Raw genomic sequence first — 162253 nt, 5'->3', positions numbered from 1 at the left:
CTTCGCCGCGCTCAACATCACGGCGGCGACCTTTGGCAGCAGTGTCAATGTCGTTGATCTCGGTGCGGATACGTTGCTCAACTTCGGTGCGGGTTCCATCACCCTGGTAGGTGTGGGTGATCCAAACACCGTTTCGGCCACAGACTTCATTCTGGCCTCTTGAGGTCCTGGCAAGGACTGTCGCAGGGAGCGTGGACCACGGAGGGGAGGGCAATGGATGCCCTCCCTTTCTCCATCCACTCAATTGCCCATTAGCTATCGGGGTGCCAGCAGCGTACTGGAACTCATCAAGGCGGCAGGTTGGAACCGAACTGCGAAATCAAAGAATCAATTGAAAAAGGGAAACCCGGCCTTGAACATTTCAGCCATCTGCCTCTTGAGCAGTCTATTGGTTTCGGTCGCGGCTTTTGCTACCGGTGTTAATCCGGTGTTCGACCTGGATTTCACCAGGTCAGCCACGGAAACGCTGAAAAAACTGGATATCAACGACGCTTGTATTGTCGCCATCTCAAGTCCTGCTGCTTTTACGTTCTGTCGAGAAGGGTCATCAACGCTCTGGAAGTATCAGGCGCTGGATCTGGAGCAACAGGCGGTGATCCAGATTGGCCAAAAGCGGTCTTCGGCGGACTACCGGCAAATAACCCTTGTGGAAGTCGATAGCGTTGCTTGCGAACAGGATCACCTTGTGGAATTGGTTGAACCGGCTATCAGGCATGGACTTGTCCTTGGCCTGATTACCCTGTTTCTGTTGGTCGGCCTGCGATATACCTACCGGGCGATCATGTATTGCTGTTATGAACAGGTCGGCTTTTCGAAGTTCGGCTTGCGGCGCCTGGACAAATCCCGGTCAACGCAAAATTCAACGGTAATGGCGTTGGTCGCATGGGGTGTCGTGGCCGCTACGGCATTTATCTACTTCGGGTTTTGAGCGAGACCACAATTAGCGGGTATGCCGTTTCAAAGTACTTGCCATCCGACAGGGTTTGACTGCGTGCAGTTTCATTCGCTGACGACTAATTTGCTTTTAATATCCTGCTCCTTTCAGTTGATCCTGTATTGCTGTCTGCCTGAAAGGGTGGCTGGATCACCGTGAAGTCCGTCGTTGGAGTTTGCCTTGGATGAGAGTCACTCGCTATTGCGAGACTTATGGGATGTATAACAACTAGCGGATCCAATATGCAATGCTCGAAGTGCATCCAGGCAAGCAGGCCAGTTGCTGTGGGCAATAGCGGGGAAGTTGACTCATTGCTGTCGCTTCAGGCGAACTTGCGCTACGCACCGTTTGTCGGTGGCTTGTGCGGAAAATGAACATTGTAGCGTCTGTGGCCTCTGATCCTTGAGCACGTCAGCCATGACCTGCCCCCGCGATTGAAAAAAAAGAAGTGGAAATAGAATCTCAAGTGCAGTGAATGCCACTGGGGGTTTTTATCTGAAACTCAGGGAGGCGATAAATCAACCGGTCATTGATTCGCCAGGTGAATCAATGAGGTTGAGAGTGCCGAGTCCATGATTTGGCTTATCTTTTAGAAGTAAGGTCGTACAGAATTTTTAATAATTAAAGATTCTGTCAAGTAGTCGATCCGTACTCTCGAATAAGGTGGAGAAAATACCGTGGCGATAAATACCATTATGAGTCTGCTGGAAAATAAGGAATTCCTGGAGTTTTTGCGTCTGGGGGTTATTTATGTTCATTTGGTGGCGTGTTGTGTGGCCATCGGGCTGGTGTTGACCAGTGATGTCGCGATGGTCAGGGATCTTTTAAAACGGAAAGTATTAACTGAGCATGATAATGCTCACATGGAAAGTCTTCAAAGATCTGTCATCGTTTCACTAATAGCGCTGTGGGTAACGGGCATCGCTGTCGTCGGTATCGATTACCTGGAAAAAGGTGTCGAGTACTTCATGAATCCAAAACTTCAAGCCAAAGTCATTATTGTGGCGTTGTTGACTTACAACGGCATCTTGTTGCATCGCCTGGTACTGCCGGCCCTGCAAAAGGCAGGCTCCTTGCTCAATCTCCGATTCAGTGCACGAATGCTGGCGTTGGCCTGCGGTTCGTTGTCGGCGGTGTCCTGGATGTATGCCGCCATGCTGGGTGTCGGTCGTCCCTTGGCCTGGAAGTATTCCCTTTCCGAACTGTTGATGGCCTATCCGGTACTGATTGCGCTCGGGTTCCTGACGATGCTGGTGTTGACCCAGCGAGCGAAACAACAGGACGTCTGCGTTGCGCCGGCGCGGGCAGTAGCAAGCGCATGCTAAGCCGGTTCTTCGCGTAAATCTTGCGGACTTGTCCAGAGCCCGAAAGGCGGCCTTCAGGGTGCAGGTTTCAATCCGGACCTGCACCGCAAGGTCGTTTTTGTTTTGAATCATTCCCGGCCGCCCAAAGCTTCTGCTCATTTCGATCAATAATTTGTCAGTTACGGTCATTGAGGGATGGTGGCGTGACTCTTAGTCTGTCGAACATGACTGACGGGGGCCGTAGAGCTCCTGCACTTTCCGTGATCGCTCGATGTGGAGTTACCGATGACCGCCGCTCAATACCCGCACCTGCTGGCTCCGCTGGACCTGGGTTTCACCACGCTGCGCAATCGCACCCTGATGGGGTCGATGCACACGGGCCTGGAAGAGAAACCGGGTGGCTTCGAGCGCATGGCGGCTTACTTTGCCGAGCGTGCCCGTGGCGGTGTCGGCCTGATGGTCACCGGCGGTATCGGCCCGAACGAAGAGGGTGGCGTGTATTCCGGCGCGGCCAGGCTGACGACAGAGGAAGAGGCGCTCAAGCACCGTATCGTCACCCGTGCCGTACATGACGCGGGAGGCAAGATCTGCATGCAGATCCTCCATGCCGGTCGTTATGCCTATAGCCCGAAACAGGTTGCCCCTAGCGCGATCCAGGCGCCGATCAACCCGTTCAAGCCCAAGGAGCTGGACGAGGAAGGCATCGAGAAGCAGATCAGCGATTTCGTCACCTGCTCGGTACTGGCGCAAACCGCCGAGTACGACGGCGTGGAAATCATGGGTTCCGAAGGTTATTTCATTAACCAGTTCCTCGCCGCGCACACCAACCACCGTACCGACCGCTGGGGTGGCAGCTATGAAAACCGCATGCGTCTGCCGGTGGAGATCGTTCGTCGCGTTCGTGAAGCAGTAGGCCCGAACTTCATCATCATTTTCCGACTGTCGATGCTCGACCTGGTCGAAGGCGGCAGCACCTGGGAAGAGATCGTCCAGTTGGCCAAGGCCATCGAACAGGCCGGCGCGACCATCATCAACACCGGTATCGGCTGGCACGAAGCGCGGATTCCGACCATCGCCACCAAAGTGCCGCGCGCGGCCTTCAGCAAGGTCACGGCCAAGCTGCGTGGTTCGGTCAATATTCCGCTGATCACCACCAACCGTATCAACACCCCTGAAGTAGCCGAGCAGATCCTCGCCGAGGGCGATGCCGACATGGTGTCCATGGCGCGGCCGTTTCTCGCCGACCCGGATTTCGTCAACAAGGCCGCTGAAGGTCGCGCCGATGAAATCAACACCTGCATCGGTTGCAACCAGGCCTGCCTCGACCACACCTTCGGCGGCAAGCTGACCAGTTGCCTGGTCAACCCGCGTGCCTGCCATGAAACCGAGCTCAACTACCTGCCGGTGCAGCAACTGAAGAAAATCGCCGTGGTCGGTGCCGGCCCGGCCGGTTTGTCCGCCGCGACCGTGGCCGCCGAGCGTGGCCATCAAGTGACGCTGTTCGATTCGGCCAGCGAAATCGGTGGTCAGTTCAACATCGCCAAGCGTGTTCCGGGCAAGGAAGAGTTCTTTGAGACCATTCGCTACTTCAACCGCAAGTTGCAGACCACCAACGTCGAGGTGTGCCTGAACACCCGCGTCGATGTGGCCGGGCTGGTCGAGGGCGGCTACGACGAGATCATTCTGGCCACCGGCATTGCGCCGCGCCTGCCGGCCATTCCGGGGGTGGAAAACGCCAAGGTGCTGAGCTACCTGGACGTGATCCTGGCGCGCAAACCGGTCGGCAAGCGCGTCGCGGTGATTGGCGCCGGTGGTATCGGTTTTGACGTCTCGGAATTCCTCGTCCATGAAGGCGTAGCGACCAGTCAGGATCGTGCCGCGTTCTGGAAAGAATGGGGTATCGATACACACCTTGAAGCGCGCGGCGGTGTCGCCGGTATCAAGGCCGCGCCCCATGCGCCGGCCCGCGAGGTATACCTGCTGCAACGCAAGAAATCCAAGGTCGGCGACGGCCTGGGCAAGACCACCGGCTGGATTCATCGCACCGGTCTGAAGAACAAGCAGGTGCAGATGCTCAACAGCGTCGAATACCTGAAGATCGACGACGAAGGCCTGCACATCCGCATCGGCGAAACCGGCGAGCCGCAGCTGTTGCAAGTGGACAACATCGTGATTTGCGCCGGGCAGGACCCGCTGCGCGAGTTGCATGACGGCCTGGTGTCGGCGGGGCAGAGCGTGCACCTGATCGGCGGCGCGGATGTCGCGGCAGAACTGGATGCCAAGCGGGCGATCAATCAGGGTTCGCGTTTGGCGGCGCAGTTGTAACTCACATCGTTCGGGTTCACAGCACAAGTCGGCTGTTAAGATGCCGGATCTTTCCATAGATCCGGCATCATGCTTTCTCCTCCAGACAATTGGCTTCTTCAAGCCCCCCTCGACCCCTTTCACCTCGACTGGCTCACTCGAGCCGGCATCGAAGTGGCGGTCCTGCGGCTGGACCAGATCGACCCGCTGATCAGCGGCAACAAATGGTTCAAGCTCATCGAACACCTGAAAACTGCTGACCGCCTGGAGGCCGAAGGCATCATCAGTCTCGGTGGCGCGCACTCCAATCACCTCCACGCGTTGGCGGCGGCGGGCAAGCGTTTCGGCTTTGCCACCGTCGGCCTGTTGCGCGGGCATCCTCAGCAAACCCCGACAGTCAAGGACTTGCAGGCGTTCGGCATGCAGTTGCACTGGCTGGGGTATGCAGGCTATCGGGCAAGGCATGAAGCGGGTTTCTGGCAACCCTGGCAAACCCGCTACCCGAGGTTGCATCCGGTGCCTGAAGGGGGAGGCGGTTTGCCTGGTGCCTTGGGTTGCATGCAGTTGCGGGCCACTGTTTGCGCGCAATTGCCGGGCTTGGGCTGGAGCGACCATGACGGCTGGTGGCTGGCCTGCGGCACCGGCACGACCCTGGTCGGCCTGGTACTGGCCGAAGCGGGGGATCATTCGGTGTACGGTGCCCTGGCGGTGCCTGACGATCATGGGGTGGCGCAGATGGTCGAGCGGATCGTGCAGGAAGCCGGTGTAGTCAATGCGAGGTATGAACTGATCGACGCAAGTCGCGGCGGCTTCGCCAAGGTGGATCCGCTGCTGCTCGACTTTATCGAAAAGACAGAGCAGGCCGGGAGTATTCCATTGGAGCCGCTGTACACCGGCAAGGCACTCATGGCCCTCAAGCAACAAGTCGAGGCGGGCAAGTTCGCCCGGGGCACACGACTGATCTTTGTCCACACGGGGGGCTTGCAGGGGCGGCGGGGATTTGACTCACAAGCCTGAAACGCACCGCAAACCAATGTGGGAGCGAGCTTGCTCGGGTGGTATTCGCCTTGCTGAAAGGGCAAAGCGAATATCAGCCAAAAGCCAGTTGAGGGCTTTCCCTCAACCATAGAATCTCCCACACTGGAATTCATTGGTCTCAGGAGTCGCGGTTCACGCGCTTGGGCATCATCCGCAGCAAGGTGTTATCGCCCACCACATAATGGTGATACAGCCCGGCCACGGCATGCAGGCCGATCAACCAGTAGCCGATAGTGCCGCCGAGCTCGTGCCAGCCCTGGAGCTCTTTGGCCAGGTCCTTGTTTTCCGCTACCAGCATCGGCAGGTCGACACCGTAGAACATCACCTGATTGCCTTTGGCGCTGGTGACCAGCCAGCCGAGAATCGGCGTGACGATCATGAAAATGTACAGCGCCCAGTGCATCAGCCTGGCCAGCGTCGTTTGCCAGTGCGCCGAGGCCGGGAAGATCTGCGGCGCCGGGCCGAGGCTGCGTGCGAACAATCGCACCCAGACTAGAACGAATACGGTCAGGCCGAGCATGAAGTGTGTTTCGACGATCAGCGTGCGCCCGCCACTGCCCTTGGGAAAGAGCCCGCGAAACTCGATACAGGCGTAAACCAGCACCAGCAGGACCAGCATCAACCAATGCAGCGCGATCGATACGGTGCTGTAGCGCGATTCGGAGTTTTTCCACGGCATACGGTGTTCCTCAGAGGTCCGGTTTAAAGCCACCGCTCTTATCCGACGGTGTGCTCTAACTGTAATCCTGTTTCACCGGGTTTGCCTGAGGCGATTGGTCGCTGGATGCCCTGGTTTGGGTAATGCACAGAAGAAACCTGTGGGAGCAGGCTCGCTCCCACAGGGGCAATGCGGGGACTTATCAGCTCGACTGAGGCATTTCGCCGTTGGCCAGGCGCTTGTTGATGTCGGCGATCACTTGCGGCAGATCGGTGATGGTATCGATCATGTAGTGCGGACGCGAGCCTTCGAACATTGCGTGGATGCGCTTGCGCTCGCCGTCCAGTTGGTCGCAGCCCAAGGCGCGATAACCTTCGTAGTCCAGGCCCAGGGCGTTGCCCGAGCAGATCAGCGCCACGGTCCACATGCCGGCGCGGCGCCCCTCGAGAATGCCCGGCACCGTGTCATCGATCTTCACGCACGCGGCGACATCGTCGATGCCCAGGGCAATGACGTTGGCCAGCGCCTGGGCGGGCCATGGACGACCATTCGGGACTTCATCGGTGGCAACCACGTGATCGGCCACGTAGCCGTTGGTGGCAGCCAGTTCAACCACTTTGTCCATGACCTGTTTCGGGTAGCCGGAGCAGGAGCCGATCTTGATCCCTTGCTGGCGCAGGTTGGCGATGGTCTCCAGCGCTCCGGGAATCAGCGCCGAGTGTTCGGCGATTTTTTCGATCTGCAGCGGCATGAAGCGTTGGTAGATGGCGGTCACGTCATCGTCGGTCGGCGTGCGGCCGAACACTTTGCGATAGCGCTCGGCAACCTCCGGCAGATCGCACAGGGTGCGGATGTGGTCCCACTTGCCCATGCCCATCGGGCCACGGGCCTCTTCGATGGACACCTGGACGTCGAATTCGGCGAAGGCTTCGACGAAAATCTGCGTCGGGGCGAAGGAGCCGAAGTCGACCACGGTGCCGGCCCAGTCGAGGATGGCGGCTTGCAGTTTGCTTGGGTTGGAGTAGTTCATGGCAATTAATTTCCTGTAGAAAACTGACGATTGGAGAGCCGCTTTTACTGTGGGAGCGAGCAAGCTCGCTCCCACAGGGGAATGTGGTGTGGGTTAGATCTCTAACACTTCCATCTCGCGCAACACTTCAGCAATCGCCGCCACGGCTTCGCGCATTTCGGCTGGCTGGACATGGCCGATGCAGCCGACGCGGAAGGTTTCGACCTGGGTCAGTTTGCCGGGGTAGAGGATGTAACCCTTGGCCTTGACCCGCTCGTAGAACTCCTTGAATGCGTAGCGTGGATCTTTCGGGGCGTGGAAGGTGGCGATGATCGGCGCCTGGATAGCCGCCGGCAGGAAGCTGCGCAGCCCCAGTCTGCCCATCTCTTCCATCAATGCCTGGCAGTTGGCGGCGTAGCGTTCGTGCCGCGCCGGCAAGCCGCCTTCTTCGTTGTATTGCAGAAGGGCTTCGTGCAGCGCCGCGACCACATGGGTCGGCGGGGTAAAGCGCCACTGGCCGGTCTTGGCCATGTAGGCGTGCTGGTCCTGCAGGTCCATCGCCAGCGAATGCGAGTTACCGACGGCGTTGGCCAGGGACTCTTTGCGAGCGAAGACAAAACCCATGCCCGGCACGCCTTCCAGGCATTTGCCCGAGGCGGCGATCAGTGCGTCGAACGGCACTTGTTGCGCATCCACTGGCAGGGCGCCGAAGGAGCTCATGGCGTCGATGATCAGGCGCTTACCGTGTTGCGCAATGACCTGGGCGATCTCTGGCAGCGGATTGAGGATGCCGGTGCTGGTTTCGCAGTGAATCAGGGCGACATGGGTAATGTCTTGATCGGCACGAAGCAGGCGGTCGACGTCGGTGGCGGTGGTCGGTTCGTCCTCGGCGGTTTCGAAAGTGCTGAACGAGCGCCCCAGCACTTCGCAGATTTTCGCCAGGCGCTTGCCGTAGGCGCCGTTGATCAATACCAGAATCTTGCCGTCCCGAGGCACCAGCGTGCCGATCGCCGCCTCGACCGCGAAGGTGCCGCTGCCTTGCAGGGGCACGCAGTGGTGGGTGGCGGCGCCGTTGATGATGGCCAGCAGTTGCTCGCAGAGGCTGGCGGTCAGTTGATTGAAGCGGTCATCCCATGATCCCCAGTCAACCATCATTGCCTGACGGGTGCGGGCCGACGTGGTCAACGGGCCGGGGGTGAGCAGGATGGGTTCGGCAGTACTCATTCTCGTGTCCTCGCAATCGATGGGATGAAGCGTTGGTGCCTAAATTGCAATTTGCCGTGTTATCAATCAAATTGTTTGTTGTTATGCCAACCATCAGTGAGGGTTATTCATGAACCTGTTCCAGCTCCGCGCCTTCGATGCCGTGGCCCGGGAAGGCAGCTTTACCCGGGCGGCGGCGCGGCTGTTCATCAGCCAGCCGGCCGTCACCGGGCACATCAAGGCCCTGGAGGAGCACTACCAGATCACCCTGCTGCGCCGCACCGCCCGCCGCGTGGAACTGACGGAGGAGGGCACCAAACTGGCGGCAATCACCCGGGCGATGTTCAGCTTGGCCGAAGAGGCGCAGGTAATGCTCGAAGCCAACCGGCAATTGCTGACCGGGCGCCTGGAAGTGGCGGCGGACGGCCCGCACATGGTCATGCCGATGCTCGCCAGCCTGCGTGCACGCTATCCGGGGATCACGGTGAACCTGCGCCTGGGCAACGCCCAGGAAACCCTGGCGGCGCTGCTGTCCGAACATGCCGACGTGGCGGTGCTGACCGAGGTCGAGCCGCGCAAGGGCTTGCATCTGCAGGCGCTGAATGAATCACGGATTTGCGCGCTGGTGCCCGATGGGCATCCTTGGGCGCAGAAGACCAAAGGCGTGCAGCTCAAGGAACTGGATCAGGTGATCATGGTGCTGCGCGAACCGAGTTCGATTACCCGGCGCACCTTCGATGAGGCATGCGCCCAGGCCAAGGTCAATCCACGGGTGCTGCTGGAACTGGACAGTCGCGAAGCGGTGACCGAGGCGGTGGCCGCCGAACTGGGTGTGGGGGTGGTGTCGTCGGTGGAGGTCAGTCACGATCCACGGGTGGCGGCGGTACCGATCATCGGCGAGGGGCTGGTGAATCGGCACATGATGGGGTGTATGGAGCGGCGGCGGGATTTGCGGTTGATCCAGGCGTTTTTCGGGTTGGCACCGGTGTAGGAGCTGCCGAAGGCTGCGATCTTTTGATCTTCGCTTTTAAAAACAAGATCAAAAGATCGCAGCCTTCGGCAGCTCCTACGGGGGGATGCGGTCAGTTAAGGCTCTCACGCACCATCTCCAGAAAAGTCGCCACCACCCGCCGCGAACTCTGTTCGCGCAAACACACCAGGGTTTCAGTCAACCGTCGTTTGCAATCGATAATCGGCAACGCACACACCCGCGAATCCGCGCCAAACTCGGCAGCCGACACCACACCCACCCCAATCCCCACAACCACCGCCTCCCGCGCTGCCTCGCGACCTTCAACCTGAATTGCCGGGCGGATGCGGAACCCGGCACCGGCCATTTCCTCCTCCAGCGTCTGCCGGGTCACGGAACCGATTTCCCGCAACACCAGTGGTGTGTCGTCGAGGTCGGCGAGGGTGATGGATTCGCGCTCGGCCCACGGATGATTGCGCGACACGAACGCCACCATCGGGTCGTTACGCAGGGGCAGGGAGATCAGGCGTTCATCGCTGACGTCACGGCCCAGCAACGCCAGGTCGGCCTGATAGTTGAACAGTCGGAACAGCGACTCATCGGTGTTGCCGGTTTCGATCTTCACGCTGATCCCGGGGTAGCGTTCGCAGAATCGGGCGATCTGCGGCAGCACGTGGACCGGTGCATCCACCGCCAGAATCAGGCTGCCGGTCTGCAAGGCCTGGGAGTCCTGGAGCAGTTCCTGGGCTTCCGCCTCAATCACGAAAAGCCGCTGGGTAACGCTCAGCAGCCGCTCGCCCAGATCGGTCAGGCGCACCGAGCGCTTGTTGCGGTGAAACAGCAAAACCCCGTAGCGCTCTTCGAGTTTGCGCACCTGGTCGGAAATCGCCGGTTGCGTCAGAAACAAGCGCTCGGCGGCCTTGGTGAAGCTTCCATGCACCGCCACGGCGTGGAAAGCTTTGAGCTGGGCGTGGGACACCGACATGGGAATCTCCAGTAACAAGCTGACCTTATATTTGAAATACGATAAATCGATTTCACTTATTAATCAGTAATTGTTTTTATCCACCTCAGCCCCGGTGACTGGTCAGTCGAACAGCAGCGGGAGCCATGAGCCTGTGCGTGCAACTACAGGACTCATCTGACCGGTATCCGCCGTAGGGACAGGGCGATATCGCAGTGCTCAACAATAAAAACACAGGCGTTTTCTTCCAATTCTGCCGGCACACTCACACCCTGAGGTCAGAACCACAATGAACAAGCACATCGGCACCATCAAGCGTTGGCGCGTGCAGATCTTCGCGATCACCTGGCTCGCCTACGCCGCCTTCTACTTCACCCGCAAAGCCTTCTCGGTCGCCAAGCTCGGTATTGGCGAAGACCCGACCTTCATGCTCGACAAAATGGCCATGGCCAACCTCGACGCCATCTACCTGACGGCCTACGCCTTCGGCCAATTCACCTGGGGCATCCTGGCCGACCGCTTCGGGCCGCGGGTGGTGGTGCTCGGCGGGTTGGTGATTTCCGCCGCTGCGGCGCTGGTGATGGGCAACTTTGCAACGCTACCGATTTTCGCTACCTGCATGCTGATACAAGGCCTGGCGCAGTCCACCGGTTGGTCGGGGCTGTGCAAGAACCTCGGCAGCTTCTTTCCCTCCGAGCAACGCGGACGGGTATTGGGCCTATGGAGTTCCTGCTACGCCTTTGGTGGTCTGGTAGCCTCGCCGTTTGCCGGTTGGTGGGCGTACACGCTCATCGGCAGCTGGCATGCGGCGTTCATTTCCAGTGCGGCGGTGGTTGGGCTGGTCGCCGTGCTGTTTTTTATTTTCCAACGCAACAAACCGGAAGACGTCGGCTTGCCGGCGGTGGAGCCGGAACCCGAGCTGACCGCCGAAGAGGCTGACGCGCAAAGTAAAATCAGCATGTGGGAGCCTTTGAAGGAAATCCTGCGCAACCGCACAGTGCTGGTGTTGGGGTTGGCGTACTTCATGCTCAAGCCGGCGCGCTACGCGATTCTGCTGTGGGGGCCGGTGATCGTCTTCGAACAGATGCCTTCAGTGGGCAAGGTCGGCGCGGCGATCATACCGACCGCGTTTGAACTGGCCGGGTTGCTCGGGCCGATCCTGATTGGCCTGGCCTCGGACAAACTGTTCGGCGCCCGGCGCATGCCGGCCTGCGTGATCAGCCTGTTGGCGCTGACGGTGTCCCTGGCGTTTTTCATGGGCGCCCTGCATACCGGCAGCGTGCTGCTGGTGGTGGCACTGCTGTTCGTCATGGGCCTGACCCTCTACGGGCCGGACTCGATGATCAGCGGCGCGGCCGCTATCGACTTCGGCACTGCCAAGGCCGGCGCCACGGCAGCCGGATTCGTCAACGGCTGCGGCTCGGTCGGGGCGATTCTCGGCGGGCTGCTGCCGGGCTACTTCGACACCGTTACCGTGTTCATCGTTTTCGCCGGCTGCGCCATGTTCTCGGCGCTGGTGTTGATCCCGCACTGGAACAGCCGCCCCGGTGGCCTGGGCACTCATTTCGCCTACGTGCCCAACCAGGCGATCACCATCAAACCCCTGCGTACCTGAATCCTGTCCCTCGTCGCCTGCTGCACCTGCGGCAGGCCGGCGTGTGGGCCACTGACCGGAGATTGACCCCATGAGACCCTTTTGGCTGGACCAGGCCTTGAAGGCTGATGCATCCGAAACCTGTCCGCCACTGGAAGGCGACACCCGCGCCGATGTCTGTATCGTCGGCGGTGGTTACACCGGGTTGTGGACCGCGATCATGCTCAAGGAGCAGAACCCCGAGCTGGACGTGTTGCTGATCGAAGCGGACATCTGCGGTGCCGGGGCCAGTGGACGCAATGGCGGTTGTGCGTTGTCGTGGTCGGCCAAGTATTTCACCCTTGAGCGTTTGTTTGGCGTTGAAGAAGCCGTACGTCTGGTCAAGGAGTCCGAGCGCAGCATCCATGCCATTGGCGCCTTCTGCGAACAGTATCGGGTGGACGCCGATTACCGTCTCGACGGTACGCTCTACACCGCGACCAACCGCGCTCAAATTGGCTCGACTGACGCTGTGATCGCGGCGCTGGAGCGCAACGGCATCAACTCATTCAGCCAGCGGCCGGTGGCCGATGTGCAGCGCATGGCGGGCTCCATCAAACACCTGGAAGGCTGGTTTTCTCCGGCAGCGGCCAGTGTGCAGCCGGGCAAACTGGTGCGTGGCTTGCGCCGGGTAGCCCTGCAACTCGGGGTGAAGATTCATGAAAACACCGCGATGACCGGGCTGGAGGAAGGTAGGCCGGCGGGCATTCAAACCCCTGGTGGCACTGTTCGCGCCGACCGCGTGGTGCTGGCGATGAACGCCTGGATGGCCCGGGCGTTCCCGCAGTTCGAACGCAGCGTGGCGATCGTTTCCAGCGACATGCTGATCACCGAACCACGGCCGGATTTGCTCGACGAAATCGGCTTGACCAGCGGCGTCACGGTGCTCGATTCGCGGATCTTCGTGCACTACTACCACAACACCCCGGACGGCCGGATCATGCTGGGCAAGGGCGGCAATACCTTCGCTTATGGCGGACGCATGCTGCCAGTGTTCGACCAGCCTTCGCCTTACGCCGGTTTGCTGCAGAACAGCCTGGCGGATTTCTTCCCGGCGTTTGCCGAGGTCAAGGTCGAAGCGACCTGGAATGGTCCGTCGGACCGCTCGGTGACCGGGCTGCCGTTTTTCGGGCAGATGAGCGCCAGTGGCAACGTGTTCTACGGTTTCGGCTATTCCGGCAGCGGTGTCGGACCCTGCCATATGGGTGGGCAGATTCTGGCGTCGATGGTCCAGGGCCTGGACAACCCCTGGACCCGTTCGCCGCTGGTCAACGGACCGTTGGGGTTTTTCCCGCCGGAGCCGATTCGCTACATCGGCTCGCTGATGGTGCGCAACGCCATCCGCCGCAAGGAACGCGCGGAGGATCACGGGCGTCGACCACGGCATCTGGACGTGCGCCTGGCGAAGTTCGCCGCCGCCGCCGGCAAGGCTGACAAGGGCTGAGCATCAGGGCGCAAGATCCGAGCGGGAGAGCAGCCAGTCGAACAGCAGGCGGGTATCGCCACGAGGCTCGCGCGGGCGAGGGCGGTGAGGTTGTGGCCGAGGGCCCATGGCCGTACAAAGCACTGGGCGATCCGGGTCACTGTCGAGAAAAACCACCAGTACTTCGCTGCCAGCCACGGGCAAACGGGCCGGATCGATCCATTCCTCGGCGGTGGTCAGCGCCAGTGGTAGCCACAGGCCGTCGGACCCCTCTGCGGCTGATGGTGTGGCGGGCCAGAGGTTCACCTGAACCCTGCCATCCTCGTCCACTGTCGCCGGTCGCCCGATCGGGCCGCACACCTGGCCAGGCTGATACCCGGGGATATTCGGCCTGGGTTGTTTGAGCGCGGGCCTGAACACCGTCGACCAGGGGATGGCGCTGAATTGATTGCGGTAACCCGGGGTCATGTCGGGTGTGTCATCGAGCAGAATGGATGAATGACGACCCTGATGGCGGATTTCGGTAACCAGCCATTGATCATTGAAATTCGCCAGCGGATGCTCGGCCACCTGCAGGATCCGGCCACTGCGTAATGCCCCCAGGTTACTTTGACCGTGGACCTGCAGGTGTCGGCAGCGCAGGCGTTCCAGTTGTCGACGGCTGAGCTGGTCGCGATGTTGTTGTTCGCCAGCGGGACAATGCCGTGCCGTGACGAACGAGTGATTGGCTGCGCCTTCGCTGATGTCCGCTGCACCCGGATTCCTGGCGCCTGGACGCACAGGGGAGAGCGGGGCGTCATGGCGTTGGAACAGTTCGCTGATCACGGGTTCCTGGTGTTCGTCGAGGGCGTCGCGGCTCATCGACATGAGCAGGGGGGCCTGGGGGAAACTCAGGCTGTCATCGGCCAGAACCAGCACGTGGCCGTCGCGTTGATGCTCGAAGTGATAGTGGATGCCTTCTTCCTCGCACAGCCGTTGCAGAAACGCCAGGTCGGTTTCTTCGTACTGAATGCAAAAAGGTCGCAGGGGATAGTGTCCGGTTGCCAGTTCAAAGTGATAGCTGCCGGCAGGCAGCCCATGTTCATCGAGCAACTGGCGCAGGATCATGGGTACGCTGGCGCGCTGGAAAATACGTCGGCGCCGTTGCTGATCCAGCGCCTGGACACTTGGCACCAGCACCAGTTTGTAAGCGACCCGGTGCCCGCTTCGATATTCACAACTGACGCTGTACAGCAGACCATGAATGCCTTGATCGTGGCCGAACTCGAGGAACGCCGGTTGGTGCAGTAATCGTTCAAGGTTCAGGGCCGGTGCCAGCCCGATCACCTCGATGTCGAATCGATAGGGTTGGTTGAGTGCTTCATGACCACTGAACCGGACCACCTGGAAGCTCAGGTCGTCGTCGAGAAGCGTGAGGGTAGTGGGACTTTCCTTGTCGTTGTGCATCGAACGCGCTACCGCCGTGGAGTAGGGTGCAAAGCGTACGAAACCCCGGCGCATTGCGGGCACGATAAAGCGACATTTCCGAATCGCCCTACAACCGCTGGTGAAGATGTCGATGCAAGTCGGGATTTTTTGGTCGATTGCCAACTTTAGGCCGTATAAACTTGCGCAAAGCGTCGGCCATTAGATGTCTCGGCGCCACAGATGCCACAGATAAGAGAGTGAGAAATGGGCGCACAGTGGAAGGTTAAACACAAAGAAGCGGCAGCTAATGCCAAGGGCAAGATCTTCGGCAAACTGGTAAAGGAAATCACCATTGCTGCGCGTAACGGCGCTGATATTGCTACCAACGCGCACTTGCGCCTGGTGGTTGAACAGGCCAAGAAAGCTTCGATGCCCAAGGAAACACTGGATCGCGCCATCAAGAAAGGCGCGGGCCTGCTGGGCGAAACCGTGCAGTACCATCGCGTGACCTATGAAGGGTTCGCCCCGCATCAGGTACCGTTGATCGTTGAGTGCGTGACCGACAACATCAACCGCACCGTCGCCGAGATCCGCGTGGCGTTCCGCAAGGGCCAACTGGGGGCTTCCGGTTCGGTGGCCTGGGACTTCAACCATGTCGGCATGATCGAAGCGTCGCCGGACACCCCGGACGCCGATCCGGAAATGGCCGCCATCGAAGCCGGTGCACAGGATTTCGAGCCGGGTGAAGAGGGTGCAACCCTGTTCCTGACCGAGCCGACCGACCTCGACGCGGTACAGAAAGCCCTGCCGGAACAAGGCTTTACCGTGCTGTCGGCCAAACTGGGCTACCAGTCGAAAAACCCGGTCACCGGCCTGAGCGATGAGCAGATGGCGGAAGTCGAAGCGTTCCTCGAAGGCCTCGATAACCATGACGACGTGCAGGATATGTTTGTCGGCTTGGCGGGTTGACCGAACTGGCCTGAATCTGACTTGTGGCGAGGGAGGTTGCTCCCGTTCGGTTGCGCAGCAGCCGTCGCTTTTGGGGACGGCTGCGCCGTCCAGCGGGAGCAAGCTCCCTCGCCACATTGTGTTGTATTTACAATTTGAACTCAGCTAATTCCTGAACAATCGCCTCAAACCCCGGCCGCTCCAGCACCTGCGGCTGACAGCAACGCCGCTCCAGATCTTCCAGCACCCCACGCAGTTCATCGCTCAACCCCGAGTCGATTCGCGCCAGCAACTCCCCCAGCAACACCCCGAACGCCCGCACCTCGATCCGCTGCAAGGCACGGCTTTCCAGACTGTCGGAAATTTCGTGGAACGACGCCGCGCCAAAGTCCCCCAGCAAGCAGTCACCCTGCTCATTCCACAGGATATTGTGCCCGTAGAGATCGCCGTGGGTGATGCCATGGCCGTGCAGGTGTTCGGCCACCGAGGCAATGCCCGAGGCAATGCGCAACGCCACCGCGGCACTGAAGCGCAGGTCGTCGGGGTAGATGTCGCGGCTGCACGACGCCAGGCTCGGCAGGCTGGCGAGGTTGCGAAAACTCGGCGGGATCAACTGCATGACCAACCCGGCGGTTTGTTGCGGGTGATCGACAATCCGCCCTTCGACGCGAATCAGGTTCGAATGCAACCCGGCGGTGATGCAAGCGTTCATTTCGTGCAGGGGCGAGCCATCGCTGGTCATTTCGCCCTTGTAGAGCTTCACCGCAACTGGCGTGGGCGGTTGGTCGGCCGGTTGCCAGACGGCCTGATGGATCACCCCGGACGCCCCTTCGCCGAGCTTTTTTTCCAGGTGCAATGCCGACCAGTCAATGCGCGGTGTGGCGTCGAGGGCGGCGGCATCGGCTTCGGTTTCCAGCGGGTTACCGGCATAGGCCAGCCAGGTCAGGCTCGGCAGCGTCAGTAGCCATTGTGGCAAGTCGGTGAACTGGTTGGCGGCTATGCGGATCAGCTCCAGCCGATGACAATTGTGCATCGACTCCGGCAACCCCCGCAGGCGGTTACCGGCAAGCATGAGTTTTTGCAGGTATGGCCGCTCTCCCAACTCGCTCGGCAGCGTCTCGATGCAGTTGTCGGTCAGGATCAGCCAGCGCAGCAGCGGTGGCAGTGCCGCTGCGGGCACGTGGGCGATGCGGTTGGCCTTGAAGCCGATCATCGTCAGTGCGGCGCATTGGCCAATACAGGCCGGCAACCCGGTGAAACGGTTATCGGAGCAGAACAGCACGCGCAAACGGGTCAGGCGATGCAAATCCTCTGGCAGCGCGCTCAGGGCATTGCCGCTGAGGTTGAGCACTTCCAGCGAATCCGCCAGATCGAAGATCTCCCGGGGAAACTCGGTCAGGCCTTCGGCCAGATCCAGCCGCGTGATGCCCGACAACTCGCCGGCGCGCAATTGAGCAAGAGTGTGCATGAACAGATTCGCCATTAACCAAAGGGAGGGCGCGGCGCCCTGGAAATGGGCAACATGATACCGGGAAAGATGTGGGAGCGAGCCCGCTCGCGAAAGGGGCAGTCAATGCAACAAAAAAACATCGATCAGACCGGTTCGCTGACTTCGACCAGTTGCCCCAATCGGCTGCGGGTGCGTGCCAGATCAATGGCATCGCCACCCAGGCTTTCGCGCAATGAGTGCTGCCCGAGCAACGTCAGGTGCTTGTCCTGGTCGTACAGCACGTCGATGAGATTGATAAACCGCTGCTGGGCGGCAATCGTGCAATCGCCCAGCAGTGGCAGTTCATCGATGATCCAGCGGTCGAACTGGCGGCACAGTTCCAGATAATCCATCACCGCAGTGGGCTGATCGCACAACTCGGTGAAGGTAAAACCGATGCCGCGCCCTTCGCACAAATGCGCTCGCAAATGCCGGGTACCCACCGGCAACGAAACAGGCGGGGCATTGCGCATGGGCAGGTTCAGCGATTGTCGTTGCGCCACGCTCGCCGGCCAGACGTAGTGACCTTGAGTGAACAATTGATGCGCATGGTGTCGGGCCTGGCTGCGATAGTCGTGGGGCCCGCCGACTTCCATCACCTGCATGCGCGCATTGATCAGGTCGATCACCGGTTTGAAGCGTGCGTGGTACAGCGGATTGGGCAGCAGGCCTTCGGGTGGGTAATTGGAGGTGACCAGCAACAGGATGCCGCGCTGGAACAGTGCCTTGAACAACCGGGTGATGAGCATCGCATCGCCGATGTCATGCACATGGAACTCGTCGAAACACAGCACCTGGCAATTGCTGAGCAGTTCATCGAGGGTGATCGCCAGGGCGTCGGCCTGTTCGCGGTGCTTGAACATGCCCTGGTGCAGTTGAGCGAAAAACTGATGGAAGTGCAGGCGTTGTTTCCGCGCAAGGGGAATGGCCCGGAAAAACCCGTCGAGCAACCAGCTTTTGCCGCGCCCCACGGCACCATGCAGGTAAAGGCCCGGAAGGGGTTTGGCCGCAGTGCCCATCAGCAGGCAGGCATGCCGGGCCATGCAGTCGATCACCCGCTGTTGGCTGTGACTGAGTGTGTAGCCCTGGGCATGGGCCTGATGGCGAAAGTAGTCGTGGATGACTTGGCCTGCCGCGCCGCTGCCGGCAGCCGGTACCTTGCCGAGAAGGCGACGCAACGTTTGCCAGCGCGATTTGATTGGCGAACGGTTGGGCGGGCGAACGGCCACTGGGATATCACCTCTGGTGTGCGGGCAGGCTCTTTGTGTTGCGGCGCCATAGTGTAACCAGAGCAGGGAATCTGCTTCCAGCGGTGTCGGCATTGGTGGGCCACCGTCACGGGGTTCCAAAGGAACGCCGCAAACCCTGTGGGAGCGGTGGTGTGATCAGAATTGAGCGGTCTGGTTGAGCATCCGCGCCGCCGCCGTATCCGCCGGGCTGACCATCGCATAGTTGTAGCCACTTCCCGACCAGTACTCGGCCTGCAATTCGCCATCACTGCGACTGCCCCTGGGCAGCAGGAAATTTTTCGGCCCTGGCGGGCGCACATAGAAACTGATTTTCTGCCCGTCCTGGTTCTCGTAGACCACCATCGCCGCAGGGCCTTGCTCGGTACTCAGCAAGCGTCCGCTGGCCGGCTTGAACCCGGCACCAGAGAGGTCGGGCAGGCGATTGGCCTGGGTGAAGTAGCGGTCGAGCCACCCCTGCATGTCGCCGTCGTCGCTGACTTTGTAATCCGCCGGCAGGAGGCCTTGCTGGGCAATCAGGCGATAGGCCTGCAGGGCATCGGTCATTGGCAGCTGGGGATTCGCGAGCGTCATCTCCCGCGCTTGCCAACCGCTGAAACCGCCGATGCTGACAGCGATGAGCAACAGCGCGGCACTGGCCAGGTTCCGACGGGATTGGCGTTTGAGGCGCTGGCGTATCACCGCCGGATCAAGGTCCGGGTTCGAGGGTTGTTGCAAGGCACCACTCAGGGCTGCGCGCAGTGTCTGGGCATCCTGCTGCCAGGCGCGCACTTGCGCGGCCATCTCCGGGTTACCGGCCAGAAAAGTCTCCACCAGGCGTCGGTCGGCGTCGCTCAGTTGGTGGTCGACGTAGGCGTGCAGGTCTCGTTCGCTGGGGGGCAAGCTGATCATTTGAGTCTCCGCAGGGAAGGGCGGTTGATTTCGCCATCGCTGAGTTGGCGCAGGGCCTGGCGAGCCCGAGACAGGCGGGACATCACGGTGCCGGTGGGGACGTCGAGAATCTCGGCGACCTCTTTGTAACTCAAGCCTTCCACCGATACCCAGAGCAGCAGCGCGCGTTGCTCGGTGGGCAGTCGGTCGAAGGCGTTGAGGGTCGATTGGGCAATCACGGTGCGCTCCACCGAGGGCTGGGCATCGTCACGCCCGGTGAAGAAATCGAGCATGCGCGCATAGCGCCGGGAGCGGCGGTGCGCATCGAGAAACTGTCGATAGAGAATCGAGAACAGCCAGGCGCGCAAGTCGCCCTCGGCGCGTTTGCCAGCCCAACTCGACAGCGCCCGCTCCAGGCTCGCCTGCACCAGGTCGTCAGCGCTGCTGGTGTTGCGTGTCAACGACACGGCAAACCGCCGCATTCCGGGAATGATTTCTCTGAGTTGTTCGTCGATATCGTTCATGAAGTTCTGGCTAGTCACTACGCTGGACTGTGGACCAGGAAGACGCCCGGCATTCGAGGTTATTCCACGTCAGAAAAAATAAAAACCGCGCGTGGGAATAAACCTGCGCGGGGTTCGTCTGCTTGATTCTTCTTACTTGTGGCCGATGGCCCTGGAGTCTTTCATGGTAGATCGATCATCACCGCCAATCCGGCCACCCTTGAGTGCGGCGAGCCTGACGATGCGTCTGGCCGGCATTGCCGTGGTCGTTGCCGCCGTGGCTGGGGCTTTCGCCTACGTCAACGGCACCTTTGACCCACAGCGCCTGACCCCGAAGAAACTGATCAACGTGCTGGAAACCAACAATGGCGTGCATCCGGGTTTCCGTCGCAACCATTCCAAGGGCGTGTGCGTGATCGGGCATTTCGAGAGCAGCGGTGAGGCGCGCAGCTATTCCACCGCCCAGGTGTTCAACGAAGCGCGGACGCCGGTGGTCGGGCGTTTTGCCTTGCCGGCCGGCAACCCCTATGCACCGGACAGTGCCGTGCCGATCCGCAGCATGGCCTTGCGCTTCACTCAGGCCAACGGCCAGCAGTGGCGCACGGGGATGAACAGCATGCCGGTATTCCCGGTGGGCACGCCCGAGGCGTTCTATCAATTGCAGCAGGCGCAGTCGCCGGACCCGACTACCGGCAAGCCGAATCCGACCGCGGTTCCCGCGTTTTTCGGTGCGCATCCGGAAGCTGCACCGTTCCTGGCCTGGATCAAGACTGCCAAGCCGTCAGCCAGTTACGTCACGGAGACCTATAACAGCGTCAACGCGTTTTATCTGGTGAGCGCCGCCGGACAACGCCAGGCCGTGCGCTGGAGCATGGTGCCGGTGGCTCAAGATGCGCCGGGGGCTACGGCGCCGCAGGGGAGTGACTTCCTGGAGAAAGACCTGGTTCAGCGTATAGCCGCAGGACCGTTGCGTTGGCAGTTGAACATCATCCTGGCCAATCCCGGCGATCCAGTGAACGATGCGAGCAAAGCCTGGCCCGAAGGGCGCAAGGTGCTGAACGCGGGCACCCTGGTGCTGGAAAAAACCCAGCCGCAACTCAATGGCGAATGCCGAGACATCAACTACGACCCATTGGTATTGCCCGCTGGCATCGAAGGGTCCGACGACCCATTGCTCGCCGCTCGCTCAGCCGGTTACGCCAATTCCTACCTGCGTCGCACCAGCGAAGTCAGCCAGTTGCCCGCCGCCAAACAGGAGGCCCAGCAATGAGCACTCAATCCAACCACTTCGCTCCATTGGCACGTCTGCTGCACTGGCTGATGGCGCTGATGATTATCGCCATGCTGTTTATCGGCGCGGGCATGGTTGCCTCGGTCTCCGAGCGGCATGAATGGCTGATTCATCTGCACAAACCCCTGGGCGTCGCGATCTTGCTGCTGGTGATCGTGCGGCTGGTGGTGCGCTTCTCCACCACGCAACCACCATTGCCGGCGGATCTGCCGGGTGTGCAAGTACTCGCGGCCAAGGCTTCGCATGTCTTGTTGTATGCGTTGATGCTGATCTTGCCGCTGCTGGGCTGGGCGATGATTTCGGCATCGGGCGAGCCGGTGATGCTCAGCAGCTCGTTGCAGCTGCCATCGATTGTGCCGGCCAATGCACAGGTGTTTGCGTTCTTGCGCAAGGCCCATGGGTATCTGGCGTATCTGTTGTTTCTGACGGTGTTGCTGCATCTGGCGGCCGCGCTGTTTCATGGCTGGGTGCGCCGCGATGATGTGCTGGACAGCATGTTGCGGGGCAAGGATCGCGGATAATAGCCGGGAAAAAAAGATCGCAGCTTGCGGCAGCTCCTACAGGGAAACGCATTCCAATGTAGGAGCTGCCGCAGGCTGCGATCTTTTCATCTTAAAGGGCAATCAACGCAAGGTGTCGACCATATCCGCAATGGTGGTGAGTACATCCTTGCCCAGCTGCTTCGAGCGCTTGCCCGACCAGCCCGTCAACGGATTCGGATGATCGTCGTGGTCCTTGAACGGCATTTCCAGGGTCAATGACAGGCAGTCGTACTTCTGCCCCACACTGTTGCAGGCCAGTGTCATGTTGGCCTGGCCCGGTTCGTCGCGGATGTAGCCGTGCCTGGTCTGGAAGTCCTTGGTGGTGTGCTTCAAATGGTTGCGGAAGTGTTCTTCGAGTTTTTCGATCCGGGGTGTGTAACCCGGATTGCCTTCGCAAGCGGCGGTGAACACGTGAGGGATTTCCTCGTCACCGTGCACGTCGAGGAACATATCGACGCCATACTTTTCCATCTGCTGCTGTACGAAAAAGACTTCCGGGCTGATTTCCTGGCTGGCGTTCTGCCAGGCGCGGTTCAGGTCCTGGCCCATGGCGTTGGTGCGCAGGTGACCGTGGAAAGCACCATCCGGGTTCATGTTTGGCACCAGGTACAGGTCGGCGCTGGCCAGCAGCTTGTTCAGCACCGGGTCGTCGTGCTTTTCCAGGCGTTCAATCACGCCTTCCATGAACCACTCGGCCATGTGTTCGCCCGGATGTTGCTGGGCGATGATCCACACTTTGCGCTGGCCTTCGGCGCCGGTGCCTTTGCGCAGTAACTGGATGTCGCGACCTTCGACACTCTTGCCGGTGGCCAGCAGTTCGGTACCGGCCTTGGTCAGCGCCTGCTCGATCAGCCAGTCGTGGCGACCACGGCTGTAGGGTTCGAAGTAGGCGAACCAGGCATGGGTCTGCTCGGCTTCGAGGCTGAAGCGCAGGCAGTCGCCTTCGAAGATGGTGGGTATGCGGAACCAGTTGACGTGATCGTAGGACGCCACCGCCTGATAGCCGGTCCAGGCCTTGTTGTAGGAGGATTGGCTGGCATTGTTCAGGCGAAACCAGTGCTCCTGGCCGACATGCAGGCCGCTGGCCTTGAAGTGGAACCATTGGAAATGGTTGCTTTTGGTATCGGGGCGGATCGCCAGCAGGGGCCTGAGTGGATCGCTGACGTCGATCACCTGGATGTTGCCGCTGTCGAAGTTGGCACTGATGTCGAAAGAGGATTTAGCCACGGCCATAATCGGGTCCTGAATATGATTTTTATGGTGGCTACTTTACACGCAAGAGTGGGGTGAAACCGAGGGGAATTGCGGGGTGTGAGGGTGGGGGCGTCCTCCTTGACGCCGCCGCAGCTTAGAGACTGTGCGACTGATTCTCAAGTGCTATCTGTCGCTGGTTTGAACCAATGATGCCGGGCTTCTCTTGCCAACTGGAATTCTTTTGATATCATCCGCGCCATCGAATTTGCGGTACCCAAAGACTTCATTAGCCTGAAGCCAAAGCCAGGAAAAACTGGCAAAAAAAAGACCCGGCAAAAAGCCGGGTCAAAAACCGTGATTAGCCTGATGAGGAGATAGTCCAGGAGACCGACCTAAGGTCACCTGGTCCATCGACTGATCTCGCGATCAGTTGATGCAATAATAATCATTCTCGTTTACAGGTCAAGCGTTTTCATCTGCGCGACAGGAAAATTCTTTCCTGTCCTCTCGATTCGCCTTCTCGCATCAACCGTTTTCATACATCTCCAGCGATCGATCGACCATCGCCTTGGCCATGTCGATCATGTGCACCGTCGAAAACGCCAGGTCGCGGCTTGCGCCTTGCAGGTGACTGGCGGACTCGTACGCGGTGGCGGCAGCACAGCGCAACAGGTCCAGGGCATGGACCAGCGCCTCTTCGCCGCTGATATTGCGATTCACATCAAAAAAGCGCGGCTCGGTCACTTCCTCCGAAATAGCTGGTTTCAAGTAATAGTCCAGCGCGCGTTGTGCCGCCGCAGAGTCCAGGGGCGAGGTGAAAGTATTGTCGATTTGCATGTCCGGGCGGTCATTGGTGGGTTGGTTCATGGCGATGGCAAGCTCCGTGTTAGATTCAGATCCGTGGATCGATCCTAATACGAACTGTATTTGTGACGACAATTTAAATACTACATTTTGTGTTTTGATGGCTGGAGTCGCCCACGTATCGTGCCGCACATGGATAAATGGATTGAATTGGTCAAGGCCAAGATGAGTGAACTCAAAATCACTCAAGAGATACTCGCCGAGCGCCTCGGGATGTCCCAGGGCGGTATCGGCCACTGGCTCAATAAACGTCGTGAACCCGGCATCGACGACATGAACCGTGTGCTGCGGGCGCTGGGCCTTGAGTTTCTCGAGGTGGCGCTGGTGATCCGGGAGCCGCAGGCGTCAACGGACGACGAAATTCCCCTGACACAGAAGTACAATCCGTACTTTCGCTACCCGGTCAGTGACTGGCGAGAACCTGCCGTAGTGCGCGACGGCGAGGTCCCGGCGTACGGAAAAGGACACTTTGAACTGTCCGATTACCACGCCCGGGGGCCGGCATTCTGGTTGAGAGTGGCAGGCGATGCGATGACCGCGCCCAATGGCATGAGCATCCCGGAAGGCATGCTGATCCTGGTGGACCCGGCCGTGGAAGCCGAGCCTGGCAAACTGGTCATTGCCCAGTGGCCGGACAGCACCGAAGCCACGTTCCGCAAGCTCATCGAAGAGGGCGGGCAGCGTTATCTGGTCCCGCTCAATCCGACGTATCCGAAAGCCTTGTACACCGAAGAATGTCGAATCATCGGCGTAGTGGTTCAGGCAACAGCCAGGTTCTGATCAGATCGGTCCTCGCGGTGCGTAGGACCGATCTTCATTTCATGCTTCTTCCAGTTCGACCAGTGCACTGCCTTCGCTGACCATTTCGCCTTCCTGGCAATACAGCGCCTTGATCACCCCGGCGTGGGGCGCGCGGATGCTGTGCTCCATCTTCATCGCTTCCAGTACCACCAGTTGCGCCCCGGCCTCGACCGATTGCCCGGCCTCCACCAAGACACGGACGATGCTGCCGTTCATGGGGGCGGTCAGCCCGCCCTGATGGCTGTGGCTGGCCTCGACGGCGCTGATCGGGTCGTAAGCCTCGATGCGACGCAATTCGCCATCCCACTGCAAATACACCTGTTCGCCACGGCGTATTGCGCGGTGTTGACGTCGCACACCCGCCTGCTCGGTCAGCAGATGCTCGCCCTTGAGCAGAGCATTGTGGGCATTGATGTCGCCCAGCGTCAGGGCCCGGTCCTGGCCTTCACAGCTCAGGTGAAGGGTGATTTCTCGCGGCAAACCAGCCCGCAGGCCGTTACCCGCCGCCCATGGCGAACTCGGGTCGTCGGCGCGGGTGGCAGGCGGCTGGCTCTGGGCAAACGCCTGGGCAGCGGCCTGCCAGAAATCGTCGCTGAGTTCCGCAGGGGTCGGCAGCAACTGCTCCTGATAGCGCGGAATGAAGCCGGTATCCAGTTCGGCAGCAGCAAATGCCGGGTGACCGATGATGCGCCGCAGGAAATTGATGTTGGTCTTCAGCCCGCCGATGGCGAATTCATCGAGCATGCCAAGCAGGCGCAAACGTGCCTGTTCACGGTCTTCGCCCCAGGCAATCAACTTGCCGAGCATCGGGTCGTAGAACGGCGAGATCTCGTCGCCTTCTTCAACACCGCTGTCCACTCGGCGCCCCGGCCCCTGGGCTGATTCGCGATACAGTTCCAGGCGACCGGTCGCCGGCAGGAAATCATTGCCGGGGTCTTCGGCATACAGCCGCACTTCGATCGCGTGGCCCACCAGCGGCACCTGATCCTGAGTCATCGGCAAGGCTTCGCCCCGTGCCACGCGAATCTGCCAGGCCACCAGATCGAGGCCGGTGATGGCTTCGGTGACCGGGTGTTCGACTTGCAGGCGGGTGTTCATCTCCATGAAGAAGAACTCGCCGCGCGCATCCAGCAAAAACTCCACGGTGCCGGCACCGACATAACCGATGGCTTGCGCCGAACGCACGGCGGCTTCACCCATGGCCCGGCGCAACTCCGGGCTCAGGCCTGGCGCCGGGGCTTCTTCGACGACTTTCTGGTGGCGGCGCTGAATCGAGCAGTCGCGCTCGTTTAGGTACAGGCAGTTGCCGTGCTGGTCGGCGAACACCTGTATTTCCACGTGACGCGGCTTGAGCAGGTATTTCTCCACCAGCATCCGCGAATCGCCGAACGACGATTGCGCCTCACGCTGGGCCGAGGCCAGGGCTTCGGCCAGTTGGCTGACGTCCTCGACCACTTTCATGCCTTTGCCACCGCCACCCGCGGTGGCCTTGAGCAGCACCGGGTAGCCGATGCGCTCGCAGGCGGCGCGGAAGGTTTCCAGGTCCTGGGCTTCACCGTGATAACCGGGCACCAGTGGCACGCCAGCGGTTTCCATCAAGGCTTTGGCGGCAGACTTGCTGCCCATGGCGTCGATGGCCGAGGCGGGCGGGCCGAGGAATATCAGGCCGGCGTTTTCGATGGCGCGGGCGAACCCGGCGTTCTCCGACAAAAAGCCGTAGCCGGGGTGAATCGCCTGGGCACCGCTGGCCTTGGCGGCGGCGATCAGTTTGTCGATCTGCAGATAACTGTCGGCGGCTTTGCTGCCACCCAGGTCGACCCGAATGTCGGCTTCGCGGCTGTGCCGGGCGTCACGGTCGGTTGCGCTGTGCACGGCCACGGTAGTCAGGCCCAGGGCCTTGGCGGTACGCATTACCCGGCAAGCGATTTCGCCACGGTTGGCCACCAGCAGGGTGGTGAGGACAGGTGCGCTCATCAACGGGGCTCCTTGGTGGTTTCGGCTTGCCAACTCGGCGGACGTTTTTGCAGGAAGGCGCGCAGGCCTTCCTGGCCTTCGGGGCTGACGCGGATGCGGGCGATGGCGTTTTCGGTGTAGCGGCGCAACGCCGGGGTCAGTGAGCCGTCGCCGACTTCACGCAACAGGTCCTTGCTGGCGCGCATTGCGGCCGGACTGTTGAGCAGCAGGTTGTCGATCCACTGCTCGACTTTCTGTTCCAGCTCGGCACTTGCATAGCTCTCTGACAACAAGCCGATTTCCCGGGCCCGTTGCCCGCCGAAGCGCTCGGCGGTCAAGGCATAGCGACGGGTCGCGCGCTCGCCAATGGCTTGCACCACGAACGGGCTGATCACCGCCGGCGCCAGGCCGATGCGCACTTCCGACAGGCAGAACTGCGCGTCATCGGCACCGATGGCCATGTCGCAGCAACTGATCAGGCCCAGCGCGCCACCAAAGGCTGCGCCTTGTACCACCGCCAGGGTCGGAATTTTCAGTTTGGCCAGGTTGTACATCAACTCCGCCAGTTCCCGGGCGTCATCGAGGTTGGTGGCGTAATCGAGCTCGGCCGATTGCTGCATCCAGGCCAGGTCAGCGCCGGCGCTGAAATGCTTGCCGCGACCGCGCACGATCAGGAACCGCAGGCTGGCATCGCTCGCGACTTGGTCGAGGGCGAGGATCAGTTCGCGGATCATCTCGGCGTTGAAGGCGTTGTTCTTTTCTTCGCGGCTGAGCCACAGCGTGGCAAAACCACGGGGGTCGGTCAGCAGTTCGAGGGTGTTGAAGTCGCTCATATTCGTCCGTCTCCACGGTCCCACAGAAAATCACATCCGGAACACGCCGAAGCGGCTCGGTTCGATTGGCGCGTTCAACGACGCGGACAGGGCCAGGGCCAGTACGTCGCGGGTCTGGGCCGGGTCGATGACACCGTCGTCCCACAGGCGTGCGCTGGAATAGTAGGGGTGACCCTGTTCTTCGTACTGGTCGAGGATCGGTTGCTTGATCTCGGCTTCCTGCTCGGCGCTGAAACCCTGGCCGCTGCGTTCGGCCTGCTCGCGTTTGACCTGCACCAGCACGCCGGCCGCCTGTTCGGCACCCATCACGCCGATGCGCGCATTCGGCCACATCCACAAGAAGCGCGGATCGTAGGCGCGGCCGCACATGCCGTAGTTACCGGCGCCGAAACTGCCGCCGATGATCACGGTGAACTTCGGCACCTTGGCGCAGGCCACAGCGGTCACCAGTTTCGCGCCGTGCTTGGCGATGCCGCCGGCCTCGTACTTCTGGCCGACCATGAAGCCAGTGATGTTCTGCAGGAACAGCAGCGGGATGCCGCGCTGGCAAGCCAGTTCGATGAAGTGCGCGCCTTTCTGCGCCGCTTCAGCGAACAGGATGCCGTTGTTGGCGAGGATCGCGATCGGGTAACCGTGCAGGTAGGCAAAACCGCAGACCAGGGTTGTCCCGAACAGCGCCTTGAATTCGTCGAACACCGAACCATCCGCCAGCCGCGCAATCACTTCGCGCACGTCGAACGGTTGCTTGGCGTCGGCCGGGACCACGCCGTACAACTCGTCGCTGCTGTAGAGCGGGGCGATGGGTGTGCGTTGCTGAACCTCACCTTGCTTGCGCCAGTTGAGGTTGGCGACGCTGCGGCGGGCCAGGGCCAGGGCGTGTTCATCGCTCTCGGCATAATGGTCGGCCACCCCGGAAATCTTGCAGTGCACATCGGCCCCGCCGAGGTCTTCGGCACTGACCACTTCACCGGTCGCGGCTTTCACCAGCGGCGGACCGGCGAGGAAGATCGTCGCTTGCTCGCGGACCATGATCGCTTCGTCGGCCATCGCCGGGACATAGGCGCCGCCAGCAGTGCAGGAGCCCATGACCACGGCAATCTGCGGAATGCCCATGGCGCTCATGTTGGCCTGGTTGAAGAAGATCCGCCCGAAGTGCTCGCGGTCCGGGAACACTTCATCCTGGCGCGGCAGGTTGGCGCCGCCAGAGTCCACCAGGTAGATGCACGGCAGGCGGTTCTGTTGGGCGATGGTCTGGGCGCGCAGGTGTTTTTTCACCGTCAGCGGGTAATACGAGCCACCTTTGACCGTGGCGTCGTTGGCGACGATCATGCATTCGACGCCTTCCACACGGCCGATCCCGGCAATCACGCCAGCGGCGGGGACGTCTTCGCCATACACCTCGTACGCCGCCAGTTGGCTGATCTCCAGAAACGGCGAACCCGGATCGAGCAGGCGGTTGATGCGCTCGCGGGGCAGCAGTTTGCCCCGCGAGGTGTGGCGTTCCTGAGCCTTCGGGCCGCCACCTTGCGCCACTTGGGCGAGCAGGGTGTGCAACGCGTCGACCTGCTTGAGCATCGCCGCGCTGTTGGTGGCGAACTCCGCTGAACGAGGGTTGAGCTGGGTATGCAGGGTAGCCATGGACAGCTCCGTTTAGCGGGTTTCGTTGAACAGTTCGCGACCGATCAGCATGCGACGGATCTCACTGGTGCCCGCGCCGATTTCGTACAGCTTGGCGTCACGCAACAGGCGCCCGGCCGGGAATTCATTGATGTAGCCGTTGCCACCGAGAATCTGGATCGCGTCGAGGGCCATTTGCGTGGCGCGTTCGGCGCTGTAGAGGATCACGCCGGCGGCGTCCTTGCGGGTGGTTTCGCCGCGCTCGCAGGCCTGGGCCACGGCGTACAGGTAGGCGCGGCTGGCGTTGAGCTGGGTGTACATGTCGGCGACCTTGCCCTGGATCAGCTGGAATTCGCCGATGCTTTGGCCGAACTGCTTGCGGTCGTGGATGTACGGCACGATCAGGTCCATGCAGGCCTGCATGATCCCGGTCGGGCCGCCGGACAGCACAACGCGCTCGTAATCGAGGCCGCTCATCAGCACCTTCACGCCGCCGTTGAGCACGCCGAGGATGTTTTCTTCCGGCACTTCGACGTCATCGAAGAACAGCTCGCAGGTGTTCGAACCGCGCATGCCGAGCTTGTCGAACTTGTTGCTGCGGCTGAAGCCTTTCCAGTCGCGTTCGACGATGAAGGCGGTGATGCCGTGGGGGCCCTTTTCCAGGTCGGTCTTGGCGTAGATCACGTAGGTGTTGGCGTCCGGACCGTTGGTGATCCAGGTCTTGCTGCCGTTGAGCACGTACTTGTCGCCGCGTTTGTCGGCGCGCAGTTTCATCGACACCACGTCGGAACCGGCATTGGGCTCGCTCATGGCCAGGGCGCCGATGTGCTCGCCGCTGATCAGCTTGGGCAGGTACTTGGATTTCTGTTCGTGGTTGCCGTTGCGGTTGATCTGGTTGACGCACAGGTTGGAGTGAGCACCGTAGGACAACGCCACCGAGGCCGAGCCACGGCTGATTTCTTCCATGGCCACCACGTGGGCCAGGTAACCCAGGCCGGCACCGCCGTACTCTTCCGGCACGGTAATGCCCAACAGGCCCATGTCGCCGAATTTGCGCCACAGGTCGGCGGGGAACAGGTTGTCGATGTCGATCTGAGCGGCGCGCGGGGCGATCTCTTTGGCGACGAAGGACTGGACCTGATCGCGCAGCATGTCGATGGTTTCACCGAGGGCAAAGTTCAGGGATGGATAGCTCATGGGTCACCTTTTGGCTTTTTTGTAGGGTGGGGAGGGCCGTGATTGGGTTCTCACCTTTACGTTAACGTAAGCCTGTGACGAATGGCTGTCAATCACCCTTTACGTTAACGTCAACTTGAGCGAGAGTAGAGCCAGTTCAAGATAGAACGCGGACCTACCCTGTGGGACCGCCGGTAGCCCATAAATAAAGACAATAGGGGTCGTCATGGATCAACCCAGTGCAAGCCCGCAACGCAGTTACACCCGTGGTTCCCAGGACAAAGCCTTGCTGGCGATGACCATCGGCCAGGCATTCGACAACACGGTTGCGAAGTACCCGGACGGGGAGGCGCTGGTGGTGCGCCATCAGCAGCTGCGTTACACCTGGCGGCAATTGGCCGAGGCCGCGGACCTGCACGCCAGAGCATTGCTGGCGCTGGGGCTGCAAGCCGGGGACCGCCTCGGCATCTGGGCGCCGAACTGTGCACAGTGGTGCATCAGCCAGGTTGCCACTGCGAAAATCGGCGTGATCCTGGTCAACATCAACCCGGCGTATCGCAGTTCCGAACTCGAATACGTGTTGAAGCAGTCCGGCTGCCAATGGCTGGTATGTGCCGGGGCCTTCAAGTCCTCGGACTATCACTCGATGCTGCAAGGCCTGGTGCCGGAGTTGGCGGAGCAGTCCATCGGCAAGTTACAGAGCGGGCGGTTGCCGGAGTTGCGTGGCGTCATCAGCCTGGATGCACAGCCGCCGTCGGGGTTCCTGCCATGGTCGCAACTGGCCGGTCTGGCGGGCAGCGTGACGGTCGAGCAACTGCATGAACGCCAGGACAGTCTGCATTTCGATCAGCCGGTCAATATCCAGTACACCTCCGGCACCACCGGTTTTCCCAAGGGCGCGACCCTCAGTCACTACAACATTCTCAACAACGGTTACATGGTCGGCGAAAGCCTGGGCCTGACCGCCGCGGATCGCCTGGTGATCCCGGTGCCGCTGTATCACTGCTTCGGCATGGTCATGGGTAACCTCGGCTGCATCACCCATGGCAGTACGATGATTTACCCGAACGACGCGTTCGATCCGTTGCTGACCCTCGGCGCCGTGGCCGAAGAAAAAGCCACCGCGCTGTACGGCGTACCGACCATGTTCATCGCCATGCTTGACCAACCGCAACGTGCCCAGTTCGACCTGTCGAGCCTGCGCACCGGGATCATGGCGGGTGCGACCTGTCCTATCGAGGTGATGCGCCGGGTCATCAGCGAAATGCACATGAGCGAAGTGCAGATTGCCTACGGCATGACGGAAACCAGTCCGGTGTCGCTGCAGACCGGTCCTTCAGACGATCTGGAACTGCGCGTGACCACCGTCGGCCGCACCCAGCCGCAACTGGAAAGCAAGATCATCGACGAAGCGGGCAACCTGGTGCCACGTGGCACCATCGGCGAGCTGTGCACCCGCGGTTACAGCGTGATGCTCGGTTACTGGAACAACCCCGAAGGCACGGCAGACGCCATCGATCAGGCAGGGTGGATGCACACCGGTGACCTGGCAAGCATGAACGACGAGGGTTACGTGTGCATTGCCGGGCGCAACAAAGACATGATCATCCGTGGCGGAGAGAACATCTACCCACGGGAGCTGGAAGAGTTTTTCTTCACTCACCCGGCCGTTGCCGACGTGCAGGTGATTGGCATTCCTTGCTCGCGCTACGGCGAAGAGATCGTCGCCTGGATCAAGTTCCACCCCGGCCACAGCGCCACCGAGCAAGAGCTGCAAGCCTGGTGCAAGGAGCGCATTGCGCACTTCAAGACGCCGCGCTACTTCAAGTTCGTCGAGGAATTTCCGATGACGGTGACCGGCAAGATCCAGAAATTCAGGATGCGCGAGATCAGTATCGAGGAGCTCAAAGCGATACGGTAGGAGCTGCCGAAGGCTGCGATCTTTTAGGGTTGGCGAAGGTCAAGATCAAAAGATCGCAGGCTGCGCCAGCTCCTACAAGGTTGTGATTCTCTTGGAGATCTCAAACGCCAGACAGCACAAAGGGGAGCCGAAGCTCCCCTTTAATTTTCGTTGCGCGTGCTCTTTTTTTATTATTGAGGGTCGGTCTGTTTTTGTTTTTGGCAACCGTTGCCCTTTACCGCTGTTTTTGGCGATCCCCATTCGGGATCAAGAGCAAACGTATTTTTTTGAGCGCTGATCTACTTTCTCGCTGAGCGATCCAACCAGTACGGGAGCTACCTGAAGGTAGTTTTATTATTCTCTGTCCGGTTGCGGGTAACTCCGAAAAGCACCCTGAAAAGCACATCTTCTCCAAAAAAATCTGTTAGCTGCGTCTCTGCCGTGTTGTTTTTGTTATGTCAGAGTCGTTACGTCTTGTTTTTATTAGGTTTGCCGCAATTTTTTTATTCTTGTTATGCGATAGATATAGCAGGAGGCATGCCAACTTTTTAAAAGCCTTTAAAATCAATGGCTTGTAAAATTGTAGGGTTTTTCGCCTCAGGCAAAACCCTACAATTTGTTTCCGTGTTACTCGCTTGCGCCCACGTTTCGGACACAGCGGTAACACCGGACACACACAGCGTACTCACTGTGCGCTGCGAGCCTTGGCCACGCGGGAACCGGTAGGGCGACCCAGGACCGTGCAAATCTGCTGACCGGCGAGCATCAAGGCGTCGAGGTCGATTCCGCTGTCGATGCCCAGGCCGTTGAGCAGGTAAACCACGTCTTCGGTGGCGACGTTACCGCTGGCGCCCCTGGCGTAGGGGCAACCGCCGAGACCGGCGATGGAACTGTCGAACACCGAGATGCCTTCCAGCAGGCTGGCATAGATGTTGGCCACAGCCTGGCCGTAGGTGTCGTGGAAGTGCCCTGCGAGTTTCTCCCGGGGCACATCTTTCGATACCACTTCAAACATCCTGCGGGTTGCGCCAGCGGTGCCGGTGCCGATGGTGTCCCCCAGCGAGACCTCATAGCAGCCCATGGCATACAACTCGCGGGCGACCACGGCGACCTGCTCCGGGGCGACGCTACCTTCATAGGGGCAGCCCAGCACACAGGACACATACCCGCGCACGGTTACGCCATGTTGTCTGGCGGCGTCCATGATCGGCCCGAAACGCTCCAGGCTTTCGCTGATCGAGCAATTGATGTTGCGCCGGGAAAACGCCTCGGACGCCGCCGCGAACACTGCGACTTCCTTGACCCCGGCGGCGAGGGCATCTTCGAAGCCGCGCAGGTTGGGGGCGAGCGCACCGTAGACCACGCCCGGTTTGCGCTGGATCTGCGCGAAGACCTCGGCGGAGCCGGCCATCTGCGGCACCCACTTGGGCGAAACGAAACTGCCGACTTCTATATAGCCGAGCCCGGCTGCGGTCAGCGCATCGACCAGTTGCACCTTGTCGGTAACACTGATGGGTTGGGCTTCATTTTGCAGGCCGTCGCGCGGGCCGACTTCGACAATGCGTACGTGGGTGGGGAGGGACATAAGAGATTCACCTGTAGTCATGGTGAGTGGGAATCTAATGTGGGAGCGGGCTTGCTCGCGAAGGCGCCGGGTCAGTCGACATCAGTGTTGAATGACAAACCGTTTTCGCGAGCAAGCCCGCTCCCACAGGGAATTGTGTCGGGTTACTGAACCGATTCCTGGCTTTTGAGCGTCTGCTCCAACGCCTGCACGCAGCGTTCTTCAGCGGTATCAAGCTCGAGTTTCATCTGTTCGATGTCGAGCATTTGCTGTTCAAGCTGCTCCCTGCGCTCGCTGATTTTCGCCAGCATGCTGTGCAGTTGCTTGGTGTTACCGCTGGACGGGTCGTAGAGTTCGATCAGTTCGCGGCATTCCGCCAGCGAGAAACCGATGCGCTTGCCCCGCAGGATCAGCTTCAGGCTGACCTTGTCGCGGGGCGAGTAAATGCGTTCCTGGCCACGGCGCTCGGGGCTGAGCAGGCCTTGCTCTTCATAAAAGCGAATGGCGCGGGTGGTGATGTCGAGCTCGCGGGCGAGGTCGGAAATGCTGTAGGTCTGGCTGCTCATGGGCGCGCTCGCAAAAGGTCATGGCGCTAAGCTAATGTCAGGTTGACGTTTACGTCAAGGGGCGAAAAAGGATCGCAGCCTGCGGCAGCTCCTACAGGAAAATGCATATCCATGTAGGAGCTGCCGCAGGCTGCGATCTTTTGAACGGCTTTACACCGTTTTAGTGTCGAGCTTTTTCTCCTGCGCCGTCACCTGCTGGCACAACTCGATCATCTGCTCGCGCATCCAGCGGTTTGCCGGGTCCTGGTCGGTGCTTTCGTGCCAGTAGAGGTGGGTTTCCACCGGCGGCACGTCGTTGACCGGCAGATTAAAGGCGTGCAGATCGTTACGACGGGCAAAGCGTTCCGGCACGGTCATGACCATATCGGTCTGCTGCATCACCTGTGATGCCATCAGGTAATGCTGGGAGCGCAGGGCGATCTTGCGCTGGATGCCCATCTTGCCCAGCGCCAGGTCGACATAGCCGAGGCCGCTGCGGCGGCTGGAAATATGGATGTGGGTCAGGCCCAGGTAATCATCCAGCGTGAGTTTCTCCTTGCCCGCCAGCGGATGCCCCTTGCGCATGGCACACACGTAGCGGTCCTCCATCAACTTGACGTGACGCACCTGCGGGTCGGTGTTGAGCGGCGCATCCACCGCAAAGTCGAGGCGACCGGCCGCCAGCTCCTTGGTGGTTTCCCGGCGTTTGGACAGGAAACTTTCGATGATCACCGCTGGCGCCAGGCGGCGCAGGCGCTGGAACAGCGGCGGCAGGATCACCGCTTCGGTGAGGTCGGTCATGCTGATGCGATAGGTCTTGACCGCTTGCTGCGGGTTGAAAATACGGCTTTCCTGCACCGACACGCGCAGCAGCGAGAGCGCGTTGCGCACCGGGCCGATGATGTTCTGCGCCATGGGTGTGGGCACCATGCCCTGGGCGGTGCGCACGAACAACGGGTCGTTGAAGGTCTCGCGCAACCGGGCCAGAGCGTTCGACACCGCTGGCTGGGTAATGCCCACAATCTGCCCGGCACGGGTCAGGTTGGCTTCGGTGTAGATCGCGTCGAAGACGATGAAAAGGTTGAGATCGACCTTGCTCAGATTCATTACGCGGCTCTCTTATTGTGTGGGCGGACTGACCGTGACGATCAGTCGATCATATATCGGTGATGAATGTTTATACACGCCGAGAATAGGCTAGGTAAATTATCAACGCTGTTCTAGCATCGATACATGACCTAAACAACCTCCCCCAAGAAGGTATCTCGCTCATGGATTTCGCTTATTCGCCCAAGGTTCAGGAACTGCGTGAGCGCGTAACAGCGTTCATGGACACCTACGTCTATCCCGCCGAAGCCGTGTTCGAGCGCCAGGTCGCCGAGGGCGATCGCTGGCAGCCGACCGCGATCATGGAAGAACTCAAACTCAAGGCCAAGGCCGAGGGCCTGTGGAATTTGTTTCTACCTGAGTCCGAGCTTGGCGCCGGCCTGACCAACCTCGAATACGCGCCATTGGCGGAAATCATGGGCCGTTCGCTGCTCGGGCCAGAGCCGTTCAACTGCTCGGCACCCGACACCGGCAACATGGAAGTGCTGGTGCGTTACGCCAACGAAGAGCAGAAACAACGCTGGCTCGAACCCTTGCTGCGCGGCGAGATCCGCTCGGCGTTCGCCATGACCGAACCGGACGTAGCATCCTCCGACGCCACTAACATGGCCGCCCGTGCCGTGCGCGATGGCGACGAGTGGGTGATCAACGGCAAAAAATGGTGGACGTCAGGTGCTTGCGACCCGCGCTGCAAGATCCTGATCTTCATGGGCCTGAGCAATCCCGACGCACCGCGCCATGCCCAGCACTCGATGATTCTGGTGCCGGTGGATGCGCCAGGCGTGAAGATCGTGCGTCCGCTGCCGGTGTTCGGATACGACGATGCGCCTCATGGTCACGCTGAAGTACATTTCGAAAACGTGCGGGTGCCGTACGAAAACGTCCTGTTGGGCGAAGGACGCGGCTTCGAAATCGCACAAGGTCGCCTTGGCCCTGGCCGGATTCACCACTGCATGCGTTCGATCGGCATGGCCGAGCGCGCACTGGAACTGATGTGCAAGCGCTCGGTGAGCCGTACTGCGTTCGGCAAGCCTCTGGCACGTTTGGGCGGCAACATCGACAAGATCGCCGACTCGCGGATGGAAATCGACATGGCACGTCTGCTGACGTTGAAAGCGGCGTACATGATGGACACTGTCGGCAACAAAGTGGCGAAAAGCGAGATCGCGCAGATCAAGGTCGTCGCGCCGAACGTGGCGCTGCGGGTGATCGACCGGGCGATCCAGATCCATGGCGGGGCAGGGGTTTCCAACGATTTCCCGCTGGCCTACATGTACGCGATGCAGCGCACCCTGCGCCTGGCCGACGGCCCGGACGAAGTGCACCGTGCGGCGATCGGCAAGTTCGAAATCGGCAAGTATGTGCCGAAAGAGATGATGCGTAGCGGGCACTAAGAGCACTGCATCTTTTCTGTCGAGTGAATACTTGTGGCGAGGGAGCTTGCTCCCGCTGGGTCGCGGAGCGGCCCCAAATCCGGCAACCCTGGTGTATCAGATGCACCGGGTTGTCTGGTTTGCGACTGCTGCGCAGCCGAGCGGGACGGTGCGGCGTTCCGACAAGCTCCCTCGCCACATTTGTTCGCATTTCAATTCAATACACCCAAACCTCGACCCGCCGATTCTTGATCCGTCCCTCATCGGCGCTATTGGCCGCCACCGGCATTTCTGCACCGAATCCGCGTATCTCGCGAAACACCACGCCGCTCTTCACCAACTCCCGTCGTACCGCCATGGCCCGCAGCTTCGACAGCAGATCGGCGCGCGTCGGGTCGCTCTTGGCATCGCCAAAACCCACCAGTGTCACTTGCCCGGACATTTTGTCTTGCTGCTTTATATAGTCGAGCACTCGCGTCAGGTCTTGCCGCGCCTTGTTGTCCAGGCTGGCACTGCCTTCTTCAAAGCGAAAATTCACCGACAACCGTTGGGCATGACGACTGAGGGACTGGTATCCCTCGGGCATCAACGCATTGGGGGTAACGGCCATGGCCTGGACGGTCTGGGCAATAAACCCGTTGGCGGCGACAATCGCTTGCCCTTTGCTGCTTTGGGCATAGGCCACCAGCGCTTGGGCCCAGGGATTTTTTTCCGTCGGTGGCAGGTAAAAGAACAACCGACGGGACAGCGGATAATCTTCGGTGGCAATCAGGCTGTTGAGCGGCGGCATGGCTTGTGATTGACCGTCGATAATGGCCACGGCCTTGGCCTGGCGCACGTAGGGCAAGCCGATAAAACCGATGCCTTGCGGGTCTGCGCTGACCGCATCGGACAGTTGCTCGCTGGACTCGAAGCGTTTCGCCGCGCTGCCGAGGGTTTTTCCTCGGCCGCTGAGGACCAGTTCCTTGAAGGTGTCGTAGGTCCCGGACTGATCATCCCGCGCGTACAGATGAATCGGCCCGCCGCGACCGCCGATGTCTTCCCAGGACTTCACCTCGCCACTGAAAATGCGCGCCAGTTGCACGGTGTCGAGTTGGTTCAGCGGATTGTCCGGGTGAAGGATGATCGCCAGGCCATCGATGGCAATGATCTGTTCGGCGCTCGGGCTTTTCAGGTCGCCGAGGGATTGCAGGCTGGCCAGTTCGCTGTCCTTGATCGGGCGCGACGAGGCGGCCAGATCGGCGCTGGCTGTTTTTAGTGCGGTGAAACCGGTACTTGAACCGTGGGCCGCCACTTCCACCACGATCCGACGGCCCTGAACGGTTTCGCCAACGATGCGCAGTTCGTTGGCGGCGTTCGGGGTTTCCCGATGGATCTTGCGCAGGCCCTGTTCACTGAGCAGGCCCTCGACCAGCGCCGGTCCCAATGCCGCGCCGATGGTGTTGGAACCCTGAATCCGCAGCACCGTGCCGTGTTCGGGTGTCGGCAAGTCGCCGGCCGAGGCCGCTTGCGGCAAGCCTGTGCACAGCATCATCAAGAACAACACGCGCAGCATCATGCCGGCACCTTACATAACCAAAGGAGGTGTCGGGAGATTAAGTCAGTAAGGTTTCCGAAAAATGACAGTCAAAAGATCGCAGCCTGCGGCAGCTCCTACGGGCATATGTAGGAGCTGCCGCAGGCTGCGATCTTGTGTTTTTTAGCTCAACTCAAGCCAGATCGGCGCATGGTCCGAAGGTTTTTCCATGCCACGCAGTTCGTAGTCCACACCGGCGGCCTTCACCCGTGGCAGCAAACCGTGGGAGGCGAGGATCAGGTCGATGCGCAGGCCACGCTTGGGCTCGTCTTCGAAGCCACGGCTGCGATAGTCGAACCAGCTGAAGGTGTCGCTCACGTCCGGGTTCAGGTGACGGAAACTGTCCACCAGGCCCCAGTTCTTCAGGCGGGCCATCCACTCGCGCTCTTCCGGCAGGAAGCTGCATTTGCCGGTTTTCAGCCAGCGCTTCATATTGTCCGGACCGATGCCGATGTCGCAGTCTTCCGGGGAAATGTTCACATCGCCCATCACCACCAGCGGCTGGTCGTTCTTGAACTGGCTTTCCAGCAATTGCTGCAAGTCGCCGTAGAAGCGCTCCTTGGCCGGGAACTTGGTCGGGTGGTCGCGGCTTTCGCCCTGTGGGAAATAACCGTTCATGATGGTCACCGGCACACCGTTGGCGTCGGCGAAGGTGCCCCAGATGAAGCGCCGCTGGGCGTCTTCTTCATCGGTGGCAAAACCTTTATGCAGGGCCAGGGGCTCCTGGCGCGAGAGCAGGGCGACGCCGTAATGGCCTTTTTGCCCGTGGAAATACACGTGATAACCCAGGGCCTGCACCTCGGCCAGCGGGAACTGTTCGTCGTGGACCTTGGTTTCCTGCAAGCCGATCACATCGGGCTGGTGCTTTTCGATCAGCGCCGCCAGCTGATGGGGACGGGCACGCAGCCCGTTGATGTTGAAGGAAACGATCTTCATGGTCGGCAGTCCTGGCAAAAGGGCGATGCTAGCTGACATGTGGGAATCGGGCCAGTGTGGGGTGAGGGGATTCGGCTGTGCCTGTCAGTTGTGTATGGGCAGTGATGGCCCTTTCGCGAGCAAGCCCGCTCCCACAAGAGCAAGGCCGGCTCATCACCTGTGGGAGCGGGCTTGCTCCGGGCGGCGTTCCGACGAAGGCGATTACATTGCCTACACTCATTTCGGATCTGTAAGGAACTGTGTCAGCACCGACAGGCTCGTAACAACAAGAGCGCAGCCGCCCGAGCTGTGCCGGGGAGATCAACCGTCATGCCCGAAACCTCGACCGCCATCGCCGATATTCACATGCTCGACAGCGGTTACGCCCGCGAAGCGCGTTCGCTGCTGTACCAGGCTTATCGACACGAGCCGACCTTCGGCTATCTGTTCGAAGCCGAGCGCCCCGGCTATGAACAGCGGGTTCGCGCCACCGTGCGCGAACTGGTGAGCCAGCACTTTCTCCAGGACCTGCCGGCCATCGGCCTGCTGGTCAACGACCGCCTGATCGGCATCGCCCTGATCGCACCGCCGCAACGTCGTCTCGGCGTCACCGAAAGTTGGGCCTGGCGCCTGCGCATGGTGCTCAGCACGGGATTTCGCTGCACCCGTCGCTACCTCGAATATCACGCTGCCGTGGAGGCCTGCGTGCCGAACGAATCGGTGCACGTCCTGCCGTTGCTGGGGGTTCATCCACAGTTCCAGGGCAAACACTTCGGCGAACAACTGTTGCAAGCCGTGCACAACTGGTGCGCCGTGGATGAAAACTCACAGGGCGTGATCCTCGATACCGGGAACCCTCGCTACCTGGAGTTCTATAAGCGCCAGGGCTATCAGGAAATCGGTGAAGTTGCCGTAGGACCGATTCGCGAGCACGTGTTTTTTCACCCCAATCCCCAGGTGTTACATACTGCAACCGCTTGATCGGCGAACTTTCCGGGTAAGTCAGGCTCTATCACGCTCTCAAGCTCGTGATAGCATCCGCGCCTATGAAGTTTCCAGGAAGAATTACCAGTGGTGTGCTGATGCTGATGACCAGCTGCGCAGCGCTGGCACAAAGTGAATTGGATGTGCGGATCAAACCGTCCAATGATGAGCTGAAGGCCAATATCGAAGGCTATATCGGCAACCTCGGCGATCGCGATGAAGAAGCGTTGCTGCGCTTCAGCCGTGGCGCCGAAGAGCAGGCGCGCAAGGCCGCCCAGGCCTTGGGTTATTACCAGCCGCACATCGACAGCGAAGTGAAGGGCGGCGAAAAACCGCGCCTGGTGCTTACGGTCGACCCCGGCGAGCCGGTGCACTTGCGCAACGTCACGGTGCGTGTCGACGGTCCGGCAGCTTCCCTCAAGGCCTTTCGAATCCCCAAGGGCGACACGCTCAAGCCCGGTGCCGTGCTCAACCATGGGCATTACGAGGACGCCAAGCGCCTGATCCAGAATCAGGCTTCGCGCTATGGTTTTTTCAGCGGCCGGTTCACCCGTTCAAAACTGTCGGTCGACCCCCGTGCCGGCGTCGCCGATATCGAACTGATCTATGAAAGCGGTCCGCGCTATACCCTGGGCAAGGTCAGTTTCGAGGGCGATACACCGTTCGATGACGACCTGCTGCAACGCATGGTGCCGTTCAAGACCGGCACGCCGTATGACTCGGAACTGATCGCCGAACTCAATCAGAACCTGCAATCGAGCGGCTACTTCGAAGGCGTTCGCGTGGACGCGGCACCCACGGCGTCCAGGGACGAAGCAATTCCGGTGGACGTCAAGCTCGAAACCCGCAAACCGCGGACCATGGGCCTGGGCCTTGGCTTTTCCACCGACGTCGGTCCACGGGCCAAGGCCAACTGGACCCGGCATTGGGTCAACGCGCAAGGGCACAGTTATGGCTGGGAAACCGAAGTCTCGGCACCTCGGCAAAACGTCGGGCTGTTCTACGACATTCCGCTGGACCCGCCCCTGACCGACAAACTGCGTTTTGCCGGTGGCTACCAGAATGAAGACATCGCCGATAAGGAAAGCCACAGCAAGCTGCTGACCCTCGGTCCCGAGTGGCACAGCAAGTTGCCCAGCGGCTGGCAACGGGTGGTATCGCTGAAGTGGCAGCGCGAGGATTACCAACTGGGCGACGACTCGGGACTCAGTACCTTGCTGATGCCCGGTGTGAGCTATTCGTACCTCAAAAGCGACAACCGCATCGACCCGCACAACGGCTATCGCCTGCAATTCGAATCCAAAGTGGCCAAGGAAGGTTTGGGTTCCGACAGCAACCTGCTCTACGGCACGGCATTGGTCAAAGGCTTGACCACGGTGTTCGATAAACACCGCTTCCTCGGGCGGGTGCAGGTCGGCGGCAGTGCCACCAACGGCTTCAAATCGGTACCGCCATCGTTGCGCTTCTTCGCCGGTGGTGACCAGAGCGTGCGTGGCTACGATTATCAGAGCCTGTCCCCGGAAAACTCCGACGGCGACCGCATCGGTGGTCGCTACATGGTCGCCGCCAGTGCCGAATATCAGTATTCCGTCGCCGAAAAATGGCGGGTCGCGACCTTTGTCGATCAGGGCAATGCCTTCAACACACTCGAACTGCCGAACCTCAAGACCGGGGTCGGTATCGGCGTGCGCTGGGTATCGCCGGTAGGGCCGATCCGCCTCGACCTGGCCCACGCGCTGGACGACGATGGCGGCATTCGACTGCACTTTTCCATGGGGCCTGAGCTGTGAAGCGTGGTTTGAAAGCAACACTGCTGACAATGGCTGCGCTGGTGGCAGTGGTTGTCCTGACGCTGGCCACGGTGCTGGGCACGGCGACGGGCAGCCGCTGGGCGTTGGGCTTCGTGCCGGGCTTGACCCTGGACAACTTCCAGGGCCGGTTGGGCGGGCAGTGGAGTGCCGATCGGGTGCTGTGGCAGCAGGGCAGCAACCAGGTTGAGCTGAGCAAAGTGATTTTCGCCTGGTCGCCGTTGTGCCTGACGCGCATGACCCTGTGCATCGAGCAGTTGCAGGCCGATCAGGTCAGCCTGACGTTCCCGCCGGGTGCCGAAGAGCCAGACAGCGGCCCGATAACGCTCCCGGAACTCAAGTTACCGTTGGCCCTCGAACTGGGGGAAATCAAGGTCGGCAGCCTGTTGTTCAACGGCAGCGAAGAACTCAAGGGTTTGCAACTGGCGGCGCACTGGACGACGGCCGGCTTGAAGATCGACGCGGTGTCGATACAGCGCGATGACCTGAGCCTGAACCTGTCCGGACTGCTGCAACCCTCCGGCAACTGGCCCCTCAGCGCCTCCGGCAAGCTGACGCTGTTGTCGACGCCAGAACCCCTGGCGCTGGCGCTGAAAGTCGATGGCGACCTGCTCAAGACCCTGAACCTGAAAGCCGACAGCAGCGGTTACCTCAACGGGCAACTGACCGGCGAACTGCAACCACTGGTGGAAAACCTGCCGGCCAAGGTGCGGATCACCGCCGATGGCTTCAAGCCCAGTGCCGATCTGCCGGATACCCTGCAACTCAATCAGCTGGAACTCACCGGCGCTGGTGACCTGAAGAACGGCTACGCGCTGCTCGGCAAAGCCACGCTGCCCGCCGAGCAAGGGCCAGTCGCCCTGGCACTGCAAGGCAAGGTTGACGCCAAGGGCGCGCAGATTGCCGCGCTGGACCTGACCGCCAACGACAAGCAAAGCCTCAAGCTCACAGGGCTTGTGGATTGGAGCAAGGGCCTGAGCGCCGAGGCGAAGATCGACTGGCTGGATTTCCCGTGGCACAGGCTCTATCCGCTTATCGACGAACCGCAAGTTGCGCTTCGCACGTTCACCGGCGAAGTCTCTTACACCGACGGCAAGTACCTCGGGCATTTCGTCGCCGCGGCGGACGGTCCGGCCGGCGCCTTCACCCTGGCCAGCCCGTTCGCGGGCGACCTGACGAAAATCTACCTGCAACAGATTCAACTCCAGGCCGGGCAGGGCAAGGCTGAGGGGCACCTGAACCTGCAATTCGCCGATGGCATTGCCTGGGACACCGCGCTGGACCTGTCGGCGATCAACCCTGCGTACTGGGTTGCGGAGCTGCCAGGCACACTGGCCGGGCCGTTGCGCAGCACGGGCGAGCTGAAAAGCGAAACGCTCAGCCTCAATGCCGACCTGGATCTCAAGGGCAAGCTGCGCGGTCAGCCAGCGGTGATCCAGGCCAAGGCCGACGGCCGTGGCGAGCAATGGAACCTCAATACCCTGCAAGTTCGCCTCGGCGACAACAGCATCAGCGGCAAAGGCAGCCTGCAACAGAAACTCGCCGGCCAGATCGATCTCAAGCTACCGCGCCTGGCCCAACTCTGGCCGCAACTGCGCGGCCAGCTCAATGGTCGTGTGGATGTCGCCGGCACGCTCAAGGCGCCCCAAGGCAAGCTTGACCTGCAAGGCTCGCAACTGGTTTTCCAGGACAATCGCCTGCAAAGCCTGAACCTGGACGCCACACTGGACAGTGCGCAACGGGCGAAAATCGGCCTCAAGGGCAGCGGCATCCAGGCCGGCGACACTGCACTGGGAACCCTGACCGCCAGCGGCCAGGGCGACATCAAGAACCAGAAGCTGAGCCTCGACCTGCAAGGGCCGAAGCTGAAACTGGCGCTGGGGCTGGACGGTGCGCTGGACAAAGGCAACTGGCGCGGGCGCCTGGCCAGTGGTGATATCCAGGCCGGTGGCCAGGACTGGAAGCTGCAAGGGCCGGCGAAACTCGAACGCCTGGCGGACGGCAAGATCAGCTTTGGAGCCCATTGCTGGGCATCCGGCCAGGCCAGCCTGTGCGGTGAAGACTCGCGCCTGATGCCCGAGCCAAAGCTGCGTTATCACCTCAAGCAATTCCCGATCGACAGTCTCGCGCAGTGGTTGCCGAAGGATTTCGCCTGGCAGGGCCGGCTCAACGCCGACCTGCAACTGGACCTGCCGGCCAGTGGCCCGAACGGCCAGGTCAGCGTCGATGCCGGCGGCGGTACGTTGCGCATCAAGGATAAGGACCAGTGGCTGGACTTCCCGTACCAGACCCTGAAACTCACCAGCAAACTCACGCCCAAGCGCATCGACACCGAGCTCAACTTCGTCGGCGGCAAACTCGGCGAACTGATGGTGCAAGCGCAGCTCAATCCGCTGCCAAAGAACAAGCCGTTGAGCGGCTCGTTCCGTTTGAGCGGGCTGGACCTGTCGGTGGCGCGACCGTTCGTGCCGATGGTCGAGAAACTGACCGGGCGCTTGAATGGCAGCGGCACGATTTCCGGTGGGCTGCTGGCGCCGCAGGTCAATGGCAGTCTGCAACTCAGCGACGGTCAGATCTCCGGGCCTGAATTGCCGATGGAGCTGAAAAACCTGCACGTTCAAGCGCTCATCGCCGGTGAAAGCGTGCAGTTGAACGGTGGCTGGAACAGCGGCAAGGCCGGGCAGGGCAGCCTGAATGGCAACATCGCCTGGGGCCAGGCGCTGGTGGTGGACCTGGCGCTCAAGGGGTCGCAACTGCCGGTCACCGTCGAGCCTTACGCCAAGCTGGAAGTGGCACCGGACCTGAAGATCTCGATGAAGGGTGACGAACTGGCCATCGCCGGCAAAGTGCTGGTGCCCAGGGGCGACATCACCATTCGCGAGTTGCCGCCGTCGACGGTCAAGGTTTCCGATGACACGGTGATCATCGGTCAGCAGACCGAGGAGGGCAAAGCACCGCTGGCAATGAAGATGGACATCGAAGTGCTGGTCGGCGAGGACAAGTTGAGCTTTGCAGGATTTGGCCTGACCGCAAATGTCCAGGGGCATGTGCACATCGGCGACAACATGGACACCCGCGGCGAACTGTGGCTTAACGACGGCCGATACCGCGCCTACGGCCAGCGGCTTTCGGTGCGCCGGGCGCGCTTGCTGTTTGCCGGGCCCATCGATCAGCCGTACCTGGACATCGAGGCCATTCGCAAGACCGACGACATCATCGCCGGCATTCGTTTGAGTGGCAGCGCCGAACAGCCGACCACGCAGATCTTCTCCGAGCCGGCCATGAGTCAGGAGCAGGCCCTGTCCTATCTGGTGCTCGGGCGTCCGCTGAGCAGCAATGGCGAAGACAACAACATGCTCGCCCAGGCGGCTCTCGGGTTGGGCTTGATGGGCAGCTCCGGGGTGACCAGCGGCATCGCCAAGAACCTGGGCATCCAGGACTTCCAGCTCGACACCCAGGGCAGTGGCGACGCCACCAGCGTGGTGGCCAGTGGCAATATTTCCGAAAAGCTCAGTCTGCGCTATGGCGTCGGCGTGTTTGAACCGGCCAACACCATTGCCCTGCGCTACAAGCTGAGCAAGAAGGTCTACCTCGAAGCCGCGGGTGGCGTGGCCAGTTCGCTGGATATCTTCTACAAGCGGGATTTCTAGTCCCTTCAAAATCAAAAGATCGCAGCCTTCGGCAGCTCCTACAGGGTTTTGTGTACACCTGTAGGAGCTGCCGAAGGCTGCGATCTTTTTGCTTATATCCGATGCCTTTAGTCAACTAAATACAAAGCTTCCTAACTATTGCGTTGACATTCGCTGCTTAGGCAGTAATATCTCGACATACATTCACTGCCTAGGCAGCTAATTGGTGGTCAGATGAAACATTTCTCTCCTGAAGATTTCCAGAATTGCCATCTCGGCCTGCTGCTCGGACGTGCTGCGCTGCTCAAGGACCGGATCATCGACACCCACATGGAACCCCACGGCATCACCGCCGCGCAGTTCAAAGTGTTGATCATCATCGCCCAGTTCGGCGTCGATTCGCCGGGCGAGTTGTGCCGTCACCTGTCCCTGGACAGCGGCTCGATGACGCGCATGCTCGATCGTCTGGAACAGAAAGGTTTCCTTGCCCGGCAACGCTCCGAGGCGGATCGCCGTCAGGTGCAGTTGGTACTGACCGAAGAAGGGCAGAAGCTGGCCGACCGCCTGCCGAACATCGGCGCCGAAGCCATGAATGAACTGGCCGGCGCCATCACTCCGGACGAACTGAAAACCCTGGAGCTGATCCTGAAGAAAATTCTGGTGGCAGCCGGTGACGCGATCACCCTGCTGCGGGTAGGTGACAAATGAGCAGTAACCCCTTGCGTACCGGCCTGAGCGTGGTGCTGTTGGCCATGAGCGTCGCCGGTTGCGCCAGTTACAGCGGCCTGAAAACCGAAGGTGTCAGCCTTGACGCGAAGACCCTCAAGGCCGGGCAATCCCTCAGCGGTGTGACGTTGTCACCCGCGGCCTGGCCGAAAAGCGACTGGTGGAAAAGCCTCGGCGACCCGCAACTCGACGGCCTGATCCGCGAGGCCTTGCGCGACAGCCCGGACATGCAGATCGCCGACGCCCGTGCCCATCAGGCCAGCGCTGCCGCTTCCGCCGCCGACGCCGAGCGGATGCCGACCCTGGATGCCAGCGCCGGTGTCAGTCGCTCACGCCTGGCCCGGGACCAGGATCCGCTCGGGCAGGGTGACGCGTACGCCACCGTGCGCAACATCAGCACCAGCTTCAACTACAACTTCGACCTGTGGGGCGGTCAGCGCGATGCCTGGGAAGCGGCCCTCGGCCAGGCCCGCGCCGCCGAAGTCGACCAGCAGGCTGCGCAACTGACCCTGGCCGCCGATGTCGCCCGGGCCTATAGCGATCTTGGCCAGGCACACATCGTCTATGACCTGTCCAGCGAAGACCTCAAGCGCACCCGGCAAATGCTCGACCTGAGCCTGCGACGCCTGACTGCCGGGATCGACAGCCAGTACCAGTTCCAGCAGACCGAAAGCCTGGAAGCCACTTCCCAGGCCAACCTGATCGACGCCGAAAAACGCTTGAACAGCGCGAAAATCGCCCTGGCCGTTCTGCTCGGCAAAGGCCCGGACCGCGGCAATGAAATTGCCCGCCCGAACATTCTTCAGCCGGGTGCGGTAGCGCTACCTTCGGTGCTGCCGGCCGAGTTGCTCGGGCGCCGCCCGGACCTGGTGGCCGCGCGCTGGCGCGTCGAAGCGGCGAGCAAAAGCATCGACGCCGGCAAGACCCGGTTCTATCCCAACCTGAACCTCAGCGCCGCTGCCGGTGCCGAATCCTTGCTGGGCGATGCGATGTTTGGTTCGGCCAGTCGTTTCTTCAACATTGCACCGACGATCTCGGTGCCGATCTTCGACGGTGGCCGTCTGCGTGCCGACCTCGATTCGCGCGACGCCGATTACGACCTCGCCGTGGCGCAGTACAACAAAAGCCTGGTCAAGGCGCTGGGGGATGTCAGTGACAGCATCAACCAGTTGCGTGATATCGGCCGGCAGATCGCTGCCCAGCGGCACGCCACCGACATCGCCCAGGATTCCTACAACACCGTGGTCCTGCGTTACGGTTCCGGCATCGGCAACTACCTGGACGTGCTCAGCATCGAGCAGCAATTGCTCCAGGCCCAGCGCCAGCTGGCCAACCTGAATGCCGAGCAGATTGACCTGTCGATCCAACTGATGCAGGCGCTGGGTGGCGGTTTCCAGCCTGAGGCCATCGCCTCGGCCAGCGCCACGCCAGCCACGTTGACCCACTAATTCAAGGTACTTGTCATGGCCACTGCCGATACGACCCAACCTCCTGAAAACACCCAGGGCAACCCCAATTCGGGAAAGCGCAAGTTCATGCTGCTGGTCCTGGCCGCCGCCGTCGTGCTCGGTGGCGCGGGCGTCTGGGCCTACCACGAGTTCTACGGGCGCTGGAGCGAAAGCACCGACGACGCCTATGTGAACGGCAACGTGGTGGAAATCACCCCGCTGGTCACTGGCACCGTGGTCAGCATCGGCGCCGATGATGGCGATCTGGTCCATGAAGGCCAGGTACTGGTGAACTTCGACCCGAACGACGCCGAAATCGGTCTGCAAAATGCCCAGGCCAACCTGGCGCGTACCGTGCGCCAGGTGCGTGGCTTGTACAGTGATGTGGATGGCATGAAGGCCCAGGTCAACGCCCAGAAAGCCGAAGTGCAAAAGGCCCAGGACAACTTCAGCCGGCGCAAGAATCTCGCCGCCGGCGGGGCAATTTCCCAGGAAGAGCTGTCCCACGCCCGCGATGACCTGACCTCGGCGAAAAACGCCCTGGCCAATGCCGAACAGAAGCTCAAGACCACCAGTGCGCTGGTCGATGACACCGTGGTTTCATCGCACCCGGACGTGATGGCCGCCGCCGCGCAACTGCGTCAGGCCTATCTGAACAACTCGCGCAGCGTCCTGATTGCGCCGGTCACCGGTTACGTGGCCAAGCGTTCTGTACAGCTTGGTCAGCGTGTACAACCGGGTACCGCGCTGATGGCGGTGATTCCGCTGGACCAGCTGTGGATCGACGCCAACTTCAAGGAAACCCAGCTGCGCGACATGCGCATCGGCCAGCCAGTGGAGATCGAGACTGACCTGTACGGCAGTAGCGTGAAATACAGCGGCACCATCGACAGCCTCGGCGCCGGGACCGGCAGCGCCTTTGCCCTGCTGCCGGCGCAGAACGCCACCGGCAACTGGATCAAGATCGTGCAGCGCGTGCCGGTGCGGGTCCACGTCAACGCTGAGGAGCTGGCCAAACACCCGTTGCGGGTCGGTCTGTCGACCATGGTCGATGTGGACCTGCACGACCAGAGCGGGCCAGTGCTGGCGCAACAGCCGCCGCAAAAGGCTTCGTTCAGCACCAATGTCTACGACCGTCAGTTGGCCGAGGCCGATGCGATGATCACCCAGCTGATCCACGACAACAGCGCAGCGGTCAGCAAGACCGCGCAACGCTGATATGCCATTACATCGACCCTGTGGGAGCGGGCTTGCTCGCGAAGGCGGAGCGTCAGGCGACATCCATGTCGAGTGTGCCGACCTCTTCGCGGGCAACCCCGCTCCCACAGGGTTAGCTGCGTCTGTAACAGGCACAGCGCCAGATCAGCTCCAAAGGATTCGCGATGAGCAATAACGCGTCTTTCACACCGCCCAGCCTGTTGCTCAGCACCATCGGCCTGTCGCTGGCGACTTTCATGCAAGTGCTCGACACCACCATTGCCAACGTGGCGCTACCGACGATTTCCGGCAACCTGGGCGTGAGCTCGGAGCAGGGCACCTGGGTCATCACCTCGTTCGCCGTGAGCAACGCCATCGCCTTGCCGCTGACCGGTTGGCTCAGTCGGCGTTTCGGCGAGGTGAAGCTGTTTGTCTGGGCGACACTGCTGTTCGTGCTGGCTTCGTTCCTGTGCGGGATTTCCACCTCGATGCCGGAACTGGTGGGCTTCCGGGTACTGCAAGGGGTAGTGGCCGGGCCGCTGTACCCGATGACCCAGACCCTGCTGATTGCGGTTTACCCCCCGGCGAAACGGGGGCTGGCGCTGGCGCTGCTGGCGATGGTCACGGTGGTCGCGCCGATTGCCGGGCCGATCCTCGGCGGCTGGATCACCGACAGCTACAGCTGGCCATGGATTTTCTTCATCAACGTGCCGATCGGCCTGTTCGCGGCATGGGTAGTGACCCAGCAGATGAAAAAGCGCCCGGTGGTCACCAGCCGCCAGCCGATGGATTACGTCGGTCTGATCGCACTGATCATTGGCGTCGGGGCGCTGCAGATCGTGCTCGACAAGGGCAACGATGCCGATTGGTTCGAATCCAGCTTCATCGTGATCGGCTCGGTGATTTCGGTGGTGGCCCTGGCGTTCTTCGTGATCTGGGAAATGACCGACGAACACCCGGTGGTCAACCTGCGTCTGTTTGCCCATCGCAACTTCCGCTACGGCACCATCGTACTGATCCTGGGCTATGCCGGGTTTTTCGGGATCAACCTGATTCTGCCGCAGTGGCTGCAAACGCGGCTGGGCTACACCGCAACCTGGGCCGGTTTTGCGGTGGCGCCGCTGGGGATCCTGCCGGTGCTGCTGGCGCCGTTTGTCGGCAAATACGCACCGAAATTCGACATGCGCCTGCTGGCGGGCGGGGCGTTCCTGGCCATCGGCCTGAGCTGTTTCATGCGCGCAGGCTTCACCAATGAGGTGGACTTCCAGCACATCGCCATGGTGCAGCTGTTCATGGGGATCGGCGTGGCGCTGTTCTTCATGCCGACCCTGACCATCCTGCTGTCGGACCTGCCGCCGAGCCAGATCGCCGACGGTTCGGGGCTGGCGACATTCTTGCGGACCCTGGGTGGCAGTTTCGCGGCGTCGCTGACGACCTGGATCTGGATTCGACGGGCTGACCAGCATCACGCCTACCTGACCGAAAGCATCACCCCGTTCGATCCGGCGACTCGCGAAGCATTGACCAACCTGGGCGGGGCAGGGGCCAAGGCCTATACGCAGCTGGATCAGATGGTGATCAGCCAGGCATATATCATGTCCACGGTGGACTACTTCACCCTGTTGGGCTGGATGTTCATGGGTTTGATACTGATTGTGTGGCTAGCCAAACCGCCGTTTACTGCCAAGGCGGGGCCTGCTTCGGCAGGGCACTGACTAGCCAAGATCGCAGCCTTCGGCAGCTCCTACAGAGGCATGTGTACACTCTGTAGGAGCTGCCGAAGGCTGCGATCTTTTGATCTTTAAGGCGCTGCGAAATCAAAGGGCGCCAGCGCAAACCCTTGCTCATCCACCTGCAACGCCCACCCTTGACGATCCCAATCCCCCAGCACAATGCGCCTGGCCGCTTGCTCGCCAAGCTGCAACTTGTGAATCGCGGGACGGTGGGTGTGCCCGTGGATCAAGGTCTTCACGCCGTATTCCTGCATGATCCGCGGAATCTCTTCGGGCGTGACATCGACAATGTCGTTGGCCTTCATCCGCGTTTGCGCGCGGCTTTCACTGCGCAGCTTGCGCGCCAGCTTGTGCCGGGTGCGCAGCGGCAGATGCCGCAGGATGAACAGGGTAATCGGGTTGCGCAGGTAGCGACGCAGCTTCATATAGGCTTCGTCGCGGGTGCAGAGGCTGTCGCCGTGCATCAGCAGCACCGGCTCGCCGTTGAACTGCACGACACTCGGATCTTTCAGCAAGGTGCAGCCGGCTGCTTTGCAGAAGGCCTTGCCGAGCATGAAGTCGCGATTGCCGTGCATCAGGAAAATGGCCGTGCCGCTGTCGCTTAACTCGCGCAGGGCCTGGCAGATGGAGCGCTGGAAGGGTGTCATGGCGTCGTCGCCAATCCACACCTCGAAGAAGTCGCCCAGAATGTACAACGCACTCGCCGAGCGGGCGCGTCCGGCGAGCAAATCCAGAAACGCCCGGGTAATGTCCGGGCGCTCCTCTTCCAGATGTAAATCTGAAATCAGCAATATCACTCAATGATCTCGGCTTTCTCGATGATCACGTCGTCTGCTGGTACGTCCTGGTGGCCGGACTTGGAAGTGGTGGCCACGCCTTTGATCTTGTCGACAACGTCGGTGCCTGCGGTCACTTTACCGAATACCGCGTAGCCCCAGCCCTGAACGTTCTTGCCGCTGTGGTTCAGGAAGCTGTTGTCCGCCACGTTGATGAAGAACTGTGCGGAAGCCGAATGCGGCTCCATGGTGCGGGCCATGGCGACGGTGTACTTGTCGTTGGAAAGACCGTTGTCAGCTTCGTTCTGGATGCTTGGGCGCTTGTCTTTCTTTTCTTTCATGCCTGGCTCGAAACCGCCGCCCTGGATCATGAAGTTACCGATGACTCGGTGGAAAACGGTGTTTTCGTAGTGACCGGCTTTAACGTACTCGACGAAGTTGGCCACGGTGATCGGGGCCTTCTCGGCGTTCAGTTCGAGGACGATGTCGCCGTGGTTGGTAGTCAGTTTGACTTGGGTCATGATCAGCACTCTTTTAAGGAGAAGCATACTTTATGAATTCGTGGTTTTGGGAGGTCCATCCCGCAACCGGTTCAGCCTGTCTCGGCCAAGGTGCGCAGTTTAGCGTGACAGGCGCGAATTTCGAGGCTGTTTTTTCATTTACGGCCTATTAAATGCGACGGTTTACAGAGTGCGCTCTGTCAGGTACTTGACGGCATCGGCTATGATAGCGGCTTTGTTTTGTCCGGCCTTCATTACGGCCACGCACTTGTACGTTCAAGGATCCTATGAGCAAGCCCACTGTCGACCCTACCTCGAATGCCAAGACCGGCCCTGCCGTGCCGGTCAACTTCCTGCGGCCGATCATCCAGGCAGACCTGGACTCGGGCAAGCACACGCAGATCGTCACCCGTTTCCCGCCTGAACCCAACGGCTACCTGCACATCGGCCACGCCAAGTCGATCTGCGTGAACTTCGGCCTGGCCCAGGAGTTCGGCGGCGTCACGCACCTGCGTTTCGACGACACCAACCCGGCCAAGGAAGACCAGGAATACATCGACGCGATCGAGAGCGACGTCAAATGGCTGGGCTTCGAATGGTCCGGCGAAGTGCGCTACGCCTCGCAGTATTTCGACCAGTTGCATGACTGGGCGGTGGAGCTGATCAAATCCGGCAATGCCTACGTCGACGACCTGACCCCTGAGCAAGCCAAGGAATACCGTGGCAGCCTGACCGAGCCGGGCAAGAACAGCCCGTTCCGCGAGCGCAGCGTCGAAGAGAACCTGGACCTGTTCGCCCGCATGAAGGCCGGCGAGTTCAAGGACGGTGCACGGGTGCTGCGGGCCAAGATCGACATGGCCTCGCCGAACATGAACCTGCGCGACCCGATCATGTACCGCATCCGTCACGCGCACCACCACCAGACCGGTGACAAGTGGTGCATCTACCCGAACTACGACTTCACCCACGGTCAGTCGGACGCCATCGAAGGCATCACTCACTCGATCTGCACCCTGGAGTTCGAAAGCCACCGTCCGCTGTACGAGTGGTTCCTCGAGCATCTGCCGGTGCCGGCCAACCCGCGCCAGTACGAGTTCAGCCGCCTGAACCTGAACTACACCATCACCAGCAAGCGCAAGCTCAAGCAGTTGGTCGATGAAAAGCACGTCAACGGTTGGGACGACCCGCGCATGTCCACGCTGTCGGGTTTCCGCCGCCGTGGCTACACGCCGAAATCGATCCGCAACTTCTGCGAAATGATCGGTACCAACCGTTCCGACGGCGTGGTGGACTTCGGCATGCTCGAATTCAGCATCCGTGACGACCTCGACCACAGCGCCCCGCGCGCCATGTGCGTGCTGCGTCCGTTGAAAGTCGTGATCACCAACTACCCGGAAGGCCAGGTCGAGAACCTCGAACTGCCGTGCCACCCGAAAGAAGACATGGGCGTGCGCGTCCTGCCGTTCGCTCGCGAAATCTACATCGACCGTGAAGACTTCATGGAAGAGCCGCCGAAGGGCTACAAGCGCCTGGAACCGGCCGGTGAAGTGCGCCTGCGCGGCAGCTACGTGATCCGTGCCGACGAAGCGATCAAGGACGCCGATGGCAACATCGTCGAACTACGCTGCTCGTACGATCCGGACACCCTGGGCAAGAACCCGGAAGGTCGCAAGGTCAAAGGCGTGGTTCACTGGGTACCGGCCGCGGCCAGCGTCGAGTGCGAAGTGCGTCTGTACGATCGTCTGTTCCGTTCGGCCAACCCAGAGAAGGCCGAAGACAGCGCCAGTTTCCTGGACAACATCAACCCTGATTCGCTGCAGGTACTCACCGGTTGTCGTGCTGAACCCTCGTTGGGCAATGCACAGCCGGAAGACCGTTTCCAGTTCGAGCGCGAAGGTTACTTCGTTGCTGATTTGAAGGACTCGAAACCAGGTCAGCCGGTATTCAACCGTACCGTGACCCTGCGTGATTCGTGGGGCCAGTGATTTAGCGTCAAGGAACTAACGTGCTAACGATCTACAACACGCTCACCAAGAGCAAAGAAGTCTTCAAGCCGCTCGATGGCAACAATGTGCGCATGTACGTGTGCGGCATGACCGTGTACGACTACTGCCACATTGGTCATGGCCGCAGCATGGTCGCGTTCGACCTGGTGACCCGCTGGTTGCGGTTCAGCGGTTACAACCTGACTTATGTGCGCAACATCACCGACATTGAAGACAAGATCATCAATCGTGCGAAGGAGAACGGCGAGCCGTTCGACGCGCTGACCGAACGCATGATCACCGCGATGCATGAGGACGAGGCGCGCCTCAACATCCTCAAGCCGGACATGGAACCACGTGCCACGGATCACATTCCGGGCATGCTGAGCATGATCCAGACCCTGATCGACAAGGGTTATGCCTACGCCCCGGGCAATGGCGACGTGTACTACCGCGTCGCCAAGTTCATGGGTTACGGCAAGCTGTCGCGCAAGAAGATCGAAGACTTGCGCATTGGCGCACGGATCGAAGTCGACGAGTCCAAGCAGGACCCGCTGGACTTCGTGCTGTGGAAAGCCACCAAGCCGGGCGAGCCGAGCTGGGAATCGCCATGGGGCGCCGGGCGTCCGGGCTGGCACATCGAGTGCTCGGTGATGTCCACCTGCTGCCTGGGCGAGACTTTCGACATTCATGGCGGCGGCAGCGACCTTGAGTTCCCGCACCACGAAAACGAAATCGCCCAGAGCGAAGCGGCCACCGGCAAGACCTACGCCAACGCGTGGATGCATTGCGGCATGATTCGCATCAATGGCGAGAAGATGTCCAAGTCCTTGAACAACTTCTTCACCATTCGCGACGTGCTCGACAAGTACCACCCGGAAGTCGTGCGTTACCTGCTGGTGTCGAGCCACTACCGCAGCGCGATCAACTATTCGGAAGACAACCTCAAGGACGCCAAGGGCGCCCTGGAGCGTTTCTACCATGCGTTGAAGGGCCTGCCGAGCGTGGCACCGGCTGGCGGCGAAGCGTTCGTCGAGCGCTTCACCCAGGTGATGAACGACGACTTCGGCACGCCGGAAGCCTGTGCGGTGCTGTTCGAGATGGTCCGCGAGATCAACCGCCTGCGTGAGAGCGATCTCAACGCAGCGGCCGGTCTGGCAGCCCGTTTGAAAGAACTGGCCAGTGTGCTGGGTGTGTTGCAGCTGGAAGCCGATGACTTCCTGCAGGCCGGTGCCGAAGGGCGCGTGGATGCAGCCGAAGTCGAGGCGCTGATTGCTGCGCGCCTGGCGGCACGTGCCGGTAAAGACTGGGCCGAATCCGACCGCATCCGCGACCAGCTCACCGCCATGGGCGTGGTGCTGGAAGACGGCAAGGGCGGCACGACCTGGCGTCTGGCTGACTGATTGCTTGATCCGCTGTAAAACAAAACCCGCCTTGTGCGGGTTTTTGTTTTTTTAAAGTCAAGAGATCGCAGCCTTCGGCAGCTCCTACAGGGAGTGCATCGTACCAATGTAGGAGCTGCCGAAGGCTGCGATCTTTTGATCTTCGCTTTCAACCTTCCAACTGGCGCAACCGCTTGTAAAGGGTATTGCGACTAACCCCCAACCGTCGAGCCAGATACGAAATATTCCCCCCCGCCGCCTGCAACTGCCGATTCAAATCCTCGGCATCATTCAGATCCACGGCCAACGGTTCCGGCGTATCGACCGGCTCCATCTCCAGATCGACAAAAAAATCATCCGGCAAATGCTCCGGCCTTATCGGCTGTTCCTCGGCCATCGCCAGCGCCACCTGCATCACGCTGCTGACCTGGCGCAAGTTCCCCGGCCACGGGTGGCGGTCGAACAACTCCAATACCTCGCGGCTCAGTCCAGCCCATTGGCTGGGTTCGCGATGCTGTTCCCACAGGCGTTTAAAAAGCGCTTCTTTGTCGCTGCGTTCTCTTAATGGTGGCAGTTCCAGGGTCAGGCCACCGATGCGGTAATACAGGTCTTCACGAAACCGCCCCAGTTGTACCTGTTCGCGCAACGAGCGATTGGTCGCGGAAATGATGCGCAAGTCCACAGGGAACAACTCGCTGCTGCCCACCGGCTGCACGCAACGCTCCTGCAACACCCGCAACAGGCGCGCTTGCGTTGGCAGTGGCATGTCACCGATTTCATCAAGGAACAGCGTGCCTTTGTCAGCCTTTCGAATCAGCCCGATGCTGCCTTTCTGGTTGGCGCCGGTGAATGCGCCTTTCTCATAACCGAACAACTCGGACTCCACCAGTTCGGCGGGAATCGCTGCACAGTTGACGGCAATGAACGCTTGTTTGCTGCGCGAGCTGGCCTGATGCAGGGCTTTGACGAACACTTCCTTGCCGACCCCGGTTTCACCGTGGATCAGCAAGGGAATGTCTTTTTCCAGCAAGCGCTCGGCCTGACGCACGGCTTTTTCCACGCGACTGTCGCCGAAATGCAGGGTGTTGAGGCTGATGGAAGCGGGTGCGGCTACAACCGGCTCCGCGAACACTCGGGGTTGAATCGATGCCTGTTTCGGCCGCTTCAACAGGCACTGGAAGCGGTTGCGCCCCGAGGTTTGCAGGGCGAAGGGCAGGCCGTCGGGCTGGTTCAGCAATTCCAGCAGCGAGACCTTGAACAGGCTTTCGACACTGACCCGCGACAGGCTGATGCCCAGCAGATTGTCGGCCCGGCGGTTGGCCGACAGCACCTGTCCGGTCTCATCGAATATCAGCAAGCCCGCCCATTGGCTGTCGAGGTTGTTCAGCCCGGTGTTGAACGTCAACTGGAAATGCTGGCCATGGAACAGGTTGAGGATCAGCCGGTTTTCCACGGTCTGGCTCATCATCTTGACCATGCCCAGGGTGTGGGAGGGCGGCAGGTAGCTGTCGCTGGAAACGTCCAGCACCGCGATCACCTTGCGCTCGGCATCGAAAATCGGCGCGGCGGAACCGGTCATGAAGCGGTTGGCCTTGAGGAAATGTTCGTCATGTTCGATGTGCACCGCTTGTTCGCAGGCCAGGGCGGTACCGATGGCGTTGGTGCCGGTGCAGCGCTCCATCCAGCTTGCGCCGGCGCTGAAGCCCCGGGCCAGTTTCGGTTCGATAAAGCGCTGGGTGCCCCAGGACGTCAGCACCTGGCCCTGATGGTCGGCGAGCATGATCAGGCAATTGGAATTGCTCAGGATGTTCTCGTAGTAGGGCAGCACTTCCTGATGGGTGGTTTGCACCAACGAATGCTGGCTCTCCAGCAACTGCGCGATGCCTTCAGCCGGCAACTGGTCGAACGCCGGGGTGCTCTGGTGATCGAGGCCGAACGCGCGGCAGCGGGACCAGGAGTCCTGGATGATGGCGTCGTGGGATAGCGCGGTGGCAGGTACGGCCATGACAGTCAGCCTCTGAATCAGCATTTTTATTGTTTTTATGGTGCATGCGATCCCCTGTAGGAGCTGCCGCAGGCTGCGATCTTTTGATCTTAAAAAACAAAATCAAAAGATCGCAGCCTGCGGCAGCTCCTACAGGGGTCGTGAACAGTCCATAGAGTGTTGTTCACTATTGTTCACTGTCAATGGGTGAACTGTTCAATTGTTCATTTGTGATTGTTCATTTGTGTTCAGCATCGAACGCGGTTTTGCCGTCATCTTCGGGAATTTCAAGCGCAATCAATAGCTTGAGTTTTTTGGCACGGATGTCGCTTTAGAGCTCCGGTCGCTTGACTCCAATAATAAAAAGGCCGAGCCATGTCACTCACCCTGGAGCACGTCAGCCGCACCGTCGAGGGCCAGACCTGGATCGACGATGCCAACCTGAGTTTTGAACCCGGTTCCTTCAACGTTTTGCTCGGGCGCACCTTGTCCGGCAAGACCAGCCTGATGCGCCTGATGGCCGGTCTGGACAAGCCCGACAGCGGTCGCATCCTGATGAACGGCGTCGACGTCACCCAACGCCCCGTGCGCTTGCGCAATGTGTCGATGGTCTATCAGCAGTTCATCAACTACCCGACCATGACGGTGTTCGACAACATCGCCTCGCCGCTGCGTCAGGCCGGTGTATCCAGCGAGCTGATCCAGAACAAGGTGCTGGAAACCGCGAAGATGCTGCGCATCGAGAAGTTTCTCAAGCGCTATCCGCTGGAGCTTTCCGGCGGTCAGCAACAACGCACGGCCATGGCCCGGGCGCTGGTCAAGGACGCCGAACTGATCCTGTTCGACGAGCCGCTGGTGAACCTCGACTACAAGTTGCGCGAAGAGCTGCGCCAGGAAATGCGCGAGCTGTTCAAGGCGCGCCATACCATCGCGATCTACGCCACCACCGAGCCCAATGAAGCCCTGGCCCTGGGCGGCACCACCACCATTCTTCACGAAGGCCGGGTGATCCAGAGCGGCCAGTCCGCCTCGGTCTACCACCAGCCGCAAACGGTGCTGGCGGCGGAGCTGTTCTCCGAGCCGCCGATCAACCTGATGCCGGGACGCATTGCCGGCAACGAAGTGAGTTTCGCCAACTTCGTGCACTTCCCGCTGAACGTCGATCTGCGCCCGGTGGGTGAGGGCGAGTTCCGTTTCGGCGTGCGCCCCAGCCATATCTCGCTGGTGCCGAGCAACGACGACGACCTCGAATTGGCGGTGACCGTCGAAGTCGCGGAAATCAGCGGCTCGGAAACCTTCCTGCATGTGCGCAACGAGCACTTCCTGCTGGTGCTGCACTTGCCGGGTGTCCACGAATACGACGTCGATGCGCCGATCCGCATCTACATCCCGACCCATAAACTGTTTGTGTTCGATACGCAGGGGCGGCTGGTCCAGGCGCCGGGCCGGCGTGTCACGAGGGTTGCCTGATGGCCGAAATCCGTTTGCAGAACCTCGCCCACAGCTACACCAAGACCCCGTCGGGACCGGAGGACTACGCGATCCGCGAGATGGACCACATCTGGGAGCAGGGCGGCGCCTATGCCTTGCTCGGTCCGTCGGGCTGCGGTAAATCAACTTTGCTCAACATCATTTCCGGGCTGCTCAGCCCGTCCCAGGGCCATGTGCTGTTTGACGGCAAAGCGGTCAACAACCTGACCCCGGAGAAGCGCAACATCGCCCAGGTTTTCCAGTTCCCGGTGGTCTACGACACCATGACGGTGTTCGACAACCTGGCCTTCCCGCTGCGTAATCAGGGCATGGCCGAGGCCAGGGTTCATAGCAAGGTGCAGGAAATCGCCGAAGTCCTCGACCTGCAGAACCTGCTGAGCAAAAAGGCCCGCAACCTCACCGCCGACGAAAAGCAGAAAGTCTCCATGGGCCGTGGGCTGGTGCGTGACGACGTGTCGGCGATCCTCTTCGACGAGCCGCTGACGGTGATCGACCCGCACCTGAAGTGGAAACTGCGGCGCAAGCTCAAGCAGATCCACGAGCAGTTCAACATCACCATGGTCTACGTCACCCACGATCAGCTGGAGGCCTCGACCTTCGCCGACAAGATTGCGGTGATGTACGGCGGCCAGATCGTGCAGTTCGGCACGCCAAGGGAATTGTTCGAGCGCCCGAGCCACACCTTTGTCGGCTACTTCATCGGCAGCCCCGGGATGAACCTGATCGAGGTGCAGCCGCAACCGGGCGGTGTCGGTTTTGCCTCCACGCACCTGCCGCTGTCGGAAGCGATGCAGCAACGTATTGCCGAGTCCGGGTGGAAAACCCTGAAGGTCGGCATTCGTCCGGAGTTCGTCCATGTGTGGGACGAAGCCTTTGATGACGCGCTGCGGGCACAGGTCGTACACGTCGAAGACTTGGGCACCTACAAGATCATGACCCTCGATCTCGATGGCGCGCCGCTGAAAGTGCGCCTGGCCGAAGACAAACCTGTGCCGCAAGGCACGGCCTACATCAGCTTTCCGGCGCAATGGCTGATGGTCTACGCCGATGAATTCCTGCTCGAAGCCAATGCCAACCAAGAGGCGCAGCCATGAACAAGGTGCACAACAACAAGGCCTGGTGGCTGGTGCTGCCGGTGTTCCTGCTGGTGGCGTTCAGTGCGGTGATCCCGATGATGACCGTGGTCAACTACTCGGTGCAGGACATTTTCGATCAGTCCAGCCGCTACTTCGTCGGCGCCGACTGGTACAAGCAGGTGCTGCTTGATCCGCGCCTGCACGACTCGTTGCTGCGCCAGTTCATCTACTCGGCCTGCGTGCTGTTGATCGAAATCCCCCTGGGGATTGCGATTGCCCTGACCATGCCGACAAAGGGGCGTTGGTCGTCAGTGGTGCTGATCATCCTGGCGATTCCGTTGCTGATCCCGTGGAACGTGGTCGGCACCATCTGGCAGATCTTCGGCCGGGCCGACATCGGTCTGCTGGGGGCGAGTCTCAAGGCCATGGGTATCAGCTACAACTATGCGGCGAACACCATGGACGCCTGGGTCACCGTGCTGGTGATGGACGTCTGGCACTGGACCTCGCTGGTGGCGCTGCTGTGCTTCTCCGGACTGCGGGCGATTCCGGATGTGTATTACCAGGCGGCTCGGATCGACCGGGCTTCGGCCTGGGCGGTGTTCCGGCATATCCAGCTGCCCAAGCTCAAGAGTGTGCTGCTGATCGCCGTGATGCTGCGCTTCATGGACAGCTTCATGATCTACACCGAGCCGTTCGTGCTCACGGGTGGCGGTCCGGGCAATTCCACGACCTTCTTGAGCCAGACCCTGACGCAAATGGCGATCGGGCAGTTCGACCTCGGTCCGGCCGCCGCATTCTCGCTGGTGTACTTCCTGATCATCCTGTTGGTGTCCTGGCTGTTCTACACCGCCATGACTCACTCCGACGCCAACCGCTGAGGCCCGCCATGAGCAAGAGAAAGCTGATCCCACTGCTGCTCTACATCCTGTTTCTGCTGGTGCCGATCTACTGGCTGTTGAACATGTCGTTCAAGAGCAACGGCGAAATCCTCGGCGGCCTGACACTTTTCCCACAGGACTTCACACTGGCGAACTACAAGGTGATCTTCACCGATCCGAGCTGGTACACCGGCTACATCAACTCGGCGTATTACGTGAGCCTGAACACGATCATTTCCCTGACCGTGGCCTTGCCGGCGGCCTATGCGTTCTCGCGTTATCGCTTCCTCGGCGACAAGCACCTGTTCTTCTGGCTGCTGACCAACCGCATGGCGCCACCGGCGGTGTTCCTGCTGCCGTTCTTCCAGCTGTATTCCTCGATCGGGCTGTTCGACACCCATATCGCCGTGGCCCTGGCCCACTGCCTGTTCAACGTGCCGCTGGCGGTGTGGATTCTCGAAGGCTTCATGTCCGGAGTGCCCAAGGAAATCGACGAAACCGCCTACATCGATGGCTACAGCTTTCCCAAGTTCTTCGTGAAGATTTTCATCCCGCTGATCGGCTCCGGCATCGGCGTCACGGCGTTCTTCTGCTTCATGTTTTCCTGGGTCGAACTGCTGCTGGCGCGAACCCTCACTTCGGTGAACGCCAAACCGATCGCGGCGGTGATGACCCGTACCGTCTCGGCATCCGGCATTGACTGGGGCGTGCTGGCGGCGGCGGGGGTGTTGACCATCCTGCCGGGCATGCTGGTGATCTGGTTTGTTCGCAACCACGTGGCCAAGGGCTTTGCCTTGGGCCGGGTATGAGGAACTGATGATGGAATGGATGAGTTGGACCGTCCCCACGGCGGCATTTTTTGGTGTCATCGGCTTGATCCTGGTGGGCATGACCACCTGGGAATTGCGTTCGCCGAGTGTGCTTCGGCGAGGTTTTCTACCGATTGCCACCACCCGTGGCGATCGGTTGTTCATCGGTCTTCTCGGCAGCGCCTACCTGCATTTGCTGGTAATCGGCGTCACCGACTGGAGCATCTGGGTCGCCTTCGCGATGTCCCTGGTGTGGCTGTTGGCTGTGATGCGTTGGGGCTAGTCGAATCGCTCGGCAATGTTGCTCCGAAACTTAAACAGGAGGTCTCTATGTTCGACAAAAACAATAAGCTGCGACATAGCATTTCATTGGCAGCCATGCTGGCACTCAGCGGTTTGAGCGCGTCTGCCTGGGCCGATGCCTATGAAGACGCCGCGAAGAAATGGATCGGCGCTGAATTCAAGCCATCCACACTCACGGCCGATCAGCAACTCGAAGAGCTGAAGTGGTTCATCAAGGCGGCCGAGCCGTTTCGCGGGATGAGCATCAAGGTGGTGTCGGAAACCATCGCTACCCACGAGTACGAGTCCAAGGTGCTGGCCAAGGCCTTCACCGAGATCACCGGGATCAAGCTGACCCACGACCTGCTGCAGGAAGGCGATGTGGTGGAAAAGCTGCAGACCCAGATGCAGTCGGACAAGAACATCTATGACGGCTGGGTCAACGACTCGGACCTGATCGGTACGCACTTCCGCTACGGCAAGACCGAATCGATCACCGACCTCATGGCCAACGAGGGCAAGAATTTCACCTCGCCGACCCTCGATATCAAGGACTTCATCGGCATCTCCTTCACCACTGCGCCGGACGGCAAGATCTACCAGTTGCCCGATCAGCAGTTCGCCAACCTGTACTGGTTCCGCGCTGACTGGTTCGAGCGTGCGGACCTGAAGGCCAAGTTCAAGGAAAAGTACGGCTACGAACTCGGCGTACCGGTGAACTGGTCGGCCTATGAAGACATCGCCAAATTCTTCAGCGAAGACGTCAAGGAAATCGACGGCAAGCGCGTTTATGGGCACATGGACTATGGCAAGAAAGACCCGTCCCTGGGCTGGCGCTTCACCGATGCCTGGTTCTCCATGGCCGGTGGTGGCGACAAGGGCTTGCCGAACGGTTTGCCGGTGGACGAGTGGGGTATCCGCGTCGAGGATTGCCACCCTGTGGGCTCCAGCGTGACCCGCGGTGGCGACACCAACGGCCCGGCGGCCGTGTTCGCCACCACCAAGTACGTGGACTGGATGAAGAAATACGCGCCACCGGAAGCGGCGGGCATGACCTTCTCCGAATCAGGTCCCGTGCCGTCCCAAGGCAACATCGCCCAGCAGATCTTCTGGTACACCGCGTTTACCGCCGACATGACCAAACCGGGTCTCGCAGTGATGAACGCCGACGGCACACCGAAATGGCGCATGGCGCCGTCTCCACGCGGACCGTACTGGGAGGAGGGGATGAAGCTGGGGTATCAGGACGTGGGTTCGTGGACGTTCATGAAGTCGACGCCTGAGAAACAGAAACTGGCTGCGTGGCTGTATGCGCAGTTCGTGACCTCGAAAACCGTGTCGCTGAAGAAAACCATCGTTGGCCTGACGCCGATCCGCGAATCGGACATCAACTCGCAAGCCATGACCGACCTTGCGCCGAAACTCGGTGGCCTGGTGGAGTTCTACCGCAGCCCGGCCCGCGTGCAATGGACCCCGACCGGGACCAACGTGCCTGATTATCCTCGCCTGGCGCAGTTGTGGTGGAGCCATATCGCCGAAGCCGCCAGCGGCGAGAAAACCCCGCAAGAAGCGCTGGACGGCCTGGCCAAGGATCAGGATGCAATCATGACCCGTCTGGAACGCTCGAAGGCACAAGCCACCTGCGCCCCGAAAATGAACCCCGAGCGCGACGCGCAATACTGGTTCGACCAGCCGGGCGCACCGAAACCGAAACTGGCGAACGAGAAGCCTAAAGGCGAGACCGTGAGCTACAGCGAGCTGCTGAAATCGTGGGAGGCGGCGCGTAAGTAAAGTGATTGGACTGTAAAAGGCGAACGGCACCGGAAGGTGCCGTTTTTGTTGCTGCCTGTTCCTCCGTCATCGCGGGCACCTCACTCCCCGATGAGCAACTATTCGTCGACTTTTGGAAAGCCCAGTCGAAACACCGTCATCGTTCCCGGCAAACTCTGCACCTGTGCCACGCCCTGATGCAGGCTCATGATCGAGCGCACAATCGCCAGCCCCAGTCCGGTACTGCCCTGCGCGCGGGAGCGGCTGCTGTCGACCCGGTAAAAACGCTCGAACAGGTACGGCAAATGGTGCGCTTCGATGCCCGCGCCGGGGTTGCTGACCAGCAGCGAAACGTTTGATGTCCCTTGTTCAATCAGCAGCGAGACGGTTTCCCCGGCGGGACAGTGGCGCAGCGCGTTAGACAGCAGATTGGAAATCGCCCGTTGAATCATCAGCCGGTCGCCCAGCACCCGAGCGCTGCCGACCACACTCAGATTGATGCGCTTTTCCTGCGCCGACAGGGAAAACAGATCGGCGACTTTCAGCGCTTCATCCTCCAACTCGATCAACTCGAAAGGAGCGAGCGCCGCGGGATGACTGACCTGCGCCAGAAACAGCATGTCGCGGACGATCCGTGCGACACGCTCCAGCTCTTCAATGCACGACACCAATACATCTTTGTATTCCTCGCTCGTACGCTCACGGGACAGTGTCACCTGTGCCTTGCCCATCAAATTGTTGATCGGCGTGCGCAGTTCATGGGCCAGGTCATCGGAGAACTGCGATAGCTGCTGCACACCGTTGTCGAGGCGATGCAGCATGAAGTTGATGCCTTGCGCCAGTTCGCTCAACTCCTGCGGCATATTCACCACCGACAGTCGATGATCAAGATCCTGGGTCGAAACCATCGCCGCCACTTTGCGAAACTCGCGCATTGGAGCCAGGCCTCGTTGCACCGCCGCCCAGGCACTCAAGCCAATGAAGATCAGCAGCAAAGGCAACGCCATCAGCGTCGAGCGCAGATAGGCACTGAGCAATGCCTGATCGTGGGCATTGTCCATCGACAGCAACACCGGGACACTGGTGCCATTCTTGAGGCGAATCAGCTTTGAGAGGGTGAGATATTTCGCGCCTTCAGCGTCGGTGCTGTCGCTGTAGGTCAACTGGTCGACAGTCGCTCGCAACGCTTTGAGTTCAGGGCGCGGATCGACCATGCCGGTGCCGGACTTCAGCAGCGGGGAACGCTGGTTGCTTCGGTCGTAAATGGTCAGCGTCAGGTTGTCGTGTCCCATGACCTGATCGAGCAGAATATGCGGCTTCGAACTGATTTCACCGGGGTCGGTGTACAGCGACAGGCTGTGTTCAATCTGCTCCATCTTGCTGGCCAGACTGTCCCGGGACAGCGTATTGAGCTCATGGGTCAGGGCGAAGTAGGCCAGTACAGCGAGGAACATCACCAACAGTGCTCCAAGAGTACTCATGGTCAGCCCCAGCCGTAGCGACAGGCTTGCCGGCTTCATTCCCGAGCCTCCAGGACGTAACCGACACCACGCATGGTGTGGATCAGCTTGCTGTCGAACGGATCGTCGATTTTCGCTCGCAGACGCCGTATCGACACTTCCACCACGTTGGTGTCGCAGTCGAAATTCATGTCCCACACCAGTGAAATGATCTGCGTGCGGGTCAGCACTTCGCCGGACTGACGCATCAGCAGATGCAGCAGGGCGAACTCCTTGGTGGTCAGGTCGATGCGTTGCTCGCCACGAAAGGCGCGGTGGCGACCCGGATCAAGTTCCAGATCGGCGACTTTCAGAACCTGCGGTACCGGGATGTTTTCGCTGCGGCGCATTAGTGTGCGTACCCGTGCGAGCAGTTCGGGAAACTCGAAGGGCTTGACCAGGTAGTCATCGGCACCCAGGTCGAGACCACGAACCCTGTCGGCCAGACGACCGCGAGCGGTGAGCATCATCACCCGGGTGGAGTGCGTGCGGCGCAGTTGCTCCAGCACGTCCCAGCCATCCAGTTTCGGCAGATTCACGTCCAGGATCACCAGGTCATATGCCTGTTGTTGCGCCAGATGCAATCCATCGGCACCGGTGGCCGCGTGGTCAACGACATAACCACTTTCCGTCAGGCCCTGATGCAAGTATTCGGCAGCTTTAAGCTCGTCCTCGACGACAAGGATTCGCATGATTAATCACCACTTGTATTTAATGGTTAAGTAACTAAGTCGGTCGAGAAAAGTTGTTGTTTTTGATAGGGCTTCCAGACGGGTTATTGACAGGCGGTGTTGTGAATTTCAGATTTCCTAGTGAGGGTTTCACTGGCTGTGGGGGCGCAAGGTAAAGGTTGTAGTGGCTACAGAGTCAATTGTTGACTGAGTCTCGAGCCCTGAAATCGGCCCTCTGCGACACCCTGACGCAGCGCGCGAGGCCAAAATACTCACCCGATTCATGAGAGGTGAACGGAGACAAGTACTGTTTTTTGGATAATGCCCATGTATTTGTTTCCATGTGTTTCTATATCAAGGTGAGCACTTCGCATCCTAGAGCAAAACAACTTCCATAAACCGTGGATAACGGATTTGTAATCTCTCAGTCACCTTGTCGATAAGTTAAAAACTCTACCGTGATGGAATTCTTGATTTAAAAAGGAAGTCTTCCATTGCCCGGTTTAAGAGAACTGACGGCGCGATCACGCCTGAAAAGAATGGCAAGGGCGGTGACCGCCAGCTGCTTTTTACTGCTGGCGGGCGCGGATCTTGCGCAAGCATCGACACTGACCCTTGAGCAAGCCCTGCAAACAGCATTTGCCGGCAACCCCGAGCTCGCGGCAGCGCAATGGGAAATCGGTATCTCCGAAGGCGACCGCAAGCAGGCCGGGCTTATCCCCAACCCCGAGGTGTCATGGGAGGCGGAAGACACTCGCCGCGATTCACGCACGACCACAGTGATGCTCAGCCAGCTGATCGAACTGGGCGGCAAACGCGGCGCAAGAATCGATGTTGCCAGCCGCGCGCAGGACGCCGCCGGAATCGAGTTGGAGCGCAAGCGCAATGCCCTGCGCGCCGATGTGATTCAAGCGTTCAACAGCGCTCAAACGGCGCAGCAACGCTTGCAGTTGTCCCGTCAATCGCTGCAACTCGCCGAGCACGGTTTGCGCGTGGCCCAAGGGCGGATCGAGGCCGGTAAATCATCGCCGGTCGAGGGCACTCGGGCGCAAGTGCAACTCTCCGAAGTGCGCCTGGAACTGAGCCGCGCGGAACGCGATCAGGCCAATGCGTATCAGCAATTGGCGCAGGTCATGGGCGCACCGTTGCCGACATCGACCGTCGTGCAAGCCATGACGCAAAGCATGCCCGGCGCGCCACCGCCGACCCGATTAATCGAGCGCCTGAATGAAACCCCTGAAATGCGCCTGGCCAAGTTGCAGATCGATCAGCGCGAAGCATCGCTGGCGCTGGAGAAGTCGCAACGCATCCCCGATCTGACGGTGAGCATCGGCAGCCAGTACAGCGAAACGGACCGCGAGCGAGTCAACGTGGTCGGGCTTTCGATGCCGATTCCGCTGTTCAACCGCAACCAGGGCAACGTGCTGGCGGCCGCGCGTCGCAGCGATCAGGCGCGGGATCTGCGTAACGCCACGGAGCTGCGCCTGCGCACGGAAATCCGGACCACCCTCGAGCAATGGCAGACCGCCAATGGCGAACTCAAAGCGTTCAACCAGACAATTTTGCCCGCCGCACAAAGTGCGGTCGACAGCGCCACCCGTGGATTCGAAATGGGCAAGTTCGGCTTTCTCGACGTGCTCGACGCCCAGCGCACGCTGATCAGCGCCCGCAGCCAATACATCCAGGCGGTCAGCGAAGCGACAGACGCCCGGGTACGCATCGAACGTATCTTCGGCGACCTTGCCGCCAGCCCTTGAATTTCATTTTTTTGATTACTGCGCGACGACACGGCGCAGAGGAGTTTGCATGGATAAAAAACTGATCGTTGTCGCGCTGGCGACTATGGCGCTGGGCGTCGGAATCGGCTCGATGTGGCCGGGCAATTCAGCCATCGACGTCCACGCCGATGAAGCGGCGGAACACGCCGATCACGCCGAAGAGGGCGCAGCCGCCGACGGTGGACTTGCTGAAGGCGAAGAGGGACATCTGGCGTTGAGCGCCGAACAGATCGCCGCAGCCGGCATTCAACTGGCGCAGGCGCGGTCGCAGAACATCAGCCTCGGCTTGCCGTTCCCCGGCGAAGTGCGCTTCGACGAGGATCGCACGGCTCACGTGGTGCCGCGCGTTCCTGGTGTTGTCGAGTCGGTATCGGTCAATCTCGGGCAATCCGTGAAGAAGGGTCAGCTGTTGGCTGTGATCACCAGTCAGCAGGTCTCCGATCAGCGCAGCGAACAGGCCGCCGCGCAACGGCGCCTGGCGTTGGCTCGCACCACCTACGAGCGCGAGAAGAAACTGTGGCAGGACAAAATCTCTGCCGAGCAGGATCTGCTTCAGGCGCGCCAAGCGTTGGAAGAAGCTGAAATTGCCCTGACTAACGCCCGGCAAAAAATCAGTGTACTCAGCGGCAGCGTGGTTGCCACCGGCGGTAATCGCTACGAATTGCGCGCGCCGTTCGACGGTGTCGTGGTGGAAAAACACCTGACACCCGGGGAGGTGGTCGATGAAACCACCGCGGCTTTTACGCTTTCGGATCTGTCGCGAGTCTGGGTGACCTTCGGCGTTTCGCCCAAGGAACTGGACAAGGTGCAAGTGGGCAAATCCGTTACCGTCAGCGCTCCGGAATTGAACGCCGAGGTTGCCGGCACCGTGGCCTACGTCGGCAGTCTGCTCGGCGAACAGACCCGCACCGCCACCGTTCGCGTCACGTTGGAAAACCCACAAGGCTCCTGGCGTCCGGGCCTGTTTGTCACTGCACTGGTCGTCACCGACAGCCGACAGGCGAAAGTCGCCGTGCCGGAAACCGCCATCCAGACCATCGAGGACAAACCCACGGTGTTCGTGCGGACCGACGATGGCTTCAAGGCGCAAACGGTGGAGCTGGGAAGCCGCGCGGCAGGTTTGGTGGAAGTCACCCAAGGGTTGGGGCAGGGCGTGCAAGTCGCGGCTGCCGGCAGCTTTGTTCTCAAATCGGAAATGGGCAAAGCCTCGGCCGAGCACGCTCACTAGCGCCTTCCAGTAAAGCCCACCGATCCGCCCCTCGACGAGAAAGTTCTCATGTTCGAACGCCTGATCCAGTTTGCCATCGAGCAGCGCATCATCGTGCTGCTCGCCGTTCTGCTCATGGCCGGCGTCGGTATCGCCAGCTATCAAAAATTGCCGATCGACGCAGTGCCCGACATCACCAACGTCCAGGTGCAAATCAATACCGGCGCGGCCGGGTTCTCGCCGCTGGAAACCGAGCAGCGCATCACCTTCCCGATTGAAACCGCCATGGCCGGTTTACCGGCGTTGGAGCAGACCCGTTCGCTATCGCGTTCGGGGCTGTCGCAGGTCACGGTGATTTTCAAGGACGGTACTGATCTGTTCTTCGCCCGCCAACTGGTCAACGAGCGTTTGCAGATTGCCAGGGAGCAGTTGCCCGAAGGTGCGGAAGCGGTGATGGGGCCGATTTCCACCGGCCTCGGCGAGATTTTTCTGTGGACGGTGGAGGCGCAGGATGGGGCACTCAAGGACGATGGCACGCCCTACACACCGACAGATCTGCGCGTCATTCAGGACTGGATTATCAAGCCGCAGTTGCGCAACGTCCCCGGTGTGGCCGAGATCAACACCATTGGCGGTTTCGCCAAGGAATACCAGATCGCGCCCGACCCGAAACGGCTGGCGGCGTACAAGTTGACCCTGGCTGATCTGGTCAAGGCGCTGGAACGCAACAATGCCAATGTCGGCGCCGGTTACATCGAGCGCAGCGGCGAGCAGTTGCTGATTCGCGCGCCGGGGCAAGTGGCGAGCACGGAGGACATTGCCAACATCGTCATGGCCAATGTCGATGGCACGCCGATCCGGGTCCGCAATGTCGCGACCGTGGACATTGGCCGTGAACTGCGCACCGGTGCTGCCACCGAAAACGGTCGCGAGGTGGTGCTCGGCACGGTGTTCATGTTGATCGGCGAAAACAGCCGTACCGTGTCGCAAGCCGTCGCCAGCAAGCTGGAGCAGATCAACCGCTCCTTGCCCGAAGGCGTGATTGCCGTCCCGGTGTACGACCGCACGCATTTGGTCGACAAAGCCATCGCCACGGTGAAGAAAAACCTGGTCGAAGGCGCGATCCTGGTGATCGCGATCCTGTTCCTGTTCCTGGGCAACATCCGTGCGGCGCTGATTACCGCGATGGTGATTCCGCTGTCGATGCTGTTCACCTTCACCGGGATGTTCAGCAACAAAGTCAGCGCCAACCTGATGAGCCTCGGCGCCCTGGACTTCGGCATCATCGTCGACGGCGCGGTGGTGATCGTCGAAAACACCCTGCGCCGACTGGCCCATGCACAGCAACATCACGGGCGTTTGCTGACGCGATCCGAGCGTTTCCATGAAGTGTTCGCGGCGGCCAGGGAGGCGCGCCGACCGCTGATTTTCGGGCAGTTGATCATCATGGTCGTGTACCTGCCGATCTTCGCCTTGAGCGGCGTCGAAGGGAAAATGTTCCATCCGATGGCGTTCACCGTGGTCATCGCGTTGCTCGGCGCCATGCTGTTGTCGGTGACCTTTGTCCCGGCCGCGATCGCGCTGTTTGTCACCGGCAAGGTCAAGGAAGAAGAGGGCGCGGTCATGCGCGGCGCGCGGCAGGTTTATGCGCCGACACTGGCCTGGGTGATGTCCCATCGCGCCGTGGCGGTGGGTGCGGCACTGGGCGTGATTGTACTCAGCGGCGTGCTGACCAGCCGCATGGGTAGCGAGTTTGTACCGAGTCTCAGCGAAGGCGATTTTGCCCTGCAAGCCTTGCGCGTGCCTGGCACGAGCCTTACGCAATCGGTGGACATGCAGCAGCGTCTGGAAACCCTGATCCTTGCAAAAGTGCCGGAAGTCGAGCGGGTGTTCGCCCGCACCGGCACCGCCGAAATTGCCTCCGATCCGATGCCGCCAAACATCTCCGACAGCTACGTGATGCTCAAGCCAAAAGACCAGTGGCCGGACCCGGGCAAGTCCCGCGAAACCCTGATGGCCGAACTGCAACAAGCTGCCGCGACGCTGCCGGGCAGTAACTATGAGCTGTCGCAACCGATCCAGTTGCGCTTCAACGAACTGATCTCCGGCGTGCGCAGCGACGTGGCGGTGAAGGTATTCGGGGATGACATGGCGGTGCTCAATGCTACGGCGACGAAGATTGCCGCGGCCATGCAGAAGGTAGAGGGGGCATCGGAGGTGAAGGTCGAGCAAACGACCGGGTTGCCAGTGCTGACCATCAACATCGACCGTGACAAGGCCGCGCGTTACGGGCTCAACGCCGGCGATGTGCAAGACACCATCGCGGTGGCGGTCGGTGGGCGACAGGCGGGCACGTTGTACGAAGGTGACCGGCGTTTCGACATGGTGGTGCGTTTGTCCGATGCCATGCGCAAGGACATCGACGGTCTTTCGACGCTGCTGATTCCAGTGCCGGCACCGCTCAACGCTGCTGCCAACCAGATCGGTTTCATCGCGCTCAAGGACGTCGCCAGTCTCGATCTGGTGTTGGGGCCGAATCAGGTCAGCCGCGAAAACGGTAAACGGCTGGTGATAGTCAGCGCCAACGTGCGCGGGCGGGATATCGGTTCGTTCGTCCAGGAAGCAGGTGAGGTGATCGAACGGAATGTGCAGACCCCGGCCGGTTACTGGACCAGTTGGGGCGGGCAATTCGAGCAGTTGCAGTCGGCGGCCAAGCGTTTGCGGATCGTGATACCGGTGGCATTGCTGCTGGTGTTTGGTCTGTTGTTCATGATGTTCAACAACCTCAAGGACGGCTTGCTGGTGTTCACCGGGATTCCTTTCGCGTTGACCGGCGGCGTCATAGCGCTGTGGCTTCGGGACATTCCGCTGTCGATCTCGGCGGGCGTCGGGTTCATCGCGCTGTCCGGGGTGGCGGTACTCAACGGTCTGGTGATGATCGCGTTTATCCGCAACCTGCGCGAGGAGGGGCGCTCACTCTTTGACGCGATCAACGAAGGCGCGCTGACACGACTGCGGCCGGTGTTGATGACGGCGCTGGTGGCGTCCCTGGGCTTCATTCCGATGGCGCTGGCGACTGGCACCGGGGCGGAAGTACAGCGGCCACTGGCCACGGTGGTGATTGGCGGGATTTTGTCTTCGACCATCCTGACGCTGCTGATATTGCCTGCGCTGTATCAGCTGGCGCATCGACGTGAAGAGGAAGTGACACCCGTTGAATAGATATCCCCTGTGGGAGCGAGCTCCCACGGTTTTTTTTATCCCGATCCGAAGAACAGCTCGCACATGACGGATATGTAATTTCGGCGCCACCGTCACGAAAGGTTCGGATTGTTACCTTGATCCCATCAGTTAATCAAACGAGGAATCAAACATGAAACGGGTACAACTGGGTGCGTTCGCGGCGGCATTGATGATGTCTTCTCTGGTGATGGCGGAAGGTGGTGGCGACAGAACCTTCGAAAGAATGATGGCCGCCAATGGCCGTTCGATGGAGCTGTTTGTTGCCAAAGAGCAGGCACGTGATCCCGTCGTAGTGAATGAGGAAAAGGGCGACAGGGCTAACGACCTGTAAGCGTGTCGCACTTGAGCAAGCCCGTCATCGCAGGTCGATGGCGGGCTTTTTTATGGATTTTTTGAAGGAGATGGCTATGAAAGCAAGTCAGTTGATTGCGTTTCTCGGGGTGACGACGATGTCGATGAATGTGCTGGCGGAAGGTGGCGGGGACAGGACATTCGAGAAAATGTTCAGTGCAAACGCTCAAGCCATGGAGCAGTACGCGGCCAACCTGGGCAAACCGGCGCCGGTGGTGGAAGACTATCGATACGGCATGACCCTGGATGTGGTGAAAGTCGTGAGCGTTGTGCGACCTGCGAAGGGGTGTACCGTGGTTCCGGCTGCGATGACTTTTGAAGATTCCCGGGGGCAACTCAAGACACTCAGGTATCTGGAGGCGGGGGAGTGTCGTAAACAGGGTGGATGACATCCTGTTCGATGCAGGTGCACATTGTTTATTTCAGGAAAAAAGCCCGGATGATTTCGCGGCCGACGATTATCGTCGTTTCAGCCCGCGCTTCCAGGGCGAAAACTTCGCGAAAAACCTGCTGCTGGTGCAACAGGTACAAGCGCTGGCGGCAGAAAAAGGCGTGACGGCGGGCCAACTGGCGCTGGCGTGGGTGCTGGCCCAGGGTGACTACCTGATTCCGATTCCGGGTACCAAGCAACGTAAATACCTGGAAGAAAACGTGGCCGCACTGGAGGTGACGCTGAGTGGCGAAGAACTGCACGCGCTGGAAGCGATCTTTGCGGCCAATGCCACCGCAGGCCTGCGTTTCCGGAAGAAGTCATGAAACTGCTTGACCGCTAAGGGTTGCCGGCCCGTTCGATGAACCGGGCGGACCGTTCAACACCGCGTCAGGCCTTGGCCGGCAGACCATTTCCCGATCGCAAAAGCAAGATCAAAAGATCGCAGCCTTCGGCAGCTCCTACAGGGGAGCGCGTACACCACCATACAACGAGGTCGAGCGTTAGCTCGCCTCGCGGTGCTGTTGCGGTGCACGCCCCTCGAGAGGCCGAGCGCAGGTTCTGCGCAGTGGGCAAAAGCGTTTGGTTACTTGGCGCTTTTCCAAGTAACCCGCTGTAAAAGCGGAACCATAGGAGGCCGTTACCGCAGAAATGAATATGTACACCACCAATAAAATACTCCAGCCAGGAGGCCGCCATCGCCAGCAAGCCGTCTCCTACAGGTATCGGTGTTCCCCGGAATTGCGTGAAGAACCAAAAAAAGGCGTCCCGAAGGACGCCAAAAGATTCACCTTTTACCAAAGGAGCAAGGAGCTTCTAAAGGTGAATAGGGGCAGTGCCAGGTTAGAGAACGGCCAACGGATACTCGACAATCAGCCGGACTTCATCCAGGTCCGATTCGAACGCTGTGGCGCGGGTAGTGGCCTGGCGCAGGCGCAGCGACAGATCTTTCAGCGAGCCGGTCTGCACCACGTATTTGACTTCGATGTCGCGCTCCCAACGTTTCTGATCGGTCAAAGGGTTGCCATCGGCATCGCGGCGCATGTACACCGAGTTGGCGTTGGAATAGTCGGCTTCGCTGCCACGGGCGTAACGGGTCATGAACGACAGGCCCGGAACGCCGTAGGTGGTCATGTCGAGGTCGTAGCGCGCCATCCAGGAGCGCTCCTTGGGCGCGTTGAAATCGCTGTACTGGATGGAGTTGTCGAGGAAGATCGAATCGGACTGACGCAGATAATCGAAGTCGTCGTTGCCGTTGTTTTGCTGGTGCGACAGCGCAATGGAGTGCGCTCCCAGTTTTACACCCACCCGACCGCTCCAGATATTGTTGTCGAACTCGCCGAGTAGTTGTTTCCCTTCGTCTACCGCCTTGTAATAGTTCAGACCACCAAACAGCGACAGGTCGTCCGTCAGCGGGTAAGTCCAGGCGGTACCTGCGTAGTACTGATTCCAGACATCCTTGAGGCGGCTGGAGTACAGGCTGAAGCTGAGGTTTTTGTTCAGTTCATAGTCGCCGCCAAAGTAGGCGATCCAGGGTGAATTGACCGGGCCGCCATAGAAGGTTTCGAAATTCTCGTTCATGTCGCTGGAAACCGGCTGGCTCATCGCGTGCAGGCGTCCGCCCTGTACCGTCAACCCGTCGATACTGCTGTTGGTCGCGGTGATGCCCTGGAAGCTTTCGGGCAACAGCCTGGAATCTCCCGCTGCGACGACCGGGGTGGATGGGAACACATCGCCGACTTTTATCTCCGTGTCGAAGGCGCGCACTTTGGCGGCGCCACCGATCTTGGTGTATTCGCCCTGCGCCTCGCCGTCACTATTGACTGGCAGCATGTCGAAGGAGCTTCGGCCACCGTTGCGACCGTCGCCGGTATCGAGTTTCACGCCGATCATCGCAAATGCATCGACGCCCACCCCGACGGTGCCTTGGGTGTACCCGGATTCGAATTTGCTGATGATCGCGTGCGCCCAGGTTTCGGAGTATCCATTGCCGGTGGGGCTGGACTGGCCTTTGCGGTAATCACGATTGAAGTAGAAATTGCGGTTGAGCACCGTCAGGCTGCTGCCCTCGATAAAGCCCTCGGCCTTATCTTGCGCAAACACCATGGACGGTCCGGAGGCGACCGCCACCGCTAAAGCGGCCATCGACATTTTTATATTGTTAACCATTTATCACTCCTGGGGTTCGGCAGAACGGGAACGTGCGTCGGCGTGGGTTTTATTGTTCGACGGAGAAGGCCCGCCGGCATGGTCGCCGAGTGACATCGTTGCAAGCTGCGGATAACGCCAAGGTGATGGGGGAATTACAATTTCGTCATGTGGGCAGGCGGACTCAGTAAGGCAAGGCAAAATCCCCCAAACGCAAAAACGGCACCCGAAGGTGCCGTCTTTTGGTGGTATCTCTTGATCCAGGCAAAGCTCAAGAGATCGAGTCCTCCGGGCAGACTGTTCGGCTACCGCTGATTCAGTCTCGGGCAACACGCTTGAGCGCATATCGCACAGCCTTGAGCATGGAGGGGGCGAACGCGTTGTGCCCGGCATACAGCAGCCGGCAATCAAGATTCAAACGCTGTCGTAGCCAGCGCACACTGGCCATGCCGAAGGCGTCCCTGACTCCCTGCATCAGCAAAGTGTTTCTATCCAGGGTCAACTCTTCGTTGGCTGGTGTGAAGCAGTATTGCTGCATGTGGTAATGCAGCTCCAGGCGTATGGCGCGAATGGCTTCGTCGTCGACGAAATCCTCAAGGGTGTTCCGGCCAATGGATTGTCCTGTCTGTTGCAAAAGGGCTTGTAACCATTGAATGGCCGCGTGGCGCTGCTGTAGCGGACAGCCCTCGCAGAGTATCCGGAAGATGTCGCGTAGGGAATGGCTTGCATGGCAGCCAGTGAGTGTCGACAGTCCGTGGTTAAGCATTTGTTCGTAGGCACTGACATTATCGGCGAAAGGCACGAAAACCGAGACCAGTGTGGTTTTCAGCAGGGTGTCGCGATAGCGCTGCTGGTACTGAATTGCCAGCCAGCTGCCCCAGGAAACCCCCAGCAGACTGATTTTTTCGAAGTCCAGATGCTGACGTAACCCATCGATGTCTTCTACTGACAGTCCGCAGGTGTTATCGCGGAGCTCGCCATGGGGGAGGGAGCGTCCACACCCGCGTTGATCGAAGAGAACGACGTCGAAGCACTCCAGGTCGAAAAACTCAAGGTGTTCATGCCGGCAGCGACCGCCTGGGCCGCCGTGGAGGAAAAATACCGGTTCGGCTCCCGGTGTTCCGTGACGCTCCCAATACAGTTGATGGCCGTCGCCGGTTGGGTAGTATCCGTTTGTTTGGAGCGTGCCGGTCATGAAGTCGGGACCAGCAAGCGATAGAACTGGAACAGTTCTGCCTGGCCGGAGCGTGCCGCCACGCTGGACAACAAATGCAGGTGGTACTGCTGGGCCAGCCAGGGTACAGGAATCAGAACAGGGGTATGACCGAAGATCAGGAGGTTGCCGCCGGGCTTTACGCAGTGCACCAGGGAGCGGAAAGCGGTGTGAGCGTCGCTGCGGGTCAGAACTTCGGCATTAAGAAATCGAAGGATAAGGACGTCGCATTGAATGCCGGAAATGGCGGCGTCGCTGGAGTCGAGCAGGCGAAATTCGACTGGCGATGTCACGTGGCGGTTTTTTGCATACGCAATCATCGAGGCCGAGCGATCGGATGCCAGAAAGCGATAGTCGGTGAGTTCCCGGGCCAGATGGGATATGAACTCGCCGGTGGAGCAGGCCGGGTCATAAATTACTTGCCCCTTCATTGGCATTGTCTTGAGCAGCTGGACGCAATGGTCGCGAAAATGCGCTTCGTCTGCGTTCAGTTGTGTGGCGAGGACCTCGTTGCACTGCCAGAACTCGTCAGGACAGACCGCTTCCTGATTCGAGTCGTCACATAACGGAAACGGGAAGTTAACCTCGCTATCAGATAGCGCCAGTGCGGTGTCGAAGGCCTTGGTTTTTTCAGCCAGGGTCGCTGTTCGAAAGTAAATTGATACACCTTCGTTACTCCACTGCCACTGGACGAGAGGCCCAAGCAACATGAAAGGGGTGAGCACACTGCTCAGGTGCAACCGCTGGTGTGCGTCACGTTGCAGGGTCTTTCGGCCAACCCAGTCACGACCTTTCACTCGTAGAAAAAATAGATGATTCAGGCTGGCGCCCGCAGGCTCGACGTAGCAACCCATGGTACCGGATTGGATGACGTGCCTGGCCAGGCCTTGAGCCAATGCCACCTCTCGGTCGGGAGTAACCACCGTTGGAGTATTCATGCGCATGTCGCCTGCCGGTTTTTTTCCAGGCGTCGACCCCGGGACTGGGGGATAACAACATTGCCGCTGGAAACAATGAAAAAGCGCTCCAGACCGGGAATGACTACGTTGACCAGTGTGGTGCCCAAAGCTGTTTGATGAAGAGTAGTTACACCTAATGTCCGTCCGTGACGTTGCAGGTCTTGCAGCAACTGGTCGATTTGCTCGGTCAATGGTCGTTCATCCCACGCGTCGGGCAGCACCACGCTATGTTGGGGAGACAGTAGCGACGGGGTATGGAACTGCGAGCAGCGCAACAGACGGGGAAAGCGCTGTAAATGTCGCTGTGCATTGATCAGGTGTTGCCGATATTGCGACTGCGACTGCGACACGGCGTGATGCAGTTGTACCAGTTCGGTCAGCGCACGCCAGGCACCATGCCGTGGGTCAAGGGAACAACCCGTACCGTACAGGCTGATGTGGGTGTCTGGCGTTGCTGGGAAAGCCAGGAATGTTCGTGCCTGGAATTCATTGCTGATTTCCAGCAACACGATTTCTGCGCCAATCTCCCTTTCGGCATCGGTCCACAAACGGCCGAGGATATCGCTTTGACGCAGGCGTGCAACCCGTCGCAGAGGTGGATGATTTTCATAATAAAAGTGGTTCAGCAAAAATAAAGAAACGGCATCCCGTTCAATGCATTCGTTGGTGGCATGGAGTAATGCTTCGTTGTAACTCGCTCCGATCGCCGTACCACTGTTACTTGAATATCGGCGCAGGGCACAATAGTTGGCATTGTCCTGTTCAAATGCCCGCTCTGGATAACCTGGCAGAGTCAGTGCTATCGGGTAGTGAAAGTGAGTGTCTTGCAAGGGGCATTTATAAGTTCGGCAAGCGATCCAGGTGTCTTTTTGGTCGCAAACAAGCTGCAGTACTGAGTCATCGTTAAAAAGCTTTGTTTCCGTAAAGTATTGCGCAGTTGCAAAGTGAATGTCTTTAGCGCTCAGATCTTCCGTCCAATAGTGCTCGAGGGCTTCATAGAGTGCGCCGATCCGAGCCTGGTCCGGATAGCCTTTGCCGGCGCCACAGATTGGTTCATGCGTGTTGCTGCCGAGACTGGCCAACACCGAGACAACTTTACGTCCTAGTGTGCGGATGCTGGGTTCGAGCCCCAAAAAGCGCAGTTCGGCGAGAATGCGCTTTTGTGCCTCGTCCGCTGACAGTTCCCGTTCGGCAATCCTTGTCCTGTCCATTGTTTTTCCTCGTGGGAACGGGGGAACCTGTCCCCCGTTCGTATTGTTACTCGACGTCTTGTTCTACAAGTTCCGCCAATTCAGCTTCGGTCAATTGCAATGCTTCGATCTGCTCAGGCGTAGGTGTTTCCTGTTGCTCGATATCCGTGATTTTGTTGGCATTCCAGCCGCTGACCATATAACCCATTGGGAAGTTTCCTTTGATTAGAAATGGAGTGTGCTGTTTTCAGCACGAGTCGAATCTATAATCAAAGGGGTATTTGGGTCAAAAGTGTGCAGATGTTGCAGTTCTTGGCTGTCGGCGCCGATGAAATATGTACACATCAATTTTGGTTTGTTATTTGTTTTCCAATAGATGTCGCCGCATTTCAAGAGTTGAATGCAGAGAGGCAGGGGCTTGTGTGGGGGCGGATAAACGAAAGTGGATACTTATATATTCGGATTCCCGGTATATCCGGGCGCCGCTTTCCAGGTTTTGTAGTCGTTGTGTGTCGGATCTTTCAGAAAGAGGTGGATCAAAAATGACGCTGGGAGAAACTGGCCGGTTTTCGGCTGGTGCGTATGGTGAGTTTTCCTATAGCGATCGAAAAACTCTCACACATCCGACGGCAGGGGAGGCTCTGAACTATTTTACAGGCGCCAATGCAAACGGCACCCGAAGGTGCCGTTTGTGTTTTCTACCGAGTGTCGCTTAAGCGATCAACCCACCAGGCCCGATTGCTGAACCAGGTTCAGCAGCGGTTGTGGGTAGACGCCGAGGAAGAACGCGACCAGGGCGATGGCCAGCAGCATCACGCCACCTGCCTTCTGTTCCCAGTGCAGTTGCGCATCGACGCGACGCAGGTTCGGTTCGATCAGGTACAGGGTGACCATCACGCGCAGGTAGTAGAAGACGCCAATGGCGCTGCCCAGTACCAGCGAGCCGACCAGCCACCACTGATGGGACTCGACACCGGTGGCGATGATGTAGAACTTGCCGATGAAGCCCGCGGTCAGCGGGATACCGGCCAGGGACAGCATCATCACGGTCAGGACGGCGGTCAGGTACGGACGGCGCCAGAACAGGCCGCGGTATTCGTACAGGGCGTCCGCGTCACGGCCTTTGTACGGCGAGGACATCAGGGTGATCACACCGAAAGCACCGAGGCTGGTGATCACGTAGGTGACCAGGTACACGCCGATGGCTTCCACGGCCAGGCCCTTGCTCGCCACCAGGGCGATCAGCAGGTAACCGAAGTGGGCGATGGACGAGTAACCCAGCAGACGCTTGAGGTTGCTCTGGGTCAGTGCCAGCAGGTTACCGAACAGGATCGACGCGATGGCAATGATGGTCAGCACGTCGCTCAGGACGCCGCTGCTGGCAGCTGGCGAGATCTGGAACAGACGCACCATCACGGCGAACACAGCCACTTTGGAAGCGGTCGCCAGGAACGCTGCGACCGGCGCCGGAGCACCCTCGTAAACGTCCGGAGTCCAGAGGTGGAACGGCACCAGCGACAGCTTGAACGCCAGGCCGATCAGCATCATGCCCAGGCCCAGTTGTGCCAGCGAGCTTGGCAGGCCGGTAGCCGCCAGTGCCTGACCGATGCCGACGAAGCTCAGGGAGCCGGAGTCAGCGTAGAGCAGGGCCATGCCGAACAACAGGAACGCGGAACCGGCCGCCGACAGCACCATGTACTTGATGCCGGCTTCCAGCGAGCGCTTGTTGAAGAAGGCATAAGCCACCAGACCGTAGACCGGCACCGACAGCAGTTCCAGACCGATGAACAACCCGGCCAGGTGCTGCGCGCTGACCAGAACCAGGCCACCGGCGGCGGCCATCAGGATCAGCAGGTACAGTTCTTCACGGTTGCCCGGGTAACCCGTGCCGCCATCGCCGAGGTAGGCGTGGGCGAGGGTGACACAGGCGAGGGTGGCGACCAGGATCAGCGCCATGTACAGACAGGCGAAGCTGTCGATCTGCAGCAAGGGCGTCACGGCCAGGGGCGCGACTTTCAAGGCAGGCAGGATCGACAACAGTGCCAGGTTCAAACCCGCCACGGAAATCAGGAAGGTCTGCGAGTGGTTGCGGCGCCAGGCGATCGCCAGCATCACCACGATGATCGTGGCGCTGGTGATCAACAGCGGCGCTAGCGCGATAAAGTGTTGGGTCGTGAATTCCATAGCGCTCTTACCGGGCCGAAGCGAGTTGAGTGAAGGCGGTGCCGAGCCACTGCTGCACGCCATGCATCGTCGCGGCAGAGGTATCGAGGAACGGTTGTGGGTACACGCCGATGTAGATCAGCAGTGCGGCCAGACCGACCACCATGATCATTTCGCGACCGTCCATGCCATGCAGCACCGCGTCCGATTTGGCCGGGCCGAAGTACGCACGGTGGATCATGATCAGCGAGTAGACTGAACCGAACACCAGGCCGGACGTCGCGATGATGGTCACCCATGGGGCGATCGGGAAGGTGCCGATCAGGATCAGGAACTCACCGACGAAGTTACCGGTACCCGGCAAGCCCAGGGATGCCGCTGCAAAGAACAGGCTGAGGGCCGGCAGGTAAGCGATCTTCGACCACAGGCCACCCATTTCACGCATGTCGCGGGTGTGGGTGCGTTCGTACAACTGGCCACTCAGGATAAAGAGTGCCGCGGCCGACAGACCGTGAGCCAGCATCTGCATCACCGCGCCCTGCAGCGCCAGTTGGCTGCCGGAGTAGATGCCGATCAGTACGAAGCCCATGTGGGAAACGGACGAGAAGGCAATCAGACGCTTGATGTCGGTTTGCGCGAACGCCAGGAACGCACCGTAGAAGATCCCGATCAGGCCCAGGGCCATCGCAAACGGCGCGAACTCGGCCGAAGCATTCGGGAACAGCGGCAGGGCGAAGCGCAGCAGGCCGTAGGCAGCGGTCTTCAGCAAGATACCGGCGAGGTCGACGGAACCTGCGGTCGGCGCCTGGGCGTGAGCATCAGGCAACCAGGAGTGGAACGGCACGACCGGCAGCTTGACCGCGAAGGCGATGAAGAAGCCGAGCATCAGGATGTACTCGGTGGTCATCGACATCTTGGTCTTCAACAGGTCGGCGTAGTTGAAGGTAATCACGCCGGTGTCGTTGAAGTTGACCAGTACCAGGCCCAGGATCGCCACCAGCATGATCAGGCCGGAAGCCTGAGTGAAGATGAAGAACTTGGTCGCCGCGTAGATCCGGGTTTTCTTGCCGTCCGAAGAACTGTGACCCCAGAGCGCGATGAGGAAGTACATCGGCACCAGCATCATTTCCCAGAAGAAGAAGAACATGAACAGGTCGAGGGCGAGGAACACGCCGACGACACCGCCCAGGATCCACATCAGGTTCAGGTGGAAGAAGCCCACGTGACGCTGGATTTCTTTCCACGAGCAGAGTACCGAGAGCACACCCAGCAGACCGGTCAGCATGATCATCAACAGCGACAGGCCGTCGAGGGCCAGGTGCACGTTGATGCCGAAGCGCTGGATCCAGACTTGCTTGAACTCAAGCGCCCAGGTCGGATCGGCGCCAGGCTTTGGTGCAAATGAATAATCACCGTTGGCCCACAGCCAGAGGCCTAGGGAGAGCAACAGGGACATGGTGATCAGCGCAATCCAGCGGGGGAGGGTGGCGCCGAAGCGCTCACCCATCCAGCACAGCAGGCCGCCGATGAAGGGGATCAGGATTAGCCAAGGCAGAATCATGACGGGTTCGTTTCCTTTCGCAAATTCGCAAGGTTCATATCAGACCGCTACCAGCACGACGGCGCCGATTACCAGCACGGCACCAGCAGCCATCGAGGCGGCGTACCAACGCAGTTGACCGGTCTCGGTACGGCTCAGGGCGGTGTGACCGCCTTTGGCCATGCGCGGGATCAGACCGATGGTCTGGTCGAGCGGGTCTTTGCGCAGGATGTGGCTGATCGCCAGGTACGGCTTGACGAACAGTTTGTCGTAGATCCAGTCGAAGCCCCAGGCAGCGAACCACCAGGCCGAGAGGAAACGGCCGATGCCGCTGTTGGCGACGGCGGTGACGAAGCGACGCTTGCCGAGGAACAGCAGCGCGGCCAGCAGGATACCGGCCAGGGCGATGGCGCCCGAGGCGATTTCCAGGCTGTGCTTGGCTTCGCCGCCGGCATGGCCGACGCTTTGCGGCAGCACGCCGTGCAGCGGTGGAACGATCATCGCGCCGATGAAGGTCGACAATACGATCAGCACCGACAGTGGCAGCCAGTGCGCAATGCCATGACCGGCGTGGGCTTCGGTCTTCACTTCACCGTGGAACGCGATGAAGATCAGGCGGAAGGTGTATAGCGAAGTCATGAACGCACCGACCAGACCGGCGTAGAGCAGACCGTTGTTGCCGCTGGCGAAGGCTTCCCAGAGGATTTCGTCCTTGGAGTAGAAGCCTGCGGTTACCAGTGGCAGGGCCGCCAGGGCCGCGCCGCCGACGATGAAGCTGGCGTAGGCCAGTGGCAGTTTCTTCCACAGACCACCCATCTTGAAGATGTTCTGCTCGTGGTGGCAGGCAACGATCACCGCACCGGACGCAAGGAACAGCAGGGCCTTGAAGAAGGCGTGGGTCATCAGGTGGAAGATCGCGCCGTCCCAGGCACCAACGCCCAGGGCCAGGAACATGTAGCCGATCTGGCTCATGGTCGAATAGGCGAGGATACGCTTGATGTCGGTCTGGACCAGGGCTGCGAAACCTGCGAGAACCAGAGTCACACCGCCAACGATGCCCACCAGGTGCAGGATTTCCGGCGCCAGGGTGAACAGGCCGTGGGTACGGGCAATCAGGTAGACGCCCGCGGTCACCATGGTTGCAGCGTGGATCAGTGCCGAAACCGGAGTCGGGCCGGCCATCGCGTCCGCCAGCCAGGTTTGCAGCGGCAACTGCGCGGATTTACCGACAGCGCCACCGAGCAGCATCAGGGTGGCCATGACCATCCAGAAGTCGCCGGACTGGAATTTCTGTGGAGCCAGCACCAGCAGTTCCTGAACGTTCAGCGTGCCCAGTTGGGCAAACAGAATGAACAGGCCGATGGCCATGAACACGTCACCGATACGGGTCACGATGAAGGCCTTGAGTGCGGCGTTACCGTTGTTGCGGTTGCTGTAGTAGAAACCGATCAACAGGTACGAGCACAGGCCCACGCCTTCCCAGCCGAAGTACAGGAACAACAGGTTATCGCCCAGCACCAGGAACAGCATGCTGGCGATAAACAGGTTGGTGTAGGCGAAGAAGCGCGAGTAGCCGTCTTCACCGCGCATGTACCAGGACGCGAACAGGTGGATCAGGAAGCCGACGCCGACGACCACACCGAGCATGGTCAGCGACAGGCCGTCCAGGTACAGGGCGAAGTTCGGCGTGAAGCCTTCCACCGCCATCCACTGCCACAACACCTGGGTGTAGTGGCCGCCTTCCGGCGGGGCGACGTTGAATTGCCAGATCACGTAGGCGGTAACGATCGCAGACAGACCGATGGAGCCCACGCCGATCAGCGCGGCCAGGTTTTCCGAAATGCGGCCGCGTGAGAACGACAGCAGCAGGAAACCAATGAGAGGGAATACGAAAGTCAGAAAGAGTAGGTTCATCCGCGCATCTCACTGGCAGCGTCGATATCGAGCGTGTGGAAGCGGCGATACAGTTGCAGCAGGATCGCCAGGCCAATACTGGCCTCGGCGGCTGCGAGGCTGATCACCAGGATGAACATGATCTGTCCATCCGGCTGCGCCCAGCGGCTACCGGCAACGATGAACGCCAGCGCGGAGGCATTCATCATGACCTCCAGGCTCATCAGCACGAAAAGGATATTGCGGCGGACCATCAGGCCGACCAGACCGAGGCAGAACAGGATGCCGGCGACCGCCAGACCATGCTCCATGGGGATAGCAGGCATCGTCATTGCTCCTTGGCTTCGTTGCGGCCCAAGTGGAACGCCGTGACGGCTGCGGCGAGCAGCAGCATCGAGGCGAGTTCGACCACCAGCAGGTAAGGACCGAACAGGCTGATGCCCACGGCCTTGGCGTCTACGGTGGTGTGGCCGATGGCTTCACCGGTCTGGTGGGAGAACAGCACGTACAGCAGTTCCACCAGCAGCAGCGCGGCGAGGAGGACCGGGCCGCCCCAGATACCGGGCTTGAGCCAGACGCGCTCTTGCTGAACCGAGGCCGGGCCCAGGTTCAGCATCATCACCACGAACACGAACAGCACCATGATGGCGCCAGCGTAGGCGATCACTTCCAGGACACCGGCAAACGGTGCGCCGAGGGCGAAGAACGTCATGGCCACGGCGATCAGCGAAATGATCAGGTAGAGCAGGGCATGCACAGGGTTGGTGTTGGTGATCACGCGAAGCGTGGACACCACAGCGATACCCGATGCGAAATAGAAAGCGAATTCCATCTTTCTTCCTTAAGGCAGCAAGCTCTTCACGTTGATCGGCTGGGCTTCATTCTGCGCGGAGCCTTTCGGCTTCCCGGCAATCGCCATACCTGCAACACGATAGAAGTTGTAATCAGGGTTTTTGCCGGGGCCGGAGATCAGCAGATCTTCTTTCTCGTAAACCAGGTCCTGACGTTTGAACTCGGCCATTTCGAAATCCGGTGTCAGCTGGATCGCGGTGGTCGGGCAGGCTTCCTCGCAGAGGCCGCAGAAAATGCAGCGCGAGAAGTTGATGCGGAAGAAGTCCGGGTACCAGCGACCGTCTTCGGTTTCAGCTTTCTGCAGCGAGATGCAACCGACCGGGCACGCCACGGCGCACAGGTTGCAGGCTACACATCGCTCTTCGCCGTCGGGGTCGCGGGTCAGGACGATACGGCCACGGTAGCGCGGCGGCAGGTAGACCGGTTCTTCCGGGTACTGCAACGTGTCGCGCTTGCGGAAGGCGTGGCCGAAAATCATCACCAGGCTGCGAAGCTGGGTGTAGAAGCCATGCACGATGTCAAATATGTACTTCATGATTCTCTATCCTCACTGAGCCGCGACGGCGGGCGTGTTGAGCAACACGATCGCAGCGGTCACCAGCATGTTGACGAGGGTCAGCGGCAAGCAGAACTTCCAGCTGAAATCCATCACTTGGTCATACCGTGGGCGCGGAATCGAGGCGCGCAACAGAATGAAGATCATGATGAAGAACGCGGTTTTCAGTGCGAACCAGATGAACGGGATCTGCGGCAGGATGCCGAACGGACCGTGCCAGCCACCGAAGAACAAGGTCACCAGCAGCGCCGAGATCAGCACGATGCCGATGTACTCGCCGACGAAGAACATGCCCCATTTCATGCCGGCGTATTCAATGTGGTAACCGTCAGCCAGTTCCTGTTCCGCTTCCGGCTGGTCGAACGGGTGACGGTGAGTCACGGCCACGCCAGCGATGAAGAAGGTCAGGAAACCGAAGATCTGTGGAATGATGAACCACAGGTTCTGCGCTTGATATTCAACGATGTCGCGCATGTTGAACGAGCCGACCTGGATCACGATGCCCATCAGCGACAGGCCCATGAACACTTCGTACGACACGGTCTGCGCCGAGGCACGCAAGCTGCCCAGCAGGGCGAACTTGTTGTTGCTCGACCAGCCGGCGAACAGTACCGCGTAGACCGACAGGCCAGCCATGGCGAAGAAGAACAGGATGCCGATGTTGATGTCCGCCACGCCCCAGGTCGGGGTGATCGGGATGATCGCGAAGGCAATCAGCAGGGCGCTCATGGCCACGACTGGTGCCAGGGTGAAGATCATCTTGTCGGCGAATGGAGGCGTCCAGTCTTCCTTGAAGAACATCTTGATCATGTCGGCGGCGATCTGGAACGCGCCGAACGGACCGACGCGGTTCGGACCGTAACGGTCCTGCCAGAGGGCGAGCAAACGACGCTCGACCCAGCTCAGCAGTGCGCCGCAAACCACCACGGCGAGCAGAATCACCACGGCCTTGAGGACCGCGATGATCACATCGATCACTTCAGGAGTGAACAAGGTCATTGAGCTGCCTCCTGCAGACCGTCAACGGATTTACCGAAAATTGCTGGCGGAATGCCGGCGATGCCCGCAGGCAGTGCCACCAGGCCAGCGCCCAGCTCTTCGTTGATACGCAGCGGCAGACGCAGGGTCTGGCCAGCCACGTTCAGGCTCAGCATGGCACCGTCGTTGACGCCCAGGCGGTCGGCTTCGGACTTGGCCAGTGCAACATAAGCAGCCGGAATGCGTTCCTGAACCGGAGCGGCTTTCGAAGAGTTCTCTTCGCTGCCGAACAGATGGAAGAACGGCACGGCCTGCCAGGTACCAGGAGCTGGGTTGAACGCACGCGGAGCGCTGGCGAACCAGTTCAGCGAGTCACCGGTGCTTTCGATCAGGCGGGTGCCCGGGTCGCCAGCGCGGATGTGACCACCGACTTCGTCCTGGAACTTGTTCCAGGCTTGCGGCGAGTTCCAGCCCGGAGACCAGGCGAATGGCACTTGCTGACGCGGTTCGACCGAGCCCGAGTAACCTTCCATCGAGAAGTTGAACGCGGTGTCGTTGTCTTGCGGAGTACGCGGTTCGTGCACGTTGATGTCGGCACGCATGGCGGTACGACCGGAGTAACGCAACGGTTCACGGGCCAGTTTCATGCCCTTGATGCGGAACGCGGCGGACGGCGCGGCATCGACGATGCGGTTCAGGATCGAGGTGCTGGAAGCGACGGCGGCGGTGGCGTGGTCCAGTTGGGTCCAGTCGATCGGCTGGTTCAACAGGGTTGCGCGCAGGGCATGCAGCCAGCGCCAGCCTTCGTGAACCAGGATGCTCGCGTCCATGTACTTCGGATCGAAGACCTGGAAGAAGCGCTGGGCGCGGCCTTCCTGGCTGACCAGGGTACCGTCGCCTTCAGCGAAGCTGGCGGCTGGCAGAACCAGGTGCGCGCGATCGCTGGTGGCAGTCTTCTGATGGTCGGCCACGATCAGCACTTTGGCGGCGGTCAGGGCAGCATCGACCTTGGCCTTGTCGGTACGGGTGTACAGATCGTTTTCCAGCACGACGATGGCGTCGGCTTTACCATCGATCACCGCTTGCAGCGCGGCGTCAACCGATTCGCCACCGAGCATGGCCAGGCCGAGGCTGTTGGCCTCTGGCACGATCAGGCTGATGGAACCGTCCTTCTCGCGCAGCTTCAAGGCTTTGGCGATGTTCGCGGCGGCTTCGATCAGGGCTTTGGAGCCCAGGGAAGTGCCGGCGATGATCAGCGGACGCTTGGCTGCGAGCAGGGCGTCGGCGATGCGCTTGGCCAGTTCGAGGGCTTCAGCGTCCAGGCCTTCAACGGCCGGAGCGCTGGCGTCGAGGGCGTGAGCCACGGCGAAACCGATGCGGGCCAGGTCGTCTGGAGCGGCGTGGACGCACTCTTCGGCGATGTCGTCGAGCTTGGTTTCAGCCAGGCTGGCGATGAACAGCGGGTTCAGCGCGTGCTGACCGATGTTCTTCACGGCGGCGTCGAGCCAAGGCTGGACGCGCATGGCGTCGGCCATGTCTTCGGCCTTGCCCTTGACCGATTGACGCAGGGACAGGGCCATGCGCGCAGCCGTCTGGGTCAGGTCTTCACCGAGGACGAACACGGCGTCGTGGTCTTCGATGTCGCGCATGTTCGGCACTGGCAGCGGGCTGTCTTTGAGCACTTGCAGGACCAGGCGGATGCGCTCCAGCTCGGCAGCTTCGATACCCGAGTAGAAGTGCTCGGCGCCGACCAGTTCGCGCAACGCGTAGTTGCTTTCGAGGCTGGCACGTGGCGAACCGATACCGACGATGTTGCGACCGCGCAGCAGGTCGGCGGCTTTATCCAGCGCTTCGTCGAGGCTCAGCTTGGTGCCGTTGGCCAGCAGCGGCTGGCGTGGGCGGTCTTCGCGGTTGACGTAGCCATAGCCGAAACGGCCACGGTCGCACAGGAAGTACTGGTTCACCGAACCGTTGAAACGGTTTTCGATACGACGCAGTTCGCCGTAACGTTCGCCCGGGGAGATGTTGCAACCGCTGGAGCAACCATGGCAGATGCTCGGCGAGAACTGCATGTCCCATTTGCGGTTGTAGCGCTCGGAGTGAGTCTTGTCGGTGAACACACCGGTCGGGCAGACCTCGGTGAGGTTGCCGGAGAACTCGCTTTCCAGGGTGCCGTCTTCTACACGTCCGAAGTACACGTTGTCGTGGGCGCCAAACACACCGAGGTCGGTGCCGCCAGCGTAGTCTTTATAGAAGCGCACGCAGCGGTAGCAAGCGATGCAGCGGTTCATCTCGTGGGAAATGAACGGGCCCAGTTGCTGGTTCTGGTGGGTACGCTTGGTGAAGCGGTAACGGCGCTCGTTGTGGCCGGTCATTACCGTCATGTCTTGCAGGTGGCAGTGACCGCCTTCCTCACAGACCGGGCAGTCGTGGGGGTGGTTGGTCATCAACCATTCAACAACACTGGCGCGGAAGGCCTTGGATTCTTCATCTTCGATGGAGATCCAGGTGTTGTCGGTGGCAGGGGTCATGCAGGACATGACGATACGACCACGGGTGTCGTTCTCGTCGGTGTACTGCTTGACCGCGCACTGGCGACAAGCGCCAACGCTGCCGAGGGCAGGGTGCCAGCAGAAATACGGAATATCGAGGCCCAGAGACAGACATGCCTGTAACAGGTTGTCTGCCCCATCGACTTCGAGCGCTTTGCCGTCTACGTGGATAGTGGCCATGGTTCAAAGTTCTTCGTTGGCCCGGTGTCAGCGGGCGTGGCTAATGGAATCTTGTTATCCGCGTGAATCAACACAGCCGTTAAAGGCGTCATCACACGAAAAGCGAAGGGCACGGACCCTTCGCTTTTTTAAGCGTTTACGCGCCGACTACGATCGGCCTTGCCAGGGGCGGGACGGCGGCGCTGACAGGCGCGATACCGGCTTCGAACTCTGGACGGAAGTATTTGATTGCGCTGCCCAACGGCTCCACGGCGCCCGGTGCGTGAGCACAGAAGGTCTTGCCTGGGCCGAGGAAGCCGACCAGACCCAGCAGGGTCTCGATGTCGCCTGGCTGGCCTTCACCGTTCTCGATGGCCATCAGGAGCTTGACGCTCCATGGCAAGCCATCGCGGCACGGGGTGCAGAAGCCACAGGACTCGCGGGCGAAGAACTGCTCCATGTTGCGCAGCAGGGACACCATGTTGACGCTGTCGTCCACCGCCATGGCCAGGCCGGTACCCATACGGGTGCCCACCTTGGCGATGCCGCCGGCGTACATTTGTGCGTCCAGGTGTTCCGGCAACAGGAAGCCGGTACCGGCGCCGCCAGGCTGCCAGCACTTGAGCTTGTAACCGTCGCGCATGCCGCCGGCGTAGTCTTCGAACAGCTCGCGACCGGTGACGCCGAACGGCAGCTCCCACAGGCCCGGGTTCTTGACCTTGCCGGAGAAGCCCATGAGCTTGGTGCCCATGTCTTCGCTGCCTTCGCGAGCCAACGATTTGTACCAGTCCACGCCGTCGGCGATGATCGCCGGCACGTTGCACAGGGTCTCGACGTTGTTCACGCAAGTCGGCTTGCCCCACACGCCTACGGCGGCAGGGAAGGGCGGCTTGGAGCGCGGGTTGGCGCGGCGGCCTTCCAGGGAGTTGATCAATGCGGTTTCTTCACCGCAGATGTAACGCCCGGCGCCGGTGTGGACGAACAGCTCGAAATCGAAGCCGCTGCCCAGAATGTTCTTGCCCAGCAGGCCCGCTGCCTTGGCTTCTTCCACGGCACGGTTGAGGTGCTTGGCGGCGGTGGTGTACTCGCCACGCAGGAAGATATAGCCACGGTAGGTTTTCAGCGCGCGGGCACTGATCAGCATGCCTTCGATCAGCAGATGGGGCAGTTGCTCCATCAGCATGCGGTCTTTCCAGGTGTTGGGTTCCATTTCATCCGCGTTGCACAGCAGGTAGCGGATGTTGATGGATTCGTCCTTGGGCATCAGGCCCCACTTCACGCCAGTGGGGAAGCCTGCACCGCCGCGACCCTTGAGGCCGGAATCCTTCACGGTCTGGACGATGTCGTCCTGAGCCATGTCGGCGAAGGCCTTGCGCGCAGCGGCGTAACCGTTCTTGGCCTGGTACTCGTCGAGCCATACGGCTTCGCCGTCGTCACGCAGGCGCCAGGTGAGCGGGTGAGTCTCGGCCGAACGCTTGATGCGGTTGGCCGGACCGAAGGAAGTCAGGGTCATACGTAGCCCTCGAGCAATTTGGCAACGCCTGCTGGCTGCACATCACCGAACGTGTCGTCGTCGATCATCAACGCCGGCGCCTTGTCGCAGTTGCCGAGGCAGCAGACCGGCAGCAGGGTGAAACGACCGTCGGCGGTGGTCTGACCCAGGCCGATGCCGAGCTTGCTCTGGATTTCGCTGACCACGGACTCGTGGCCGCCGATGTAGCAGACCATGCTGTCGCAGACGCGAATGATGTGACGGCCAACCGGCTGACGGAAGATCTGGCTATAGAAAGTAGCCACGCCTTCAACGTCGCTGGCCGGGATGCCGAGGATCTCGCCGATGGCGTACAAGGCGCCGTCCGGCACCCAGCCACGTTCCTTCTGGACGATCTTCAGGGCTTCGATCGACGCCGCGCGCGGGTCTTCGTAGTGATGCAGCTCGTGCTCGATGGCCGAGCGCTCGGTTTCACTCAAGGTGAAACGGTCTGTCTGGATAAGCGTGCTGTTCATGCTTAGCGGTCCACGTCGGCCATAACGAAATCGATACTACCCAGGTACGCAATCAAGTCCGCGACCATGCTGCCTTTGATCACCGAAGGGATCTGCTGCAGGTGCGGGAAGCTTGGGGTACGAATCCGGGTGCGGTAGCTCATGGTGCCGCCATCGCTCGTCAGGTAATAACTGTTGATGCCCTTGGTCGCTTCGATCATCTGGAAGGATTCGTTGGCCGGCATGACCGGGCCCCACGATACTTGCAGGAAGTGCGTGATCAAGGTTTCGATGTGCTGCAGGGTGCGCTCTTTCGGTGGCGGCGTGGTCAGCGGGTGATCCGCCTTGTACGGGCCTTCCGGCATGTTGCGCAGGCACTGGTCGATGATCTTGATGCTCTGGCGCATCTCCTCGACACGCACGATGCAGCGGTCGTAGGCATCGCCATTGGCGGCCAGCGGCACTTCGAATTCGAAGTTCTCGTAGCCCGAGTACGGACGCGCTTTACGCAGGTCGAAATCGCAGCCGGTCGAACGCAGGCCGGCACCGGTGACGCCCCATTCCAGGGCCTCTTTGGTGTTGTAGGCGGCAACGCCGATGGTCCGGCCACGCAGGATGCTGTTGTCCAGTGCGGCTTTCTGATATTCGTCCAGACGCTTGGGCATCCACTCGACGAAGTCCTTGACCAGTTTTTCCCAGCCCCGCGGCAGGTCGTGGGCGACGCCACCGATGCGGTACCAGGCCGGGTGCAGACGGAAACCGGTAATGGCCTCGATCACCGTGTACGCCTTCTGGCGGTCGGTGAAGGTGAAGAACACCGGGGTCATGGCGCCGACGTCCTGGATGTAGGTACCCAGGAACAGCAGGTGGCTGGTGATCCGGAAGAACTCGGCCATCATGATGCGGATGACGTCGACCTTCTCCGGCACCTTGATGCCGGCCAGCTTCTCGACCGAGAGCACGTACGGCAGGTTGTTCATCACGCCGCCGAGGTAGTCGATACGGTCGGTGTACGGGATGAAGCTGTGCCAGGACTGACGCTCGGCCATCTTCTCGGCACCACGATGGTGGTAACCGACGTCCGGTACGCAGTCGACGATTTCTTCACCGTCCAGCTGCAGGATGATACGGAACGCACCGTGCGCGGACGGGTGGTTCGGGCCGAGGTTGAGGAACATGTAGTCCTCGTTCGGGCCGGAACGCTTCATGCCCCAGTCTTCCGGCTTGAAGCGCGCGGACTCTTCCTCGAGTTGCTGCTTGGCCAGGTTCAGGGTGAACGGGTCGAACTCGGTGGCGCGGGCCGGGAAGTCCTTGCGCAGCGGGTGACCTTCCCAGGTCGGCGGCATCATGATGCGCGACAGGTGAGGGTGACCTTTGAAGTCGATGCCGAACATGTCCCAGACTTCACGCTCGTACCAGTTGGCGTTCGGCCAGATGCTGGTGACGGTCGGCAAGCTGAGGTCGCTCTCGGACAAGGCGACCTTGATCATTACGTCACTATTACGTTCGATCGACATCAAGTGATAGAACACGGAGAAGTCGGCGCCGCTCGGCAGCCCTTGACGCTTGGTGCGCAGACGCTCGTCCACGCCGTGCAGGTCATAGAGCATGACGTATGGCTTGGGCAGGTTGCGCAGGAAGCCCAGGACTTCGACGAGTTTGGCGCGGGCAACCCAAAGCACCGGCATGCCGGTGCGGGTCGGCTGGGCGGTGAACGCCTCCGGGCCAAAACGGTTGTTCAGTTCGACGACCACATCCTGGTCGTCTGCCTTGTAAGGCGGGATGTACAGAGCACTGCCTGTAGTCATGGTTATTTTATCGCTTTCGGTCAACGTAAAGAATGAAGCCAGGTTCTCGTTCTATTAAAGAAGCAGGTCTGGATCAGACTTCGTCGGGGCTGCGCAGGTTGGTTACCTGAATACGCTGTTCGCGGCGCTTTTCCTTTTCGGAAGGCATCTCGGCGCGATACACGCCTTGATCACCAACGACCCAGGAAAGTGGACGACGCTCCTGGCCAATCGACTCCTGCAACAGCATCAAGCCTTGCAGGAAAGCCTCAGGGCGGGGCGGGCAGCCAGGCACGTAGACGTCCACGGGCAGGAACTTGTCCACCCCTTGAACGACGGAGTAGATGTCGTACATGCCACCGGAGTTGGCGCACGAACCCATGGAAATGACCCATTTAGGTTCGAGCATTTGCTCGTAGAGACGCTGAATGATCGGCGCCATCTTGATGAAGCAGGTACCGGCGATAACCATGAAATCCGCCTGGCGCGGCGATGCCCGGATAACCTCGGCGCCAAAGCGCGCGATGTCGTGGGGCGCCGTGAAGGCGGTGGTCATTTCCACGTAGCAGCACGAAAGACCGAAGTTATACGGCCACAGGGAGTTCTTGCGCCCCCAGTTGATCGTGCCGTTAAGCACGTCTTCGAGCTTGCCCATGAAAATGTTTTTGTGGACTTGATCTTCTAACGGATCGGAAACGGTTTCCCGCTGGCCAATCGGATACTGCTCGTTAGGAGCATCGGGGTCGATCCTGGTGAGATTGTATTGCATTGCCAAAGCCTCATTGTTTCAGCTTCGCTTGCCGCTTGCGCCGAGCTTCCGGAGCCCAGTCAAGGGCGCCCACTCGGAATAGGTAGACAAGACCTGCCAACAGAATTGCTATGAAAACGAGAGCTTCGACGAATCCGGTCCAGCCGCTTTCGCGGACGGACACAGACCATGCAAAGAGAAAGAGGGCTTCAATATCGAAGATCACGAACAACATCGCGACCAGATAGAATTTGGCTGAGAGCCGCAAGCGGGCGCCACCTGTAGGTAGCATGCCGGACTCGAACGGTTCGTTTTTGCTGCGGCCCCAGGCTTTTGACCCGAGGAGGCTGGAGACGCCCAGCATGAAGGCACAGAGGCCGACGACGCCTAGAAGGAAAATGGCAAAGCCCCAGTTATGGGCCATGAGTCCTGTCGCTTCGGGCATGCTGGTAATCCTTAACAGAGAGCAAAGGTCTCTGAGCTTGAAAAGAAACAAAAGCAGTGACGATATGTCGCAGCAATCAATCCCGCTGATTTTATGGCTAAACACCCGGCAAGTAAAATTCCTATAGCGAAATTTATTATAGGAATAAGGACATAGCGAGCCTCAAAAGCCCTGTGGCCCTTGGCCCGTGGGCATTAGCCGGCATTTCGTCAATTATGTTTTGTAGGGAATGTAACGAACATAGTAGTTGCTAAATGATAATCAATATTGTTTGTGGTGGTTTTTAAACTGCTTATTCCGCAAGTGCGCAGAAAGTTGCCTTATATGCGCGTTACGTAGGAGCTGACGAGTGAAACGAGGCTGCGATCTTTTGATCTTGCCTTTGAAAGATCGCAGCCTCGTTTCACTCGTCAGCTCCTACAGGGGGGTGGCGGTGTTTGGGAAAACGCGCACAAAAAAACGCCCCGAACCAGTCGGGGCGTCAGATGTGCAGCGCTGCGGTTAGCTTTCTATTCGGCCCGCAGCGGCTGATGTTTCAGGCGAAGCAGATCAGTGGAACTGTTCTTCTTCGGTCGAACCGGTCAGTGCGGTTACCGAGGACGAGCCACCCTGGATCACGGTGGTCATGTCGTCGAAGTAGCCGGTGCCCACTTCCTGCTGGTGAGCCACGAAGGTGTAGCCCTTCGAAGCGTCAGCGAATTCCTGCTCTTGCAGCTTCACGTAGGCAGTCATGTCGTTGCGGGCGTAGTCGTGCGCCAGGTTGAACATGCTGTGCCACATGTTGTGAATGCCGGCCAGGGTGATGAACTGGTGCTTGTAACCCATGGCGGACAGTTCGCGCTGGAACTTGGCGATGGTCGCGTCGTCCAGGTTTTTCTTCCAGTTGAAGGAAGGCGAGCAGTTGTACGACAGCAGTTGGTCCGGGTATTCCTTTTTGATCGCTTCGGCGAAGCGACGAGCTTCGTCCAGGTCCGGCTTGGCGGTTTCGCACCAGATCAGGTCGGCGTACGGAGCGTAGGCCAGGCCGCGAGCGATGGCCTGGTCCAGACCGGCGCGCACTTTGTAGAAGCCTTCCTGGGTACGTTCGCCAGTCACGAATGGCTGGTCGTACGGGTCGCAGTCCGAAGTCAGCAGGTCAGCTGCGTTAGCGTCGGTACGGGCCAGGATGATGGTCGGAGTACCGGCAACGTCAGCAGCCAGGCGGGCAGCGGTCAGCTTCTGTACGGCTTCCTGGGTAGGAACCAGTACCTTGCCGCCCATGTGGCCGCATTTTTTCACGGAAGCCAGTTGGTCTTCGAAGTGAACGCCGGCGGCGCCTGCTTCGATCATGCTCTTCATCAGCTCGTAAGCGTTCAGTACGCCGCCGAAACCGGCTTCGGCGTCAGCAACGATTGGCGCGAAGTAGTCGATGTAGCCGTCGTCGCCCGGGTTCTTGCCGGCTTTCCACTGGATCTGGTCGGCACGACGGAACGAGTTGTTGATGCGCTTGACCACGGTTGGAACCGAGTCCACCGGGTACAGCGACTGGTCCGGGTACATCGATTCGGCGGAGTTGTTGTCCGCAGCCACTTGCCAGCCAGACAGGTAGATCGCCTGGATGCCGGCCTTGACTTGTTGTACAGCCTGGCCGCCGGTCAGGGCGCCCATGCAGTTGACGAAATCTTTCTCAGGACGGAAGGCTGGCTTGGCACCCTGGGTCACCAGGTTCCACAGCTTCTCGGCGCCCATTTTTGCAAAGGTGTGCTCAGGTTGAACCGAGCCACGCAGGCGGACGACGTCAGCAGCGGAGTAAGTGCGTGTCACGCCTTTCCAGCGCGGGTTTTCAGCCCAGTCTTTTTCGAGGGCTGCAATTTGCTGTTCGCGTGTCAGTGCCATGGGAGATAAACCTCGTCGCGTCTTTATGAAAAGTTGTTCTGCGGTGGAAAATTCCTGCGCTCGCTGACCAGAAGCTTAAGCGGTCAAGTCGGGTTCGGCGGGGAGGGCGACGGGATGAGCGATCGGCTCGAGGGGAAGTGAGCAGGTAAAGGCGAACTGCGGGCGCATTCGGGCGTCGTGGGCCTTGGTGCGAACATCAGTGTGGTGCCGGGTTACCTATTACGCTTCCGTCCCTCGGGACAACTTCGTTCCAGTCGACAACCTCGTCAAACACACCTTGTGGGCGGTACAGACACGAAGCGGTTCGCGGGGTAGGTGCGAACATCGCTTCGAAGGCCCTTGCCAGGGCCTCTGATTAGCGGGAGCGAGGCCATCATGCCTTTGCTTTTTTGGCTCGTCAAACGTTTTGTAGTGCTTTTTTTCAGGCACTACATCTTTGGTCTAATACGACTCGTCAGTCAGTTTTTGGTGCTTTAGTCCAGGGTGTCGACTTTCACCCGCAATGTCATGTCGTTGCGGCTCTGGGTCGAGTAGCTGCGGGTCTGGCCCTGTTTGTCGGCCTGGGTCTGGCCGTTGACCCCGGCCAGCAGGATCCACTCACCGAGGTGGCCGGTGACGGTTGTGTCGGTGCTTTGTACGTTCACTACATCAGGACGTTCCTGGCTCATGCGGTCACGGTTGGTGCTGATCGACAGGTGAACGATGTCGCCGGTGACGTTTGCCGTGACGTAGAAGCCCTGGGTGACGTTGCGGTATTCGGTCTGGCTGCGCAGGTCGCCGTAGGAGTCGGTCTGCGAACTGGTCAGCGGCACGCTCTGGCCGACCTGGATCAGCGCCGGTGCGCCTTCGCTGGCCTGCACTTGCTGGATGCCGCCGTCGCGGCTGTCGGTGCTGTAGTTGATGATGCGGGCCTGGCTTGGCTTGGCGCCGTTCACCGAATGACCCTGGTCACCCTGGAAGTTGTTGTCGCTGGTGTCGACGGTGATCAGCAGGCGCTTGGGTGCGGTGTCGAGTTGCGAAAGAAGGGCTTTAAGTTCGTCGATCTTGCGCTGATCGGCGTTGACGATGAGTTGATTGCCGTAGGCGCTGACCTGTCCGTCCTTGCCGATGAAGTCCTGCGCCACCGGCAGCAGGTCGGCGCTGGTGTGGTACTTGAGGGGCACAATTTCTGTGGCTGCCATCACCGAAAAACTGCAACCGAGCAGCAAGGTGGTGAGCAGGGTGCGTAGGGACATGTCCGTTATCTCCGCGTTCTGAAGCTTGATATTGCCAGTTTGTCGGCCTGGCGTGGCGCTAGTTGAATCGTAGACAGCAAAACGCCCCGGCATCGTGCGATGTCGGGGCGTTTTGTGGTGTGCTTTCTGGCCTCTTCGCGAGCAAGCCCGCTCCCACAGGTTCAGCGTGAACCTTGTGGGAGCGGGCTTGCTCGCGAAAGGAGTACCTCGGTCTCAGGCCGAATGGCGGACCATGTCCACATGCGGAATCCCGGCTTCAAGGAACTCCTCACTGACCAGGTGAAAGCCCAGGCGCTCATAGAATGCCGTGGCTTGTACCTGAGCGCTGAGCATCTGCTGCTTGAGTCCGCGCTCTTCGGCCTCTGCGATGACCGCTTGCATCAGTGCATCACCGACTTTCAGGCCGCGCCAGTCCTTGAGTACCGACACCCGGCCGACGTGGCCGTCGGGCAGCAGGCGGGCGGTGCCGATTGGAAAGTCGCCTTCGTAAGCGAGGAAATGCACTGCATCAATGTCATCGGCGTCCCATTCCAGTTCTGGCGGAACGGATTGCTCGGCGACGAACACCGTCTCACGAATGCGCCGGATCTCGGCGTTGTCCTTCTGCCAGTCTGCGACACGTACGTGAATCTTATTCATCGGCAAACCCCAGGCTTCCTTGCTTGACCAGTTCGCACAGCAGGCCACGACCGTCTTCGTCGCTTAGCCAGTCGCCAAGGTTGTCGGCGTGCAGCGCGTCGGCGGCGCAGATCATCTTCAGCAGTTCGCGCAGTTTGCCCGGCAGGTAACGGCTTTGGCCGCTGGCGAACAGCAGCAGGTCGTCATCGACTTCAGACCACGCCAGGCGTGCGCTCGGGTTGCGAATCAGGATCGCGCCTTGTTCCAGGGCGGACATGAAGTCTTCTTCTTCGACCTCTTCCGGGCCCACCACCAGTTCCGGGTAGCGTGGCTCGGTCATGAACTGGCCGAACCAGGTCAGCAGCAGGCGCTCGTCGCTCATGTGCTCGGCCAGCAAGCCTTTGAGGCGGTCGAGTGCGTCACGCTGGATCTGGTGAGGGTCGGCAGTCGGCAAGGCGTCGGCGTCGGTGTAGCGTTCTTCGTCCGACAGGAACTGGCTGAGGAAGTCGGTGAAGTGGGTCAGCACTTCAGCGGCGCTCGGTGCGCGGAAGCCGACCGAGTAGGTCATGCATTCATCAACGGCAACGCCGCAATGGGCCAGGCGCGGTGGCAGGTAGAGCATGTCGCCCGGTTCCAGCACCCATTCATCGGTGGCTTCGAATTCGGAGAGGATGCGCAGGTCGGCGTGGGTCAGCATCGGGCTCTCGGTGTTGCACATCTGGCCGATCTTCCAGTTGCGCTTGCCGTGGCCTTGCAGCAGGAACACGTCGTAGTTGTCGAAGTGCGGACCGACGCTGCCACCCGGTGCGGCGTAGCTGATCATCACGTCGTCGATGCGCCAGCTTGGCAGAAAGCGGAAATTTTCCAGCAGTTCGCTGACTTCCGGGACGAACTGATCCACGGCTTGAACCAGCAGGGTCCAGTCAGTTTCAGGCAGCTTGCTGAATTCATCTTCGGCGAACGGGCCGCGACGCAGTTCCCACGGACGCTCGCCATTCTCGATGATCAGTCGCGATTCGACTTCTTCTTCCAGCGCCAGGCCGGCCAGTTCGTCGGCGTCGATCGGGCTTTCGAAATCAGGAATGGCCTGACGGATCAGCAGCGGCTTTTTCTGCCAGTAGTCGCGCAGGAATTCCCGTGCCGTGATGCCGCCCAGAAGTTGAAGAGGAATATCAGGATTCATGTGTAACCTATTGAAAAAATGCACTTTTCAGACGGGAATAAAAACGCCCGGCGCGGCCGGGCGTCTTATAAAGGGTCTAGCGGTCGATCAGATGCGCTTGGCTTGTTCTACAGCGTTGCCGATGTAGTTGGCCGGGGTGAGCAATTTCAACTCGGCCTTGGCGGCGGCTGGCATGTCCAGGCCGTCGATGAAAGTCTGCAGCGCTTCTGGGCTGATGCCCTTGCCGCGGGTCAGTTCTTTCAGCTTTTCGTACGGGTTTTCGATGTTGTAGCGACGCATCACGGTCTGGATCGGCTCGGCCAATACTTCCCAGCAGGCGTCCAGGTCAGCGGCAATCTTCTGCTCGTTGAGCTCAAGCTTGCTGATGCCCTTGAGGCTGGCTTCGTACGCGATCACGCTGTGGGCGAAGCCGACACCGAGGTTGCGCAGTACGGTGGAGTCGGTCAGGTCGCGCTGCCAGCGGGAGATCGGCAGCTTGCTCGCCAGGTGCTGGAACAACGCGTTGGCGATACCCAGATTGCCTTCGGAGTTTTCGAAGTCGATCGGGTTGACCTTGTGTGGCATGGTCGACGAACCGATTTCGCCAGCGATGGTGCGCTGTTTGAAATAACCCAGGGAGATGTAGCCCCAGATGTCGCGGTCGAAGTCGATCAGGATGGTGTTGAAACGGGCGATCGCGTCGAACAGCTCGGCAATGTAGTCGTGCGGTTCGATCTGCGTGGTGTACGGGTTGAAGCCCAGGCCCAATTCGTCTTCGATGAAGGCGCGGGCGTTGGCTTCCCAGTCGATCTCAGGGTAGGCCGACAGGTGGGCGTTGTAGTTGCCGACGGCGCCGTTGATCTTGCCCAGCAGCGGAACGGCAGCGACTTGAGCGATCTGGCGCTCCAGGCGGTAAACCACGTTCGCCAGTTCTTTGCCCAGGGTGGTCGGCGAGGCCGGCTGACCGTGGGTGCGCGACAGCATCGGAACGTCGGCGAAGCGGATCGCCAGTTCGCGGATGGCGTTGGCGGTCTGGCGCATCAGCGGCAGCATCACGTCATCGCGGCCTTCGCGCAGCATCAGGGCGTGGGACAGGTTGTTGATGTCCTCGCTGGTGCAGGCAAAGTGGATGAACTCGCTGACCTTGGCCAGTTCCGGCAGCTTGGCCGCTTGCTCTTTGAGCAGGTATTCGATGGCCTTGACGTCGTGGTTGGTGGTGCGCTCGATCTCTTTGACGCGCTCGGCGTGCTCCAGAGAGAAGTTTTCCGCCAGGGTGTTGAGCACAGCGTTGGCTTCGGCGGAGAACGCCGGCACTTCACTGATGGCAGGGTGAGCGGCCAGGCGCTGGAGCCAGCGCACTTCAACCAGGACGCGGGCACGGATCAGGCCGTACTCGCTGAAAATTGGGCGCAGGGCCTGGGTTTTGCCGGCGTAGCGGCCGTCAACAGGGGAAACCGCAGTGAGCGAAGAAAGCTGCATGGGGTGTTCTCGGACAGTCGGGCAACGAAATGGGGCGCGTATCATACATGAAAAAATCCGCCGGTCCGTCGCCAACTGACCGGCGTATTACGCGTATTGCTGAGTTCGTATCTGTCGATGCGGGTTATTCGTTACGCATCAAGGGGTAAAGCTCTTTGAGCAATTTGCGGCGACTGATCACCAGCTGCCAGCGATGACCGCCCAATTGCCGCCAAAGGCGCGCCGAACGAATGCCGGCCAGCAGCAGGGCACGAATTTTCGAGGCATTGCTCGGTTGTTGCAGGTTGCGCATGTCGCCGTGTACCTGGATGCGTTGGCGCAGGGTGCTCAGGGTGTCCTGATACAGCGCGCCGCAGGCGGCGACCACGTTTTCGTGGGCCGGGCCGAAGTGTTCGACCTGGGACTGGATCTGCGGCAGGCGCTTGCCGATCACGTCGAGCATGTCGTTGCGCTTGGCCAGCTGGCGCTCAAGGCCGAGCATGGCCAGGGCATAACGCAATGGCTCGCGCTGCAGGGCACTTGGGTCGCGCTCGAGGGCGCCGATCAGTGCGCGGTAGCCTTCACGCAGGTTGATGTCGTCGCCGCCGTAGACTTCCAGGGTGTCCTTGGGGTCGCGGATCAGCAGGCTGCCGAGCATGCAGGTCAGGCCGGCTTCGTTGGTCTGGCCGGTCTTGGCGATCCTGTCCACCAGCACCGCGGCGAGAAACACGCCGCCCAGTGCCGTCAGTTGCTCCTGAATCGGGTTCATAGGGCCTGGCCCTTGCTCGTCCACGGCTCGGCTACTTCAATCACGCCGCCGCCGAGGCAGATTTCACCGTCGTAGAACACCACGGACTGGCCTGGGGTGACCGCGCGCTGCGGATCATCGAAGGTCGCGCGATAACCGGTGGCGGTTTTTTCCAGGGTGCACGGCTGGTCGCTCTGGCGATAACGAACCTTGGCGGTCAGCTTGCGTGGCTGGCTCAGGTCGACCGGGTTGACCCAGTAGATATCGGAAGCGAGCAGGGCGCGGGAGAACAGCCACGGGTGATCATTGCCCTGGCCAACGATCAGCTCGTTGTGTTCCAGGTCCTTGATCAGCACGTACCACGGCTCATCGCTGGCGTCTTTCAGGCCGCCAATACCCAGGCCCTGACGCTGACCGATGGTGTGGTACATCAGGCCGTGGTGGCGGCCGATGATTTCACCTTCGGTGGTTTTGATCTCGCCCGGTTGCGCCGGCAGGTACTGCTTGAGGAAGTCGCTGAAGCGGCGTTCGCCGATAAAGCAGATCCCGGTGGAGTCCTTTTTCTTCGCGGTCGCCAGCTCGTATTTCTCGGCAATGGCGCGCACTTGTGGTTTTTCCAGTTCGCCGACCGGGAACAGGGTCTTGGCGATCTGTTCACCGCCGACGGCGTGCAGGAAGTAGCTCTGGTCCTTGTTCGGGTCCAGGCCCTTGAGCAGTTCGGTGCGGCCATCGATGTCGCGGCGACGCACGTAGTGGCCGGTGGCGATCAGGTCGGCGCCAAGCACCATGGCGTAGTCGAGGAACGCCTTGAACTTGATTTCGCGGTTGCACAGGATGTCCGGGTTCGGCGTGCGTCCGGCCTTGTATTCGGCCAGGAAATGCTCGAACACGTTGTCCCAGTACTCGGCGGCGAAGTTGGCGGTGTGCAGCTTGATGCCAATCTTGTCGCACACGGCCTGGGCGTCCGCCAGGTCATCCATGGCGGTGCAATATTCCGTTCCATCGTCTTCTTCCCAGTTCTTCATGAACAGGCCTTCCACCTCATAGCCTTGCTCGATCAGCAGGAGGGCGGAAACGGAAGAGTCCACGCCGCCGGACATGCCGACAATGACGCGCTTCTTTTGTGTGTCAGAAGGGGCTGGATCACGCATAGGGATTCAATGAGTGTCTTGAAAAAGGACGCGATTCTATCAGGCTCGGGCCTGCATGGCTAAAGAGAAGGTCGGATCAATTCGAGGTCGAAGTGTTGGCCTGCCAGATAGTCGTCGATGCAACGGATGATCAGCTCGCTGCGCCAGTTGTCGCGTTGCTCGATTAATTCCTCGCGGGTCAACCACTTGGCGCCGACGATGCCGTCGTCCAGTTGATAATCCGGGTGGTGTTTCAGTGGTTTGGCGATAAAGCAGACCCGCTGGTAGGTCACGCCGTTGCTCGGGGCGGTATACAGATAAATTCCCAGCACGCCGGTGGGCTCGACGTCCCAGCCGGTTTCCTCGAGGGTTTCGCGCACGGCGGCTTCAATCAGGGTCTCGTTCGGGTCCAGATGACCTGCAGGCTGGTTGAGCACGTTGCGACCGGCCTTGTGTTCTTCGACCATCAGGAAGCGGCCGTTGTCCTCGACGATAGTGGCGACGGTGATGTGGGGTTTCCAGTCCATGGGTTTTCCTCGGTAAGGTCTTCGGTGTATTCGAAATTGCCAAGATCGCAGCCTTCGGCAGCTCCTACAAGGATCGGTGTAGGAGCTGCCGAAGGCTGCGATCTTTTGATCTTCGCCAGAAACACAAACCCCGGCACAAGGCCGGGGTTTGTGGTGTTCCCTTACAACCTTAAACCAGCGCAGCAACTGCCGCGTTGAAGGTCGCGCTTGGGCGCATGGCCTTGCTGATCAGCTCGGCGTCGGCGTGGTAGTAGCCGCCGATGTCCACTGGCTTGCCCTGGACGGCGTTGAGTTCGGCAACGATGGTCGCCTCGTTCTCGGTCAGGGTCTTGGCCAGGGTCGCGAACTGCGCTTGCAGTGCAGCGTCTTCGGTCTGGGCAGCCAGGGCCTGGGCCCAGTACAGCGCCAGGTAGAAGTGGCTGCCGCGGTTGTCGATGTTGCCGACTTTGCGCGATGGCGACTTGTTGTTGTCCAGGAACTGGCCGGTGGCCTGGTCCAGGGTCTTGGCCAGGACCAGCGCCTTTGGATTGTTGTAGGTCACGCCCAGGTGTTCCAGGGACGCGGCCAGGGCCAGGAATTCACCCAGCGAATCCCAGCGCAGGAAGTTCTCTTCCAGCAGCTGCTGAACGTGCTTCGGAGCCGAGCCGCCAGCGCCGGTTTCGAACAGGCCACCGCCGTTCATCAGCGGCACGATCGACAGCATCTTGGCGCTGGTGCCCAGTTCCATGATCGGGAACAGGTCGGTCAGGTAGTCGCGCAGTACGTTGCCGGTCACCGAGATGGTGTCCTTGCCGGCGCGGGTGCGCTGCAGGGTGTACTTCATTGCGTCGACCGGCGCCATGATCTGGATGTCCAGGCCGGCAGTGTCGTGATCCTTCAGGTAAGCCTGAACCTTCTCGATCACTACGCCGTCGTGGGCGCGCATCGGGTCCAGCCAGAAGATCGCCGGGGTCGCGCTTGCGCGAGCACGGTTGACGGCCAGTTTGACCCAGTCCTGGATCGGCGCGTCTTTGGTCTGGCACATGCGGAAGATGTCGCCGGCTTCAACAGCCTGTTCCATCAGCAGGTTGCCCTTGCCGTCGGTGACGCGAACAACGCCGTCAGCCTTGATCTGGAAAGTCTTGTCGTGGGAGCCGTACTCTTCGGCTTTCTTCGCCATCAGGCCAACGTTCGGCACACTGCCCATGGTGGTCGGATCGAACGCACCGTTGGCTTTGCAATCTTCGATCACGGCCTGGTAGATGGTGGCGTAGCAGCGATCCGGGATCACGGCCTTGGTGTCGTGCAACTGGCCGTCGGTGCCCCACATCTTGCCGGAGTCACGGATCATCGCAGGCATCGAGGCGTCGACGATCACGTCGCTCGGCACGTGCAGGTTGGTGATGCCTTTGTCGGAGTTGACCATCGCCAGGGAAGGGCGAACGGCGTAGACCGCCTGGATGTCAGCTTCGATGGCCGCTTGCTGTTCAGCAGGCAGGGCCTTGATGCGAGCGTACAGGTCGCCGATGCCGTTGTTCAGGTTGAAGCCGATCTGTGCCAGCACGTCAGCGTGCTTGGCCAGTGCGTCTTTATAGAACTCGGCAACGATCTGGCCGAACATGATCGGGTCGGAGACCTTCATCATGGTGGCTTTCAGGTGAACCGACAGCAGCACGCCTTGTGCCTTGGCGTCTTCGATTTCGGCCGCGATGAAGCTGCGCAGGGCGTTTTTGCTCAGTACCGCGCAATCGAGGATCTCGCCGGCTTGTACGCTGGTCTTTTCTTTCAGGACGGTAGCAGTGCCGTCTTGAGCGATCAGTTCGATTTTCACGGCGTCAGCGGCGTCGATCAGGGCGGCTTTTTCGCTGCCGTAGAAATCGCCGGTGCTCATGTGCGCGATGTGGGACTTGGAGTCCTTGGCCCACGCGCCCATTTTGTGCGGGTGCTTGCGTGCGTAGTTCTTGACCGACAACGGTGCGCGGCGGTCGGAGTTGCCTTCACGCAGGACCGGGTTCACGGCGCTGCCCTTGATCTTGTCGTAACGCGCCTTGGCTACTTTGTCGGCGTCGCTAGTGACGGTCTCGGGGTAGTCCGGAAGTGCATAGCCCTGGGCTTGCAGCTCTTTGATCGCGGCTTGCAGTTGTGGAACCGAAGCGCTGATGTTCGGTAGCTTGATGATGTTGGCTTCAGGCGTAACGGCCAGGGCGCCCAGTTCGGCGAGGTGGTCGGCTACGGCTTTGTCACCCAGTTGCTCGGGGAAGCTGGCCAGGATGCGCCCTGCAAGAGAGATATCGCGGGTTTCAACGGCGATATCAGCCGAGGCGGTGAACGCCTCTACGATAGGCAACAGTGAATAGGTGGCGAGGGCAGGAGCTTCGTCGGTGAAGGTATAGATGATCTTCGAGCGGGTGGGCATATTCGGATTAACTCTCTCTTCTTTGCTAAAGCGTGCGCAGAAACTCGAGGGCGCCGGGTAAGCGCGTTCGTTCAAAGTCATCCATGAGCCGAATATCGAGGTTTCGTTGCTGTGATGTTGGGTGCATCAGTAGGGCGTCAAGTAGCCGGACTGCGATAACAGGCCGGCTTGCCGGGCGGAAAGTCTCGTCGTAGAGCACTTCAGCCGTCGTGACCCTGTGGTCAGCGGGCGGCATTATACATAGGTAGCTGGCAATCTGCCGATGGTTCATATGCAACGAATGTCGTCCATTGGTCTAAAGGTCGCAGGGGCGAGCAGGGCGTAAGGTCACACGTCGTGCTTGGTTTTGGCGCTTTTCCCTTTGCTTTCAGGCTTGTAGCGCACGAGTTGCAAGGCTTTGCGCCAGATCGATGGAACATAGGGTTTGCGCGCCGATTCAACTGGGTTACGCTCGAACCAAGCCAGATGTTCAATCCAATCAATGGAGTTCAGCATGGGTTACAAGAAGATTCAGGTTCCAGCCGTCGGCGACAAAATCACCGTCAATGCAGACCATTCTCTCAATGTTCCTAATAACCCGATCATCCCCTTCATCGAAGGCGACGGCATTGGCGTCGACATCAGCCCGGTCATGATCAAGGTTGTCGATGCTGCCGTTAAGAAGGCTTACGGCGGCGAGCGCAAGATTTCCTGGATGGAGGTGTACGCCGGGGAGAAAGCGACTCAGGTTTACGATCAGGACACCTGGCTGCCTCAGGAAACCCTGGACGCGGTCAAGGATTACGTGGTTTCCATCAAGGGCCCGCTGACCACTCCGGTCGGTGGCGGCATCCGTTCCCTGAACGTGGCCCTGCGCCAGCAACTCGACCTGTACGTCTGCCTGCGCCCGGTGCGCTGGTTCGAAGGCGTGCCTAGCCCGGTGAAAAAGCCTGGCGATGTCGACATGACCATTTTCCGCGAGAACTCCGAAGACATCTACGCGGGCATCGAGTGGAAGGCCGGTACGCCGGAAGCCACCAAGGTCATCAAGTTCCTGAAAGAAGAAATGGGCGTTACCAAGATCCGTTTCGACGAGAACTGCGGTATCGGCGTCAAGCCGGTGTCCCTGCAAGGCACCAAGCGTCTGGCACGCAAGGCCCTGCAATATGTGGTCGATAATGATCGCGATTCGCTGACCATCGTGCACAAAGGCAACATCATGAAGTTCACCGAAGGTGCCTTCAAGGAATGGGCCTACGAAGTGGCGGCTGAAGAGTTCGGCGCGACCCTGCTCGACGGCGGTCCGTGGATGCAGTTCAAGAACCCGAAAACCGGCAAGAACGTCATCGTCAAGGATGCCATCGCCGACGCCATGCTCCAGCAGATCCTGTTGCGCCCGGCCGAGTACGATGTGATCGCGACCCTGAACCTGAACGGCGACTACCTCTCCGACGCCCTGGCGGCGGAAGTGGGCGGTATCGGTATCGCGCCGGGTGCCAACCTGTCCGACACCGTGGCCATGTTCGAAGCCACCCACGGTACCGCGCCGAAGTACGCAGGCAAGGACCAGGTCAACCCGGGGTCGCTGATCCTGTCCGCTGAAATGATGCTGCGCCACATGGGCTGGACCGAAGCGGCCGACCTGATCATCAAGGGCACCAACGGCGCGATTTCCGCCAAGACCGTGACCTATGACTTCGAGCGCCTGATGGAAGGTGCCAAGTTGGTGTCGTCTTCCGGCTTCGGCGATGCGCTGATCTCGCACATGTAAGAAAACGCTGGCACACAAAAAACCGCCTGATTCGAGAGATTGAACCAGGCGGTTTTTTTATGTCGCAATGACGGTGTGGACTTACACTGTAACGGTCTGTTGCGGGGTGGATGCCGTCGCTTTTGAAGCGTCCACCGGGTTCCCGATGTTGACCGCGTGCAGGCCCTTGGGGCCCTGGATGATATCGAATACGACAGCTTGCCCGGCTTTCAGGGTTTTATAACCATCCATTTTAATGGCTGAGTAGTGGGCAAACAGATCTTCTGTCTTGCCTTCCTCGTTGATGAATCCGTAACCCTTGGCATTGTTGAACCACTTCACCTTGCCGACAGCCATACCCAACTCCCTCTGCAACAGACTCCATCACTGGAGTATCATCCAGTACATCCGCAGTCGAATCTGTAAATAAGATTGACTCCGCGGACCTTTTTTACCCACTGTGGGCTCTATTGGTTGTAACACCCTTTTGCCGATAGTCAAGCTGACCCGGCAGTCGGAGTTGAAATCGCTGATAGCCGCCCCCACCACTGTATTTGAACAACTGACGAACCTTTCTTTCCATGCATGCAATCAGCCAGATTCGACTAACATTCAATCAGGATCGCCCGGTTCTTCAAAAAGATCAGCCGGGGGCACACGACGACGATTCCGCAGGCATTGCTGTTCAGGAGGCAAAGCCTGCACTACAGGCGCCGCCGATGTACAAGGTGGTTTTGTTCAATGATGACTACACACCGATGGATTTCGTCGTCGAAGTGCTCGAGGTGTTTTTTAACCTGAATCGCGAGCTGGCGACCAAGGTCATGCTGGCCGTCCATACAGAAGGACGGGCAGTATGTGGAGTGTTTACCCGCGACATCGCCGAGACCAAGGCCATGCAGGTCAACCAGTACGCCAGGGAAAGCCAGCATCCGCTACTCTGTGAAATCGAGAAGGACGGTTAATCGCCGACCACTTGGGTATGAGGTGAAGCTATGTTAAACCGCGAGCTCGAAGTCACCCTCAATCTTGCCTTCAAGGAAGCTCGTTCGAAGCGTCATGAGTTCATGACTGTCGAACACCTCTTGCTGGCCCTATTGGACAATGAGGCTGCCGCCACCGTTCTGCGTGCGTGCGGCGCAAACCTCGACAAACTCAAGCATGACCTGCAGGAGTTCATCGACTCCACCACGCCATTGATTCCCGTGCATGACGAGGATCGCGAAACCCAGCCAACCCTGGGCTTCCAGCGTGTACTGCAACGTGCTGTGTTTCACGTACAGAGCTCGGGCAAACGCGAAGTGACTGGTGCCAATGTGCTGGTCGCGATCTTCAGTGAGCAAGAGAGTCAGGCGGTGTTCCTGCTGAAACAGCAGAGCGTTGCCCGTATAGATGTCGTCAACTACATCGCCCATGGCATTTCCAAGGTGCCGGGGCATGGCGATCACTCTGAAGGTGAGCAAGATATGCAGGACGACGAGGGTGGTGAGTCTTCTTCCTCGGGCAATCCCCTGGATGCTTATGCCAGCAACCTCAACGAACTCGCGCGCCAGGGTCGCATCGATCCGTTGGTAGGTCGTGAGCTGGAAGTCGAGCGTGTCGCGCAGATCCTGGCGCGTCGCCGCAAGAACAATCCGCTGCTGGTGGGCGAGGCGGGCGTGGGTAAAACCGCGATTGCCGAAGGCCTGGCCAAGCGCATTGTCGACAACCAGGTGCCGGACCTGCTGGCCAACAGTGTGGTTTACTCCCTCGACCTGGGTGCCTTGCTGGCCGGTACCAAGTACCGTGGCGATTTCGAGAAGCGCTTCAAGGCGTTGCTCAATGAACTGAAAAAACGTCCGCAGGCGATCCTGTTCATCGACGAGATCCACACCATCATTGGTGCGGGTGCCGCGTCCGGTGGCGTCATGGATGCCTCGAACCTGCTCAAGCCGCTGCTGTCGTCCGGTGATATCCGTTGCATCGGTTCGACCACCTTCCAGGAATTCCGCGGCATCTTCGAGAAGGACCGTGCCTTGGCCCGGCGCTTCCAGAAGGTCGATGTGTCGGAGCCTTCGGTGGAAGACACCATTGGCATTCTGCGTGGCCTGAAAGGGCGTTTCGAAAGCCATCACAATATCGAATACAGTGATGAAGCCCTGCGCGCGGCTGCCGAACTGGCTTCGCGCTACATCAATGACCGTCACATGCCGGACAAGGCCATCGACGTCATCGACGAGGCGGGTGCCTACCAGCGCCTGCAACCGGTCGAGAAGCGTGTGAAGCGCATCGAAGTGCCGCAAGTCGAGGATATCGTCGCGAAAATCGCGCGGATTCCGCCAAAACACGTCACCAGCTCCGACAAGGAACTGCTGCGTAACCTCGAGCGTGACCTGAAGTTGACCGTGTTCGGTCAGGACGCCGCGATCGACTCGCTGGCTACCGCGATCAAGCTGTCCCGTGCCGGCCTCAAGTCCCCTGACAAGCCTGTCGGTTCGTTCCTGTTCGCAGGGCCTACCGGTGTCGGTAAAACCGAAGCGGCGCGTCAGTTGGCCAAGGCCCTGGGTGTCGAGCTGATTCGTTTCGACATGTCCGAGTACATGGAGCGCCACACCGTATCGCGTCTGATCGGTGCGCCTCCAGGCTATGTCGGGTTCGATCAGGGCGGTCTGCTGACCGAAGCCATCACCAAGCAGCCACACTGCGTGCTGTTGCTCGATGAGATCGAGAAGGCGCATCCGGAAGTCTTCAACCTGCTGCTGCAGGTCATGGACCACGGTACGCTGACCGATAACAACGGGCGCAAGGCGGATTTCCGCAACGTGATCGTCATCATGACGACCAACGCCGGTGCCGAGACCGCAGCCCGCGCTTCGATCGGTTTCACCTATCAGGATCACTCGTCCGATGCGATGGAAGTGATCAAGAAGAGCTTCACGCCGGAATTCCGCAACCGTCTGGACACCATCATCCAGTTTGGTCGCCTCAGTCATGAGGTCATCAAGAGCGTGGTGGACAAGTTCCTTACCGAGCTTCAGGCGCAACTGGAAGACAAGCGTGTGTTGCTGGAGGTCACCGATGCAGCCCGCAACTGGCTGGCCGAAGGTGGCTATGACGCGGCGATGGGGGCTCGCCCAATGGCTCGCCTGATCCAGGACAAGATCAAGCGTCCGCTGGCGGAGGAGATTCTCTTTGGCGAACTGGCCGAGCATGGCGGTGTAGTGCACATCGACATCAAGGATGGTGAGCTGACCTTCGAGTTCGAGACCACGGCCGAGATGGCCTGACGTTAAACCGCAATAAAGCAAAAAGGCGCCAATTGGCGCCTTTTTGCTGTCTGTAGGAGCTGCCGAAGGCTGCGATCTTTTGATTTTGTTTTTAAGATCAAAAGATCGCAGCCTTCGGCAGCTCCTACAAGGGCAGCGTGCGGCAGCTAAATCGCAGGCAAACAAAAACGCCCGGCATGAGCCGGGCGTCTTGTATTGACTTGATTAACGGGCGCGGTAAGTGATGCGCCCTTTGCTCAAGTCATAGGGAGTCAGCTCTACGCGCACTTTGTCGCCGGTAAGAATACGGATGTAGTTCTTGCGCATCTTGCCGGAGATGTGCGCGGTTACGACGTGCCCATTTTCCAACTCCACACGAAACATGGTGTTGGGCAGGGTGTCGACGACAGTGCCTTCCATTTCGAAGCTGTCTTCTTTCGACATGCAGTAAAGCCCTCGGTGTCCAATGAATGGCCCGGTGCAACTGCGCCAGGCAAAAGCGGCGTGCATTGTGCCCGAAAAGTGGGGTTTAAGCCAAGGGGTTTAGGGTCGGCTCTAGTTTAGAACCACCCAGCGCTGATTAATCAGCAACTCAATAGGGCGATATTGAGTCTTGTAGTTCATTTTTTTGCAGTTTTTGATCCAGTAGCCGAGGTAGACCGCATCCAGCCCCAGCCGCCTGGCCTCGGCGATTTGCCAGAGGATTGCATAGCGCCCAAGGCTGCGGCGCTCTTCGGCCGGTTCGTAGAAGGTGTAGACCGCCGAAAGACCGTTCGGCAGTAAATCGGTGACGGCGACGGCCAGAAGCTGGCCGTTCAGGCGGAACTCGTAAAATCGGGAAAACGGCAGGTCCCGCACCAGGAATGTCGAGAACTGGTCACGACTCGGCGGATACATGTCGCCATCGGCGTGACGCTGTTCGATATAGCGCTGGTAAAGGTCGAAGTACTCTTCATTGAAGCCGGGCCTGGCCGGACGCACCTGCAAATCCACGTTGCGCTTGAAGATGCGTTTCTGTTGCCGGTTGGGCGTGAACTGCCCCACGGGAATGCGCGCCGGAACGCAGGCATTGCAATTCTGGCAATGCGGCCGATAGAGATGATCGCCACTGCGACGAAACCCCATTTCCGACAGGTCTGCATAGACATGCACATCCATGGGCTGACTAGGGTCGAGAAACAGGGTTGTGGCCTGCTCCTCGGGCAGATAACTGCAAGAGTGCGGCTGAGTGGCATAGAACTTCAAACGCGCCAACTCGGTCATGATCAACCCTCGGGATAATGCTTTTGAATAAGTGTAAGCCACACGGGAGAAAGTCGCTCAGCAAACCCAGGTGGCGGTGTTGGCTTGGTCCAGGTGCCTGGCCAGATAGCTGGCAAATTCACGGCGAGGAATGGCGCGTGCGCCCAGGCTGTGCAGGTGGTCGGTGGGCATCTGGCAATCGATCAGTACAAAACCCGAGTCTTTCAGATGCCGCACCAGTGTGGCAAAGCCGAATTTCGAGGCGTTGTCGGCGAGACTGAACATGGATTCGCCGAAAAACAGCTGGCCCATTGCCAGGCCGTAGAGCCCGCCCACGAGTTCGTCCCCGTCCCACACTTCCACCGAGTGCGCGTGTCCACGCCTGTGCAGCTCGATGTAGGCGTCCTGCATGGCCTCGGTAATCCACGTGCCGTCAGCGTACTCCCGGGGAGCTGCACAGGCGCGGATGACGGCAGCGAAGTCCTGGTCAAAGGTCACTTGATAGCGTTGCTGGCGCAGCAGTTTGTTCAGGCTGCGCGAGATGTGCAATTCGTCGGGAAACAGCACGGTACGCGGGTCCGGCGACCACCAGAGGATCGGCTGGCCTTCGGAAAACCATGGGAAGCAGCCGTGGCGATAAGCCGAGATCAGCCGATCGGCGGACAGATCACCACCGGCAGCCAGAAGCCCGTTGGGGTCGCGCATGGCCTTTTCCAGCGGTGGGAAATGCAAGGTGTTGCGTTGTAACCAAGTCAGCATGGCATCCAGGCTTGCAGTAGGGGAGGGCAGTGGCGGGTGTTGGCCCGCCATAAAGTTTGCCTTTAAACGGTTGGAATGTCGTCGAGGTATTTTTCAGCGTCCAGCGCCGCCATGCAACCGGCCCCGGCAGATGTAACGGCCTGGCGATAAACGTGGTCGGCCACGTCGCCGGCGGCAAACACCCCTGCAATCGCCGTAGCGGTGGCATCGCCTTCGCTGCCACCCTTGACCTGCAGATATCCGTCGCGCATTTCCAGCTGGCCCGCGAACAGGTCGGTGTTGGGTTTGTGGCCGATGGCGATAAACACCCCGGCCAATGTCAGCTCCTTGGTTTCACCGGTGTGGCTGTCCCGCAGGCGGGCGCCGGTCACGCCGCTGGCATTGCCGAGCACTTCGTCCAGGTTCTGGTTCCAGTGCAGGCGGACATTGCCATTGGCGGCTTTTTCGAAGAGTTTGTCCTGGAGGATCTTCTCCGAGCGCAGCTTGTCGCGCCGATGGATCAGGTGCACTTCCTTGGCGATGTTCGACAGGTACAAGGCTTCCTCGACCGCCGTATTGCCGCCGCCGACCACCGCAACCACCTGATTGCGATAGAAAAATCCATCACAGGTCGCGCACGCCGACACCCCTTTGCCGGCAAACGCTTCCTCCGACGGCAGACCCAGGTATTGCGCGCTGGCGCCGGTGGCAATGATCAGTGCGTCGCAGGTGTAGGTTCCGCCATCGCCAATCAGCTCGAACGGCCGTTGTTGCAACTTGGCGGTATGGATGTGGTCGTAAACGATCTCGGTGGCAAAGCGTTCGGCGTGTTTTTGCATGCGATCCATCAGCACCGGCCCGGTCAGGCCTTCAACGTCCCCTGGCCAGTTATCCACTTCGACGGTGGTGGTGAGCTGGCCACCCGCCTGGATGCCGGTAATGACAACGGGCTTGAGGTTGGCGCGGGCGGCATACACGGCCGCGCTGTAACCGGCGGGGCCGGAGCCCAGGATGATCAGGCGTGAATGCTTCGCTTCGCTCATAAAAACACCTCATAAGCCTTTGTCACAAAAGAGAATGCATGCTCAAATTGAACAGCATGTCATATGCTTTTGACTATGCTACACCCAAGGGTCTCAAGCATGGCGTCGTGCGTACAAACCCGTACAATGCCCTGCGTGTTACATATATTCAGTGCGCGCCATGTTTATAAAAACCGGGGCGCAGTGTTAAAAGTAGTCCCGGTAACGCGTGTTAACTTTTTTACCTGCCTGGATTGGGCAGTTTTTTCGCGGTTTTTATAGACATTCACCAGATGGACGCGCCCATGGCGCAGGAAAAGAAGCGTTTTGAAGAAATCCACCGCAGCACCTAAACCAGCCGTCGTACCGCTCTGGCGCCAGCACTTGCACTACCGACTCAAGGAAGGTGCGCTGATCGCCATCGGTGCCTTGTGCCTGTTCCTGATGATGGCCTTGTTGACCTACGGCAAGGACGATCCGGGCTGGAGTCATAACAGCAAGATCGACGATGTGCAGAACTTCGGCGGGCCAGCGGGCTCCTACAGCGCCGATATCCTGTTCATGGTGCTGGGTTACTTCGCCTACATCTTCCCGTTGCTGCTGGCCGTCAAGGCGTACCAGATCTTCCGCCAGCGTCACGAACCGTGGCAGTGGAGCGGTTGGCTGTTCTCCTGGCGCCTGATCGGCCTGGTGTTCCTGGTGCTGTCGGGGGCCGCGCTGGCCCATATCCATTTTCATGCCGCGACCGGTCTGCCGGCCGGTGCGGGTGGCGCGCTGGGGGAAAGCCTCGGCGAACTGGCCAGGAACGCCCTGAATATCCAGGGCAGCACGCTGTTGTTCATTGCCTTGTTCCTGTTCGGCCTGACTGTGTTTACCGATCTGTCGTGGTTCAAGGTGATGGACATCACCGGCAAAATCACCCTCGACCTGTTCGAGCTGTTCCAGGGCGCCGCCAATCGCTGGTGGGCTGCCCGTACCGAGCGCAAACAACTGGTTGCCCGGTTGCGTGAAGTCGATGATCGTATGGATGAAGTGGTCGCGCCGACCGTCACCGACAAGCGCGAGCAGGCCAAGGTCAAGGAACGCCTGATCGAACGTGAGCAAGCCCTGAGCAAGCACATGTCCGAGCGTGAGAAGCAGGTGCCGCCGGTGATTGCGCCCGCGCCGCCAAAGCCCGCCGCGCCGAGCAAGCGCGTCGAGAAAGAGAAGCAGGCGCCGCTGTTCGTCGACAGCGCCGTGGAAGGCACCTTGCCGCCGATCTCGATTCTCGACCCGGCGGAAAAGAAACAGCTCAATTACTCGCCTGAATCCCTGGCTGCGGTTGGCCACCTGCTGGAAATCAAGCTCAAGGAATTCGGCGTCGAAGTCACGGTGGATTCGATTCACCCGGGCCCGGTGATCACCCGTTACGAGATCCAGCCGGCGGCCGGGGTCAAGGTCAGCCGTATTTCCAACCTGGCCAAAGACCTTGCGCGCTCCCTGGCCGTGACCAGCGTGCGCGTGGTGGAAGTGATTCCGGGCAAGACCACGGTCGGTATCGAGATTCCCAACGAAGACCGGCAGATCGTGCGTTTCTCCGAGGTGTTGTCGACCCCCGAGTACGACAACTTCAAATCCCCGGTCACCCTGGCCCTGGGCCACGACATCGGCGGCAAGCCGGTCATCACTGACCTTGCGAAGATGCCGCACCTGCTGGTGGCCGGTACCACCGGTTCCGGTAAGTCGGTGGGTGTGAACGCGATGATCCTGTCGATCCTGTTCAAGTCCGGCCCGGAAGACGCCAAGCTGATCATGATCGACCCGAAAATGCTTGAGCTGTCGATCTACGAAGGCATTCCGCACCTGCTGTGCCCGGTGGTCACCGACATGAAGGACGCCGCCAACGCCCTGCGCTGGAGCGTTGCCGAGATGGAGCGACGCTACAAGCTGATGGCCAAGATGGGTGTGCGAAACCTGTCGGGCTTCAACGCCAAGGTCAAGGAAGCCCAGGACGCCGGCGAGCCGTTGAGCGATCCGCTGTACAAGCGCGAAAGCATTCACGACGAAGCGCCGCTGCTGAGCAAGCTGCCGACCATCGTGGTGGTGGTCGACGAATTTGCCGACATGATGATGATCGTCGGCAAGAAGGTTGAAGAACTGATCGCCCGTATCGCGCAAAAGGCGCGTGCGGCCGGTATTCACTTGATCCTGGCGACCCAGCGTCCGTCGGTGGATGTAATCACCGGTCTGATCAAGGCCAACATCCCGACCCGCATGGCGTTCCAGGTATCGAGCAAGATCGACTCGCGGACCATCATCGACCAGGGCGGCGCCGAACAACTGCTCGGCCACGGTGACATGCTCTACATGCCACCGGGCACCAGCCTGCCGATTCGTGTTCACGGTGCTTTCGTGTCCGACGATGAGGTTCACCGCGTGGTGGAAGCCTGGAAGCTGCGGGGCGCGCCGGAATACAACGACGACATCCTCAATGGCGTCGAAGAGGCGGGCAGCGGCTTTGAAGGCAGCAGTGGTGGCGGCGACGGTGACGATCCCGAGGCCGACGCGCTGTACGACGAAGCCGTGCAGTTCGTGCTGGAAAGCCGTCGCGCCTCCATTTCCGCGGTTCAGCGCAAACTGAAGATCGGCTACAACCGCGCCGCGCGCATGATCGAAGCCATGGAAATGGCCGGGGTCGTGACGTCCATGAACACCAACGGTTCGCGTGAAGTCCTGGCCCCGGGCCCGGTGCGCGACTGACCCGAGTATGAAAAGGGTGGTGCCTTTGGCGCCGCCCGCACTCCCACGAATGTTATGAGGACTCCCATGCGTCTGATCCGCATGCTGTTGCTGCCGGTACTGGCCTTGACCACGCTCCAGGCTAACGCCGATGACAAGGACGTGGCGCGCCTGACCCAACTGCTGGAAAAATCCCAGACCCTGACCGCACGTTTCTCGCAACTGACCCTCGATGGCACCGGCACCCAGTTGCAGGAAACTGCTGGCGAGATGTCGCTGCAGCGTCCTGGCCTGTTCTACTGGCACACCGATGCGCCAGCCGAACAGACCATGATCTCCGATGGCAAGAAAGTCACCCTGTGGGACCCGGACCTGGAACAGGCCACCATCAAGAACCTCGACCAGCGCCTGACCCAGACCCCGGCCTTGCTGTTGTCCGGTGACGTGTCCAAGATCAGCCAGAGCTTCGACATCAGCGCCAAGGAAGCCGGTGGGGTGATCGACTTCACTCTCAAGCCGAAAACCAAGGACACCCTGTTCGACAGCCTGCGCCTGTCGTTCCGCAATGGCCTGGTCAATGATATGCAACTGATCGACAGCGTTGGTCAGCGCACCAATATCCTGTTCACCGGGGTGAAGGCCAACGAGCCGATCCCTGCGTCCAAGTTCAAGTTCGATATCCCGAAAGGGGCTGACGTAATTCAGGAATAAGACAGATAACCTGTGGGAGCGAGCTTGCTCGCGATGGCGGCATAACATTCAACAGCAATGTCGACTGACCTGACGCTATCGTCGGAACGCCGCCCGGAGCAAGCTCGCTCCCACAGGGGCTTGCGGTGTTTAATGATTTGGCTGATAGGCAGTGAGGTTTTTTAGGTAACCATGGATCTGTTTCGCAGCGCCCCCATCGCCCAGCCCTTGGCCGCCCGCCTGCGTGCGGCCAATCTGGACGAGTACGTCGGTCAGGAACACGTGCTCGCTCGCGGCAAACCCCTGCGCGAAGCGCTGGAGCAGGGTGCCCTGCATTCGATGATTTTCTGGGGACCGCCGGGCGTGGGCAAAACCACCCTGGCGCGATTGCTCGCGGAAGTCTCGGATGCGCACTTCGAAACGGTCTCGGCGGTGCTGGCCGGGGTCAAGGAGATCCGCCAGTCGGTGGAAATCGCCAAGCAGCAGGCCGCGCAGTACGGGCGCCGCACCATCCTGTTCGTCGACGAGGTGCATCGCTTCAACAAATCCCAGCAGGATGCGTTCCTGCCCTATGTCGAGGACGGCACGCTGATTTTCATCGGCGCGACCACGGAAAACCCCTCCTTCGAGCTCAACAACGCCTTGCTGTCACGGGCGCGGGTCTACGTGCTCAAAAGCCTCGACGAAGCGGCCCTGCGCAAACTGGTGCAGCGCGCGCTGACCGAAGAGCGTGGCCTGGGCAAGCGCAACCTGACCCTCAGCGACGAAGGCTTCCAGATGCTGCTGTCGGCCGCCGATGGTGATGGCCGGCGCCTGCTCAACCTGCTGGAAAACGCCTCGGACCTGGCGGAAGACAACAGCGAGATCGGCATCGATCTCCTGCAAAGCCTGCTCGGCGATACCCGCCGGCGGTTCGACAAGGGCGGCGAAGCGTTCTACGACCAGATATCCGCGCTGCATAAATCGGTGCGCGGCTCCAACCCTGATGGCGCCTTGTATTGGTTCGCACGGATGATCGACGGCGGTTGCGACCCCCTGTACCTGGCCCGGCGCGTGGTGCGCATGGCCAGCGAAGACATCGGCAATGCCGACCCCCGCGCCCTGAGCCTGTGCCTGGCGGCCTGGGAGGTGCAGGAGCGCCTCGGCAGCCCCGAAGGCGAACTGGCGGTGGCCCAGGCCATCACCTACCTGGCTTGTGCGCCAAAGAGCAATGCGGTCTACATGGGCTTCAAGACCGCATTGCGCGCCGCCGCCGAGCACGGTTCTCTGGAAGTGCCGCTGCACCTGCGTAACGCGCCGACCAAACTTATGAAGCAACTGGGCTATGGCGATGAATACCGTTATGCCCATGATGAGCCGGACGCCTATGCCGCTGGCGAAGACTATTTCCCGGAAGAACTCGACCCGATCCCGTTCTATCAGCCCGTGCCCCGTGGCCTGGAGTTGAAAATCGGCGAAAAACTCAATCACCTGGCGAAACTCGACCGTTTAAGCCCAAGGCAGCGGAGAAAATAGTGCTTCCCTTGATCGTTGCGGTTTCCGTCGGCGGGATGGCCGGCACATTGTTGCGCTTCGCCACCGGCAACTGGATCAACGCGAATTGGCCGCGGCACTTCTATACAGCGACGCTGGCCGTTAATATCGTGGGCTGTTTGCTGATCGGCGTTCTATACGGTCTGTTTTTGATACGCCCGGAGGTGCCCATCGAGGTGCGTGCCGGGTTGATCGTTGGCTTCCTCGGGGGCCTGACAACTTTTTCATCCTTTTCACTGGATACGGTGCGCCTGCTGGAAAGCGGGCAAGTGCCGCTGGCCCTGGGCTATGCGGCGCTCAGCGTATTCGGCGGGCTGCTTGCCACCTGGGCCGGCCTGTCCTTGACCAAACTTTGATAAACGAGAAACCGACATGCTCGATTCCAAACTGTTACGTAGCAACCTTCAGGACGTAGCGGACCGCCTGGCATCCCGTGGCTATACCCTGGATGTTGCGCGCATCGAAGCGCTGGAAGAACAGCGCAAGACCGTCCAGACCCGCACCGAAGCACTGCAGGCTGAACGTAATGCGCGCTCCAAATCCATCGGTCAGGCCAAGCAGCGCGGTGAAGACATCGCGCCGCTGATGGCGGACGTCGAGCGCATGGCGGGCGAATTGAGCGCCGGTAAAGTCGAACTGGACGCGATCCAGACCGATCTGGACTCGATCCTGCTGGGTATCCCCAACCTGCCGCACGAATCGGTACCGGTCGGCGAAGACGAAGACGGCAACGTCGAAGTGCGTCGCTGGGGTACCCCGACGGCCTTCGATTTCCCGGTTCAGGACCACGTCGCCCTGGGCGAGAAGTTCGGCTGGCTGGACTTCGAAACCGCCGCCAAGCTGTCCGGCGCCCGTTTCGCCCTGCTGCGCGGCCCGATCGCACGTCTGCATCGCGCCCTGGCGCAATTCATGATCAACCTGCACGTCACCGAGCACGGCTACGAAGAGGCCTACACGCCTTATCTGGTCCAGGCCCCGGCGTTGCAAGGCACCGGCCAGTTGCCGAAGTTCGAAGAAGACCTGTTCAAGATCGCGCGCGAAGGCGAAGCCGACCTGTACCTGATCCCGACCGCCGAAGTGTCGCTGACCAACATCGTCGCCGGCGAAATCGTCGACTCGAAACTGCTGCCGATCAAGTTTGTCGCCCACACCCCGTGCTTCCGTAGCGAAGCTGGCGCGTCGGGTCGCGACACCCGCGGCATGATCCGCCAGCACCAGTTCGATAAAGTCGAGATGGTGCAGATCGTCGAGCCGTCGCAGTCGATGGCAGCGCTGGAAGGGCTGACTGCCAACGCCGAGAAGGTCCTGCAACTGCTGGAACTGCCTTACCGCACCCTGGCCTTGTGCACCGGCGACATGGGCTTCAGCGCGGTCAAGACTTACGACCTGGAAGTGTGGATCCCGAGCCAGGACAAATACCGCGAAATTTCGTCGTGCTCCAACTGTGGCGACTTCCAGGCCCGGCGCATGCAGGCGCGTTTCCGCAACCCGGAAACCGGCAAGCCGGAACTGGTACACACCCTGAACGGCTCCGGCCTGGCAGTCGGCCGTACCCTGGTGGCGGTGCTCGAGAACTATCAGCAGGCCGACGGTTCGATCCGCGTGCCTGAAGTCCTCAAGCCGTACATGGGTGGCCTCGAGGTCATCGGCTAAATGAACTATCTGCCGCTGTTCCATAACCTGCGCGGCAGTCGTGTGTTGGTCGTCGGCGGGGGGGAGATTGCCTTGCGCAAGTCCCGCCTGCTGGCCGATGCCGGTGCGCTGCTGCGGGTGGTTGCACCTGAAATCGAAGCGCAATTGCGCGAGCTGGTTACCGGCAGCGGTGGCGAGTGCCTGCTACGTGGCTACGCCGAGGCGGATCTGGACGGTTGCGGGCTGATCATTGCCGCCACCGATGACGAAACGCTGAACGCACAAGTCTCCGCCGACGCCCGTCGGCGTTGCGTGCCGGTCAACGTGGTAGACGCGCCAGCCCTGTGCAGCGTGATCTTCCCGGCCATTGTCGACCGTTCTCCGTTGATCATTGCCGTGTCCAGCGGCGGCGATGCACCGGTGCTGGCGCGTTTGATCCGCGCCAAGATCGAAACCTGGATTCCTTCCACCTACGGTCACCTGGCCGGGCTTGCGGCGCGATTCCGCCATCAGGTCAAAGGCCTGTTTCCGGATGTGCAGCAGCGTCGGGCGTTCTGGGAAGATGTTTTCCAGGGACCGATTGCCGACCGGCAATTGGCCGGGCAGGGCGGTGAAGCCGAGCGCTTGCTCCAGGCGAAAATCGATGGCGAAGCGCCAGTGGCGACCGGTGAGGTCTATCTGGTGGGCGCCGGTCCGGGTGATCCCGATCTGCTGACGTTCAAGGCATTGCGTCTGATGCAGCAAGCCGACGTAGTGCTGTACGACCGTTTGGTCGCACCGGCGATTCTCGAACTGTGCCGTCGCGACGCCGAGCGGGTCTACGTCGGCAAGCGCCGAGCCGATCACGCGGTGCCGCAGGACCAGATCAACCAGCAATTGGTGGACCTGGCCAAGCAAGGCAAGCGCGTGGTGCGGTTGAAGGGCGGCGATCCGTTCATCTTCGGTCGTGGTGGTGAGGAGATCGAAGAACTGGCGGCCCATGGCATCCCGTTCCAGGTCGTGCCGGGTATCACGGCGGCCAGTGGTTGCGCGGCCTATGCCGGGATTCCGCTGACCCACCGCGATTATGCGCAGTCGGTGCGCTTCATCACCGGCCACCTCAAGGACGGCTCCAGCGATTTGCCATGGGCCGATCTGGTGGCCCCGGCACAGACCCTGGTGTTCTACATGGGCCTGGTGGGCTTGCCGATCATCTGCGAGCAGTTGATCAAGCATGGTCGCGCCGCCGATACCCCGGCGGCACTGATCCAGCAGGGCACCACAGTCAACCAGCGAGTGTTTACCGGCACCCTGGCGGACCTGCCACGACTGGTGGCGGAGCATGAAGTGCATGCGCCGACCTTGGTGATCGTCGGTGAAGTGGTGCAACTGCGCGAGAAACTGGCGTGGTTTGAAGGGGCTCAGGGGCAGGTCTGATTACTGCGTTGGCTGTTGCAAAAAGATCGCAGCCTTCGGCAGCTCCTACAGGGGTAAGGTGTACACCCTGTAGGAGCTGCCGAAGGTTCGGGCCGCGTTCGGACGATCTTTTGCTTTTTAACGCTTTTTCCAAACCCCTTTCCCGCTCAACCGCTCCCGATCATGGGGCGCGGTGAAGTCTTGGGCCGGACCTTTGGGCACCACACCCGTCGGGTTGATGGTGCGGTGGCTGGCGTAGTAGTGGTTCTTGATGTGGGTGAAGTCCACCGTCTCGGCGATTCCCGGCCACTGATAAATCTCCCGCAGCCAGTTCGACAGGTTCGGATAATCCGCGATCCGCCGCAGGTTGCACTTGAAGTGCCCGTAGTACACCGCATCGAAGCGAATCAGCGTGGTGAACAGGCGGATGTCCGCTTCGGTCAGGTACTCGCCAGCCAGGTAGCGGTTGGCACTCAGTAACTGTTCCAGATGATTGAGCTCGGCAAACACTTCATCGAAGGCTTGTTCATAAGCCTGCTGCGAGGTGGCAAACCCGGCGCGGTACACGCCATTGTTGACGGCCGGGTAGATCCGCTCGTTCAACGCATCGATCTCGCCGCGCAGCGGCGCCGGGTAGAAGTCCAGGTCGTTACCGGTCAGATCGTCGAAGGCGCCATTGAACATGCGGATGATTTCCGATGATTCATTGTTGACGATGCGCTTCAGTTTTTTGTCCCACAGCACCGGTACGGTGACGCGGCCGGTGTAGTCGGCGGTGTCGGCGGTGTAGCGCTGGTGCATGAAGTCGAAGTGATCGAGCCTGTCGCCGGTCGAACCGAGGGTCTGGTCGAAGGTCCAGCCGTTTTCCAGCATCAACCAACTGACCACCGAAACGTCGATCAGGTTTTCGAGGCCTTTGAGTTTGCGCAGGATCAAAGTGCGATGAGCCCACGGGCAGGCCAGGGACACGTACAGGTGATAGCGCCCGGGCTCGGCCGCAAAACCGCCGACACCGGTCGGTCCCGGCTTGCCGTCTGCGGTCAACCAGTTGCGACGCTGCGCCTGTTCACGCTGGAACGCACCGTCCTTGCTGCTTTCGTACCACTTGTCCTGCCAGCGGCCATCCACTAATAAACCCATGTTCAAGACTCCTGAAACCCATAATCGATGGAGTCGAGTCTATTCCGATGAGTTCGAACAAAAAGCGCAAAGATCGGGCGCGAATGATCGATTAAATCGATTTGTCCCGCGCCGCCCAGTATTTTTCAGCGGTTTCGAAGGCCTGTTCGCGGCTCTGTCCCAGGCCGCGCAGGGCCAGGGCCATGGTCGAGATCAGGGCCATTTGCGGGTAGCTGTCGACCACATCGCCACGCCAGACCGCTTTCAAATGTTCAGGATCAAGCGAGGCAGGCTTGACGTGACGCTGCGCCGACAACTGCGGCCATTCCTCGTCCCAGCTCTCGCCCCCGGTGGTGCCATACAGGTGACTGTTGGCGTCCGGGTTGATCTCGATCTCGCCGCCATCGCCTTTGACGACGATGGCAGTGTCACCCAGCAGGCCGCTGGCATCGCGATGCACCGCCTGATAACCCGGGTGGAAAATGCTCTGCAGGCCGCAACGGGCGCCCAGTGGATTGAGAATTCGCGCCAGGGAGTGGATCGGCGAGCGCAGGCCCAGGGTGTTGCGCAGGTCGATCATGCGTTGCAGCTGTGGCGCCCAGTCCATCAAAGGCATGAAGGCCAGGCCGCCGTTATCCAGTGCCGAACCCACCTGTTGCCAGTTGCGGCACAGCGGGATGTTCAATTCGCCCAGCAGTTGCTCGCTGTACAAGCGACCGGCCGTGTGGGCGCCGCCGCCGTGCATGAAAATCCGCACGCCGTTTTGTGCCAGGCACTTGGCTGCCAGCAGATACCACGGCAGATGGCGTTTCTTGCCGGCATAGGTCGGCCAGTCCAGATCCACCGCCAGCGCCGGAGGATTCAGGCGTTCGCGCAAGGCTTCGGTGAAGCCCGCCATCTCTTGCGCGCTTTCTTCCTTGTGCCGCAACAGCATCAGGAATGCGCCGAGCTGGGTTTCCTCGACTTTTTCATCGAGCACCAGGCCCATGGCTTCGCGGGCTTCGACCCGGGTCAAATCGCGGGCGCCGCGCTTGCCTTTGCCAAGGATCCGCACGAACTGGGCGAACGGATGCTCGGCGGGCGTTTCGAGTGTCAGTGCTGGGTAGTCGGTCATAAGCAATTCGTCGGTTTGGGCAGGCCCGCCAGTTTCGCGGCGAGTTTGGCGGGAGTGCCTTTGAACAGTCGGTTCAGGTGCAGGCTGTTGCCTTTTTCCGGGCCGAGTTTCAGGGCGGTGTACTTGATCAACGGGCGGGTGGCCGGTGACAGCTGGAATTCGGCGTAGAAACTGCGCAGCAGTTCGAGGACTTCCCAGTGTTCGGGCGTCAACTCGATGTCTTCGGCCGCCGCCAGGGCACTGGCCACGTCGGCGGACCAGTCACTCAGTTCGACCAGGAAACCGTCCTTGTCCAGTTCGATGGCGCGGGCGCCGACCGTCAATGCATTCATAGCCAACTGTTGACCTTGTCGTAGTGGATCGACAGTTCGACGAAGGCCGGGTAATCGATAGCTTTGGCCCAGTCTGGAACCGCAAGCGCACGGGCCTGGGCATCTTCAGCCAGCACGAACAGCTTCAGGCCGCGTGCGCTGAGCGCCGTGAACGGCGCGGTGCCTGGCTGCAACGCGTAGGCGGCATCACCGGACAACAGCAACCCGTCGTTGGCGCCGATCACGCGCAGGCAACTGGTCAGGCGTTCGTCGCCGAACGGGGAATGAGACAACACATGCAAAGTCGACATCAGAGGGTGATCACCTGGTCGTAACGGTCAATGAGGGCGGTGATTTCGTGGGCGGCCAACACCTGGGCTTCTTGCAGCGACAGGCCGCTCGGGTCCAGGCCGCGCTGGGCGATGCTGTCGCCACAGGCAAACAGTTCCTCGACACCGAACATCGGCAGGGCTTGCAGGTTGGCGCTCAGGTCTTTCTGTTGCAGGGCCTTGGCGTCCTGGCTGACGGCCAGCTGGAACACGCCGTCATCGAGAAACAGCAGGCCGATCGGCAGGTCGAAGGCGCCCCCGGCCAGCACGATATCCAGCGCTTCCCGCGCGCCCGGGCCGGACCAGGGCGACTGGCGGCTGATGATCAATATGGATTTGGCCATGTCATGCGCCTCCGAAACAGATCAGACGGTCGGCATCCTGCGCGGCGTCATGCAACTGGCCGAGGCCGGACAATTCCCACGGCGCGCCGACGGCAACCGCCTCGCGCTGATAGCGCCGGGCTTCTTCCTCGTTCAACACGCCACGACGCAGGGCAGCGGCGATGCATACCACGCCATCGAGTTGATGGTCGCTGACAAAGGCGTGCCATTGCCTGGGCAAGTCCAATTCATCCTGGGGCGTGACCACGCTGGCGGACGCGTTGTAGACGCCGTCCTGATAGAAAAACAGCCGGACAATCTCGTGCCCGCCGGCCAGCGCGGCTTGGGCGAACAACAGGGCGCGGCGCGAGGAGGGCGCATGGGCGGCGGAAAATACGGCGATGGCGAACTTCATGGTGCACTCGATCAGCGAAACTGCGGCCATGATAAAGCTTTATCGGCGGGGCGGCGAAGGGCGTTTACTCGTAGACCGTGTCGCCGACTTGCTCGCGAAGGCGGCCGAACAGGTGATGCAAAACTCAGCGCGGCATATACCCCAACTGCCAGCGCCGCGGGATCTTCAACGACAACACCGCGAGCCCGGCAGCCAGCAGGCCGCTGGCATACAACGCCTTGAGCCCCAGGTGATGTTCCAGCACGGCACCGAGTACCGCGCCGGCGAACATGCCGGTCCAGGGGATCAGTTGCACGCGCCAGCCGTTACGGCGCTCGCCGAGCATCCAGCGGCCCAGCCCGCGGCCGAAACGCGACAGGGCGCCGGTGACGTAAGTCAGGCCAACCGGCAGGCCGTTCACTTCTTCCACCGCGGCGTTGAGCATGCCCATTGCGATGATCGCCGCCAGCAGGGCCGGCAGTTGCTCGTCATAAGGCCAGGCTGCGGCGGCGCACAGCAGGGCGGTAATGCACAGCAACAAGGGCAGGGCCCGGCGTCTGCCTAGGCGGCTGACGATAATGCCCAGCGCGTTACCGACGATGAAGGTGGCGACGAGGATCATCAGGCGCAGGGTCAACCCAAGGTCGCCAGCACTGATGGTGACCGCCATCCGGGTGGTATTGCCACTCATGAACGAGACGAAGTCGCCGCTGGCCATGAAGCCGATGGCGTCGGTCATGCCGGCGAGCACCGAGAGCATGGCCACCAGGCTCAGGCCTATGCGTCCGCGCCATTTCTGCGTGTGCAAGTGACCGGGGCTGGCGTGGGTCCTGGCGGTGTTGGGTAGCATCGGCGACGGTATCCTTGAACAGTGCTTAGGGTTTTATCCCATTCAACTCGCAATATTCCAGCCAGTCCATGCCGGCCATTTCCGCTACTTCCCGGTGCACTTCCAGGCGCTGCGCTTCGTACTCCTGGGGTGTGGCGGTGGTTAACTGCAACGTCAGTTCCCAGGCGAACAACTGCTGGCGTTCTGCTTCGGCTTCAAACGCTTCGTGCAGCCGTTCCTCGCGATACTGAGCCGCCGTTTCACCCTTGGCCTGAGCCAACAGCGGGTTGAGGTGGTCGAGTTCTTCGCGCAACTCGGGGCGCTCATCGAGAAACCTCTTGAGTGCTTGCTCATGCTGCAGTTCGGTTGCCGCCATGGTCGCTCCTTGAGAACGGATTACGAGGATTGCTTCTTGCCAGCCTTGGCCGCTGCCGCCAGGCATTCGAGGGCAAACTGTTCGGTGTAGGTCATCTGGATCGGCGTGGTTTCGCCTTTGACGGTTCTTTCGCCGTCGAGGATGTAGCGAATCCGCTTGTCGGTGACGCCGATTCGCTTGGCAATCCAGGAAGGCGTCTGACCGATCTGGCTGATCAGCTTGTCGGCATATTCAGTGCTCGGTTTGTAGAACTCGGCATTAGGTGTCATCAGGTTTCCAGTCAGGGGTGCGATGGGGCGTTATTGGCGCGACAGGGTGCGCGAATCGTTGCGCGCTGTCGCGGTATAAATGCAGTAAAGCAGAACGATACGGGCTGCCGGGGTGATAAAGTCCGCTTTTTCCCGATGAGTGAATGCAATGCGAATTCTGATGGTGGCGCTGGCCGTGACGTTGCTGGCCGGATGCGCCGGCTCGGCAATGAACGAGGCCCGCACCAAGGCCCCGTACAAGACCCTGAACTCGGAAAAACCGGGAAAAGACGTCGCCCAGTGCGTGCAGTTTTCCTGGCAGGACGAAGCCGTGTTCGGCGTCGATGCCGCTGCCTATCTGCAACCGGGGGAGAAGGGCGGCACGACCGTTTACACCCGTTCGGCGGAGTCCTTTGTCGATGTGACCACCGATGCCTCGGGCACGGTGTTGAGCTACTACGCACAGAAAGACGATTTCGTGGCCAAGCGCCGGTTGGCGGCGTTGGCGACTTGCCTGTGATTTGAAGGCTAACGCAAGTCCCTTGTGGGAGCGGGCTTGCTCGCGAAGGCGGCTGGTCAGTCAGTATTGATGTCGACTGACCCACCGCTTTCGCGAGCAAGCCGGATCGCCGCGCCGCCGCTCCCACATTGGTTTTTGTTTTGATCAGTAGCTCAGGCGCTTCTGGAAGAAGAAGTGCTTGTGGCCCGGCGGGTAATCGGCAATGTGCCCGATCTCGCTGTAGCCGCATTTCTTGTAGAACCCAGGCGCCTGGAATTCAAAGGTGTCGAGCCACAGCCCGACGCAACGCCGTTCCCGCGCCAGGTCTTCGGCCATCTGCATCAGTTTCGAACCCAGGCCCTGTCCCCGCGCCTGTTCCGGCACCACCAGCAAGTCGATGTACATCCACTGGTAAAACAATCGGCCATGCAGGCCACCGAGGATCTCGTCGTTGTCGTCGCGCACCAGCAAGGCGATGTGCTCGGGCACGTTACCTTCGGCCTTCGAGCCATTGTAGGCGCGCAAGGGTTTGAGGATGGCCTGGCGTTGTTCATCCGTGGGGTTTTGCGACAATTCGATACGCAGGTTCATGGCTATATCCTTATGGCAGTGAAACCGCAGCCTAGCGTGGTCGCCGCCAATGTTCCATCAGCACAAAGCAGGTTGAACCGTCGCCTGCGCGCAGATGTCACTCATTAGTACGCGTCATTCCAGAGTGCGACCGATGAGGACACGCCGTGAATATCTTCGAAGCCCTGCGCGAAAGCCATGAACGTCAACGTACTTACGCCAAAGCCCTGATCCACACCAGCGGCGACAGCCCCGAACGCGTCGAGGCCTACAAGCAACTCAAGTCTGAATTGCAAGCTCACGCCACGGCCGAAGAGCGGCATTTCTACATCCCGTTGATGGAGTTCGACAACGGTGTCGACCTCAGTCGTCATGGCATCGCCGAACATCACGAAATGGACGAAATGATGGAGGCGCTGGACGACATCGAGATGTCCAGTCCGGCTTGGCTCGTGACCGCGAAGAAACTCTCGGAGAAGGTGCATCACCACCTTGAGGAAGAAGAGCAGAAGTTCTTCCAGATGGCTGGCAAACTGCTCGACGACAAACAGAAAGAGTCGTTGGCCGGACAATACGAGAAGGAGTACAAGGCGCAACTTGCCTGAGGGGGGAAAGGCTGTGCGTTTTCACTTAACATGTGGACCCTCAGACAAATAACAGGACGCGTTGTCATGTCGAACACAGCCGAGCGGGTCAATATCCTGGAGTCTCAGGTGTTGTCCCACGACTGGTACCTGCTCAAGAAAATCACCTTCGATTACCAACGCAACAACGGCGAGTGGCAACGCCAGGTCCGCGAGGTCTACGACCGAGGCAATGGCGCGGCGATTCTCCTGTACAACCGCGAAAATAAAACAGTGGTACTGACCCGGCAATTTCGCTTGCCGGTGTTCGTCAACGGTCACGATGGGCTGTTGATCGAAGTCGCGGCGGGCCTGCTGGAAGGCGCGGCGCCTGAAGACCGCATCCGCGATGAGGCCGAGGAAGAGACGGGTTACCGTGTGCACCATGTGCAGAAGGTCTTCGAGGCATACATGAGCCCCGGGTCGGTGACGGAAAAACTGCACTTCTTCATTGCCGAATACGATGCGAAGTCGAAAGTCAGCGACGGTGGTGGCCTGGAGTCGGAAACCGAAGAACTGGAAGTGCTGGAGTGGGCGTTCGACGACGCGCTCGAAGCGTTTTACCGCGGCGAAATCTGCGATGCAAAGACCATCATGTTGTTGCAGTATGCGGCGATGAAAAACCTCTTCAATTAAACGCAATCTCCCGTAGGAGCTGCCGCAGGCTGCGATCTTTTGATCTTGCTTTTGAAAAGCACAGTCAAAAGATCGCAGCCTGCGGCAGCTCCTACAAGATCAAAAGCCTGGGAACCGTGCGGTGCCAGGCCTTTGCCCACCTTCAAGTGTGAGCAACAACGCCTTCGCCTCAAGCCCGCCGGCAAACCCGGTGAGCTTGCCCGACGCGCCAATCACCCGATGACAGGGCGCCACGATCGAAATCGGGTTCTTGCCATTCGCCGCACCCACTGCCCTGACCGCCGCCGGGTTGCCGATCTGTTCGGCGATCTGGCTGTAGCTGCGGGTCTCGCCGAACGGGATGGTCAGCAGCGCCGCCCAGACCTTCTTCTGGAATTGCGTACCGGCAAAATCCAGCTCCAGTTCGAAGCGATCGCGACTGCCGGAAAAATACTCGCGCAACTGCGCAGCGGTGCGCACCAGGATCGGGTTGTCCGGCGCTTCGCTCATCGGCCCCAGGCGCACCCGCCCGGGTTTGTCGTTTTCCCAGAGGATGGCCGCCAGTCGTGAACCGTTCGCGACCAGCTTCAACTGGCCCACGGGTGAATCCACGGTGGTGCAGGTATAGGTCATGCCAGGGCTCGCGCAAAATTGCTGAACAGGTGTTAAGGATACTGCCTCGACGGGGAGGCGCAATACGTAATCCCGACCATACTTGGCAACGGCTTTTGAAACGTTCCCCTGTTTAATGACAAGAAGAGACCGACTCATGAAGTACGAACCTTTTGCCAAATCGCTGATTGCGACCTCGTTGGCACTCAGCTGCCTGTCCGCCCATGCCGCCTCGGTGGCCCCGGCTACCGGGGAAAACGGCATGGTGGTCACGGCCCAGCACCTGGCCAGCCATGTGGGCGTGGATGTGCTCAAGAACGGCGGCAACGCCGTGGATGCGGCGGTCGCGGTCGGCTATGCGCTGGCGGTGGTGTACCCCGCGGCAGGCAACCTCGGCGGCGGTGGTTTCATGACCATTCAACTGGCGGACGGACGCAAAACCTTCCTCGACTTCCGTGAAAAAGCGCCGCTGGCCGCTACCGCCAACATGTACCTGGACAAGGAGGGCAACGTCGTTCCCGACCTGAGTACCCGTGGCCACCTGGCCGTGGGCGTGCCAGGCACCGTGTCGGGCATGGAACTGGCGCTGTCCAAGTACGGCACCAAGCCGCGCAAGGAAATCATCGCCCCGGCCATCAAGCTGGCCGAAGACGGTTTCGTGCTGGAGCAGGGGGATGTCGATCTGCTGGACTACGCCACCGACATGTTCAAGAAGGACATCAAGGATTCCGGCTCGATCTTCCTGAGCAAAGGCGAGCCGATGCAGGTCGGCCAGAAACTGGTGCAAAAGGACCTGAGCAAGACCTTGCGGGAGATCTCCGAGAAAGGCGCCGACGGTTTCTATAAAGGTTGGGTGGCCGACGCCATCGTCACCTCTAGCCAGGCCAACAAGGGCATCATCACCCAGGCCGACCTCGACAAATACAAGACCCGCGAACTGGCGCCCATCGAGTGCGACTACCGTGGCTACCACGTGGTTTCCGCACCGCCACCGAGCTCCGGCGGCGTGGTGATCTGCGAGATCATGAACATCCTCGAAGGCTATCCGATGAAGGACCTGGGCTACCACTCGGCCCAGGGCATGCACTATCAGATCGAGGCGATGCGCCACGCCTATGTGGACCGCAACAGCTACCTGGGCGACCCGGACTTCGTGAAGAACCCGATTGCCCACCTGCTGGATAAAAACTACGCGACCAAGCTGCGCGACGCGATCAAGCCACAAAAAGCCGCGATATCCAGCGAACTCAAGCCCGGTGTAGCGCCCCATGAAGGCAACAACACCACCCATTACTCCATCGTCGACAAGTGGGGCAACGCGGTGTCGGTGACCTACACCCTCAACGACTGGTTCGGTGCCGGCGTGATGGCGAGCAAGACCGGGGTCATCCTCAACGATGAAATGGACGACTTCACCTCGAAGATCGGCGTACCGAACATGTACGGCCTGGTGCAGGGCGAGGCCAACGCCATCGCGCCCGGCAAGGCGCCGCTGTCGTCCATGAGCCCGACCATCGTCACCAAGGACGGCAAAGTGGTGATGGTGGTCGGCACTCCGGGTGGCAGCCGCATCATTACCGCGACCTTGTTGACCATGCTCAACGTGATCGACTACGGCATGAACATCCAGGAAGCGGTGGATGCGCCGCGTTTCCACCAGCAGTGGCTGCCGGAGGAAACCAACCTGGAAGCCTTCACCACCAGCCCGGACACGGTGAAAATCCTCGAGAGCTGGGGCCACAAGTTCGCCGGTCCACAGGATGCCAACCACTTGGCGGCGATCCTGGTCGGCGCGCCGTCCCTGGGTGGCAAGCCGGTAGGCAAGAACCGTTTCTACGGGGCGAACGACCCACGGCGTAACACCGGGTTGTCGCTGGGTTATTGAGGGTTGTGTCCGGAGGGGGACGGGCTTATGTTCGTCCCCTGATCCATCGACAATTCAAGGAAGGAAATCATGACCACTGCGTTGTTAATCATCGACGTCCAACAGGCTTTGTGTTCCGGTGAATACGAGTGCTTCGAGATTGGACGGGTCATCAACACCATCAACGACCTTTCTGCCCGGGCGCGCAAGGCGGGCGTGCGCGTGGTGCTGATCCAGCACGAAGAAGCGGGCAGCCCGCTGGCGCATGAGGCTGCCGGCTGGCAACTGGCCGAAGGTCTGGAAACCTCGCCCGGGGACCTGTGCGTACGCAAGACCAACGGGGATTCGTTCTACCAGACCAACCTGCAAAAACTGTTGCCGAAGGAGGACTACGAGCGCCTGGTCATCTGCGGCCTGCAGACCGACTATTGCGTCAACGCCACCGTGCGCCAGGCCCTGAAACTGGGCTACGACGTGGTGCTGGCGGGCGACGGGCATTCCACCGTCGACAACGGCAACCTGACCGCCGAAGACATCATCGCCGAGCACAACAAGGACCTGGCGCACCTCACCGGTTCCGTGGCCCGGATCGATGTGGTCCCGGCCAAGGACATCCACTTCTGAACCCACCCTGTTTCCCTGTGTGAGCGAGCCTGCTCGCGAAGGGGCCGGCACATTCAACATTGATGTTGCCTGACATGCCGCCATCGCGAGCACGCTCCCAAAGGACTTACACCGCTCCGAAAATCTCGATCAGCTCATTCAGAAACGCGCTCACCAGATCCCGCTGCCGCGCCGAATGCCGCACCGCCGCATGAAAGCTGACCTCATAGCGCAACAGGTCCGGGTTCAGCGGGTGTAGCTGCCCCAGCTGTTCATGGCGGGTGGCGTAGTGCTGCGGCAGAAACCCCAGGTGTTGGCCGGACAGGATCAGCAGGGCCGCGCCGTCCATGCTGTCGGTGAGCACGGTCAGGCGTTCGATGGACGTGGGGGCCGGCATTTCCGGCAGGGGATGGCTCGGCCAGACCCAGTCGAACCCGCTGACATCGTCGCGGGTCAGCGCGCCGACTTGCCCGAACAGCGGGTGCGAGGGCGCGCAGTAGGCAATCTGGGTTTCCGGGAACAGCGGGAAATAATCGATGCTGGGCAAGCGATGCCAGAAGTAACCGATGGCCAGGTCGATATGGCCGTTGATGATTTTTTCTTCCAGCAGCGACGATGACAGCTCGGTGAAATGGAAGTACAAGCCCTCGTGCCGTGCCCGCAAACGGGCAATGGCCTGGCCGATTTTCCTGTTCGCCACCGGATCGATTTGCCCCAGCAGGCCGATGTTGATGCTGCCCGAGACTTTGCGGTTGATGTGCTGCACCTCGACCCGAAAGCCTTCGGCCGCCGCCAGCAAGCGCCGGGCCGCGTCGATGAACTGAGTGCCTTTGGGCGTTACCGAAAACCCGCCGCGCCCGCGTTCGCACAAGCGGAAACCAACCCGGGCTTCGAGCGTTGCCAGCTGCGCGCTGATCGTGGGTTGCGTGGTGTTGAGGGCGGTTTGCGCCGCCGAGATGCCGCCCGCTTCGACGACGGTCAGAAATACCCGGATCAGGCGCAGATCCAGCTCCGTTACAGTTCCCAGCATGGGGGGCTCCCGATTCTCGCTTACATAGATGCTGATCTATGTGAACAGTGTGCCTGCGATATTTTATTGCCCGGACTCACGCCCTACATTGCCGTGAAACCAGCGTCATCGTCAGCTTTTTATGGAGTTTCACCTGAACTGGACGTCGTAGCGAGCGCTGTACCCACAAAAACAACAAACAACAGCATAGGAACAATCGTATGTCAGGTTCCCCAGTGTCTGCGCACGCCACCGAGGCGAGCGGCGGGTTGGCCATCGAAGGCCACTCCATCGACTACATCCCGGAAAACGAACGTCACGCCAAACTCAGCAGTCAGGGGCCTTTCTGGTTCCTGGGCAATTTCCACTTCTTCACCATCTCCATAGGTTTTGTCGGCCCGAGCCTCGGCTTGTCGGCACTGTGGACCATGCTGGCCGGTGCCCTGGGCATTATGTTCGGCACCATTTTCATGGCGTTCCACGGCTCCCAGGGCCCGGAAATGGGCCTGCCGCAGATGATCCAGTCCCGCGCCCAGTTCGGCTATCGCGGGGTGATCCTGGCGTTGATGGCGACGATGTTTGTGTTCGTCGGTTTCAACGTGGTGAACATCTCGCTGATCATGAATGGCCTGGAGCATGTGTTCGGCATTGACCCGACCCTCGTCGCCGTGGCTGTGGTGCTGATCGGCGCATTGTTGTCGATCTACGGCCACGACTTGATGCACAAGGCCTTCAAGTGGGCCTTGCTGGCGACCTTGCCGCTGTATGCACTGGTGACCATCGCCCTGATGTTCGGCGCGGGCCAGGAAGGCGTCACGCCGGCGACCGACCTGGGCTTCAACTGGGTGGCCTTCGCCACGCTGTTCGCCATCGGTGCCAGCTACAACATTTCCTATGCCCCCTACGTGTCTGACTATTCCCGCTACCTGCCGAAAAACACCAGCCGGGCAAAACTGATCGCGGCGGTGTTCATCGGTGCCTCGTTGTCCGGCAGCTGGATGATCGGCCTCGGCGCCTGGCTGGCCCAGGAGCTCAAAGCAGCGGATGCACTGGTGGCGTTGAACCAGGTCGGCTCCTCGATGGTGCCGGGGCTGGGCAATCTGCTGGTGATCGTCTCGGTGGCGGGCTTCCTGCCGATCATCGCCCTCAACACCTACAGCGCCATGCTGACGCTGCTGACCGGTGTCGACTCGATCAGGAAAATCACCCCGACACCCCGCGCCCGCGTGCTGTCGATCAGTGTGATCAGCGTGATTCTGTTGACCTGCGTGCTGTCGATCAAAGGTGACGGCATCGCGCTGTTGAACACCTTCCTGGTGTTGTTGCTGTACTTCCTCGTGCCGTGGACCGCCGTCAACCTGGTGGACTACTTCTTCGTGCGCAAGGGCCGTTATGCGATACCGCATTTCTTCACGCCAAACGGCATCTACGGCGCCTGGCAATTTCGCGGCATCGTCTCGTACCTGATCGGCTTCGCCGCGATGGTGCCGTTCTTCTACATCTACGATGCCGCCGCCGGCAAAGAGGTGTTCGTCGGCCCGCTGGCGCGAGTGCTGGAAGGCGTGGACATCGCCTGGCTGGTGGGCCTGGTGGTATCGGGGCTGACCTACTACCTGCTCAGCCGCTCGATTGATCTGGCCGCCGAACGCCGGGTGATCGATGCGCTCAGCGAGAGCGACATTGTCGCCATGACCCATTCATCTGCGGAGGCAGGGCGTTGAACAGCGCAAAAAATACCGTGGTCGCCTGCTGCCAACTGGCACCGAAAATCGGCGACCTGGCCTATAACCGCACGCTCACCGAACGCGCGATTCGCCAGGCAGCCTTACAGGGCGCCCAGGTCGTGGTGCTGCCCGAGCTGGTGCAGAGCGGCTATCTGTTTGCCGACCGCTTTGAGGCGCTGTCGCTGGCGGAAACTACGGATGGCCCGACCTTGCAACTGTGGCAGGCCCTGGCCCGTGAGCTGAACCTGGTGATCGTCGGCGGTTTTTGCGAGCGCCTGCCCGGCGACGAACTGGCCAACAGCGCGGCGATGATCGACGCCAATGGCCTGCGCGCGGTGTATCGCAAGGCCCATCTGTGGGATGCCGAGAAGGACATCTTCACGGCTGGCGATGCGCCACCGCCGGTGGTTGAAACGCTGCATGGACGGTTGGGCATGCTGATTTGCTACGACCTGGAATTCCCCGAGTGGGTGCGTCTACCGGCGCTGGCCGGGGCCGATCTGCTGTGTGCGCCGGTCAACTGGCCCGACGGTCCGCGGCCGCAGACCGAGCGCCCGGCCGAAGTGCTGCGGGTGCAGGCCAATGCCTCGGTCAACCGCATGTTCATCGCCGCCTGTGATCGCTATGGCCATGAGCGCGGGGTCGGCTGGGTCCAGGGTTCGGTCATCGTCGACGCCGACGGCTACCCGTTGGCCGGGCCGGCGGAGCAGGGCGGCGAGCAGATGTTGCTGGCCACGCTGAACCTTACCGAAGCGCGCAACAAGCGCATCAGCGCGCGCAATGATCTGCACAAGGACCGCCGGCCGCAGCTGTACGGGCTGCACAGCACCTTGTAAGCATTGATGTCATTGCGTGCTGGACGCCCATCACGGGCCATGGCATCGTCGAAACGAAAAGCCATGCAGTGAACGGGATCGCAATGATGGGGGAGGGAAATAAAGTCGACGGTGACGCGACGATGGTCACGCTCAAGGCGTTCAATCATTGCGTATTGCACCTTGGCCGGCTGGCGCGGGAGAGCGGGGCGTCGCGATTCATCGCCGATGGCCTGCAGGCATTCGCTCAACTGGTGCCCTTCGCGTCTGCCTGGTGGGGGGAGATGTCGACGCCAGGCCCTGATGTCCCCCCTCAGAGCTGGATGCACGGCAGCATCAATCTCCCCGAATCCTTTGCCGCCGAATGGCATCCGGTGGCGGCAAACGACCAGTTCTCCCACGCCACGCTCAATCGTCCCGGTGAGGTGGTGCGCGACAACGGTTTCAACGACCCGTGCGAAGCCGTCAACGATTTCGCCCGGCGCTACGATCTCTACCACTTGATGAGCATCACCTATGAGCTGCCCGAAAGCGGCTTGATGTTTTTCGTCTGCCTCTACCGTGGCCAGCATGAACAGGCATTCGAGGAGCATGAAGCCGAGCTGTTTTCGGCGTTCTGCGATCACCTGTTCCAGCTGTGGCGGTTCCAGGTGCAGGACATGATTCGCTTCGATAGCGAAAACGGCGCGAGTGATTTTGGCGTCGCGCGCATGGACGGCAGCCTGTTGTATGTGGGCGCCAGGTTGTGCGCCGCCATTCAACGGGAATTACCCGGCTGGAGCGGTTCAATGCTGCCGGGCGAGGTGATCGCGCAACTGTCGAAGGCGCCCTGCGTGATCCGCCTGGGCCGCTGCGCCCTGACCCTGAGCCCCAACGCCGGACACGTCATCCTGTCCCTTGAAGCACCGTCGGGCGGGGACGGTTTGGCGCCACGGGAGCGCACGGCAGCGATGCTGTTCGCCGCCGGGCACTCCTACAAGGAAATCGCCAAAATGCTCGCCCTGAGCCCCGCGACCGTGCGCACTTATTTGCGCAATTGCTACTTGCAGCTGGGTGTGAAAAGCAAGGTGGAACTGGGCTCGGCCCTGCGTTCACCGGGTGCGCTGGTGGAGTCCGTGCGCCGGGATTAATCCCAGTCGTTTCAATTATTTGCCTTACCCCTCCTCATTTGCAGAGGTCCATTCGAACGCTGCGCCCTATAGGGTAGGCCCTGTCTATCAGGGGCCGGCGCAGTCGCTTCGGGCCGCTTCAAAACAATAAGAACAGGGGTGAGGCATTTGAGACTTTCCAGGCTTTTTGTCGCCGTTGCGGCGACGACGGCATTTTCCGGCATTGCGTTGGCGGCGACACCCGCCGACACGGTCATGCGCAATGGCTACGTCTACACCGTCGATGGCCAGAATTCGGTGCAGCAGGCCATTGCCATTTCGGGCGGCAAGATCGTCTATGTCGGCAGCGATGCCGGGGTCGACGCTTACATCGGCAAGCAGACACAACTGATCGACCTGGCCGGGCGCATGCTGATGCCGGGCTTCGTCGATGCGCACATGCACCCGGGAGATGGCGGTCGCGCCATGACCTTGTGCGACCTGAAATACCAGACCATGACCCGCGCGCAGTTTCAGGCGAGCATCCAGTCCTGCCTCGATGCCGACAAGGACAAGGACCCGGATGTCTGGCTGGAAGTGGGCAGCTGGGATCGCATGGGCATGACCGGGCTCGACGGCGACGCCGACAAATCGACCCTGGACGCGCTCAAGACCAAGCGTCCGATCCAGGTGCGCTCCACCGACTTCCACACCGTGCTGACCAACTCTCGCGGCCTGGAACTGGCCGGCATCAACAAGAACACCGCCGACCCCGAAGACGGCAAATACCGCCGCGACAGCGCCGGCAACCCGAACGGCATCTGTGAAGACGGCGCCGCCGAATCGCTGGCCGCCGTGGTGCCACCTGCGACCGACGCGGAAAAACTCAATCAGGTTCGCGCAGCCCTCGACGCCATGCGCCAGCAAGGCATCACCAGTTTCATGGATGCGCTGTCCGGCCCGGAAAACGGCAAAGCCTTCACCAGCCTGCAAAAGTCCGGCGAGCTGACCGCCCGGGCCTTGCTGGCGATCAAGCTGGACCCGGCAGCCGCTGCCGCCGACCCGGTGAAAACCATCGCCGAGGCCAAGGCCCTGGCCAGCACCTACGATCAGGGCGAAGTGCATGTCGCGCCGGGCGTGAACATGCGCCACGTCAAACTGTTCATGGACGGCATCATCAATGCCCCGGCGGACACCGGCGCCATGTTGACCCCGTACCTGCACAATAGCGGCACCGACAAGGCGCCGAAGTGGACGCCGGGCAAGAACCTGGGCGAACTGTACTTTCCGCCGCAAGTGCTCAATCCGTTGTTGCTGCAAGCGGTCAAGGCCGGTTTCGATCCGCACCTGCACGCCACCGGCGAGCGCGCGGTGCGCGATGCACTGGACAGCGTGGCCTACGTGCGCAAGGAACTGCCAGTTACTGATTTCCGCCCGGCCATCGCCCACGCCGAGTCGGTCGACCCTGCCGACTATTCACGCTTCAAGGCACTGGACGTCACGGCCACCATGTCGTTCCAGTGGGCACAGCAGGCACCGTCCACGGTCGACGGCACCAGTGACCACCTTGGCGCCGAACGATTTGCGCGCATGGAGCCCTCGGGCAGCATCGCCCATGCCGGTGGTCGCGTGGCGTTTGGCAGCGATTGGCCGGTCGATCCCCTCGATGAGTTCCTGGCGCTGAAAGTCGGTGTCACCCGTTCCGGCGACCCGACCAATCCGCACAGCTATGGCCCCAAATATGCGGGGCGACTCAACACCGATCCGGCGCTGTCGCGAGCCGAGGCGCTGCGCAGCATCACCCTCAACTCCGCCGAACAGCTGAAGCTGGACGCGGTGCTGGGTTCGGTCGAAGTCGGCAAGTTCGCTGACCTGATCGTGCTCGACAAGAACTTCATGCAGGTGCCCGAGGAGGAACTGGGCCGCAATGACGTGCTGCTGACGCTGGTCGGCGGCAAGGTCGTGTGGGCCAAGGCGCCGTTCCTGGGGCTTGCGCCACACGTGGTTTCCCAAGCGGTCACTTCCCGATCCGCCCCATAAAAACTAGAGAGCGTTCCAATGCGATTGATTCCAAACCTGTTGGCCGCCGCGCTGGCCTTGTCGTCGGTGCAGGCCATGGCCGCCGCTGACCTGGTGTTGTTCAACGGCAAGGTCTTTACCGCCGAACCCGGCCAGGCACTGGTGCAGGCTGTTGCGGTGCAAGACGGCAAGATTCTGAAAGTGGGCAGCGATGCCGAAATCAATGCCCTGGCCGATGCCAAGACCCAGCGCATCGACCTGGCGGGCAAAGTGTTGATGCCGGGCATGATCGACACCCACAGCCACCCGGTCTCGGGCGCTTTCGACAGCATGAAGGCCAACCTGCTGGACGAGGTCAAACCCTTGCCGGAACTGGAGCAGTGGTTGATCGAAGAGGACAAGGCCGGACGTGCCCGTTCCGGTGATGTGATCAGCGTGGCCGGGGTCAGTTCGGCCTACTGGGAGAAGAGCCGTGAACTGGGCAAGGTGTTCAACCAGGGGCGTTGGGCTGATCAGCCCATCGTCTTCAGCGGCATCGACGGCCACACCGGTTGGGCTAACAATGCGATGCTCAAGCGCCTGAACATCGACGCGGCGCTGGTCAAGAGCCTGCCGGAGAAAGAACGCAGCTTCGTCGGCCATGAAGCGGACTTCACGCCGAACGGCTACTTCGCCGAATCCCGTTGGGATGTGGTGCGCAACGGGATTCCGGCGCCTACTCCGGAGGCGATGCTCAAGGCCGCTCGCGAGGCGGTGAAGATCAACAACCAATTCGGCGTCACTGCCTGGATGGACGCTGCGGCGAACGGCGGCGGCGAAGATTCGCTGTTCGATTTCCATGCCACCGCCGAAAGTGTCGGCGTGCTGCCGCTGTACAAGGAGCTGGCGCAGAACGGCGAACTCAGCGCCCACGTCGCCGCGTTGATGGTCACCAATCCGAAGAGCAAACCTGCCGACCTGGAAGTGATCGCCACGGTGATGAAGCAGTTCGAGGGCGTGCCTAACCTGACGTTCCCCGGCATCAAGGTGTTTGTCGACGGCATTCTTGAATTCCCGGGGCAAACCGCAGCGGTTATCGTGCCGTTCAAGAACAGCCATAAAAATGGTCAGTTGCTGACCGACCCGGCGCACTTTGGCGAGCTGGTGGTGGCGGCGGAAAAACGCGGCTGGATCGTGCACATGCACGCCGTCGGCGACCGGGCGGTGCGTGAAGCGCTCAATGGCGTGGCGTATGCGCGCAAGCTCAGCCCGACGCCTGTACCCCACAGCGTCGCGCACCTGCAACTGGTCAATCCCAAGGAGTTTCCACGCTTCAAGGAACTGGGCGTGATCGCTTCGATGCAACTGCTGTGGGCCACCGGTGAGTCCTACACCGTCGAACTGGTCAAGCCTTACATCAGCGCCTTTGCCTACGGTTACCAGTATCCCGCGCGGTCCCTGCATAACGCCGGCGCGACGATTGCCGGTGGTAGCGACTGGCCGGTGTCGAGCGCCAATCCGTTCAACGCCATTGCCCAGGCCAGCACACGCAAAGGTCCGTTGGGCGTACTCAATGCCAAGGAAAGCATCGACCGCCAGACCATGTTCTATGCCTACACCATCAACGCGGCGAAAACCCTGCGCCTGGAGCAGCAGATCGGTTCGCTGGCACCGGGCAAGCAGGCCGACCTGATCATCCTCGACCGCGACGTGTTCAAGGTCAGCGATGACGACCTGTTCGAAACCAAAGTCCTGAACACGTTCTTCGCCGGCAAGCAGGTCTACGCCCCCGCATCCTGACCTGCGTACACCCAACACCGCAAAAACTGCCAGCCCCTCGTAGAGCGAGGGGCCTGGCATCGCCATGCCTGAAATTCCCCGTACGCCATAACAACAAGAGAACAGTATGAACGCACTTTCAGCATTGACCCTCGCAGCACTCGCACTGGCCCCCCTGACCAGCCAGGCCCTGGCCCTCAACGATGATTTCAGCCTGGAGATGACCCTGGGCGTCGTCAGCGACTACCGCACCCGGGGGATCTCGCAGACCCTGGGCGATCCGGCGGTGCAGGGCGGAGCAACGCTGCTGCACAGCAGCGGCCTGTACATCGGCGCCTGGACCTCCAACGTCGATTTCGGCGGCGGCTTCGACACCCGCCAGGAGCGTGAGTACTACGCCGGTTACTACTGGCAGGCCACGGACGCCATCAGCCTGGACCTGGGCTACATCAAGTACGACTACCCGAAAAATTCCGAATTCAACCTCAGCGAGGCGTATGCCGTTCTCGACCTGTACGGTGTGAAGCTGGGTGCCTATTACTCCAAGGACACGCCGAACTTCTTCGGCGAGGACCAGGACACCCTTTACACCTACGTGGGTTACAAAATCGATTTGCCGGCCGAAGTCGGCCTGGATTTGCGCTTTGGGCGCAATGATGTGAACGACCCCGCGTTCTGGTCCGCCAATGGCGATAGCCGTGAGTCTTACTACGAGTGGGAAGCCAAGCTGACCCGCGACTTCGTCGGCGTCACCTGGGGGCTGAGCTACGTCGACACCGACCTGTCGAAAAGCGAGTGCAGCAGTTGGTACGGCTATGACGACCTCTGTTCGGCGACAGTTGTAGCCAGCGCAACCAAGACCTTTTAAATTCCGTCCCTGACAACAAAAACAGTTCCACAAAGGAAACACCGTCATGAGTGCGCAACGCAGTCCCCTGATCGAGACCCGCTCGATCGATTTCATTCCCGAGGCTGAGCGACACGGCAGTCTCTACAGCCAGTTCACCCTGTGGCTCGGCGCCAACCTGCAAATCACCGCCATCGTCACCGGCGCCCTGGCCGTGGTGCTGGGCGGCGATGTGTTCTGGTCGCTGATCGGCCTGCTGATCGGGCAAGTGCTCGGCGGTGCCGTGGTGGCGCTGCACGCAGCGCAGGGGCCGAAGCTCGGCTTACCGCAGATGATCTCCAGCCGCGTGCAGTTCGGGGTGTATGGCGCGGCGATCCCGATTGTTTTGGTGTGCCTGATGTACCTCGGTTTCAGCGCCACCGGCGCGGTGCTGTCGGGGCAGGCGATCGCGCAATTGATCAGTGTCAGCGACAGCACCGGCATCCTGATCTTCGCGGCGAGCATCGCGTTCCTGACGATCTTCGGCTATCGGGTGATTCACCTGGTCGGGCGCGTGGCCAGCGTGCTGGGCATCATCGCCTTCGCCTACCTGTTCACCCGGTTGATGACCCTCAACGACATCGGCCTGCTGCTCGACAATCGTCATTTCGGCTGGAGCACCTTCCTGCTGGCGGTTTCGCTCTCGGCGTCCTGGCAGATCGCCTTCGGCCCCTACGTGGCGGACTATTCGCGCTACCTGCCGAGCAAGACCTCATCCTGGAAAACCTTCACCGCCGTGGGCCTCGGCACAGTGCTGGGGGCCCAGACTTCGATGGTACTGGGGGTGTTCGCCGCCGCACTGGCCGGGGCCAGTTTCCGTGGGCACGAAGTGGCGACCATCGTCGGCCTGGGCAGTAGCGGTGTGATCGCTTCCTTGTTGTACCTGAGCATTGTGTTCGGCAAGGTCACGGTGTCCACCCTCAACGCCTACGGCAGTTTCATGTGCATCGCCACCATCATCAGCGGCTTTCGTCGTCGCCTGGAAATCACCGCCCGCCAGCGCATGCTGTTTGTGCTGCTGATCGTCGCGGCGTCCACCGCGCTGGCATTGCTGGGGCAGTACTCGTTCCTCAACTCGTTCAAGTACTTCATCCTGTTTTTGCTGACGTTCTTCACCCCGTGGAGCGCGATCAACCTGGTGGATTACTACTTTATCAACAAGGAGCGTTACGACATCCCGGCGCTGTCCGATCCGAACGGGCGCTACGGTCGCTGGAACGTGCTGGGGATCAGCGTCTATGTGATCGGCGTGTTGATCCAGTTGCCCTTTGTCGACACCCATTTCTACTCCGGGCCAATGGTTGCGCAACTGGGCGGCGTGGATATTTCCTGGATCGTCGGGCTGCTGGTGCCGGGGGTGATCTATTACGCGCTGGCCAAGCCGTCGATGAGTGCGGTGGCGGTTGAGCGGGGTTAATCAGAGAGAACGATGAGCTCTTGTGGCGAGGGAGCTTGCTCCCGTTGGGGCGCGAAGCGGCCCTAAAAGATGGGCCTGCTGCGCAGTCCAACGGGAGCAAGCTCCCTCGCCACAGGGTTCAGCGTTGACTAGCGCTTTGGTAGTTTCCAGCGCTCACGCAACTGTTCGTACTGCGCTTCGGGCAGTTGCACCAGCACCGGGGATTTGCCCGGGTCCAGCCAGTCGAACAATTGCGCGATGTTCGCCGGATCCATGGCTGTACAACCACGGGTCGGTGCACTGGGGCCGCGCCAGATATGGAAGAAAATGCATGAGCCGGCAGCGGGCGTGGCCGGGGTGTTGTGCTGGATGACGATGCCTTGGCGGTACAGCTCATCCGAGCGGCGCATCCGTTCGGAGCTGTTCCAGCCTTTATCGACCACTGCTCCGTCGACCAATTCGTTGTAACGCGTGGACTGGCTGTCATCCACGCATTCGATGGTCGGCGTCAACGCTAGATAAGGCAGGCGGGTGTCGGCCGAAGGCGCGTAGCCGAACGCCGTGCCCAGCTTGAACATCCCAGCCGGCGCCTTGCCATCGCCTTCCTGTTTTACCGGTCCTTCAGGTTGCTCGATATCGAGCAGCCCCTTGCCCCAGCCCATGCCGTTCTTGCCGAGAACGACTGCAAAGGGCGCTTCGAATTTCCGGAAGGTTTTCCCGTGCCGCTCATAGCGCTGGGCAGTGCCCTGGATGTCATCCCAGCCTTTACTGGTGACCACGATCAGTTGGTCGCTGCCGTCGAGTCCCTGAGCCATTGCGGCCAGCGGAAACAGCGCCACCGACAGAGCCTTGAGCAGAATGTTCATGGTGCAAGCGGCGTGATGGGGAAGTCCATGACGTCCGGCTTCGGCGGATTCCCGCTGTACGTGAAGTGCCACCACTCGGCCGAATAACCCACAAAGCCTTCCTTGGCCATGGCACTGGTCAGGCGCTGGCGATTGGCTTTGGCCGTGGCGTTGATCAGCGCCGAGTCGGTGTGCGCCCGCTCATCGAAGCAATCGAAACCGGTTCCCATGTCGAGGGCGCCGTCGTGCCAGCGCTGGCCGTAAGGGGCGGTGCAATCCACCGGCGTGGCCGAAGGCGTCCAGGTGTCGGCGGGCAGGGCCTCGGGGCCGGTCAGGGTCAGGTCGACAGTGTTGCCCCGGGAATGATTGGACACCCGGGCCACATACCCCAGGCGCCAGAAGTCCTGCTTGTCGACCCGGGGGTAGAACTCGGTCTTGAGCGAGTCGCCAGGTTCGCTGGCGAAGCGGCCCATGTCCGCCACCGCGCGGGTCGGGCGATAACAATCGAATACCTTCAAGCCGTAGCCTTCGGCTTTCAGCGAGCTTTGCACTCTGGCTAACGCCTTCGCAGCATCCGCCGACAGCAGGCATTCCGCTGCCTGGTAACCGTCGAGCGGGTGCCCGGTGAAGTTGTGCGCGCTGGCGTAGCGGATGTCCTGCTCGATGCCCGGGTCGACACTGCGCACATACACCATGTGCCCGGGTTTCGATTCGTCGGCCATGCACGGCGTGGCAAGGCTCAGGCACAGCAACAACAGACAGGGTGAACGAAACATCGGAAGCGGCTCCATGCATGACCAGTCATTGCATCATGGCTTGAAACCGTCCGTACCTCCATGAAGTTGTTGATCGGCGTGATAGGACGAACGCACCAGCGGCCCGGACGCCACGTTCTTGAAGCCCATGCGCGTGCCTTCCTCGGCGAACCAGGCAAAGGCGTCCGGGTGCACGAAGCGCTGCACCGGCAAGTGACTGCGCGAGGGTTGCAGGTATTGGCCGAGGGTCAGCATGTCGATCTCGTGCTCGCGCATGCGCTGCATGACCTCGATGACTTCTTCGTCGGTCTCGCCCAGACCCAGCATCAGGCCGGATTTGGTCGGCACATGGGGCACCGCTTGCTTGAATTTCTGCAGCAGGTCCAGCGACCACTCGAAGTCCGAACCCGGCCGCGCGGCCTTGTACAGGCGCGGTACGGTTTCCAGGTTGTGGTTGAATACATCCGGGGGCTCATTGGCGGTAATCGCCAGGGCCACGTCCATGCGTCCGCGATAATCCGGCACCAGGGTTTCCAGTTGAATGCCGGGGGACAGCTTGCGGATTTCCCGCAGGCAATCGACAAAGTGTCGGGCACCACCGTCGCGCAAATCGTCGCGGTCCACCGAGGTGATCACCACGTACTTCAGGCGCAGCTCGGCGATGGCCACGGCCAGGTTCATCGGCTCGTTGGCGTCCAGCGGCTTGGGCCGGCCATGGCCGACATCGCAGAACGGGCAGCGGCGGGTGCAGATGTCGCCCATGATCATGAAGGTCGCGGTGCCACCGGAGAAACATTCACCGAGGTTCGGGCATGAGGCTTCTTCGCAGACGCTGTGCAGCTTGTGCTTGCGCAGCAGTTGCTTGATCCGGTCGACCTCGGGAGAGATCGGCATGCGCACGCGAATCCAGTCGGGTTTGCGCGGGAACTCATCCGTGGGAATGATCTTCACCGGAATCCGCGCGACCTTTTCCGCGCCGCGCAGCTTAGTGCCGATTTCTACTTTGGCCGGGCTCTTGCCGGTCGATTCAACAATGGCATTCATCGTTATTTCCTTGTGCAACAGCCGCAGAACCTGTGGGAGCAAGCCCGCTCCCACAAGGGTTTTTGTGTTGTGTGCTCAGTCGCGGTAGACCGGGAAGTCTGCACACAGGGCGGCCGCCTGCCGGGCGACATTGGCCTCGATATCGTCATCGCCAAGGTGATCGAGGATGTCGCAGATCCAGCCGGCCAACGCAATGCTCTGCGCTTCCTTGAAGCCACGGCTGGTGATTGCCGGCGTGCCGATGCGCAAGCCCGAGGTCACGAACGGCGATTGCGGATCGTTGGGCACGGCGTTCTTGTTCACGGTGATGCCGGCGCGACCGAGGGCGGCGTCGGCGTCCTTGCCGGTCAGGCCCTGGCGGATCAGGCTGACCAGGAACAGATGGTTGTCGGTACCGCCGGACACCACGTCATAACCGCGCTCGATAAACACCTGCGCCATCGCCTGGGCGTTGCGGATCACTTGCGCCTGATAGGTCTTGAAGCCGGGCTCCAGCGCTTCCTTGAAGCACACGGCCTTGGCGGCGATCACGTGCATCAGCGGGCCGCCCTGACCGCCGGGGAATACCGCGGCGTTGAATTTTTTCTCAAGCTCCGCATTGGCCTTGGCCAGAATCAGGCCGCCACGGGGGCCGCGCAGGGTCTTGTGGGTGGTCGTGGTGACCACGTCGGCGTAGGGCAGGGGATTGGGGTACAGACCGGTTGCCACCAGCCCGGCGACGTGGGCCATGTCGACGAAGAAGTACGCACCGACCTTATCGGCGATCTGGCGGAAACGCGGGAAGTCCAAGGTCTTCGAATAGGCCGAGAACCCGGCGATGATCATCTTCGGCTTGTGCTCGACCGCCAGGCGCTCGACTTCGTCGTAATCGATCAGGCCCGTGGTCGTGTCGATGCCGTACTGCACGGCGTTGTACAGCTTGCCGGAAAAACTCACCTTGGCGCCGTGGGTCAGGTGACCGCCGTGGGCCAGGCTCATGCCCAGCACGGTGTCGCCGGCTTGCAGCAATGCCAGATAAACCGCGGCGTTGGCCTGGCTGCCGGAGTGCGGCTGGACGTTGGCATAGTCGGCGCCGAACAGTTGTTTGGCGCGGTCGATGGCCAGTTGCTCGACCACATCGACGTGCTCGCAGCCGCCGTAGTAACGCTTGCCCGGGTACCCTTCGGCGTACTTGTTGGTCAGGCCGCTGCCTTGTGCCTCCATCACCCGCTGGCTGGTGTAGTTTTCCGAGGCGATCAGTTCGATATGGTGTTCCTGCCGCGCATCCTCGGCGTTCATCGCCGCCAGCAGTTCGTCGTCATAGCCTTTGATCTGGTCGTGTTTGCTGAACATGGTGTGGTCCTTTTGCGGATTCGGGAAATGCCCGGGAGGGCTTCAAGCGTCGGCGTGTTCTGCGGTCAGTCGTTCATAGGCGTCTTGATCCAGCAGATCGCTCAGCGCCAGGGCATCGACCGGTTTGAAGCGAAAGAACCAGCCTTCGCCCAATGGATCTTCGTTGACCAGTTCCGGGGTGCTCTCCAGCGTCGCGTTAATCTCGACCACTTCGCCGTCCAGCGGCATGCCGATACTGCTGGCCGCTTTCACCGATTCCAGCACCGACACTTCAGCGCCTGCATCAAAGGCGCCCAGTTCAGGCACCTGAACGAACACCACATCCCCTAGCGCCTGCTGGGCAAACGCCGTGATGCCGACGGTGACCAGGCCATTGCTCTCAAGGCGCAACCATTCGTGATCGACGGTAAAACGCAATTGGCTCATATCAACTCCTTATTGTTTTAAGGCTCGTGGCGGGGCGACGAGCGGGGTTGGAGGAGTGGTAGCAAGGGCGGTGCCAATTTTTTTTATTTGTTTTAAATCAATGGCTTGAGTTGTTTGTGTAGTGTTTGTGATATCTCACCCGTATTGAATTCAATACAAGCAAGTATGCCCTTGGAGGCAAGCGCCGTGATTGCTGGCGTGGAAGAGATTGTCTTGATTTCGCTACGCTGTATCGATTTGCAGACGAGGAATTCAGCAACAACACTGGTCCCCTGTGGGAGCGAGCTTGCTCCGGGCGGCGTTCCGACGATAGCGGTATGACAGTCACATTGATATCGACTGACACTCCCTCATCGCGAGCAAGCTCGCTCCCACAGGGGAATGTGTTGTCGGTGACAATGTGTTCCGACAGATCACTCAGGGCTTGGCGGGAATCCCGTACTTGCGCAAGCGAATCGCGATGGCGCTATGGGACGTCTGCAACCGCGCCGCCAGCAAACGGCTGGACGGAAAGCTGCGATACAGCTGTTCCAGCAGGTTCTTCTCAAAGTCGCCAACCGCTTCTTCCAGGCTGCCGACTTCGCCGTCGTTTTGCCGCTCTACCGCCGTGCGGGCGATGTCCAGGTCGTCGATGTCCACCAGCGGGTTTTCGCAAATCGCCGCCGCGCGAAAGATCACGTTTTGCAGTTGCCGCACGTTGCCCGGCCAGCGGTTGCCGAGCAGGGCGCTGAAGGTGCTCGGCGCCAAACGGCACGCCGGTCGCTGGATCTGCGCGCAGGCCTGCTGCATGAAGTGATTGGCCATCAGCAGGATGTCGTGACCGCGTTCGCGCAGCGGCGGCACTTGCAGGTTGAGCACGTTGAGGCGGTAGAACAGGTCTTCGCGAAAACGCCCTTCGGCGACCATTTTTTCCAGGTCGCGGTGGGTCGCACTGAGCACCCGCACATTGACCCGGACCTCTTTGTCGCCACCGACCCGGCGGAAGCAACCATCGCTCAGGAAACGCAGCAACTTGGCTTGCAGATAGGGCGACATTTCCCCCACTTCATCGAGGAACACCGTGCCCTGGTCTGCCAGTTCCAGCAGGCCGAGCTTGCCGCCCCGTTGCGCGCCGGTGAAGGCGCCGGGGGCATAGCCGAACAGCTCGCTTTCGGCGAGGCTCTCTGGCAGTGCCGCGCAGTTCAGGGCCAGAAACGGCGCATCGTGCCGTGGGCTGATGGCATGGCAGGCACGGGCCACCAGTTCCTTGCCGGTGCCGGTTTCGCCCTGGATCAGCAGCGGCGCATCGAGGGCCGCCACTCGTTGGGCGCGGGCCTTGAGTGCACGGATCGGCGGCGATTCGCCGAGCAGCGCATCGAAGCCTTCGGCATGATCATGGTGCAGTGCCGACAGGCGTTCACCGATGCGATTGGGTTGATACAGGGTGAGCAGGGCGCCGGCGTCGGTGATCGGCATCGCGTCGAGCAGCAGCGTCTGGCCGCCGAGGCTGACCTCGTGCATCGGCAGGCGGAAATGCTGAGCGATCAAGGTGCGTTGCAAATCGGCATCGTCGAACAGCGCGGTCAGGGATTCACCGGCCGGTTCGCGGCCGCAGAGGGCGATTAGCGCCGGGTTGGCCAGCAGCACATGGCCGCGATCATCCACCGCCAGCACCGGGTCGGAACTGGCGGCCAGCAACGCGTCCAGTTGCAGGCGCCGGCGTTGCCCCGGAAGGATGTCGACCATGGTCACCGCTTGCACGCCGCGCACGTCGAAAAGCGCCTCGCGCAGTTCTTCGAGCACTTCGGCGCCGAGGGTCGGGGCGTCGATGTAGACGTTCGGCGGCACCATCTCCACGGCGTCGAGGTTGAAACTGCGACCACCGAGCAGGGCCAGCACTTCCTGGGTGATGCCGACGCGGTCGATGAAGGTGACGTGGATGCGCATGACGGGCCTGCAAGGTTGACGAACCGAATCAGTATGCCCGGCAAAATTTGAATTTGGCGAGCGTCACATCACGGCTGGCCGGTTTTACGGGCGCTGGCGGCCAGGTCCTCGAGGAACGCTTGCAGGATCGGTGGCGGTGCCGTGCCGCGACGGGTGATCACGTCGAACGGCGACTTCAAACGCAAACTCCCCGGGGCCAACTGGTGCATCTCGCCGCTCTTGACCCACTGGGCGGCGAAGTGCTCAGGCAGAAAGCCCAGGTAGGCGCCGGAAATGATCAGGATCGCCGTGGCTTCGATGTTGTCCACGGTGGCGGCCGCCTTGCTGACGCCCAGGTGTTCGAGGTCGTATTGCTGCATGTAGCCGCGCACGACGATGCGCCCCGCAGCGACTTCTTCGAGCAGCTCCTCACCTTCGGCGTGGCTGCCGTACAAAGGGTGGCGCCGGCCGCAATACAAACCCAGGGCTTCCTGGTACAGCGGTGATTGCAGCAGGCCCGGCACATGGATCGGGAAGTGCCCGATGGCCAGGTGCAGGCGGCCGTCGAGCACCCGTTCTTCGAGTTCCGCCGGGGTGCCGACGTACACGTTCAGGTGTACGTCATGACCCCGTGAAACGAAGCGCTGGGTGGTGCGCGGAATCGGCGAATCCGGGTCGGTGATCGTGGTGTCGATGATCCCCAGGTTGAGCTTGCCGCTGATGTGCTGCTTGAGCACGTCGGCGTCCATGCAGAAGTTCTCCACCGCCGACAACAGGCGCTGGGTGGCTTCATGGATCGCCACCCCTTGTTCGGTCAGGCGGAAGCCGCTGCGCCCACGCTGGCAGAGTTTGACCCCGAGGCGGGTTTCCAGATGGGTCATTTGTTCGCTGATGGTCGACTGCCCGGCATTGAGCGCCGCCTGCGCTGCCGAGAAGCCGCCGCAGCGGACAATCGTGGCAAACACCCTGAGCAGTTTCAGGTCGACATCGTGCAGCTGGATCATCTTGGGCCTCCGGCATGGGGATGCATCGGGAATACCGATATGAGTATCTGATGTTTAGCATTTTTTCCACGAAAACCTGCGCCCATAGTCTTTCCAACGGCGGTCGCCTTGCAGTCCGCCAAGCCGATAACAAGAAGTGGAGAGGCTAGAAATGTCGAACAACGGTTATGAATCCGGTCGCCTGAACCTGCCATTCGTGGGTCATTGCACCTTTGGCAAATCCCCGGTGTGCACCGATTGGGATGCACTGGATGCCGACGTCGCGGTGCTCGGCGTGCCCAACGACATGGGCACCCAGTGGCGCTCCGGCGCACGCTTCGGACCACGCGGGATTCGCGAAGCATCGACGCTGTTTTCCTTCGGCCACGCCGGCGCCTACGACCACGAAGATGATGTGATGTACCTCACCGCATCGGACGTGCGCATGGTCGACGTCGGTGATGCCGACATCGTTCACACCGACATGGTCACCAGCAACAAGAACACCGAATACGCCGTGCGCAAGATCCTCGATGCTGGCGTGATGCCGGTGGTGCTCGGCGGCGACCACTCGGTGCACGCGCCAGTGATCAAGGCCTTCGAAGGCCGCGGCCCGATCCACATCATCCACTTCGATGCGCACCTGGACTTCGTCGACGAACGCCACGGTGTTCGCTACGGCCATGGCAACCCGCTGCGCCGCGCCTCGGAAATGAACCACATTGTCGGCATGACCCAGATGGGTATCCGCAACGTGTCGTCGTCCAACCGCGACGACTACGAAGCAGCCCATGAAGCCGGCTCGAAAATCCTCTCGGTGCGTGATGTGCGTCGCCTTGGCGTCGAGGGTGTGCTGGCGCTGATCCCGCAGAACATCAACTACTACATCACTATCGACATCGACGGTTTTGACCCATCCATCGCCCCCGGTACCGGCACCCCGAGCCACGGCGGCTTCCTCTACTACGAAGTGCTGGAAATCATCCAGGCCCTGGCCAAGCGCAGCAAAGGCAACATCGTCGGCATGGACCTGGTGGAAGTTGCACCGGTCTACGACCCGACCGGCATGACCTCGATCCTGGCCGCGCAACTGCTGCTCAACAGCATCGGTTTCATCTTCCACGAGCGTGGCAAGGTGCGAGCGGCCGCCGAGAGCGAAACCGCATCAGCCTGATCATCGAAACCAGTGACCCGGCAGGCCCTGACTGCCGGGCAGAGAGAATAAAAATGGACACGATCGTCAAAAGTTACCTGCAAAAATACGGCGTCAGCGAAGCCACCCAGACCTTCCTCGGCAAGGTCCAGAAGATGTTCATCGGCGGCGCCTGGGTCGAAGCCAGCGACGGCCAGACTTCCGATGTGATCGAACCTTCGACCGAAGGCCTGATCACCCGCATTCCCATGGGCACCACCGATGACCTGGACCGCGCCGTGCAAGCCGCCCGCGCGCAGTTCGACGGCGGCGCCTGGCGTCATGCCAAACCGGCCGAACGCGAGCGCATGATGCAGCGCCTGGCTGACCTGATCGAACAGAACGCCGCGGAGCTGGCGCAAATCGAATCCATCGACATGGGCAAATCGGTAGCCTTCGCCAAGGACGTGGACATCCAGGGCACCGTTGATACCTTGCGTTACTTCGCCGGCTGGGCCACCAAGCTGCACGGCCGTACCGTCGAACCCTCGCTGCCTGGCAATTACCTGGCCTATACCCGCAAGGAAGCGGTCGGCGTAGTCGGTGCCATCGTGCCATGGAACTTCCCGCTGCAAACCATGGCCTGGAAGCTCGGCGCGGCGCTGGCGACCGGATGCACCGTGGTGGTCAAGCCCGCCGAACTGACTTCGTTGTCGGCCCTGCGTTTTGCTGAACTGGTGCAGGAGGCGGGCATCCCCGACGGCGTGATCAACATCGTCACCGGACGCGGCAGCGTGGTCGGTGCGGCCATGGCCACCCACCCCGGCATCGACAAACTGACCTTCACCGGCTCGACCCCGGTCGGCCAGACTGTCGGTCGTGCAGCGCTGGATGACATGAAGCGCCTGACCCTCGAACTCGGTGGTAAATCACCGGTCATCGTCTGCGCCGACGCCGACATCCCGGCCGCCGCCCAAGCGGTCGCCAACGGGGTGTTTTTCAACTCCGGGCAGGTATGCGACGCCGGTACACGGGCCTATATTCATAGCAGTGTCTACGACGAATTCCTGCGTGAGCTGATCGCCTACACGCGCACCCTGAAAATGGCGCCGGGCCTGGATCCGGACTGCTTCATCGGCCCACTGGTTTCGGCCCTGCAAAAGCAGCGCGTGACCGAGTACATCGAAACCGGCAAGGCCGAAGGCGCCGAACTGGTCTACGGCGGCCAACCGATCGATGGCCCTGGCTTCTTCGTCGAGCCGACCATCTTCGCCAACTGCCGCAATGACATGCGCATCGTCCAGGAAGAAATCTTCGGCCCGGTGCTGGTCACCGCGCCGTTCGATGACGAGGAAGACGCACTGGCCCTGGCCAACGATTCGCCTTACGGCCTGGCGGCAGCACTGTATTCCAACGACCTGGGCAAGGTGCACAGCCTGATCCCACGCTTGAAGGCAGGCTCGGTCTACGTCAACGCCCACGGCACCCTCGATCCGTCGATGCCGTTCGGTGGCTACAAACAGTCCGGATTCGGCAAGGACCTGGGCGCCGAGCAGCTCGATTACCTGCTCGAAACCAAGGCGGTGTGGATCACGCTGCCGGGCTGACGCGCCCCCACAATCAAAAGGCATCTGCAACAACGCCAGGTAGGCACGGGCAACACTGAACCTGTGGCGAGGGAGCTTGCTCCCGCTGGACTGCGCAGCAGTCCCATTTTCAGGGCCACAGGGGAGTCGTTCACCCGAAAGAACGCGGTTATCTCGTCATGATCTTCCAACAATAAGAGTCCATCATGAACACTAACGCCAAGTCCGCCCCGAGCGTGTCGAGCCTCGACGAAAAATCCGTCGTCGAGGGGCATTCGATTGACTTCATCCCCGAGAACGAGCGCACCGACAAGCTGGCCAGTCAGGGCCCGTTCTGGTTCCTCGGCAACTTCACCTTCTTCACCATGACCATCGGCTTCGTTGGCCCAAGCGTCGGCCTGACCGCGCTCTGGACCACGCTGGCCGGCACGCTGGGCATCATGTTCGGCACATTGTTCATGGCCTTTCACGGCTCCCAGGGCCCGCACCTTGGCCTGCCGCAGATGATCCAGTCCCGCGCGCAGTTCGGTTATCGCGGGGTGATCCTGGTGTTGCTGGCGACGCTGTTCGTGTTCGCCGGCTTCAACATCGTCAACCTGGTGTTGATGATGCAGGGGCTGCACACGCTGTTCGGGTTCAGCCCCGCAGTGATCGCGGTGGCGGTGACCATACCGGCGGCGGTGCTGGCGATTCTCGGCCATGACTGGATGCACCGCAGCTTCAAATGGGCGCTGTACCTGTCGTTGCCGCTGTATGGCCTGGTGACCATGGCGGTGGTGATGGGCTGGGTGCCGGATGCGGTGCTGCCGGCACTCGCGGAGGGCGAAGTGGCCCGTGAGCCGCTGGGTTTCAACTGGACCGGTTTCATCGCGCAGTTTGCGGCGGCCGCGAGCTACAACATCGCCTATGCGCCTTATGTGTCGGACTACTCGCGCTACCTGCCGAAAAACACCTCCAGCGGCAAGCTGATCGCCGTGGTGTTCCTCGGAGCTTCTCTGTCCGGTGCATGGATGATTTCCGTCGGTGGCTGGCTGGCCGATCACCTGCACACCACTGACGTGCTGGTGGCCCTCGGGCAAGTCGGCAACACCGTGTCGCCACTGGTGGGCACAGCGGTGGTGGTGGTCACCATCCTGGCGTTCCTGCCGGTGATCGCGATGAACATCTACAGCGCCAAGCTGACCACGTTGACCTGTGTCGACTCGATCAAGCACATCGAACCCACCCGCAAGGCACGCATCCTGGCCATCGGCTTCGTGATCCTGCTGCAACTGGGCGTGGCCCTGAGCATCCAGAGTTCCGGCAAAGGCTTGTCGGTGCTGGGGATCTACCTGGTGGTGATGCTGTACTTCCTGGTGCCCTGGACGTCGGTCAACCTCACCGACTACTTCTTCGTGCGCAAAGGCCGCTACGCCATCCCGCACTTCTTCATGCCCCACGGCAACATCTACGGCAGCTGGGGACTGCGCGGTATCGCCGCCTATGCCATCGGCTTTATCTCGATGATCCCGTTCTTCTACATCTTCGACGGCGTTGAACAGCGCGAGGTGTATGTCGGCCCGCTCGCCAAGGCACTGGGCAGCATCGACATCGCCTGGCTGGTCGGGCTGATCGTGTCGGGCGTGGCGTACTACTGGCTGAGCCGCTCGATCGATCTGAAACGCGAAGAGGCGGTGATTCAGCAGATCGAAAAAAACTCCCCGCAATACACCACTGGCGACACGCTGACCCACAAACAGCAGCCGCTGCCGGTATTCACTGAATCGACGGTCGGGAGATAGTCATGACCACGCAAAAAATGGCTACGCAAAAATACGACTACATCATCATTGGCGCAGGCTCGGCGGGTTGTGTGTTGGCCAACCGCCTGAGCGAAGACCCGGCCACCTCGGTGCTGGTCCTGGAATTCGGCGGCAGTGACAAGAGCGTAGTGATTCAGATGCCGAGCGCATTCTCGATCCCGATGAACACCAAGAAGTACAACTGGCGCTACGAAACCGAGCCGGAGACCCACCTTAACGGCCGACGCATTCACTGCCCACGGGGCAAGGTGCTGGGCGGCTCCTCGTCGATCAACGGCCTGGTGTACATTCGTGGCCATGCGCTGGACTTTGACGAGTGGGAATCCCTGGGTGCCGAAGGTTGGGGCTATCGCAACTGCCTGCCGTACTTCAAGCGCGCCGAGAGCTACGAGTCGGGTGGCGACAGCTATCGCGGGCAGACCGGGCCGCTGCACACCACCAACGGCAACCACATGAAAAACCCGCTGTACGGTGCCTGGGTCGAAGCCGGCGCGGAAGCGGGCTACATCAAGACCGAAGACTGCAACGGCTACATGCAGGAAGGTTTCGGCGCGATGCACATGACCGTGAAGAACGGTGTGCGCTGCTCCACGGCCAACGCCTATCTGCGCCCGGCCATGGGTCGTCCGAACCTGACGGTGATTACCCATGCGATGACCCGCCAGATCATTCTTGAAGGCAAGCGGGCGGTGGGGGTCATGTATGACCACGGTGGCCAGACCCACCAGGTGTATTGCAACCGCGAAGTGCTGATCTCGTCGGGGCCAATCGGTTCGCCGCACCTGCTGCAACGCTCGGGCATCGGCCCGGCGGACGTCCTGCGCAAGGCCGGGATCGGCGTACGCCATGACCTGCCGGGAGTAGGGGAGAACCTGCAGGATCACGCCGAGGTGTACATACAGTTCGGCTGCAAGGAACCGGTGACCCTCAACAACAAGATGGACCCGCTGAGCAAGCTGATGATCGGTCTGCGCTGGCTGCTGTTCAAGGACGGCCTGGGCGCCACCAACCACTTCGAGGCCGGTGGCTTCATCCGCTCCGAGAAGGGCCTGCGCTGGCCGGACATCCAGTTCCACTTCCTGCCGGCGGCGATGCGCTACGACGGCAACAAACCGATCAAGGGCCATGGCTTCATGGTGCTGACCGGGCCGAACAAGCCGAAAAGTCGTGGTTATGTGCGGGTTCGCTCAGCCGATCCGTACGAGCATCCGGAAATCCGCTTCAACTATCTGGAGCGGGAAGAGGACCGTGAGGGCTTCCGTCGCTGCATTCGCCTGACCCGCGAGATCATCGGCCAGAAAGCCATGGACCGCTTCCGCGACGGCGAAATTGCCCCGGGTGCCCAGGTGACCAGCGATGAAGACCTCGACACCTTCGTGCGCGACAACCTGGAAAGCACCTACCACCCGTGCGGTTCGTGCCGCATGGGCGAGGACGACATGGCGGTGGTCGATTCCGAATTGCGCGTGCGCGGCATCGCCGGTCTGCGAGTGATCGATTCGTCGGTGTTCCCGACCGAGCCGAACGGCAACCTCAATGCGCCGACCATCATGCTCGCCGAGCGGGCGTCGGATCTGGTGCGTGGCGCGCAGATGCTGCCGTCAGCGGATGTGCCGGTGGGACTGGTGGAGGGTTGGGAGAGCAGCCAGCGTACTTCGTTGCCGGGGCGTAACGTGCGGGTCTGATCCAAAAGCAAAGATCGCAGCCTGCGGCAGCTCCTACGGGAAACTCATTCCAATGTAGGAGCTGCCGCAGGCTGCGATCTTTTGATCTTGCTTTGAAACTTACTTTGAAAAAAGTCCCTCTCGGCTTCACCTCCATTGCTAGTCTGTAATTCCTTGAGACCGCAATGGAGCACCCTCATGGCTATTCAGGCCCTGCGCGCCGACGCCTCGCACATCGATCAGATCGCCCCTTTGTTTGACGCCTACCGGATGTTCTACAAGCAGCCGTCAAACCTTGCGCAATCACGCGCCTTCATCGTCGAGCGCCTTGCCCGGGATGAATCGGTGATATTTCTGGCCCAGGACAGCGACGGTGAAAACCTCGGCTTCGTCCAGCTGTTCCCGACCTTTTCCTCGATCGATGCCCATCGCACCTGGCTGCTCGGTGATCTGTTCACCACGCCCGCCGCCCGGGGCAAAGGTGCCGGTACCTTGCTGATGAACACCGCCCGGGATTTTGCGAAGCTGGCCGGCGGCAAAGGCATGACCCTGGAAACCGCCACCGACAACCTCACCGCCCAGCACCTGTATGAATCCCTGGGCTGGGTGCGCGACCCCGGTTACTACACCTATTGCCTGGATCTGAAAAAAGACTGAGTCAGCGATCCAGTCAGCCAAACACCGGCCGCATGAACGAACGTTCGTAGCTGAGGATGAATTTCTTCTCTTCGGCATACTTGAACGCCGCGATGCACTCTGGATCGTTCATCGACTGCTGCCGGTAATGCTCGTACGCCGCCAGGCTGGGGAAGGTGAACAACGCCAGGGCGATGTTGTTGGCGCCCTCCGACGGCAAGAAGTAGCCGTGGTGCTGGCCGCCGAACTTTTCCACCAGGGGAATCCACAGCTTGCCGTAGTGCTCGAACGCTTCGAGCTGGTAGGGATCGAGCACGTATTTGAGGTAGCAGGTCACCATTGTTTCGTTCCTTGATCAGGTTTTGAGGGCAGTCGCCACTGTAATCAACCCTGGGCGCCCGGCACAGCCGCTTGTTCGACATTGACCGGTAATTTTGCGCCAGAGAGTAGGCGGCGGCGTCGCCGCACTATTGGTTCAGTCAATAGTCACCATCAAGAATCGCAAGTTCTGTTTTTTGCGCAAAGGCGGAAAATTGCCGGCATTGAACACGCTGCTCAAGGAACCTGCGCGATGAAAATCTTGACCCGACTGGCTGTGATTGCTCTGTTGCTGGGCAGTGTCGTATCCACCGCATCGGCCTTTGCCGAAGACGCACGCACCTGCCATCTGCCGCCCATCACCGCTGGCCAGGGCGGCTTGCAATACGGGCAAACGGTCGGGGTGCTCTACAGCGAAAACACCGTGGAAAACCTGCAATACCTTGAGCAATACCACTCGGTGGCCGTCAACGGTGCGAAAAACGCACTGGATGCGCGGATTCGCCAGGCGTTCGTCAACAGCTCCGATCCGGACCTGGCCATTGACTGGCTGATGAGTTCGCTGCACCACACCTTTGTGTCGGTGACTGTCTACGACAACCTTGATGCCCTGGTGCAAGCCCATCCCGATGTGGTGGTGATGCTCGATACCCATAACCAGTTGCTGACCCAGCGTAACGACCGGGTCGAGGCGCGTTTCGCCGCGCGGTTCTACGACGCCAACCTGCAGTACATCGGCAAGGCCGAAGGCACGGTGGAAAAACAACTGCCGTCGGTGTGGGTGCATGACAAGACAGCACCCGAAATCGCCGCGCAAATCGAACAGCAACGCGACCTGCAACTGACCGCGCTGAAACAGTTCGATGCGTCGTTGAAGGCGCTGGTGACTGCCGGATTAACCGCAACAACCAATTAATCAGCCCGACACCCATTGAGCGGCGGGCAAGCCGATCCACCGTGGATTTCTATTCAGGACCTGATACATGCGCACTGTTTTTTCGAGCGTGCGGCGCAGGAGTGTCTGTAAGCAGAATTTCAGGCAAAAAAAAGCTGCCGGGACTGGCAGCAGAAAGATAAAGCACGCATTGGATGACCTGAGTATGGCGTCCGGTTCATGACGATTCGATGACAGCTTGATGGACATTCATCAGGATGCTGACAATCCATGTTCCAATAGCGAGCACTCGCAGACTGGAAACGCAGCATGAACAAAATCGCCGCCCCGACCCTCGCCCTGGCGCTCACCGCAGTCCTGCTCAGCACTCCCACCCTTGCCGCGGGCGATGTCCAGGCCGGGGAGAAAGTGTACAAGCGCCTCTGCAGCGGCTGCCATCAGATCGGTGAATCGGCTCGGGCCTTCTTCGGCCCGCAGCTCAATGGCGTGGTCGGTCGCCACTCCGCGGTCACCACGGACTACGTGTATTCCGACGCGATGAAATCCGCCAACCTGGTCTGGGACCGCGAAACCCTGATCGCCTACCTCGAAGCGCCGAAGAAAGTCGTGCCCGGCACCCGCATGATTTTCTGGGGCCTGAGCGACCCGGAAAAAATCGAAGACCTGCTGGCCTACCTGCAAACCTTCCCGGCGCAATGATCGGCCTGCTTTACGAACTCTACCCGTAGCGCAAGGGGGCGGTTCGACATCGACTCAATCTCCGCCGATGGTGTGACGATTCCAGGCTTTACACAAAACCTACAGGGATTTTGGGTGAGTCAGGAAATCAGGCCTTGCTGGCCTTCAGATAAGCCCCCAACCGCCGCCCCATTTCTTCACCCAACGCCTGCAAGCCACTGAGCGGCCGTACCATCACTTCAAACTCGACAATCTTGCCCTGTTCGTTGAAGCGGATCATGTCGATGCCCTTGAGCTCTTTCCCGCCGACCCTGGCGCTGAATTCGAGAATCACGTTCAAGCCATCCGCCGACGCCAGTTCGCGGTGATAGGCAAAGTCCTCGAACACGTTCATGACCGTATTGAGGATCATCGACACCACCGGCGCCCCCGGATATGGCGTGTGCGCCATCGGTGAACGGAACACCGCCTGCGGATCGAGCAGTTCCGGCAAGCCGCTCAAGTCGCGGTTGCCGATCATTGCGTGCCACTGCTTCAGGGATGCTGCGACGTTGTGGTTCAGGTTCAGCTCGGACATCTTCAACTCCTGTTTTTTATTGTTGTGCTGCGAAAGCGTTGGTCGATGAGCCAGGCGGCATCGTCGGCCCATTGACGGTAGAGCATCGGCCCCGGATGAAAACCATCACTGGCCATCAATCCCGGTTCGGGCGCCAGCGGGGTCGTCAGCATCGTACATTGATCCAGGTGTGCGGCCAGATCCGCCAAATGTGCATTGAAACGCCGCGCCCTGAATCCCAGGAACCAGCGCAAGGGTTGCGGCAGCGCGGGGAACAAATGCATCGGCGGAAGTGGCGTCACCACAATCTGCCTCACCGCGAACCTGTCGCACAGCAGCGCCATCAAGCGCTGTTGCCGGGCGAGCCACTGATCCAGGGTGAGTGAGCTGGTGACATCGTTGACGCCAATCGACAACAGAGCCACATCGAACGGCTCGGGTGCATGCTGTTCGAGCAGCTCCAGCAACCCTTGGGAATCCAGACCTGTGCGCGCCCAGAGTTTCCAGGCCACCTGGTAACCATCGGCCAGGCGCTCCACCAGCCGCCCGCTGAGAGCTTCACCTTGAGTCGCCGCACCGACGCCTGCAGCGGCGCTGTCGCCGACAATCAACAAGCGCAGAACATCGCCGCTGCCGGATTCGCCGTGGCGTTCACCTTCGGCCTCCGGCAACTTGGGCGTCACGCGCCGCGTGTATAGACCCTGCGCCAGCAACAACGGGCCGAGGAGGACTTTGGCGAGGGTTTCAGTGTGGCTCATTTGACGTTATCGCCCCGCAACACATAGCTCTCCGGTCGCACGAATCATCGCCTGGCCATGCAGGTAATCCTTGATCAGCGCGGAGCGTTCGGTGGCCAGCCATTGCGGGCAGTTCGGGTCTTTGCGGTAGGGCAGGAATGCGGCGTACTGCGTGAGCAGCTGGCTTTGCAGGGTGTCGAGTTGAGGACGGATGTCGTTGCCCAGGTCCGGCCGTGGCGTGTCCGGTGCCTTGTGCGCTGCTTGCCATTGCGCGATTCGGCCGTATTGCACCAGTTTGCTGGCTTCGATCTGGGCGGCGATCAGGTCGGCGACATCGTCGGGGTCGAGCTGGCGCTGGGCCGCCTGCTTGCGCGCGTTGGCGATGACTTGCGCTTCCCGGGCGTTGTCCTGGACCGGTTTGCCGCTGTCCCACTTGGTCAGCGCCACCAGCTCGCTGATGTACAACCGCTCATTCATCGTTGCCAGCAAGGGTTGCAAGGCATCGGGCGCCGGGGGCGTCGTGCCGGCCTGGGCAACACCAGCGAACAAACCGAGCAGGGCGCAGGCCAGCCAGTGCGGCAGGCGTGGGGAACGGGGCATGGGCAGAACCTCCTTGGACGCAAAAATCACTCCGGCTTGTTTATCACAAGTGCGACCAGGGAACGACAGGTTGCGAAGGATTCAGGCCAGCAACCGTTCAATCCGCGCCAACTCCCAGGTGCTGAGCAGACTCACCGGGTCGGTGCCGAAGCGCTGGCCGTTGTCGAACACATATTCACGGCCGTCGGGGCTTTGGCCGTGCAGGCAGTGGCGCAAGTGACCGGCGTCGACTTCCAGCGTCAGGCGCCAGCCGTCGAGGTCGACCCGTACATGGCCAGACTCGCAGGTGTCGTTGACTCGCTGGAAGGTGCAAATGCCCTGGGCGGCATCGCGCAACGGCTGGTAAACCTCGCGGGCGGTGAGGGCGGGCACAGGTGTCTCCGGGGTGAAATTGGGGAGGCGCAGGATAAATCATCGCCATACAAAAAAGCCCGGCAGATCGGGCTAATGCCAATCAGTTAAGGGTTTGAACACTGAAATCCTTGTGGGAGCGGGCTTGCCCGCGAAGGGGCCGGCACGTTCAGCATCAATGTCGCCTGACACGCCGCTTTCGCGGGCAAGCCCGCTCCCACAGGTTACTTATTGCTTGCTCTATTTGCGGTTCAACGCCGCTTCCGCCGCAGCAATTTCAGCCTGGCGCTTGACGATCATGTCGCCCACCGGCGGCCCCTGGAAGCGCCGGGCTTCAAAGCCGAACCAGACGATGGCCGTCAGCACCAGGAAGCCGATGGTGATGTACAGCGCCCAATCGTTCGGTGGCTGGATGCCGATGACGAAAATGATGATCATCGACAGGATCGAGAGAATGGCGAACACCGAGTACCAGAAACGCCCCATGTTCCACGGCCCCATGGTCGGCCACTTCGAGGTCCCATAGGTAAACAGGCCGAGCACGATGGGAATGGCGAAGGAGAAGAACAGGAAGATCACCGTGCACGACACCACGATCGTATAGACCGGCGTTGCCCCGATCGAGATCACCGACGATCCCCAGTCGAACAACACCGCGAGGGTGGCACCTGTCCAGATGGCCGCGACCGGGCTGCGATGGGTCGATGAGACCGACGACAGCGCTTTTGAGCAGGGCAGGCCGCCGTCCCGGGAGAACGCGAAGATCATCCGTGAAACCGAAGTGACGGTGGCCAGCCCGCAGAGCACCTGCGAGACGAAGATCGCCACGTAAAGCACCAGTTTCAAGGTCGGGTTGACCTGGGTGTTCATGGCCCAGAAAAACACGTTCCAGCCTTGCTTGGCCGCCTCGTCCATGTTCGGCAGCATCAGCACGAACGCGCTGAGCATCAGCCAGCCGAACAGCAACGACCAGACCACCGACATGACCATGCCGCGCGGCACCGACATGGCCGCGTTGCGGGTTTCCTCGGAAGTGTGCGCGGAGGCGTCATAGCCGGTGATGGTGTAGATCGGCAACAGCAGGCCGAGCATGAACACCCAGCCGTTGGAGACCTGCGGCCAGACGCCGCCCCCCGCCTCGCCGGAGTAGTTGCCGAAGGTCCACAGCCGGGCGAATTCATAGCTGGGTGCCGACATCAGGCAGACGATGGTCAGGGCCAGCGCCGTGCCGAAGATCAGGTAGCCGGAAAAGTCGGTGAGCCTGGCCGTCAGGCCGATGCCCAAGTGGTTGCACAAGGCCTGCAGGCCGGTGAGGATCGCCAGGAAAATCACCCGGACCGTGGTCGTGTCCTCCATGCCCAGTGCCGGTCCGAAGGCACCGAAAAAGAAATAATAGGTGCCGACGTTGATCGCGCCCAGCACCGTGACCAGCCCCAGCAGGTTGAACCACGCGGTCAGCCAGCCAGTGAAGCGATTACCGAGGATCGAGCCCCAGTGGTACAGGCCGCCAGCGGTGGGGTAGGCCGAGGAGATCTGTGCCATGGCCATGGCGAATACCCCGGAGATCAGGCAGCCGATCGGCCAGCCGATGCCGATGGATATTCCCCCCGCGCCCGAGGTGCCCTGGGCCAGGGAGTTGATGCCACCCGAGAGGATGCAGATGATCGAAAAGGAGATGGCGAAGTTGGAGAAAACCCCCATTCGTCGTGAGAGTTGCTGGGCATAGCCCATGCTGTGCAGCACCTTGACGTCATCGTCGTGTGTTTCGGTGCCCGGCTGGCTTGCTGGGTTCATGATGTGTGCCCCTTCAGGTGTTCATACGCAACCA

Annotated in this window: 144 protein-coding genes and 1 pseudogene; 62 read left to right on the top strand and 83 right to left on the bottom strand. The window is 60.5% G+C overall.

What is annotated here, in order from left to right; genetic code table 11:
• The first annotated feature begins 217 nt into the window (after nt 1-217).
• From ACM6G4_RS02475 to ACM6G4_RS02460, 4 genes are all read left to right on the top strand, one after another.
• Nucleotides 218-928 (top strand): hypothetical protein, encoded by a 711-nt coding sequence (locus ACM6G4_RS02475; protein ID WP_156385755.1) that lies wholly within the window; start codon nt 218-220, stop codon nt 926-928.
• A gap of 683 nt (nt 929-1611) precedes the next feature.
• Complete coding sequence (locus tag ACM6G4_RS02470) at nt 1612-2259, top strand: hypothetical protein (protein WP_223541573.1); 648 nt, start codon at nt 1612-1614, stop codon at nt 2257-2259.
• Between the two features lie 264 nt (nt 2260-2523).
• Nucleotides 2524-4563, top strand: a complete 2040-nt coding sequence (locus tag ACM6G4_RS02465) for an FAD-dependent oxidoreductase (RefSeq protein WP_414912958.1) — start codon at nt 2524-2526, stop codon at nt 4561-4563.
• A 69-nt stretch (nt 4564-4632) separates the two neighbouring features.
• Nucleotides 4633-5559 carry a 1-aminocyclopropane-1-carboxylate deaminase/D-cysteine desulfhydrase gene (locus ACM6G4_RS02460; protein ID WP_414912957.1) on the top strand — a complete coding sequence of 309 codons (927 nt, stop codon included), beginning with the start codon at nt 4633-4635 and terminating at the stop codon, nt 5557-5559.
• A 139-nt stretch (nt 5560-5698) separates the two neighbouring features.
• Here the strand turns inward: ACM6G4_RS02460 and ACM6G4_RS02455 are convergent, their stop codons facing one another.
• From ACM6G4_RS02455 to ACM6G4_RS02445, 3 genes are all read right to left on the bottom strand, one after another.
• Nucleotides 5699-6259 carry a cytochrome b gene (locus ACM6G4_RS02455; protein WP_056724026.1) on the bottom strand — a complete coding sequence of 187 codons (561 nt, stop codon included), beginning with the start codon at nt 6257-6259 and terminating at the stop codon, nt 5699-5701.
• Between the two features lie 181 nt (nt 6260-6440).
• Nucleotides 6441-7268 carry a phosphonoacetaldehyde hydrolase gene (phnX, locus tag ACM6G4_RS02450; RefSeq protein WP_056724028.1) on the bottom strand — a complete coding sequence of 276 codons (828 nt, stop codon included), beginning with the start codon at nt 7266-7268 and terminating at the stop codon, nt 6441-6443.
• 93 nt (nt 7269-7361) lie between these two features.
• Entirely contained in the window at nt 7362-8471 is a 1110-nt protein-coding gene (locus tag ACM6G4_RS02445; protein WP_056724030.1) for a 2-aminoethylphosphonate--pyruvate transaminase, read from the bottom strand.
• Nucleotides 8472-8580: 109 nt separating this feature from the next.
• On the opposite strand from ACM6G4_RS02445, the gene ACM6G4_RS02440 reads away from it, so the two are divergent.
• Nucleotides 8581-9441 carry a LysR substrate-binding domain-containing protein gene (locus tag ACM6G4_RS02440; protein WP_056724032.1) on the top strand — a complete coding sequence of 287 codons (861 nt, stop codon included), beginning with the start codon at nt 8581-8583 and terminating at the stop codon, nt 9439-9441.
• 91 nt (nt 9442-9532) lie between these two features.
• On the opposite strand, the gene ACM6G4_RS02435 is transcribed toward ACM6G4_RS02440, so the two are convergent.
• On the bottom strand, nt 9533-10405 hold the full coding sequence (locus tag ACM6G4_RS02435) for a LysR family transcriptional regulator (RefSeq protein WP_409078856.1): 873 nt from the start codon (nt 10403-10405) through the stop codon (nt 9533-9535).
• A gap of 268 nt (nt 10406-10673) precedes the next feature.
• On the opposite strand from ACM6G4_RS02435, the gene ACM6G4_RS02430 reads away from it, so the two are divergent.
• Nucleotides 10674-11999, top strand: a complete 1326-nt coding sequence (locus tag ACM6G4_RS02430; RefSeq protein ID WP_056724036.1) for an MFS transporter — start codon at nt 10674-10676, stop codon at nt 11997-11999.
• 70 nt (nt 12000-12069) lie between these two features.
• Entirely contained in the window at nt 12070-13461 is a 1392-nt protein-coding gene (locus ACM6G4_RS02425; protein ID WP_056724038.1) for an FAD-dependent oxidoreductase, read from the top strand.
• A gap of 3 nt (nt 13462-13464) precedes the next feature.
• On the opposite strand, the gene ACM6G4_RS02420 is transcribed toward ACM6G4_RS02425, so the two are convergent.
• A complete protein-coding gene (locus tag ACM6G4_RS02420; protein ID WP_414912961.1) occupies nt 13465-14886 on the bottom strand; it encodes a type VI secretion system Vgr family protein in 1422 nt (473 codons plus the stop codon).
• Between the two features lie 225 nt (nt 14887-15111).
• Between ACM6G4_RS02420 and ACM6G4_RS02415 the strand changes: the two genes are divergently transcribed.
• Nucleotides 15112-15816 carry a YebC/PmpR family DNA-binding transcriptional regulator gene (locus ACM6G4_RS02415; RefSeq protein WP_414912956.1) on the top strand — a complete coding sequence of 235 codons (705 nt, stop codon included), beginning with the start codon at nt 15112-15114 and terminating at the stop codon, nt 15814-15816.
• Between the two features lie 127 nt (nt 15817-15943).
• Here the strand turns inward: ACM6G4_RS02415 and ACM6G4_RS02410 are convergent, their stop codons facing one another.
• From ACM6G4_RS02410 to ACM6G4_RS02395, 4 genes are all read right to left on the bottom strand, one after another.
• Nucleotides 15944-17263, bottom strand: coding sequence for a leucine-rich repeat-containing protein kinase family protein (locus tag ACM6G4_RS02410; RefSeq protein ID WP_414912955.1), 1320 nt, complete (start codon nt 17261-17263; stop codon nt 15944-15946).
• Between the two features lie 125 nt (nt 17264-17388).
• On the bottom strand, nt 17389-18513 hold the full coding sequence (gene zapE, locus ACM6G4_RS02405; RefSeq protein WP_056724046.1) for a cell division protein ZapE: 1125 nt from the start codon (nt 18511-18513) through the stop codon (nt 17389-17391).
• Nucleotides 18514-18669: 156 nt separating this feature from the next.
• Nucleotides 18670-19422, bottom strand: coding sequence for an anti-sigma factor family protein (locus ACM6G4_RS02400; protein WP_414912954.1), 753 nt, complete (start codon nt 19420-19422; stop codon nt 18670-18672).
• Nucleotides 19419-19925: a sigma-70 family RNA polymerase sigma factor gene (locus ACM6G4_RS02395; protein WP_056724050.1), complete on the bottom strand. Its 507-nt coding sequence runs from the start codon at nt 19923-19925 to the stop codon at nt 19419-19421. Before ACM6G4_RS02395 ends, ACM6G4_RS02400 begins: the two co-directional genes overlap by 4 nt.
• Nucleotides 19926-20088: 163 nt before the next feature.
• Here ACM6G4_RS02395 and ACM6G4_RS02390 point away from each other — a divergent pair, with 163 nt between their 5' ends.
• Nucleotides 20089-21174, top strand: coding sequence for a catalase family peroxidase (locus tag ACM6G4_RS02390; RefSeq protein ID WP_414912953.1), 1086 nt, complete (start codon nt 20089-20091; stop codon nt 21172-21174).
• Nucleotides 21171-21716 carry a cytochrome b gene (locus ACM6G4_RS02385; protein WP_414912952.1) on the top strand — a complete coding sequence of 182 codons (546 nt, stop codon included), beginning with the start codon at nt 21171-21173 and terminating at the stop codon, nt 21714-21716. The genes ACM6G4_RS02390 and ACM6G4_RS02385 overlap by 4 nt, the downstream gene beginning before the upstream one ends.
• Nucleotides 21717-21818: 102 nt before the next feature.
• On the opposite strand, the gene ACM6G4_RS02380 is transcribed toward ACM6G4_RS02385, so the two are convergent.
• Together ACM6G4_RS02380 and ACM6G4_RS02375 are read right to left on the bottom strand one after the other, a co-directional pair.
• Nucleotides 21819-22970, bottom strand: coding sequence for a M14-type cytosolic carboxypeptidase (locus ACM6G4_RS02380; protein ID WP_056724055.1), 1152 nt, complete (start codon nt 22968-22970; stop codon nt 21819-21821).
• Nucleotides 22971-23456: 486 nt separating this feature from the next.
• Nucleotides 23457-23798, bottom strand: coding sequence for a DUF6124 family protein (locus ACM6G4_RS02375; RefSeq protein WP_414912951.1), 342 nt, complete (start codon nt 23796-23798; stop codon nt 23457-23459).
• 129 nt (nt 23799-23927) lie between these two features.
• On the opposite strand from ACM6G4_RS02375, the gene ACM6G4_RS02370 reads away from it, so the two are divergent.
• Nucleotides 23928-24575 (top strand): LexA family protein, encoded by a 648-nt coding sequence (locus tag ACM6G4_RS02370; protein ID WP_056724059.1) that lies wholly within the window; start codon nt 23928-23930, stop codon nt 24573-24575.
• A 39-nt stretch (nt 24576-24614) separates the two neighbouring features.
• On the opposite strand, the gene ACM6G4_RS02365 is transcribed toward ACM6G4_RS02370, so the two are convergent.
• Genes ACM6G4_RS02365 through ACM6G4_RS02350 form a run of 4 tightly spaced genes read right to left on the bottom strand, consistent with a single transcriptional unit; the run spans nt 24615 to nt 30196 of the window.
• Entirely contained in the window at nt 24615-26570 is a 1956-nt protein-coding gene (locus ACM6G4_RS02365) for an acetyl/propionyl/methylcrotonyl-CoA carboxylase subunit alpha (RefSeq protein WP_414912950.1), read from the bottom strand.
• The gene (locus ACM6G4_RS02360) at nt 26570-27382 is read right to left on the bottom strand and encodes a gamma-carboxygeranoyl-CoA hydratase (RefSeq protein WP_414912949.1); all 813 of its coding nucleotides are present in this window, start codon (nt 27380-27382) and stop codon (nt 26570-26572) included. The genes ACM6G4_RS02365 and ACM6G4_RS02360 overlap by 1 nt, the downstream gene beginning before the upstream one ends.
• Before the next feature lie 30 nt (nt 27383-27412).
• Nucleotides 27413-29020 (bottom strand): carboxyl transferase domain-containing protein, encoded by a 1608-nt coding sequence (locus ACM6G4_RS02355; RefSeq protein ID WP_414912948.1) that lies wholly within the window; start codon nt 29018-29020, stop codon nt 27413-27415.
• A 12-nt stretch (nt 29021-29032) separates the two neighbouring features.
• On the bottom strand, nt 29033-30196 hold the full coding sequence (locus ACM6G4_RS02350; RefSeq protein ID WP_007946948.1) for an isovaleryl-CoA dehydrogenase: 1164 nt from the start codon (nt 30194-30196) through the stop codon (nt 29033-29035).
• Between the two features lie 205 nt (nt 30197-30401).
• On the opposite strand from ACM6G4_RS02350, the gene ACM6G4_RS02345 reads away from it, so the two are divergent.
• Nucleotides 30402-32096, top strand: a complete 1695-nt coding sequence (locus tag ACM6G4_RS02345) for an AMP-binding protein (protein ID WP_414912947.1) — start codon at nt 30402-30404, stop codon at nt 32094-32096.
• Nucleotides 32097-32760: 664 nt separating this feature from the next.
• Here ACM6G4_RS02345 and ACM6G4_RS02340 read toward each other — a convergent pair.
• From ACM6G4_RS02340 to ACM6G4_RS02330, 3 genes are all read right to left on the bottom strand, one after another.
• Complete coding sequence (locus tag ACM6G4_RS02340) at nt 32761-33660, bottom strand: hydroxymethylglutaryl-CoA lyase (RefSeq protein ID WP_223542109.1); 900 nt, start codon at nt 33658-33660, stop codon at nt 32761-32763.
• A gap of 143 nt (nt 33661-33803) precedes the next feature.
• The gene (locus tag ACM6G4_RS02335) at nt 33804-34205 is read right to left on the bottom strand and encodes a MerR family transcriptional regulator (RefSeq protein ID WP_046037804.1); all 402 of its coding nucleotides are present in this window, start codon (nt 34203-34205) and stop codon (nt 33804-33806) included.
• Nucleotides 34206-34355: 150 nt separating this feature from the next.
• On the bottom strand, nt 34356-35291 hold the full coding sequence (locus ACM6G4_RS02330; protein WP_223542110.1) for a LysR family transcriptional regulator: 936 nt from the start codon (nt 35289-35291) through the stop codon (nt 34356-34358).
• Nucleotides 35292-35455: 164 nt separating this feature from the next.
• Here ACM6G4_RS02330 and ACM6G4_RS02325 point away from each other — a divergent pair, with 164 nt between their 5' ends.
• The gene (locus ACM6G4_RS02325; RefSeq protein ID WP_008053616.1) at nt 35456-36685 is read left to right on the top strand and encodes an acyl-CoA dehydrogenase; all 1230 of its coding nucleotides are present in this window, start codon (nt 35456-35458) and stop codon (nt 36683-36685) included.
• 196 nt (nt 36686-36881) lie between these two features.
• On the opposite strand, the gene ACM6G4_RS02320 is transcribed toward ACM6G4_RS02325, so the two are convergent.
• Both ACM6G4_RS02320 and xthA read right to left on the bottom strand, forming a co-directional pair.
• Nucleotides 36882-38222, bottom strand: coding sequence for a substrate-binding domain-containing protein (locus ACM6G4_RS02320; RefSeq protein ID WP_414912946.1), 1341 nt, complete (start codon nt 38220-38222; stop codon nt 36882-36884).
• A gap of 141 nt (nt 38223-38363) precedes the next feature.
• Nucleotides 38364-39176 carry an exodeoxyribonuclease III gene (gene xthA / locus ACM6G4_RS02315; RefSeq protein WP_056724077.1) on the bottom strand — a complete coding sequence of 271 codons (813 nt, stop codon included), beginning with the start codon at nt 39174-39176 and terminating at the stop codon, nt 38364-38366.
• 309 nt (nt 39177-39485) lie between these two features.
• Between xthA and ACM6G4_RS02310 the strand changes: the two genes are divergently transcribed.
• From ACM6G4_RS02310 to ACM6G4_RS02280, 7 genes are all read left to right on the top strand, one after another.
• On the top strand, nt 39486-40136 hold the full coding sequence (locus tag ACM6G4_RS02310) for a GNAT family N-acetyltransferase (RefSeq protein WP_056724079.1): 651 nt from the start codon (nt 39486-39488) through the stop codon (nt 40134-40136).
• A gap of 65 nt (nt 40137-40201) precedes the next feature.
• Nucleotides 40202-41929 carry an autotransporter assembly complex protein TamA gene (locus ACM6G4_RS02305; protein ID WP_223542113.1) on the top strand — a complete coding sequence of 576 codons (1728 nt, stop codon included), beginning with the start codon at nt 40202-40204 and terminating at the stop codon, nt 41927-41929.
• Complete coding sequence (locus tag ACM6G4_RS02300) at nt 41926-45597, top strand: translocation/assembly module TamB domain-containing protein (protein ID WP_414912945.1); 3672 nt, start codon at nt 41926-41928, stop codon at nt 45595-45597. Before ACM6G4_RS02305 ends, ACM6G4_RS02300 begins: the two co-directional genes overlap by 4 nt.
• Nucleotides 45598-45810: 213 nt before the next feature.
• Nucleotides 45811-46284, top strand: coding sequence for a MarR family winged helix-turn-helix transcriptional regulator (locus tag ACM6G4_RS02295; RefSeq protein WP_056724084.1), 474 nt, complete (start codon nt 45811-45813; stop codon nt 46282-46284).
• A complete protein-coding gene (locus ACM6G4_RS02290; protein WP_414912944.1) occupies nt 46281-47750 on the top strand; it encodes an efflux transporter outer membrane subunit in 1470 nt (489 codons plus the stop codon). The genes ACM6G4_RS02295 and ACM6G4_RS02290 overlap by 4 nt, the downstream gene beginning before the upstream one ends.
• Nucleotides 47751-47765: 15 nt before the next feature.
• On the top strand, nt 47766-48968 hold the full coding sequence (locus ACM6G4_RS02285; RefSeq protein WP_223542117.1) for an efflux RND transporter periplasmic adaptor subunit: 1203 nt from the start codon (nt 47766-47768) through the stop codon (nt 48966-48968).
• Nucleotides 48969-49132: 164 nt separating this feature from the next.
• Nucleotides 49133-50662 (top strand): DHA2 family efflux MFS transporter permease subunit, encoded by a 1530-nt coding sequence (locus tag ACM6G4_RS02280; protein ID WP_414912943.1) that lies wholly within the window; start codon nt 49133-49135, stop codon nt 50660-50662.
• Between the two features lie 86 nt (nt 50663-50748).
• On the opposite strand, the gene lpxH is transcribed toward ACM6G4_RS02280, so the two are convergent.
• Together lpxH and ACM6G4_RS02270 are read right to left on the bottom strand one after the other, a co-directional pair.
• Entirely contained in the window at nt 50749-51477 is a 729-nt protein-coding gene (lpxH, locus tag ACM6G4_RS02275) for a UDP-2,3-diacylglucosamine diphosphatase (protein WP_056724094.1), read from the bottom strand.
• Nucleotides 51474-51977 carry a peptidylprolyl isomerase gene (locus ACM6G4_RS02270; protein ID WP_034146890.1) on the bottom strand — a complete coding sequence of 168 codons (504 nt, stop codon included), beginning with the start codon at nt 51975-51977 and terminating at the stop codon, nt 51474-51476. Before ACM6G4_RS02270 ends, lpxH begins: the two co-directional genes overlap by 4 nt.
• Nucleotides 51978-52243: 266 nt before the next feature.
• Between ACM6G4_RS02270 and ACM6G4_RS02265 the strand changes: the two genes are divergently transcribed.
• Both ACM6G4_RS02265 and cysS read left to right on the top strand, forming a co-directional pair.
• The gene (locus ACM6G4_RS02265) at nt 52244-53941 is read left to right on the top strand and encodes a glutamine--tRNA ligase/YqeY domain fusion protein (protein WP_056724095.1); all 1698 of its coding nucleotides are present in this window, start codon (nt 52244-52246) and stop codon (nt 53939-53941) included.
• A gap of 20 nt (nt 53942-53961) precedes the next feature.
• A complete protein-coding gene (cysS, locus tag ACM6G4_RS02260; protein WP_223542119.1) occupies nt 53962-55344 on the top strand; it encodes a cysteine--tRNA ligase in 1383 nt (460 codons plus the stop codon).
• A 148-nt stretch (nt 55345-55492) separates the two neighbouring features.
• Here the strand turns inward: cysS and ACM6G4_RS02255 are convergent, their stop codons facing one another.
• Entirely contained in the window at nt 55493-57328 is a 1836-nt protein-coding gene (locus ACM6G4_RS02255; protein WP_223542120.1) for a sigma-54-dependent Fis family transcriptional regulator, read from the bottom strand.
• A gap of 354 nt (nt 57329-57682) precedes the next feature.
• Between ACM6G4_RS02255 and ACM6G4_RS02250 the strand changes: the two genes are divergently transcribed.
• From ACM6G4_RS02250 to ACM6G4_RS02225, 6 genes are read left to right on the top strand one after another with little or no spacing between them, the layout of a single operon-like run.
• On the top strand, nt 57683-58777 hold the full coding sequence (locus ACM6G4_RS02250) for an ABC transporter ATP-binding protein (RefSeq protein ID WP_056724104.1): 1095 nt from the start codon (nt 57683-57685) through the stop codon (nt 58775-58777).
• Nucleotides 58777-59892, top strand: a complete 1116-nt coding sequence (locus ACM6G4_RS02245; RefSeq protein ID WP_056724106.1) for an ABC transporter ATP-binding protein — start codon at nt 58777-58779, stop codon at nt 59890-59892. The genes ACM6G4_RS02250 and ACM6G4_RS02245 overlap by 1 nt, the downstream gene beginning before the upstream one ends.
• Nucleotides 59889-60755, top strand: a complete 867-nt coding sequence (locus tag ACM6G4_RS02240; RefSeq protein WP_056724107.1) for a carbohydrate ABC transporter permease — start codon at nt 59889-59891, stop codon at nt 60753-60755. Before ACM6G4_RS02245 ends, ACM6G4_RS02240 begins: the two co-directional genes overlap by 4 nt.
• 8 nt (nt 60756-60763) lie before the next feature.
• Nucleotides 60764-61564 (top strand): carbohydrate ABC transporter permease, encoded by an 801-nt coding sequence (locus ACM6G4_RS02235; RefSeq protein ID WP_056724109.1) that lies wholly within the window; start codon nt 60764-60766, stop codon nt 61562-61564.
• A 10-nt stretch (nt 61565-61574) separates the two neighbouring features.
• Entirely contained in the window at nt 61575-61847 is a 273-nt protein-coding gene (locus ACM6G4_RS02230) for a DUF2160 domain-containing protein (protein WP_032829366.1), read from the top strand.
• Nucleotides 61848-61894: 47 nt separating this feature from the next.
• Nucleotides 61895-63637, top strand: coding sequence for an extracellular solute-binding protein (locus ACM6G4_RS02225; protein ID WP_056724111.1), 1743 nt, complete (start codon nt 61895-61897; stop codon nt 63635-63637).
• Between the two features lie 98 nt (nt 63638-63735).
• On the opposite strand, the gene ACM6G4_RS02220 is transcribed toward ACM6G4_RS02225, so the two are convergent.
• Nucleotides 63736-65136 (bottom strand): heavy metal sensor histidine kinase, encoded by a 1401-nt coding sequence (locus ACM6G4_RS02220; RefSeq protein WP_414912942.1) that lies wholly within the window; start codon nt 65134-65136, stop codon nt 63736-63738.
• Nucleotides 65133-65807, bottom strand: coding sequence for a heavy metal response regulator transcription factor (locus ACM6G4_RS02215; protein ID WP_056724115.1), 675 nt, complete (start codon nt 65805-65807; stop codon nt 65133-65135). Before ACM6G4_RS02215 ends, ACM6G4_RS02220 begins: the two co-directional genes overlap by 4 nt.
• A gap of 473 nt (nt 65808-66280) precedes the next feature.
• Here ACM6G4_RS02215 and ACM6G4_RS02210 point away from each other — a divergent pair, with 473 nt between their 5' ends.
• The 6 genes and pseudogenes from ACM6G4_RS02210 to ACM6G4_RS02185 form a co-directional block, all read left to right on the top strand.
• The gene (locus ACM6G4_RS02210; RefSeq protein ID WP_414912941.1) at nt 66281-67543 is read left to right on the top strand and encodes a TolC family protein; all 1263 of its coding nucleotides are present in this window, start codon (nt 66281-66283) and stop codon (nt 67541-67543) included.
• 49 nt (nt 67544-67592) lie between these two features.
• Nucleotides 67593-68792 (top strand): efflux RND transporter periplasmic adaptor subunit, encoded by a 1200-nt coding sequence (locus ACM6G4_RS02205; protein ID WP_414912940.1) that lies wholly within the window; start codon nt 67593-67595, stop codon nt 68790-68792.
• Between the two features lie 48 nt (nt 68793-68840).
• The gene (locus tag ACM6G4_RS02200) at nt 68841-71993 is read left to right on the top strand and encodes an efflux RND transporter permease subunit (RefSeq protein ID WP_223542412.1); all 3153 of its coding nucleotides are present in this window, start codon (nt 68841-68843) and stop codon (nt 71991-71993) included.
• A gap of 151 nt (nt 71994-72144) precedes the next feature.
• Nucleotides 72145-72345, top strand: a complete 201-nt coding sequence (locus tag ACM6G4_RS02195) for a co-regulatory protein PtrA N-terminal domain-containing protein (RefSeq protein ID WP_409078845.1) — start codon at nt 72145-72147, stop codon at nt 72343-72345.
• Nucleotides 72346-72421: 76 nt separating this feature from the next.
• Complete coding sequence (locus ACM6G4_RS02190; RefSeq protein WP_409078844.1) at nt 72422-72754, top strand: DUF2790 domain-containing protein; 333 nt, start codon at nt 72422-72424, stop codon at nt 72752-72754.
• A gap of 40 nt (nt 72755-72794) precedes the next feature.
• A pseudogene (locus ACM6G4_RS02185) lies at nt 72795-73138 on the top strand (aldo/keto reductase); the annotation flags it as partial.
• Nucleotides 73139-73638: 500 nt separating this feature from the next.
• Here ACM6G4_RS02185 and ACM6G4_RS02180 read toward each other — a convergent pair.
• The 28 genes from ACM6G4_RS02180 to ACM6G4_RS02045 all read right to left on the bottom strand — a co-directional run bounded on the left by ACM6G4_RS02180 (nt 73639) and on the right by ACM6G4_RS02045 (nt 105607).
• Entirely contained in the window at nt 73639-74964 is a 1326-nt protein-coding gene (locus tag ACM6G4_RS02180; protein ID WP_414912939.1) for an OprD family porin, read from the bottom strand.
• A 295-nt stretch (nt 74965-75259) separates the two neighbouring features.
• The gene (locus tag ACM6G4_RS02175; RefSeq protein WP_414912938.1) at nt 75260-76138 is read right to left on the bottom strand and encodes an alpha/beta fold hydrolase; all 879 of its coding nucleotides are present in this window, start codon (nt 76136-76138) and stop codon (nt 75260-75262) included.
• Complete coding sequence (locus ACM6G4_RS02170; RefSeq protein ID WP_414912937.1) at nt 76135-77094, bottom strand: class I SAM-dependent methyltransferase; 960 nt, start codon at nt 77092-77094, stop codon at nt 76135-76137. The genes ACM6G4_RS02175 and ACM6G4_RS02170 overlap by 4 nt, the downstream gene beginning before the upstream one ends.
• Entirely contained in the window at nt 77091-78326 is a 1236-nt protein-coding gene (locus tag ACM6G4_RS02165; RefSeq protein ID WP_414912936.1) for a YcaO-like family protein, read from the bottom strand. Before ACM6G4_RS02165 ends, ACM6G4_RS02170 begins: the two co-directional genes overlap by 4 nt.
• A 46-nt stretch (nt 78327-78372) precedes the next feature.
• Complete coding sequence (locus ACM6G4_RS02160; RefSeq protein WP_177336466.1) at nt 78373-78513, bottom strand: hypothetical protein; 141 nt, start codon at nt 78511-78513, stop codon at nt 78373-78375.
• Nucleotides 78514-79025: 512 nt separating this feature from the next.
• The gene (gene nuoN / locus ACM6G4_RS02155) at nt 79026-80489 is read right to left on the bottom strand and encodes an NADH-quinone oxidoreductase subunit NuoN (RefSeq protein WP_056723848.1); all 1464 of its coding nucleotides are present in this window, start codon (nt 80487-80489) and stop codon (nt 79026-79028) included.
• Between the two features lie 7 nt (nt 80490-80496).
• The gene (nuoM, locus tag ACM6G4_RS02150; protein ID WP_056723846.1) at nt 80497-82029 is read right to left on the bottom strand and encodes an NADH-quinone oxidoreductase subunit M; all 1533 of its coding nucleotides are present in this window, start codon (nt 82027-82029) and stop codon (nt 80497-80499) included.
• Between the two features lie 39 nt (nt 82030-82068).
• Nucleotides 82069-83922 carry an NADH-quinone oxidoreductase subunit L gene (nuoL, locus tag ACM6G4_RS02145; protein ID WP_056723844.1) on the bottom strand — a complete coding sequence of 618 codons (1854 nt, stop codon included), beginning with the start codon at nt 83920-83922 and terminating at the stop codon, nt 82069-82071.
• Nucleotides 83919-84227, bottom strand: coding sequence for an NADH-quinone oxidoreductase subunit NuoK (gene nuoK, locus ACM6G4_RS02140; RefSeq protein WP_007946416.1), 309 nt, complete (start codon nt 84225-84227; stop codon nt 83919-83921). The genes nuoL and nuoK overlap by 4 nt, the downstream gene beginning before the upstream one ends.
• Before the next feature lie 2 nt (nt 84228-84229).
• Nucleotides 84230-84733: an NADH-quinone oxidoreductase subunit J gene (gene nuoJ / locus ACM6G4_RS02135; RefSeq protein WP_053161453.1), complete on the bottom strand. Its 504-nt coding sequence runs from the start codon at nt 84731-84733 to the stop codon at nt 84230-84232.
• A gap of 9 nt (nt 84734-84742) precedes the next feature.
• Nucleotides 84743-85288 carry an NADH-quinone oxidoreductase subunit NuoI gene (nuoI, locus tag ACM6G4_RS02130; RefSeq protein WP_015094374.1) on the bottom strand — a complete coding sequence of 182 codons (546 nt, stop codon included), beginning with the start codon at nt 85286-85288 and terminating at the stop codon, nt 84743-84745.
• 12 nt (nt 85289-85300) lie between these two features.
• Nucleotides 85301-86308, bottom strand: a complete 1008-nt coding sequence (gene nuoH / locus ACM6G4_RS02125; protein ID WP_056723843.1) for an NADH-quinone oxidoreductase subunit NuoH — start codon at nt 86306-86308, stop codon at nt 85301-85303.
• Nucleotides 86305-89019, bottom strand: coding sequence for an NADH-quinone oxidoreductase subunit NuoG (gene nuoG / locus ACM6G4_RS02120; protein ID WP_414912935.1), 2715 nt, complete (start codon nt 89017-89019; stop codon nt 86305-86307). Before nuoG ends, nuoH begins: the two co-directional genes overlap by 4 nt.
• A 136-nt stretch (nt 89020-89155) precedes the next feature.
• Nucleotides 89156-90511, bottom strand: a complete 1356-nt coding sequence (gene nuoF, locus ACM6G4_RS02115; RefSeq protein WP_095966502.1) for an NADH-quinone oxidoreductase subunit NuoF — start codon at nt 90509-90511, stop codon at nt 89156-89158.
• A complete protein-coding gene (nuoE, locus tag ACM6G4_RS02110; RefSeq protein ID WP_008020715.1) occupies nt 90508-91005 on the bottom strand; it encodes an NADH-quinone oxidoreductase subunit NuoE in 498 nt (165 codons plus the stop codon). Before nuoE ends, nuoF begins: the two co-directional genes overlap by 4 nt.
• 2 nt (nt 91006-91007) lie before the next feature.
• Complete coding sequence (gene nuoC / locus ACM6G4_RS02105; protein WP_056723835.1) at nt 91008-92792, bottom strand: NADH-quinone oxidoreductase subunit C/D; 1785 nt, start codon at nt 92790-92792, stop codon at nt 91008-91010.
• Nucleotides 92793-92865: 73 nt separating this feature from the next.
• Nucleotides 92866-93540: a NuoB/complex I 20 kDa subunit family protein gene (locus ACM6G4_RS02100; protein WP_007970441.1), complete on the bottom strand. Its 675-nt coding sequence runs from the start codon at nt 93538-93540 to the stop codon at nt 92866-92868.
• Nucleotides 93541-93550: 10 nt separating this feature from the next.
• Nucleotides 93551-93964, bottom strand: coding sequence for an NADH-quinone oxidoreductase subunit A (locus tag ACM6G4_RS02095; RefSeq protein ID WP_003223812.1), 414 nt, complete (start codon nt 93962-93964; stop codon nt 93551-93553).
• 549 nt (nt 93965-94513) lie between these two features.
• Complete coding sequence (aceA, locus tag ACM6G4_RS02090; RefSeq protein WP_034146910.1) at nt 94514-95839, bottom strand: isocitrate lyase; 1326 nt, start codon at nt 95837-95839, stop codon at nt 94514-94516.
• A 473-nt stretch (nt 95840-96312) separates the two neighbouring features.
• A complete protein-coding gene (locus tag ACM6G4_RS02085; protein WP_223541443.1) occupies nt 96313-97074 on the bottom strand; it encodes a secretin N-terminal domain-containing protein in 762 nt (253 codons plus the stop codon).
• Between the two features lie 213 nt (nt 97075-97287).
• The gene (locus tag ACM6G4_RS02080) at nt 97288-97713 is read right to left on the bottom strand and encodes a GNAT family N-acetyltransferase (RefSeq protein ID WP_056723832.1); all 426 of its coding nucleotides are present in this window, start codon (nt 97711-97713) and stop codon (nt 97288-97290) included.
• On the bottom strand, nt 97706-98875 hold the full coding sequence (locus tag ACM6G4_RS02075; RefSeq protein WP_223541442.1) for a cupin domain-containing protein: 1170 nt from the start codon (nt 98873-98875) through the stop codon (nt 97706-97708). Before ACM6G4_RS02075 ends, ACM6G4_RS02080 begins: the two co-directional genes overlap by 8 nt.
• Nucleotides 98876-98962: 87 nt before the next feature.
• On the bottom strand, nt 98963-100333 hold the full coding sequence (gene purB, locus ACM6G4_RS02070) for an adenylosuccinate lyase (RefSeq protein ID WP_007972090.1): 1371 nt from the start codon (nt 100331-100333) through the stop codon (nt 98963-98965).
• 124 nt (nt 100334-100457) lie between these two features.
• Nucleotides 100458-101081: a high frequency lysogenization protein HflD gene (gene hflD / locus ACM6G4_RS02065; RefSeq protein WP_008053455.1), complete on the bottom strand. Its 624-nt coding sequence runs from the start codon at nt 101079-101081 to the stop codon at nt 100458-100460.
• A complete protein-coding gene (gene mnmA / locus ACM6G4_RS02060; RefSeq protein WP_056723828.1) occupies nt 101078-102211 on the bottom strand; it encodes a tRNA 2-thiouridine(34) synthase MnmA in 1134 nt (377 codons plus the stop codon). The genes hflD and mnmA overlap by 4 nt, the downstream gene beginning before the upstream one ends.
• A 59-nt stretch (nt 102212-102270) precedes the next feature.
• Nucleotides 102271-102717, bottom strand: a complete 447-nt coding sequence (locus ACM6G4_RS02055; protein WP_056723827.1) for an NUDIX hydrolase — start codon at nt 102715-102717, stop codon at nt 102271-102273.
• A 169-nt stretch (nt 102718-102886) separates the two neighbouring features.
• Nucleotides 102887-105112 (bottom strand): NADP-dependent isocitrate dehydrogenase, encoded by a 2226-nt coding sequence (locus ACM6G4_RS02050; protein ID WP_414912934.1) that lies wholly within the window; start codon nt 105110-105112, stop codon nt 102887-102889.
• Nucleotides 105113-105439: 327 nt separating this feature from the next.
• Complete coding sequence (locus ACM6G4_RS02045) at nt 105440-105607, bottom strand: hypothetical protein (protein WP_177336465.1); 168 nt, start codon at nt 105605-105607, stop codon at nt 105440-105442.
• On the opposite strand from ACM6G4_RS02045, the gene icd reads away from it, so the two are divergent.
• Complete coding sequence (icd, locus tag ACM6G4_RS02040; RefSeq protein WP_007972065.1) at nt 105606-106862, top strand: NADP-dependent isocitrate dehydrogenase; 1257 nt, start codon at nt 105606-105608, stop codon at nt 106860-106862. The two genes, ACM6G4_RS02045 and icd, sit on opposite strands and share 2 nt — an antisense overlap.
• An 81-nt stretch (nt 106863-106943) precedes the next feature.
• Here the strand turns inward: icd and cspD are convergent, their stop codons facing one another.
• Complete coding sequence (cspD, locus tag ACM6G4_RS02035) at nt 106944-107198, bottom strand: cold shock domain-containing protein CspD (protein WP_414912933.1); 255 nt, start codon at nt 107196-107198, stop codon at nt 106944-106946.
• A 224-nt stretch (nt 107199-107422) separates the two neighbouring features.
• Here cspD and clpS point away from each other — a divergent pair, with 224 nt between their 5' ends.
• Both clpS and clpA read left to right on the top strand, forming a co-directional pair.
• Entirely contained in the window at nt 107423-107806 is a 384-nt protein-coding gene (clpS, locus tag ACM6G4_RS02030; protein ID WP_056723819.1) for an ATP-dependent Clp protease adapter ClpS, read from the top strand.
• Between the two features lie 30 nt (nt 107807-107836).
• Nucleotides 107837-110107, top strand: coding sequence for an ATP-dependent Clp protease ATP-binding subunit ClpA (gene clpA / locus ACM6G4_RS02025; protein WP_056723817.1), 2271 nt, complete (start codon nt 107837-107839; stop codon nt 110105-110107).
• A gap of 204 nt (nt 110108-110311) precedes the next feature.
• On the opposite strand, the gene infA is transcribed toward clpA, so the two are convergent.
• From infA to trxB, 4 genes are all read right to left on the bottom strand, one after another.
• Entirely contained in the window at nt 110312-110530 is a 219-nt protein-coding gene (infA, locus tag ACM6G4_RS02020) for a translation initiation factor IF-1 (protein ID WP_002553999.1), read from the bottom strand.
• Between the two features lie 111 nt (nt 110531-110641).
• Nucleotides 110642-111349, bottom strand: coding sequence for an arginyltransferase (locus tag ACM6G4_RS02015; RefSeq protein ID WP_056723815.1), 708 nt, complete (start codon nt 111347-111349; stop codon nt 110642-110644).
• 57 nt (nt 111350-111406) lie between these two features.
• The gene (gene aat / locus ACM6G4_RS02010; protein ID WP_056723866.1) at nt 111407-112087 is read right to left on the bottom strand and encodes a leucyl/phenylalanyl-tRNA--protein transferase; all 681 of its coding nucleotides are present in this window, start codon (nt 112085-112087) and stop codon (nt 111407-111409) included.
• Between the two features lie 62 nt (nt 112088-112149).
• Complete coding sequence (trxB, locus tag ACM6G4_RS02005) at nt 112150-113109, bottom strand: thioredoxin-disulfide reductase (protein WP_056723812.1); 960 nt, start codon at nt 113107-113109, stop codon at nt 112150-112152.
• Between the two features lie 306 nt (nt 113110-113415).
• On the opposite strand from trxB, the gene ACM6G4_RS02000 reads away from it, so the two are divergent.
• The 6 genes from ACM6G4_RS02000 to cysG all read left to right on the top strand — a co-directional run bounded on the left by ACM6G4_RS02000 (nt 113416) and on the right by cysG (nt 121077).
• Nucleotides 113416-115827, top strand: a complete 2412-nt coding sequence (locus ACM6G4_RS02000; protein ID WP_056723810.1) for a DNA translocase FtsK — start codon at nt 113416-113418, stop codon at nt 115825-115827.
• A 66-nt stretch (nt 115828-115893) separates the two neighbouring features.
• Nucleotides 115894-116517, top strand: coding sequence for an outer membrane lipoprotein chaperone LolA (gene lolA, locus ACM6G4_RS01995; protein WP_008049385.1), 624 nt, complete (start codon nt 115894-115896; stop codon nt 116515-116517).
• A 171-nt stretch (nt 116518-116688) separates the two neighbouring features.
• The gene (locus tag ACM6G4_RS01990) at nt 116689-118011 is read left to right on the top strand and encodes a replication-associated recombination protein A (protein ID WP_414912932.1); all 1323 of its coding nucleotides are present in this window, start codon (nt 116689-116691) and stop codon (nt 118009-118011) included.
• Nucleotides 118011-118385: a fluoride efflux transporter CrcB gene (crcB, locus tag ACM6G4_RS01985; protein ID WP_056723806.1), complete on the top strand. Its 375-nt coding sequence runs from the start codon at nt 118011-118013 to the stop codon at nt 118383-118385. The genes ACM6G4_RS01990 and crcB overlap by 1 nt, the downstream gene beginning before the upstream one ends.
• A 16-nt stretch (nt 118386-118401) precedes the next feature.
• On the top strand, nt 118402-119682 hold the full coding sequence (gene serS, locus ACM6G4_RS01980) for a serine--tRNA ligase (protein WP_056723804.1): 1281 nt from the start codon (nt 118402-118404) through the stop codon (nt 119680-119682).
• Nucleotides 119683-121077, top strand: coding sequence for a siroheme synthase CysG (gene cysG, locus ACM6G4_RS01975; protein ID WP_414912931.1), 1395 nt, complete (start codon nt 119683-119685; stop codon nt 121075-121077).
• 117 nt (nt 121078-121194) lie between these two features.
• Here cysG and ACM6G4_RS01970 read toward each other — a convergent pair whose 3' ends face one another.
• From ACM6G4_RS01970 to ACM6G4_RS01930, 9 genes are all read right to left on the bottom strand, one after another.
• On the bottom strand, nt 121195-122196 hold the full coding sequence (locus ACM6G4_RS01970; RefSeq protein ID WP_414912930.1) for a glutathione S-transferase family protein: 1002 nt from the start codon (nt 122194-122196) through the stop codon (nt 121195-121197).
• 91 nt (nt 122197-122287) lie between these two features.
• Nucleotides 122288-123289 carry a glycosyl transferase family protein gene (locus tag ACM6G4_RS01965; RefSeq protein WP_223541440.1) on the bottom strand — a complete coding sequence of 334 codons (1002 nt, stop codon included), beginning with the start codon at nt 123287-123289 and terminating at the stop codon, nt 122288-122290.
• Nucleotides 123286-123621, bottom strand: coding sequence for a TusE/DsrC/DsvC family sulfur relay protein (locus ACM6G4_RS01960; protein WP_046037873.1), 336 nt, complete (start codon nt 123619-123621; stop codon nt 123286-123288). The genes ACM6G4_RS01965 and ACM6G4_RS01960 overlap by 4 nt, the downstream gene beginning before the upstream one ends.
• The gene (tusB, locus tag ACM6G4_RS01955; protein ID WP_056723797.1) at nt 123618-123911 is read right to left on the bottom strand and encodes a sulfurtransferase complex subunit TusB; all 294 of its coding nucleotides are present in this window, start codon (nt 123909-123911) and stop codon (nt 123618-123620) included. The genes ACM6G4_RS01960 and tusB overlap by 4 nt, the downstream gene beginning before the upstream one ends.
• Complete coding sequence (gene tusC / locus ACM6G4_RS01950) at nt 123911-124273, bottom strand: sulfurtransferase complex subunit TusC (RefSeq protein ID WP_414912929.1); 363 nt, start codon at nt 124271-124273, stop codon at nt 123911-123913. The genes tusB and tusC overlap by 1 nt, the downstream gene beginning before the upstream one ends.
• A gap of 1 nt (nt 124274) precedes the next feature.
• Complete coding sequence (gene tusD, locus ACM6G4_RS01945; protein ID WP_223541447.1) at nt 124275-124667, bottom strand: sulfurtransferase complex subunit TusD; 393 nt, start codon at nt 124665-124667, stop codon at nt 124275-124277.
• 124 nt (nt 124668-124791) lie between these two features.
• A complete protein-coding gene (locus tag ACM6G4_RS01940; RefSeq protein WP_414912928.1) occupies nt 124792-125496 on the bottom strand; it encodes a YoaK family protein in 705 nt (234 codons plus the stop codon).
• A 25-nt stretch (nt 125497-125521) separates the two neighbouring features.
• Nucleotides 125522-125851: a DUF6388 family protein gene (locus tag ACM6G4_RS01935; RefSeq protein WP_414912927.1), complete on the bottom strand. Its 330-nt coding sequence runs from the start codon at nt 125849-125851 to the stop codon at nt 125522-125524.
• Between the two features lie 20 nt (nt 125852-125871).
• Nucleotides 125872-126120, bottom strand: coding sequence for a hypothetical protein (locus ACM6G4_RS01930; RefSeq protein ID WP_008049352.1), 249 nt, complete (start codon nt 126118-126120; stop codon nt 125872-125874).
• A gap of 148 nt (nt 126121-126268) precedes the next feature.
• Here ACM6G4_RS01930 and ACM6G4_RS01925 point away from each other — a divergent pair, with 148 nt between their 5' ends.
• Entirely contained in the window at nt 126269-126619 is a 351-nt protein-coding gene (locus ACM6G4_RS01925; RefSeq protein ID WP_056723789.1) for a hypothetical protein, read from the top strand.
• A gap of 144 nt (nt 126620-126763) precedes the next feature.
• Here ACM6G4_RS01925 and ACM6G4_RS01920 read toward each other — a convergent pair whose 3' ends face one another.
• The gene (locus ACM6G4_RS01920) at nt 126764-127189 is read right to left on the bottom strand and encodes a GNAT family N-acetyltransferase (protein ID WP_414912926.1); all 426 of its coding nucleotides are present in this window, start codon (nt 127187-127189) and stop codon (nt 126764-126766) included.
• Nucleotides 127190-127335: 146 nt separating this feature from the next.
• Here ACM6G4_RS01920 and ACM6G4_RS01915 point away from each other — a divergent pair, with 146 nt between their 5' ends.
• Both ACM6G4_RS01915 and ACM6G4_RS01910 read left to right on the top strand, forming a co-directional pair.
• Nucleotides 127336-127773 (top strand): hemerythrin domain-containing protein, encoded by a 438-nt coding sequence (locus tag ACM6G4_RS01915; protein WP_414912925.1) that lies wholly within the window; start codon nt 127336-127338, stop codon nt 127771-127773.
• A 66-nt stretch (nt 127774-127839) separates the two neighbouring features.
• On the top strand, nt 127840-128427 hold the full coding sequence (locus tag ACM6G4_RS01910; protein ID WP_056723783.1) for an NUDIX domain-containing protein: 588 nt from the start codon (nt 127840-127842) through the stop codon (nt 128425-128427).
• Nucleotides 128428-128526: 99 nt separating this feature from the next.
• Here the strand turns inward: ACM6G4_RS01910 and ACM6G4_RS01905 are convergent, their stop codons facing one another.
• Nucleotides 128527-129039, bottom strand: coding sequence for a methylated-DNA--[protein]-cysteine S-methyltransferase (locus tag ACM6G4_RS01905; protein WP_056723781.1), 513 nt, complete (start codon nt 129037-129039; stop codon nt 128527-128529).
• Between the two features lie 136 nt (nt 129040-129175).
• Between ACM6G4_RS01905 and ggt the strand changes: the two genes are divergently transcribed.
• The gene (gene ggt, locus ACM6G4_RS01900; protein WP_414912924.1) at nt 129176-130903 is read left to right on the top strand and encodes a gamma-glutamyltransferase; all 1728 of its coding nucleotides are present in this window, start codon (nt 129176-129178) and stop codon (nt 130901-130903) included.
• Between the two features lie 69 nt (nt 130904-130972).
• On the top strand, nt 130973-131506 hold the full coding sequence (locus ACM6G4_RS01895; protein WP_414912923.1) for a cysteine hydrolase family protein: 534 nt from the start codon (nt 130973-130975) through the stop codon (nt 131504-131506).
• Between the two features lie 106 nt (nt 131507-131612).
• Here the strand turns inward: ACM6G4_RS01895 and ACM6G4_RS01890 are convergent, their stop codons facing one another.
• A complete protein-coding gene (locus ACM6G4_RS01890; protein ID WP_056723776.1) occupies nt 131613-132515 on the bottom strand; it encodes a LysR family transcriptional regulator in 903 nt (300 codons plus the stop codon).
• Between the two features lie 200 nt (nt 132516-132715).
• On the opposite strand from ACM6G4_RS01890, the gene ACM6G4_RS01885 reads away from it, so the two are divergent.
• The 7 genes from ACM6G4_RS01885 (at nt 132716) to ACM6G4_RS01855 (ending at nt 142201) form a co-directional block, all read left to right on the top strand.
• The gene (locus ACM6G4_RS01885; protein ID WP_056723774.1) at nt 132716-134215 is read left to right on the top strand and encodes a purine-cytosine permease family protein; all 1500 of its coding nucleotides are present in this window, start codon (nt 132716-132718) and stop codon (nt 134213-134215) included.
• Nucleotides 134212-135054 carry a nitrilase family protein gene (locus tag ACM6G4_RS01880; RefSeq protein WP_223541434.1) on the top strand — a complete coding sequence of 281 codons (843 nt, stop codon included), beginning with the start codon at nt 134212-134214 and terminating at the stop codon, nt 135052-135054. Before ACM6G4_RS01885 ends, ACM6G4_RS01880 begins: the two co-directional genes overlap by 4 nt.
• Nucleotides 135055-135140: 86 nt before the next feature.
• Entirely contained in the window at nt 135141-136163 is a 1023-nt protein-coding gene (locus ACM6G4_RS01875; protein ID WP_414912922.1) for a helix-turn-helix transcriptional regulator, read from the top strand.
• A 147-nt stretch (nt 136164-136310) separates the two neighbouring features.
• Complete coding sequence (locus ACM6G4_RS01870) at nt 136311-138161, top strand: amidohydrolase (RefSeq protein WP_414912921.1); 1851 nt, start codon at nt 136311-136313, stop codon at nt 138159-138161.
• An 18-nt stretch (nt 138162-138179) separates the two neighbouring features.
• Entirely contained in the window at nt 138180-139919 is a 1740-nt protein-coding gene (locus ACM6G4_RS01865; protein WP_056723766.1) for an amidohydrolase, read from the top strand.
• Nucleotides 139920-140025: 106 nt separating this feature from the next.
• Entirely contained in the window at nt 140026-140766 is a 741-nt protein-coding gene (locus tag ACM6G4_RS01860) for a TorF family putative porin (RefSeq protein ID WP_056723764.1), read from the top strand.
• 46 nt (nt 140767-140812) lie between these two features.
• Nucleotides 140813-142201 carry a purine-cytosine permease family protein gene (locus ACM6G4_RS01855; RefSeq protein ID WP_056723762.1) on the top strand — a complete coding sequence of 463 codons (1389 nt, stop codon included), beginning with the start codon at nt 140813-140815 and terminating at the stop codon, nt 142199-142201.
• A 128-nt stretch (nt 142202-142329) separates the two neighbouring features.
• Here ACM6G4_RS01855 and ACM6G4_RS01850 read toward each other — a convergent pair whose 3' ends face one another.
• The 7 genes from ACM6G4_RS01850 to ACM6G4_RS01820 form a co-directional block, all read right to left on the bottom strand.
• Entirely contained in the window at nt 142330-143046 is a 717-nt protein-coding gene (locus ACM6G4_RS01850; protein WP_414912920.1) for a L,D-transpeptidase family protein, read from the bottom strand.
• Nucleotides 143043-143801, bottom strand: coding sequence for a M15 family metallopeptidase (locus ACM6G4_RS01845; RefSeq protein ID WP_414912919.1), 759 nt, complete (start codon nt 143799-143801; stop codon nt 143043-143045). Before ACM6G4_RS01845 ends, ACM6G4_RS01850 begins: the two co-directional genes overlap by 4 nt.
• 33 nt (nt 143802-143834) lie before the next feature.
• Nucleotides 143835-144824 (bottom strand): lipoyl synthase, encoded by a 990-nt coding sequence (gene lipA, locus ACM6G4_RS01840; RefSeq protein WP_414912918.1) that lies wholly within the window; start codon nt 144822-144824, stop codon nt 143835-143837.
• Nucleotides 144825-144899: 75 nt separating this feature from the next.
• The gene (glyA, locus tag ACM6G4_RS01835) at nt 144900-146156 is read right to left on the bottom strand and encodes a serine hydroxymethyltransferase (RefSeq protein WP_414912917.1); all 1257 of its coding nucleotides are present in this window, start codon (nt 146154-146156) and stop codon (nt 144900-144902) included.
• Nucleotides 146157-146198: 42 nt separating this feature from the next.
• Nucleotides 146199-146582, bottom strand: a complete 384-nt coding sequence (gene gcvH / locus ACM6G4_RS01830) for a glycine cleavage system protein GcvH (protein ID WP_150725972.1) — start codon at nt 146580-146582, stop codon at nt 146199-146201.
• A 417-nt stretch (nt 146583-146999) separates the two neighbouring features.
• The gene (locus ACM6G4_RS01825; protein ID WP_414912916.1) at nt 147000-148508 is read right to left on the bottom strand and encodes a sigma-54-dependent transcriptional regulator; all 1509 of its coding nucleotides are present in this window, start codon (nt 148506-148508) and stop codon (nt 147000-147002) included.
• Nucleotides 148509-148576: 68 nt separating this feature from the next.
• Complete coding sequence (locus ACM6G4_RS01820; protein ID WP_056723746.1) at nt 148577-149491, bottom strand: LysR family transcriptional regulator; 915 nt, start codon at nt 149489-149491, stop codon at nt 148577-148579.
• 151 nt (nt 149492-149642) lie between these two features.
• On the opposite strand from ACM6G4_RS01820, the gene speB reads away from it, so the two are divergent.
• The 5 genes from speB to ACM6G4_RS01795 all read left to right on the top strand — a co-directional run bounded on the left by speB (nt 149643) and on the right by ACM6G4_RS01795 (nt 156311).
• Nucleotides 149643-150644, top strand: a complete 1002-nt coding sequence (gene speB / locus ACM6G4_RS01815; protein ID WP_095151590.1) for an agmatinase — start codon at nt 149643-149645, stop codon at nt 150642-150644.
• Nucleotides 150645-150697: 53 nt separating this feature from the next.
• On the top strand, nt 150698-152209 hold the full coding sequence (locus ACM6G4_RS01810) for an aldehyde dehydrogenase family protein (RefSeq protein ID WP_414912915.1): 1512 nt from the start codon (nt 150698-150700) through the stop codon (nt 152207-152209).
• A gap of 185 nt (nt 152210-152394) precedes the next feature.
• A complete protein-coding gene (locus ACM6G4_RS01805) occupies nt 152395-153969 on the top strand; it encodes a purine-cytosine permease family protein (RefSeq protein WP_223541429.1) in 1575 nt (524 codons plus the stop codon).
• A gap of 17 nt (nt 153970-153986) precedes the next feature.
• Entirely contained in the window at nt 153987-155675 is a 1689-nt protein-coding gene (betA, locus tag ACM6G4_RS01800) for a choline dehydrogenase (protein ID WP_414912960.1), read from the top strand.
• A gap of 177 nt (nt 155676-155852) precedes the next feature.
• Nucleotides 155853-156311 carry a GNAT family N-acetyltransferase gene (locus ACM6G4_RS01795; RefSeq protein WP_414912914.1) on the top strand — a complete coding sequence of 153 codons (459 nt, stop codon included), beginning with the start codon at nt 155853-155855 and terminating at the stop codon, nt 156309-156311.
• A gap of 13 nt (nt 156312-156324) precedes the next feature.
• Here ACM6G4_RS01795 and ACM6G4_RS01790 read toward each other — a convergent pair whose 3' ends face one another.
• Complete coding sequence (locus tag ACM6G4_RS01790) at nt 156325-156630, bottom strand: NIPSNAP family protein (protein WP_056723739.1); 306 nt, start codon at nt 156628-156630, stop codon at nt 156325-156327.
• A 231-nt stretch (nt 156631-156861) separates the two neighbouring features.
• Here ACM6G4_RS01790 and ACM6G4_RS01785 point away from each other — a divergent pair, with 231 nt between their 5' ends.
• Nucleotides 156862-157524 carry a hypothetical protein gene (locus tag ACM6G4_RS01785; protein WP_056723737.1) on the top strand — a complete coding sequence of 221 codons (663 nt, stop codon included), beginning with the start codon at nt 156862-156864 and terminating at the stop codon, nt 157522-157524.
• Between the two features lie 288 nt (nt 157525-157812).
• Nucleotides 157813-158202 (top strand): c-type cytochrome, encoded by a 390-nt coding sequence (locus ACM6G4_RS01780; protein ID WP_414912913.1) that lies wholly within the window; start codon nt 157813-157815, stop codon nt 158200-158202.
• A gap of 127 nt (nt 158203-158329) precedes the next feature.
• On the opposite strand, the gene ACM6G4_RS01775 is transcribed toward ACM6G4_RS01780, so the two are convergent.
• From ACM6G4_RS01775 to ACM6G4_RS01755, 5 genes are all read right to left on the bottom strand, one after another.
• Complete coding sequence (locus tag ACM6G4_RS01775; RefSeq protein WP_056723726.1) at nt 158330-158758, bottom strand: nuclear transport factor 2 family protein; 429 nt, start codon at nt 158756-158758, stop codon at nt 158330-158332.
• 2 nt (nt 158759-158760) lie between these two features.
• Nucleotides 158761-159495: an SGNH/GDSL hydrolase family protein gene (locus tag ACM6G4_RS01770; protein ID WP_414912912.1), complete on the bottom strand. Its 735-nt coding sequence runs from the start codon at nt 159493-159495 to the stop codon at nt 158761-158763.
• Between the two features lie 6 nt (nt 159496-159501).
• Entirely contained in the window at nt 159502-160074 is a 573-nt protein-coding gene (locus tag ACM6G4_RS01765; protein ID WP_414912911.1) for a chorismate mutase, read from the bottom strand.
• Nucleotides 160075-160155: 81 nt separating this feature from the next.
• Nucleotides 160156-160446, bottom strand: a complete 291-nt coding sequence (locus ACM6G4_RS01760; protein ID WP_414912910.1) for a hypothetical protein — start codon at nt 160444-160446, stop codon at nt 160156-160158.
• Between the two features lie 219 nt (nt 160447-160665).
• Nucleotides 160666-162219: an amino acid permease gene (locus ACM6G4_RS01755; protein WP_223541425.1), complete on the bottom strand. Its 1554-nt coding sequence runs from the start codon at nt 162217-162219 to the stop codon at nt 160666-160668.
• Between the last annotated feature and the right edge of the window lie 34 nt (nt 162220-162253).

The sequence above is a fragment of the Pseudomonas sp. IT-P258 genome (genome assembly GCF_949767825.1).
GTDB classification, from domain to species: Bacteria; Pseudomonadota; Gammaproteobacteria; order Pseudomonadales; family Pseudomonadaceae; genus Aquipseudomonas; species Aquipseudomonas monachiensis.
Note: the sequence above shows the minus strand (reverse complement) of the source record. Positions and strands in the feature narration are given on the sequence as shown.

What these genes read in the sequence shown, in the direction of transcription:
- ACM6G4_RS02305 (WP_223542113.1), top strand. Translation starts at nt 40,202, where the DNA reads ATGAAGTTTCCAGGAAGAATTACCAGTGGTGTGCTGATGCTGATGACC.
- ACM6G4_RS01935 (WP_414912927.1), bottom strand. Translation starts at nt 125,851, where the DNA reads ATGGCGGCAACCGAACTGCAGCATGAGCAAGCACTCAAGAGGTTTCTC.
- tusD (WP_223541447.1), bottom strand. Translation starts at nt 124,667, where the DNA reads ATGAAGTTCGCCATCGCCGTATTTTCCGCCGCCCATGCGCCCTCCTCG.
- cspD (WP_414912933.1), bottom strand. Translation starts at nt 107,198, where the DNA reads ATGGCTGTCGGCAAGGTGAAGTGGTTCAACAATGCCAAGGGTTACGGA.
- ACM6G4_RS02085 (WP_223541443.1), bottom strand. Translation starts at nt 97,074, where the DNA reads ATGTCCCTACGCACCCTGCTCACCACCTTGCTGCTCGGTTGCAGTTTT.
- lipA (WP_414912918.1), bottom strand. Translation starts at nt 144,824, where the DNA reads ATGAATGCCATTGTTGAATCGACCGGCAAGAGCCCGGCCAAAGTAGAA.
- ACM6G4_RS02075 (WP_223541442.1), bottom strand. Translation starts at nt 98,875, where the DNA reads ATGAATCCTGATATTCCTCTTCAACTTCTGGGCGGCATCACGGCACGG.
- ACM6G4_RS02460 (WP_414912957.1), top strand. Translation starts at nt 4,633, where the DNA reads ATGCTTTCTCCTCCAGACAATTGGCTTCTTCAAGCCCCCCTCGACCCC.
- ACM6G4_RS02425 (WP_056724038.1), top strand. Translation starts at nt 12,070, where the DNA reads ATGAGACCCTTTTGGCTGGACCAGGCCTTGAAGGCTGATGCATCCGAA.
- phnX (WP_056724028.1), bottom strand. Translation starts at nt 7,268, where the DNA reads ATGAACTACTCCAACCCAAGCAAACTGCAAGCCGCCATCCTCGACTGG.
- ACM6G4_RS02220 (WP_414912942.1), bottom strand. Translation starts at nt 65,136, where the DNA reads ATGAAGCCGGCAAGCCTGTCGCTACGGCTGGGGCTGACCATGAGTACT.
- ACM6G4_RS02045 (WP_177336465.1), bottom strand. Translation starts at nt 105,607, where the DNA reads ATGCTGAACTCCATTGATTGGATTGAACATCTGGCTTGGTTCGAGCGT.
- icd (WP_007972065.1), top strand. Translation starts at nt 105,606, where the DNA reads ATGGGTTACAAGAAGATTCAGGTTCCAGCCGTCGGCGACAAAATCACC.
- nuoE (WP_008020715.1), bottom strand. Translation starts at nt 91,005, where the DNA reads ATGAACAGCACGCTTATCCAGACAGACCGTTTCACCTTGAGTGAAACC.
- ACM6G4_RS02280 (WP_414912943.1), top strand. Translation starts at nt 49,133, where the DNA reads ATGAGCAATAACGCGTCTTTCACACCGCCCAGCCTGTTGCTCAGCACC.
- ACM6G4_RS02325 (WP_008053616.1), top strand. Translation starts at nt 35,456, where the DNA reads ATGGATTTCGCTTATTCGCCCAAGGTTCAGGAACTGCGTGAGCGCGTA.
- purB (WP_007972090.1), bottom strand. Translation starts at nt 100,333, where the DNA reads ATGCAGCTTTCTTCGCTCACTGCGGTTTCCCCTGTTGACGGCCGCTAC.
- glyA (WP_414912917.1), bottom strand. Translation starts at nt 146,156, where the DNA reads ATGTTCAGCAAACACGACCAGATCAAAGGCTATGACGACGAACTGCTG.
- aceA (WP_034146910.1), bottom strand. Translation starts at nt 95,839, where the DNA reads ATGGCACTGACACGCGAACAGCAAATTGCAGCCCTCGAAAAAGACTGG.
- mnmA (WP_056723828.1), bottom strand. Translation starts at nt 102,211, where the DNA reads ATGCGTGATCCAGCCCCTTCTGACACACAAAAGAAGCGCGTCATTGTC.
- ACM6G4_RS02330 (WP_223542110.1), bottom strand. Translation starts at nt 35,291, where the DNA reads ATGAATCTGAGCAAGGTCGATCTCAACCTTTTCATCGTCTTCGACGCG.
- speB (WP_095151590.1), top strand. Translation starts at nt 149,643, where the DNA reads ATGTCGAACAACGGTTATGAATCCGGTCGCCTGAACCTGCCATTCGTG.
- ACM6G4_RS02475 (WP_156385755.1), top strand. Translation starts at nt 218, where the DNA reads ATGCCCTCCCTTTCTCCATCCACTCAATTGCCCATTAGCTATCGGGGT.
- ACM6G4_RS02160 (WP_177336466.1), bottom strand. Translation starts at nt 78,513, where the DNA reads ATGGGTTATATGGTCAGCGGCTGGAATGCCAACAAAATCACGGATATC.
- ACM6G4_RS02355 (WP_414912948.1), bottom strand. Translation starts at nt 29,020, where the DNA reads ATGGCTACCCTGCATACCCAGCTCAACCCTCGTTCAGCGGAGTTCGCC.
- ACM6G4_RS02390 (WP_414912953.1), top strand. Translation starts at nt 20,089, where the DNA reads ATGGTAGATCGATCATCACCGCCAATCCGGCCACCCTTGAGTGCGGCG.
- ACM6G4_RS02100 (WP_007970441.1), bottom strand. Translation starts at nt 93,540, where the DNA reads ATGCAATACAATCTCACCAGGATCGACCCCGATGCTCCTAACGAGCAG.
- ACM6G4_RS01910 (WP_056723783.1), top strand. Translation starts at nt 127,840, where the DNA reads ATGTCGAACACAGCCGAGCGGGTCAATATCCTGGAGTCTCAGGTGTTG.
- nuoJ (WP_053161453.1), bottom strand. Translation starts at nt 84,733, where the DNA reads ATGGAATTCGCTTTCTATTTCGCATCGGGTATCGCTGTGGTGTCCACG.
- ACM6G4_RS02195 (WP_409078845.1), top strand. Translation starts at nt 72,145, where the DNA reads ATGAAACGGGTACAACTGGGTGCGTTCGCGGCGGCATTGATGATGTCT.
- ACM6G4_RS01845 (WP_414912919.1), bottom strand. Translation starts at nt 143,801, where the DNA reads ATGTTTCGTTCACCCTGTCTGTTGTTGCTGTGCCTGAGCCTTGCCACG.
- ACM6G4_RS02335 (WP_046037804.1), bottom strand. Translation starts at nt 34,205, where the DNA reads ATGAGCAGCCAGACCTACAGCATTTCCGACCTCGCCCGCGAGCTCGAC.
- ACM6G4_RS01850 (WP_414912920.1), bottom strand. Translation starts at nt 143,046, where the DNA reads ATGAACATTCTGCTCAAGGCTCTGTCGGTGGCGCTGTTTCCGCTGGCC.
- ACM6G4_RS02205 (WP_414912940.1), top strand. Translation starts at nt 67,593, where the DNA reads ATGGATAAAAAACTGATCGTTGTCGCGCTGGCGACTATGGCGCTGGGC.
- ACM6G4_RS02200 (WP_223542412.1), top strand. Translation starts at nt 68,841, where the DNA reads ATGTTCGAACGCCTGATCCAGTTTGCCATCGAGCAGCGCATCATCGTG.
- ACM6G4_RS01810 (WP_414912915.1), top strand. Translation starts at nt 150,698, where the DNA reads ATGGACACGATCGTCAAAAGTTACCTGCAAAAATACGGCGTCAGCGAA.
- ACM6G4_RS01755 (WP_223541425.1), bottom strand. Translation starts at nt 162,219, where the DNA reads ATGAACCCAGCAAGCCAGCCGGGCACCGAAACACACGACGATGACGTC.
- betA (WP_414912960.1), top strand. Translation starts at nt 153,987, where the DNA reads ATGGCTACGCAAAAATACGACTACATCATCATTGGCGCAGGCTCGGCG.
- ACM6G4_RS02180 (WP_414912939.1), bottom strand. Translation starts at nt 74,964, where the DNA reads ATGGTTAACAATATAAAAATGTCGATGGCCGCTTTAGCGGTGGCGGTC.
- ACM6G4_RS02435 (WP_409078856.1), bottom strand. Translation starts at nt 10,405, where the DNA reads ATGTCGGTGTCCCACGCCCAGCTCAAAGCTTTCCACGCCGTGGCGGTG.
- ACM6G4_RS01770 (WP_414912912.1), bottom strand. Translation starts at nt 159,495, where the DNA reads ATGAGCCACACTGAAACCCTCGCCAAAGTCCTCCTCGGCCCGTTGTTG.
- ACM6G4_RS02365 (WP_414912950.1), bottom strand. Translation starts at nt 26,570, where the DNA reads ATGAGCGCACCTGTCCTCACCACCCTGCTGGTGGCCAACCGTGGCGAA.
- ACM6G4_RS02295 (WP_056724084.1), top strand. Translation starts at nt 45,811, where the DNA reads ATGAAACATTTCTCTCCTGAAGATTTCCAGAATTGCCATCTCGGCCTG.
- ACM6G4_RS02415 (WP_414912956.1), top strand. Translation starts at nt 15,112, where the DNA reads ATGGGCGCACAGTGGAAGGTTAAACACAAAGAAGCGGCAGCTAATGCC.
- nuoL (WP_056723844.1), bottom strand. Translation starts at nt 83,922, where the DNA reads ATGAACCTACTCTTTCTGACTTTCGTATTCCCTCTCATTGGTTTCCTG.
- ACM6G4_RS02095 (WP_003223812.1), bottom strand. Translation starts at nt 93,964, where the DNA reads ATGCCCGAAGCGACAGGACTCATGGCCCATAACTGGGGCTTTGCCATT.
- ACM6G4_RS02255 (WP_223542120.1), bottom strand. Translation starts at nt 57,328, where the DNA reads ATGGCCGTACCTGCCACCGCGCTATCCCACGACGCCATCATCCAGGAC.
- ACM6G4_RS02250 (WP_056724104.1), top strand. Translation starts at nt 57,683, where the DNA reads ATGTCACTCACCCTGGAGCACGTCAGCCGCACCGTCGAGGGCCAGACC.
- ACM6G4_RS02170 (WP_414912937.1), bottom strand. Translation starts at nt 77,094, where the DNA reads ATGAATACTCCAACGGTGGTTACTCCCGACCGAGAGGTGGCATTGGCT.
- ACM6G4_RS02410 (WP_414912955.1), bottom strand. Translation starts at nt 17,263, where the DNA reads ATGCACACTCTTGCTCAATTGCGCGCCGGCGAGTTGTCGGGCATCACG.
- ACM6G4_RS01790 (WP_056723739.1), bottom strand. Translation starts at nt 156,630, where the DNA reads ATGGTGACCTGCTACCTCAAATACGTGCTCGATCCCTACCAGCTCGAA.
- ACM6G4_RS01895 (WP_414912923.1), top strand. Translation starts at nt 130,973, where the DNA reads ATGACCACTGCGTTGTTAATCATCGACGTCCAACAGGCTTTGTGTTCC.
- serS (WP_056723804.1), top strand. Translation starts at nt 118,402, where the DNA reads ATGCTCGATTCCAAACTGTTACGTAGCAACCTTCAGGACGTAGCGGAC.
- ACM6G4_RS02360 (WP_414912949.1), bottom strand. Translation starts at nt 27,382, where the DNA reads ATGAGCGACTTCAACACCCTCGAACTGCTGACCGACCCCCGTGGTTTT.
- tusB (WP_056723797.1), bottom strand. Translation starts at nt 123,911, where the DNA reads ATGTCGACTTTGCATGTGTTGTCTCATTCCCCGTTCGGCGACGAACGC.
- ACM6G4_RS02245 (WP_056724106.1), top strand. Translation starts at nt 58,777, where the DNA reads ATGGCCGAAATCCGTTTGCAGAACCTCGCCCACAGCTACACCAAGACC.
- nuoM (WP_056723846.1), bottom strand. Translation starts at nt 82,029, where the DNA reads ATGATTCTGCCTTGGCTAATCCTGATCCCCTTCATCGGCGGCCTGCTG.
- ACM6G4_RS02055 (WP_056723827.1), bottom strand. Translation starts at nt 102,717, where the DNA reads ATGGACTGGAAACCCCACATCACCGTCGCCACTATCGTCGAGGACAAC.
- ACM6G4_RS02395 (WP_056724050.1), bottom strand. Translation starts at nt 19,925, where the DNA reads ATGAACGATATCGACGAACAACTCAGAGAAATCATTCCCGGAATGCGG.
- ACM6G4_RS02440 (WP_056724032.1), top strand. Translation starts at nt 8,581, where the DNA reads ATGAACCTGTTCCAGCTCCGCGCCTTCGATGCCGTGGCCCGGGAAGGC.
- ACM6G4_RS02375 (WP_414912951.1), bottom strand. Translation starts at nt 23,798, where the DNA reads ATGAACCAACCCACCAATGACCGCCCGGACATGCAAATCGACAATACT.
- ACM6G4_RS02420 (WP_414912961.1), bottom strand. Translation starts at nt 14,886, where the DNA reads ATGCACAACGACAAGGAAAGTCCCACTACCCTCACGCTTCTCGACGAC.
- ACM6G4_RS02050 (WP_414912934.1), bottom strand. Translation starts at nt 105,112, where the DNA reads ATGCCCACCCGCTCGAAGATCATCTATACCTTCACCGACGAAGCTCCT.
- nuoK (WP_007946416.1), bottom strand. Translation starts at nt 84,227, where the DNA reads ATGCCTGCTATCCCCATGGAGCATGGTCTGGCGGTCGCCGGCATCCTG.
- ACM6G4_RS02235 (WP_056724109.1), top strand. Translation starts at nt 60,764, where the DNA reads ATGAGCAAGAGAAAGCTGATCCCACTGCTGCTCTACATCCTGTTTCTG.
- ACM6G4_RS02240 (WP_056724107.1), top strand. Translation starts at nt 59,889, where the DNA reads ATGAACAAGGTGCACAACAACAAGGCCTGGTGGCTGGTGCTGCCGGTG.
- ACM6G4_RS01960 (WP_046037873.1), bottom strand. Translation starts at nt 123,621, where the DNA reads ATGAATGCATTGACGGTCGGCGCCCGCGCCATCGAACTGGACAAGGAC.
- ACM6G4_RS02340 (WP_223542109.1), bottom strand. Translation starts at nt 33,660, where the DNA reads ATGTCCCTCCCCACCCACGTACGCATTGTCGAAGTCGGCCCGCGCGAC.
- nuoN (WP_056723848.1), bottom strand. Translation starts at nt 80,489, where the DNA reads ATGGAATTCACGACCCAACACTTTATCGCGCTAGCGCCGCTGTTGATC.
- nuoH (WP_056723843.1), bottom strand. Translation starts at nt 86,308, where the DNA reads ATGACCTTGTTCACTCCTGAAGTGATCGATGTGATCATCGCGGTCCTC.
- ACM6G4_RS02290 (WP_414912944.1), top strand. Translation starts at nt 46,281, where the DNA reads ATGAGCAGTAACCCCTTGCGTACCGGCCTGAGCGTGGTGCTGTTGGCC.
- ACM6G4_RS01780 (WP_414912913.1), top strand. Translation starts at nt 157,813, where the DNA reads ATGAACAAAATCGCCGCCCCGACCCTCGCCCTGGCGCTCACCGCAGTC.
- nuoC (WP_056723835.1), bottom strand. Translation starts at nt 92,792, where the DNA reads ATGACTACAGGCAGTGCTCTGTACATCCCGCCTTACAAGGCAGACGAC.
- gcvH (WP_150725972.1), bottom strand. Translation starts at nt 146,582, where the DNA reads ATGAGCCAATTGCGTTTTACCGTCGATCACGAATGGTTGCGCCTTGAG.
- ACM6G4_RS02455 (WP_056724026.1), bottom strand. Translation starts at nt 6,259, where the DNA reads ATGCCGTGGAAAAACTCCGAATCGCGCTACAGCACCGTATCGATCGCG.
- ACM6G4_RS02215 (WP_056724115.1), bottom strand. Translation starts at nt 65,807, where the DNA reads ATGCGAATCCTTGTCGTCGAGGACGAGCTTAAAGCTGCCGAATACTTG.
- ACM6G4_RS01875 (WP_414912922.1), top strand. Translation starts at nt 135,141, where the DNA reads ATGGGGGAGGGAAATAAAGTCGACGGTGACGCGACGATGGTCACGCTC.
- ACM6G4_RS02190 (WP_409078844.1), top strand. Translation starts at nt 72,422, where the DNA reads ATGAAAGCAAGTCAGTTGATTGCGTTTCTCGGGGTGACGACGATGTCG.
- ACM6G4_RS01965 (WP_223541440.1), bottom strand. Translation starts at nt 123,289, where the DNA reads ATGACCGACTACCCAGCACTGACACTCGAAACGCCCGCCGAGCATCCG.
- ACM6G4_RS01865 (WP_056723766.1), top strand. Translation starts at nt 138,180, where the DNA reads ATGCGATTGATTCCAAACCTGTTGGCCGCCGCGCTGGCCTTGTCGTCG.
- ACM6G4_RS02350 (WP_007946948.1), bottom strand. Translation starts at nt 30,196, where the DNA reads ATGAGCTATCCATCCCTGAACTTTGCCCTCGGTGAAACCATCGACATG.
- ACM6G4_RS02320 (WP_414912946.1), bottom strand. Translation starts at nt 38,222, where the DNA reads ATGATGCTGCGCGTGTTGTTCTTGATGATGCTGTGCACAGGCTTGCCG.
- ACM6G4_RS01930 (WP_008049352.1), bottom strand. Translation starts at nt 126,120, where the DNA reads ATGACACCTAATGCCGAGTTCTACAAACCGAGCACTGAATATGCCGAC.
- ACM6G4_RS01795 (WP_414912914.1), top strand. Translation starts at nt 155,853, where the DNA reads ATGGCTATTCAGGCCCTGCGCGCCGACGCCTCGCACATCGATCAGATC.
- ACM6G4_RS01820 (WP_056723746.1), bottom strand. Translation starts at nt 149,491, where the DNA reads ATGATCCAGCTGCACGATGTCGACCTGAAACTGCTCAGGGTGTTTGCC.
- lolA (WP_008049385.1), top strand. Translation starts at nt 115,894, where the DNA reads ATGCGTCTGATCCGCATGCTGTTGCTGCCGGTACTGGCCTTGACCACG.
- nuoI (WP_015094374.1), bottom strand. Translation starts at nt 85,288, where the DNA reads ATGAAGTACATATTTGACATCGTGCATGGCTTCTACACCCAGCTTCGC.
- clpS (WP_056723819.1), top strand. Translation starts at nt 107,423, where the DNA reads ATGCATGCAATCAGCCAGATTCGACTAACATTCAATCAGGATCGCCCG.
- ACM6G4_RS02015 (WP_056723815.1), bottom strand. Translation starts at nt 111,349, where the DNA reads ATGACCGAGTTGGCGCGTTTGAAGTTCTATGCCACTCAGCCGCACTCT.
- ACM6G4_RS02270 (WP_034146890.1), bottom strand. Translation starts at nt 51,977, where the DNA reads ATGACCCAAGTCAAACTGACTACCAACCACGGCGACATCGTCCTCGAA.
- nuoG (WP_414912935.1), bottom strand. Translation starts at nt 89,019, where the DNA reads ATGGCCACTATCCACGTAGACGGCAAAGCGCTCGAAGTCGATGGGGCA.
- infA (WP_002553999.1), bottom strand. Translation starts at nt 110,530, where the DNA reads ATGTCGAAAGAAGACAGCTTCGAAATGGAAGGCACTGTCGTCGACACC.
- ACM6G4_RS01825 (WP_414912916.1), bottom strand. Translation starts at nt 148,508, where the DNA reads ATGCGCATCCACGTCACCTTCATCGACCGCGTCGGCATCACCCAGGAA.
- ACM6G4_RS01925 (WP_056723789.1), top strand. Translation starts at nt 126,269, where the DNA reads ATGCGAATTCTGATGGTGGCGCTGGCCGTGACGTTGCTGGCCGGATGC.
- ACM6G4_RS02230 (WP_032829366.1), top strand. Translation starts at nt 61,575, where the DNA reads ATGGAATGGATGAGTTGGACCGTCCCCACGGCGGCATTTTTTGGTGTC.
- ACM6G4_RS01785 (WP_056723737.1), top strand. Translation starts at nt 156,862, where the DNA reads ATGAAAATCTTGACCCGACTGGCTGTGATTGCTCTGTTGCTGGGCAGT.
- ACM6G4_RS02265 (WP_056724095.1), top strand. Translation starts at nt 52,244, where the DNA reads ATGAGCAAGCCCACTGTCGACCCTACCTCGAATGCCAAGACCGGCCCT.
- ACM6G4_RS01775 (WP_056723726.1), bottom strand. Translation starts at nt 158,758, where the DNA reads ATGTCCGAGCTGAACCTGAACCACAACGTCGCAGCATCCCTGAAGCAG.
- hflD (WP_008053455.1), bottom strand. Translation starts at nt 101,081, where the DNA reads ATGAACCCGATTCAGGAGCAACTGACGGCACTGGGCGGCGTGTTTCTC.
- ACM6G4_RS02370 (WP_056724059.1), top strand. Translation starts at nt 23,928, where the DNA reads ATGGATAAATGGATTGAATTGGTCAAGGCCAAGATGAGTGAACTCAAA.
- ACM6G4_RS01765 (WP_414912911.1), bottom strand. Translation starts at nt 160,074, where the DNA reads ATGCCCCGTTCCCCACGCCTGCCGCACTGGCTGGCCTGCGCCCTGCTC.
- aat (WP_056723866.1), bottom strand. Translation starts at nt 112,087, where the DNA reads ATGCTGACTTGGTTACAACGCAACACCTTGCATTTCCCACCGCTGGAA.
- ACM6G4_RS01970 (WP_414912930.1), bottom strand. Translation starts at nt 122,196, where the DNA reads ATGGGTTTATTAGTGGATGGCCGCTGGCAGGACAAGTGGTACGAAAGC.
- ACM6G4_RS01920 (WP_414912926.1), bottom strand. Translation starts at nt 127,189, where the DNA reads ATGAACCTGCGTATCGAATTGTCGCAAAACCCCACGGATGAACAACGC.
- ACM6G4_RS02400 (WP_414912954.1), bottom strand. Translation starts at nt 19,422, where the DNA reads ATGATCAGCTTGCCCCCCAGCGAACGAGACCTGCACGCCTACGTCGAC.
- ACM6G4_RS02385 (WP_414912952.1), top strand. Translation starts at nt 21,171, where the DNA reads ATGAGCACTCAATCCAACCACTTCGCTCCATTGGCACGTCTGCTGCAC.
- ACM6G4_RS02080 (WP_056723832.1), bottom strand. Translation starts at nt 97,713, where the DNA reads ATGAATAAGATTCACGTACGTGTCGCAGACTGGCAGAAGGACAACGCC.
- trxB (WP_056723812.1), bottom strand. Translation starts at nt 113,109, where the DNA reads ATGAGCGAAGCGAAGCATTCACGCCTGATCATCCTGGGCTCCGGCCCC.
- ACM6G4_RS02430 (WP_056724036.1), top strand. Translation starts at nt 10,674, where the DNA reads ATGAACAAGCACATCGGCACCATCAAGCGTTGGCGCGTGCAGATCTTC.
- ACM6G4_RS02175 (WP_414912938.1), bottom strand. Translation starts at nt 76,138, where the DNA reads ATGACCGGCACGCTCCAAACAAACGGATACTACCCAACCGGCGACGGC.
- nuoF (WP_095966502.1), bottom strand. Translation starts at nt 90,511, where the DNA reads ATGACCCTGACTTCCTTCGGTCCGGCCAACCGCATCAAGCGTTCGGCC.
- ACM6G4_RS01805 (WP_223541429.1), top strand. Translation starts at nt 152,395, where the DNA reads ATGAACACTAACGCCAAGTCCGCCCCGAGCGTGTCGAGCCTCGACGAA.
- ACM6G4_RS02345 (WP_414912947.1), top strand. Translation starts at nt 30,402, where the DNA reads ATGGATCAACCCAGTGCAAGCCCGCAACGCAGTTACACCCGTGGTTCC.
- ACM6G4_RS01885 (WP_056723774.1), top strand. Translation starts at nt 132,716, where the DNA reads ATGTCAGGTTCCCCAGTGTCTGCGCACGCCACCGAGGCGAGCGGCGGG.
- ACM6G4_RS01890 (WP_056723776.1), bottom strand. Translation starts at nt 132,515, where the DNA reads ATGCTGGGAACTGTAACGGAGCTGGATCTGCGCCTGATCCGGGTATTT.
- ACM6G4_RS02225 (WP_056724111.1), top strand. Translation starts at nt 61,895, where the DNA reads ATGTTCGACAAAAACAATAAGCTGCGACATAGCATTTCATTGGCAGCC.
- ACM6G4_RS02380 (WP_056724055.1), bottom strand. Translation starts at nt 22,970, where the DNA reads ATGGCCGTGGCTAAATCCTCTTTCGACATCAGTGCCAACTTCGACAGC.
- ACM6G4_RS02165 (WP_414912936.1), bottom strand. Translation starts at nt 78,326, where the DNA reads ATGGACAGGACAAGGATTGCCGAACGGGAACTGTCAGCGGACGAGGCA.
- ACM6G4_RS02465 (WP_414912958.1), top strand. Translation starts at nt 2,524, where the DNA reads ATGACCGCCGCTCAATACCCGCACCTGCTGGCTCCGCTGGACCTGGGT.
- cysG (WP_414912931.1), top strand. Translation starts at nt 119,683, where the DNA reads ATGAACTATCTGCCGCTGTTCCATAACCTGCGCGGCAGTCGTGTGTTG.
- tusC (WP_414912929.1), bottom strand. Translation starts at nt 124,273, where the DNA reads ATGGCCAAATCCATATTGATCATCAGCCGCCAGTCGCCCTGGTCCGGC.
- xthA (WP_056724077.1), bottom strand. Translation starts at nt 39,176, where the DNA reads ATGAAGATCGTTTCCTTCAACATCAACGGGCTGCGTGCCCGTCCCCAT.
- ACM6G4_RS02310 (WP_056724079.1), top strand. Translation starts at nt 39,486, where the DNA reads ATGCCCGAAACCTCGACCGCCATCGCCGATATTCACATGCTCGACAGC.
- clpA (WP_056723817.1), top strand. Translation starts at nt 107,837, where the DNA reads ATGTTAAACCGCGAGCTCGAAGTCACCCTCAATCTTGCCTTCAAGGAA.
- ACM6G4_RS01990 (WP_414912932.1), top strand. Translation starts at nt 116,689, where the DNA reads ATGGATCTGTTTCGCAGCGCCCCCATCGCCCAGCCCTTGGCCGCCCGC.
- ACM6G4_RS01940 (WP_414912928.1), bottom strand. Translation starts at nt 125,496, where the DNA reads ATGCTACCCAACACCGCCAGGACCCACGCCAGCCCCGGTCACTTGCAC.
- ggt (WP_414912924.1), top strand. Translation starts at nt 129,176, where the DNA reads ATGAAGTACGAACCTTTTGCCAAATCGCTGATTGCGACCTCGTTGGCA.
- ACM6G4_RS02285 (WP_223542117.1), top strand. Translation starts at nt 47,766, where the DNA reads ATGGCCACTGCCGATACGACCCAACCTCCTGAAAACACCCAGGGCAAC.
- ACM6G4_RS01855 (WP_056723762.1), top strand. Translation starts at nt 140,813, where the DNA reads ATGAGTGCGCAACGCAGTCCCCTGATCGAGACCCGCTCGATCGATTTC.
- ACM6G4_RS02445 (WP_056724030.1), bottom strand. Translation starts at nt 8,471, where the DNA reads ATGAGTACTGCCGAACCCATCCTGCTCACCCCCGGCCCGTTGACCACG.
- ACM6G4_RS01905 (WP_056723781.1), bottom strand. Translation starts at nt 129,039, where the DNA reads ATGACCTATACCTGCACCACCGTGGATTCACCCGTGGGCCAGTTGAAG.
- ACM6G4_RS01860 (WP_056723764.1), top strand. Translation starts at nt 140,026, where the DNA reads ATGAACGCACTTTCAGCATTGACCCTCGCAGCACTCGCACTGGCCCCC.